The organism is Bacillus sp. CZDM1 (assembly GCF_055502545.1).
The window spans coordinates 1-171,933 of record NZ_JBUESO010000010.1 but is presented as its reverse complement, the minus strand read 5'-3'; the positions used below and the strand labels follow the sequence as shown (position 1 = coordinate 171,933).

Below are 171,933 nucleotides of genomic sequence, written 5' to 3'. Positions count from 1 at the left end.
TCGTCGTTGTTAAACATTGTAGCCAAGTAGGATAAAAATGACCCCTTTTCTTTTTACACAATTATACGGACTTAATCTTCATTGTTGATTTTCGTGTAGGGTTGACCATTCATAGGCGGAGAATTTCCGGCTATTGTAGAAAAGGAACCTTAAGAAGCAGATATAAGCGGAAATATTCCGGTTAACTGCTTTAAATAAGACAAAATCCAATGATTTGGATACAATAAGCGGAAATTCTCCGCTTATTATTAAGGAAAAATGTGAATTTCCCAATTTAAACGGAAATTCTCCTCTTATTTTCCAAACACAGTAAAATCAACATTGAGCTTTAACACAGCCAAGATTTATAAAACCCCTTCAATGGAATCGTCATTGAAGGGGTTCTCCTTTTTAGATGACATATTGGTGGTATTTTTCAAAATCATTGCTGTTACATTCGAGCGATAACAAAGTGCCGTTATATTCATATTTTGTGGAGAGCACATTGGCATTCTCATTAAGATAGGAGATTAATCGCCCATCATCAAAAGGAATAAGCATTTCACAATGAATCGGATTTTTAAAAATTTGCTGGTTAATCCTTTCAACTAATTCATCCAATCCAATGTTTTGTTTGGCAGAAAGATAGACCCTATTCCCCTTGACTGCTGGAAATTCCTCTCCTGCCAAATCAGCCTTATTAAATGCATAGATGGTTGGGATATTCTCAATTCCCATTTCTCTTAGCGTTTGATTGGTTACCTCTATCTGTTTTTGATGATTTGGACTCGAACAATCGACAACATGTATCAGTACGTCGGCAGTTGCTGCTTCTTCCAAGGTTGAACGAAAGGCTTTAACAAGATGATGTGGAAGCTTATCTACAAACCCTACAGTATCAGATAGTAAGAAGGGCTGATGATTAGATAGTTTTATTTTTCTCACTGATGTATCAAGGGTTGCAAATAACATGTCTTTCTCAAATACCTGTTTATGAAAGGAATGATTAGATTTTTTTAACAAAGCATTTAAGATGGTTGACTTGCCTGCATTTGTGTAGCCAACTAAGGAAACGAGCGGGATACCACTTTTCTTACGCTGATTTCGCAGCGTTTCCCTTTTTGTAACAATTCCTTCTAATTCCTTCTTTAAAGCAGTAATCTTTTCTTCGATTTTCCTCCGGTCGAGCTCTAATTTTGTTTCACCAGATCCTCTATTTATTAAGCCAACTCCACCACCTTGCCGGCCTAGGGATTCACGTTGACCAGCGATACGAGGAAGCATGTATTGAAGATTTGCCATTTCGACCTGAAGCTGTGCCTCTCTTGTTTTCGCACGCTGCGCAAATATAGCCAAAATCAACATCGTCCGATCGATTACTTTTCTGTTGAGTTCTTTCTCAAGATTACGAATTTGTGAACCTGATAATTCATCATTAAAGATGACAATATCCGCATCCAGCTGCTCAAGGAGCTGAATGGCTTCGGTTATTTTCCCTGTGCCGATATAATGAGTTTTATTGAATCGACTTAAACTTTGAGTTAGTTCCCCAACAACTTCTATATGACAGGCGGCGGCTAAGTTCTTCAATTCTTGCATTGAATAATGAAAGTCAGGTTGATGATTTACATTCACTCCTATTATAATAGCCTTTTCTCTCATCTTTTCTTCCTCCATTCCTTTTGGAAAAGTAAAAAACACAGACTGCTGCCTGTGCTTTCGTAAATGGAAAAGACAATACAAAAAATACCCGATAATTGCTTATCTGGTTTTGTATGAACTCCTGCTTGAAAATACCTGCACTGTTTAAATATAGGTATTATTCGTACTCATTATTATTTTTAAAGACAGCAAAAAAGAGGGTAGACTCGCCCCCTCTTTTTTACCTACCGTAAAATAAAGGTTTCCTTAAAAATAAGGCAGACCAATCCCATTTACTCCGCACGCATGGCAGAGCTTGAACGTTATTTAGTTAACGGTTCAAAATACGGAATCTTAATCTGCGATACTTCATGTGGAAAACCTCCATTTCTCTATAACTACTTCAATCATAACACCAAAATTAATGGTAAACAATTACATTAATAACCTATATTACGACAATTTACAAACCCAATAGTACCAACGGTTTATAGCCTTTTAATCAATCGTTTGATTAGTTTACTATCCGATTTAATCAAACGTTTAATTAGATTTTTATCCACAAAAAAACTGGATAGTCCTCACGACTATCCAGTAAATCCCAAAGTGTCCATACCACACGGACAGTGTCCACGAGTGGTGCCTGTCACCATTTTTTATCGCTATTTTCTATGCTTTTCTATGCTTCTACAATATTTGGCTGTTGGTATACTTCTTGTTCGAATTCGCCTGTTGCTTTGCTTGTTAGTACTCCGGATGTCATGGCTCCACTTACGTTTAGGGCTGTACGTCCCATGTCGATTAGCGGTTCTACTGAGATTAGGAGACCCACAATCGCAATTGGAAGGTTCATAACAGATAGTACGATTAGTGCTGCGAAGGTCGCCCCGCCGCCAACTCCTGCTACACCGAATGAGCTAATGGCAACTACAAGAATTAGTGAGATAATAAATCCTGGGCTAAGCGGGTCAATACCAGCTGCTGGTGCAACCATAACCGCTAACATCGCTGGATACACACCTGCACATCCGTTTTGACCGATTGTTAGTCCAAATGAACCTGCAAAGTTTGCAATCCCTTCAGAAACACCTAAGTCTTTCGTTTGCGTTTTAATCGTTAAAGGCAATGTTCCTGCACTTGAACGTGAAGTGAACGCAAATGTTAAGGTTGGTAATGCCTTTTTCACATAATTAACCGGGTTGATTTTTGCGATTGACAATAATAATAAATGAACAATAAACACAAGAATAAGTGCTACATAAGATGCGATGACAAATTTCCCTAATTTCACGATTGCGTCATAGTTACTTGTTGCTGCAACCTTTGTTATAATTGCCAAAATACCATATGGCGTTAAACGAAGGATTATCGTAACAACTCTCATCGTTACTGAATATAGAGAATCAATAATTTTCGCAAAAAGTTCAGCATGTTCTGGATCTTTACGTTTGACTCCAAGGTAAGCTATCCCGATAAAAGCCGCAAAGATAACAACAGCAATCGTTGAAGTTGCACGAGCACCTGTTAAATCTGCAAACGGATTTGCTGGGAATAACTCAAGGATTTGTTGCGGAATGGTCATTGCTTCAACCGTAACAACTCTTTCCTCTAACGCAGCATTCCGAGCCGCTTCTGCTTCACCTTCAGTCAGTTCGATACCATCAAGACCAAATCCTAATGATGTACCAATTCCAATTGCTGCAGAAATAGCAGTTGTTCCAAGTAGAATTCCAATTACAAGGATGCTGATTTTTCCGATATTTTTCGTTAATTTTAATTTTGTAAAAGCTCCTACGATTGAAATGAATACAAGCGGCATAACCACCATTTGTAGTAACTTAACGTAACCTGATCCTACAATGTTAAACCACGCGATTGATTCCGTTGTAACCTCAGATTCTGTACCATAAATTAAATGAATAATAAAACCAAAGATAAGTCCTAAACCTAAACCTGCGAATACACGCTTTGAGAATGATACATGCTTTTTTGCCATAATGCGCAAACCGACCATGAGTAAAAGCAATACTGCAACATTCACAATGATAAAAATTGCATTCATCTTAATTCCCCCTTTTATTAATATATATTTTGTCTTGCGTAAATTAGTCTATGAAAATACTATTATATATATTCCTATCAGTCAAGTCGGAATAATATGTTTTTTTATTCTAACAATTTGAATAAACTCTCAAATTTATAAATACTACCTGTTAATTTCAATTGATCCGCACAAAAATGTCTGACCCTAAAGCAAAGGATCAGACATTTTGTACACCAATTTAAAGTAATGGTTCCTTCCAAACTATGTAAAGAGTTATTCTATTCTAATAACAATTAGATTATGATAGTGTTTGGATAAAAAATAATTTAAATGATTGAGAGGCCAGCTTATGTGGAACAACAGAAATGTTTGGATTATTTTAACGGGGGAATTTATCGCTGGTCTTGGCTTATGGCTTGGGATTATTGGAAATTTAGAGTTCATGCAAGAGAAAATACCCTCAGATTTCTTAAAATCACTTCTTATGGCTGCCGGGCTGGTAGCAGGGATTGTCGTTGGCCCTTATGCAGGCAAAATTACCGATCAAAAAAGTAAAAAAACAGTCATGCTATGGTCAGGGTTATTGCGTACGATAAGTGTCGTCTTTATGCTTATTGCGATAGCTACAGGATCTGTTTGGTGGATGCTTGTCTTTTTTGTTGCGATTCAAATTTCTGCTGCCTTCTATTTTCCAGCACTGCAAGCAGCGATTCCTCTTATTGTTAACGATAAGGATTTACTCCAGCTCAATGGAGTACATATGAATGTAGCCACCCTTTCACGGATCATTGGTACGGCAGTTGCAGGGATTCTCTTGGTACTTCTTCCCTTATCCATGCTCTATATCGGTTCACTAGTAGCCTACCTTGGATTACTCATCCTAACTTGGTTCCTTAACTTTGAGGAAAATAATAATAGTTCTTCAACAACGAAGAATACCAATGAAAAAACTAGTTTTAAAGATGTATTACCTGTGATAAAGGGTCTGCCGATTGTCTTCATGACCCTATTGATGACACTGGTTCCACTTTTATTTCTAGGCGGATTCAACCTTTTGGTCATTAACATTAGTGAACTGCAGGATAGTTCTGCGATCAAAGGCTGGATTTATACTGCCGAAGGAGTTTCCTTTATGATTGGAGCTTTCTTCATTAAAAAAATAAGTGACAAACTATCTTCTTACACCATTTTATTTACCAGCTCAATCCTCGTCGGTCTGTCCCAGCTTCTGCTCTATTTTGCAGATGTTACGGTTGTAACGATTGCAGCATTTCTAGTTTTTGGCTTTTCAGTTGGCTGCTTCTATCCCACAGCATCCACCGTATTTCAAACAAAAGTACCGAAGGATTTCCACGGAAGATTCTTCTCGTTCCGTAATATGCTTGACCGGATTGGCTTCCAAATCGTGCTGCTTTTAACTGGATTCTTTCTGGATTTTATCGGTTTACAGCTAATGTGCGTCTTATATGGCGGGCTAACTATTCTTATCACTATCATATTCTATTTAAAAAACAATCAACTCCGTACGGTACAACAGGAGAATTAAAGGTGAAGGAATAATCTTCATAATGAAGAATATAAACAGTATTGAATGTCTATTTGAGGGGTGATATGCGATGAGTATCGATGTAGTGGAGGAACTGATTGCAACAAGGAATAGGTTGTTAGAAGAAATTTCTGGTTTAAGCTATGAAAGGCTGAATAAGAAACCTGATGAGGGTACATGGAGTGTTGCCCAGGTATGCCGCCATTTGTACTTAACAGAAAGTGCCTTTACACAAGCAATCATTTACGGACTTAATAAAGTCAATGGAAAAAAGGCAGAGCCAAAGCCTGTTCAACTGACAGTTGACCGCACTCAAAAGGCAAAAGCACCAGATATAGTGGCACCTGGCGATGATCCGTTGGATTCCGGGCAGATCAAAGAACTCTTAAATCATTCAAGAAACCAATTTTGGGAGTTCTATAATCAACTAGAAGACAAGTCCCTGCTAGCAGAAAAGTCTGCCAAGCACCCACTCTTTGGCTACACGCCACTAGACCAATGGGTCGAATTGATCTACCTTCACGAAGAACGGCATATCGAACAAATCAAAGAGATTAAATCCCAATTATAAAACGAAAAGAGCTGACGATTGTCAGCTCTTTCCACTGTCCACCCCAGGCGTACAATTGTACATTAGTGGTGCCTGTCACCATTATTGTCACCATCACTGTCACCATCATGCACATAAACCACCCAATGGTCCCCTTCTTCTTCTTCCATCCTTATACCGCGCCAGCCGTGGAGGATTAACTTTTTTTGACCTTCTGTATCCCCCATTTTTATTCGGGTGCTTTCCTGGTTTAAAGTTGCTTTCTCTTTGTTTTCTTCTAGGTCTTTTACAAAAATATAGCGTAAGCTGCCGCCGTATTTTTCTTTGAGGGCTGCGATTTTCATTCCTTGTGCAAACTTATCCTTTAAGCTTGGAATATTGAATGGTGCAACTGTACAGCAAATGTAGCGGCAGCCGTAATTCTCCTTACTTAGCTCTTCCATAATTACACCGGCCAGTATTTTTTGAAGATGATTTCCACGGAATGCAGGAAGTACATTTGAAATCTCCTGATAGAGAACCTTTGGCAGCTCATTTTCTGGTAAACCAATATCCCGTCCTAAGTGTTCTTCATCGATTGGCGGAATGAGCAGTGCTCGAAAGGCAATCATTTCATTCCCTGTAAATGCACCAATCATCAAGCCCTTCCCTTCTAGGATATACTGGTACTCCTCTTTCATCAGGGGCTGAAGTATTCCTGGACCTTGCATTGCTTGTACAACTTGCGTCTGTACCTCTAAAATCTCTTCCAAGTCTTCAACACCCAATTTTCGGACCTTAAAGGGCACATTCCCATTTCTAAGTTTTCCTTCATATATCCACTTCAAGAACAGTCCCTCCTTCATTGAACAAAGTCTTGTAAAACGGTTAGCTCTTTCAGGGTTTCCTCGTTCACTTCTACCCCTAACCCCGGCTTCTCCGTTAACCGAATAAACGGTACATCATATTCCAAATTGCCAACATCTCTAGAAAATTTCAATGGTCCGGTCAGTTCGACGCTTGTTATGATTTTTTTTGAAAAAGCAACATGGAACCCGGCGGCCGAACCGACTGAGGATTCGACCATCGATCCAATCTGGCATTCCATTCCCGCTAGCTCCGCCTGGTGTGCAAGCTTAACAGCCGGATAAATACCCCCGCATTTCATCAGTTTAATGTTCACTTTATCTGCGGCACGCTTTTGTATAATCTCCCGCATATCCCGTGTTCCCTTTAAACCCTCGTCAATCATCAGCGGAATCGTCGTTTTCGCCTTCACTTCGACCATTCCATCGATGTCATCTGCTGCAACCGGCTGTTCCAGCCAATCAAGCCCAAGGCTTTTCAGCTGCTCCACTGCAGTAATGGTGTTGGCGCTATTTACCCATCCTTGATTCACATCAACACGGATGGCAATGTCTTCCCCTACTTGCGAACGAACCGCTTTAATACGTTCAACATCCTTGCTGACTTTTGTTCCAACCTTCATTTTAAAAGATTGATAGCCTTTTTCCATCATTAAAGCAGCTTCAGCAGCCATTTCTTCAGGTTCGGCGATACTAAGGACATGGGTAATCGGAAATTCTTCGTGATAACGCCCGCCAATAAGCTGATAAACTGGCTGTTGCAGCTTTTTCCCCATTATATCAAAACAAGCAATATCAATAGCTGCCTTTGCCGTTGGTGCTCCATATATTGCCTTGTTCATCACTTCGTGAATTCGCTCAATCTCCATCGGGTTTTGACCTATCAGGACTGGGCCTAAGGTATTTTTAATCATTTCAAAAGTGCTTTCCCAGGTCTCGCCTGTCACATGTTCATCCGGTACTCCTTCACCATACCCAACAATTCCTTCATCCGTTGTGACCTTTACAATGATGGACGGCATATGGTTATAGGTGTGGTAGCTAACGATAAATGGTTCTTTTAGAGGTAAGTGGATGGCAAAAAGTTGAATTGACGTAATTTTCATAATAGTCATTCCTCTCCAAACAATAATATGATATAGTTGTCGTTATACAGACGTTAATTAGGATGTGTTAAACATGGCTACGAAAATTGCTGTCTTCGGCTCGAGTGAATTTTTGCGCAAAATTGTAAGCGCCTCCGGTCAAATGACTGATATTACAATTGATCCCTATATATATCAACATCCACAGGAAGTTGCCGAGCTTACTAGAAAATTAAAGCCTTGTGATGTTGTTTTTTTCTCAGGGGCTCTTCCTTACTATTTTTCAAAAAAGCACTTCGACAACCTGCCATATCCAACCCTTATTCTAACTCAAGATGAAATAACAATTGCTGCTTCTTTATTAGCTATTACACAAAATAGGAATGTACCACTTGAGAGAATATCTATTGATTTGTATGATGCTTCTATTATTAATAATGTTCTTTCTGAAAGTGAAATTAGGATTGAATCGCTGCAAATTATGGATTTTAAACAACAATTGCTTGAAGACTGTTTCAATTTAGAGAGTATTGTACAATTTCACTCCAATCTTTGGGAGCAAGGCATAACGAAAATTGCATTAACAAGTGTACATGCGGTTTATGATCGACTCCACTCTCTTGGTGTTCCTGCCATCCGAATGGCTGATCCGCAGGTTTCCTTGATTCGCGGTTTGCAATCAGCAAAAGCTCAAGGGGAGCTTATTAAGAGTAAAGCTGCTCAAGTCGCTGTTGGTTACCTTTCACTCCAAAACCATCAGCAGGACCAAATTAATACCCTTGCTCACCTGCTTAACGCATATGTTCAACCATTAAACGGAACCCTATTTGCCTTATATAGTACTCGGGGGGAAATAGATAGAAATCGCGTCATTGATTTTTTAGAAAAATGGAAAGGTCCTCTTCTAGTCGGTTTTGGTTACGGATTAACGTTGAAAGAAGCAGATCAACATGCTAAAATTGCCCTGCGTTTTGCAGAAAAAGAATTGTCCTCAAAATGTGGTTATATTCTAACCGAAGACAAGGAATTAGTTGGACCCTTCCCATATGAGCATAAACAACATAGTTTAAAAAATGACCATCCCGAGCTTTTAAACATTGCAAAGGAAACAAAGCTAAGTCCTGGCAATCTTTCTAAAATTATTGAGTTCAGTAAATCAAGGCAGTCCTTACAATTTACAACTGCTGACCTGGCCGACTATCTTCAGGTGACCCGCCGTTCCACCGAAAGAATTGTAAAAAAGCTCGCTGATAACGGTTATGTAAAGGTTGTCGGCGAAGAAATGGTGTACCACCAAGGGCGCCCAAGGGCAATTTATGAACTTAACATGCCAGCCTATTAATAATAATAAGGAAAGTTCCCTTTAAGGTGAACTTTCCTTATTTTTTTAAGCAGAGACTGTTTCGTCTTCTTTTTTAATCTGAAGCATTTCTTCATCTGTCAATTTTGTAATCGTAATTCCAGTCAGAGCATAAATCACAGAAATAATTGGTACGATCAAGTTAAAAATTGCATATGGACCATAATCTAACGCATGAACACCCAAGGTACCAAAGATAAACACACCACAGGTATTCCAAGGGATAAACACAGAGGTAAGTGTCCCGCCATCTTCAAGTGCCCGCGATAAATTTTTTGAATGAAGGCCTTTATCACGATAAGCCTTTGCATACATCCGTGAAGGAATAACAATCGAAATATATTGTTCAGAGCATGTTGCATTTGTTGCGAAACAGGAAACGACTGTTGAGGCAACGACACCTCTAGCTGACTTCGCTAACTTTAAAATCTGATTAACAATAGCTTGTAACATTCCAGAATTCTCTAGAATTCCCCCAAAAGTCATTGCAACGATTGTCATAGAGACCGTGTACATCATCGAATCAAGACCGCCACGGTTAAAGAGGTTGTCCACCATTTCATTTCCGGTATCAATGACAAAGCCGCTTTGCAGAGCTGCAACTGCGGACGAAACGTCCCCGCCCTGAATAACTACCTGTGAGAGAAATCCAAGTGTAATACCTATAATCAGTGCTGGAATGGCCGGGACCTTCTTCGCGACTAAAATAATAACCAATAATGGAACGATTAATAAAAATGGTGAAATCACAAAGCTGTCTTGGAGAACTCCTAACGTTTTATCAATACTAGCAGAATCCATTCCTTCATTCCCAAACTTCCTGCCCATAAATCCATATATCACCAAAGTGATGACGATACCAGGAATGGTAGTATAAAGCATATGACGTATATGCACAAATAAATCTGTTCCCGTTAAACCGGATGCAAGATTAGTAGTATCAGATAATGGGGACATTTTATCGCCAAAATAAGATCCAGAAATAATAGCACCCGCAATCATTGGTGCTGGAATTCCCATACTTAAGCCAATTCCCATACCTGCTACACCGATTGTTCCCATTGTTGACCATGAGCTGCCAATTGCCAAAGATACAATCATACAGATGACTGTAATGGAAACAAGAAATAGTGAAGGGGTAATGATCTTTAATCCATAATAAATCATGGTTGCTACAATTCCGCCGCCAATCCAGGCACCGATTGTTAAGCCAACGAGAATGATAATAACGATTGCAGGCAGCGCCAAGCGAATCCCCTTATACATCATTTCCTCAATTTCTGACCATTTATAACCGCACCGCCAAGCAACGATAGCCGCAATTGATGTTCCGATTATTAATGGAATATGTGGTCCTTGTTCAAGGACGATAATCGTAATCCCCATTACCACGATCATGACTAAAAGTGGCAGCACAGCCATTTTAAAACTCATCTCTTTTTTCATACACATTCCCCCGCCCAAATTAGATAGTAAATATTGTTAGCGCTTACTTGTTAGAAAATTGGTAATTGTCGTTAAATAGTCGGTAATTACATTTTATACATAGGTTAATTTTACGTCAACCAAAATTTGCAGAATTTAGACAAAAAAATTACGATGCATGATATGCATCGCAATCCTATTTTTATGCTCTGAGCAGTGTTTCAGCAAGTATCCGTGCCCCAAGATTTAGGGCCGAGGTATTAAAGTTCATTTTAGGATGATGTAATCCTGGTTGGAGGTCAGCGCCCACACCAATCATCGTTGCTTTCAATTTTGGATTCTTTATAGTATAAAAATGAAAATCATCACTTCCGGAAGTGATTACTGGCGGTGAAAGCGCCTCATGGCCCGCAACACTCAGAATAGCTTCTTCGGCGATCGCTGCGGCTTCAGGAGAAACCTCAGCACCAGGCGTAAAATCGCTCCATTTCCATTCGATTTCGACCCCATAAAGGTCTTTTAAGCTGTTCATTCCGTGGTCAATTTGGTCCTTCAGTTTTTCTAAAACTTCATTTTTTTGCGCCCGGACATCAATGGCAAATTCCGCTGAACCTGGGATAATGTTTAGGCTTTCTCCGCCAGCGATAACTTTTGTAAGTTTTGCAGAATAGGCTTCGAACGGTGATAGATAAATAGATTTGACGAACTGATGCAGTCCAACAATCACGTCAAGAGCGCTTTTACCTTGGTGCGGCCTGGCACCGTGAGCATCTACCCCATTAACTCTTCCTTCTAGAAATATTGCCGCACCGTGATGAATAGAAGCCGAAACTTGTCCCAGCGGGAGCTCTTCTATCGGACGAAGGTGAATCCCGAATAATTGGCTCACATCATCGATGGCTCCCCTTTCAATCATCGAAAGTGAACCATTACCTTTTTCCTCAGCTGGCTGGAAAATAAAACGTACCTTTTTTGTTAGCGGTTTATCTTTCAAATAAAGAAGTGCGCCAAGCACCATTGAAATATTAGCATCATGACCACAGGAGTGGTTTCCCTGCCAAACTCCGTCAACCTCTTGCCATAGAGCATCTATATCTGCTCTCACCGCGATCACATCATCCCCTTCGCCTATTTCAGCGATAAGCCCAGTGACATCATCAAAACGACGGTATGTAACACCCAAATTATCCAAAATATCTGCTAGTGCCTGTGTTGTTTTAACCTCTTCCCAGCTAACCTCGGGGTGAGAATGAAAATGTTCAAACCAAGTCAAAATCTGCCTTTCGAAATTTTCTGCCAATTCTACGCACTCCTATTCACAAAAAAACTAATAAAGTCATATTACATCAAAATCACTTGTTCTTACAAGGTTTTTAAAAAGGTGACAGGCACCGCGGTGGTGCCTGTCACCCAAATGATTAACCTATTTTTTTCTTGGATTTGATATTCAGCGGCGCATCTTCCCAAGCATCTACGTCTTTTAGTCCTTCAATATTAGAGGCATAGAAGACTGGATCTATTCCACTTGCTTTTTGCTTTTTATAATCAGCAAGTGCCGCAAAGGCAATTTTTCCAAGGAGAGTAATAGCAATTAAATTAATGATTGCCATCAGTGCCATAAATAAATCAGCCAGGCTCCATACAAACTTTAAATCAGCTAATGAACCAAATGCTACCATGAAAACTACAAGCAGACGGAATCCATTTAGCAGCAGTTTGTTATTCTTAATAAACTCAATGTTCGATTGTGCATAATAGTAATTCCCAACAATCGAACTAAAGGCAAATAAAAATACGATGATGGCAAGGAAAATACCTGCCCAAGAGCCTAATGATCCCTCGAGAGCATTTTGAGTTAAGATGATTCCATCTGCCTCATTAGACGTATATAGACCGGATAATAGAATGATGAATGCCGTAGAGCTGCAGATAACAAGCGTGTCTACAAATACACCAAGGGACTGAATTAGACCTTGTTTAACGGGATGGCTGACATCAGCTGTCGCAGCTGCATTCGGTGCACTCCCCATCCCCGCTTCGTTTGAGAACAAACCGCGCTTAATTCCGTTCATCATCGCAGCGCCAATCGCTCCGCCTGCCACTTCTTCAAGCCCGAAAGCACTCTTAAATATCAATGCAAAAACAGCAGGAATTTCTGAAAAATTCGTAACCATAATATATAAGGCAATTAAAATATAAGCTCCTGCCATGATTGGAACCATCCACTCAGCAACCTTAGCAACCCTTTTTAGCCCGCCAAAAATAATCACGGCTGTAATAAGTGTTAAGACTACAGCAATAACGGATTTATTCATTCCAAAAGAATTGTTTAAAGAACTAGTAATGGTGTTTGCTTGAACAGAATTAAATGCTAGTCCAAAAGTAATTGAGATTAAGACTGCAAACGTAATCCCCATCCAACGTGCTTTTAACGCCTTTTCCATATAGTAAGCAGGTCCGCCCCGGAAGGTGTCACCATCTTTTACTTTATAAATTTGTGCCAGTGTACTTTCTACAAAAGCCGATGCTGAACCAATAAGGGCAATGAGCCACATCCAGAAAACCGCACCCGGACCACCGGTGGTAATCGCAATCGCTACCCCCGCAAGGTTCCCAGTACCGACACGTGAAGCTGTACTAATACAAAAGGCTTGGAATGACGATATACCCTTTTGCCCCTTCGTCTTGCCTTCACCCATTAACCGAAACATTTCCCCAATCATCCGGAACTGAACAAATTTAGTCCGGAAAGTAAAATAAAGCCCTAATCCTACCAACATAACAATAAGCACATAAGACCAAAGCAGCGTATTAGCTCCATTCATAAAACTCTCTATTAACTTCATCCTAAAATCCCTCCTCATAACGTATTTCTCTCTATACTTAAAGCTCTAATTTAACAAAAACTCAAAATCCAGGCAATGTATTATCTTTCCATTAGGGTGACACTACTCACCCACTACTCGGTGACACTGCTCGGTGACAGGCACCACAGAAAGACATTGTCCACCTCAGGCGGACAGTTGTTTAATAGTTTGCTGGATTATTAATTACAGTTTTCTCTCATTTACAAAAATTTAACGTCCTTCCTTATTGGTTTCAAAAACCTGTTGGATATAGTGATTTTGTGTTTGGAAAACTTTGTTTGCTGCCTGTCCATTTCCTGTTGCACAAGAATAATTCTTATTCCATAAAATAATATTAAGAATTGTAAGTGTAATTACTTCCAGAAAGGAAAGATGTGGTGTTTTAAATGAAAAATTATCAGGTTTTTGATTATTCGTTTCAGAATCTTCGTGAGAAAAGTATGTCGTTTGAAGAGGTATTCGAAAACATTGTAAAGTTCATGAACATAGCGCCAAGCGGGAATTATCGGTTAATGGTCGGAACGGATTCACAGGTCCATAAAAGACATACCATTTTTATTACGGGAATTGTTATTCAAAATCAGGGTAAAGGTGCTTGGGCTTGTATTAGAAAGATTATAATCCCAAGAAAGATGACGCAGCTGCATGAAAGAATTTCTTTTGAGCTCTCATTAACTGAGGACATTGTCGCATTGTTTACCGAGGAAAGAAAAACTCGATTAATCAATATCGTCCTTCCCTTTGTCTACCAGGGAGCAACCTTTACCATGGAAGGCCATATGGATATTGGTGCCGGAAAACGCAATAAAACAAGGGAATTTGTGAAAGAAATGGTAGCACGGATGGAATCTATGGGGGTTGAACCGAAAATTAAACCCAATGCCTTCGTAGCCTCAAGTTACGCCAATCGGTACACAAAATAGGGACCTGAGCCATGTTGCGTTCACTAAAAAACGCACCAGGGCTCAGGTCTTTACTTTATTCACGCAAACAAGCGCTAGGTCCCTTCATACTATACAAAGTCTTTACACTCTCTTAACACTAGGTTAAGAAAGAATTCAAATTTTTCAGATAAAATAGAACAAACCACTACTATTTGGAGGGATATGATGAAGATTACAGTTGCAGGAGCAGGAAATGTCGGGTTAGTTACAGCAGTTTGTTTTGCTGAATCTGGACATCAAGTAACCTGTTTAGACACTCAAAAAGAGAAAATAGAAATGCTCGAAAAAGGACACATCCCTTTCTATGAGCCTGGACTGGAACCTTTATTAGAAAAGAACCTCTCGAACGGTCAACTCTGTTTTACTACGAACCCGAACCAAGCATACTCAGAGGCCGATATCATCTTTATTGCAGTTGGTACTCCTGAAAAAAGAGATGGTGCAGTTGATTTATCTTATATTTATGGGGCTGTTTATACCATTGCTAACTCAATAAAGAAAGACGTAATTGTATGTACTAAAAGCACCGTCCCCGTTGGAACAAACGATATGATCAAGCAAATTTTTAAACAGCGCAAGCCTCGTCACCTCATGGTTGATGTTGTATCCAATCCTGAATTTCTTCGCGAGGGTTCAGCGGTAATGGATTTCTTTTTAGGGGATCGAATCGTAATCGGCACTGATAATCCAGAAGCAGCATCTATTATGGAACAGCTCTACCTTCCATCAAAGATTCCGATACTCTTCACAGATATTCGGAGTGCAGAGATGATTAAATATGCATCCAATGCCTTTCTTGCAACGAAGATTAGCTTTATCAATGAAATTGCCAATCTTTGCGAAAAAGTGGGGGCAAATATTGAGGAAGTTTCTTACGGAATGGGAATGGATAAACGAATTGGGAATTCCAATCTTCAGGCCGGAATTGGTTATGGTGGTTCATGTTTTCCAAAGGACACGAAAGCGCTCGTTCAGCTGGCAGGCAATGTCCATCATCCCTTTGAATTGCTACAGTCCGTCATTAAGGTCAATCAGTATCAGCACTCCCTTCTAGTATCGAAGGCAAAAGAAATAGTCGGATCGTTAAAAGGGAAAAAGGCAGCCTTGCTTGGTCTTGCTTTTAAACCAGAAACTGACGATATCCGTGAAGCTGTTTCCTTAACAATTATTAAGGAATTACTCGATGAAGGCACAATGATTACTGCTTATGACCCGATGGCAATTCCCAAAGCACATAAGCTTGTAGGAGATTCAATTGAATACACAACGAATATTCGGCAAGCGCTTAAAGATGCCGACTTTGCTGTCATTGCCACAGAATGGGACCAAATAAAGCATCTTCCATTGGATGCGTACGCTGCCTATATGAAGGAACCGATTATTTTCGATGGCCGAAATTGCTATTCCCTTAAGGATATAGAGCGGTACCCGATTACCTACGTATCGATTGGCAGATCAACTATTGTAAATGTAAATTCTACCCCACTACATAATTAAAGGGAGACACAGTCATGATGAGAAAAATCCAAACCTTATATCAATTTGAATGCAAAGTTTTTGAACAGATTAATAGCCATTTTGATAAAAGGATGATGAATCTCTTTTTCCGTACGATCACTCAAATTGGCGGTGCTCTCTTTATCAGTGTAACAACATTGTTACTCGTCATCTTTTCATCAAATCAAACTAGACTTACAGCCATTTCAAGTGCTGCCGCCTTAGCTCTAAGTCATATACCTGTTCAACTGGTTAAAAAGCTTTTCCCGCGAAAAAGGCCCTATCTACAAATCGAAACAACAAAAATCTTACCTAACCCTTTGAAAGATCATTCTTTTCCATCAGGTCATACAACAGCTGTTTTCTCGGTTATTGTTCCCTTTATGATTCATATACCCTCATTAGCTGCTATTCTCTTTCCTTTAGGGCTGTCTGTAGGGCTTTCGAGAATCTATTTAGGGCTTCATTATCCTTCGGACGTTATTGCAGGGGGGATTCTAGGAGCGTGCTTCGGAGGTCTCTGTTTTTATTTCATATATTAGAAATGATTCGATTTAACAACAGGAGGGGCTAATATGAAAATTGCTATTTTCACAGATACCTTTTATCCGGAAGTAAACGGGGTTGCAAATACACTCAAAAAATTTACTGACTATCTTGAAACTCAGGATATTTCTTATAAGGTTTTTGCTCCTATTTCTGTTTCAAATGAATATATTTCAGACCATATTCACCGATTAAAAAGCCTGCCCTTTTTCCTTTATCCTGAATGTAGATTAGCTTTTCCTAACATCCTGCAGCTTAAGGCAGAGATTGAGCAATTTTCTCCAGATCTGATTCATGTCGCAACTCCTTTCACTGTTGGTCTTTCCGGTGTATATTTTGCTAAGAAATTAAACATACCCCTTGTCGGCTCCTATCATACCGACTTCAATGACTATTTACATTTTTATGACCTGCAATTCCTAGCTAAACCTCTTTGGAAATATATGAAATGGTTTCATCGTTCTTTTGAAAAACTCTTTGTACCTTCAATGGATAGTTTCGAAAAACTAAATAACCGAGGTTTCAGGAATCTAGAAATCTGGCCAAGAGGTGTAGATTGCCAATTCTACCATCCATTTTATGAGAAAGAGAATATTCGCAATCGATATGCCATTTCTGAAAAATTCATCCTTACTTATGTTGGCAGACTGGCGCCAGAAAAGGATTTAAAAACGCTCATGAAAGTCGCTGGTTCTTTACCTCCTGAAATAAATGACCAAGTACATTGGCTCATTGCAGGTGATGGCCCGCTTCTCGACGAGCTCAAAATGACCGAAGTTCCAAATATGACCTTTACCGGCTATTTGAAAGGTGTTGAATTAGCCGAGGCCTATTCAGCAACAGACTTATTTGTTTTCCCCTCTCCCACTGAAACCTTTGGAAATGTTGTTCTTGAAGCTCTTGCAAGCGGGACACCTGTAATTGGGGCGAATGCGGGAGGAGTGAAAAATATTATTTCGACAGGCGTTACCGGATACTTGTGCGAACCGGGGAAGGCAGAGGATTTTATCATTAATATCCTTCACTTGTTAGATAATGAATCTTTACGAGGTCAAATGGCGAGCAATGCTAGGGAGTATGCACTTACACAAAAGTGGGATCAGATTTTTGAAGATGTTATACACCAATATTCTAGTGTTATCAATGAACCCGCAAAAAAAATATATGCTTGAAGCTAAGGGGGAAGGGTAATGGATACATTTTCTCACATTATTATTGGCTTCGGCCTTGGCGCTCTTGCTCAAATTGACCCTGTGGTTTCAAACAATAGTGCCTTATCGACCGCCGTCCTTATCGGAACTGTTGTCGGATCTAACGCACCTGATTTTGACTTTATGTATCGATTGAAGGGGAAAAGCAGTTATTTAAAAAATCACCGGGGGTGGTCACACTCACTGCCAGCCATCCCTATATGGAGCATGCTTACTACTTCAGCCATTTTGCCATTCCTCCAAGTCAGCTCTATTTCACACTTATTCTTATGGGTCCTGCTTGCCGTTATTTTACATGTTCTTTTAGATTTGTTTAATGTAAATGGTACACAGGCATTACGCCCATTTTCTACAAAATGGCTATCCTTAGATTTCCTCCCTTTAGTTGATCCATATATCATTATGCTCCATGTCCTTGGATTTAGTTTGCTTCCTTTTTTTGATACAGGGAGAGTCTTTTCTTTCGTTTATTTAGGAATTGTCCTTTACCTTTTCATTCGGATGATATCTACTCACTATACGAAATGGAAGCTTAAACAGCATTTTCAAAATGCACTTCAGATAAAAATGATTCCTAAAACAGCTGCTTTCCACTGGAATATTATGATTGAAACCAGTCAAGACTTTTTATTTGGGTCATTCTCGAAGGGAGACTTATGGATAGAGCACACCTTTTCAAAGAAAATAGACTACCCTGGTTTGGTTTTAAACAGCAGCAAAGATCAGCAGGTTGACAGCTTCCTTAGAAGCACCCATTTTGCCTACCCTTTTGTTCAAAAAAGAAAAAACGGCTATTTTATTTACTGGAAAGACCTTCGTTTTCGGTCCAAGAAATTTTTTCCGAAGCTTGCCATCACGTTCATATCTTTAGATGATAAAAACCAAGTTTCCTATACTGGCAAACTAACCTCTATTAAACACTACAAAAAGGTCATTAAAAAATTGGAGACATCCATAAAATAAATGCCTGAGCCCCTAGCTTATAGGGGCTCAGGCATTTATTACTTTACGGAAGCTCTGGTTTTGTATATATCGGCGGCTCTCCACCTAAGGTTTTTAGAAAAGCCAATAAATCTGCTTTCTCTTGGTCTGTTAAGCCAATAGGACTCATAAATTTTTGGATAAAAAAGCTCTTATCGGGGTGGTCATCGCCGCCACGGTCATAGTAATCAATTACTTCTTCAAGTGTAGTAAGACTGCCATCCCGCATGTATGGAGCAGTATGAGTTATTCCATATAATCCAGGCGTACGAATTCGGCCTAAATCCCCTTCCTGCTCTGTAACCGCTTTTCGGCCTTCGTCTTCAGTATTGAGTCCGATATTGTAAAAATTGTTATCAGATAGGTTGGGTCCATTGTGGCAGGTCACACAAAAGGCTTTTCCTGTGAACAATCGGAGTCCACTGATCTCTTGTTTCGTTAATGCCTCTGTTTCCCCTTCCAGGAACCTGTCGTAAGGAGTATCGTTTACAACAATTTGCCTTTGGAAAGCAGCAAGGGCTTTTGCAATATTTTGTTCTGTTACTCCTTCATTAAATGCCGCTTGGAAACGTTCTCGATAGCCTTTTATGGCTGATAATTCTTTAATAAGTTCATCAATCGGCTGGTTCATTTCATCAGGATTTTGAATCGGTCCCAGTGCTTGCTCCTCTAGAGAAGCCGCTCGGCCATCCCAAAAGTTGGACGTGTAATAACCGGAATTAATGACAGTTGGGCTGTTCCTTGCACCATTACCGCCTGTATATTTATCAAAAGTCGGTTTTGCGTCGCCATAACCCAAATTTGGGTCATGACAAGCAGCACAGCTAACCTGATTATTCCCTGAAAGTCTCGGATCAAAAAATAACGCTCGACCAAGTTCAAGCACTTCCGGCTTCATCGGATTATCCTCAGGAATCGGTATATCTCCAATAGGTACAAGTGTCGTATGATTACGAAGACTGTCTAGAAGCTCCTCTGGAGTTATCTCACTGTTTTGTACTGCCTCCTGGTTCTCTGATGGAAGATTTGTCGGAGCCTTTACCTTCTCCTTCTCTCCACATGCCGACAATCCAATACATATTAATAAAGTAAAAACCGCGCCCTTCACTATCCTTCTTTTCATATTAGAGTGCTCCTCTAGTTTATTTATCTTATCACCATTATAAAATTGGTTTTAATAAAAAAGAGCACCCGAATGTGAAGAAATTAGCAAACAATTTCTGATATTTTTTTGTTCAAAAAAAGTTCACATTCATAGGAATTATAGCCCCAAAGGGTCATATGAAATAATGGTGATTTTAACTAATTTAGTAGTATAAAGGTCTTTCTCAGGAAGGAATTTTTTTATTATGAAGGTTATTATGTCGTTTTTTATTATTTTTGGTTTGATGTCTTTACTAAATAGCAGGGAGGTTTTTGCTGATCAGACACTTCAATCAAGAATTGATTCAACCATGGAAGGCGGTACTCTTTATTTGAAAAAGGGAGTTTACCACGAACCGATCGTTCTAGATAAGCCCATTGTACTAGTTGGCGAAAAGGGAGCCACTTTCCAATCCTGTTCCACCAAGCCAATGATTACTGTAACTGGTCAAGACGTTAGCCTTATAGGGATTGCAATAGTGAGCTGTCCTAAAGACGAAAGCCCCGCGGCTATCTTAGTCAGCGGTCAAAATCATTTACTTGAGGATTTAACAATCGTAACTCCAATACGAGGAATCCAGTTCGATAATACTGAAAAATCGATGGTGCGAAATATAACGATCTCGGGGCAAGGCAGTGAAAATGGGGTTGACTTGTGGCAATCAAATTCTAATAGATTTGAACGTATTCAAATGAAACATGTCGAAGACGGATTCTATATGGAAAATAGCCACCATAACACCTTTATAGAAAATACCGTTCAGAATTCAAGATACGGATTTCACATTATGTTTTCAAATTATATATCTATTAGAGATAACATTTCTAAGCAAAATTTTACAGGTGCCATGATTATGGGCACCAAAGGTTCCCTCATTGAGGCAAATAAATTAACGGATAATAACCAGAATGTGAATGCACAGGGACTTCTACTCTATGATATTCATGAATCTGCCATTCGCAAAAATACCATATCAACGAATCGAGTTGGAATGTATATGGAGGATTCAAACAACAATGAAATCGTCAGCAACAATTTTACTGCCAACTTTATCGGAGCCCAAATAACCAAAATTGAAAATAATCGAATCACAAACAATTCCTTTTCTAGCAATGTAAATGAGATACAAGCAAAAGAAGAGACCCATAATATCATCGAAAATAACTACTGGGATGCAGCTTTGAAGCTTGATACAGATGGGGATAGAATAAGTAACCTTCCATACCGGGCCGATCCATATTTTCTTAATCTATCAAAGGACGTTCCGGCTTATCAATTATTTTTTCAACACCCTGGAATGTTATTGCTGCAAAAAATGTTAAAGAGTCCGGAAAGTGTCCTTGTAGCGGATGATAGCCCTTTAATGAAGAACAATATCCATTTTGATATCAAACAGGAAACTAGCCGTTCTATCTCATGGATGATCAGTATGTTCATGATTATTAGTAGTCTACTATTTATCTATTTAGGGAGGAAAAAAATATGAACCGCTATATCTTAAAAATAATTCTAATTACAATCCTTGCATTATTGATGATCACCGGCTGTGGAAACGAAAAAATAAAACCTGAGGCTATTCATGAAGAAACGGCTAAATGTGAAATTTGCAATATGCAGGTAAAAGATAACCAATTTGCTACTGAAATTATCCTTAAAAACGGGAAAGCAATCGTCTTTGATGATATTGGTTGTATGAATCAATGGATGAAGGAAAACGAGAATGAAAAAGTTGATGCCAAGTTTGTTAGAGATTATTCCACAAGTGAGTGGATTGAAATGGAAAATGCCACTTATGTGTATGGTAAAGCCATCAAAACCCCAATGGCCTACAATGTAATCTCTTTTACAACCAAAGATGATGCGCAAAATTTCATTGATGAAAATGAAGGCAGCCTATTAACCTATACCGACTTAGAGAAGCATTCATGGGAAAAAAATAAAGAAATGATGGAAGAAATGAAAAAAATGAAAATGGATGGCCATAGTGAAAAGGAAGATACGAAAGCTAGTGCTCACTAAGAGTCTACCCAAAGGCATCAAGAAGATGAAGTCAAAAAGGCAGTCAATCAAGATTGTCTTTTTACTTGAAAGGAAGTCAACCTATGAGAAATTTATGGTTCTCTGAATGGAAAACAATGACACGGCAACGCTCTTATTATTCTTTTTTACTCCTTTGGTGTTCAGTATTTTCACTCCTCTTTTTGCTAGAAGGGACAAATGATAGTATTTCTGGCTTTACCAATATTACAGGGACCATTGTAAATATTATTTTATATTTACTCCCCCTATTTATGATGATTATCAGCTCTTTTTCCATTACAAATGAATTTGAAAACGGACAATGGGCTTTATTATGTACCTATCCTATTAGTATTCCTACTTATTTATTCGGAAAATTTATTGGCTTGTTTACTGCACAAACAGTTGTGTTCACACTTAGTTATGGAATCAGTATGGCAATTGGTTTGGCGGCAGGAATCGAGCTATCAATAAAGTGGCTGCTTGGCATCTATCTATTTTCACTGCTTCTCATCTTTACTTTTCTCCTTCTAGGCATCTTTCTCGGTACCTTAGCTCGAACAAGATGGAAAGCATTAACGTTAACGGTAGCCATCTGGTTTTTTCTGATAATGATTTGGCCCACAGCACTTATTGCGGTGTTAGGTTTGGTCCCTTACACGATGATTGATGCGTTAATGAAGATTGCAATGGTCTTAAATCCTTCTGAGTTTCTACGTGTTTTTCTAATCATTAAGTGGGACAGCGGGGCGATATTTGGTCAATCCTATGATTCTATTGTTCAACTCATTCAATCTAATGCCAGCTGGTTCATTCTTTTGGTTTATCTACTTTGTTACCTTATCTTATTATTAACACTATCATTCTTCATTTTGAGAAGGAGACTGGTGCAATGACTAATCGCCTAGAAATTAAAAGTGCTTCAAAGGTTTTTAAAAAGAAAATAGCCCTTCACCCCTTCTCATTGAAAGTAGCAGCCGGGGAATGCATTGCCCTTTGTGGAGGAAATGGCGCTGGGAAAAGCACATTACTCCATATCCTTGCCGGCATTTCTTCTCCAGGTGAGGGCACAGTCATCATCGAAGATGTAGATTTGCTTAAAAATAGAAAAAGGTATGTATCCCTAATTGGGTATATGCCAGATGAATTTTATGCTCAAGAGACCCTGACCGTACAGGAGTTTTTATGTTTTTATGGGTCTTTCAGAAATATTCCGCAAACCCGTATAATGGAAGTGATTCGAATTCTTGGGCTGGAAGAAAAAAAACACGAAATGGTCAAGCACTTATCCAAAGGGATGCGGCAGAGGCTGCTGTTTGGACAGGCGTGGGCAGCGACACCCGCTGTTTTGATTCTCGATGAACCAACTAATGGTCTAGACCCTTATTGGATTGATGTTTTTATTACGCTTCTAAAAGATATTAAAAATAGCGGCTCAACCATTATTTTTTCAACTCATATGATGGATGTTGCCTCAGAGGTGGCGGACCGTGTTTTATTTATGGAAGACGGAAAATTGGTCACAATGCTAAAAAATGACCATCTTAACACTAATAAATTCATGGTTGATTTGTTACACTTGTATCGTAAACAGCAATAAGAACGAACTACTGTCAAAAATCCAAGAGCAATCTTGGATTTTTTGTAAGACTCTTTATGAAAACAGCCTATTGTAAAGACTGAACAAGTGAAAAGGGAGCAATAATCATGTCCTATCGTACATTAAAGTTTTTTAGCATTTTTATTCCAACTGTATTAATTGGTGGATTTGAGTTTTTTCGGCATAGTGTACTGCTTCATAATCTTTCAATGACGGCAGGTAACTTTGTGATTACCATCCTAACCCTTATCATTTCTTATATCTTTTCCACGTGGATGTTTCGCACGATTGACCTGAAAAACCAACGGATTACAAAGGAACGAGAAATGCACGCTATTTATGAAGAAAGAGAAAGACTGGCAAAGGAATTACATGATAGTATTGCCCAAACCCTTTTTTTACTTAAGGTACATTTAAAAAAAGGAAAAATAGACGAAGCTGGAGCGCTTGTTAATTCGATTGACACGCATTTACGTCAAGCAATTTTCAATTTACGTATCAGTCCAAGCGAACATGTTTCTTTTTCAAAACGGATTCAGAATTGGCTTGAAGATTGGAGTATTGTGTCAGGGATTGATATACTCACTGATATTTCTATTAAGGATTCTCTCTTCACTCCTGCTGACGAAGTGCAATTATTTGGAATTATCCAAGAGGCATTTACAAACATTCGAAAGCATTCAGAGGCATCTAGGGTGAATTTCACTTTGCAAACAAGTGATTCACAATGGGAAATGATAATAGAAGATAATGGGAAGGGATTCAATATTACCGAACTACAGTCAAATAAATATGGAATTTCCATGGTAAAGGAACGGTCAGAGCGATTAGAGGCTTCTTTAGAAATCACTTCAGAAGAGAAACTTGGAACAAAAATAATTTTGAAAGGAGAAAGGTAAGGTGACAAATCCATTTCGTATCTTAATTGCGGATGACCATCCCCACGCACGTCTGGCCATTAGTGAAATGCTTGAGGATGACCCCTATTTCAAAATTGTCGGTCAGGCAAAAAATGGAAGAGAAGTAATCGAACTAAGTCAGAGATTGATTCCTGATATTATTTTAATGGATATTGAAATGCCGATTTTAAATGGGTTAGAGGCTACAAAAATTATTAAAGAGACCTCCCCTTTCATAAAAGTCATTATGTTAAGTGTCTCTGATAATGTTGCTGATTTATTTACCGCTATTCAATATGGCGCACAAGGGTATCTGCTCAAAAATATGGATCCAGATGAATGGCTCCAATATCTTCACTCGGTTGTCGACGGTTCCATCGAAACAACTCGGGGAATGGCAGGAAAACTGCTCTATCAGTTTAGAGAAAAAGACCTGCAGCATTCTCAAACTTTAAAAGCATTAACACCTAGAGAAAAGGAAATCCTGCTTTTAATTTCGGAAGGCTTGACCAACAAACAAATCGGGCAACACCTTTTTATTGCAGAAAACACAGTAAAAAACCATATAAAAAAACTACTAGAAAAACTAGAACTAGAAAACCGTGTACAACTCGCAGCCTATTCAATCAAACACACAAAAGCATAACGAATTATCCCCTTTTGTCCCCCTAGGCGGGAAGTGTCCACCTAGGGTGGACACTGTCCATGGACGGTGCCTGTCACCGAGTAAAATCGCTCGGTGACAGGCACCAAAAATACTTCATTTAAGAATGTCAAAGATGATTTTGGCGTGGTCGGTGTTGTCGATTTGCCCTTTGAAGCGTTCACTTCCTGGTCCGTAGGCATAGACGTTTACGTCTTCGCCTGTGTGTCCTTTTGTTGTCCAGCCTGTGTTGGAACGGATGTTAATGATTTCTTCGATGACATTATCGATGTTTTTTACTTTTTGCGTTCTTGCTGCTATTTCGACTAATTTTATTTCGTTTTTTGTTAAAGGAAAGTCGATATATTTCGTTAACGTATCTTTCACATTTGCACCCTTAGCTATTTTCATAGCTATATAATCCGGTGTCCGCTGCACTGCTTTTACCACTGAACTAAACCAATTATATTGTCCTTTTGCACCTATCGTGAATCCCCCTGTTGAATGGTCAGCTGTTGCAATCACTAATGTATGTCCATCCTTTTTCGCAAAGTCAATGGCAGCCCTAAACGCCTTCTCGAAGTCTTCCATCTCACTCATTACTCCCACGATATCATTGTCATGTGCAGCCCAATCAATCTGACTTCCTTCCACCATCAGAAAAAAGCCGTTATCGATTTTATTTAGCCGTTCGAGTGCCGAGGCAGTCATATTTGCTAGGGAAGGAACGTCGTTAGGTCGATCTATCATTTTTGGAAGCCCGCCTTTGGCAAACAACCCTAACACCTGAGTACTATGGTCCTCTTTCATCTCATTAAGGTTAGATACATAGCTGTAGCCGTCTTTAACAAACTCATCAACTAAGTTTCTATCGCTGCGGATAAACCAATCAGCCCCCCCGCCCAATAAAACATCTATTTTATGATCACCGTTTACTCGATCTTGAAAATAATCATCAGCAATCGCACTCATGTTTTTCCGCTGAGTAACATGTGCCCCAAAAGCTGCAGGCGTGCCGTGGGTAATTTGGGCAGTGGCAACGAGCCCTGTTCCTTTCCCTTTTTCCTTAGCTGCTTCAAGAACTGATTTTAATTTCGAGTGATCATTTCCAATTCCAATTGCCCCGTTATAGGTCTTTATACCAGTCGCCATCGCTGTTGCCGAAGCAGCAGAATCCGTCACATTATGGCTTGGGTCATTTGGAAAGGTCGTCTGTTGACCAACAAGGTATTGGCCAAACTCTGTTGATTCTAGTTCTATGGTGGACGGATCATCCTTTAAGTAGCGATACCCTGAAGTGAAGGAAACCCCCATACCATCACCAATTAGAAAAATAATATTTTTAATATTCCCATTCCCTTCATTCACAGTGGCTTCACAGTTTCCTCTAGTACTTGTCAACATAATAGATAAACTGATTGCCAATGTAAAAATCCCCTTAGCCAACAGTTTCATAAGTCAATTCCCTCCAAATAAATGAAATGTATTTATTATGGTTAGATGCTATTAAAATTATCCTTTAAATATCTTTTCGACAATTTTTTTAAAAATTTGATTGACATTTCGAAACATAATAGGTATATTAATATAACAAAATAGTTATCTGAATTTTTACAAAACACAGAATAGATAGATTTAATCTTGGAGGTTTATAAAATGGAAAAACGTCAGCAATGGGGTTCAAGATACGGTTTTATTATGGCAGCAGTAGGGTCCGCAGTCGGCTTAGGAAACATCTGGAGATTCCCAGCAGTTGCCTATGAAAATGGCGGGGGTGCCTTTTTCTTACCCTACCTATTTGCCATCTTAACAGCAGGTATTCCTATATTAATTATGGAGTTCACAATCGGACATAAATATAGAGGCTCTGCACCACTCTCCCTCTTTCGTATTAATAAAAAAGCTGAATGGCTTGGCTGGTGGCAGCTATTAATCTCTTTTGTAATCTGTACGTATTATGCTGTCATCGTAGCTTGGGCGATAAAATATACGATTTATTCCTTTGGTACACAATGGGGCTCAGACCCTAGCGGATTCTTATTCGGAGATGTTTTAAAAATCGCTGAAAAACCTGGACAAATCGGAGGTTTAGTTCCAGGGGTAGTGATACCATTACTTTTCATATGGGCAGTTACTATTTTTGTCCTATATCGTGGTGTTTCAAAAGGAATTGAAAAGCTAAATAAGATTTTCCTTCCTACCTTAGTAGTTATGTTTTTGATCATTGTAATTCGTGCTTTAACACTCGAAGGCGCCATACAAGGTTTAGACGCCTTTTTCAAACCAAACTGGAGTATGATTTGGGATGGTAAGGTATGGATTGCCGCTTACGGACAAATCTTCTTCTCCTTATCCATTGGATTTGCCATCATGTTAACCTATTCAAGTTACCTGCCGAAAAAATCAGATATTAATAATAATGCGTTCATTACCGCTTTTGCCAATTCAGGATTTGAATTACTAGCTGGTATTGGGGTATTCGCAGCTCTTGGCTTTATGGCTAATCAACAAGGAGTGGCTATTGACGAAGTAGTAAGCAGCGGAATTGGACTGGCGTTTGTTGTCTTCCCAAGTATCATTAACGAATTCCCAGGAATGAATGGATTCTTTGGTGTATTGTTCTTCTTATCTCTTGTATTTGCTGGAATGACATCTTTGATTTCAATTGTAGAAACGTTTGTGGCGGGTATTCAGGAGAAATTCAATGTTTCTCGTACAAAAGCAGTTTTAACAAGCGGCCTATCAGCAACAATAATTTCTTTACTATTTGCAACAAACGGCGGGTTATATTTCCTTGATGTTGTAGATTATTTTATCAATAACTTCGGGGTTGTTACTGCAGGACTGGTAGAGGTAGTATTAATTGCTTGGTTCTTCAAAGGGCTTGGCGGCTTGCAATCTCATTCAAATGCCATTTCTGACTTACGCGTAGGAGCATGGTGGAAGATTTGCTTAAGCGTCGTAACACCAATCGTTCTTGGGTATATGATGTTTGACAACACCCGTCAGAACCTTAAGGAAAATTATGAAGGCTATCCTACAGACTTAATCATGTATGCAGGATTACTAGTAGTAGTGATTAGTATTGTTGGAGGAATCCTCCTCTCACTTAAAGGGTGGAAAACCGATACAAAATTAGAACTTGAAAAGGAGGCTGCTTAACATGTCAGCAAGTGCACTCACAATGATGATTGTCGGTATGGTCATACTCTGGGGCGGATTAGCAGCCAGCATCTTCAACGTAGTAAGAGTATCAAGAAAAGCAGCTAAAAACTCTCTGTAAATTAAAAAGGATTGGGACCAAATCTGGTGCCCAATCCTTTTTTTTATTGAAGTGTCCGCCTGGGGTGGAAAGTGTCCACGGGCGGTGCCTGTCACCATTATTGTATCACCATCATTGACTCTAGTTATTTAATACGGCAGTTCTTGCATACTTTGATGGTTTGGTTTGTTTCTGTTTTATGTGGATATAACAGCTTTATTCTTGTCCTTCCACACAAAGGACATGTCCCTCGGCCTCTTGATGGCAGGTAGTTTATTGTCTTTCCTCTGTTTCTCTTTGCCATTTCATTCATCCCACTCCATAATTATTCTTGTTTCTTTATCTAATGATGGACTTGCATAAAGATTGTTAGGCATTCAATTGTTTTTAAAAATTATTCCGATTTTGTTCATACATAGTGGACTTCCATTTGTTCATATAATGGTCGATGGGGGTGGGGTTATGCTAAAAAAGCGAGTGTTGGCTGTGTTGGTATTTGGTTTCTTTCTTGTTTTGGCTGGTTGCGGCGGTCCTGTTCAGGATGACATTTTGAACTATTTAAATGAGGAGATGAAGACGGCACAGGAACTGGAGGATAAGGCTGTTTCTGCTTATGAGGGTGTTGCCGGGGTCAATTATAAGGATGATCAAACCATGTATGATGCCGTCGTAAACGTGGTCGTTCCCAACTATACTAAATTAATTACTGAACTTGAGGATGTATCAATTGAAACAGATGAACTTAAAGAGATTCATGACCTTTACCTTTCCGGAGCTAAGCTTCAATTAAGTGCCTTTGAGAAAATTATTGAAGCACTCGAGAAACAAGATTCAAATTTGATTGATGAAGCCAATCAACTTCTAGAAGAAGGACGCCTGCAAATCGAAGACTACAATGATCAGCTAGATGAACTGGCAATAGAGCATAACGTAGAAATTGAAAAGGAATAAATAATAGAGGCTGACACGTTGAGATCACACCAAGTGATCATTCAAGTCAGCCTCTCTCTATTAAACTTATCCTTTTACATAATAAAGATCAAGACTGGATTCAACAAGATACTCAGGCTTCTCTGCCTTTGGCTTCGCCTTATGAGCGGCGATATGCTCTGGACTCTTCTCCCAATTTTTCCAATCCTCTTCAGATTCCCATTGAACCATAACCATAACTTCCTCTTCGCCGCGGCGAACCTTTTTCACTAGAATCTGTTTTCCAATGTATCCAGGCCGCTGAGCCATCAGACCGCCACGATTCGCAAAGTTCTCGACTACCTGCTCACTAAATCCTTCTTTTACAACAATTCTTCTAACTTGATAAAACATAAACGATCCCTCCCTATAAATAAAGCCAGGCAGGAAACCTGGCTCGTAATCTTATAATGCAGCTTCGATTTCCTCAGCCATAAGTTTTACAGATTGTAATCCGCCGCCGCTTAAATACCAAGCTTCTGGATCTAGGTAAATAATTTTATCTTCTTGGAAGGCTGTTGTCTTTTTAACAAGTTCATTTTCGATTACTTTTTCGGCACCAGCTTCGCCGCCTACTGCTGTGTTACGGTCGATGACAAACAATACGTCTGGATTTGTCTCCATAATGTATTCCATTGTAATGCTTTGTCCATGGGTGGATACTTCAATTTTCTCATCTGCTGCTCCAAAACCAAACACGTCATGAATGACACCAAAACGTGAGCTTGGTCCATAAGCACTAACTTTTCCTTCATTTGCTAAAACAATTAATCCTTTTTTATCAAGTGCAGAAGCTTTTTTATTTACCTCTTCAACGCTTGCTTTGATCTCTTCTACAGAGTTTGCTACTTCATCCTTCTTGTCAAAAATTTCACCGACAAGGTTCATGTTTTTCTCAAATGACTCCATGTATTTTGTATAATCTAATTCCACATAAACAGTTGGAGCAATTTCTGCGAACTGTTCGTATAACTCAGCTTGGCGAGTAGTGATGAAAATAACATCCGGCTGCATCGTATGAATTGCTTCAAAATCAGGCTCTTTTAAGCTGCCAACGTTCGTATATCCTTCACCAGCGTATTTTTCTAAGTATGCAGGGACAGATGCTTGTGGAACTCCAGTTACTTCGACACCTAATTCATCCAACGTGTCTAATATTCCAAAGTCAAATACAACTACTTTTTCTGGATTTTTGTCAATTTCTACTTCACCATACTTATGTTCAATCGTCATTTTCTCAGTCGGAGCTTGTTTTGCATCGGCTATTTCTGTTTTGCTTTCTTCCTTAGACCCACATGCTGCTAATAATAATATCATTGAAACCATTAATGCTAAAAAACTCCACTTTTTCATTCCTAAACTCTCCTTTAATTAAGCGCTAAAATAAACACAAATTCTGCAGCCATCCATTTTCTGAATGGGAATATCCATATCGTAAATCTCTTTTAATGCAGCTGAGTCAATAATTTCTTCTGTAGGTCCATCTTTCACAACCTTACCATCCTTCATCGCGACAATACGATCGGAGTAAACAGACGCAAAGTTGATATCATGAAGCACGATAACAACGGTTTTACCAAGCTCATCAACCAGACGGCGCAGTATTTTCATAATTTGAACGGAATGCTTCATATCTAAATTGTTCAATGGTTCATCAAGCAGAATGTACTCCGTATCCTGTGCAATAACCATCGCGATAAATGCGCGCTGCCTTTGACCTCCAGATAATTCATCTAAAAAACTGTCCTGCATTTCGGTTAGGTGCATATATTCAAGCGATTGATCAACCATCCGTTCGTCTTCATCCGTCAATCGACCCTTCGAATAAGGAAAGCGTCCGAAGGATACTAGTTCACGAATCGTCAAGCGAACATTCATATAGTTGGACTGTTTTAAAATGGATACCTTCTTAGCAAAATCATTAGATTTCATCTTTTTCACATCAGCTTTGTCAATCAACACTTCACCTGTATCTGAATCAAGAAGACGGCTTACCATTGATAGTAACGTCGATTTACCTGCTCCATTCGGACCAATAAAACTCGTAATTTTCCGCGGCTGAATATCAACGGTTACATCCTCAACAACCGACTTTTTACCATATAACTTTGACAAAGCTCGGACTTGTATCATGCAGCTTTCCTCTCCTTTAACAGTAAATAGATGAAGTACACTCCACCGATAAAGTTAATAATGACACTTAACGTTGTCGAAAAAGTAAAGACTCTTTCAACCACCCATTGCCCGCCAACAAGGGCGATGATGCTCATGAGAATCGCACCCGTTATCAGTACGGTGTGTTTGTAGGTTTTGAAAAATTGATAGGATAAATTGGCAACAATTAAGCCAAAAAAAGTAATCGGTCCTACTAATCCAGTCGAGATTGATATAAAAACTGACACAATTACTAGCATTTTTTTGACAATCGAATCATAGGGAACCCCTAAATTAATGGCAGTATCACGACCTAAGGATAATACGTCTAAATACGTTAAAAAGCGCCATGCATAGATCATTACCAGGCTGACAATCACAATGGCCAGCCAGACTAAGTCTGAATTGATATTATTAAAACTCGCAAACATTTTGTCTTGAACAATCTGAAACTCATTTGGATCAATCAATACCTGAAAAAAGGTTGAGATACTTGAGAAAAATGTCCCGACAATGATTCCCACTAGTAATAAAAAGTAGATTGGCTGATTGCCCTTTTTAAATAGAAATTTATATAAAAAGAGTGCAAATACAATCATTACCGCAACAGAGAGTAAGAAATTCACCTGTTTATTGACGATTATCATATGACCGGAGCCTAAAAAGAAAATAATTAATGTTTGTAAGAGCATGTAAAGGGAATCCAATCCCATGATGCTCGGTGTTAAGATTTTATTATGGGTAATGGTTTGAAAAACAACTGTTGCATAGGCAATCGTGACACCTGTTAAAACCATTGCCAGCACTTTTATCGTTCGTTTTGGCAGGGCGTATCCAAAGCTGCCGTTTAAATCATGAAATAAATAGATAGCACAAGCTCCCGCAGCGATCAATGCGAGTATAGCCAATTTTATTGAGTTACGCATAGGCCTTCCTCCGGAACAGTAAGTATAAGAAAATTGCGCTTCCGATTACACCAACCATGAGACTGATCGAAATCTCATATGGATAAATGAGCACCCGGCCCAATATATCGCAAATCAGAAGGAAAATAGCTCCTAGGAGTGCCGTATGCGGCAATGTTTTTTGCAAATGGTCGCCTTTAAATATCGATATGATATTCGGAATAATCAAGCCTAAAAACGGAATGATCCCCACTGTCAACACAACCGTAGTGGTCACCAGTGCAACCAGTATCAGACCGATATTTACAATCCGGCGATAGGCAAGCCCAAGATTTTTTGAAAAATCCTCACCCATACCAGCAACAGTGAAGCGATTAGCATAGAAATAAGCAATGATTAAGATCGGAAGACTTATGTAAAGGAGTTCATATCTGCCCTTCATAATCATCGAAAAATCCCCCTGAAGCCAAGCAGACATATTTTGAATGACGTCAGCACGATAAGCGAAAAAGGTTGTTACAGAGGACAAAATATTCCCAAACATCAACCCAACAAGCGGGATGAAAATAGCATCCTTAAACTTAATTCGGTCAAGAATTTGCATAAACAAAAATGTACCAGCAAGTGCGAAAGCAAAGGCTACTGCCATTTTTTCCAGCATGGTTGCATTTGCAAACAACAGCATAGAAACAAGGATACCAAGCCGGGTTGCGTCTAAGGTTCCCGCCGTCGTCGGTGAAACAAATTTGTTTCGGCTGAGCTGCTGCATAATCAAACCTGCAATACTCATTCCAGCTCCTGCAAGCAGGATTGCTACTAACCTTGGCAGTCTGCTGATAAGGAAAATCTGGGTTTCCTCGGATTGGACATCTAACAAGTCCAATGGTGATATACTGCTAACCCCAACAAACAAGGAAACAGCAGATAAGAGTATTAATCCTAGTAGTAAATATCTTTTCTTCATCATGGCATTCCCCAACAATTCTATTTTTCTCTCATTTTCAATCTAATTGAGAATTATTATCACTTAAAAACAAAAAATAATGACATTGAAAATCATTATCAACGCCCTATACATTTGATTATAAACAGTGTAATTTGTCTAGTCAATAAACAATCGAGAACTACTTTCACTAATTTCTGAATAATTTGTGACATAAATATGGTGTTAACCTCGTAAATCTCAATAGGATGAACTGTTGTGATTCCAAAGAAAGCTGATTTTCAAGACCTATTGAAAGATGTCATATAAAGACATCTTTTTTTGTCTAATTCATGCTGAAAATGGAAACCCTACCGAAGATGTAATGTTTCAAAAAGAGGAGGAGTTTTCTTGGAAGCAACCTTAAAGGTTGGGGATACAGCCCCTGATTTTTCACTGCCTGCAACAACAAAGGACCCGCTTGCACTCTCAGATTATAGAGGCAATCAGAATGTGGTCGTTGCCTTTTATGGAATGGATTTTACCCCAGGCTGAATTAAAGAAATTTCCTCTTGGAAAGAGGACTACAAAAGATTTGAACAGTTAGGTGCAGAGGTTATAGGAATCAGTGCCGATCATATTCACTCGCACCGAGTTTTTGCCGCCAGTATGGGGACATTGCCTTATCCTTTAGCATCCGATTGGCGCAGGCAGACCATCAAAGACTATAAGGTGTTTAACGAAAAAGGTGAAGTCGCAATCCGCTCCGTCTTTGTTGTCGATAAAGATGGTCTCATTACCTATATAAACACCTCCTTTAAAGCAGACAAGAAAGAAGATTATGAAGCTGTTTTCTCTGAGCTTGAAAAGTTAACTGCACATTAAAAGAAAAACATCTCCCGGAATCTTTCGAGAGATGTTTTCTACTCTTGATACGCCTTATAATAATCAATCTAGCTGCCTTACCCGATCCTCATAGTTAATCCAGCATCTTTATTAAATATTTTCCATAATCAGTATTCATTAATGGCCTTGCTAAATTAAATAATTTTTCTTTCGTTATATACCCTTTTTGAAAAGCAATTTCCTCAATACAAGCAACTTTTATGTTTTGTGATTCTTCAATTGTCTTTATAAACTGAGAGGCCTTATTAAGAGATTGGTGAGTTCCTGTATCAAGCCATGCATTCCCTTTACTTATCAATTTCACAGATAACTCTCCCCACTCGAGGTACACTTTATTTACGTCAGTAATTTCTAATTCATCTCTTTGGGAAGGTTTGATGCTTTTGGCAATATCTATCACCCGATTATCATAAAAATATAACCCTGTGACAGCATAATTCGATTTAGGATTTGAAGGCTTTTCTTCTAAAGAGGTGACCGTTCCGTCTTCAGAAAAGTCAACGACACCAAATTGCTCGGGATCATTCACATAATAACCAAAAACTGTGGCACCTTTTTCTTGTTTCACCACTTCAGTTAGTAAATCTTGAAATTCGTATCCATAAAAAATGTTATCCCCTAATATTAATGCAACCGGGTCATTTCCAATAAATTGTTCCCCAATAATTAATGCTTGAGCGATTCCATTTGGTGTTGTTTGATTTTCATAGGTAATGGTAATACCTAGAGCGGATCCATCACCCAGAAGTTCTTTATAACGGGGAATATCTTTTGAAGTCGAAATAATTAATATTTCTTTGATGCCTGCTAGCAGAAGTGTAGACAATGGATAATAAATCATAGGCTTATCATAAATCGGCAATAAATGCTTCGATATGGATCGAGTTAATGGATATAATCTCGTTCCACTCCCACCTGCTAAAATAATCCCTTTCATTCTTTTTCCACCTTATTGTTTTTGTACTATTTCAAAAATAATAAACATAATGCTATTGAAGTAGTATATGAAAAGTTTCTTGAATACGGTAACTGCTGAAATGTTGGGAAAAAATGAATATTTTCTTATTTTTTATACAAAGTTTATTTATTCACTTTTAACAAATTTGTTTGGAGGAAAATCAACAGACCATGCACAAAGGATACCCCTAAAAGTTATACTTTTGGGATAACCTCTTTTCCTTTATTCCCACTATGGCAACATCACTACTTTTTCCTTACAAGATGCACAATACTTGGCATATTCAATACACGTTTCTAAGGAATCATCCGGCTCCATAGGCCACCAGCGTATTGCCCCCATAGGTGCCTTAGATGCATATTCCTCAATTTCTGAAGGAACATTCCCAACCACTACAACTTCTGTTTCACTAAAGTTGGTTTCTAAACCCTTTTGCAGTGTATTAAATAAATGGTTATGCTCTTTGTCAGTACTAGAATAAGGGATTGGAAAAAGATATGAAACTTTAGAGGAGTCTTCATGAATATGATGAGCGGTTGCACGCCCAGCATCATCCATCGCTCTTTCCCATACGCGACAATATGGTGCTTCCTCAGGTAAACCTAATTCTTGCATCCGCGAAGTAATTCTTGGATGATAATAACTATATAACTCATTTACAAGAATTTGAATCTGATTATTTCTAAGAAAGGTAGAATTATCACCTTTTTCATTTCGGTATTGAATATAGAGTAAATCGGGAACAGCAACATATTTGGTGCAAAGGAATGTACGAACTAAAATGTCGTAGTCGTCTGCCACTAAAAGTTCTTCCCGATGACCTCCAATTAGATGATAACAGTCCCTCGTCCATGCCCGGGGATGATTAGGTAAGCCCACCAAATGACTAATAGTAGTTCGATTAAGAACCGTATTTTTATAAACATTTTGCCATCGATTCATTTCATGGAGCCAGACTCGATAATACATGCAGTATCCAAATCCACAATCCCAACCATACCAATGAGCTCTATTCGTCCCTGCATATACTTCTGAACAATCCCCAAACACAAATCCACATTCAGGATGTTCCTGAAATGCATGAACAATCTTTTCAAGACAGTCAGGCGTAAGCTGATCGTCATGATCAACTTCGACCAAAATCTCCCCTGTACATAAACCTGCAGCATATCGTTTGGTAGCCCCAATATATCCATTACGTGTATCCTGACGATATCTTCTAACACGGGGATCATCTAGAGGAAGTAAAGATTCTTTATATGTCACATCCTCATCTCCTGAATCATCTACAATTACCCATTCCCAATTCGAATAGGTTTGACTTAAGAGCGAGTGAAAAGGTCGCTGTATTTTATCTCTAGATTTATAACTTGCTGTAAATAATGAAACTAGGGGGGCTTCCGATGAAAATTGAGTTTTGGGAACTATCTTATTTTTAGGCATAGGGTCCGTATAATTTAACCAGCAGTAAAACAGCTTGTATGGTACAATTTCCTCTGGAGAAGTAAAATGAAGCCAACGTTTTCGTTCGTATAAAGGTAATTCACTAAGTACTGGGAATTGGTTACATTCCTTCCCCAACGATACGTAAATCCGTGGAGTTTTAGTATTGATATCTAATAGAGCTTCATCATATTTATATCGTACCACTGTAATTCCTGATTCAGTGAGCCTTAACAACATCTCTTCCAATTCATCCAATGAATACTCGTTTAAAACAAATAGATGTACTGTTAGTAGTGGAATTTCTTTCGTAGACATGCTTGCCTCCTTTAAACAACATCTAACCAATTCTATCGTAAAAGAGTTAAGGACTTCTTTAAATAACGATTTGATGGTAATTTCCTTATGACCTTAAAAAACATTGCCTATTTTTCCAATTGATTCATACTCCCCTTTTGTTCAATTCACAGCAGTAACAGTAATTTTAAAATAAAGTAACAAGTTCCTTTGTTAGTGTATGAATAGACTTCGAAGTAGTTACTCCTAAAATTATTAAAATGTTTATGAAGTAATACTTCACAATCAAAAAAAGAAAAGTTTTACACATTGTTCTATTATTGCACCCATTATATTCATTCCAATAAATATAAACGTCCAATCATGAAATCCGGTTTTTCTCATCAAAAAATAAAAGGATCAGATCCTAAAGTCAACAGGACTGTAGGCTGATCCCTTTACCATCAATTCATTGGTATCAATTTTCGATTTTACTTACTTCCCGTCATGTGATTCGCATTCCAGCACTTGCCCAACCACTAATGTCGCCCGGACCAGCTACTGAGCTATAAACCAATAATAATTTTTGACCAGCAAATACAGGAACTGGAATAGGCGAAGTACCAAAGTAATCTGAAGTAGATGTTGTTCTTATTAAAGTAAATGTGGAAATCGCAGTAAACGGCGCGTTTTGTTCTCCTACTGGAGGAGGCGGAGTCATGTTTGCACTTGCATATAATGTCACACGAATGGACCCTGAAGATGGAGGGTTCTGACCATCTGCATGGAAGAAAGCGGATACTGATGCCATTCCGTTTACGGGAACTACAAAGGCAAAATTACTAGAACCACCACCAGCAGCGAACGGTATTCCTCCCGTAGTAATAGAAGCGATATCAATATTCGCAAAATTTCCAAACCCAATTGCTGCTCCTTGACCATTTGCGCTATTTATTGTGATTTGCGAATCACCATTGGCATATGGGATGATTCCTCCAACTCCACTACTTCCTTGCGCTCCTTGTGCTCCTTGCGCTCCCTGAGCTCCTTGCGCTCCTTGTGCTCCTTGCGCTCCTTGTGCTCCTTGCGCTCCTTGCGCTCCTTGCGCTCCTCGCGCTCCTTGCGCTCCTTGCGCTCCTCGCGCTCCTTGCGCTCCTTGCGCTCCTCGCGCTCCTTGCGCTCCTTGCGCTCCTTGCGCTCCTTGCGCTCCTTGCGCTCCTTGCGCTCCTTGCGCTCCTTGCGCTCCTTGCGCTCCTTGGGCTCCCTGAGCTCCTTGGGCTCCCTGAGCTCCTTGCGCTCCTTGCGCTCCTTGCGCTCCTTGCGCTCCTTGCGGACCTTGTGGACCTTGCGGACCTTGAGCACCTCTTTTTTTCTTAGTTCTTCTTAAACATTGATCATCTATACAATCACAATGCAAATGATCAAGGCAATCACAATCGTGGTCGTGTCCATTACATTTTCTACAAGACAAGCGTCTACACCTCATTTTTTGTTTAATATATAAAATATTAATCTTGTATTTTTTGACAACGGCTCTTACCTAAAATTAAAAACAAAATTTTATCTTTTTTAAAAAAATTATGTCTTAAAAAAATTAATCTGTTGCCTGGACCGGAAATCTTGCTGTAATACAAATCTCACCTTCAGAGGCAGTTGGGCAATCTGGGTCAGGTGTTCCGGTAAATGAAGGGCTTTCCACCGTGATACGATCAAACTCAGTAAGGGTAAATGCAAAACTACTATCTTCAAAAACTCTAACTACTTCTCCAACCAGATCATTTCCTAAGAAGAATCTTACTCTGACAAAATCAGGACTACCACAGTCAAAACTGACGAAACCAGATGCGAAAAATGGATCAAAATTTGCTGTCTGAAACACAGTTTGTGTTTCCCCATTCGGCACAGTCCATTCAACACATATGCAATCCTTGATTAGCTCTAGACCTTTGTCCTTTTTTTTCTTTTTGTGAGAACAAGAATCATCATCATGCCAGTTTTTCTTTTGACATTTTTTCAAATCTTTCATCTCCTATTTTTAAAAAAATTAAGGTTATGTTTTAGAATATTAATATGGGACATGTTGTGAAACGGCATTTTGCTCATATTGGTCAGGCTTTTTATGAACTCAAATTCAATTTGTCATTTGATTAATGAAGGATAAATGAAAAAAACAGGTCTAAAGGAGGATTTATTTCCTTTAGAACCTGTTTTATGGAATAGTTTCATTACTGAATTTAATCGTTATTATGCTGCAGTGAACCATGTTTTTTAAATATGGTTCTATTAAAAAAACTTAGATATTACTATATTGGTAATTTTCTTCCACACATACAGTAATAACCAAGTCCTAATTTATTTCAATTTCACTAATTATATCAATTTTGTATTGACCACTGACTTCGGTGTCTATATTTGATTTAAAGATCGTTAAGGAAGAACAATTGGTTAAATCAAATGGGTAGGATGGTGCTTCAAATAAAGGATATGATTCGAACATATCTGTGAATTTATTGTACGCTCTTAATTCCAAACCAATCATTTCCCCTTTTTCAATTGTTATACAAATTCGACTAATTTGATGACCTCTAATGTTTGATTGCCAAATGACCGCTTCTTGAAATCCCGGAGTTATTGCAAAATTCCCACAAATACTATCTTCAAACTCAATCGGGGGATGTTCGCAGTTTCTAACACAGGTATCAGGGAATACCTGGAAGCCAAAAATACAACCAATTTCAAATGTAATGCATACATCAGTAGGTACAAGAACAAATTCGTCCCGACAAACCTTACATTTTTTTAATTTTCTTGCCGTAACACATTTTTTATCATCATCAAATTGGTTTAGCAATAAAAACTTAGTACTAAAAATTCCGTTTACACCGCGGCCATTACTTTTTAGAAAAAGTAAGACCGGAATCCCCCGAGGAATTTTACGTATATCTTGCATGCTAGTCAGCAATTACCCACAATCCTCCTTTTACTTTTGTCTTTTTCTCTATATGTATATATTATGAAGGATTGTCTTTTAAGTGTGCTAATATTAGAAATGTGCATATGACTAGCAATTTAACCTTATTTTTTTCTTTAATCCCTCCTTAAATATAATTAATGAACTAGCTTTAAACCAACGACTGAAAAAATAATACCTAGAATACATGCAATCCGAAGCCAGCTCTTCGATTCTTTAAAGAACACCATTCCAACAATTGCTGCTCCTACCGTACCAATCCCTGTCCAAACGGCATAGGCAGTTGATAAAGGTATCGTTTCCATTGCCTGAACGAGCAGCTGGAAACTCATAATAAATCCTCCTATTAGAATGAGATAATTCACAATGTTACCTTTATCGGCCGTTCTTTTTAAACCGATAACGCCAACAACTTCAAAACATCCTCCAAAAATAAGCATCAGCCAATCCATTAAACCTCACCATCCTTATTTGTTAATTTCAAGCCAATAATACAAGCCAGCAGTAATAAAATAAGGAGTATTCTTAATGGACTGACAGAGCCATTTTCAAAGATAACCTCGACAATGACAGTTCCAATGGTACCAATCCCGGCAAATACAGCGTATACCGTCCCAACCGGAATAACCTTGGTAGCTCTAATAATTAAATCAAAACTTACTAAAATGGCTATAAGAACAACGAGGGAAGGAACTTCTTCATATTTAAAACCGCTTGCCCAGACCACTTCAAGAAATCCCGCAAGAATAACGTACAACCATGCTTTGGATTCACTCGCTGCATTTGAATTTGTTATCACTTTTGTTTCATTCATCGTACCTATAATTCCTCTCTTTCTTTTCCTTGCTCCATCTTATCAAAATATCATTTGCATATCACTTCATATGAAAGTATCATGCTTATTGAAGTGATTTTTTGGAATGGAGTCGTACAAATGAACCCTAAACGAGATGGTTTAAAACCATTTATTTCACTTATTTTATCTGCCAAAATCCCAAAGCTTGCATTAGGTATTGGATTGACAGCAAGTCTTATCACAACACTTGCGGGCCTTCTTGTTCCTATCCTAACGAAAAACTTAGTAGATGGTTTCTCGGTATCCTCCCTAAGTGTTCCGCTTATGATTGGAATTGGGGCTGCTTTTATTATTCAAGCAACCATCAGCGGCGTATCCATTTACCTGCTAAGTTTTGTTGGTCAAAAGATCGTCGCCCGGCTCCGTGAACGGATGTGGGTCAAATTAATCCGGTTACCTGTAAGTTATTTTGATAAACAATCCAGTGGTGAAACGGTAAGCCGTGTCATCAGTGATACGAGTATTGTCCGTGATTTAATTTCAAACCACTTTCCACAATTCATTACAGGTATTATTTCCATCATCGGCGCCATTGTTATCCTCCTTATTATGGATTGGAAAATGACCTTATTGATGTTAATATCTGTTCCCCTCACCTTCATTATTATGATGCCGCTTGGCAGGAGGATGGCAAAGATCTCTCGTGGTTTACAGGATGAAACAGCAGCCTTTACCGGTAACATCCAACAAACATTGAGTGAAATTCGTTTAATGAAAGCATCAACGGCAGAAAAGCAAGAAGAGACAAAGGGTTTATCTGGAATCGATAAATTACTGGGATTTGGTTTAAAAGAAGCACGAATTACCGCTTTGATCGCTCCCATCATGTACCTAGTTGTCATGATTGTAATCGTGATGATCATTGGATACGGGGGCATGCGGGTGGCAAATGGAACGATGTCCACCGGTTCACTTGTTGCTTTCTTACTATATCTATTTCAAATTATTTTCCCCATTACTAGTTTCGCCATGTTCTTTACACAGTTACAAAAAGCAAAAGGAGCTACCGAGCGAATTATTGATATTTTAAACCTCCCTTTAGAAGAAGGCCAAAAAGGAATGGAATTAGACATCGGTAATAAACCTATACAGGTCAGGAATGTTTCTTTTTCCTATAGTGAAGATGAACCTGTCCTTCTTGATGTATCCTTTGAGGCACAGCCTGGGGAAATGATTGCATTTGCAGGTCCTAGCGGCGGCGGGAAGACTACCATGTTCGGCTTACTTGAACGCTTTTACGAGCCGTCCTCTGGCAAAATTATGGTGGGCGATACTCCAATCACTGATTTATCGGCTGCAGCTTGGCGCAGTCAAATTGGTTATGTTTCACAGGAAAGTGCTATGATGGCGGGAACCATCCGCGAAAATTTATGTTACGGGCTGCCTGATGATGAATCTATTTCTGAAGAACGGCTCTGGGAAGTTTGTGAGATGGCGTATGCAAGTGAATTTATTAAATCCTTTTCGGAAGCTTTAGACACAGAAGTTGGAGAGCGCGGGGTAAAACTTTCTGGCGGACAGAGACAGCGCATTGCCATCGCACGGGCCTTTTTACGCGACCCTAAGATTTTAATGATGGACGAAGCAACGGCGAGCTTAGACAGCCAATCAGAAGGAATTGTGCAGCAGGCTTTATCCCGATTAATGGAAGGCCGTACTACCTTTGTCATTGCTCATCGCTTATCAACCATAGTGGATGCAGATAAGATCATTTTTATCGAAAAAGGACGTGTAACTGGAATCGGCACCCATCACGAATTAACCCAATCCCATGATTTATACCGTGAATTCGCAGAACAACAATTAACGAGTCAAGAAAATACTAAGAAAGGTGCTTTAAGCTGAGCTTAATGCACCTTTCTTATCCTAAACCTGAGGCTGCTTCTCTGTCATTGAGAGATTTGCCCCCTCCTCTTTTACTTTGAAAAGCGGTACTACCAGTAACGATCCAATCAGAAATAATATACCTGAGACGGTATAAACACCAGATAACGTCAGCGGGATTTTCACAACACCTGAAACTGACATTCCAATAACCATCATTCCCATAAACAGCGGACTTAGCACACCATTTACACGTCCGATAAATGCTTCCTCTGAGTACTTAAGAATAATCGTATTTATCCCAATATGGATGCACGGGAAGAAAATTCCGTTTAATACCTGGAATACAAGAGTTAGCACAACACTTGTAGACCAACCTACACCAACTGTAAAAACCATACTAGCGAAAATCCCGAGGGCAAGCAGCTTTTGTGGTGAAATTTTCTTTGAAAAAGCCATAACGATTCCGCCGCCAATTAACATTCCAACACCATTTGCCATTAATAACCACTGGATAAATTCTTTTGGCACCTCAAGTTTTTCAATGGCTACAAAGATCGCCAACGGCGAAATAAGCCCAACGGCAAGACCACATACCGCAAAAATACCACCCATTGATTTCAGTATTTTCTTTGACATCACATAACGAAATCCGTCTGCCAATTCTTTCTTAAAATTATTCTCGACCGCTGAGGTTTCCTTTTCCAAGTCACGGGGCAGGAACATTAATACAAGTCCAGAAAGTAAAAACATTGCTCCCATAACGCCGATTGATACGTAAATTCCATAGTTTTGATAGACAAGGGTTCCAATAACAGGTCCAATTACCATAAAGATAGCCATCAACGATTGGAACATGGCCATAACAGATTGTAATTGCTCACCAGGAACATGCTGCTTTAATAGCTTCATTGCCGAAGGCATGGAAAACTGTGATAGAATGGCTGAAACGAGTGTTGCTAAGAAGATTGCCTGCCACGATCCGTATAGAAGGGCTAACAACACCAACCCAATGGATACCGCAGATAACATATCACACCAAACCATTGTTAGTTTAGGCTTCCAACGGTCTGCAAATGTCCCGCCAATAAAAGAAAAGATAAAAATTGGTGCAAATTCAACTACAGAAATTAAGGAAACATAGACCGGATTGTTATTCGTAATATCTGTCACGTACAGTAAAATCGCAAAATTCCTAATCCAAATACCTAACTGAAGTAAAAAATTCGAAGACATAATCGCCAATACAATTCGGTTGGCAAATATATTTCTTGAAGGCTTCCCTGCTGGAACAGACGCTTCCCCCTCATTATTGTAAACTTCCATTCTATTTCCCCTTTCGAACGTTATAAAGTTATTTTTGCCAAAATGTTGCATAATCATATCATATCGAAAAAATTTTTTCAGCTTCAAAACCAAGTTTACAGAAAATTAATATTTTCCCCTTTATTAGTTGATAGAATGGTAGATGTTTTGATAAGTTTAAGAGAAAAGAGTATCGTATAGAGGTGTTTTTTATGAATAAGATTTCTGTTGCTAATTTTCATCATCCAATTGTACTGCTATTGGTTGTTTTGTTTATAAAAATTTATGCCTTTCAGGTTGTGGTTTTTGAAAACACATCGTTTTTCCATGTTTTACTTGTTGAATTTCCCATGTGGGCTCTTATGTTATCAGCCCTTATGATCTTCTTTAAAAAACGGACCTGGTTCGCTATTTGGCTTTATAACCTTTTCTTATCGGTTCTGTTTATTGTCGTCGTTTATTATACTCGCTATTTCTCAACCGTTCCTTCTTATTACGACGTCAAACAAATCTATCAATCAAACTCCGTTGGGGGTACACTTGCCCTGCTCGGAAGTCCATATGACTTTTTATTCTTCTTAGATGTTGTCTTAGTACTTCCACTAATTTGGTACTTCAAGAAAAACGCATCATCCTTTGCTTCTGCAAAAAGATTTGCCATTGGCTTTGGCTGTATTGGACTCATTATGACGATTATCGCTTTTCGCTATCCATTGATTGATGTTTCTTATTTTGCAAAGAAGCATGGCTATATCCAATCACAATTCGTTCAAGCCTATGAAAACAGCCTTGGAACAGCTTTTGCCAGTCAAGAGCACCTGTCTAAAAAAGAGCTTGAAGAGCTAAAAGGCAATACCTTTGTTCCTGCCGATAAACACGACAGCTTTGGACTTGCAAAAAATCGTCATGTTTTTATTATCCAAGTGGAGTCCTTGCAGGAATTCACCATCAATCAAAGGATTAATGGTCAGGAAATCACCCCAAATTTAAATGCTCTTTTAAAAGAAAGTGCTTATTTCGATAACGTGTATCAGCAAATTGGAGCTGGTAACACATCAGATGCAGAATGGCTTATGCATACTTCCTTATATCCAGAAGGTATGGATCCAACGGTTAATACCCTTGAAAGTATAGAGATTCCATCACTTGCTTGGACGCTAAAGAAGAACGGCTATGGTGCTGCAACCTACCATGCTGATGATATTACCTATTGGAGCCGCGATAAATTATATCCAGCACTGGGATTTGACTATATCTACACGAGTAATGAGATTCCTGCCGAAAAGGAAATTGGCTTTGGTCCTGCAGATGAAGTGTTGTTTAACTATGTAGAGGAACAGCTGCCAAAACAGTTGAAGTCACACGACAGGATGTATTCCAATATCATTACGCTCACAAGTCATACACCGTTTGATATGCCAGAGGAATATGAGTTTCTAGACTTGCCGGAAAACTATAAAGATACCTACGTCGGCAACTACTTCCAATCTGTTCGTTATACGGATGAACAAATCGGGTTATTCATTAAACAGCTAAAAAATCTTGGTATTTATGATGAATCGGTTATTCTGATTTACGGTGATCACTCTGGCCTGCACGGTGCACCCGTTACCGATAACGATAAAGTTCTGTTAAAAGAAGTACTAGGACATGAGTACAATATGCAGGATCGCTTTGTTGTACCGGTCTTATTCACGGTACCTGGTCTCTTTACAGGTGAAACCTATTCCCATCTTGGGGGGCAAATTGACCTGATGCCGACTCTATTAAACTTACTGGGCATTGAACATGATTCACAAATGATTGGGCACAATCTTTTTCACTATAAAAAGAATCTGTTAGGAATGCGTTATTACCTGCCTGGGGGTTCGTTTATCAGCGATAAAACCTTTTACACGGCACCAAGCGCAAAGCTGCCCGCATCGATTTATGACCGTAAAACAATGAAGAAAACAAAGAATACGAATGGCCTTCAAAAAAGTATTGATAATACCTTATCCATCATGCAGTACTCGGATTATATCCGTAAAGAACAAACAGAGGAATAGGAAAAGACCTGCATTCTAGGATGCAGTTCTTTCTTTAACTCGTTTTCTCATTGATAGAACCTCTAAATACGTGATGATACGCCAAATCCATTCCAAAGGACCATATTGAAAAAAACGAAGCCAGGTAACACTAAAGATAAGCTGGATAACATAAATCGTTAGACAAAGAATTAGAGATTGGAGATAGGTTAATGACTCAAACAAGTTGAATAGATAACCAGCCAAGTAGATAAAGACTGTTTGAAATATATAGTTTGTTAACGCCATCCGCCCATAGCTTTTCAGGGGGGATAACAGCTTTTGAACAAACGGGTGTTGCAAAAGCAGGATCAGTACTCCAACGTATAAAGCTGAAATAAGCGGACCAATCATAATTCCGATACTTAAGAACGTGTAAGTCGCTTCATCTACCCCTGTATAAAAACCAAATGGATTTGAAGGGGCATATTGATACTGATAAATTAGCCCAGCTATGCCCGCTAGTAGAAAAATAGCGGTAAATATTGATACCTTTTTTATATTCTCTGCGATTCCTTCAAACACTCGATATTGACCAGCTGTAATCCCAAGCAGCATTAACGGTACCACCATAAACAGTTTAAATGCCATTAAACTCAAGGCAATCAGCAGAATAAGAGCAATACCAAGATTAATTTCTTTTTTCACTTTATAAAATGGGAGTAACAGGAGCCCCGTAACTGCATAAACCGTTAACGCTTCACCAGGATGGAATTTTACATGGAACCAGCCTAAGATAAATAACACTGCGATTCTTCTTATAAACAAAACATAGCCATTTTTCCCCTTCGAGTTCGCTCTTGAAATAAATAGATAAAAGCCAACACCGAACAAAAACGAGAAAAGTGTATAAAACCTGCCCTCAACAAATAAAAATAGAAACCGTTGGTAGAATGCATCCGCCGTGCCAGGGTCAGGCACTTTAACGGCTAATAGCGGCAGGATATTGACTAGTATAATTCCCAATAAAGCAAAGCCACGTAAATAATCGAGTATTTCTATTCGTTTATGGCCATCCGTTGGCTTCATCCTCTCACCTCGATTAGATTGGTATGAACATATGTATAAGAAATACTAGAAAAAAGGCCATGGCTGTTAGTAAATGGAATTTCCGTCTAAATCCTGATGATTTTTTATGGCGCAGGTAACCCGCAGATAATGTAATTGATAGTACAGCTAGGGCTAGATAGCCGCTGACTAGTTTTAAGTTTCCATAGCCGACTGCAGGTGCAATTTCATATAAATTGATAGCAGCATGACCGACAATAATCGTTGTAGCGGTAATCGCTATCTTAATATGCCACTTCATCATGGCTCTTGAAAATTTCGCAAGACGTATCTTTATCTGCCTTACCGATGATTTTCGTATGACTAAAAAGATGAAATACATATTGATATTAACTAAAAACAGAATCATCGCTATTTGTGCCAGAAACTGAGCTAGTATCACCAAATTGCTGTCATGCGGTCGGAAAAACCAGATATAAATAAACGAAAATACAATTAAAATACTATTTACTGCAATCCAGAGTCTATGAGGCAAGCATTTTTCCTCCTTTTTTTCAACAGTTGGTGCTCTTAATTATGTATATCAGCGTTAAATTGATTATATCCACGTTAATTTAAATATATCAGCGTTAAACCAAATATATCCGCGTTACCCTCTGTTAATTTTACTATACACAAAAAAGGAAAGTACCCATAGCAGGAACTTTCCTAAATGTAAATTTATAAACTAGAATTTATCAGCGAAAGAATTCTTCTTAATTCGGTGACAGGCACCTGACCAGGTGCAGATGCCTTCTTGGCAGCACCGAATGTCAGAGCAGAACCAAATATTTCACCTGCTAACCGGCTGATAACCCCATTACCTGCCATTGACATTGTAATAATCGGTCTGTCCGCGTATTGCTCATTCATAGTATTGGTGGCGTCTAAAAGGGTCAAAACATCCGCTGCACTTTTTGGCATGACGGCAATCTTAGGTAAGTCGCCGCCTAATTCTTGTGCCTTACATAATCGAGACACAATTTCTTCTTTTTCCGGTGTTTTATCAAAATCATGATTAGAAATAATAACAAACACATTGTGTCCATGTGCAGTGGCAACGAGCCTTTTGACCTCTTCGGCATCATTAAACAGCTCGACATCAACGATATCAATCTGACTACTTTCGGCCATAACCTTATTTAATTCAAAGTAGTATTCCGTGCTAACTTCCTTTTCTCCACCTTCTCTTGCACTTCGGAACGTGAAAATAATTGGTGTATCATTTAGGATGGAACGAATTTCACTCAGTGCTTCTCTAACCTTCTCCAAATCCTCTACATGCTCAAAAAAATCGACACGCCATTCTACTATGTCCAAATCTACTGTAGTAAGAAACTCTGCTTCCTCGGTTAATTCTGATATTGTTTTACCCACCATAGGAACGCAAATTTTAGGTGCTCCTTCTCCAATACTTATCCCCTTAACGGTAACACTTCTTTTCATCTTCTCCTCCACTCCCTCAAACCTTTTTTACTTGGTTTCATGCAGCTCCCAAGATAATTTCAGGGTTTTTACAATGCTATCAGCTAATTCATCCATATTTTGATTGCTTATTTCAATCGTTGAGTGATAGTTATTTTCATAGATTTCTTTTCTTTTATAAAATAACTCTTCTATTTCATCCATAGACTTGCCTTGCAGGACTGGACGGCTGTCAATAATCAAACTTAATCGATTCTTCCAAGCATCCCAGGTAATATCTAAATAAAATACGATACTAGAATTAAGGCATACCTTTCGGATTTCTTCCTGAAGGAATGCTCCGCCGCCCACAGAAATAATCTTTAGTTTATAGTGACAGAGATTCTGAATGAATTCTTTTTCCTTTTCTCTAAAGGCTTTCTCACCAATTTCAGCAAAAATTTTCGGAATTGGCATGTTATACTCTTTTTCAATTTCTTCATCAATATCAATAAAATCTCGATAAAGTTTTTTTGCAACCAGCTTCCCAATCGTCGTTTTCCCAGCACCCATAAACCCAATAAAGACAATATTCTTTTCTCTTAATGACAACGGTTTTCATCTCCCACAGGCAAATAATATTGATACCATTATAAGCTTTCTAATCCATAAAACCAATCATGGTTATTTTTTAGGGTTAATTGGGAAAATAAGTTTATTCAATGACACGAAAGCTAGGAGATACTATGGGAATGCCTTTTAAAAAATTACTGTACTACCTAACAAAGCTGCGTAACAGAATCTTTTTCCCACTATTCATTTTGTACGTTTTATTCGCAGCCTATATTGTTCTATATATTGAGCCTGAGACATTTGGAACCTACCTCACTGCTATCTACTGGGTGCTGACCACCCTTGCCACGGTTGGCTTTGGAGACTATGCTCCCGTCACGCAGCTAGGTCAGGCATTTACAATTGTTATGTATATTACGGGTATTGGACTTGTCAGTGTCTTTATTGGAAAAGTGTTAAAAGTAGTCTATCTGTTCGATAAACTTAAAGTTGGTGGGGAAATGAAATATACAGGCAAAAATCATATCATTCTGATTGGCTGGAGCGACAAATCACAGCTTGCCATCCAAGAAATCCTAAAATCAGATAAATCCATTGATATCGTCATCATTGACGAATTAGAGAAAGCACCAATGGTCGAGAAACAATTGTATTATGTTCGTGGTGATGCAACCGATGAAGAAACACTATACAAAGCAAATTTACCTGAAGCCAAAGGTGTTATTATCTTTGCTGATCAGAAAACTCAAGACAACATTGGCGCAAAAGACCCTCTTCTCGTTGATGGAAAAACCTTACTAATTGCAACAGCCATTACATCGATTGAAGGAAAACTAAATACCCCTATTCATGTAACAGCAGAGGTTGTATACCAAAAGCATATCCGGCTATTCCAACAGGTAAAGGTGGATGAATTTATTCCGACGCAGGAAATGATTTCTCACGCAGCCGTTCGATCACTGTTTTCTCATGGAGTCACAAATATGTATTCGGAGCTAATGAGCAGTCAGTATGAAGAATCCATGTATGAAATATCGAAACAATCCGAATGGAAAACGTACCGAGATGCCTTTAGGGATTTGCTCAATAAGGGAGCAACACTCGTAGCTGACCGCGGGAACCTGCATATCAATCAAAAACTCGATGAACCAATCCCGGAGGATGCCCAGCTTTTTGTTATATGCGATAAAGAGACTCTTTTGAAGATAGATCCAGAATCCAAGCCCACTAAATAAGAATAGGTCCTATCTAATGGATAGAACCTATTTTTTGGGGTTTATTAAATAATTTCTGAATTTTTTGCGTTTTTAGTTCCGACTATGACGGTTTGATCACCCATTTAAAGCCCAATAGAGCAAAGATTGGAGGTTAGGCCTTGAATGCAAAAGTCTCATTTAGCATCAATCGTGTTTAACTAAAAATAGTGTGTTATCACCGTACACCGATGATTCCACACTATTTTTTTAGCTAATATTTATTTTATCCTTCGGCTCTTCTAGCTTCATCTGCTCAAGTTCGAGTCTCATTCTTTCTGTTTCAATTAAATAATTCTGATGTTTTAGTTTTTCTAGTTCAAGTTCCCCTTGAATTAATTTGTATTTTAATTTATTCTGCTTTTGAAAATGGGTCGTTAATATAGCAATGATTGGAATCGAGAATACCATAATAACTGCGATTGTCCCCGTCATTTTACTCCCTCCCTTATTATGACCTCTTAGTAAAATAATACCAAATCCTAATATTATTTTGTATAGATTTGTCAAAAATGAAAAGCGTGGAACATGCTATTCCACACTTCTCATTTGTTTCTTGGGTTTATTGAGCAAATGCTTTACGGAATAGACTGGATGGTATAACAACATCCATGGTCCTGAATAACGCATGACCGATTTCATTTTTAGCCGATATTTTGGTTTGTAACAGTGCACAGAACAATTAGAGCAGGCACCTTTTTCTTCTCCAAATCTACATAGTGAAAGTCTCATATGTGCATAGGTTTTTAAATTCTGACATTCCTTACATAGTTCATCCCGATGTTGATGCTTTCTCCGACAATACAACTCAATCATCTTGGTAACCATTTCTTTTTCCTTCTGAATGTTTGGACCCGTATTTAATTGCCTAATCATTGAACGTAAACCCCCTTTAACAAGATAGATCTACTCCCCAAATGTGTTTCTACTTAGAACATATCACAGAATCTCACCCTAAAAATCACTAATCTATAACAATTTCCTAACAAGTCACAATCCATATCTTTTCAAAATAAACTTTCTCTTTGACAAAAGCCTGTATGCCTATATATGATAGTAAGCAGTGCAAAAGGTTAACACTATATTTGAGTGTGTTATCTTTATGAGGAAGGTGGCTTTATATGACCGGAGATCAACGAAAAAAAATCATCATGTTGATGATCAACATGTTTATAGCAATAGGGAGTTTTGGTATCATCATTCCCATTTTACCAGCGTATTTAGAGTCGATTAATCAAGGCGGAACTGCCGCGGGACTGTTCATTGCTATCTTTGCTGGAGCACAGTTCATCTTTTCTCCGATTGCAGGTAAATGGACCGATCAATATGGCCGCCGAAAGATGATTATATACGGACTAGCAGGTCTTACTCTGTCGATGTTCATTTTTTACTTTTCAAATTCAATCTGGGTGCTTTACGCCTCTCGTGCGGTTGGCGGCATTGGCTGCGCTATGCTTGTACCAGCCATTTTCGCTTATATTGCAGACATTACGACGATGGATCAACGGGCGAAAGGGAATAGCTTAGTATCGGCAGCGATGTCTCTTGGAATTGTTGTAGGACCTGGAATTGGCGGATTCTTAGCAGGGTTCGGCTTGAAATTCCCTATTTTAGTTTCAGCACTTGTATCTCTAGTCTCTGTATTGTTTTCCATTTTTCTTTTAAAAGAGAGTCAAACAGCTCCTGCCGGAGATTCGGCAGAAATGGCCCCCGATGAGTCCATGGTACGCAAAATAGCTCGCTCAGTGAATATGCCTTATTTCATTCCGCTTATTATTACACTCGTAATGAGTTTTGGATTAATTGCCTACGAATCGGTTATTGGTTTATACCTTGATAATCAATTTCAATCATCTGCGAAAGATATTGCGATAATGGTTACGGCAACTGGAGTTGTCAGTGTTATTGTTCAGCTCTTTGTTGTTGATAAAATAGTAAATCGGTACGGTGAAAGATCTGTGTTGAATGTATTTATTGCTGTAGCTGCAGCTGGATTTTTATTTTCGCTATTCGCTTCCAGCTACTCTCTATTCTTTGTCATCTCACTTTTCATTTTCCTATCAACCTCTATTCTCCGCCCGGTGTTGAATACGTTGATTTCTAAACTTGCAGGAAACGAACAGGGCTTTGCGATGGGGATGAATAATGCTTATATGAGTATTGGCAACGTACTTGGGCCAACACTTGCAGGATTACTATATGATGTCAAAATTACCTATCCATTTATCTTAGGATTTGTTTTATTAATCATTACCTTATTTATTACCTTTACTTGGCAAAAACGTTCACTTAAAACTAAAGCAGTTGTATAGTATAAGAAAGACTGATGCGGCATGATCGCATCAGTCTTTTTAATTTGCTCTTTTATATTGAAACATTTTCCACTGATAGTGAATAAAACAGCCAATGCAAAATCCGAGGATAGCTACAAATGCCGCGGCCGCAACCATAATTGTGAAAACATACCCCACCGTGTTCCAGCCAAGCAGAAAACCTATGAACCCAGCTGCCAAACAAAATACAGCTATTTTTTGATTGAATTGCTGCTGTTCCCAGTCCTCCGGGATATACTCTTCTGGCTTTTTCTTTAGAAAAAGCTTTGCAATATTCATTACGGGATTATATTTAAAAACAATTCCTGATATTCCTGCAAGTAATGGGACTATTAAAAACCATCCTTCAGCGAAAACCAGAGTTAATACGGCACTAATGACAATCACCCATTGGTTTGTTTTCACAAGTGGTCTTGGTATAGAACTTACTTTATCAGACAAATAAAACCCCCCTTTCTTATCGGGGTTATTGGTTATTATTTCAGTTTACCTGCTTTATGCCGTTTTGTATAGCTTTGTTTTTTAAAAGGTAGACCCAATTTGTTTTAAAATGTAAGATGGAAGTAAGGGCTTTTACAAGGAGTTGGCGTTTTGTGAAAATCAAAAAAATCCTCAATAACAATGCTGTTGTGGTTTCAGACAACAATGAAGAAAAAATAGCAATTGGCGCTGGCATTGCCTTTCAAAAACGGAAGAATGACGTTATTAATCCAGGTAAAATTGAAAAGCTATTTGTTATGAAAGAAAATGAAAAATTCCAGCAGCTCTTGCAGCAAATACCCGTAGAACACTTTTCCATCTCAGAAGAAATCATCTCTTATGCAGAAGAATGTCTGGGTTTAAAATTAAATGAGCATATCCATATTGGTCTTACCGATCACTTGTCTTTTGCCATCGAAAGAGCTACACAAGGAATTCACCTTAAAAATAAGCTTTTTGATGAAATAAAAATCCTATACAAAAAAGAATTTGATATCGGTATGTGGGCAATCACACATATTGAAAAAAAGTCGCAGGTTAAAATGCCTGTAGATGAAGCTGCCTATATTGCTTTGCATATCCATACTTCAAAGCCTCAAAGCGGCGACATGAAACAAACATTAAGGCAGACCGCCATCATTGGTGAAATGATTCAAACCATTAAAGATTCACTTCATATATCGATAGAAGAAGATGATCTTTCTTACCAGCGGTTAATGACCCATCTTCGGTTTACTCTATCCAGACTCCAAGATGAATCGCAGCCAATCATGGATGATGAAATGCTGAACATGCTTAAGAAAAAATTCACTGCTTCCTACAAAATTTCACAGAAGGTAGCCAAGCTTCTCGCGAAAAACCATGGTATCAAACTTCCTGAACAAGAACTCGGTTATATAACCATTCACATTGAAAGAATCAGAAACCGTTAAACGATAAAAACCGCTTGGACCATTGGTATCCAGGCGGTTTTTCATTAACAAATTATTTTTGCTTACGGATTTTCGCGATCTCATCGGCTACGAATTGTACATTTGTTCCTACAATGACTTGAATGCTGTTTTTACCAACAACATTAATACCCGGAACACCAGTCGATTTAATTTTCTTTTGGTCAACTGCTTCCATATCCTTAACTTCTAAGCGTAAACGTGTTACACAATTGTCCACAGATGTTACATTGGCGTCCCCGCCTAAGCCTTCATAAATATTAGCAGCCATTACAGCAAATTTATTTCCTGCTGCAACACCTTCATCCGAACTTTCATCAATATCATCTTCACGACCAGGAGTCATTAAGTTGAATTTTGTAATAATAAAACGGAATAAGAAATAGTAGATAACCGCAAACACTAGACCTTGAACGAGTAACATATATGGTTGATTGGCAATTGGAATTTTTAAGCTTAACACAAAGTCAACCAATCCTGCACTAAAGCCAAATCCTGCAGTCCATTGGAACGCAGCTGCAACGGCTAATGAAATACCTGTTAATACAGCATGTGTTACATAAAGTGCAGGAGCTGCGAACATAAACGCAAATTCAAGGGGTTCTGTAACCCCAGTAAAGAATGAAGCTACACCTGCAGCCAGCATTAATGCAGCCACTTGTTTTTTCTTAGATGTCTTAGCAGTATGATACATGGCTAAGGCAGCTGCTGGTAAACCAAACATCATAACTGGGAAGAAACCAGCCTGATACCTACCAGTAATACCTTGTTCACCCTTACTAGCCCAGAAATTACCAATATCGTTAATTCCTGCTACATCAAACCAGAATACAGAGTTTAAGGCATGGTGTAGTCCGATTGGAATCAATAGTCTGTTGAAGAAACCGTATATACCCGCACCAATCGCACCTAAATCACTAATTCCTTTACCAAAAGAAACTAGTCCGGAGAAAACGACTGGCCAAACAAAAAACATCACTAATGATACAGCTAACATCGCTATCGATGTCATAATCGGAACGAGTCGTTTTCCACTAAAGAAGGACAACGCATCTGGAAGCTTTACATGACTGAAACGATTATACATAATAGCAGCGATAATACCTGAAAGAATCCCTGTAAATTGTGTTCCAATTTTTCCAAAAGCCGCGTTTACCGCTTCTGGGTCGACCCCTTGCAGTAAGGCCACTGAATTAGTGGATAACACAGTTGTAATAACGAGATAAGCAACTAGACCACTTAGTGCCGCTGAACCATCTTTGTCTTTTGACATTCCCAGTGCTACACCAACAGCAAAGAGGATTGCCATATTATCAATAATCGAACCGCCTGCTTTAATTAAGAAAGCCGCTACTGGATTTCCAGCACCCCAGCCTGTAGGGTCAATCCAGTACCCGATACCCATCAGTATTGCTGCTGCAGGTAATACTGCTACTGGCAGCATTAAGGAACGGCCTAGTCTTTGAAGATATTTCATCATTTTTTTATTCCCCCTATCTTTTTTATAAAAAAGTGAACAAAGCTTTACTGCCCCGGTTAACTCAACAAACTTTAACAAGTTTCAATGATTTTCATTCCATCTTAGATTGATGAAAAAAATGAATAATAAGTACTTTAGCATGGAATTTTTAACAATTGGACCTTTTCAAGCAAAATTGAGTACTTCAGCGGCCAAAACTCTTATTAATGCTAATCATTCACTGTTGGAAGTCAACCACCTCCTTTATAGAAGATTAATTTTAGGTACCTGAGATGATAACCGTTTCCCCCTGAACAGCACTCTTTTCGTCTGTGAGAGAATATTGTTTTTTCCCATCCTGGCTATTTGTAATGACAATAGGTGTTACGATGCTTTTTGCATGGGCCTTAATATATTCCCAGTCCACTTCCATTAGCAGCTGCCCAACTGTAACCTTATCCCCTTCATTAACTGCTAATGTAAAACCTTTTCCATTTAAAGCGACAGTTTCTAACCCAACATGGATAAGAATTTCTGTTCCATCCTTGGCTCGAATGCCAACAGCGTGCTTTGTAGCTGCAGTGAGTATAATCGTTCCGCTGACTGGTGAATGAATATTTCCTTCACTAGGATTTATCGCAATCCCTTCCCCCATCATCTTTTCACAAAATACAGGATCCGGTACTTCCTCAAGTGGAACAATGGCTCCATTCACTGGTGCATATATTAATAACCTTTCCTTTTTAAATATACTAAATACCATACGAAATACCCCTTTACATAGAAAGAATAAATAAAAAAGGCATGGGGGTACAATAAAAGGGCAGAAACGCCTTTTTATTTACCACCATGCCCGAAAAGTATCAGTAACATGTGATCAATATTTGCTATTAATACAATCATACCATTAAACCGATAAAATACAAGTGAAAGCGATAACATCTTTTTAAAATATTTATCTCAACCAACAGTAAAACGTTTTCATAATAATTTGTTTTATCCAAATATAAATACTATTTTAAAAAAACTTTTTACTTTCTTAGTTACCGATACAATCCCTGTTATAACAACGTTTATATCAATTCGTATTTTATTCTCTAAAAATAGTTTTTGACAATTGAAAACAATCGAAAGTATTATAATATAATAAAGGGAGGTAGAAATATGTCGAATTATAATAGGCAGAAAATTGTGGATAGTGTCCCTCAGAAAGGTTTCTTCGGACACCCAAAAGGATTATTCACTTTGTTCTTCACAGAATTTTGGGAGCGCTTTTCTTACTACGGTATGAGAGCTATCCTAGTCTACTATATGTACTACGAGGTTTCAAAAGGCGGATTAGGACTCGATGAAAACTTAGCTCTGTCCATTATGTCCATTTACGGATCACTAGTTTATATGTCTGGTATCATTGGCGGCTGGTTAGCTGACCGGATCTTTGGAACATCTAAAGCGGTATTCTACGGTGGAGTATTGATTATGCTCGGCCATATTGTTCTCGCGGTTCCTGGCAGCGTTGCCATGTTCTTTGTATCCATGGTGTTGATCGTTCTGGGTACTGGTATGTTAAAACCAAATGTTTCTACTGTAGTTGGTGAAATGTACAGCGAGTCAGACGATCGTCGTGACGCAGGTTTCACAATCTTCTATATGGGAATTAACGCCGGTGCATTCTTAGCACCACTTATCGTCGGAAGTGTTATGGATTATAGCTTCCATTTAGGCTTTGGTATTGCAGCCGTTGGTATGTTCCTTGGTCTTGTAATATTTGTTTTGACTAAAAAGAAAAATCTTGGTCTAGCAGGTACAACTGTTCCAAACCCGCTTTCAAAAGCTGAAAAGAAAAAGACTTTTACTTTCATCGGATTAGGTGTAGTGGTTCTTGCTGTATTATGTGCTGTTTTAATTCCAATGGGAATATTAACGTTCTCAAGTTTTATTAATATCGTTACATTCTTAGGTATCTTAATTCCTACTCTTTACTTTTTCGTTATGTACCGCAGCCCTAAAACAACAACTGTGGAACGTTCAAGAATTATTGCTTACATTCCATTATTTATTGCAGCTGTTATGTTCTGGTCGATTCAAGAACAAGGCTCAACAATTCTTGCGAGTTATGCAGACAAACGCACTCAATTAGATTGGATGGGAATTGACATTTCTCCAGCATGGTTCCAATCTTTAAATCCTTTATTCATAATTATCTTTGCACCAATTTTTGCCGGCCTATGGGTTAAATTAGGAAAACGTCAGCCAACAATACCACAAAAGTTCTCATTAGCGTTATTATTTGCTGGATTATCATTCCTTGTTATCCTTTTGCCAGCTTACCTTGGCGGTACAGATACATTGGTTAGCCCAATGTGGCTTGTTCTTAGCTATTTAATTGTTGTATTTGGTGAATTATGTATATCGCCAGTTGGTTTATCCGCAACAACAAAATTAGCTCCTGCTGCATTCTCAGCACAAACTATGAGTTTATGGTTCTTAGCAAGCGCTGCAGCTCAAGCCCTTAATGCACAAGTCGTTAAATTCTACTCACCTGAGAATGAAATGGCGTACTTTGGCTTTATCGGCGGTGCAGCTATCGTACTAAGTATGATTCTATTTGCATTAGCTCCGAAAATTCAGGGCCTAATGAAAGGTATTCGGTAAATGATACTAAAGCAGTATCCCAGCATAAATGGGATACTGTTTTTTGTTTTATTGCTAATTTTAACTAAATCGTGTAAGATTTAATCGTACACGATTTAGTTAAAAACATTATTTCTACCACCCTATTTTAGGAGGAAATTACAATGACTACTGTATATGATTTTACTGTAAAAATGACGAATGGCCAGGAAAAATCACTAAAGGAATACGAAGGCAAACCCTTACTAATCGTTAATACCGCCAGCAAATGTGGATTGACTCCTCAATTTAAAGGTCTACAAGAGTTATATGAAAAATACAAAGACCAAGGTTTAGAAATTTTAGGATTCCCCTGTGATCAGTTCAATAATCAAGAATTTGATAATATTGATGAAACCACCCAGTTTTGCCAATTAAATTACGGTGTTACCTTTCCGATTTTCGCGAAGATCGATGTAAATGGCGAAAACAGTGACCCTTTATTTTCTTTTTTAAAGGAGCAGAAAAAAGGGATTCTTTCCAAAAATATTAAATGGAACTTCACTAAATTTCTCGTCGACCAGAACGGACAGGTTGTAGAACGCTATGCACCAACCACTGAACCACTGAAAATGGAAGATGACTTAGAAAAGTTACTTTCTTAGTTAGGCGGTCTATATGGAAGACTTTATGACGTTAAAGAAACAACTATGCTTCGCAATCTATGAAACCGCTGGAGAATTTAATAAGTTATATTCTAGTGTTCTTCAGCCCTTTGGTTTAACCTATCCGCAATATTTAGTCTTATTGGCTTTATGGGAAGAGGACGGAGTAACGGTAAAGGAACTAGGAGAGAAATTGAATTTAGGCACTGGTACATTAACTCCTATGGCTGCACGAATGGAAGCAAATGGCTGGCTTAGGAAAGAACGTTCTAAAGCAGATGAAAGAAAGGTATTTATCTATTTAGAAGAGAAAGCTCGTACAGAAAAGTTAACCATCACCAGTAAGGTAGCAAAGGTTATTCAATCCTGTCAGATAGAGCTTGAAGAATATGAGCAGTTGATGAAGCAGTTGAATACATTACAGAATAAAATTAAAGAAAGAAGATTATAACTTGTTTTTCGTACAAAAAAGCTGTCCATTATTTGGACAGCTTTCATTTATTAAACAGAAATACTCATACCCCAACCAGCTTAAGGAAATAGTAACATTATTAAGCAGAAGGAGGCTCTCAGATGATTGATAGAAATAATAATGGTAATAATATGTTACCCTTTATTAGTGTAGGTATTGATTCAAACAGTGATGTGAAATTAAATGAAGATCAATACGAGGTATATGTGAATGGGAGTTTTGTTGGGCGCAAAACACTTAAAACCCAAGGAGAAGATCTATCAGATATTGACGACTTTTTGCGAAATCAAGGATTCAGTGATTTCACCTCTTCCGTTGACGGTGACCATTATACGATTACCGTCGATCATCAAGACGATGAAGTATCAAATGCCTTGTCTGTCTACTTTAATAATCGGTAAATGTCCATTTTAAATCTTAGGGAGTCTTTCTTAATGAAAGACTCCCTTTTATATGATCATTAACGGACAGGAGGCTGCCTAAGGATTTAAAATGAAAACCATTAACGATTTATCTTCCTTAAAGTTCCAGTCTATAAAAATATCCCTGACAGATCTATGAAAAATGTCTTCAAACCTGCCATATCGGTGAAAGTAACTTTTCTCCAATTCATCTTTTGTGAATCTTAGTTCGTTTTCAAAACCTTTATCAATTAATGCTTTTTCTATTTGAATAAGAATACCTCTTCTTTCAATGACGAAGATGGAGGGAGAAATTGGGCAGGTATTAATTTTATCTGGTACTTTTTCCACCAGTAAGCTTATCCTGCCTACTTCCAATTCTAATCTTTGGATATCAATATCGGGTTTGAATCTCTGACCTGCTTCACTATCTAAAACAAAAGTAAGCATGCCTGAGTTATTTGGCAAATTCCAATCATGGTAGTATTCCTCCACTTCAACATCAAAAGTTATTTGTATTACTCCTTTTATTTCATCCAGCAGGTGGGTAATAATTACATTTCTAGCAAAATCGACGTACTTGTTCTGCCCTTGCTGTAATAAAACATCCTCCATCGGTGATAAAAATCCACCTATATAAGTGACAAGATAATTTTGAGATAAGGTAGTTTGACAGCTGCGAGGGCCCCTGCCGAATTTTTTTCTTAACAACTTGCTTATGTAACTGCTAATATACTCTTCCTTTTTTAGATCCATCAATATGTTTAACTCCTTCGTTCCTAATTTGGAAGGTGGCTGTTATATCCAATTAGTATGTACGAAAGCATGCTTTATTAAAATATAGGCATAAAAAAACACATTGTATTTTAGGAAGTCCTTCTTACAACATGTTTTTTTCAATTACTTCATTGTATATAGTTTGTTAAAGATAAACACAAGATAATTTCGATTATTTTTATAATCCCACATGATAAACATATCCTCAATCAAACGATTAAAGAGACCTTCAAATAGTACCTTGTTCCTCCAATATCCTTTTTTGATTTCCCAAGCCTGATGGATCAATAATTCCGCATTCCCTTTTTCATAAACTAATCTCTCGAGTGGCAGCAATACTTCTTTAGATTCAATTGCACAAATATTTTGTGTGAGCTTTACAATCTTTAAGTTCGCAGGCTTCTTATAGTAATTTGACCCAACATTCTCTATTAAGGTAAAAAGATTCCGTTCAAAACTGCTATCTATATTCTCCTCATGGTCCGATTGAGAATGATCTAATAGAAGAATTCCTGTATTTCTATCATAATTCCAGTCATGAAAGAAGTAATCACAGGGTATCCCCAAAACCTTTGATACTTCCGGTAAATATTCCTCCGTTACTGCATTGATTATGGTAGAACGAAAATTCACCGCCAATTCTAACTTGTCCTGTTTTATTAATACTTCTTCAGCCGGGGTAATAAAATTTCGCATATACACGTAAAGTCTATTACCTTTTAAGATAACATTACAGGCTTCTGGACCTTTTCCGAATCTTCGTTTGAGCAATTTACTAAATGTACTGCTAAGATAGACCAAATTTTCATGTTTAGATTTAATATGTACTCCTCCTTACAAATAAAAAATGGCCTAACTTCAAAAAGAAGTTAGGCCACGGCTCAGACGACTATATTAATAGTTTCTTCCATTTACCACACAGTTTACGAGTATTATTTTTTATGTAAAATATAAGAATGCAAAACTAATGACTGCAAGACATTAGACTATACTATCTTACCATTATTTTTACTATACTGCAATTGTTTAGGTTACGGTCGGTAATATCACTTCAATACAGGTCCCTTCCGTATTACTGATAATATTAATTTTTCCACGATGCTCCTCGATGATTTCATTGCTTACTTGCATCCCAAGCCCCATGCCCTGTTCCTTCGTTGTAAAAAACGGTTCATTTATTCGTTTTAAAATCTCTGGCGGAATACCGCTGCCATGATCAATAATTCGAACATGAACACTTTCATTTAGGTGAATCCCTTCAACGATTAGCTTCCCGCCATCCGACATTGCTTCAATTGCATTTTTTATATAGTTTATAAACACTTGTTTCATTTGATTCTCGTCCCCTACGATCGTTACCTCTAAAGCATGGAAATTTTTTATCACTTCAATATTTTTTAACAGCGTCTGCGACTCCATCAACGTTAGGACTTTGTCTAAGAGAGAACGTATATCCAGCTTTTTATAATCTATTTTTGTTGGCTTTGCGAGAACCATTAGTTCTTTTAGAATCATTTCCACACGGTTTATTTCTGATTCCACAATTCTAAAGTATGTCTTTTCTCCTTTATGCTCACCCATTATTAACTGCAGGAAGCCCTTTATTGCGGTCATTGGGTTACGAATTTCATGTGCAATCCCAGCGGCTAATTGACCTGCCGCTGCTCTTTTTTCCGCCAGTAATTGTCTTTCTCTTTTAAGCAATGTTATATCTTTCAACACTACGTAACTCCCTACCACTTCATTATTAAAAAGGATTGGAAAGGTAGTTACATTAACTTCAATATGATTTCCTAATCTACTATTGACTTTTGAATCAAAATTCACGAGTTGTTCCCGTTGTTTTTCAATAAAAAAGGTTTGAGGTTCACTTAAAGCAGAAGAGTTGAAGATATCACTCAGTTTCAGATTGTTTAGTTCGTTTCGAGAGCATTGCAACAGCTCTTCACAGACTTCATTGACATAAATTAATTGACCACTCATGTTTACTATAAAGAATGCATCAGTGCCTTTTGATAGTACCGAGAAATCTTTATCTACATTGACATCGACATATATTTCAAGTAATGAATTTAATCGTTTCAGTTTATCCTTATCCATGTTCGTACCTGCCCTCCCATTTTATAATAATAAAAAAAGCCAAAATAAGCGTAGTTATCCCTACGGCTTACTTTGGCTTAAATCCTAGCATCTACATATCTAGATAATCATTACCGATTAATAATAAGCGAATCTCAATAGTAAAAAGAGTTTTAATAAGTAGATTAGAGCATATATCCCTATATCCACCTTTATAATATACTATTTTGACCAAATTTTCAAATAATAACGATTTACTATCTATTGCAGCAAAGCTCCTTCTGAAACATAATCTTTCCAATATTGGTAACACTACTCTTAGTCTCTTCCAAAAAGGAGAAAGAAGTATGTTTAAACTTTTTAAAAACAAAGAAAGAGAAGGTTTAGAAAAACTTTTAGCAAAATCCGACGATTTTAAATGTGTTGAGTACGTTAACAATAAAACAAACATTTCCTTTACCTTGAAATTCCTTTCCACCCTTGTGGATGAAAAAACCATCCAAGAAAGTGTCCTTCCCTATTTATTAGAAGAAAATTTTAAACAAATAGAAGATGCAAAACAAATTATCCCACTGGCTGATGTACAGGTTTCAGAGGATATCTCACTAATAGAACAAAAGCTTTTTAATGGTTCTGTCTTATTAACTGTGAAAGGTAAAGATAATAAGTTTTGTTTTTTGGGAGCTAGGAAAGAAATCGGACGAAATGTTAGTCTCCCAGAGGTTGAATTCAGTGTAATCGGACCTAAGGAATCCTTTGTAGAATCAATTGACCAGAATTTAAATCTTATTAGAAAAAGAATTCCTGTTAAAGAATTAATCATGGAGAAATTAACGGTTGGAACACTATCTAAGTCAAAAGTAGCAATTCTTTATTTAGATGGGATTACAGACCCTGAGAATGTAAATACTGTCCGGCAGCGAATTAAAAACATTGAATTTGATGAAATTACTGATAGCTCCTATATCGTTCAAATTATTTCTGACAATCAAAATTCACCTTTTCCTCAGCTCCTTGATACGGAAAGGCCAGATCGAATTTCTGCCATACTCGCTGAAGGCAAAGTAGCGATTTTTGTTGATGGATCACCACATGCATTAATTGGACCTACTACACTGGTAGAATTTTTCAGCTCATTTGAGGATTACTATCTAAACTGGATTCTGTCTTCCTTCTTTCGCTTGATTCGACTATTCGCCGTTGTGTTTTCTATTTTGGTTACACCCGTATATGTGGCAACACTTAGTTATCATTATGAATTAATACCGCAAGACTTAATGAGTACCTTAGTAGCATCCCGAAGAGTTATACCCTTCCCTCCTATTTTGGAAGCATTATTTCTTGAATTAACAATCGAGCTTTTACGAGAAGCTGGAGCTAGATTGCCGACAAAGGTCGGTCAGACAATTGGTATCGTTGGCGGGATTGTTATTGGGACAGCAAGTGTCGAAGCAGGGCTTACGAGTAACATTCTCTTAATTTTCATTGCATTAGCAGCACTCGCTTCCTTTACAACCCCTGTCTACAGAATAGGCAACACGATTCGATTACTGCGTTTTCCCTTTTTAATTTTTGCGGAAGTTTGGGGACTGCTGGGTATAATAGTCTGCTTTTGTTTTTTATTGACCCATCTTATTCGTCTCACTTCACTAGGAAGGCCATATTTAGAACCTTTGTACCCTCCTAGAATGCAAGATCTTAAAGATGCTTTTATTCGGTTATCTTTTGATAAACAAAGAAAACGACCATTCCTTCTGAACTCAAAGCAACCCAACCGTTTTCATAAAAAGGCTGCAAAAGAAAAGAAAGATATAGAAGATGAATAGAGGGACCATTATGAATTCTAACGTTCCGGATAGTAAAAAAATATCTCCTTTTCTCGTATTTTTTCTAATTCATACCATGCAGACAGGGGTAGGTATTCTGGGATTTCAAAGATTTATTGCTAAAACAGCGGGATATGATGCTTGGATGTCCATCATTTTAGCGGGTTTTTTTATCCATATACTTTTGTGGATGATGTTTAAAATGCTAAAAATAGTAAAAGGCGATATGACTTCGATACATACATTTGTACTTGGCAAAAAAATCGGTAATATCTTCAGCAGCTTTTTTATTCTCTACTTTAGTTTACTAACTGTTACCGTCCTGCGCAGTTATATAGAAGTTATTCAGGTTTGGATGTTTCCTGAACTAAGAACCTTTTGGTTTGCTCTTGCCTTACTTATTTTAGTTATCTATATTGTGTTTGGGGGTTTTAGGACGGTAGCAGGTATTGCTTTTTTTTCGATCATATTACCATTCTACATTGCTGTTTTATTTGTTATTATCATTCCATATTCTGACTTTACCAACCTCCTCCCCATTTTCGATCATTCGGTAAAGGAGATACTGCTTGCTAGTCGTGATATGACGTTTACTGTGATTGGATTTGAAACTTTATTATTTTTTTATCCGTTTATACAAAACCCTGAAAAAAGTAAGAAGTGGGCTCACTTTGGTGCATTATATACAACCATTATTTGTACCTATTTGGCTATTCTAGCCTTTGCCTTTTTTTCAGAAGCACAATTACAAAAAAACCTATGGCCAACATTAACCATGTGGAAAATTATTGAATTACCCTTTGTTGAACGCTTTGAATATATTGGAATTGCAAACTGGGGTATAGTGATATTACCTAATTTATGCATTTGTTTATGGTGTGCAAGTCGATTAGCAAAACAGCTTTTTTCCATCCGTCAAAAAATGTCGGTTCCGGCCATTGCCACGCTTTGTTTAATAGCCACCAGTTTGATATCAACAAGAGAACAAATGAATACACTGACTAATTTTACTGCAAAGATTGGTTTTTACTTTAATTTCTTTTATATTCCCTTATTGTTTGCAGGTACATTAATAGCAAAGAAGGTGAGAAATCGTGGGACGCATACTTAAGATGATTGCTTCTGTATTTGTAGCCTTCAGTTTAATTGGCTGCGTCAAGAAAGAGGTACTAGATGATATTAGCTTAATTGAAGGAATCGGCTTCGACTATGTTGATAAAAAAAATATACTTGGGACAGTAATCATTCCCGTTTACCTGCCTGACCAGCCACCTAAAAATAATACCTACTCTGCTAAAGCTGAGATTAAAAAGTCAATTCTACAGGAGGTTCAACGGCAAACCGCTGACCCGATCGTAACAGGAAGCCTTGCGGTCGTCTTATTTAGTAAGACATTATCAGAAAAGGTAGGTATTCTCCCTTTGGTAGATCCCTTTCAAAGAGATCCTGGTGTGGGATCTGGTCTATATTTAGCGGTGGTAGATGGAGAAACGAAGGAATTACTATCAGGGAATTATGGTATAAGGGGTAATGCCACCTACATCTCTAATTTAATGGAACATAATATCAAAAATGAAGATCTTCCAAAAACGAATTTACAACTGTTTCTTGCGGATTTTTATCAAGAAGGAAAAACCCCCTTTATACCGCAGCTAAAGCAAATTGGAAAAGATAAACTGAAAATTAATGGGATATCCTTGCTTAAACACGGAAAAATGGTTGATCTTATTTCACCGGAAGAAATGTTTTTTTTCAAGCTGCTTGTAGACAAGTATAGCGAAGGTATGCACCTAGTCAAAATAGATAGTGGTGAAGCAGCCGTCCGAAGCATTCATTCCTCCCATAATTTTGAATTGACTAAAAGAAATCCAACTGAAATCACCATTCATATAAAAGTTGACGGAAACATTAATGAATTTACCGGTCAAGAGCTGACCCCAAACTCGATAAAGGCATTACAAAAACAATTCGAAAAGGACATTCAGAAGGAATCCCTTAAACTGATACGGCGTTTTATAGATAAAAAAATTGACCCAGTAGGATTCGGCCATTTTGTAAAAACACAGACAAGGAACTTTGACTTTAATAATTGGCGAGAAAATCAATATAAAGACCTTGTCGTAAAGATAAAAGCGGATGTCAAAATCTCAGAGTCTGGTGTAATTGAATAAATAAAAAAGCAAGTAGACTCGTCCAAAGATAGACTTGATCTACTTGCTTATAACACTTAAACAATTCCAGTTAACAGATAAACAGCAATGACGAAGAAAGCAGCAATTGTCTTGATGATCGTGATAGCAAAGATATCTCGGTAGGATTGCTTATGTGTCAACCCTGTAATTGCCAATAAGGTAATAACTGCTCCGTTATGCGGCAGTGTATCCATACCACCGGAAGCCATTGAGATGACACGGTGCATTACTTCGAGCGGAATATCAAATTGATTTGCTAGTTCAATATATTTTTCTGACATCATCCCAAGAGTGATGGCAATACCGGCAGACGCTGAACCAGAGATAGCAGAAAGAATGTTGGTTGTAACAGCTCCATTTAGTAATGGATGACCAAACACTTTGGCAATCCCATCTCTTGCGATAGAAAAACCAGGTAAATTTGAAATAACAGCTCCAAATCCATATTCTGTTGCTGAGTTCATAATAGCAAGCAGCGCACCTGCTACTCCGACTTTCATTCCATCTTTGAAGTTCATGATAACAGGTTTGCGATTATAAAGAATAGTCGCGATAATACCGACTAAAAGAGCGATTTCAACCGACCAAATTCCGATAACCTTTGAAGTTTCAATGCTTGGAAAACTCATTCCGATCGCTTCGAAGTCAAAACCATTCGGATACCATTTCGGAATAACCGTTGTTAATACTTTGTTTAAAACTGCTACTAATAGAACAGGAACAAAAGCAAAGATCTTACGGCCGATACTTTCTTGTTCCTCTAAATTAATCGTTACTTCATCGTTATCTTTAATGGTACCAAAGCTGTCATAACCTTCACCAGCTTTTTCCGCTTTAATACGGCGAGAGTTCAAATACCACATTCCAAGTATGAAGATAAAAATAGCTCCGATAATCCCAAGCGTAGGTGCAGCATAAAGATCTGTTTTAAAGAAGCTTGTTGGAATTACGTTTTGTACTTGCGGCGAACCAGGTAATGCATCCATTGTAAAGGTGAATGAACCAAGTGCAATTGTACCTGGAATTAATCGCTTTGGAATATTTGCTTCTCTGAAAAGATGTGCAGCAAATGGATAGACTGCGAATGCCACCACTACTAAGCTAATTCCGCTATATGTTAAGATAGCTGCAAGTAAAACGATGGCTAACATTCCTCTTTTTTGACCAACAGCTTGGACAATAGTAGAAGCAATGGTTTTAGCAAGTCCTGACATTTCTACTACTTTACCAAAAATCGCTCCTAACAAGAAGATTGGAAAGTATAGCTGAATGTATTCAACCATTTTCCCCATAAATACATTCGAGTAAAAAGGAAGAATCCATCCTGGTTCTGTTAAAAGTACGGCAAATAATGCACAAATAGGTGCAAAAATGATAACGGTAAATCCTCGATATGCGATAAACATCAGCATTCCGAGTGCTAAAAGTATAATGACTAATTCCATATTATTTCTCCTCTACCCCTGGGATGCCTAACTCTACATGAAGGAACTACTTGAATAAATCCTAAAGCGTTTCCAAACATATCGATTTGTTAGTGAAGCAAGAAATCGTGTTCCTGCTTCACTAAACTTTTAATTGTACTTTTGTCCCTCTTTAAATCTACTAATCTATTTTTTAGCGATTCTTGCTTTTTGCAATTTCCGCTGCTACTTCAACGATCATATCTTCTTGACCGCCAACCACTTTGCGTTTGCCTAATTCAATTAAAATATCACGAGAATCTACGCCATATCTTTCAGCCGCACGTTTTGAATGAAGGGCAAAGCTTGAGTATACGCCTGCATATCCTAGTGTGAGGCTGTCTTTAGTAATTTCTTGCGGTACTGGTAAAAGTGGTGCAATGATGTCTTCAGCTAGATCCATCATTTTATATAAATCCATTCCAGTTTTAATTCCCATCCGTTCACAAACGGCTACAAGTACTTCTGTTTGTGTATTACCGGCACCAGCTCCTAAGCAGCGAACACTTCCATCAATACGCGTAGCTCCTTCTTCAATCGCAACAAGTGTATTTGCCATTGCAAGAGATAAGTTGTTATGACCGTGGAAACCAATGTTAATGCCTACAGATTGTTTAAGCGCACGAATTCGTTCACGAACCTGACCTGGCAGCAAATATCCTGCTGAGTCTACTACATAGACTGTATCTGCTCCATAGCTTTCCATTAATTTAGCTTGTTCCACTAGTTTTTCAACGGGAGCCATATGGTTCATCATTAAAAATCCGACCGTTTCCATACCTAGTTCTTTCGCATAAGCAATATGCTGTGGAGCCACGTCCGCTTCTGTTACATGTGTTGCGATACGCGCCATCTTTGCCCCTAAATTAGCTGCTTCTTTCAAATCATGCAATGTACCAATACCAGGCAATAAGAGGACAGCAATTTTTGACTTATCTGCAACTGAAACGGCTGCTTCAATTAATTCCATTTCATTTGTGTGTGAAAGTCCATACTGTAAGGAAGATCCCGCTAAACCATCACCATGAGATACTTCGATAAATGGGACGTTTGCATCATTCAATGCTTTAGCCACTTTTAGAACTTGATCTACTGTAAATTGGTGAGAGACTGCATGACTCCCATCTCTTAATGCAACCTCAGTGATTAAAATATCTCTTTCGTTTGTCATTTTATTTTCCCCTTTCTACAGCTTAAACTGTTTCTTTCTTTAATAGGTTTTTAGCAAACTCTTCGGCAATTTTCACACCAGCAGCTGTCATAATATCAAGGTTTCCTGAGTATTTTGGCAGGTAATCACCAGCACCCTCTACTTGAATAAAGATCGTTACTTTATTACCTTCGAAAATAGGTTCGGTACGGAGCTGATAACCCGGAACATAGGATTGAACAACTTCTGTCATTTCCGCAATGGATTTTCTAATACCTTCTTCGTCCATTTTTCCTTCCTCTACAAGGGTATAGACTGTATCGCGCATCATGATTGGAGGTTCAGCAGGGTTTAAGATCATAATTGCCTTCCCTTTTTTCGCTCCACCGACTACTTCAATCGCACGGGAAGTTGTTTCGGTAAATTCATCGATATTAGCACGAGTACCCGGGCCAGCACTTTTACTAGAAATGGTCGCAACGATTTCAGCATATTCTACTGGACTTACACGGTTTACAGCATGAACCATTGGGATGGTAGCCTGACCGCCACATGTAATCAAATTGATATTATCTTTTTCTAAATGCTCGTCAATATTAACTGCGGCACAGACATATGGGCCAACCGCAGCTGGTGTCATATCTATTACTTTAATCCCCGCTTCTTTTAACACCTTTGCATTATAAAGATGAGCTTTTGCAGAAGTGGCATCAAAAACGATATCGGCTTCTAGTTCCGGATCTGCTAGAAAACCATCAATCCCTGTCGCAACCCCTGCATAGCCCATTTCTCTCGCACGGCGTAAACCGTCTGATTGTGGGTCAATCCCAATTACTGCAGTCAATTCTAGTAATTCAGAACGACCAAGCTTAATCATTAAATCTGTACCAATGTTACCTGAGCCAAGAACAGCAACTTTAACTTTTGACAAAATACTTCTCCTCCTAGAAATTACTTTATTTTTGTATGTTTTTTACTCTAGCTTCCTTTTAATAGGAATTCCCTTTATACCCTAACGAACTTGAAATCTCAGATGCAGCTCTCTTAATCCCCGCTATGACTTTAGGGAGCATTTCTTCATCTAGTCTCATTTTAGGAGCTGCACAGCTAATTGAAGCGATTACATTTCCATTATGATTGAATATCGGTGCGGCGATACATTTCAGCCCCAACTCGATTTCTTCATCATCGACCGCATATCCAGTCTCACGAACAGAAACTAAATGTTTTTTTATTTCTTTAACATCTGTCATCGTATACTCTGTAAATGCTTTTAAACTTGCTTCTGATAACAGCCTATCAACGTCTTTTTCACTTAGATGAGCAAGTATTGCCTTCCCCACACCTGTACAATGAACGGGTGCTCGTTTTCCAATATGGGAGTAAATCGTAAGAGCTCTTGGCCCTTCTACTTTTTCAATATAAACAACTTCATCGCGCTGTAATGTAACTAAGTGCACCGTTTCATTTAATTCATCCGCCAAATCTCTAATAATAGGTCTTGCTATATTTCCAATATCGAGATGTTTACCTACAAAGTTACCTAATGTGAAAAGTTTAATCCCCAGCTTATACTTCAAATCCTCTGGATTCTGCTGCAAATAACCTCTATGTTCCAAAGTCTTAATAATTCCATGAACAGTGCTTTTTGATAATTGAAGCTTTTCACTTATCTCTTTAACACTTAGCTCTGGACTTGTAGTCAAAAACAATTCTAGGACATCCGCTGCCCTTTCTATCGATTGAATTAAACGTTCAGACATCATCTTCCTTCTTTCATTCGCCATTGTCGAACGGCGTTCGTAAATATCTAATCGATGTACTTATACTACCTCGCAACTATTAGTATGTCAATAAAATTGACTTCATTATCCCTACAAAGTGAGTTGCATTTCTATTGCAAAATAAAAAAGAACTCATCTTTTTTAGAATGAGCTCTTTATCGTTTAGAGAATATTAAATTACTTCAAACTGTTTAAAACCTGTTTGATCCGGGATGAAATCTAGTTTTTTATCACGAAAATAATGACATTCACCTTTGTCGATGATGAAATTTAAGGCATCTTTAACTATCTCACTATCATTTTCTTGAATCGTGTCTTCTAATGTCAATTTCACCTTCATAAAACAACTTTTACGCATTTGTAATCGGATAAACTTAGCAGAATCTGATAACTCCAACCGATTTTGTATTTCTGCTTTTGCAGCCTCTGTTAAAATAAACACCTTTAGCCCACCTTTAAGTCTACATATCAAAAAAACTACCCAGTAAATATGAAATCCATTTGGTTTGAGGATGATTTCGGATATTTTTTAGTAACCCTTTAACAATCGCCCTGCCAAATGTTGGTTCATGCAGCTGCTGTTTTAACAGTACTAAAGATTCCTTTTCTATAGACTCTTCCATTTCTTTTATTTCTTGATCCATTAGTAAGAGAATCTTTTCTTTTGTAAAATTCTCCAATGTCGGCTCTTCCATCACATTGATCAGCCCTTTTGAAATAAAAGGAATGGTGGAGTTCCTAGCAAGCAGATTTGTTTTTTCCACCAACGATTTTGACAACAAATCCAGATCTAATGGTACGTTATAAAACAAAAATAGCTGAGAATACATACTCATAAAGCCTTTTATACAAAATACTAAATCATATTTTATCTCTTTTACTTCATCATCTCCATACAAACACTCTACCATCGAAAGAATCGTTTTATCCATCAATCTGTCGTAGTAACGCATTTTCACGATGAAATCCTCATTAAAAGAACGAGATTGCTCCTTGATTAGTATTTTTCCAAAATCAGAATGCTTTTGAAATGAGTTGAATATCGCATAATAAAATTTATACAGAAGATTTTCTCCATCCTTCGCATTTCTGACTAGATAGTCAATTTCAGAGGTGAACTGAATCATAAAGTGATCGATTATCTCGATAATTAATTCATCTTTTGACTTAAAAGATAGATAAAAGGCACCTTTGGAAATGCCGCAATGTTCTGTTATCTGTTGGACAGATGTAGCTTCAAAACCCTGTTTAGCAAAGAGTTCTATTGCTTTTTCCATTATTAACTGTTTCTTCATACTTCATTCTTCACTCCTAGGTTCAATCATTGACAGATGACCGGTTAGTCAGTATTATAAGTAAATGGGTTAGATAAGTCAATTAAGGGTAGGTGTAATCGTGAAAGGTTTAGTCAACTTTGTTCTTGGAAACAAACTAGCAGTATGGTTACTTACAATCATCATTACGGTATCTGGTATTTATTCAGGTACAAAAATGAATATGGAAACCATTCCAGATATTTCAATTCCATATCTAATGGTAATGGATGTATATCCTGGGGCAACTCCAGAGCAAGTAATGGAAGATGTCTCTAAACCTTTAGAGAAAGCGATAGAAAACTTAAAAGGTGTAAAATCCGTTTATTCCAATTCAAATGCTAACATGGCTAGTCTTCAAGTGGAATACGAATACGGTGAAGATATGGACGAAGCAAATCGTGCATTAAAATCTGCATTAGAGTCCGTGAAGCTGCCCGAAAATGCACAAGAACCAATCATTACAGCGATTAGTATGAACATGATGCCAGTTATGGCACTAAGTATTAGCAGCACAACTGAGGATATCGTTGAATTAACGTCAACCGTTGAGGAAATTATTCTTCCAAAAGTCGAGAAAATTGATGGTGTTGCTTCTGCAACCATTACAGGTCAGCATATTGAGGAAGTTCAGCTTACGTATGACGAAGCAAAAATGGCTCAATTTGGCTTGAAAGAAGATACGGTAAAACAAATGATTCAAGCAAGTGACCTTGCGGTTTCATTAGGTCTATACGAATTTGAAGAAGGCGAACAAGCTGTAGCCATAGATGGAAAGTTCATGACCGCTGATGAATTAAAAGAAATGCTTATTCCTGTAACACCATCAGCAGCACAGCCTTCACCATTTGTGAAGCTTAGTGACATTGCTGAAATTGAAGTAGTAGGGAAAGTACAATCGATTTCACGTACAAATGGTGAAAATGCCATTGCCATTCAAATTGTCAAAGGTCAAGAAGCAAACACTGTAGATGTTGTAAACAGTGTAAAGGATTTAATCAAAGAACAAAAGGAAAAAATTGATGGTCTGGTCATCGATGTATCACTTGACCAAGGTGCTCCAATTGAAGAATCCGTTAAAACAATGGTTGAAAAAGCACTATTTGGTGGTTTAATTGCCGTATTAATTATACTTTTATTCCTACGCGATTTTAAATCAACCATTATTTCAATCGTTTCTATTCCAGTTTCCATTTTCATGGCATTCCTATTGCTTAACTGGATGGAAATTACACTCAATATCATGACGCTCGGCGCCGTTACGGTTGCCATCGGCCGTGTAATCGATGACTCAATCGTAGTAGTTGAAAATATATATCGACGTCTACATTTAAAAGAAGAAAAATTATCAGGTCGTGCGCTTGTCCGTGAAGCGACAATCGAAATGTTCAAACCAATCCTGTCTTCAACATTAGTAACGGTTGCAGTATTTGCACCTCTTATCTTTGTTGGCGGTATGGTTGGTGAGCTATTTATGCCGTTCGCATTAACGATGACATTTGCTCTAGGCGCTTCATTAATTGTTGCGATTACAATTGTTCCTGCGTTATCTCACTTCTTATTTAAGAAAAGGTTATATAGTGAAAAAACAGAAAGCAGCCATAAAGAAGCTGGTAAATTAGCGAACTGGTACAAAGGCATCCTTGGATGGACACTTAACCATAAAGTGATTACCTCCGTTATTGCGGTTGTTTTGTTAGCAGGCAGTTTGGCGTTAACACCATTAATCGGTTTTAGCTTTATGGGCAGTGAAGAAGAAAAGGTTATGTACTTAACATACACACCAAAAGCTGGCGAGCTAAAGGATGAAACATTAGCAAACGTTGAAGCAGTAGAGGAAGAAATGCTAAAACGTGATGATATTGATATCGTTCAGATATCTGTAACCGAAGCTGGAGATCCGATGGCCGCGATGATGGGCGGCGGCGGAGATGGTGCATTAATGTACCTCATCTTTGATCCAGAAATGGATAATTTCCCAGAAGTCCGTGAAGAAATTGAAGAGTATGTATTTAACATAGGTCAGACCGGCGAGTGGAAGAGTCAAAATTTCGCTGCTATGTCGATGTCTACAAATGAAGTTAGCTACACTTTCTATAGTGAAGATTTAGATAAACTAAATGAAGCTGTAAAAATGGTGGAAGGGGTTCTGAGTAAAAATGACGGCCTAGAAGATGTTTCTTCAAGTGCTGAGGAAGCTTACGTGGAATATACATTCAAAGTAGAACAAGATGAATTACTGCAATATGGTTTAACGACTGGTCAAATCGTCATGATGTTAAACCCAACAAAAACTCAAGATGTATTAACAACGATTGAAAAAGATGGTAATGAATTAGAAGTTATCGTTCAGCAGGAACAAGCTGCGCAGCCAAAATCCATTGACGATATTTTAGCAGCACAAGTACCGACAGCACTTGGTACGACCCTGCCGCTTTCAGAACTGGTAACCGTTGAAAAAGGTACAACATTAAATACCCTAGCACGCAGCAAAGGTGAATACTATGCAACGGTTTCAGGAACCATCCTTGATAAGGATATTTCAAAAGCAACAGCTGAAGTAGATAAGGAAATTGATAAATTAGATTTACCGAAAGGTGTTACGATCGGCGTAGCCGGAGTCCAGGCGGATATGACCGAGACCTTTACACAGCTAGGTATGGCCATGCTTGCAGCGATTGCGATTGTTTACTTTATCCTAGTTGTAACCTTCCGTGAAGGTGTCGCACCGTTTGCGATCCTATTCTCATTACCATTTGCAGTGATTGGTTCATTTGTTGGTTTATTAATCGCAGGTGAAACTATATCTGTATCTGTTATGATGGGTCTGTTAATGTTAATCGGTATCGTTGTTACGAATGCGATTGTTCTCGTAGACCGGATAATTCACATGGAACGTGATGGCATGACGATGCGTGAAGCAGTACTAGAAGCTGGTGCAACGCGCCTGCGCCCAATCCTAATGACAGCTATTGCAACCATTGGGGCATTAATCCCATTAGCCATTGGCTCAGGCGGCGGCGGGTTAATCTCGAAGGGTCTTGGTATTACTGTTATCGGCGGTTTAGCAAGTTCAACGTTATTAACACTAATTGTCGTCCCCATTGTTTATGAAGTACTATCTAAGATATTCAAGAAAAATCGTAAAGATATTGTAGAAGACTAATCTAAAAGCCCTGTAAGGTGACAATGTCACTTACAGGGTTTTGCTTTATTATGGGCTATGTTATTGTTTTGCGCAGGCGCATTCAGACTCGGTTGGTTTCAAAGAACAGACAGATTAACCATTTATAGGAAATCAAGTTACCTAAGCCAGGCCGCAGCCTGGCTATTTCATCACCAAGTTTGGCCGAGGAATTGATTAGGCAGGTAAACAAAGGATATCCGCAGGTAAAGTGGAGAGTTATGCAGGTAAGCGACAGAAATCCGCAGGTACAGCCCACATATCCGCAGGTAAGAGATTCTACATTTAAACTGGTAAGAAAAAATGGCACCTCAATCCAAGATCCACACAAAAAAACAAGCGGATTATCCATTTATAGGAAATCATGTTACCTAAGCCAGGCCGCAGCCTGGCTATTTCATCACCAAGTTTGGCCGAGGAATTGGTTAGGCAGGTAAACAAAGAATATCCGCAGGTAAAGTGGAGAATTATGCAGGTAAGCGACAGAAATCCGCAGGTGCAGCCCACATATCCGCAGGTAAGAGATTTTACATTAAAACTGGTAAGAAATCTATAGAATTTCACCTGCACTTTGCAAAACCTGTCCATCGCTCATTTTAATTACATGATCAGCAAATGCCAGCATTTCTTCGTCGTGTGTTACCATTAGGGTCGTAATGTTCAGCGTTTTCGTTAAATCTCGGATTAACGACATAACATCCTTAGACCTTTTTGAATCTAAACTTGCGGTTGGTTCATCTGCGAAGAGAACTTTAGGTTTATGGATGATGGCACGAGCAATGGCAACCCGTTGTTTTTCCCCGCCTGACAAGGAAGACGGATAAGCATTTTTCCGATGCTCCATTCCAACTAACTTTAGAATTTTAACCACTTCCTTTTTTTGCTCATGTTTCTTTAATTTCGATTCAGAAACATCCAGCATAAGCATCAGTTGTTCTTCTACCGTGAGAAAAGGAACAAGATGGGCAAATTGAAAGACGAAACCGAATTTACTTGCTCGTATTTTCCGAACCTGCTCTGAACCCATGGTAATCATATTTTCACCTTCAAATATTACTTGTCCCTCTGATGCAGGTTGAAGTCCTGCTGCGATAGTAAGGAGTGTACTTTTACCTGAACCTGATGCACCGACTAATGCTGTTATCTCCCCTTCTCTAAGAGATAGATTAATTCCTTTTAGTATTTCTTCCTTCACTTCACCATTCGTAAATGTTTTTCTAACTTCATCAATCGTAAATAATGCCATATTAAACCTCTCCTTGTTGAATCGCTTGTAATGGCTCTACTTTTCTTATTTGTACACCTGATAGCGTAGCTCCAATAAATCCGATGATTAGGAAGACTGCCGACAATTGAAGTGTTGTTTCAGGGGTTAAACTAAATGGCATTCCCTTAGGTGCAATCATAGTAAAAACCTGACTGAATGTAACAGATATGGCAAGTGCAATGACTGTAATAAAAACCATTTGTGTCCACATCATTTTAAACAACGTACTTGTTTTTACACCGATTGCCTTTAAAATACCGTATAAACCAATTTTTTGAACATTCATCATGTAGAAAAATATAGCAAACAACATTCCGCTAATGATAACTAAAAACCAAACAATCATATTTAAAGACATTTGTTCTGCACTATAACTCGGAATGGTATTGAGAAAATCTTTTTTCGTGAAAGATTGTAATCCAGCGATTTCCTGCGAGGAATCCCCTCCCGGTACGAAAACCAATTGCATTTCTTCGACTCGGTAAATTTCTTTGTAGTCCTCCATACTGATAGAAGCGACAGGGGCATGGCTGTATTTCTTATGGTCCACAAAACCTTTTACAACAAACTTTCCACTATATTGATTATTCGTTAAGGTGTCTCCAACCTTTATACCTTCATTCTCCAATGAGCGATCTAATACGATTTCTCCATTTTTAACATTGTTAAATAACTTTGAATCTGTCGATGTAACAAAGGCGACGCTTCGCTGCTTCCCTTTCTCATCATTTAAAAAGCCCATTTGGATGGATAATGCTACGGCATCCTTTTGTTTGTTTAAGATTTCACCTTGAATACGGCTATCTATTCTTGACAGATTATAGGTTTCGTCTGCATCTTCATTCATATAAAATTGCCCGCTTGGTAAATCTTTAATTAATGCAGCATTGTCTTGTGATAATCCATTTGCTAAACCAGATATAATAAACGTTAATAAACTAACGAGAAAAACGATTGAACCTAAAATCAAAAACCTTACTTTATTTTTTTTAATTTCTTTCCAAGCCATGTTCATCTTAATTCCTCCCAATCTCTTTTTGACATCCTTAGTATATAATCGCTATGTGAACTGACGATGAACAGGAAGTTACATTTGAGCGATTGCAAATTTTATCTAAAATCTTTTCCGTTCAACACAAAAAGACCATTCGAAGGAATGGTCCTAATTTCTATAGGTTACTTGTGTCTGGATCTTTGTATGGAAGATTTACTGTAAAAGTAGTGCCGAAATCTTTACCACTTTCCACTACTATTTTTCCTTGATGCAATTGTACAATACTTTGAACGATTGAAAGACCCAATCCCGTCCCTTCCACAACTTTAGTCCTTGAAGGGTCTCCACGGTAAAAACGGTCATAGATTCGCTCTATTTGTTCAACTGCCAATCCGATTCCTGAATCCTTAAATTGGACTTCGATGGAGTCATTCAGACTCGTTACGATAATATCGATACTGCCATTCTCCACATTATATTTTATTGCATTGGTTAATAGGTTTTCCCACACCGAATATAACAAAAAAGGATCCCCCTTCATTTTTGTCTCTGGGAGGGAGTAGCTTAGCATAAGTTCCTTTTCAGTTATTCTCCAGCGATATTGCTGAATAACACTTTTAATTTGTTCGGCCACATTGAATTCTTTTACGTCCATTAAATCCTTCTTGCTTTCAATCGAAGAGAGAAGTAGCAGCTGTTTTGAAAGAGTAGATAAACGATTGAGTTCCGAATGAATGACTTTTATGTGATTTTGCTTTTTCTCATAGGAAATTTCCTCATCATCTAATAAGTTCATATATCCTTTTATATTCGTGATCGGAGATTGGATATCATGGGAGACATTTGATATAAACTCTTTTCGTAACTGATCTACCTTAGCCAGCTTTCTTGACATATTCATAAAGCTTCCGGCTAAGTCACCTATTTCATCTTTGCGATTAATATCCAAATGAAACGTGAAATTTCCCTCAGCAAGTGTTTTGGTTGCCTGATTTAATTTGACTATCGGTTTTACTAAGTATTTCGAGCTTATTAAAACAAATAAAATACTTAATAAAATGGAAGAAAGCAATAGCCAGGCAAACAATAAATGCATCTCATTAAACATCATTTTAATATCCGGACGGATAAATAGGGCAAATTTTCGTTGCTTGTATGTAAAAGGAACTCCTACAGTATTCTTTAATTCATTGGCAAAGAATCCAGTAACAAATGTCTTATGTGGAAAATGCTCAATACCATGATAGATATCACCAGCATGAACATCGGCAATTGCCTTCTTTGGAAGGTTTTCTTCCCGATATGGAGTCCCATGAAACTGTTCCCTTCCAAGATCATTCACGATATATAGTTGATAACCAATGGACCCAATATGATCCAAGTAATCATTCAAATCAATGTTTGGATCCTTCTGAATATATTCCGAAATCTCCAATGCAATATTTGTGATTTTAAGGTCATTTTGGGATTTAAGCGAATGTTGATAATACACATTTGAAATAACAAAGGATAAAACTCCGCTAAGCACCATGATAAATATGGTCGTAAGAGCAAACTTTCCATAAAGAGATTTCATTTAATGGACCTCCAAGGAGTAGCCTACACCTCTTATAGTCTTGATGGAAAACGCTTCAGATACATGCTTAAACCTTTCTCTTAAACGTTTAATATGAACGTCAACTGTCCTTTCGTCTCCTTCATATTCCAATCCCCATACTTGCTCAATCAATTGATTTCGATTGAAAACCTGATTAGGGTGCGAGGCCAGGAAATACAGTAAATCGAATTCCTTTAAAGGCAGCATATACGTTTTTTGAGCGATTTCCACTTCATAGCTCTTTTTATTAATAAAAAGATTTCCTATTTTTATATCGGATTCATTTAATCTTCCGTATCTTCTTAACAGCGCATTTACTCTAAAAAGCAATTCCTTCGGCTCAAAAGGTTTTACTAAATAGTCATCTGTGCCTGATTGATATCCCTTTTCCTTATCTTCAATTTGACTTTTGGCAGTAAGCAAAATGATAGGGATATCATTGAATTTACGGAGTTCTTCGGTCATGCTGTACCCATCCATTTTCGGCATCATGATATCTATGATAGCCAGGTCGCACAATTCCTTCTCAACGATCCTTAGTCCCTCTAATCCATCCGCTGCCTCTAAAACCTTGTAACCCTCTTTCATTAATAAATCCTTAACTAAATAACGGATATGCTGATCGTCATCAACAACTAGAATACTCTTCATGGAACTCACCTATATACAATAGCTAAGCCTTTCAAGAAATTCCTGGCGTATTTATCAAGGCACTGCTTATAATTCTTATGGCCTTCTTTTCTTAATATCGCGCTTAATTCACCTTTTGTTACTGTAATACCTGCTTTTTCAAATATATCGAGCATATCCTCACTTGTTAATGATAATGCGATTTTCACTTTCTTTAGCAGGATATTGTTTACACTTTCCTTACTCTTTGTGGGTGCTGGTGCATCAGGTTGTCCTGGTCTTGGTTCCTGTTTACCTCTTTTAAAAGTAATAAAACCATTGAGAAATGACTCTAACATACTATTTGTACATTTAATGTACTCTTCATCCTCCGTTAAATCATCATAATAGTAATCTTCATCATCGTAACTGTCTTTTGGTTTTGTCAGTATTTTGAGTACATCATCTTTCGTTACCTCAATACCGCCAAGTTTAAATATTTCTACCACATCTGTATTTTTTATATCCAGTGCATACCGTAATCGAATTAATATATCATTATTCTCCATTTTTATAATCCTCCAATATGATTGCTATTTGCCTAGCACAAGTATATCCGTTTCAAATGTTAGACAGTCATTTTCCAGCTTGATAAAGCTAACCAGTTCTCCTGCTGCTCATAATCAGGTATTATTTTACCCACAAGACGCCAAAAGGAGCGATCATGATTCAGATGAACCATATGGCACATTTCGTGGACGACTACATAGTCAATCACCTTTTGTGGTGCCATCGCCAGCTTCCAATTGAAGGTTAACTGCAGTTTGGAATCACAGGTTCCCCAGTTGGTCTTATTATCTGTAATTTTGATTGATCTTGGTTTTACTTTGAAGTTATTTTGATAGGATTTAATACTTCTTTCTACTAACATTTTGCACTTCTGATAGTAAAATCGTTTCAAAGCTTGTTTTATTTTTGCATCTTCATGTTGTTTCACAAATATATGTAACTTTTCCTCTTCAAATACGGCATAGTCCTGCTGGATTTCCGTATCTTGAGTAATCTGAATGGGATATTCTTTTCCTAAATAAAGAAAGCTCTCGCCATGTTCATAGGTTTTCACCGTTGGTCCATGGGTTCTATCCTTCATATCCTTTAGATTCTGCTGAATCCAATCCCATTTTTCCTCTAATGCTAGAATCACACGTTCATCCGACATCCCTTTAGGAACATGGACTTCAACATAACCATTACTATCTATATGAATGCTCATCGATGTCCGGTTTTTATACCTTATCTCAAAGCCAATCGTTTGACCTAAATAAGTATGAATCATCTTATCACCTCAAGACCATGGGAAGACCATGAAGACCATGGGGACGGTTCTCATGGCCACAAATTTCAAAAAAATTAGAGTAGAAGTAATCATTCTACTCTAACTCAATCATGATTGTAAACAAGCGTACTCTTATCCTATTATAAATACCCAGTCTGTTTGTTAGCAAATTTCGATGATAAAAAAACTTGTACTATCACTTACACTTATATATCAACAAATTTCATTGCAATTATTTGTTAATTAAACGTTTGATTAAAACAGCCTCTATTCGCGTCATAACTGGATTTACCTTATTTAAACAGAAAAAAAACTTGTCGATTACATCTCAGTTAATTGTTCATCTCTTTTATAAAAACATTAAATTCTACATCAATTTCTATAAATCTACTTATTTGTAAATGAAATTCATTAATCAAACGTTTGATTAAAAACAGGTCAAGCTCTTCTTTTAAAGCAGTTCCTAGCTAATTTCCCATGCAATAATTGTCGAGGAAATAATTACTTTTTATTAAACAACCGATCATTCTTTCTGTAAAAACTAGATAAATACATTCTTTCCTACTATCCGACCAAATTTGATATCAATTAAACGTTTGATTAGTTTTATAATAAACCGCTCTATATCAATGGTTCTAGCGCTAAAAGCCAGCAGAATTTTATCGAAATGGAGTACTGTTCACCTTAATGTTCTGTAGCTTGCTGACGCTTTTCCTTAAGAGAAATTACTCCTATCAAGCCAATCATAGAGAAGATAACTGGAGTAATGAAACCATAGAAGTATCCATCACCCACACTTCCTGGAGAAGCATGAAAATGATCCAATACTATTCCAAAGATACTTGGCAGCAGAACCGCACTTAGGAAACCGCCCGTATTCGCAAAACCAGAGACAACACCAGAATCTATTATCGAAAATGATTGACGGACAATCGCGAAGGTTAAAGCGCTCGCTCCATACCCAAAGCCAATAATGAATAACAGCATAATAAGCATGAATAATGGAGGATTTCCTTTAAATAAAAGAAAGGTTGCCCAACACAATAAAATAGTGATATGAACAATAACATATGGCCGTTTAATTGTTCCCAAACGACTTGAAAGCCAACTAGTCAGCGGAGCGCCCATAAGTGCCCCAATCATACCAATCATAATAAGCTGGCTCATATCTGAACGGGTCATTCCATACACATTCATCCCATATGGCACAGCCCAGGAACCGATAAATCCTACATATGCGCCTACAATACCAAAATGACAAAAGAATAAGGCCCATGCCTGCCGATTCGAAAAGATTCTACGAAGTAAAGCCAAAGTTTTTTCACGGTGAATCTTAATTTTTTCAGCTGCCGGGTCATTAAGCTGTTTTGGTTTTTTTATGAGGACGAAATAAAGAAGTATCCCGCATAGACACAATAATAATCCTACTGAAAAAAATGCTGGCCTCCAGCCTAGTAAACTAATCCATGCCGTAAATGGGACGGTTGCCAAGAGGAATCCAAGACTTCCGGCCATTCCCGCAAAACCAATTAAATGAACAAATTCCTTTACTTTAAACCATTGGCCCAATATCAGCACCATATTAACCCAAATCGTCGCATCCCCTATCCCCGTAAGGATTCTGGCAAAAAACAGGACAAATTCATGCGTTCCTAAACTATATATCATTGTACCTAACCCCGTTAAGATTGCACCTGCGATTAAGAAAAGATTGGGTCCATATCGGTCAGCCAGTATACCCATCGGGATTTGCAAACCAGTATATACAAAAAATTGAATACTTGTCAGTAACCCAATCGTTGACGCTGTTACACTAAACTCCATCATCACTTGGTCAGTAATCAATCCCGGAGCGGTTCGCTGGCTCGCCATTAATACATAAGTCAACAATACAGAAGCAAATACAATCCATCTAAATTTGCTGCTTTGTTTGTCCATGCTATCTACTCCTGTTAGCTTTTACTCTTATGTATATGGGTTTCCTATAAGTGTAGAAATACAGTTTTAAAAAAGCATTAAAAAAGGCAGCACCCTTCGAGGGAAGCTGCCTTTTTTATGTAAAATCAAGCCAGAAATAAGTCAGAGGACAGATAACGTTCTCCTGTGTCTGGTGCTAAGCATAGAACTCTTGCTGAAGATGGAAGTTTTTTTGCTGCCTCGACAGCAAAATACGCAGAAGATGCTCCTGATGCACCTACAAAGATCCCTTCTTCAGCAGCAAGCCGGCGTGCCGTCACTTGGGCATCTTCATCCTTAATGAGCAAAATTTCATCAAAAATAGAACGATTTAAAATGTTAGGAATGAAACCAGGACCAGTTCCCGGGATTTTATGCGGCCCAGGTTCACCACCTGATAACACAGGCGATCCGAACGGTTCTACTACATATATTTTTAAGTTAGGAATATGCTTTTTCAACTCTTCCCCTACACCTGTTACCGTTCCACCTGTTCCTGCTGTCAATACAAGGGCGTCCAATTTCCCATCAAAAGCTTCTAGAATCTCAACTGCAGTCGTTTCACGATGAGCATCGGCATTTGCAGGATTCTCAAATTGCATAGGAATAAAACTATCATTAATGGATCCAGCCAAACGGTTCGCTTCATCTATAGCGCCTTGCATTCGCAGACTTGCTGGAGTTAGATGGACTTCCGCTCCATACGCTTTTAAAATTTTCACACGCTCTAAGGTAGCATTATCAGGCATCGTAATAATACATCGATACCCTTTTACCGCACATACCATAGCAATTCCAATCCCAGTATTACCTGAAGTAGGCTCAATAACGGTACTCTTTCCTGGAATTAATTGACCTTCTTTTTCTGCACGTTCAATCATATTAATGGACGCACGGTCTTTTACACTTCCTCCAGGGTTAAACGATTCCAATTTTATATAAACTTCCCCGCCCGCTGAATCAGGTAATTTATTCAATTTAACAATCGGAGTTTTTCCAATTAAATCTAGAATGGAGCTGTAAAGTTTCAATGCCCTTCCGCCTTTCGTATCATGGGTGTCATAGGGACGGTTCTCATGGTCATACTATAACTAGATAAGTCCATAAGAACCGTCCCGATGGTTCACCGATGGTCTCATAAAATCATTAAATCCCCATTAGTTTACTCTGTATTGTAGGTTATTTTATTATACTTCCATAAAAAAAACAACCATGCATTTGGAGTCTTCCGTACCTTGTTAAGGAAAATACATGCTATTGATAATTATGAATATATCATTGAACTCACAGATATGAATCATTTTGAGCGTGGGTCCGTTCATTAATGAGAAAATGGGGTAACAAAAAAAGGCAACTCCTAGATTGGGCTAGTTGCCTTTTAATGTTACAAGAAAATTCATCCTTTATTTATATTTTGGCTGGTGTGCAAAGCAGCAATCATTCCGTAAAAAGCGTAATAAAAGGATTCTGGTGCAATTAGACGAAAATGTCCGACTTCATCTGTATTGAACTTTAATGAATTTTCCAAAAGACGATAAGTAGCATAGGCATAAAAACAGAAATATTTGTAATCAAATTTGGGCATCTTTTCGTAAATAACTGCAATCTCTTCCTTATATAAATCGATATTAGCAGTTGCCTCATCAATAATTTCTTTTAAATCCTCTAATCCAGCTTCTAGAATTAATTCATTTTTCTCTATCCGTATGGCAGCCATTTTTATTCCCTCCATTATATATTCTTTACTTATCATTCAATCATACTTCTAAACCCTTTAACTTGATTTACATCAAGAGAATAGGAATAACTACCCCTGCAAATGGTAATCAAACAAAAAACACCTGCACTTTTATGCAGATGTTTGTCATGGGGACGGTTCTCATGGTCATATTATAACTTGGAATCTTATCTATTGAAGCCATAAGAACCGTTCCCAAGGTCTTTCCACGGTCTTAATAGACATCACGTTGATAGCGTCCTTGCTTTTGCATATCTTTTAGATATGCTTCGGCTGCTTCTCGAGACATGGCGCCTTCTTTTTCAATCACGTTAATGAGTGCTTCGTTAACATCCTTCGCCATACGTTCTTTATCTCCGCAAACGTAGAAGCAGGCTCCATTTTCAAACCACTCAAATAATTCCTTACTATTTTCAAGCATTTTATGCTGTACATATACTTTTTGATCTGAGTCACGGGAGAATGCTGTATCGATCCTTGTCAAAATCCCATCTTGCTGATATTTTTCAAATTCATTTTGATAAAGGAAATCAACCTCTCTGTGCTGATCCCCAAAAAATAACCACGAACGGCCAGCCGCCTTATTTACTGCACGTTCCTGGATAAAAGAACGGAATGGTGCAATGCCTGTCCCTGGCCCCACCATGATAATATCTTTATCTTGGGACTCCGGCAAATGGAAATGTTTATTTGCTTGAACAAAGACCGGCAGCACATCCCCTTCCTGAACTCGTTCAGCACATAAAACGGAGCAAACGCCTTTTCGCTCGCGGCCGTACGCCGTGTACCGTACAGCACCGATGGTAAGATGAACTTCATCTGGATTAGCTGCATTGCTGCTTGCAATCGAATAAAGACGCGGAGTCATTTTTCTTAATAATGAAACGATATCCTGTGCAGATGCCTTCCAAGGGCCAAAATCACGGAGCATATCAAGCAAATCTCGCCCATAGCAGTATTCCTTAAGTTCGTCTGCATTTTCAGCCAATACAAGCTTTTGTAATTCGCCGTTTTCTGTCAGAGCAGCCGCCTGTTGCAAAATCTTCCTAGTCAACAGTGTAATTTCAAAATAAATTGTTACCGCTTCCTTCAGCGGCATTGTTTCCCCTTGTTTTCCGACAACTACAACCTCTTCTTCATCCCATTGCATTTCTTTGAAAATGGAAGCCACAAGTTCTGGTTCATTAGAAGGTACAACTCCAAGTGCATCCCCAGGGTTATAAGAAAGACCTGAACCTTTTAGTGATAATTCAATATGTCTTGTTTCCTTGGTAGAACCTGATCCGTTTAAATTAATATTTTTAAGGACCTTCGCTTGAAATGGATTAGTCCTTGAAAATGGAAGTTTGTCGCCTTTGGTATTTTTGGTGTTTTCCAAAGTTAGTTGCATAGTTCATCTAACCCCCAAATGTTTTATATAAATAAAAATAACACAGTACTAGAATATCAGATGTGCCATTTTACACACAATAACTAATATTTGTAATCATGGCGTGTTGATGAGTTCATACGCCTTTTAAAAAGCATTAACCTTATATATATACTTAAGCGGAAAAAACATTATATCGTAATAAAATAACACTTTGTCTCATTCAATTTCCGAATATTACCATATAAATATAAGTGGAAGATTAATTTTAAAAAGATTGGAGGAAATTTGATGAAACTTTATTTAGATCCAGGTCATGGCGGCTCAGACCCCGGTGCGGTAGGCAACGGACTAAGAGAAAAGGATATTACATTAGATATTGCGCTGAAAATACGTTCAATCTTAACGAATAATTATGAAAATGTTCAAGTAATGATGAGCCGTACAGGCGATACAAGTAAGACTTTAAGCCAGCGGACAAATGAGGCGAATTCTTGGGGCGCCGATTTTTATTTGTCGATTCACTGCAATGCTTTTAATGGCGCTGCGAGGGGTTACGAAGACTATATTCACACCAGCCAATCCAGCTCTTCCATAACTGGGCAATATCAGACCATTATCCATGCAGAGGTTATGAAATTGAACCAGCTCCAGGACCGCGGACAGAAAAAAGCAAATTTCCATGTTCTACGCGAATCTGCTATGCCTGCCCTTTTATCGGAAAATGGTTTTATCGACAATGCACAAGATGCCGCACTAATGAAACAGTCATCATGGCGTCAACAAGTAGCCCAAGGTCATGCAAATGGGGTAGCAAAAGCATTTAATCTTAAAAGTAAACCAACTAATCCCGATACCGGAACGATTTACAAAGTAATAGCCGGTTCATTCAAGTCAAAAGATAATGCAGATGAACGTGTTGCATTTCTTCGCACTAAAGGGATTGAATCGTTTGTTGATACCGTTTCAATCTCAGGTGAGACGTGGTATCGGGTTCAAGCAGGGGCCTTTTCAAACCGTCAAAATGCTGAAAACCGTTTGACTGAAGTTAAAAATGCTGGGATTCAAGATGCCTTTATTATTGCTGAGAACACAAGCGGCGCTTCTAATGAAGAAGCTCCAAAGGGGTATTCCATCCAAGGGCAAACCTTTCTCTCACCCGAACATATGAATCTATTTGTTAAAACTATCAATCCAGCTGCGCTTGAATTAGGGATTTATTATTTAACCTTCGGAGAATATTACGGAATCAGAGGTGACATTGCCTTCGCACAGGCCATGCACGAAACAGACTATCTTCGATTTACTGGGGTCGTGCAGCCTGAGCAGAACAATTTTTGCGGGTTAGGCGCAACTGGACCGGATAATCCTGGTGCAAGCTTTGATACTCCAAGGGAAGGAGTACTCGCCCATTTGCAACATTTATTTGCCTATGCATCTACTAAACCACTGCCAGATGAATATCCATTAGTGGATCCCCGTTTTGACCTTGTAGCAAGAGGATCTGCTCCAACATGGGTTGGTTTAAATGGAAAATGGGCTGTACCGGGTACTAATTATGGTCAATCTATTTTAGGTCTATATGAAAGAATGATTAATGGGGCAAGGCAAAATCTAGAAAATGTCTTAAAAGACATAAAAGGCTAATTTCTTTCAAGTTTTTTGCCCTTTTTATCTTTTTATAAACGTTTTAATCATTCCCTCTATTAAAAAATTGCATAGAATATCTTGTTTAAACATTTTTTAAGAGAGGAATGAATGTTCATGTTAGGTTTTTCAATTATTCAACTGGTTCGGCGAAATGGACATAAACTTGATAGAAACTTACGGAAGGAATTAATTCAAATCTATTCCCCATTTCGGAATATTCCATGTTTTTTGCACAGACCCCTTGAATATTTAAGCAAGAAGGCAAAGAAGTTACCATTAGTCATTGAGTTTGAGGCAGACTGTTTTGAGCAGGGGATTGATGATGTTAAAAATACAAATTCGAGGAAACTAAATCAGCACCCTTCCATTTCCTGTTGTTCTACTACATTATCCATCGAAAAAATAGAGTATTTACTCGATAATTGCAGCCACATAAAAAAAGTATACTATGATCGAAAAGTGACAGCCCTCCTCGATAAAGCCACTCCTTCCATTCACTCAGACCAATTACAGCAAAATGGTTTAACAGGTAAGGATGTAACCCTGGCAATCATTGATACAGGCATCCATCCACACGAAGATTTACAAGGGCGGATCAAAGGATTTAAAGATTTTATTAATAATAGAACGGCTCCATATGATGATAATGGTCACGGTACCCACTGTGCAGGAGATGCAGCAGGCAACGGATCATTATCCGGTGGAAAATATAAAGGTCCTGCACCTGAGGCGAATTTAGTGGGAGTAAAGGTTCTCGATAAAATGGGATCTGGTTCACTTTCAACTGTCATTTCCGGTATTGATTGGTGCATCCAAAATCAAGCACAATTAAATATCAATATTCTTTCATTATCGCTTGGCAGCGATGCACAACAGTCTGCCAAAGACGATCCTGTCGTAAAAGCCGTTGAAAAAGCATGGGATAATGGAATGGTAGTTTGTGTGGCAGCCGGTAATTCAGGCCCTTCACAGCAAACGATTGCCAGCCCTGGGATAAGCCCAAAGGTTATTACAGTGGGAGCAGCCAATGATTATAATACAGTAGATCGTTCCGACGATACTGTACCCGACTTTTCAAGCCGCGGTCTAACCATTGATGGGCTTATGAAACCAGATCTTGTAACGCCTGGCGTAAATATTATTTCATTACGTTCACCGGGATCTTTTCTTGATAAAACAAATTCATCATCACGTGTCGATACTAACTATTTTTCATTATCCGGGACCTCAATGGCCACTCCGATATGTGCAGGCGTAGTAGCACAAATGCTGCAAAACAATCCCAACCAATCTCCCGACGACATCAAACTACAGCTTATTAAGGCATGTGAAGATATGGGACAAGCCTCCTACATCCAAGGCAATGGTTATTTAAACGCTGCAAATATATTGAATTTAGAGGTAAGACAACATTAATCAAGGAGACTTTGACACCTCGAACTATGCCTAAATTAATGGAACACAATGCTTAAATAAGAAATGATCTTTGAAAAAGCTCAATCAAAAATTTGATTGAGCTTTTTCATCCGTCAACATTATTTTCCAAAGTTATCCAACAATGCACGTACTTCATCTGTTGACTTCGTGTTCATCAATTGGTTTCTTAATTCAGCAGCTCCAGGGAATCCTTTGACATAAATTTTGAAAAAGCGGTGAAGCCCTGTGATTGAACGTGGCAATACTTCCGCATATTGATCCTGAAGATCAAGCTGCAGTCTTAAAAGATCAAGGTATTCTTTACTGCTATGCTCTTTTGGCTCTTTTTCAAAAGCAAAAGGATTTTTAAAAATACCCCGCCCAATCATCACGCCATCAATTCCATATTGTTCCGCAAGCTGCAGCCCCGTTTGACGGTCAGGAATGTCTCCATTGATGGTTAGCAGCGTATTTGGTGCGATAGTGTCACGTAACTTTTTGATCTCAGGAATTAGCTCCCAATGCGCATCTACTTGGCTCATTTCCTTTCTTGTACGTAAATGAATCGAAAGGTTCGCAATATCCTGTTTTAAAATATGCGTCAGCCACTCTTCCCACTCCTGAACCTCCCTATCGCCAAGTCGTGTTTTCACGCTGACAGGCCGCCCGCCCGCTTTTGCTGCTTGAATAAGTTCTGCCGCAACGTCTGGGCGCAGAATAAGGCCGCTGCCCTTCCCTCTCGAGGCCACATTCGGTACAGGGCAGCCCATATTAATATCGATGCCTTTAAATCCTAGCTCTGCCATGCCAATACTCATTTGACGGAAATATTCGGGATTATCCCCCCAAATATGTGCCACCATTGGCTGTTCATCTTCAGTAAAAGTCAAACGGCCGCGCACACTTTTCATGCCCTCTGGATGACAATAACTGTCCGAGTTTGTAAACTCTGTGAAAAATACATCCGGTCGGCCGGCTGCACTTACTACATGACGAAAAACAACATCTGTCACATCTTCCATTGGTGCAAGTACAAAAAATGGCCGTGGTAAATCACGCCAAAAATTATCTATCATTTCAAACTCAAATCCTCTCACTATGAATACAACTTCAAACTCTCGGTCAAAAAATATAAAGTCAAATGTTTCACTTATTGTACACTTATATCATGCTTCATAACTTATTATCAAACACAAGTACATTTGGACATTTATTATTCGTGAAAAACTATGATAGCATACTTAACATGATTCCCCAACCGGTTCCTCTGTCAGTTAAAAATCGAATTACATTTTTTACAAAAAGTTCAAGATAGAAAAAGCAGCCAAAATCTAGTAAGATATCTACATGTGACATTAGATAAGGGGTTAAAAAAATGAGCGTATTAAATGTACAAAATTTAAGCCACGGTTTCGGTGATCGTGCAATTTTTAATAATGTATCTTTTCGCCTTTTAAAAGGTGAACACGTTGGACTAGTTGGAGCAAATGGTGAGGGTAAGTCTACTTTCATGAATATTGTTACTGGAAAGCTGCAACCCGACGAGGGGAAAGTAGAGTGGTCCCGAAAGGTTCGTGTTGGATATTTAGATCAGCATGCTGTTCTTCAAAAAGGTACAACGATGCGTGAAGCTTTGAGCACTGCATTTCAATATCTATTTGATGCTGAAGCAGAGATTAATGAACTTTATGCAAAAATGGGTGATGAAGGTGCTGATATCGATGCACTGCTTGCAGAAGTTGGAGAGCTGCAAGAAACGTTAGATAGTAATGATTTCTATCAAATTAATTCAAAAGTGGAGGAAGTTGCTCGTGGTCTAGGATTAGACGATGTTGGACTCGATCGAGATGTAGATGATCTTAGCGGTGGGCAACGTACGAAAGTTTTGCTGGCTAAGCTTTTGCTAGAAAAGCCTGAAATCCTATTACTAGATGAGCCTACGAACTATTTGGATGAACAGCATATCGAATGGTTGAAGCGCTATTTACAGGAATATGAGAATGCATTTATCTTGATTTCACATGATATTCCATTCTTGAACAATGTTGTTAATTTGATCTACCACATGGAAAACCAAGAATTGAATCGCTATGTTGGTGACTATGATAACTTCCTAAATATTCATGAAATGAAGAAGCAGCAGCTTGAGTCTGCTTACAAGCGCCAACAACAAGAAATTGCTAATTTAAAGGACTTCGTTGCTCGTAATAAGGCAAGTGTGGCGACTCGTAATATGGCAATGTCTCGTCAGAAGAAGCTCGACAAAATGGAAGTTATTGAATTGGGGAGAGAGAAGCCGAAACCAGAGTTTAACTTCAAAGAAGCTCGTGCAGCTAGTCGTTGGATTTTCACGGCTGAAGATCTTGTTATTGGTTACAATGAACCACTTTCCCGCCCTCTGAATTTAAAAATGGAACGAGGACAAAAAATTGCATTCGTGGGTGCAAACGGTATTGGTAAGTCTACTCTTTTAAAAAGTATTCTTGGGTTGACTGATCCCATTTCTGGTAAAGTGGAACGCGGTGAGTATCAACACATCGGTTACTTCGAGCAGGAAGTGAAACAGTCCAACTACAACACTTGTATTGAAGAGATTTGGAGCACGTTCCCAAGTATGAATCAGGCTGAAGTCCGTGCTGCTCTTGCAAAATGTGGATTAACGACGAAGCATATTGAAAGTAAAGTCGAAGTCCTTTCCGGTGGAGAAAAGGCAAAAGTTCGTTTGTGCAAAATTTTAAACACAGAAACGAATTTATTAATTCTAGACGAACCTACCAATCACTTGGATGTGGACGCAAAAGAAGAATTGAAGCGTGCTTTAAAGGCATATCGTGGAAGTATCTTGATGGTATCGCACGAACCTGATTTCTATCGTGAAATTGCGACCGATATTTGGAATTGCGAGGATTGGACAACGAAAGTGTTTTAAATAAAGATTAAGGGGTATCCAGTGACTTGGATACCCCTTTTATTAATATTTAGAGATCTCTCTTTTACTTAATTCATTCTCAAATACATATACATCTTTCTTCATTCTCTACTTAGTGATAGAACTCACTGACCATTACAAACGATAACCTTATACTATTTTAGTCTATCAAACTATGTTCAATGAAGGTTAGTGAAAATATGGAAATTGAAAACAGATATGTTCCATCTAGATTTAATGCTCTATCACATACAGATGACAATGGAGTTGTGCTATTTAATAGTTATACTGGTGCCATTACTTATTTCTCTGATAAAGAAAAGCAAGCTGTTATTTCTTCTTTAAAAAGATCTGGTACCGATTGTTTAGAAAACGAAATACAAAAAGATTTATATACTAATGGTTTTTTAGTTTCTAGTAGTGTAGATGAAATGAGAAGAGCACAGTTTCTTCATCAGTCGTTGCATCGAACAGATATCATGCATCTTGTCCTAATGCCTACCGAAGCCTGCAATTTCCGATGTACATATTGTTACGAAACGTTTGAACGTGGAAAAATGAATCGAAAAATAATAAACGGCTTAAAAGCTTTTGTTCAAGAGAAGGCAACTAATTTATCAGCCCTGCATATTAGTTGGTTTGGCGGTGAACCCTTAACCTCATTAGATGTCATTGAGGAACTTTCCGAGTGCTTTATTTCGATTGCAAACGAAAACAATATCCATTACTCTTGTGACCTTGTTACAAATGGTTATTTATTAACAAAAGAAGTTTTCAATCGATTGCTCTCTTGGAACATTAACCAATTTATGATTACGGTCGATGGAGTTGGAGAGGTTCACGATAGCAGAAGACACTTAACAAGCGGCGGGAAAACATTTGATAAAATCATCGATAATCTAATGGCCATAAAAGATGTCACCGGTTCATTTGATATTACAGTTCGAACTAATTTTGATGAAGAAAACTTACCAGAGGCATCCAAGTTAACTAGTTTCTTAAAAGATCATTTTGCAGATGACGGTCGTTTTGGAATTATGTTTCGACCTGTTGGAAAATGGGGTGGAAAAAACGATGATGACATCCCCGTTTGCAGCCGCACGATGGCAAACAAAAAGATTTGGGAACTGACGGATGAAGCAATAACACAAGGATTCAGAATGAGCTCCATGATAACAGAGTCCTTGATGCCATCCGCATCGGTCTGCTACGCAGCAAAACCACACTCATTAGTAGTTGGCTCTGATGGACAATTATATAAATGTACCCTCTCACTAAATGAGGAGTTTAATAAAGTTGGAATATTACAAGAAGATGGTACTCTAGAACTTGACTATGATAAATTCGCCAGTTGGGTAACATCAGGCGAGGAAACAGATACTGTTTGCCAATCCTGCTTTTACCGACCTGCATGCCAAGGCAATCATTGTCCGTTATACCGGATGAGAACCGAAGAAAGACCTTGCCCTTATGAAAAAAGAAATATCAAAAAAGTATTAAACTTAATATGGAAAAATAATATCGAGTAAAGAAAACATCTAAATAATTGCTAGGTGACTAACAATTAATCAATATGGAAAGGTGGTGAGTTACATGCGTGTATTACGCCCAGCTATATCTCCAGTTAACAACCAGAACACTGGAAAAATAATGAAATCAGTACCAGGCAATTTAAAATAAGCATAAAACAGTAGAAGGCAACTCCCCCGCTAGGGTGGGTTGCCTTTCTTTGAATGAGAAACATACTGAGCGTGAATCTTTTATAGATTCTCGTTCCCATCTGTTATTAATTATCGTAAGGTTAGCAACAGGCAGCATTCGACGGAGCTTGAGTGGTGATGGCATTTTCCCTACAGAGATCACTTTGGCACAAGTCTTAAGAGCTAAAATACGACACAACACATCATACTCTTCTACAAATCATTCAAACAACCCTTTCCGTTGCTCACGCATCCACTTGGCAACCTGAGTTTCCCCTTGTTCTTTTGATTTTCCAAGTTCTGTAACGATATTTTTGTAATCTGTGTCGCTACGGTTTTGACTCATTTTCGCTGAAGCTTGAATTGAGGTAATCTCTATTCTAAAACCAACAATGCCTTTCATTTCGCTCTCAAGCAACTCAGGATCGAATGTATCCCACAGCCGCCCTTTTTCCCGGTGAGCCTCGTAACGGTTGAGCAGCATTTTCAAATCCGAAATCAACTCATCGCCAGTAACAATGCATGCTGCTCCATACGCATGTACGGCTAGATAGTCCCATGTTGGTACCTCTTCGACCGTATACCAACTTGATGATATATAAGAATGCGGTCCTTGAAAAATAAGCAACACATCAGCATTATTATCCAAAGTCTTTTTCTGCATATTTCCATAGGCGATGTGCCCTGTCGCATAGATTTTCCCGCCATCTTCACAAATCTCTAAGGGGATATGTGTAGCAATGGGACGATGTTTATCGACAGTAACTAATAATGCAAACGGATGAGACTTCATAAATTGAACTGCCTCATCTTGATCCATATGATATTGCTTAGGAATGTACACAATAATCACCCTTTCAACTAGCAAATGAATTTTAATGAATAAACTTCCAATAAAGAAATAGTATTATACAAGCTGACATAAAAAAAGGTACAATAATAAACAAATATACATGTCAGAGGGAATGCAATTGAATAATACTATTTTTACTTTTAAAGGTAACTCCCCAAAATACAAACAAATCTACGAAAAATTTAAATCATTTATTGAACAAGGAGACATTTTGGCGAATGAGCAATTGCCCTCCATTCGTCAACTTGCAGAGTCCTTACATGTAAGCCGTAATACAACTTTAATGGCATATGAACAGCTTGTTGCTGAAGGGTATATTCGTGGAGAGGGCCGCAAAGGTTATTTGGTAAATGAGTTAGAACCCGTAATATTTCAGAAGGCTTCAATCTCACATAATAAAAAGCAAACAGAGTCTAAGAAACCTCCGGTAGTTAATTTCAGGGCAGATGCCGTAGATCAAACACACTTCCCAGTGAAAATTTGGAGGAGAATTGCCAATCAAGTATTAACATTACAGGATAGCTTTCGGTACGGAGAACCATTTGGGGAAATAGCCTTGCGAGAACAAATCTCCACCTATTTATTCCAATCACGGGGAGTGAAAACAAATCCGAATGCAATTATTATCGGAAGCAGCACCCAACAAATGCTTATATACCTTGGACATATATTGAAGGATGAATTCCAGAGTATTATCGTTGAAGACCCTGGTTACGACGGGGCTAGGGAAGCTTTTCAATTCCATCATTTTAGGTTTGAAACTTTGCCGGTTTATGAAACAGGTGCTGACCTTTCACAATTAGAACAAACGCAATCACGATTAATCTATGTAACCCCTTCCCACCAAAGTCCAATTGGAGTAAGCATGTCCATTCAACAACGGCAAATGCTTATTCATTGGGTTAACGAGATGCGCGGGATTATTATCGAAGACGATTATGATAGTGAGTTCCGCTATACACAAAAACCATTTCCTGCTCTTGCCTCCATAGATTCAGCAAGAGTTATCTATTTAGGGAATTTCTCAAAGTCATTTCTTCCAGGAATCCGTTTAAGCTATATGGTATTGCCAGAGCCAGTTTTAACTCGTTATAAAAAGCGTTTTATTCATTTTGAGAGTCCCACTTCGCTTCTCAGCCAACTCACAATGGCGAAATTTATGGAATCAGGAGAATGGAATCGCCACGTTAAACGAATGCGTCTTGTTTATAAAAGAAAAATGCTGCACTTAGCTTCTGAATTAAGAAACCAATTCGGCCAAACTATTTCTATTATAGGCGAGCAGTCTGGTTTGTACTTGTTAATCAAATTACACCTAAACCGTTCAGAAGAATGGTTAATCGGGCGTGCTGCTTCTTATGGTGTAAAAGTGTATCCCACCTCACTCTACTTTATTAACAATAATTCCGATAACCCAATCATTAAACTTGGATTTAGTCATCTTTCTTCTGATGAAATTGAGCTTGGTGTCGAGCTCTTAAAAAAGGCTTGGGGATAAAAAACCCCGTCGTCGTTAGTGAGTCTAACGATTGCGGGGCAGTTCCACTTAGAGTGTTTGTGGCAGCACAGGGGGTGCTGGTAGTTTTCAAATTTAAGGTCTTTGTTGCTAAAATCCTTTTCTGAGAGTGACTTTAATAGATCCGAGGTAGTAACTCCAATTCCATTTACTGTGCATTTTCAATTAATTTAGCAATATCTTTAGGCTTTAGAACCTTTCCATAAGAGACTACCTTTTCATCAATGACTAAAGCTGGGGTAGACATAATTCCATAACTCATAATTTCTTTGATGTCTTCAACTTTCACTATTTCCGCAGCCTTACCTAACTCTTCAAGTGCCTTTTTTGTATTTTCCGCTAAAGTAACACAGTTTCTGCACCCAGTACCTAAAATCTTAATCAACATAATAAATCACTCCTTGTTTTTAAAATCTTTAAGATCATTTTTACAAGAATAGGTGACTAAATATATTAAAAATATATCCAATAATGAGAATACCAATTGAAACAATAACTACGAATATCGCCAACAGTCTTGGTTTAACGACCGTTTTTAACATAATGATCGATGGAAGTGAGAGTGCGGTTACTGCCATCATAAATGCAAGTGCCGTTCCAATGCCTACACCCTTACCAACCAAAGCTTCTGCAATCGGAAGTGTCCCAAAAATATCTGCATACATTGGTATTCCAACAATAGTCGCTAATAGAACAGAGTACCATTTGTCTTGACCTAGTACTGCGCTTATCACAGATTCAGGAATCCAGTTATGGATGGCTGCACCTATACCAACACCAATGAAAATATATAACCAAACTTTCTTAATAATATCCGTAACCTGTTCCCTTGAAAATCCCACTCTCTCATGAGCAGTTAACCCCACCGGGTCAACATCCACCATTTTATTATTAAAAACAAATGGTTCAATATACTTTTCTAGTTTTAGCTTACTCATAATCGTCCCACCTAAAACAGCTAAGACGAGACCAACAATGACATAGGCAAACGCAATTTTCCAATTAAAGATACTAGCTAGCAAGATAACAGAGGCTATGTCAACAAGGGGAGAGGATATTAGAAATGAAAAAGTAACCCCAATTGGTAATCCCGCGCTTGTAAAACCTATAAACAAAGGAATCGATGAACAGGAACAAAACGGGGTAACAGTACCTAGTAAAGCACTTAATATATTGGCGGTAAATCCATTAAATCTGCCTAAGATTTTCTTCGTTCTTTCAGGTGGAAAATAACTTTGAATATAAGAAATAATAAAAATGAGAACTGAAAGTAAGATAAAGATTTTTATTACATCATAAATAAAGAAGTGAATACTTCCTCCAACAGGTTCATTTACGTTTAACCCGAATACATCTTCAACTAGATAAGCAACCGAGTTACTTAGCCAGTCCATCTTAAGTAATTGGTTATTTAACCATTCAAAAATACTCACAAGAGTCATCTCCAGACTGATTATTCTAACCTGCCAAAAAGGAGCTGCCGTTTAGTAAGGACGGCAATAAAGGTGTTAATTTATCCTTATTTACACTATAAATCGTAAACTTCCCTTCACGACGTGATTGAATGATATTTCCCTTTTCCATAATCTTTAGGTGGTGGCTAATCGTTGAAGAAGCTCCGCCTAATGCAGCTACAATTTCACACATACACAAATCTTCAATGTATAGCAAAGATATAATTTTCATGCGTGTTTCATCTGCTATACCCTTGAAGAAATCGGCGGCTTTCTTCAGTGCTTCCTTGTCTGTCATGACTGGAAATTGATCCTCAGCTCTTGCCCGAATCTCATTCATATTCTCATTTGACTTTATGTTCCAAGTTAAGTTCATTTTCATCCCCCCTATGCAATATTATAAAACTAATTTTCTAGTTTTATAGTTTTGATTGTGTCGAATTTAGTACAATTAAAAGGGCAGTTAGTCATTATAACTAGCTGCCCCTTTTGTTTTATTTCATCATTCATAAGTAATAAGATTATGTTTTATTGTTGGGGCCTGCTGCTTCTTTTAAAACTAGCTGCGAGACACACTCCACGTGGGTTGAGTGGTGATGGCAGATACTAAGATGTAGGAGTGTTTACCTTATACTTTTAATTAATAATCATATTATCATGTAAAAGGCTAGATTACATCATGCCACCCGTAAGCTGAAAGTGATGTAATATCTTTAACGAGAAGTACAAAAAGCACACAATAATTTTCAAGAATCACTTGAAGTACTTTATAGAGTAGATGCTCTAATACTAGGTAAATGAATTAACAACTTACAAATTTTGGAGAGATACCTGAGATGGTTTTTGACCGACAAACTGAATAACATGAGACAAACCATTATGAAGTTCACCTTCATTACGTACAACCTCTCCCATGAAAAAGTGAAGAATACGCCAATCAGCAAAGGTTTGCCAAAACTCTTCGGGCCTATATAAAAAATTAATATCGCGGGGTCCCCCACTATTATAGGGAATCTGTTTTTGCGAATATACTTCCGTTATGTAGTATCCCCCTGGCTTAACAGCCTCTCTTACTCCTACAAGTGTTTTTTCACGTAATTCCTTTGGAAAATGACCAAAGATACATACTATTTCATCCCACGCATCTGGTGTCCATTTAGCATTGTTTAAATCAACAAGTTCAGTTTGAACATTAACTCCGCGTTCTTTAGCGAGTTTTTTTGTTTTATCTAGGCCAGATTCTGAATAATCCCATGTGGTGACATTCATTCCTTGTTCAGCTAGGAAAACACCATTACGCCCTTCACCTTCAGCAATAGCCAAGGCGTTACCCGACAATTGGAGTTTTCTTATAGTTTCTTCTAAAAAAATATTTGGTTTCTTTCCATATACATAGTCCTCTGCTTGAAAACGAGTGTTCCACTGATTCAATGTTTTACCTCCTATTTATTAGTTAATATTCATATACAATCGAATTACATGGGATAAATAACATTTTATTTTTTGTTCTTAATTAATCCTTAACAAATATCACCCATAATTAATCAAAAGGAGTGATTATTTGTGAATGATATCGGAATATTTTTTGCCATAGCTAGTGGTATCCTGTCCTTTTTTTCTCCATGTGTTTTTCCCCTCCTTCCAGCTTATATTACCCATTTAACCGGGGGGAAAATTGAAGACTCTAAAATGCAGGTAAATCGGACAAAGCTTTATATTAGATCAATCGGATTTATTATCGGATTTAGTATCATTTTTATTGCACTGGGTGCCTCAGCAAGCTTTATTGGTAAATTATTGATGAATTATCGGGTTCTGATTATGCAGATTGCAGGCCTTTTAATTATCATTTTTGGCTTACAGATGGCCGGACTGTTAAAATTTAAATTATTAATGAAAGAAAAAAGAATACAATCAGAACTTAAACCCAAAAGTATATTTAGTTCTGTTTTACTTGGAATGGCATTTGCCAGTGGATGGTCCCCTTGTGTGGGACTCGCACTGTCGTCGATATTATTATTAGCAAGCTCGGCAGATACTTTATCCGAAGGAATATTCCTGTTAGGAGCCTATTCTCTTGGAATGGCGATACCATTTTTTATTATTAGTATTGTTATATCTTATTCTTTAAAAACAATGAAAAAAATCAATAAATATTTATCAAAACTTGCATTTGTAAATGGGATTGTCATGGTTATGCTAGGATTTTTAGTTTTAAGCGGACAAATGCAGAAAATTAGTGCATGGCTGTCAGCTTACAGTTTATTTCAGTTTTAGAAAGGGAGAGAATTCTTGTCACCAAAGAAGCTAATTGGAAAAACCGTCTTAGTCGTGGAAGATGACCCTAAAATTCGTCAGCTTGTAAAAATCTATTTAACTCAAGAAGGCTATGAAGTAAGTGAAGCAGCTAATGGGTTAGAAGCCAAGGAGAAAATTGAACATTTGGATCCTTGTATTCTCATTCTAGACCTTATGCTGCCCGAAATCAGTGGTGAAGATATCTTAAGATGGGTTCGAAGAGAATTAAAAAGTATGATGCCTATAATTATTCTTTCTGCTAAAGTATCTGAAAAAAACCGAATCCACGGGTTTAAATTAGGGGCTGATGACTATGTGGTCAAACCCTTTAGCCCTGCTGAACTAATGGTTAGAATAGAAGCAGTTTTAAGAAGAACCGCAAGCCGTTGCGGAAAGCTCAGCTTTACTGGGTTTACAATTAAACCAGCAAAAGGTGAAGCTTGGATTAACGATGAACAGCTAGAGTTGACTCATTTTGAATTTAAGCTGCTTCATAATTTTATGCAACATTCAGATCATATCTTATCAAGAGAACAAATACTCACCTATATCTATGAAAAAAATGAAAAAGCTGTTTCAGACAGAACCATAGATGTCCATATAAAGAATTTGCGGGAAAAAATAAAGGAAAAGACACCTAAAGAATATATCCAAACGATAAGAGGAATGGGGTATAAGTTTGTGGGCATTTAAAAAATTATCCAATCTTATATCAAAGCTAGTTGCCCTTAATAGCATAGTCATTCTGCTCGTTATACTACTTGCAGGATTCTCAGTAAAGGAGTACGCCTGTTATTTAGTTAATTCGGAAAATATAGTTGGATTAGACCTTATCGATATACTTAATGAATTTCTCTGGAAAGTGGCATTCCTTGCTTTTATCATCGCGGGATTTTTTCATTACGTAACGGTAAAGAGAATTGTAGAACCTATCAAACATTTAACAAAATCTGCTAAAGAAATCAAAGAAGGCAAGTCTCCTTCTTTAGTAAAGTTAAATTCAAGTGGTGAATTGAAGGAACTAATTGAAAACTTTAACACAATGGCTCAAACACTCAACTCTGTTAGGGAACAACGGGATGAAATGCTTCGTGATATCGCCCACGAACTTCGAACTCCTTTGACGAATATAAACGGTTATCTGGAAGCACTGCAAAACGGCGTAATAAAAGGAAATCCAGATTTATTTGGCTCACTGCTTGAAGAATCTCGCAGGATAACTAGAATTGTTGAACTTATAACAGAATTAAATTCATGGAATAACGGAAATTACTTTGCAGATAAACAGTTTAGTCCCGTTGCAATCGAAAAGGTTCTGGATGAAACATTAACTGCTTTCCATTTAAAACTGCAACAACGTTTCAAAGAAATGAAAATTGATATTGAGAAAGAACAAATATTAGGGAATCAGGACGGTCTAATACAGGTTTTCACAAACATTCTTCAAAATATTCTTGATTATAACACAGGTAGTGAATTGAAAATTAGCGGGGCAAAAAAAGATGGTATGTATTTCATTACTTTTGAACATCAGGGTCAATTCATTGACCCTGAGAAAAAAGAACGAATCTTTGAACGTTTTTATCGCTTGGAGGAATCTAGAAGCACAAAATCCGAAGGGGCCGGCTTAGGTCTTACAATTTCAAAAAGTATTATACTAGCCCATGATGGAAATATCGGGTTAGAGACGGATGGCATCCTCCATATCTTTTGGATTGCACTCCCTATAATTAAAATAGTCGAAGAGTAAAAAACAATATGTTTTAAGTCTTATTTCTTAATCATTTCTTAACAATTGAAAAGGATAATCTTGTATTAAGGAGTGGTACTATGAAATTTACAATTGAAGATGAAAAAATTAATGGTAAATTGGGGTTCGGTGAAATCTCCATTTCTCCCAATGAGAACAATGGTTATCGCCCATACGAATTGTTTGTTTCTTCTTTAGTTGGTTGCAGTGGAACCTTACTAAGGAATATTTTAACCAAAAAACGAATTCCATTTGAGAAGATTGACATGGAAGTAGTATCAATTAGGAATCTAGATTATGCAAACAGAATTGAACAGCTCTCCTTTAAAGCATTTGTACATACGAATGTTGCATTAAGCCTGCAACAAGCAGAAAAGATAGCACAGTTAGTGGTTAAAAATTGTGGAATGATTCAATCAGTAATCCAGTCAATAGACATTGTGTTCACAGTTAGATTTGGTGAACATGAATGAATTATTACCAAATAGGAAACTTATCCATTCCTACTTTGTGGCTTGCTGTCTTGATTGCACTTTTCGGAGCATCCCTATTATATAAGCTGCTAACAAGTAAAAAAGTTGGAGAATGGTATTGGAATAGTTTTATTCTCTATTTTCTAGCATGGAAACTAAGTTACATCCTGTTTAATATAACCATGTTTATAGACATGCCCCTTTCTATTCTTTATTTCAACGGAGGCACAAAAGGACATTTCTTAGGATTAACAATTCTATCTCTGTATTTATTGTTTCTAGCAGGCAAAAAACATCCTGGTTTGCCGAAAGAAGCTGCCAGCATTTTTCTTCTATTCTTTTTAACATATGAAGTGATTTGTAAACTATTAGAACAGCAATGGATAGAAGTATTTTTCCACTTCGTCGTATTTGCCGGATATCTGGTCTTATTTTTATCCCTAAAAAGCAAAAACAAACGTATCACTGGGCCAATCATCATTGTGTTGATACTCATAGAGTTTTTGCTCTTAAGCATTTTCAGTACATTGCTTTCTTTAAAGGTACTTACATTAACTTGGATTGGTTTAACTGTACTTTCACTTTTAAAAAAAATGGACAAGGAGGGCAAAATACTTGAATAAAAATCTTTTATCAGTCGCTATTATCGTGCTTGCAGCCGCAATTATCCTCGTAAATTTGTTAAAACCATCTGTCACAGAGGGAAACAAAGAAATCACACCAGTAGAGGCTCCTACTTCTGAGGATATTCCAGGTGTAGATCTCTCACAAGTAAAGGAAGGAAATCCAGCTCCTAATTTTGAATTAACTACACTAGCAGGAGAAGCAGTACAGCTTTCTGATTATAAAGGTAAAAAGGTCATTTTGAATTTTTGGGCTACCTGGTGCCCGCCATGCAAAGCAGAAATGCCTCATATGCAAAACTTTTATGAAAAAAACAAAGGAAATGACATTGAAATATTAGCTGTCAACCTGACAAGTATGGATAAGGGCAAAACAGATATTGAGAATTTTGTACAAGAATATGGTCTTACGTTTGATATCCCCCTAGATGAGGAGGGAACAATTGGTGCCCAGTATCAAGCCTTTAGTATTCCAACGAGCTATATCATTGATTCAAAGGGAATCATTACAAAAAAAATAGTTGGTCCAATGGACGAAGATATGATGAAGACCCTTACAAATGAAATAAATTAAGAATGTTCCTTTATACAGTTAATTATATTGTCGTAAAGGCGTGGAGACAAACTTCTATGGAAGACTCCACGCCTAATTTTTGTAAATCTATTAAGGTTCTATACGTATGCCTTTAATATAGGATAAAAATCATGGATGTATGAAGTTCATATCCTACAAATTGAAAGTCTCCCAGTTTTCTATAAAAATTTCTTTCGCTCCTCTTCAATTATAGATTCATAAATATCATCCATTCCAGAATCACTGAAATTCCCCTCATCAGTAGAGACCGTTTGATTCTTTTTCCACTTCCCTATCACAAAAAATAAAATAATTAAGACTAAAGTTATTAATAGGAAAGGGGTGATCCAAAGACTTAGATTGAACCCTTTTACTGGGGGAGCATTTAATGCTTCTACCCCTAGTTCTTTTTCGTAGTAATCAAGAATTTCCTTTTTTGACATTCCTTTTGTAAAAAACATCTCTGCCACTTCTTCATAATACAACTGTTTCACATCGCAGTTAGATAAGTCATCATTACTATGTCCATCCATATAGAGCATATCAACAGTGGCCATAAACTCACGATTTGTATAATCATAATTTTTTTCTGATACTTGTTCGTCTGCATAAACTTTAATAGTTCCAAAAAGAGCAAGCAGGCTAAAAATTACTAAAATACGCTTCACTGATTGAACACCTCCTTAAAAAATACTAAAAACACATATACCCCCTATAGTATAAATCAAAGATCGCTAGTTGCTAAGATAGAAGAGTGAAGTTTTTATGACAAAGTGCATCTACATGATACCTAGGAAGTTTTTCCTGTAGAAAGTTTGTTTTTTATTCATAAATAACTGAAAAACGCAATTACCCCATAAGGTATAATTAGTACAACGATTAAAGAAAGGAGGTACCTTTACGATGTATAAAAAGAAACATTTTCATTCTTATCCTTTCCTTAATGATGTTAGTTATCATAGGGGCTGGATGTACTCCTAGTGAGGAGAAGAGTGCCTTAAAAGATGAACAAGGAAATTCGGTAATCTTGGATAATAAGGAAAAACCAACATTAGTCTTTTTCTTCACAGGAATTGGCTGAGACTACTGTAAATCGCAGCTGGTCGAGCTGCAGAAAAATATTAATCTTTTTGGTAGTTTTCCTGGTGATATTTACGCTTTAAGTGCAGATCCCGTAGAGAAGCATAAAGAGTTAAAAACTGAATTAGGTCTTGAGTTTCCTATCTTATCCGATAAATATCTAAAATTGATTGAAGAAGCAGGTCTTAAGGACCCAAGTGAACCAAAATCATTAAGAGGATTCGCTATTTTGAATAGTAAAGGTGAAATTATTGGGGCCCAACAATTAGATCCTTTTGGGGAAGAACTATCCAATATTATTTCATATGCTGTTGAAAAAGTAAGTTATTAATAATGAGCTTAGAGTATTTATTCCAAGATGGTTATAAAATGAATCGAGTATTTCACTTATTAGTTATTTTACTAGTATTAGTCCTTACAGCATGTGGAATTAGTTCCGAAGGATATCGAAATGTATCTTCAGAGGAAGCAAAGCAACTCATTGATAACAAGGAAGTAGTTGTATTGGATGTTCGAACCCCTGAAGAGTATGAAGAGGGCCATATCCCTAATTCACTTTTGTTACCAGTACAAGAATTGGAGTCTAGATTGAATGAATTAGGAAAAGACGAACACTATCTAGTGGTTTGCCGCAGCGGAAATCGTTCTATTCAAGCTAGTGAAATACTAATAAATAATAAATTCTCAAATATCTATAATATGACAGGCGGTATGAATAACTGGCCTTATGAAATTGAGTAATCCGGCTATTATATGAAAAAGCAGTGGGAAGATTGATCCCCACTGCTTTTATTTTGTAATAAATTTTCTCAATGAACCCGTTAAATAACCTAGCCTATTAAAGGTCTGCACCTATTTCGGTTTGGGATTGTTGAGTTTCGGAGCTAGCGCTACATCCACCTTCTTGACCTATACCCATTCCACGGCCATTCATTGGTCCCATTTTATCCATTTCGATTGCTTGTTCCATCATTGCTTCCATATTTTGCAACATATTGTCCATTTGATTTTGTGTAAGCTCTCCAGCTTTCACAAGCTGAGATAAATCATTTTTTCTAGACTCTAATATTACCTTTACCAGGTCTTTAACCTTAACATCTTTTTCATCAGCTATGTCGGCGACAGATTTCCCCTCCATAAGTGAATCCTGAAATTCAGTTATAGTCATACCAAGTTCCTTAGAAATCACCTCTTTCATCGAACTCATCATTTCACCCATCATACCCATGCCACTTCTAGTTCCCATAGCTTGTCCGTCCTTCGGGCAAGCAAAATCCGTTTCTTCTTGTTGAGGGTTTTCTTTCTCATTGGTAGTTTGAACAAACGACAAATTGTTGTTTTTCTGTTGTTGGTTTACTGTTGCTAACGACTTATCATTTGGTGCAAACATTGCTCCCAAAGAAAACACTCCTACAAGAACACCTGCTGACAATAAATAATTCCATTTCATAAAAACATCTCCTTTATTGGATTAAGTATTACAAGTATCTGCTGAACCTATCGTGAAAAAAGGTAATCCCTGATACTTTATATACCCCCTATAGTATATAATAAATACCCTATTGTTTTTAGATTAAAGATTGACAGTTTCATGACAAAGTACAAACATAACTGGCGGTTTGAATAACTGGCCGAATGAAATTGAGCAATAATATAAAAAAGCAGTGGGAATGAGAATTCCCCACTGCTTTTTATTTTGTAAAAATCTATTTTATACCTTTAGTACGACAAATTGTCCGCCACCGAATAAGGACTTGGTATAATCAATCTTTGCATTATTAAAATAAACCTTATCTCTTTCGTTCACTAAAAACCTAATGCCACTTTCTTCTGTGATTTCATCACTTTCTAAAGCCGACTCTTCCAGAGCCAGACGTAACTGAGGGCCGCCTCAGCCAATGCCCATTGATAAACGAATAAGGGGTTTATTCTCCTCGTTAATAAGGTCTTTTATTTCTTTCGTTATTGCAGCTATTGCAGCATGTGTAATTTTAATCAATTGTTTTACCTCCCTAACAATGACAAATATACCGTCATATATATTAATTTCATCTACTGGTCCAATTTTAATTTATAGTATATCTATCCAATTTTTCGCAGATGTTCTGTTTTTAGCATTTTTTCCTTTACTTCCTTAGCATAATGATATCAGCTAAAAGCTTTATAAATAAGGTAAATAGCTCCTACCAGGAGCCATACTAAGGTTCCAGGTCATATAGGAATGGGTTGTTTAACCTTTTTTCCATCACCTGAAACGTTTGGTGCTCTAATCCCTCAGAAACCTGTTGTTGTGCAATCAGTGTTTTCTTTGAATTCTTTAGACATTGAAATCCTCCATTTTGTAGTGTATAGCAAACATGCAAAAAACTATAAAATATCCATCCAAATTTTTATTGCTGTTGCTAAAATTAATAAAGCTAATACCACTTGTAGTATCTTGGTGTTTATCTTCTTACCAGCCATTGCACCTAATGGTGAGGCAATTAAACTGGCAATAATCATAATTACAGAAGGTAAAAATTCTACTTGTCCAGTGGTTATTTTCCCAACAGTAGCACCAATTGAAGATAGAAACGTTATAGCCAAAGAAGAAGCAATCGTCATACGTGTTGGTATTTTTAATACAACGAGCATGATTGGAACTAATAAGAACGCTCCTGCTGCTCCAACGATTCCGGAACCAATTCCAACAATTAATGCTAGCGATGCTGCCAGCCATTTATTAAACTTCACTTGATCTAATGGGATATCGTCAACTCCCTTTTTCGGAACAAACATCATGACAGCCGCTATTAATGCTAATATCCCATAAACTAAATTAATTCCGCTCTCTGACATTAACCTTGAACCAAAACCGCCAACAAAACTACCAACTAAAATGCTTGCTCCCATATATCCAATTAGGGTTTTATTTAAATAGCCACCTTTACGGTACGCCCAAACACCACCGATTGTTGCAAAAAACACCTGAACAGCACTTATCCCTGATACTTCGTGTGCACTAAATGCTGCTAAACCAAATAAAGGTGGAATATATAAAAGCATCGGATATTTAATAATTGAACCGCCTATTCCTAACATTCCAGATATATATGAACCAATAAAACCAATTAAGAAAATAGTAATAATAAAGCCAATATCCATGGAACTGCCTCCCCCTTAAAGAAAGGGAACCCGAATCGGTTCCCTATTTCTTAACCTTTTTTTATCCAGAACTTCAAAACGTCGTTCTCCACTTCGTGTTTCACTACCTCGTGACCGCCTGATTTTGCCCATGCCGCAAGGTCATTTTTTGCTCCTTTATCCGTAGCGTGGATCTCTAAAACTTGGCCGCTTTCTAATTCATTCATTGCCTTTTTTGTCTTTACGATTGGCATTGGACATGCTAACCCTTTTGCATCTAAAACTTTATTTGCTTCCATTTCTTTTGCCTCCTAATATTTGTTGTAGTTTTTATCGAACTGCACAGCGATTTGGTCCGATTTCCATTTCACGTTGCTTTTCTTCATCAGGATTGATTTTTCCCATATTCGTTTCTCGGATTTCTTGATACGCATTTGGTTGTGGTGGTAAGTTTTCCGTTACCAATTTTCTGAACTCATTTTCGTCTTCAATATTCAAGCCATGGTTCTTAGCATATAATGTTCCCAATTTTTCTGAAACACTACCATCTTCATTTAGTTCATCAATAATCATAAAGTGAGCAGGAAGAACAACTAAGTCCTCAGACAGTTCTCTATAGCGTTTATATAGACTTTCTCTTAAATCCCCTACCCAATCCTGAGCTAAGCCAGCTAAATCTGGTCTTCCGATCGAGTCAATGAACAAGATGTCACCTGAAAGTAAAAACTTTTCATCTACAATAAATGAAGTAGACCCAATGGTATGGCCAGGAGAATATAAGGCATGAATATTAATTTTTACATTTCCAATTTCCACAAGATTTCCATCTTCTAATGGTTGGTAGGCAAATGTAACTTCTGTTGCATCTTTTGGAGGAAGCCAATACGTTGCGCCTGTCTTTTCTGCAATGTTTCTTCCACCGGAGATGTGGTCCGCATGTAAGTGTGTGTCAAAAACATGAGTAATTTTTGCACCGATACTGTCAGCAAAGTCAAGATAGATATCCGTCATCCGAGTGGCATCAATAATAGCGGTCTCGCCGTTTGACACAACCATGTAAGATAAACATCCTTTACCAATACGTACAAACTGATAAATTTCGCCACCATCTTTCAATTTCCCGACTTTTACAGGTTCTAAATGCTCACTCCAAGCTTTCATACCTCCCTTTAGGTAAGAAACAGTACGCCCTTCATCAGAGAGCATTTCAGCCACCATAATCGATGACCCTTCCTTCGCACACACTACCAAAATTTCTTTATCAGATGGAATCTTATCCATAATACCTTCAACACCATCTAGCAATTCAAAATAAGGGATGTTAAAATAATCGAAGTTTTCTCCTTCAATTTTCCAATCCTGAAAGTCACTCTCATTTCGAACATCTAGAATAAATAATTCTTCTTTATTAATTACTTTTTTCGTGACATCTTTTGCGGTCATTACATTTACAGTCATTCTATTTTACCCCCTGCGGTATGTTTTGTTTTAAAAAAATATACTCATTTAAAATGTCAATGTGATATCAGCATTTTTAGCGAAATCTAAGAATGTAACAGCTCCGCCTACCTCAATTCCATCAACAAATGCTTCTTTTTCTAATCCCATAACATCCATTGTCATTTGGCAGCCTATGAATTTAACACCCATTTCTTGCGCCATTTCAGCTAATTCTGGAATGGTTGGAACATTCGCGTTCGCAAAGCCTTCTGCCAAATGTTCTTTCCCTTCCGGCATTGGAAGTTGTTTGTTTGCATTTTTATGAATTAAATTTAAACCTTCAAATGTAAAGAAAATCGCTACTTCTTGGTCAGTTGCTGCTGCTGCAGTTGCAATATTAAACACTTTGTATGCATCAAATAATCCACCGTTACTTGCTATAATTGCTACCCTATTATTATTCATGATTACATCCCCCTAGTTTCTTAGTGCCATCAAAATACTATCTGGATCAAATCCGATAACCCAATTTCCATTTGCATTTGTTTGGGGTACACCCATTTGTCCAGTTTGCTTCACAAGTTGTTGCATAATTTCTGGTTTTTTTTCAACATTCACTTCATTAAAAGTGATGTTCTGACTTGATAAAAAGTTCTTTAACATAACACAATATGGGCAACGTGTCGTTGTGTAAACAGTGATTGTATTCATTAGTGAAACCTCCTAATTATTCAAGCAAGTTGTTTTCCAGTCCATTGACTCATCCCTGGTACTACGTTAATAACTTTAGTAAATCCCTTTTCTACTAACTTTTGTGCCGCAAGGTCACTACGGTTTCCTGTTCGGCAAACAACAAAAATTTCTTTTTCTTTATCTAATTCGCCTAGACGTTGCTCTAGTTCACCCAAAGGAATAGAGATAGAATTAGGTATATGATTAAACGCGTATTCTGCAGTTTCCCTAACATCAAGTACAGTAATATTTTCACTTGCTTCAAGTTTCTTTTCGAGTTCGTCATTATTAATGATATTGGGATGTTTTCTTTCGATTGATTCTTCACCAGATGACTTTCTTATATAATGCTTTAATACTTCTCCATCCTCCAACGTGCCTAAATAATGATGACCTGTACTTTCAGACCAGGCCTTAATATCAGCTTTGGATCCCTTATCTGTTGCTTGGACTTCCAATATTTGACCAGCCTCTAATACACTCATTGTCTTCTTTGTTTTAACAATTGGCATTGGACATGCTAATCCCTTTGCGTCTAAAACTACGTTTGCTTTCATGTTATCCATTTAATATCCTCCTATTTTTATACCTGTATAGGTATTATTGTGGTTAAAAAAATTTATTCTACTTTCCCTTCCCAGGACATCATTCCGCCTGTCATATTAATCACATTAAATCCTTGATACTCAAGAAATTGTGATGCCTGACCACTTCTAGCTCCAGACCGGCAAACCATGATATATTCTTTTGATTTATCTAATTCATGCATACGGAACTCCAATAATCCTAAGCGAATATTTACAGCACCAGGTATCTTTCCACCTGCTACCTCATCTACTTCACGAACATCAATAATATTTAATTCTTTTCCTTCATTTAGTAATTGTTCAACTTCCTTTGCAGTTATTGCTTTCATTTTATAATCCTCCTATTTTTTCTTTTATGACCAAGCATTCATGCCGCCTTTTACGTTTGTTACTTTCGTATAACCTAATTTTTTTAATATCTTACTTGCTTGCCCGCTTCTCATACCACTTTGACAAATAACAATGACTTCTTTATCTTTCGCAAGTTCTTTCTCCGCTTTTTGTGCAAGTAGATTGAGTGGAATATTCTTAAATTCTCTAATGTGTTTTCCTTTAAATTCTCCAGGTGTTCTTACATCTATAAATAATTTACTTTTATCCTTTAGTTCATTTTTTAATTCTGCAGTTGAAATATTTCGTACTCCTTTAGTTGGCATAAAACGATATAAAATAAATAATATGAAAAGTGCAATGAATACATAATTTATATAATCCATGTCTAGTACCTCCTATAGTGAGGGGAAAGATAATTCCCCCTATAAATTAAATGAACAGATTGACATTACCATCTTCAGCTTCTGCTAAATATGCTGCAACTCCTGCATATTCGATATTATCTAAAAGCTCTTCTTTTTGAAGACCTAGTAAATCCATCGTCATAGTACATGCTATTAATTTTACATCCTGCTCTTGAGCCATCTCGATTAGTTGAGGAAGGGGAAGTGCATTGTGTTTCTTCATTACCTTCTTAATCAGCTTTGGTCCAAAACCTGCAAAATTCATTCTTGAAAGTCCCATGTTATCAGCGCCTCTAGGCATCATTTTTGCAAACATTTTCTCCAAAAATCCCTTTTCAACAGCAATACTTTCATCTTTTCGTAGCGCATTTAGTCCCCAGAAAGTGTGAAAGATTGTCACCTCATGATCATAGGCTGCTGCACCATTAGCAATAATATAAGCTGCCATTGCTTTATCATAATCACCGCTCAATAAGACGATTGTTGTTTTTTTCTTCTCTGTCATTTTTATGACCTCCTATATATTAATTACCTAGATGGGTATTTGTTTTAACAAAAAAATTATTTTACCTTTACCCCTATGGGTATAATGTTAATAAAAATAAAAGAGGGTGTCAACCCTTTTTTATCGACTTCTTACCAAGAGGTTTACAGCTTCTTTCACTAAATCTTCAGCACTTCTCTCATTCGTTTCATCTGCTTTTCGAACACATTCCACTAAATTCGAACTTACAATTACCCCTATTGTTCGATCTATCGCTGTCCTAGCTGCGGATAACTGAGTAATAACATCTTTACAATCCTTATCTTCTTCCATTAATCGTAAGATTCCTCTTAGCTGCCCCTCGATACGTTTCACCCTATTTTTTATTTGATCATTATAGTCCATAACTCTTACCTCCTTAACAGTTAACTTTTACTTCTAAATGGCTTTCCTCTAATTTATTAGTTACAAATGAATATCCAACAACTCGATATCCCTTCTGTCTTAAAACACGAGCTCCAACATTTTTTTCAAGTAAACTTGATACAACTAAATGCAAATCTATAAGTGGAATCTCATTAATATTCCTTTTAAGATAACCTAAAGGAATATTCAATGAACCTTCTATTGGATTCTTGTAAGATTCATTATAATCTCTTATATCGAGAATTTTCACTTTAGACGAATCAAGATCTCCTATTTGATAATATTTTACACCCAAAACCGGAAAATATCTTTTATATAGTATAGCTAGTATTACTATTGAAGCTAATATTATATATATCATTTAAGCCTCCTACAAAGAAACAAATTTCAATGACACGCTTAATAATATACCCCTACAGGTATAATGTCAACAGTTTATTTAAAAGTTTTTCGAATAAAAGACCGCTGTTACCAGCGGCCAATAAGTAATACAAAGTTTTCTTGATATAACAACCATTATACTTACCAATGTATTTAACCTTCATATACTATTGTTTAATACATTAATCAGCCTATCCTCAATATCTTTAGCAAATAATTTCATTTTCTCATCATTCAGTAAGCTAATTAGCGCAGTTGGTTTTGGCATTCCTATTTTCGTTTTACCTTCATGTTCAAATACCACAATTTTACATGGCAAGAAATATCCTGCCATTTCATTCTGATTCAATACTCTTTGGGCCTCTACGGGATTACATACTTCAAGCACTTTGAATTCCTTTGAAAACTCCAACCCTTTTTCTTGCAGCTTTTCTTTGATATCAAACATCCATAGAACTCCGAACTTTTCTTGTTTTAATCTTTCTTCTAGATTATGTATGGCATCATCAATAGTTTTATCAGTTATAACAGTATAATCGAACATTTTATTCTTCCCTTCAATATAATGAATTAGCTTTATTATCAAATCCCCTATTGTATTTTTCTGTATTTACCATTATAATCCCTATTAAATACATAGGAATTAAAGGATAAGGGAGAATCTGTTATGAGCCTTTGGAAACTTCTTTTTTTTGAAAAATGTCCACATTGCCAGAAGACTTTAGAAACGAATAAATCCAATATTTATAAAGGAATTATCATAAAATCATGCCCTGCACTACATTTTCAGAAGGAATACCATCCCGCTTTAGAAATGTATGTTGAAAGTGATAAAGTTTCTTAATATTAAGAAAGCCATTTCCAGACTAACTCGCCAATTAAAAAAGGAAAGGTAACTGTGACAGCTACCCCTCACAATTGATAAGCCATATTTAATCCTTCTATCTGACAGCGCAACGATTTGGGCCAATTTCCATTTCCCGTTGCTGTTCCTCATCCGGGGTTATTTTCCCCATGTTTGTTTCTCGAATTTCTTGATAGGAATTTGGTTGTGGTGGTAAGTTTTCAGTAACCGTTCTTCTAAATTCATTTTCATCCTGAATATTTAATCCATGATTTTTTTGATACAGCTCACCAAGTTTATCGGAAATACTTCCATCTTCATTCATTTCATTAATCCCCATATAATGAGCCGGCAGTACCAATAAATCATCTGCCAATTCTTTGTAACGGTTATATAATGTATTTCTTAAATCCCCTACCCAATCTTCTGCCTTTCCTGCCAAGTCTGGGCGACCAATGGAATCAATAAATAGGATATCTCCTGTTAACAAATATTGTTCATCAATTACAAATGAGGTACTTCCGATTGTATGTCCAGGAGAATAGACTGCTTTAATGGATGTATTGCCTACTTTATATTCGTCACCGTCATGTATTTGTTGATAACTAAAGGTTACTTCAGCAGCATCTTTTGGGGGAAGGAAATAAGATGCACCCAATTTATCCGCCAATTTTCTTCCTCCAGAGATGTGGTCCGCATGTAAATGAGTATCCAGTACATGCGTTAATTTAATATTGTTCTCTTTAATAAATGTTTCGTAAGGTTCGAGCATACGATTGGTATCAATCATGGCACCTTCGCCATTGGATTCTATGAGGTAGGATAGACAGCCTTTCCCAATACGGACAAATTGGTAAATAGCTCCCCCATTTTTTAATTCACCAATCTTTACAGGCTCTAAATGTTCACTCCAAGCCTTCATACCACCTTCAACGGAGTAGACATCTGTAAACCCTTCTTCAGCAATTTGTTGAGCAACGAACTCTGAGGAACCACCTTTTGCACATATTACATAGATTTCTTTGTTCTTTGGCAACCTGTCTAAAATCGAGTCTACTCCTTCTAATAAATCAAAGTATGGTGTATTAATGATTTGAATATTTTTTCCTTCGATTTTCCAGTCGTCAAAATCGTCCGTATTTCGAGCATCAAGGATGAAGAGATCTTCATGATTTAGAACCTTCCTAGCCAATTCCTTAACAGTTATGGTTTTAATTGCTGTTGCTGTCTCCAAGCCTTTCCCTCCTTTTTTGTAAAAGTCTTTTAATTGTTAAAATGTTAAGGTTACGTCTGCTTCTTTAGCAAATGTTAAAAATGTAACAGCTCCTCCAACATCTATGCCTTCGATAAAATGTTCTTTTTCTAAGCTCATAACATCCATAGTCATTTGACATGCAATCATTTTGACACCCATTTCACTTGCCATACCAACTAATTCTTCCACAGGAGGCACATTAGCCTTTTTAAACCCTTCTTGATAATGTTCTGTACCTACAGGCATAGGTAAATTTTTATGTGCTTCTTTATGAATTAGGTTTAATCCCTCAAAAGTAAAAAATATTCCCACTTCTGCATCCGTGGCTGCCGCTGCTGTTGCAATATTGAAGACTTTATACGCATCAAACATGCCGCCATTCGCGGCAATAATTGCGACTCTCATGATATTAACCTCCTTGAATTTAGTGTTTCGTTTCAACAGGTCCTGTCCAATCCTTCATTCCAGGAACCACATTTTTTACGTTATTAATGCCTTTTTCTGTTAGTTTTTGAGCTGCAAAGTCACTTCGGTTTCCTGTTCTACATATTACATGTAGATTTTCAGTGTTTTGTATTTCCTCAAACCGATGCTCCAATTCCCCAAGAGGTATATTTATGGAACCAGGAATATGACCAAAAGCATATTCAGCTGGTTCTCTAACATCAAGAACAGTAATTTTCTCATTTCCATCTAATTTTTTTAGAAGGTCATCTAAACTAACCACATCAGGGTGTTTTGTTTCTGTTTTTTCTTCTTCTGCACTAGCTTTACGAAGATAATGTTTTAAAATATTGCTATCCTCTACTGTACCTAAATATTGGTTGCCTGTGCTTTGTGCCCAAGCTCTTAAATCAGCAGTTGATCCTTTGTCTGTCGCTTGTATTTCTATTACTTGCCCTGGTTCAAGGCTAGTCATTTCTTTTTTAGTTTTAACAATAGGCATCGGACATGCTAAACCTTTAGCATCCAACACCCTATTAACAGTAACTTCCATCTATTTCCCTCCTTTCTCGTTTATTATCACCTTTTGTCGTCAATATCCCGCCTGCCATATTTTTTCTTTTTTAATTTCAGATAGAAAAAAGCATGACTCCAATGATTGAGTCATGCTTTTGCATTATTTCTTTTTAATCCAGAATTTAATGAGTTTTTCTTCTTGTTCTGTCTTTAAAAGGGTATGTCCTGCATTACTTGACCATGCTGGAAGATCATTTAAAGCACCACGGTCTGTTACATGAAGCTCTATTACTTGTCCACTTTCCAATGAATCAATGCTTTTTTTTAATTTTATTATCGGCATTGGACATGTTAAACCACTAACATCTACTACAGAAGCTACATTTATTTCATTAGATTTTTCTTTTACTATCTCTGTCTCACCAAGGTCGTTTGTTTTTGTTTCAACATTCTTATTTATATTGCTTCCATATACAGACGAATACGTTTTCCAGCCACCATCCACATTTTTTACATGATAACCATTATTTTTTAGAATCCGGCTTGCTAAATATCCTCTTAATCCTACCTGACAGCTTACATAAACCGTCTTATCTTTTGGGATTTCATCTAATTTAGTTCTTAAATCGTTCAGGGAGATATTAATGGAACCTTCAATAAAACCAAATTCACGTTCCATTGGTTCGCGAACATCGATTAAAAGCCCACCTTCTGATACCATTTGATCAACCTCATGCCATTGAATATGCTCTAATTCACCATCCATAATATTTGTTGCCACATAACCTGCCATATTGACAGGATCTTTTGCTGAAGAAAACGGTGGTGCATAAGATAATTCTAAATTCGTTAAATCTTCTACTGTTAATCCACCCTTAATAGCTGTCGAAATTACGTCAATTCGCTTGTCAACACCGTCTGCACCTACTGCCTGAGCACCAAAGATTTTTCCAGTTTCTTTATCAAAGATTACTTTTAATGCAATCGGTGCCGCTCCAGGATAATAACCCGCATGAGAACTTGGGTGAATATGAACCACCTCATAGTTAACACCTAACCGCTTTAATGTTTTCTCATTGGCTCCTGTTGCAGCAACTGTTAAGTCAAACACTTTAGCTATCGAGGTACCTAATGTCCCCTGGTACTTCTCTTTTTTGCCCATCATGTTATTCGCAGCAATACGCCCTTGTCGGTTTGCAGGACCGGCTAATGGAATCATCGCCTTAGTACCACTAATATAATCAATGACTTCTACTGCGTCTCCAACAGCATAGATATCTTCGTTAGAAGTTTGAAGGAAGTCATTAACAACAATACCTCCACGCTCTCCTAATTCCAGTCCTGCTGTTTTTGCTAATTCATTTTCTGGTCTAACACCGATTGAAAGAATAGTCATATCTGTTTGGATTTCCGTTCCATCTGATAGGATTACTTTCTTACCATGTTCAGCAAATGATTGGACTCCATTTTCTAATATCAGTTGAACACCTTTCTCTTTTAAATGAGCGTGTAAAATACTCGCCATTTCAAAATCAATTGGTGCCATAATTTGATTGGCCATTTCAATAAGTGTTACTTCTATTCCTCTATCCACAAGGTTCTCAGCCATCTCAATTCCAATAAATCCACCACCTATAACAACAGCCCTTTTTGGATTATTGTTATCTACATGGTTTTTGATTTTATCCGTATCAGGAATATTTCTTAATGTAAATAAAGTTGTATTTTCATTTAATCCTGGAATAGGTGGAACAATTGGTCTTGCTCCAGGTGATAACAATAACTTGTCATAAGATTCTTCATAAACTTCCCCAGATTGTAGATTCTTTATCATAACACTTTTCATTTCTGGATTTATGCTCATTACTTCACTTAAGTTTCGGATATCTAGATTAAATCTTTCTGACATTCCTTTAACTGTTTGTACTAATAATTTGCTTTTGTCCTTAATCGTTTCACCTATATAATAAGGTAAACCACAGTTTGCAAATGAAATATGTTCTCCACGTTCTACAAGAACAATCTCTACATCTTCACTTATTCTTCTTAGTCTTGCTGCAGCTGTCGCTCCACCCGCAACTCCACCAACAATGATAATTTTCTTAGTCATAATAAAATCTCCTCCAAATTGAGTATCTTTGTATATAAACTATATTGATTTTTAAATTCAACCGTAAGGTATACCCTACTAGGTTTATACCTATATGGGTATTATAACCCGCAAAAAAATATTGTAAAGACTCTTTTTAACAAGTTCACAATTCCTTCACAATTACTGTAAAGACCCATTTAATAACCTACCATTCTATAGTACAGTCCCCAATAGAATATGGAAATTTTGATTATATCAGTAAGAAATATGAACCAAATAATAAGGCAATAACAATTATAAATACACTAAGAGTAATAATATATTTTTTTGATGCTGTATATGTTTGGTGATTTATCGTATTGATTTTTATTAGATAAACAACGGTTGCCATAATGATTGTAATAATCCCGATACCAACTGAAGCAATTCCTATCATATTTGCAAGTAAATCTCCAACAGGTGAAAGACTTTCTTTCATATTAAAATGTAAATTCGTAACTAAGAAACCCACTCCAATGATTGCAATAGCAGTTCTAATCCAAGCTAAAAACGTTCTTTCATTTGCTAAATGCTGCTGAATATACCTCGAATCGAGTGTTGGTATGTTGTCTCTCTGTTTTTCTATTTCTTTTCCGATACTCATTCCTTCCTCCTCCTTAATTTAGGACTCCTTTTTAATTTATACCCTTATATCATCTTTATACCTCAAAAGAGACGATATCCTGATTTCCCAGGAACCCTAGTGGCTTTTTGAAAAATTGGGGATAATGAACAAACGCCCCCATTGTTGAATAAAAAGAGCGATCCTTTGTAAGAATCGCAACCGATTGTCGTAGAACGAAAAATGTTTAATAATAACTCAACTACTTATTCCTATTTAAACAACGATTATTCAAATCTTTGTTTAATCTGGTATCAAATTAAAGCATACTGAAAATTATTGAGTAGTCCCTAAATTCTACCAATATACTTCGGATCCCTAATAATTCCAGGTTGCCCTGGGACCCAATTAGCCGGGACACCTTCTCCAGTGCTTCTACTATATTGTATGCCTTGAATTACCCTTAAAATTTCGTAAACATTTCGACCAACTTCTAAAGGGTTTAGAAATTTTGTAACAATGGTTCCTTCTGGATCTATAATAATGGTTGCCCTGAATGTTGCTCCCGTTTTCTCGTTTAATACTCTGTATGCTTTACTAATTTTATGTGTTCGGTCACTTAAAAGTGGAAACGTCACTTTTGACGCAGAAGGAGAAACCTCAGTAAAAATTTTATGGGAATATACACTGTCTGTACTTATAGCAAGGACTTCTGTATTTAGAAACTTCAGTTGATCATAAATAGCAGCGACCGCTGCCAACTCTGTCGGTCAAACAAAAGTGAAATCACTTGCATAGAAAAATAAGATCACCCATCTTCCACGATAACTTTCCAGACGAACTTCTTTTATTTTCTTTTCTACATTATCGTAAGCTTCAGCCACAAATAAGGGTGCTAAATCCGTTGTTTGAGCACAAAATGGAAGGACACAGTCTTCTAGAACATCCCCAGGTCTTTTAAATTCCATATTTTCACCTCATTCCATTTCACTTGAATAATACACTCCTACTTTTTTATTCTTGATTTGAATTTAACTACATTCTTGTATTTGTAATTTTTTTAATTTGGGCCCCTTTAGGAAAAAGTCTTTCACTTCAATTAAATTCCCTAATTTAAAAGTAGAGCTTAAATGCAGTTCATCAATCTGACAAACTCTAACCATTTTCTAAATAATTTTTCTCTTAACAATGCATTTACTCATTTCTCCATCTTTTTGCTTTGCTGAAGAAGTTTTGATTCTCCCGTACGTTCCCATTCTTCTACAGTTTCATATGCTTTTTCAGGGGAATACCCTTTCCCTACAAGAACTCCCATTAGAATAAATTCTTGAAGAATGTGTGTAGCATTTATTCCTCTTTTAACATCCTCTAACCCTTCATTTACTAAAAATTCCGTATGCTGTATCCATTCATCTGGAGTCCTGCCAAAAATAACTGTATTACCATTGCCATGCCCGTAGCTTTCTTCCGCAGCTAATGCAGCTGCTTTGGAAACATGAACAGTGCCAAATGGATGGTTAGGAGGAGCATATATCGAGTAAAGTTTTAGAGGAATATTACCTGTATTGGCAAGATTATGCCATGTTCCAGCAGGTATCACTATGGCAGAATCATCATAGACATTTCCTTTAAAGTTTAAATTATCTTTACGCTTGCCCATTTGAACAATCCCCTGACCTTCCTCAATACGTAAGAATTGATCAACGTCAGGATGCATTTCCAAACCGATATCTTCGCCAACATTGAGACTCATTAAGGTAACCTGTAAATGTGTTCCTGTCCATAAAGCAGTACGATAAGTATTGTTTTGTTTCGTGGCTTCATTGATATTAACGATGAATGGTTTGGGTCCATAATCTGTTAACAAAATACTTCCATTACCGTTTGAAGAGCGAAAAGAATCAAATCGGTTTGAATGCTCAATCTCATTCTGAAAAGTCCAGTAACCAGGCTGCCTTCCATAGTACATCGGCACATTAACATAATATGGATATTGAAATTGATACATATAAGGAATATAGGACATTTTTCTCAATCCCTTCACAGTTTATGAAATTATCCTATGCACTGGTTAAGGGAATGTACTTAGATTTAAGGTTACTTACTTAAAGAAAGCAAAAAATGATTCTTTATGAAAAATCAAGTTATGAAGTGCTGTAAGTATAAATGTATTTTTGAATTGAACAAAAGGATATGGAGAAAAATATTAAAGATAAATTTAGATGAGAAGGAGAAAAGAGATGGGAAGAAAAGTTAAAAGATTGTTTAATTGTATAACAATCAGTTTTTTATTTATTATTTTTTATAATGTCGAAGCTAATGCAGAAATGCAACTACCACAAAATTATGGAGCTAAGGGAGCAGTTCAGGATTCCACTATTACTTTAGAGGAATCTTTAACTTACGCAATTCAAGATGAATATCTTGCACAAGCTAGATACGATACTATTATTGCAAAATTCGGTTCAATTAGACCTTTTACACATATTAAGGCAGCGGAACAAAGACATATTTCAGCACTTCTTGCTCTATTTGAAAAGTACAAAATTAAGGTTCCCGAAGATAATGCAAAACTGTATACAAAGGAACCAGATTCTTTAAAAGAGGCTTTTCAGGCTGGTGTTGAAGGAGAAGTTGACAACATAGCTATGTATAATAAATTATCATCAATATCTGGTCTTCCTCAAGATGTTAAAGTTGTAATGAAACAACTTGGTGACGCTTCTCAAAATCATTTAGCTGCTTTCAAAAGAGGTCTAAGTCAATATCCGTAAAACAAAATTACAAATTATCAAAGTATTTCGCCTTGCTTATGTTTAAGTCACCATTTAGCCCAAAATAATAATCCCCCTTTCCGAAATTAATACCGGGGGGGCTTTCCCCCTATTCATTTAATAATAACTTTACATATTTCATAACCAGTTCTTCTTTGCTCGTCTCATCTAACTTGTAGAAAGGATTTTCATTCGGTAGGATAATGTAACTGATAAATATACCTCCCAACTGTCTAACAAACAAGTCAGTATCTAATTTTTTATTCTGTTTTTCAAAATGTAAATCTAATGCATTTTTTAAGCTATTAAAAATAATAGTTGGCAAATTTATTTCTGCAGCTAAATTGCCCATTAAGCTTTCGGATAAAAGCATTTTAACTAAATCTGAATTTTTCGAAAGAACTTCTAACCTGTCATAAATAATCTTACGTAAAAAATCTTCAGTATTCTCTTCTAAAGCCAACTTTTTTAACTGAGACCTAAATTGTTTTTCAATGACCGTTTTAACTACCGTAATAAATAAATTCTGTTTAGTTGAGAATTTACGATAAAGTGTAATTTCAGCTACTTCCGCTTCTTTCGCAATCTCTAAAGTGGTGGCAGTTTGAAACCCCTTCTTTGTAAACACTTCTATTGCTGCTTTAATAATTTGTTCTGTTTTATCTCTCATCGTCATCACTCCACTGCATTTTCTAATTTATAGGCTTTATTTTAACAAACCTATCTAAAATAAGTAAGATTGCAGGCATAACGACGATACTACTAAATAAAGCTAGCAATATATTTATAAGAGTCATTAAGCCAAAATTACTTAAGATAACAAAGTCAGATATTAATAACGCGCTAAATCCACCAACTGTCGTAATAGCTGAGGCAAAAATGGCTTTTCCTATCTTTTTATTAGTGATTCTAATGGCCTCTATTGGTGCATGGCCGTTTTTTCGTTCTTCATAAAAGCGTTCCATCATTAGAATTGTAAACTCTGTACCGATCCCTATTATCAAAGCACCTAGTGTAGCAGTTAATGGCGTATATTTTATTCCTAATAAAAACATGGCAGCTCCAGACCAGCCGACGATAAAGATAATCGGTAGTAGTGGAATAAATGCTTTCACTGGATGACGATAAATAGCTAATAAACCAAAAAAAACAAGTGCTATACCTAACAGTGTCATTTTATATCTACCAGTGGTTAAAGAAGATATCATCTCTACATCCAGTACAGCTTTACCAGTAATTGTTGTATCTACAGTTGAAAGGTTTTCTTCTGTTAAATATTCTTCTAGCGAGTCGATAAACTCCTTTAATCTCTCTGCCTCAAGATGTTTTATGCCTACAGTTATGACACCCTTTGTTCCCCCTTCATTTATAAGCATTTTCTTTTGATTTTCTGGGAGATTGTTTAATTGTTCTTGTAACTCAGTTCCATGTGGCAGCTCATTTTCATTCATTTGTTTAAGTACACTCGTTATTGACTTTGTATCGACAACTACATCTTCGAATTCATTTGTTAACGATTCTGTTATTCTGTCAACCCACTTCAATGTACTATGATCTAGCACGTTTTCCCCTTCATATACAATGGAAATCTGATCAGTTGTCCCTAAAATATCTCTTAGTTTATGAATATCCTTTAGTTCTTGGGTATCCTGTGGCATAAACGTTTCTACATCTGTTTCTACACCAGCTTCTAAATCAACCCAGATTCCAAGCCCCGCAGTTATTAGTGCAAGGAAAATAATCACCCATCTAAATGAGACTAATTTTTTAGACATAACGTCTAGTGCTCTTTCGAATTTTAATGTCTTTTTACTAGGTTTGTTCGCTGGTACTAGTTTATTTTTAAGAAAAAAATGATCTCTTGTAAATAAGATTGGAATTAAAATAAAAACACCTACAAAGAAACTTACGATCATTCCAACTGTTAACATTTTACCGAAATCCTGAATCATAGGTACAGGGGAGGTATATAATGCAATGAATCCAAGCGCTGTTGCAACTAGTGCTGTTAAAACAGCGGGCAACATTTTTGTAACTGTTTGATTAAGGCTTCTCTTAGCATGATCCTGCTTATTATTATTCATTGTTAGTTTCCCCTTCCTTCATTTCCTCAGCATAACGGCTTTGGAACTGAATAGCATAATCAATTCCAAGGCCAATTAGAATTGGGAATACAGCCATAGAAACCATCGTAATTGGAATTCCTATCCACCCCATTAGTCCTACCGTACCAATTACGGCTACTAAAATAATAGCGAGAGGGAGGATTCGCCATTTAACTTTAAATACCAAGGACAACACAATAATCATAAAAATGATAGAAAGCAACATCATCTTTTTCATACTTTCTTTCATTGAAGTTCGTATAGAATCATCAAGAACAGGTTTTCCAGATACCATTGTTTGAGTATTCTCTATAGATTGTTCGTTTAGGTAAGATTGAATGATTGAAACAATCTCACTCTTTGCCTCGTCATTCACGTTACCCTCAGATTTCACAATCATGAGCATGTATTTATTATCAATTACGAGTTCACTAAACATATCTCGAAGTTTCCCATCCTCATAGATCATGTAATTCAATGTTTCCTGACTTTGAGGTATACCTGGTTTCATAGTATCTGAATAAGTAAGCATAGTATTTAAATTTTCACTTATAGACGTTAAGTTTTGTCCCATTTCCTTTAATCCATATTCAAGTTCTTGCATATCTGATAATTGTTCTGTCTGCTTTTCTTTTAATCCCGTAATCTTACCTTTTTGTTGATATAATCCACCTTCCATTCCTTTAAGACCTTTAATAGTTTGCTCAGGTACCTTTGGAAGAGAGGATGATTTTTCAGAGGTTTTTATCATTTGCGTTGAAATCTGGTTAAGGTTGCTTCCAATTTGTTTTAGTTTTTCACTCTGTTGTTTTTGTTGTGGATCTGAAACATTTAATTGATTAGCTAATTGTTCGATATTAAGTGAAATTCCACTTATTTGTTGGCCAATCTTAGAATATCCATTAACAAGATTAGTAGTCCCCTCTTTTATTTTCTCCTGGCCTTGAATCATTTTTGCAAGCCCTTGATTGAGTTCGGCTAACTTTGCATCCATGTTTGGAAATGAATCATTACTTTGGCTGCTTGTTAACGTATCTCCAATTTCTATTAATTTTGAGCCCATTTCATCTAAACCATCTATAACTTCTGTTAATCCTTCTAGATATTTTTCTGACTGTTTTTCAGATATTTGACCTACAATTGTTGCTGGACTAATAATAGTGAAAATCTCATCTTTGGATTCAAGGCGATTTTCTAATTCTTCCATATGAATCAAATTTGAAACAGTCAACAACTCGTCTAAGTTTTCCGCTTCATATAAGACAACAATAGATTCGCCACCAAATTCTTCCTCTAACATCACGTTATCTTTGTAAACTTTTGTATCATTGCTTACTAACGTATCATTTCCTGTAGCCATTCTTACTTGTTGTGCTCCTAGAGCTAACAGAATAATTAACAAAACTGAAATAAAAATGATTTTAATCGGCTTTACTGACAAAATGCTTGAAATCCTTTGTAGAAGTTTCATTTTCAATCCCCCATTATATGTTAGTACTAACTAACATTAAATTTATAATAAATTTATTGCTTTAACCTACCTTCTTCTCTAGGTTCACTGGAAAGAAAAACTTTTTCATTAGTAGAATCCCACCTTGTTCAATTTTCTTGTGAGGGTGTTCGAGAATATATTCAAGCATGTTTATTATGGTCGAGTAGCTGTAAAGTAGAAGGCTGCAGAATTTCACCTCGATAATCACGATCAAAGTTAGAGAATTTCTCAAATAATATTACCTCGTGTCCTTGTTTTGCTAATAATAAGCCTAACATAGCTCCTGAAGGACCTGTTCCTACAATACATACATCTGTATTTACTTTTTTCATATCAATCGCTCCAGTTAAGTATTTGTTAGTTAGAATTACCTAACATAGTCATAGAATTATATAAATAAATCTCTAATAACAAATCTAAATGTAAGTTACCACTAACATTCATTATAAATGTTTTTCAGAATATGTAAATAAAGACTTTTAACTTGTATAAAATATTTCCGTAAACCAAAAAATAACATAAAGGATGTAATATATGAAAAATCCGCTTTTTTATAATTAACAAAAATAAAGATGGTTATTACCTTTTGAAAATAATGGAACATAAAAAATTCATTCATTGGAAAGACCCTCAATTAACTATTTGAAGGTCTTTCTTTTGGTCTTTTATAATTTGAGAATTTTAAACATTAGTTATTCCCTGTTCGTTTGTAAAGATACGCAAATTTGTTTCATATCGTTTAATTGCTCTTTTCTCTAATATCTTCTCTATGTTCTTGTTTAACTACATCCCCAGCAACTATACTAGCAACCAAACCATAGGCTATGAAGGCAAAAATGGTAGTTAACATCCCTGTTCCAGATTGCCACCCTGTTGATTTAACAAAATTAATTGCTGTTGCTAGACTGAGAACAGTCCCCCATGCCGCTAAAGCATATAGAATACCAAAGGCTGTTGCTCCAAATCGCTCAACTGAGTTTCTGTATTTACGAAATAGAGCCAAAAGGATGTAACCATTAATTTGTCCAACACCTATGTGTATTGCTAACTGCCACATTTTTAAATCTGCAGGAAAAGTTGAGTATCCGGTCCAATCTCCAATTGATATGATACCTGCTTGTATTAGTGAACCTACTACAAACCATGCAGAAGCTTTCCAATTCATTTTTCCCCCCTCACTTTCTTAACTTTTCGGTTATATTTATTTTTCTCTAGGTTATTAATATTAATACAACTTATTATTATATAGTTACGTGGGTTTTATCAGCAAAGTTCTAACTAACTAGTTGTAATGATAAGTGCTCTGGATGCTGCAAGTTCCCCATCTGACCTAACGATCTTGAGTATCTAACAATATCCGCATACTCAGATGTAGGGAATTTTGCTTTGCATAATTCTCACCATATAGTCTTTGTGAACAACAATTACACATTAAAATAAAAAAGGTTTTTTGTAATTCGGTGAACTTGCCCATCTCCTATAAAGGGTTTTAGACATATCCATGTTTTTCAAGTTCAAGACTATTGTTTGAAAAGATTCTTTGCACTAAAAAAAGCTGCTAAATAAGCAGCTTTTTTCATTTTCCTTGTGTTTACTTTTGACGAATATCAATCCACCAACGGTTTTCCGCATTCATATCTTCAGTGGAACCACTGTAATGGAAAGCATCAAGGAAGATTGAATCCAGTTTATCCTCATCTACAAAATAACCTAGGTTAACCTTTATCGTTTGTCCAGGCTGGATACTGCCAATATTGTAAAAGCTTTTTCCATTTCCGTGAGGTTCTAGATAATCAACTTCGCCCGTCATAATACTATCTACAGCGATTCCAACTTCTCCAGCATAGTTCCATGCATTCTTGTCAGCTTTAAGCACTTGTAAGGACGGATGCATATAGATTTCTTCTGTTGCCTGTTTACCTGTATTTTTCACTGTTGTTGTCAGGTAGACAAATTTCAGATTAACTAATTGCGACGCTACTAATTCGTCAACAGAATCCTTACCATTCCCTACTTTATACACATCCCGTTCGTACGGTAACAATTTATTTGCCTGATCTAAAAGCTTATTATCATTTAAGATTTCTAGTCCCACTTCATTAAAGTTCCCTTGTTTAAAATCTTTGATCGAATCAAAGACTTCAACTTTTTCTATCACATATTCAATTTTACTCTCGGTTCCATTCAATTCTATGGATACCGGAACCGTTTGACCTACCTTAAATAGTTGTTTGCTGTCCTTTTTCAAAGGAATTACACGAGATTCTGTTGGTTCCTTCGCTTTACTAAAAAGGGCTCCATCATAATCCGCTGTGTATGTTGCCTTTTCTTCCGTTGTTGGTTCAAGTGAAATGCCCTCTATGACTTTCATCATTTGTTCATCACTTACATCAATTCCAACATAACTTTCTACCATCATCCCCTCATCTTCGAATAAGAGAAAGACCTGTCTATCAAACATTACATTTTTGTTTCCAGTATCTTTATTAACAATCACTACCTTCCTACCATTGATCTCCTTTTCTTCGTAGTCATTTGAATACAAAGTTTGAAAATCAGAATTTTTCCCTAATCTCCATAGAATGAATGAAAACCCACCATTTGCATAGTTATCTTTAAAGGAATATTTCATAGCCAAGCTATCGATTGCTTCCATATTTTCTGGTAAATAGCCGATTTTCATCTTATACCAACTTTCTTTCATTTTGAAAATCTTATTTACCACTGAAATATTCACTTCATAATTTTGTTTTTGGACAATCATATCATAGGCTTTTACTGCACCGAAGGCGGTCGTCGGTATGCCAATCAATAAACAGGCAGCAGCGATTAAAATACGCTTCCTTTTACGCTTGACCTGCTGTTTTCTTGTATCAGAGTCCAATGAAAAGTTTGATATAATCATATTAAGCTTATCAGTCGGAATATGAATCATGTCAATGTCTTCCTTAAACGATGGAATTTTGTCTGTCATCACTGTAAACCCCCTTCATTTTCTCCTTAAGTTTGTCTAACCCGCGCCGGATATTCGTTTTCACCGTTCCCTCTGGACATTTAAGCATCGAGGCGATCTGTTTAACCGAATAATCTTGATAATACCTTAACAGTAAGACCGTTTTATATTTTTCCTCAATTTCATCCATCGCTTGAAGAAGATCAATATGTACATCAGAATTGAAAGATGAGGTATCGCTAGTGTTTTCCAACACTTCTTGATTGATTGGAACTACTCTCTTTTTCTTTCTTAATAAATCAATCGCTGTATTAATCAAAATACGCGTCATCCATGTGGAGAAGTATTCGTCATTTTTTAGTTTTGACAGCGATGCAAAAGCTTTATAAATCGTTTCTTGAAACACTTCTAATGCATCATTTTCATTCCGCATATACACATATGCCATCTTGTACAATTTTTCCTTCTCAATATGTATTAATGCCTGAAATGCATTTATATCCCCTTTTTTAGCTTTTGATATTAAGTTCAACTTAGTTTCCAATATGGCACCTCCTTTTTCGTTTTCTAATATTAGATAAAATAGACACTAAAAACGATTCAAATAATACTTAACTTTTAAAAAAACTGTGTAAAAATGGGATCGATCAAGAAAGCCTTCACCCTTTAATACTTAGTCAGCGGTTCGACAAAATTCTTCCTACGAAGAAGGGCCAAACACTATATTGACGGGCTGTACAGCCCTTTTAATCAAACGTTTAGTTCACATCCATTTCACTAATTAAACGTTTAATTAAATAAATGGAAATCCCTTTAGTTAAACGAACTTTTGCTTGTTTTTAGGAAAGGAATTTGTCGAATACAAAGTGTGTTTGTTAGGAACTATCTTCAAATCTGACAATAGAAACTATCAAAATACATATACTTACAGATGTCTACAGTTTGTAATTCCAATTAAACGTTTGATTAAAAATATTCTAAACCCATTTAAGATACGAACTTTTAGTTTTTTGAGTAAATTTATTGTCGAGGAAAAGAAGGCATATTCCGTTTCCATGAGGTTCTAAATAAATTTAACAAACCATTTATTAATAGATTATCATGGAAAACAAAAGCAACCTCTATCCTTAACCAGACTTTTGGATAAAGGATGAGGTTGCTTTTTTAAAATTCTTGTAGTTTACCACTGTCAGCCGCTTCACTTTTAATACCGGCTAACAGTTTCAACAATTACTAATTTACAATTAATATTTATCTATTGTAGCGCCAAGGACAGATGCCCGGATGAAATCAAGGTTTTGAAATCTTTTAAGCTCAACTGCCGTACCTGTTACAACAGCGCCATTTAAACGGATTTTTCCATTTGTCGCTTTAGTATTTTCTTTAATTCCCGTCAAAGCTTCCTTAATTGAACTTTTATGAACACCCATATCCCTCAACTGTTCCAGCATTCCGACGAACCCTTGACCACTTTCTTCAGAGTAGGGATATTCAGGCATAACCTCGAACCCAAAGGCACCTCCCCCTCCCTTAGTCTTTAAACTATCGCTATCTAGCTCCCTTTCCATTCTTTCCATTTGAGAGGCTGAAGTAGTATCAACCCATAGCCAATTAACATTCTCTTGTCCAAGCTTGTTTGCCACTTCTGAAATTGTCATTGGTTCTTTAAAAGAAAGAGCCACTTCGATTAACGTATTCTTATCCAATCCAACGGCAATATCGAGTTCGTGAGGCAAATAGTCATATTCCAACCCTGGATAATAAAAATCTATCTTTCTTTCATTGTTGAAGTCATTATAACGAACATATCTTTGTGCTTCTGGATTTAACCTATTGACTTCTGTCATTCCGCTTCCTTTTTCTAGAGTTTCAATTCTTCCGAATAGAGGAATTTTTTCAATTTTTTTATCCCAAAGTATAGAACGGTCACCTATGCTTTTACGGTAAGTTGTCTCCGCCGTTATACTAAAAAGGTTGTAATTATAGGAAGTCCCTCCAGGTGAAATATTTGCTCCGTGAACACTTTCATAAAACATATCTTGGTTCTGTATTCTATTCGTTAAAATATATTGACTGCCCATAAAAAGAATGGTCAACAATAAAGTGGTCGTAAGAACTGCAATTGCTACATACTTAATGGTTTGTTTCCTTTTTGACTTTTTGACGGCCTTCTGTAAGGAAGGACTACTTATAAAATCAATTTCCTCCCCATTTTTTGGTTCGCGCTTATCACTCATAGGCTGCCTCCTTATAAATTTCCTCTAGCTTTTTCCTTGCCCTAAATAAATTTGTCTTTATGGAACTAACACTTATTTCTAATAGTTTTGAAATTTCTTCATATGTAAGTCCTGATTGATATTTTAACAGCAGCAGCTCTTGAAAATGAGGTTTTAACTGTGAGAGTGCCTTTCCAAGCTCACTGTTCCTTTCCTTTTTTAGAAAAATTTCTTCAGGAAGCTCTTTTATATCTACTTTTAAAAGACCTTCGTTTAAGTTCAACTCAAATCTCCCTTTCTTTCGGCATTGATCATAATAGGAATTTAACGCTACCCTTATTAACCAGCTGCGTATTTTTGAGGTCTTGATTGAATCGAAATAAAGAAGATATTTATAAGCAGCTTCCTGAACAGCATCCTCCGCATCCACCTTTTTAATTCCATCCATTATCGTCCTCCCGTCTACAAGACGTACTACGCCCAAGAAAAGTTTACATTAATTATAAATATTTTTATTTAGGATTCACCGATTAACTTCCTTCTTGTTTTCTTTCGTCCACATTAAAGGCCCAGTCCTAATAAGACTGAGCCTAATTTAATAACACACTTAATATTTAGTCTTTTCTAAAGCTTTTCTCCAATTATGTGCACTTTCATTCGTTAATCATAAAAGTTTAAGTACCTTAACAAGGCAACGCCCAAAGGGTTAGTTGTCTTCTTTTAAAATGAGTTGCGTGACACACTCAACGTGACCGGACTGCTGGTTGTAGATTATAACAATATCTTGATGTAGTTTTGTTCACCTTATTTTATTTCTGGTTCTATGATTTTCCGTTGACTTAGTTTTTTAATGCTCGTTTACTAAACCAAGCATTAAATTGAAACAAGAGAACTCTTGCCGCTGTCTGAACAAACTATAAAAAAAGACTACCTCCTTGTATTTAAGGTAGTCTATACTCCAGAAAAAAGTAATCTACTTAATTATTATAAACCTAATGAAATAAACTTAACTTCTAAATACTCTTCAATCCCATAATGGCCACCCTCTCGGCCAAGACCGCTTTGTTTATAGCCGCCGAAAGGAGCCTGAGGCGTTGAAGGTATTCCATCATTTAGACCTACAATGCCGTATTCCAGCCCTTCTACGATCCGAATCCCTTCAGAAATGTTTTCAGTAAAGACATATGCAGCAAGGCCAAAAATTGAATTATTCGCTCTTTGGATGACTTCTTCTTCACTTGAGAAAGAAGTAACGGGAGCGAGAGGACCGAAAGTTTCTTCCGTCATACAAAGCATATCATCCGTTACATTTGAGATAACTGTTGGTTCGAAGAAAAGGCCATTTGCAATTTCTCCTCCTGTTTCGACCTTTGCACCCTTTTCAACTGCATCCATTACATGCTTTTGGACTTTGGTAATTGCTGTATCATCAATAAGTGGACCAATTTCAGTTCCTTCTTCAAGACCATTGCCAACTCTTAATGCTTTCACCTTCGCAGAGAATTTTTGAATGAACTCTTCACAAAGAGCCTCATGCACGTAGATACGATTAGAGCAGACGCAAGTTTGACCTGCATTTCGGAATTTTGCTGCAATGACGCCATTAACAGCCTTTTCTAAATCTGCATTTTTCGTAATGATGACAGGAGCGTGTCCACCCAATTCAAGCGAAACCTTCTTAACCGTGTCAGCAGACCCTCTCATTAGTAATTTTCCTACTTCTGTCGAACCGGTAAAAGTTAGCTTTCTTATACGGCTATCCTCTAACCAAACAGCGCCAATTTCCTTTGGGTCACCAGTAATAACATTAAATACCCCCTTTGGAATTCCTGCTTTTTCAGCTAGTTCAGCAAGCTTTAATGCTGTAAGGGGGGTTTGCTCAGCTGGTTTTACGACTACCGTACACCCAGCTGCAAGCGCCGGGGCAACCTTTCTAGTAATCATTGCAGCGGGAAAATTCCAAGGTGTTATCGCAGCAACAACTCCAACCGGCTGCTTTACAACAAATAACCTCTTATTGCTCTGTGTTGCAGGAATCGTTTCACCATAAATACGTTTCCCCTCTTCTGCATACCATGACATGAATCCGTTTGCATATTGAACTTCTCCAAGCGCTTCCTTTAAAGGCTTTCCCTGCTCAATCGTCATCGTTCTAGCAAGATCCATTTCATTTTCTTTAATGAGCTCATACCAGGCACGAATATAGTCGCTTCGCTCGTATGCAGAAAGTGCAGCCCATTTTGGAAAAGCTTCACTAGCCGCATCTACGGCATGCGCAGCTTCTTTTTTTCCTCCAAACGGAACAGTTGCAACGATTTGTCCTGTCGCCGGATTGTTTACTTCAATTACAGAGAGTTCTTTACCAATCCATTCTCCATTACAATACATCAAATAATTTTCCATTTCTGACACCTCAAAACTTTTTTTATGAAACTCTTTGTTTCTTTTCATCTAATAAATCCTTTGAAAACGTCTCATCAACTTCACCTTTGAAAAAGTTCTTTCCGTAGATAAGAAGGCAAAGAAGAATTCCTACCGCAAATCCCCACGCAGCCCCTTTAATCGCAAGCACGGCAGCAATTATACCAGCAATCCCTAAATCACGCTGACTGCGCGCTTCTAAAATCCCTACTTTAACACTTACGTACCCTTGAATTAAAAGTGTTAATGCTAAAGCAATTCCTAAGATTGGTTCAACTAGACTCACAATTGGAAGAAGAAGCAAACCTGTATTGGTCCCCCAGCGGAAAGACCCTGAACCTCCAAAGATAGAATCCATCGATTTTTTACCCTTTTTAAAACGTTCGATAATAACAACTTGCATTGCGGCCCACATCGGTCCACACATTGTTACATCTGGACCAAGGATACTCATTATAGAGTTTCGTCCTCCAAATACCAGATGGGCACGGTTTGGATTGTAGTCAATTTTTTCATCTTGACGAATATCATCAGCTTCAGCCACGATTGCTTTACTTTGAAGAACGTCACCAAATAAGACAATATATGTTGCAAGCACCGTTGGTAAGCCGGTTAAGAACATCATAAGCGGCGGGAAGCCTACTCCAAACACCGTATATTCACTCCATAATGTTGCAAAATCTGGAGTGCTGATACCCCATTCAATTTTTGGCCACGGTGCTTCGCCGAATAACGGAGCAATTAAGATAGCCAAAATAATGACTGGAAAAATCCCTAAATTTGATAGGACTGACAAAAACTTATTTTTATTTTTAATAGAATTAAAATGCTGTGAATAGATAAGATAAAAGGCAATTCCTACAGCAATTGAAATCGTCCATGGGAAGCTCTCAAAACGCCCTCCGACTTGGAAAATAGAAGTAATGGCCGCAACACCTGCCCCTATTATAACCCCTGACTTAATGGCATTCGGAACAAGCGAAACGACTTTTTTTGCAAGCCCTGTTGCCCCTAAAAAGATTGAAAATAGGCCGAGTGTAAGCTGAAACGCTACCAATGCGTGTACCCTCTGTTCACCTTCAGGAAATTGTGATACATAAACCATGATTAATGGAATAGCAGGTGTAATCCAGCCAGGAACGACAGGATCACCAAGTAAATGGTGAGTTAGATATAATAATCCATTTAGCATTACAACTGCCAACGCTACTTCAAATGGCATGCCGAGCAGTTCAATCATTAATGGAATAGCTGCTAAATCCACCGCACACATCAATAATCCTTGAACATAATCCGGCCATTCAAAGCGATAATGAATAAATGGGAGACGCAGTTTGAAAGGTCCCATTGGTATATAAGGTGATTCTTTACCATACTTTCTATTTTTCCACATTTTCCTCATCCCCTTTTCTTCTGCTTAATAAGCAGATTGATAGATTTTTTCAATTTCAGATTTAGAAAGAAGACGCGGGTTATTTTTTAATAACCGTTCATTTTTGCTCGCATCCTCTGCCATATCTGGGATAGCTTCCTCAGGAATTTTGAATGCCCTTAATCCGCTGGGAATATTCACCTCAGCACTCAGCCGTCTCATCGCTTGTACTGCTTTGTCTGCCGCTTCATTATCTGTTAACCCATCGGTTTTTTCGCCTAGGGCTTCGGCAATATCACGGAAACGTTCGACACAGCTGATTTTGTTCCATTCCATAACATAAGGCAGAAGCAGCGCATTGCTGACTCCGTGTGCAATATGATAACGTCCACCGAGTGGATATGCTAGCGCATGAACCGCTCCAACTCCTGCGTTTCCAAATGCCATACCTGCCATTAAACTGGCAGTGGCCATTTGTTCACGAGCTTCAACATGGTTAGGATTTGAGTAAGCCTTTGGTAAATTCTTTGCAATCATTTTCATTGCCCCAAGCGCAAGTGCGTCTGTAATCGGGGACGCATGAACTGAAATATATGCCTCAATCGCATGGACTAAAGCATCAATTCCACTTGCTGATGTAACAGATTGAGGCATTGTTAAAGTCATTTCCGGTGCTACAATCGCGACATCCGGCAACAAGTAATCGCTAACAATTCCTTTTTTCAATTGTGCCTCTTTATCAGAGAGAATAGAAATATTCGTTACCTCTGATCCGGTACCTGCAGTTGTAGGGATAGCAATAATTGGCGCTCCTTTTTCAGGAACCAAACCTGTTCCTACAAGTTCAAGCAGATTGCCAGCATAACCAGAAAATGCGGAGACGGCTTTTGCAATATCAATCGCACTTCCCCCGCCCACAGCAATCAGGCCATCATGCTCCCCTTTTCTAAATAAGTTTGTACATTCTTCAACAACAACAAATTCAGGCTCCGGCTTTACACCTGTATACACCCCAAAAGTAAACCCTTTCAAAATTAACTTAATTCTTTCAATAACACCAATCTTGACAAGTATTTCATCCGTAACGATTAATGGATTCTTCATCCCAAGCCTCTCTACTTCTTGAGCAAGGCATTCCGTTGCCCCGTTACCTGTAATTAATTTATTAGCAATTTTAAAAGTTGAAATATTCATTAATAACCACCCTTTCTAAAAGTCTATCTTCTTTTTTATCATGCAAAAACCATGCCAACTTTTAAAAAGGGGGTGAAAGTATTGTAAAATTCACAAAATCGCCAAATATTTTTTTCACAAAAAAGTACTTTTTGATTAATATTCTAATCATTAAAGATCTTTTTGATTATAAAATTAATCAATCAACTCCCATTTTTTCATTTTTTGCACAATCGTCGCTTGACTAACTTCCAGCATCTCAGCAGTTTTTCGAGTTGTTTTGTAGCGTTTGAGCGCCTTCGTTATCAATTCCCGCTCAAGCATGTCTACAGCCTTTTTCAACGGCAGAATCGTATCTGATAAAAGGAACTGCTCTGTTCTTGTTGGCTTTATTTCTTCAGGTAAATCGTTAATATGAATGGTGTCGTGAGGAGTTGTTACAACAAGTCTCTCAATAATATTTCTTAGTTCACGAATATTACCAGGCCACGAATACTGCTGGAGAAAATCAAGTGCCTCAATGGAAATTTCCTTATGACATTGATATTGGGAATTAAACAAATCTAAGTAATGATGAATTAACGGCAACAAATCTTTTTGGCGTTGGCGGAGAGGTGGAATATACATCGGAACTACATTTAACCGGTAGTATAAGTCCTCACGAAAACTTCCTTCTTCCACAAGTTTTTTTAAATCCTTATTTGTTGCTGCAATGATCCGAACATTGATATTCTTCACTTTTGATGAACCAACAGGAATAAAGGTCTGATCCTCTATGACCTTTAACAATTTCACTTGAATTTCAAGCGGAAGGTCCCCGATTTCATCAAGAAATAATGTACCATTGTCAGCAACCTCCAATAGACCTTTTTTCCCTTTTGCCAAACCACCTGTAAAGGAGCCCGGTTCATAGCCAAATAATTCCGACTCTATCAATGACGGCGGAAATGCTCCACAGTTAAGTTCCAAGAAAGCCCCTTCACTCCTAGTAGAGTTTTCATGAATGTATTTCGCGATCAACGTTTTACCAACGCCGCTTTCTCCATGTATGAGGACTTTAACATCTGTTTTCGCTACCCGCTCTGCTAAAGAATACACTTTTATAGTAGCTTCACTCACCGTAATGATATCTGAATCGGAAACATGCTCAAGCATATCCCTGGATAACTGGCGAAGCAATTTCATTTGCTGCAATTCATCAATCTCCATCTTTAGGCGCAGCAATTCGGTGATGTCCCGGACATTGCTAATTACATATAAAATATCACCCATTTTATTAAAAATAGGTGTTCCTGAAACAATTACTTTTCGGTCATTGTGAAGTGTCTGCATAACCGTGATAGGGCGCTTCTGATTAATGACTTCAATGGAAGCAGATTTTGAAAAATAGCCTGCCTTCACTAAATCTTTCATATGATAACCAATGACTTTATTCTTTGAAATACCCGTGATCCTCTCATATGCTTTATTAACTTTGACCGTCTCTCCTTCTCCGTCTGTTATATAGACACCATCATAAAGTGAATCTATTATATTAGAAAAAACAGTGCTCTTAATGAGCTCTGTATATTCATTTTCCTTCATTGATTGAACTTGGGGAAAAAAACTCTCTTCTTTCTTCACACTCATTAACTGTTCAATAGTTTCATGAAGACGACCTGTTTCAATTGCTTCTTTCAAATTGCTTGTAGTAAAAACACCGAGCACCTTACCATGGTCATCTTCCACCTCAAGCTGATCTATTTTGGAAGACCTAAACATTTCTACAGCATCTTCGATAGTAGCATTTCGATAAAGCCTCATGAAAACACCCCCCTAATATTTAACTTCTACCGGACAAATAAACTAGTCAGAGTATTTTTCTTATGAGAAACACACATATGTAGATTATAACAAAGCCTCTTTGCTTGTTCCTTCTACTATCTAATTCTTCTTTCTGTCTTTGATAATTTTTGATTCAAACATAAGAAAAAAACGTATTGAAAGGAAAAAATTATACATTTTGACATAATAGTTTTATACTGACGTTGATTAATCTACTAAAAAGTCTCTATTTTAATGGTTTTATTCCGAAATAACCCCATCAAAGTTGAATCACTTTGGAAAATAATGGTTCCTCATTAAATAAAGGCCCCTAGTTATGGGACCTTAATACTCACCGCTACATCTTTTATTAATCTCTTCTAATAAGTAGTGAACAGCACTCCACATGTCTTGACATTAGGTCGCAGACACTTTTTTTAGCAGATGTAGTGGTGTTTACCTATTTATCATCAAATAACAAATTATCAATACGAGCATTTCAACCATTTTATTTTATCACATAATAATACTATTTGTTTCATAACTCCTTTTTAAAGTAATTGGAATAATCCTTGTCCAACATGTTAAAAATTAAAAAAAATGCACTTGAAGGGACATTCAAATGAGCAATAGAAGAGTTAACTATACAAAAGGTGAATATATAACCGCAGCAATTATTTTATTGATATTGGCAATGATTCAATACCCCATTATTTTGTTATTTATTGTAATAGGGGCTCTAATGGTAGGCACATACCGATACCTTCTTTCTTTCAAGAGATATAATAAGAACTTTCTTAAAGTAAAAGACCATCTCTTTATTGTTTCCACAATAAAATACTGGAAACGAAGAAACAAAATCATTTTAGGGATAGCACTGTATTTGTTAATTGTGGGTTTAAGAGATACTGCTTCTAATCCAGTGATAAGATTTTTAATAAATATTTTATTCCTTACCGTTTTCTTCGGTTCAATTGGTTTAGGGCTACGTTGGTTGTATCGAGTTTGTAACGCTCTTATTTACAATATTAAGCCAACTAATTTTATTGAACCGATAGAAGATGTAGACAAAATGAGTGGTCATGAATTTGAACATTATTTAGCGCCTGTTTTTAGAAGCCAAGGCTATCACGTTGATGTAACAAACCCCTCTGGTGATTTTGGTGGAGATTTATTATTAAGAAAAAGAAAAGAGAAGGCAGTGGTACAAGCCAAAAGATACGGAGAAGATAAAAAGGTTGGTGTTGATGCAATAAACGAGGTGGTTGGTGCTGCCGGATACTACAATGCAACAAAAAAAGTAGTGATAACTAACCGTTTTTTCACAGATGCTGCAAAGATAACCGCCAAAAGGAACGGTGTTACTTTACTTGATAGGGATGACTTGATAAGGATGATTAATCAATATAACGAAGCACAAATAAAATCTTCAATGCAGAAACAACCTATTGAAATTTGAATTAATTGATTTAAAAAGGCTGTTATAAATATTCAAAGACGTGTTACTAAAAATTAGTTATGACACGTCTTTTTTTTATGTAGAACCATATTGCAAATAATCTATAGATATAGTAATTGAATTCAATGGTTCTAATAATAGTTCTTTGGTGTGAAGGAGAGGCGGACAAAAAATTGCCCTTAATATTAAGGACAAGATTCCATTGTAACATTTAAAAAATTTTAACAACCAAACTTTTGGCGCTTCAATCGAGTATGGATTTATTAAGGTGCCGAGAACAAGGTAATTATACTCTCTCGACTTGCCCAGGTCTCACTTTACCAAGCACTCTACAACGAGTACACCTTATACTGCCTAGCTTTTGCTATGAGGACGGTCAACATCTGGGAAGCGAATTCCCTTCTAACGGGAGACACTACGAGAGTAAGTCGCAGCCGGGGCAGACGGGATACCCAACGGAAAACTTTTACGTCATATTACAACAGCACATTTGCCTATCAAACATACCGAGGAGCGCTTCGCTACATCATTATTTTTAATGGATTCTAATTGTGGAATCCATTTATAATCTTTTAAATTAAATTAATTAAATCCTCTTCTGCTAAAAATCAATTTAAGTATCAATAATAATTTTCATTTTTTAGCCTTAGAAGTCTGCCTTTTTAAACTTTCTATATTTTTCACAAATACAGCGGGCAAAATGATAAGGACTAAAATTATTAGAATTTATAAAGGATAATATGTAAAATAGGTCGAAGTTTAATATTTATATTTTTTTGATTAAAAAAGGGGAAATGTAAAGTGGAAATTGAAAAAATTGTAATAAATAAAATAGAAATAGGCTCCGGAAAATGGGTTTATTTTTTTGAGTACCAAGATTGGAAATTTGTCTGGGAGTGGAAAATGAAACCAGGAGAACTAGTAGAAATTCCGCTTGGAAATAAAGTTATTAGTGGACACACTCCTGTTTTTGTTCCAGGAGAATGTTCTCATCAAGAACCAACTGATTATTTTGGTAGATGCCCAATTTGCGATGAAAATCCTAATAACGATAAAATTTGCAGATTCTTTACAACAGCAGGAAAAGATGAGAGATTCAATGATTGGGTACAAGCGTTCCGCAAATTAGCAAATAAAAAAAATATTAAAAATATAAATATAGAATAACTTTTTTACCTTTTATAATCCTTTAAAAAGGAAAATAAGCAAGAACATTTTGTTCTTGCTTATATTGTATATCTGTTTTAACTTAACTAAAGAAATATTTTTTGAATCATCTTTTCAATATAAGTATCCCTGTCATCGTATTGGAATAAAATGTGCCTCTGTTCCATCTCTTCTTTCGGCAATGTAGTACCAGTATTTATTAGGTCAACATAGTTTGTATTGGAGACAATAAAGGAATTTAAAATTATCGAAGAATCATTTAGCCTTTCTTCCATTTCCTTAATTATTCTATAAAATTCTAGTTTGGGGTCTGTAATAGACAGGTTTCTAATCCCTTTAGGGTCCGCAAAGGTAACATATTGTTTATTATCATACAAAATCCAAATAATAAAATCTGGGTGAAAATTACCTGCTTCAAAGAATCCAATACCTCTTCCACGAGATTGATTACGCAGAATATACACTTGCTTGTCCCTAAAAAACACTTCATTATTCTCATAATAAGTTTTAAAGTCTTGAAGAAATAAAACTTCCTCTTCATTTAAAGCAACAGGTTTTACTCTGACGGTCGAGGAACTCCCATTAAATGAAATTAGTGGTTCGTATAAATGTTGCTCGAAAGAAAACGATTTAAATTGTCCATACTCTATGTCAATTAATTGTTCTTTCTCAAGAGCCACTTTTAACTTTTTCAATTCTTCAATCAAACTACCTTGTTCCTCTTTATCCAAAGTCACCTGGTATTCACTAAAGAAATTCTTATCACTTTCATCAAGGTCATAGTATTCCATGTATGGTGCTTCCCATGCTTTTTTAGCATTTAGATATTGTCTTTCGCAATATTTCTTCAAAAGAACTACTGCTATCTCTTCCCAACGTTTCACCTGCCCAAAGCTTTTATATTCAAGTTCACTTGCAGGAATTTGAATTGAATACCATGAATTATCACCTAATAATTCAGAAATTCTTTCTTTTGATAATTTAAGATTATACCATGTACGCTCATTCTTATATCTTTGCAATTCAAAATAGATACTCTCAATATTCATAAATGCAATATGGTATGGTTTAAATGTTGTTTCATTTAAAGAAGCAATTTGCACCTCTCTAACTCTCCCAGTAACATCCCTACTATCCTTAAACTGAATTTTAGGATACCAATTAACAATAACCTTTTGATATGACGAAATGTTACCGCCCGGCTTTGGTATTTCTGGCTTCGGACCTTGTTTCTTAAAATTGATACCCTCTTTTAACCGTAAAGCTTTCAATTTAAGTTTCCTCTTATTATAACTTTTAAGAACCGGAAGCATTATTTCTTCATATTCTATTTCAGTTTTTATCCCCTCTTCCTCTAGATACTCTTTGAATTGCTGCATATAATCCGCACGAATACCGAAAATATTCAAAGTTTCAATAAGATTTAAATATTTAATATTAGGTACTTCTGGAATGAGCCCTTTTAACGCGTCACTACGTTTTAAACTAAATTTAAACCCTTTCAGGCGGACACCTCTTCCGAATAGTTGAATAATTTGAGAGCCTTCACTTCTTCCCATATTCAATAATCCCATTGTACTAACACGCCAACTACTCCAACCTTCTGTAAATTTCTTAGAGCCAATTAATACATTAATTGAAGATTCCTGCTTATCAATCTTATGGAAATAGGATTCTGAAAATTCACGCTCTGTTGTTAGAAATTCTGGGTATTCTTCGCAAAGTTTCCATAACTGGGCAGCATCACCGACATTTATAACACCAAATGGCTCATTATCTCCTAACCGGAGAGCTAGTTCACCATCTTGCCCCTTAAGCCTTTCAACCCTTAATGTTGTTCTTGCAAGCGGCGAATTAAATAAAGTTTTTAAAATATCATAATAAGTTTCCAAAGGGCTTCTATTTAAATATGACAGGTACACAAAGGAATTTCTAAATATCTCCTGTCCCTTATTGTCCAGTAATCCTGGTTTTCCACTAAGTAGTGATTTAATTAAACTAATACTTTCATTTTCCTCTTTTACGAATCGTGCTATGAATAAAAGAACATCAGTTACATCAGATACATTCTTTCCATTTTGTTTTCGAAGTGCATTTACACTTCCTCCAACAAATACCCATAAGGGCTTCTCTACTAAAAATGGTCTGTATGAAATTTCATTATCATTATAGATTTTAAGTTGTTGATAAAAAGATACTAGGCATGCTGTTAAATATAAATGACGCACATTATCATCTTTGTCATTTTCTAGATTCAATATTTGATACTCTTTTCCATATCCATCAGCGTGAAAATATCGGTACGAATAATCAAATAAAATACACTTTGAGTATTCATCTATAAGCTCTTTCTTTTTTGAAACAGCCTGTCCAAAGGTTGCTGAATATTCGAAGGCAAAACCATTTTCACTTAGTTTTTCTCTTTTAGTTTTCCATTCATCACCACTAGAACCACGATGCCCCTCATCTACTAATACAAGATTATTTCCTTCAAATGTATCAATAGCAACAGTCTTCTCACCCATTTCGTCTTTTAGTTTATGAATATCAATAATAGATATTTCTTTTCCTCTTAATAGCCCACCTAGATTCTTATCAAATAAGGCAGCTTGAATACCTGATTTTTCAAACTCTCTTTCATGTTGCCTTGATAGGTCTTCACTAGGAGTTAGTAAAATAATGTGCTCAAGTTCCTCTGGTCTATGGTTTTTATAAAAGTAATTTAGATATTGTTTAATATTTACGTGCATTAATAATGTTTTTCCGGAACCAGTCGCATTCCAAAAAGCCAGCTTTTTCAAATCGTCTTCTTCATATAATGATAGTTGGTCTTTCTTGGCTAATTCAATATTCAACAAATTTACTAATTCATTTAAGTCTTTTAACAACTGACCCCTTTGATTAAAATAACGGTCTAAATAGATTTCAGTAAAAAGCAATGAAAGATACTGAAAATACTTCCATTTTATTCTTTCACTTCGTCTTTCACTAATTTCTAATGTAAAGCGAACAATATTTTCATCGAATTGTCTCAACATTTCATTAGTTAAATACTGTCTATCTACAAGCCTCAAAGTTAACTGTTTATAAAAACGGGATACATTGTCTATATCCAATTCTTCTAAGGCAGCATCCTTTAAATCCTTTGTAAGCATATCAAAATCTTCTACTTCAAATAGTTTAAACATATATTGGTTTAGAATTAACTGGTCGCTCAAATGTATCTTTTTCTTTTTTGCAGGAGCTTGTTTTGTTTTAACCATTTTTCTTTACCTCCTACACATTTTGAACTTCAAACATTAATCGTTTGAATTCCTCTTCAATAAGCACTACTTTCCATTTACTTTCATCTATTTTTAGATTTTCAATATGATTATCTCCATTAACATAGATTCGGTCGTATTCAAAATCTCTAGAATTAATATCTAGGGTACTTAAAAAGTCTTCTAAGTCCTCATTCGTTTTTTCATTAAGATTTCTCCAAATAATTAAAACATTTTCCCCTGTTCTTAATACACCTTTAATTAATTTATAACCACGAATAACATCCATTTCCCTAACTTGTATTCCAAGTAAATAATTGAATGTTTCAATAACATCAATTCTTTGTGTAATGGTCTCGGAATCTTTACTAATCTTCATTTTGTAGTCGAATGGATTTTTAAAATGGTTAAAATTCACTAATGACAGGCTTCCTTCAGATTCAACTTCAAGAAGGTAAGATAGATAATACTCTTCCTTAGCATCCTCAGACAAGCTATTATCGATTGCTAATTGTTGTTGTTCAGAACGCTTTATAATAATGTTTGATAAAGAATCCTCATAAGACTCTAAACGGATATATTTAAACAAATGACTTGAACCTTCACGAGATAGTGGTTTACCATCCTTCCAGTCATTTGAATAAATAACTCTTTTAATTCTAGGTACTAATACATTTTCGAAATGTTCACCCATCTCTACGAGAATATATTTTCTCTTCCCTTGGTCTTCCCTATTTAAATTGATAAGAGCATGGGCAGTTGTGCCCGAACCTGCAAAAAAATCTAAAATAATTTCATCATTCTTCAATATATGTCTTTGAATTAACTCTAAAAGCCCCACTGGTTTTGGTCTCGGAAAATCACTCTTTTCAAAACCTAAATCAATAATTTGTTCAGTTGCTCTTTCACTATTTACTTCTTTTTCTGTCCATACGCTTGTAGGCATTACTTTTTCTTCATCTGTTAAATAATCTTTTTCAAATACAGACCAAACTTTTCTTGTTGGCATATATTTAGGAATTAATTTATCAATATTAGCTTTACTAGTATCTATCCCCCATCTCCATCGACCTTCCTTACCATCAGCTCTTAATGGAGTAATTTGTATGTAATTTTCAATATTTATTAACTCCTCCGGTGATGCAAAGAAATCATTCTTCTCTTCATTGTAATAAAAATAATAAAACATATTTGGTCTATCTTCTCTTAAATCATTGTCACCAGTTTTACGAAGGTCAATTTCCCTATATCTATTGCCATCGGGGTCAACCTTATTATATCTCTTAAGGACATTTTCAGGTGGATTCCATCCGTGAGAAATAGCACCAGGCAGAGCGTAAAATAATATATTATCATGTGCAGTAGGTAGATGTTTTTGGTCCGACCTTCCTTTAGGATTATTAACATTTACTATTGCATTAATGAATGCCTCTTCACCTAATAAGGAATCCAAAAGGTTTTTGTATACAAATAATTCATTTTTATCAATACTACTACAAAATAAACCTTTTTTTTCATTCAAAAGTTTATTAGAAATAGCTATTCTATTCTCAATAAAACATAACCAGGAAGAATGTTTATAATTATCTTTATATAAAAACCCATCTCCCCCCGTATTATAAGGTGGGTCAATGTACATGGACGTTATTGAGTTTTGATATTTACTTAATAGTAAATTTAGCGCATGAAAATTATCACTATTTATAAGTAATCCATCTAAACTATTATCTAAATCTTCTATTTTTGAGATTAACATATCCTTAAAATTGGAACTAAAAAATTTTGTATCCAATACCAAAAATTGATTCTTTTTGATAAAATCAACTGATAATGATTTACTATAACCTTCTATCTCATCAATGAAATACATTCTTTCCCATTCTTTTACCTGTTCTTCATTATTTATAATTTCTTCATAAAGTTCTACAGGAATACGGTCTAGTGTTATACAGTAGTTTGTATCTACAACAAATTTCTTTTTGAGCCATAATTTCTTTTGGAAATTCTCAATTTGCTCAAGAAACTTAATAATTTTATGACCAATTGACTTAATTACTTTAACTTTTGATAAATACTGGTCAAATCGTTTTTCATTTTCCGTATCTAAATCATCTAGGTGGATAATTTCATTCTTAATAAAGAAATCTAATTCCCTCCTAAGAAATCCACCTAAATCTTTATGGATGAAGTAATCAAAGGAATTTTTTGATGTATAATCGTTTAAATACTTTTCCAATAGCGTTCTTTTTTTATTTCTTTCAGTCGGAGCTAAACCTCCTAGTTCTTCTAACCATTCACTAAATCCATTTTCATTATATATACGTTCAACAGTCTCCTCATTAATTTTTTCCCTTTTTCGATTATCATCATCTGAGCGATATTCAAAACGTATTGTTAATTCTCCATCGTTTTCCATTAGTGGTTCTTCATCCACTAAAATAAACCTACGTTCCTTTCCTTCCGGGGCTTTATTGTTGTTCTGTTCCGTATTCGCCTCTACAAGTTTAAAATGTACCTTTTTACCTGATGGTAATGTAAATTTATAGTCCCGAAAATTCTCTGATGTTTTCACATAATATTGGTCTGCATTTGCCCAGTGAAGTTTTACTTCTTCGCCCTCATAAGGTATGGCATATACGTTCTTTTTATATCGACGAAGTGATAAAAAATCACCTTCATGGTAATATCGATTAAAGAAATTTGTTAAATCTGAAAACACTTCATTTTCTAAAGCAGCAACATCTACACCTTTATTGAGTTGATTTTGAAGATAACTATATTTTTCAGAACTTTCTTTTGCAACACCCATGTCAGTTAGCTGCTTTTCGAGTTTCAATATTTCACCTTTAATTATTTCAACATCAGCATTTTTGTATTTTTCAAATGCTTTTTTCACCTGTGGTACTAGGTCTTCGTGTAAGAATCGAGTGACCTCATCTCGTTTCTGATTCATAATTCGGTATATGCCAAAATCTAAATCTGCTTGGTCAAATTGAAACATTTCTTCCAATAATTTTATAAACTTATTTAGTTTGGTACTCACTTTAAATCCTCCTATTAAATAACACTCCAACGGATTGTAAAAAGTTCTTCTTTTTCTGTCTTTTGTATTAATTGTTTTTCAAGTTCATCAATCAGTTCATCACGTTTTTCCGTAATCTTGTCTTCTACATCGAAAATTTGTTGGCGTTGTCTCCGTTGTTTTCTTTCCATATCTTTTATTTGCTTCTGTATTTCATGTTGTTCTTCTGTAGTCTTTGCTAAACGTGCTTGCCGTTTAAATTCTTTAATTTTTACTTTTGTATCATTAAGCTCCTTTTCAGAGGCAATCATCATATCATCTGCCCATTTTTCTAATCGCTCTCGTTCTTCATGAAAAAACCGATTATTGTACTCTAGAGATTTACTGATTGTAGCAGCTACATGTTGTTCTGCATCTTGTCCTACCTTAACTAGTAATGATTCGGAGCACTGACTAGATTCAACTATTTCTGCATTACAGTTAAAAAATTTTTCGCATATTTCTTGGTCAATTACTTTCCCACTATCAGATAATCCACTAAATAACAAGTGCTCTTCTTTTTGATATGAATTAATTGTCAGTTTTGTTAGCCTTAAATATCCGCTATGCCCAATCAATTGTTCTAATACGGATATTTTATAAGGATGATTAGTAATGTTAAAAACTACTTCTCTAATCGGTGTTTTAGCTTTTTTACCTTCGTTAATTACGTACTCACCTAATGGGTGCGATAGACGGTATAATTGGTGGGAACTCTTTGCTTGTTTATCCCTATCTTTTGTAATGAGTTGGTATTTTCCACTTTTGATATCAACATATTCAATGGGCTTTTCTAATTCAAATTGAAATTGTCCATCTTTAAATCGAGCACGGTCTTTTAAAATAATACTTGTCAATGACCAGAACATTTTACTTACACGGTCCAATTGATAATTTGTTTCATCAAGATGGAATTTCAAACGACTGTGTACATCTTCGTCAAAATGTTCCAGCAAGTTCTTTCTGGTATCGTCCATTCTATTTTTGATTTGACTCTCCAGCTCACTTTGTAATTGCTGGAATGCTGACTTAATTGCTTCAGGTGTGCGACATTCTTGGTAAATTGCGAGAATTCGCTTTTCAAAATCTACCCCTGATTCAATTGTTCCGAGGACTTCATCGGATGCTCCTAAAACACCTGTAAATAAATTAAATTTATCCTTCAGTAGCTCATAAACACGAGTATCAGCATCATTTCTCTTATTTAGAAAGTTAATTACAACAACATCATGTTTTTGACCGTACCGATGACATCGCCCAATTCGCTGTTCTATTCTTTGTGGGTTCCACGGCAAATCATAGTTTATTAGTAAAGAGCAAAATTGCAAGTTCACTCCTTCAGATGCAGACTCCGTTGCTATCATAATCTCCGCTTCATTTTTAAAGAAGTCAATTAATGCTTGCCTTTTATCTGCTGTTTTTGAGCCACTTATTTTAGTAGTACCTAGATTCTCATTACGCCATTTTTCGTAAATCCTATTTGAATTTAAATCTGTATTTGTTCCGTTGAAAATAACTAGTTTCCCTGCGAAGCCATTGGCTTCAAGAAAATTCTTTAAATATTCTTGAGTTCGCTTCGATTCTGTAAAAATTAGGGCTTTTCTGTTTGCTCCCATCTTTTCCATTTCAGTGAATCCCGTATCAATAGCCGTTAATAATGCTCTTGTTTTAGTATCGATTTTGATTGAACGAGCCCAAATAGCATATCTGTCTAACTCTTCAATCTCACTTTTTAATTTCTCTTTTTGGAAATATAAATCTTCATCGGTATCAAAGTCACCCTCATCTTCATCTATTATATCGAATTCCATTTCATCTTCAGCAACGAGGTCCTCTACCCAGGAATCTTCCACCTTTATTTTCATGTCGGATGATTGCAGGAGTTGTATCAAACGTTCTTTAATAGTTAATAAAGTCCCGGCAACTGCCTGTGAAGAAGAGGAGAGTAACTTTCTTAAGATTAACGTAGTAAGAACCCTTTGGCGTTGTGGAATCGCGTATGTATCCTCACGAAGCAAAAAATCAGATATAGTTTGATATAGTGCTTGCTCATCATCAGTTGGCATAAATGGGATAGTGAAAGCTTTTCGTTCTGTATATTGAATATATTCCTGTACTTGTGAACGAAGTGTTCGATGAGTAAAGTTCTTTAACCTAGCCTTCAATCCATCTAAGTCCCTGTCACTGCCCATATATTGTGCTCGAAATGCACCAACATCACCAAAGAAGTGGTCATCTATTAACGTTGATAAACCATATAATTCTAATAATGAGTTTTGAAGTGGTGTTGCCGTTAAAAGAAGTTTTTTTGTATCTTCGGTAGCCCATTTAATCCCTTTACCAAGCTTATTGCTTTTTCTATAAACATTTCGTAACTTATGAGCTTCATCGATGACTACTAAATGAAAGCCAGCCAGTCGTAGCTCTTCTTTTTTTCGATTTGCGAAATGATAGGACGTAATAATAACCTTGTCCTGCTTAAAAGGATTACTATGACCATCTCTATAAAGGTCATTAAATGATTTTGCTTCAAGTATGATATTTGGCATATTGAATTTTTCTTCTAACTCAACACTCCATTGTTTTCGGAGTGAGGCTGGGCAAATAATTAACAGTTTTCTTTTTCGTTCCGCCCAGTATTGGCATAGTACAATTCCTGCTTCAATTGTCTTACCTAAACCTACTTCGTCAGCTAATAAAACTCCTTTTGACAAAGGAGAACGGAAAGCAAATAATGCAGCTTCAATTTGATGAGGATTTAAATCTACATTTGCATCAAACAATGAACGCGATAACTTTTCAACCCCCTCAGCTGCCGAATGCCTAGTTAGTTCATTTGCAAAATACTTCGCATGATAAACTGTAGACAAGTATTTCACCCCTATCAATTAATATAAACAACTACTTCTATTATATAAAAGCAAACACTTCAAACACACTTCACTATTCGAAATAAGTTACTATTTTACTATTTTCTATTTTACCACTCTATAAATTGGATTTATATTACCAATCTCCATATATCAGCATTTGTTGAAAAAACTAATAAATATATTGACTAATACTAAAAACCCCACAAATAATGATTAATTATTTGTGGGGTTTAAGTCTAAGCAATTAAGTTATTTGAAGGTACTTTGAAATTATAATAAATTCTTGGTGTTCCACATTCCTCAATCTCAATCCGTGAAATAAATCTATGAATTAGCTCAGGAAGGATGTCCGGTGAATAAAGATACTGTAAGAAGTCGGTTTTAATACAATTTAGGTCAATTTCATTATTATTAGTATTTGCTTCAAGAGACGCTTTTTCAGCATGTAACTCTTCTAATTCTTTATTATTAATGCTGTTGGAAGCCTTAAAATCTTCCGCTGTCAAATCCCCATCTGCTCTCATCTGAATATAATTTAACTTCCGTTTTTTCAGGATTTTTATTTTGCTTTCAATTCTCTCTAATTCTTTTGTGCTCTTTTTTAAAGATTTTTCTATTTTCTGCTGAAAATGTTTTGATAACATTTCAAGATTTACTCCCTTTAAAAATTCGCCAAAATCATCAGTAATTGCATCTGTCAGCTTGTCTTCCTTTATTGCATGTGAAGAACATCTTTTGGTACCATATCTTCCGTAAGACCCACATATGTATCCTTTTCTATCCGAACGGAACCACATGCCTTTTTTACAATCAGCGCAGAAAGCAACATTTGTAAATAAGTGTGCTTTTGGTGCTGTTAAATTCTTCTTTCTTTGCACCATTTGTTTTTGTGCTGCCTCAAAGACATCCTTCATAATAATAGGTTCATGAGTACCTTCTACAATTTTTTGTTCATTCGTATCTATAGACTTTCTTTTCGTACTAACAACACTGATTGTAGTGGTCCGGCATTGGGCTAAATCACCAATATAATGCGGGTTAGATAGTATTGTTTTAATAGTATTGCTCATCCAATCGGTTCCTGCATTCTTCTTATTAATCACCTGAGCAGGAGTTGGTACTCCTTCTAGTGTTAGATTTTTAGCAATTGTATCTACCCCAGTTCCATTAATATATTCTTGGTATATCCTCCTTACAATTGCAGGAGTCTCATCCTTTCTTATATATAACTTCCCGTTTTCGAGGTAGTAACCGAATGGTGGTGTAGAACCTTGATACTTTCCAGAGGCAGCCCCAACTTCTTTTATGCTTTTTATACGTTGGCTTAAATTCTGGGATTCCTTTTCGTACATCCAAGCAAGTAACCCAAGCATATCTACGTTATTTTCCATTGTATTTACCATTCCATCCAATGAAATGATATGTACACCCTTGGCTTTAGCAAGATTGGCAATTTTATAGGAAAGTTCACCGTTACGAGCCAAACGTGATAAGTCTTTCACCAATACAACATCAATCTTTTGCTGTTCGATGTCATTTAATAATTTTATCAATTCTGGTCGTTTAGCTTTGGTTCCGGTCTTTCTGTCTTGATAATACTTTTCATATGTCCACCCTTTGTCCTGAATATATTTTTCAAACATCAGTTTTTGATTTACCAATGACGTATCCTGTTCTTCCCTACCAGTAGAAACGCGAGCATAAGCACCAACTCTATACATGTTTTATTCCCCTCTCTCAAAACTAGCATTATTTTTTATGTATTTTTTGTTTACAAAGTCATCGACTTTAGAATTAATTAAGTCTTGGAACATCTTTTCAAAACAGTCCCCATTTTTATCAAATCTTCGTGTAATTTTCATGATGTTTTCCCCCGAAAAGTAATTATATTTATGTATGTAATTTCGATTTAATGTCCATAATGGTTATTAGATTTCCGATATTACGACCATAATGGTATGCCATCTTGGAAGTAAAACCGAACCTGTTATAATAAAATGCCGTTATGATGCCGGCACTTGCCCATTCAGTTTTTTTGATTATTGCATTATGTAATGTGGTTCGATTTTCCATCCAAAGATATATGTAAAAGTTCGATTTTCCATCTACCATCATAAGGTGATAAATGAAACTGGATTGACTTTAAATTGAATATCAAATTCGAAATTGGACTCATCTTTAAAGCTAATTACGATTTCATTTATGAAGTTCAATAAAATTAATCGCTGCTCTGTCTGTGATAACTTACAGATATCGATATTTTGAAAGCTGTTCATAAACACTTCCAGTTCCGCAGGACTTAGAAGAATTTCGGTTTCTTTAATCGAGTGTTCGATTTGATTCATCTCATCTTTTAATCTGGTTTTAACATTGCTGAAGACACCCTTTAAATGCTTTTCCTGATGACTTTCAGCAAACCTTTCATTAGCTAAAACGAGCTGTTCCTTTGCCTTCAGTACATCCAAATGCTCTTGAAGTGACTGAATAAACTCTTTAAGGGTATTAATGACAGTCTCGGAGTTGATTTTTACAGACAATGATAACTGTTGTTGGATATAGCCCAACAGTTTTTCATTCAATATGTCAATATCCATTTCATAAGAGCAATTTGTGCAAAAATACTTAAAATAATTGTATTTTGTACCTTTTTTCTTGGTAGAACTGTTCCGGTGCATCAAATGGTTACCACAGTTTTTGCATACCAGTAGACCGCCAAACAAAAACGGTGTTTCCAATTTGTTGTACTTTTTCTTTAGCTCACGATTTACCTCAATGAGTTTAAAGAAAAAACTTGGAACAATTGCAACGTGACTTCGCTCAATTAAGTGCTCTTTTTGATGAATGTTATTTCGTCGGAATGTCCAATTTAAACTACCCCCGTAGGCTTGATTTTTTAGGATATTTTCTATACTGCTTGTCCGCCATTGTTTCTTTGACGGAGATGGAATACCAGCTTCATTTAAAATATCCGTAATCTTTTGAATTGAATGACCCCAGGAAGCCAGGTAAAAAATAAAAAGGACAATCGGAGCATTTTCATCTGGAACCAACTTTTTTTCAATTTGCTTATATCCAAATGGAACGGTAGAACCAGGGCGTTCCTTCTTACCTATATCTGTCTTTTGAGCATCAACTGCCCTTCTTGATTTATCATTGGATTCTCCATTTGCCATAATTAGGTGAAGTTTTACGTCTAAATCAGCCGGTGTCCATTCATCTTGTTTTGTAGTTGTATAGAATTTTAGGTGCGGCTTTTTTGCAATGACATCCGTGTAAAATTCCGATACAAAAGAGTAAATTTTTCTATCAATGCGGGAAAAATCATAAAATATAATCGCACTAACATCATGAGAAAGGACAATTTCTTTCATCTTGTTTAAGCCCTTGCGCTTACTGGCATTTTTACGATAAGCACTTTGCGCGTTATCGTAAAAGATAAATTCTTCTGGCAAATAGTAACCCTGCTTCTCGGCATAATCCTTAATTGCCATTCTCTGAATTTCAAATGACTGATTCCCATCCTGCTTGTGCGAAGAACGTCTTATTGAAGCCACTGCCAGTTTTCTTTTTTCATGAGGCTTTTTTTGGCTGCCGCCATGTTGGTTGCTCATATTGCAATCATCCTTTCTAACTGTTCATTGTTCAGGTATTCATTAAAGTAAAGGTTAAACGCCAATGTTGATTCATTAACAAAGCAATCCTTAATAATTAAGCTTACTAAATTCATAAGTTCTTCGTTTTTTAAGCAATCTTTTATTTTGACCTTGCTCACCAGGTATTTCACTTTGTTCTGGTAATTTTCACAAAGTAAAAGTTGCTCCCTTAGTTCCTTTCTTTTCTGTTTCTCTTCCATTAATAGTTTTAATTCGACTTTTTCATATTGCCTGGATAGAAATTTCTCAGAAGGCATTGTCGCAATTTGAGCTTCAATATACTCAATTTTTCGATTTACAGCTTCAAATTCATTCCCCAAGTTATCTAGCAGGTTATTTATCAATTGAATGGCTTTCTTCTCGATTTCTTCCTCATTCAAATTTTCAAAGACCATTGCGCAGCTTTTAAGTAACATATCATTGTAATCATCAACGCTAATACATATTTTTCTATGTTTATTTGAGCAAGTATAAATGCCTGATTCCCCAATTTTATCTTTCCTGTATTTCATACCTTTTTTACAAATCCCGCACTTTGGAAGCAGGATATTTTCATCACTTCGTCCGCTTATGTTTTGCTGCAATTTCTCAACGAATGGTTCAATAACTTCTTGCACTTCAAGGTAAATATCCTTAGTAATAACCGGTTCAACATAAGCGAGCGAATTCAAATATGTACTTATTTTTTCACAGCCGGCATAGAAGGGGTCTGTTAGTATTCGCACGATATCAGTTGGCTGCTTTTTCATCAGACTAGAAAATGTTGAAATAAGTTGAATGAATCCAGTTGTATCACCAATATCCCTAGCCTTTTCAAACAATTGGAATATATTATTTTTTTGCTCCTTTTGAAGAGTGTAAGACTTCTTGCCCTGGTCATCTTTGTGCGTATCGTAACCAAATTTCCTTGGAGGGAGCTTTCGGTGTGCATCTGCAACCCGACGAGCAATTGATTTCCCCTCTTCTTCGATTAATATTCCATTGAAACCTTCAATTAGATAATTGGAATTGAAAGATGGATAACTTGAATCTGCCGAAGTAAATACTACCTTAACGTCATGCGAAATGAACAAATCCACCATTTCAAGGTATTCATAAAAATTTCTTGTTAGTCAGCTGCGGTCATAAACATAAAGGTTATCAACTTTGCCTTGACTTATAATCGATATAACCTCCAGCATTTTCTCCCGGTCCTTCAGTTTCACCTTATTTGCGGATACACCAAGCTCATTTACCTCAATATATTCATCTTCATCGAAAGCATCCCGGTATTTTTTATCAGCAGCAATCTGCATCTCAAGGCTTTGGTTCTCGGTACTTACACGTCTTAAAAAGACCTTTAATTTCCCGTTGGAGTCAATATTCTTAGCCAATTAAAATCCCTCCCTAAATCCCAATAATTTATTAGACATATCAATTTCAGAGGAACCGGTAAAAACAAGTCGGACATTGTGCTTATTAAGCAGAGCCATTAATTCAAAATGGTTTGATATATTTCGAGTCAGACGACTTGCATCGTGGACATACAAAGTATCCACATTGCCGAGCTCAATAAGTTTTAATAATTGACTGATGCAGCTTCTTTCTTTAAATTTGGTCGCAGAAACATTTCCTTCATTAATTTCAGTGAATTCATGCGGCATCAAGCTTTGTCGATATTGATAATCAGCTTGCATTTGCATTTCAAGTTGACCTGCTTCCCTTGCCCTTCTGAAGAATACTTTAATTTCGCCATTTGTCGCTTTATTTGTTAACATTGATATCATCCTTTTCTTTGTAATGTTTATTTAAAATAATGGCTTGAAGAGTCGGAGATAAACCAAGTTCTTGTAACAGCATTCTTTCGATAAGCCTTTCTATTAAAATGCTTCCAAGCTCATTTGATTCTTCCAATACCTCGATTTTCCTGACTTTGTATTTCATTTCATCCACCTCCAGTCAATAATCACAGAATTGACTGAAAGTGGTTAATGTATACTTACTTAGTACCTTCTATGTATAAATCAAGCTCCAATTGGAAAGAGACATCTGCAATTTTTACATCTTTCCGAGGGACCACCAACTTATATGTCTTTGTGCCGGGAAGCTTTAATTGCCCCAGTCTTTTTTTACTCATGTTGTTTTTCACCATCCCACTTGGAACCTAAATTCCAAAACCTTTTCAGCAATTCGGGAGACACGTTATTTTTGAAGCTTGCCTCTTCGAATTCCTTTCGTCGGCTATATAAGAAGCTGATGCGGCTATCCATTTCTTTTCACTCCTTGTTTTATCTTTTATGTAATGATTCAATTTTTCTGTTGTTACTATTTCTAATCCTTTGAGCAGGACCTTTGATTTGCATTTTCATGGTTGTTCACTCCAATCTAGTTGTTTTTTTTGACTAGTCAATTTGTTTTCCAAACTTGGTATTGTCATAATACAAAATTGAAAATTAAAATGGATGGAAAATCGAAATTATTTTTTAAAAATCAAAAATAATTTTTTTGAGCAAAAGTTTTCTCGAATTTCCCACAAAAGCGAAAGCTAATTTGCTATAATGTCGCTTTTTGCTTTTTATTTGAGATTTGCTTTAATCAGCAAAAGGATTTCCATGTACCTTGTTTATCAACTTTGTATCGTCATTTTATAAAATTCGTCTTTAAAATGGACGGAAAATCGAACTTTTTTCATTCGCCTTTATGATTAATTTTTACCAATCTAACTTTTCAAAAATATTCAACAAAGACCAATAATAATTTGCTATAATTGTTGTTTTTTCGCTTCATGTAGGATTGACATTCCTCTCTTAATATAAGATTCTTGTAAAAAAAGGAACTATTGTAAAAAGAAAGGAAGTAATCAATTGTCCAGGGTTAATTGGTCTATATTATTTGATTTTTTAAATAATAAAAAAGAAATTTCTCAAATAACGCTTACTTTTGAAGAACTCGAAACAATTCTAGGAAAAAAACTTCCTGAATCTGCATTTGTTTATGACGCGTATTGGAGAAACGATAAAACCCATTCTCAAGCAAGAGCATGGATGAGCGCAGGATGGAAAACTATCAAACCTAATCCACATGAAAGGAAAATAAAGTTCATTAGATAAATTCCTTTTTTAAATTAGAAGTTTTATTGAGAAACATCTAGAACCAAAATAATTAAGAAAGGATTATTAAAATGGAGGATAAGCGTAGAATTATTTACCGTAATTTGAAATCAGAAAAAGTATTCAAAATTCGTTGCATTGACAAGGTATATCAGACTATCAAGAAAATGGAATCTAAAGGAGAAGCAGAAATTTATTTTGATGAACGTTTGCTGCTAGACAGCAATCAACTTAATGAAATGAAAATGGCAGAGGTAAGGAGAGTTATTAAAGAAAAAGGCATAGACCTTGATGCCTTCAAGATTTGGTTGGAAGAGAAATAAATTAATTTATGAGTCATTCATTGTACTATCTTCTAAAACTGGAACATCTATTAAATAGAATACAACAGAGGTGAAGATTCTTGAGAGAGGCGCTGCATGTAATTGATAACGAATTATATAGGCTTCCATATTCTGCAACCAAAGAAGAAGTGAATAATTTTAAGAAGCTAGCTGATAAAGACCTTTTCCAATGCCCCCATTGTAAAGCCAAACTAATAGTCAAATATGGCGACACGAAAGGAATATATTTTTCACATCAGCATTCAGAAGCTTGTGAAGAATCCAGAAAAATAGACCTGGCAGAGAAAAGATATAGTAGGCAGATTGAAAGGGAAACAAAAATCCATAATACAATTCAAGCTATTCTCCATGATGAAATATCGAATCAGGCTAAGAATAATACAATGATTAAGGTCGACTATGGCTTCAGGGCAAAACCCGACTTGAAAGAATTTCCCGATATTTGGGTAAAGGTTGCCGATAGGGAATTTGCACTTTCAGTGATTACCAACGTAAATTCGTTAGTTGATAATAAACTTTCAAATACAATCAGCAAAAGGCATCAATACTTTCTGGAACAAGGTATGGAACCTATTTGGTTTGTAGAAAAGAAGGAACAAGCAATTGAAAGAGAAAAAAATTCCATAGTGTTGTGGGATGCGGAATTGACAATTGCAGCAAAAACAAATCAAGATAGAGAATGGGATTCTTTACTTGCTTCCCTTATGAAGGACACAATGTTTTTTAAATATTTTAATTATCCTGTATCAACGGAAAACATTGCAATTGATGTTCAAAGCATGTATTACATTTATTCTAACGAGGACAGAATTGTAGTCAAAGTCCAACGGTTCTTAAAAGACCGTCTTGAAAAGCCTTACCGGGCATTCCTTCTAGGGGACGGATATGAAATTCCATTTTCTGATGCGGTTCTAATAAAAAATGAATTCCTTTTGAGCAACCCCACACTAGAAGCTCAGTACCAAAATGAATTTATTCAAAAATTCAAGCAGCTACAACTCGATTATTATGAGCAACAAAGAATTGAAAAAGAACGGCAGCAGCAAGAGGAAGAAAAAAGGAAAAAATTAATGCAGCAAAGGTTGGAGCAAGAGGAGTTTAAAAAGCAACAATTGATGCAGCAAAGGTTGGAACAAGAGGAGCAGCGCCGAAAAATCCTAAAGCAAATATCTGAGCAAAAATTAAACAGTAACCTAGAAACAATGAGAGTATCTTCTTATGATAGCCTTAAATTGCTTCTAAAAAAACGAATCGGCTTAACCCAGTCACAACAAATGGAATTATGGACCACGTTCATGCCCCTGATTGGTTACAAAAATTCAGATGTTGTCTGGGATTTGTTTGTGAAGCATGATTGTAAATCATTTGGTGAATTAAGAATAGCTCTGCAAAATTTCATTTCAATCCGAAATAAATAAAGAGGTCGATTGACGGGGTGAATACCTATGAAAGAATTACGTACCTTAGTAAAACAAAAGCCATTTAAATATGAAGGTTCAATAAAGGAAGGTACAACTATTTATTTTGGAGTTGGTTGGAAGGAAAAAGTTTCCAGCAGTCATTATTCAACACTTCTCGAAAAGTTTATAGGGCAGACATTGACGATTGGTGCTTCTAGAACCAATCCTCCGAAAAATAGCTTAGGTGAATGGTTGATGGCGCATGTTACAAAAACAGCAATAGCATCTTATGTTGTGCCGATATTAATTGATGAAGGTTACGCTATCAATAATGGAAGGTACAAAATCTTAATTAAAGCACAGTAATATTTTTGCTCAAAATTTTTCGACATTAAATCAGCAATAAAATCTCTCGCACACGCATAATATCCGGTTACAATTGCTGGTAAATGTGAAAAAAAGGACCGAATTGGTCCTTTTTCACACCTATTTAGAAAATCGAACGTTCTATTTGGTACTTATCATTTCAATTAATTTATTTGATTCATAAACTTTATCATACATACTTTTAATTATTTCTTTATTCGTCAAATCATTCTTAACTCTCTTTAAGAACTGACGGAAATCCGGATTCTGTGTAGATATTTTGTTAATTGTGTCCCAGTCCAAACTATTCTTGAATTTAGCCGGGAAAATAATTTCAGAAGCATCAGGCTCTTCTACATCCAATCTTATAATTCCGATTCCAAACGCCGTTGAAAGCCGTTTAAGTTCATTAAGAAATTCTTCATCTTTGGCAATTTTAGCAGCAACTAAATACCCTTCGTTAGCCCATGAAGAATTAGAAACAGCCTGAAAGAAGGATTCCCTTATATTCGAAAAGGTCAGTTCCTTCTTCATTTCAAAAGAATAAATTTTAATTAGCTGGCTCCCTAGAATCATCCCAAAATCCAATACTTCTGTATCCCATTCATCAATTGGAAAGTTAACGCCGACTAAATCTGGATGAAGCCACTGTGCATAAGATTTTTTATTAGACTTTTCATGATAAATAGTTTTTGTATACACATTCATAAATGTATTTGCAAAGTAAGTAAGAAATGGATGCAATGCTCTTTCGTTATAAGTAACGGTTTCCGTTTCTTCGACTTTTTCCACTTCTTTTTCAATTAGTTCCTGAATGGCATTTTTGTCCACTAATTCCTTTAAGAAAAACTTCCTTGGCTTTGAATCAATTTTTATAAACGGAGAATTACCTTTGTCCCTAATATTTACGTATAATTGAGCGCCTATTGTTCTCCAAGGAGTTTTACCTTTTGTTCCTACACGGCTGTCATATCCATTTTCTTTTGCATAATCCCATATTTCCTCAGAAGTCATAGGTTTGTTACTCTCAAACAAAATTTTCTTACTTAAATCTAAAAAGGAAATCTTATCCGACAAAATCCTCCACCTCCTTTTGAAAATATTTCAAAAACACACCTAATTCTTAAGTAGCTATTTCTTAATCAAATATTTACTTAGCAACCTTTTAATTTCTTTATTATCAGGATAAGCTTCTGTCAAGATTCTTATTAATGGCAATCCGAATGCAGCACAAATATCGTTTTTCATTGCATCATTCTTCTTTGTTTTTGTGTCAAACTTATGATGTTTACCATCCAATTCAATTGCTAATACCGGTATGCTGGTTTTTCTTTCAAATAATATAAAATCAAAATGGGCTTTTTGTGAGTAAAAGAGGATATCCCATCCAACAATATCTGGCGTTACATTTATAATGTCAGCTACCCTAACCTTGATTCCTATTTCATATTTATTTAACTCTGTATTAATTATTTGCTTCAGGCTCAAATACAACTTATCTTCATAAGGGTTTAATACGCTTCGTAACACATAGGATTCAATTGGTTGGTTAAATATTGTTTTATATGCATCATAGGTATTGGTGAATTTTATTATTTGATTTTGGTTAGATAGATTATCTATATAATCAACTAGGTCAGAAACTATACCTTTTGACTTTCTTATATATTCAAAATCCCCCACCATTATAAAGCATTCCTGTGCACGAGTGACGGCAACATTTATTAAGTTAGGACTGCTGTTTATCCATCTTATTGTAGTATCCTTTATGCCTTGGCTAATAACAGAACTATAAAAAATGATTTGTTTCTCATCGCCCTGGAATGTGTGTACTGTCCCTACCTCAATACCTCGAAAAAAATGTTGTAATTCTCCAATCCCCTCATCTGTAGCAAGGTCATCTATCTGTTCTTTGATTAGTTCCCTTTGCTTTCTAAATGGTGTGATAATCCCAATCGTTTTATCTTTCAAAGATTCATAATTTGTTATTAAATTATTAAAAATCGCTTCGATTTCTCTGTTATTAATAGCTGATTTACTTCCCTGCGTGCTATAAGCTGCTGAACCTTCTACATTTATTCCTTTTATCCCTGAAAAATCAGATTGTCCTTTTGAGGTTTTTATGACTAAATTATTATCATAAAATTTCCCATTACTAAATTGAATAATATCTGGTTCACACCGATAGTGCTCATTTAATAAATGTACATCTTCACCCTTTTTCAATTTACTAAATATATCAAAAGTTGAATTAGATGAAAAACTGTAATAATTATACTCTTCATCGGATAGACCAACTTCTTTGAAAATATGAGCGTCAACCTTCTTATCAATCCTTAGCACCGGATTAAGTTGCTTGTTATCGCCGACAATTATTATTCGATGAGCCCTCATAATAGCAGGAATACTTGATGCAATATTGCATTGAGACGCTTCATCTATTATGACCAAATCAAACCTTTCAGTAAAAGGAATGCTTGCTGGCGTGGAAAGATTAGTACAAACAATTAACGGAAATATATTTGTAATCATCTTAAACTCATCAATACTCACTGGAGATATGTCTGACTTGTTATCTAGGTTCCGAATTAAAGAATGCTTTTCCCCGTTAGTCATCCCCATTAACAGTTTCTTATGATATTCTTTTAACAAATTTTTATCATTACTAATTTTTTCATTATTGAGGTTTCTCAACTCATTTATCACTTGTTTTTTGTTTAATTCTTCAAGTCTTTTAAGTATTGAGTCTATCTCTAATTGCAGCATATCCAATTGCATCACGGTGATAATATTATTTATTTCTGAATGGAATGAATCAATAAATTCAAAGGTGGAAAAATATTCTCTATTAAATCCAAGTTTTTCAATTTGTTTTGTGAACTTTTTTATTTGAAACACATCATGTTTAATTCCAAAAATAGAAAGAATCCGCCATATTAATTTACCTTTAGAAATCTCCATTTTTTCTTCGCAATTTACGGAAATTTGATTTAAAACTTTAATTATTTTTAGACGAACATCAACGGAATCCTCAGTTAGATTAAGAGCATTCCTAATTTTTTCAATAGAAATATTCCTAATTGAAACCTCCTGAGATTTATGTTCAAATGACTTTTCCAACGTATCCTTTTTTATTTCAAGCTCCTCTATAATTGTTAGAATTTCTTCCTTTTTTAGGATTTGCTCTTTTAATTTAGAGCTATCATTTAGCAACGTTGAATAGAAATTATTATCAAACAGCGGGTGCTCCCTTTTTAAAAACTGAACGACACTCTGTAAGGATTTTTTTCGCAGTTCCTGTTTTCCAAGCCTTAGTACGCCATCAAAGATGTTTCCTTCAATTAATTTCTCGTAAATATTATTTACTGCCTTATTATTCATAGAGGTTACTAAAACACGATTTCCATTAAGAATTTCGTTTACCACAAGGTTTAATATTGTTTGAGTTTTACCTGTTCCAGGTGGTCCTTGCACTAAACTAATTTCCTGTTGTATATCTTTAATTACAGCCTCTTGGCTTTTATTAATTTCAACAATATTAAAGACGTGCTCATTATTTGGATATTTTTTGCTTTCATCTTGCATCTTAATGATAGACTTGAAGGGTGTTAATAGTTCTTTGGGGTTAATTTCTTTAATTCTTTTTAACTCAGAAATCAGACCCTTAGTAGCTAGAGTATTTGTTTGAAGGAACAGAGCTCCGTAATCCAATACATTAAATTCACTAATATATTTACTTATATTTTTATTTAGTACATCAATTTCAGCACTACGGTTATTTAAAAATTTTGTTTTTAAGGCGATGGCTTCTTCATCAGTTAATTCTATTACATCGTCGATAAATTTACCGTTTAAGAATACATTCCCGCCATTATATTTAATAGTGTTTTGGTTTTCATCATATTGCACCATATAAAACATAAACGGGAAAATATTTCTCCCAATTTTTATCAAAGGATATCCCAAGTAAATACACAAGTCCGGCTCTTTTTTTACTCGCTTTTCCCACACACTATATACATCATTGAAATTATTATGCAGTTTTGTTTCGTTATTTGGATTGATAATTCTTTCACAATAAGGCTTTCGTAATTTATAAAAATCAATCTCACTAGTAAGTCCTATGGTCATCTCGGACAATTGTTCTTTTTTTAAGGAGTTTATGTAGTATTCAGTTAATCTTTCTAACCTAGAACCGCCGCTACTAGAAGAAATGACAAGAATTTTTTTAATAACATCTTCCAAATTGACTTCTTGTTGTACAATGTTCAATCTGAAATTGGAATCTTTAAGACAGTCATAAATTGATAGTGGTTTTTCATTGAAATAAAGTGGTGCTAATTCAACAGAAGACATCTTTGCTATGGTATATGTCTTAACTTTCTTTCCATTTTTATCAAGTCCAGCTAGATAGTAATTGTTATTATAGGTAAATAGATAATATGGGTGAATATGTAAATAAGAATCTTTATAATTGTACATAAAAGAAATTACTGTTTTATTCTTAATTGCCTGCACAATTTTTTCAATTTTCCTGTCCAAAAAAAGTTCCTCCTTTCGACAATTAAGTTACTTTCCATCTAGTAAAATATTACCATAGCAAAATCCTTTTATGTTATATAATTATAAATGGGCAAGGGGTGGTTAATATACTTAATGATGTAATAAAGAGTAACCTTGATATTGTATTTTGTGGAACGGCTGCTGGTAATAAATCTGCACAAGTAGGTTTTTACTATGCGTCTCCAAACAACAAGTTCTGGAGTGCCATTCATCAGGTTGGACTTACCCCTTTTCAGTTAAAACCAGGTCAATACATGGATTTGTTACAATTTAAATTGGGATTAACCGATTTAGTTAAAAAGCAAAGCGGAAATGATAGAGATTTACGAGAAGATTCTTATGATTTAGCAAGGTTTGAAAGGTTAATAGAAAAATATCAGCCAAAATATGTTTGCTTTAACGGGAAAGAAGCTGCAAAGGTCTATCTAAAACGTAAGAAGGTAGCCTATGGGCTACAAAAGGAATCAATTAATAAAACCAGGCTATTCGTTGCTCCTTCTACTTCTGGTGCTGCCAGTAAATATTGGGATATAAAATGGTGGCAATATTTAGTTGAGATTTTAAACAATGAAGGTAAGAAATAATCATAATTGGAGCAAGCAGAAAAAAGTTTAATGGAGAAAAGAAATGTCTGAAATTATAAACGAATATGCCAAAACAAGAAGAAGAATTCATAGCTGGCTTGACTACAAAAATATACCAAGCAATGATAACATCGTTGGACGAATCGGGGAGTATTACGCGATTGATTATTTTCAGCGGCAGTTTCCTAATTTATCAATTATTCCGGCAAGTAAGACCAATCAAGAGGGTTATGACTTTATGATTGGAAGCGAAAAATATTCAGTAAAGACAATAACAAAAGAAAACAAGTCCGGTTCAACTACCCCAATAAAGTTTAATGGTAACTGGGACTATTTAGTTGCTATTAAACTTGATGATACTTTTAATTTGGAATGCTTATCCGTAATAGATTATCTATCGTTAAAGCAAGCTCTAGATAGATATTCTATAAAACAAGGAAAGACTCCTGGTATTAAAAAATCATTTAGGTGGTGGAAGGTACTCAATGAGAAAGGATTTATTAAAATATAATTACCGCTATACCCTAACATTAAAGTAAAAAATACCCGGAATGTTTGAATTCCGGGTATTTCTTTTAAACAGTGGCAACTTCTTTTTCTTTTTTCTGTTTGTAATATTGTTTGTATTTTTCTTGATATATCTCTCCTAATTCACCTAAATCCATTTCCATACCACTTTTGTAATACGCGTTACATACCCAGCCAAATCCATAGGTAATAGAAGCTGCAATTGTACCTCCTAGAGCTGCAACCGAGCCTGCACCAAGAGGACCTCCAAACCAACCTAATCCTTTTAATGCTTGTACTCCATATTTAAATAGCTGTTTTCCTAAACCTCCTGTAATTGTAGAAGCAATTAATGACATTACATCGTTCTTAGTAACTTCACAATTATAGATGTAGGCTATTCTTAATGCCAATCCTACTTGAAGGCTTGTCAAAGGAATAATATCTGCTCCTGGAATTGGAATTACTCCAATACCAAAGGCTGAAACTGCCGCCCCATTTATCCAGATTTTCACCTTACTTTCCTTGAATTTACTGACCTTTAAATATAGTAAGTCTTTCCCAACCGATTCTAAGACCTTTACTATCTCGTCATTAAGTTTTTCAATACCTATATTCTTTTTAGCGGCAATAGGAATTACTTTTTCTCCTGTTTCTTGTACAATTTGACCCATGACGGTTTCAAGCTCTTCTTCATCTAAATAGTCAATTTTATTTAAGATTGTAATAATTGGTTTTTCTAGTTTCTTTAGTTCTAGAAAAGTGTCAATGATAGGTCTAGTTGGACCAACTCCTGCGTTAAAGAAAAACATGATTATATCTGCATCTTTATGAATAAAATCTTTAGCCTTTTTAGATACTTCTTGGTTTATATCTGATAATCCAGGTGTATCCGCGATAATTACATTTTCGGAGTATGGATGAGGATACACTTCGGTTGTTAGTCCCGCAAATGCTCCTACCTTAGCTAGTTTCTTTCCAGTTAGAGCATTAATAGTAGAAGATTTGCCAACATTAACATCACCTAAAAGACTAATAACTAATTTCTGTTTAAATATTTCATCCATTTTTTTACTTTCTTTATCAAAACTTTCTTCAAAGTCTTTTTTAAATTGTTCCTCGTTAAAAGCTGTTTGCTCGTCCATGTATTGTCACTCTCCTTTAATTTTTAATTGTTTTTCTAATTTACTAGTCTCTATTTTTGTATATAAGGTTCCTGCTAATATAAAAGCAGCGCTTACACCGATTAATGTAAAAAAAGTAGTTCCGTTTTTCTTTTTTTCTTTTCTATTTGTCTTCAGACTCAATTTCCTCATCCCTTTCTTATGAAAAAGAACTAACTCTTCTATTAATTCCCTCCTCTATCTTTTTCTTTTAGCTTCTCAAAGAGGAAATCTATTGAAACAGATAGAACTTTTGCTAAGGCTAAAGCTAAAAAAACATTAGGTATAGATAGTCTACCTTCTACTTTTCTTATTATTTCTTTGGAAACTCCTACCATATAAGCTAATTTTTCTTGAGATACTCCTCTCTTTTCTCGCTCTTTTTTTAAAGGTGTCTGGAACTTAGGATTATTCATAAAAAATACCCTTAATCCCATTTTTTGTATATACTGTTAGATTAATCCGCACAAACTATTATTGTCAAATATAATTGACACTGAAATTAATTATAAAAATAGAAATCTGGCTCATAAAGAAATCAAGTAATTAAAACAAAAAGGAACTATATCCTAATGTCTGTCCTCTTTCTTGATTCTTTTATCTATTTCAGTAATGCTGCATTTACATAAAATCTCTTCCCTCTACAATTATCGACATAATATTACCTGTAGAGTATAATTTTTACATAAATAAATATAATTAGGGGCTGAAAAAATGGGTGATATTAGAGGGTCCATTTGGAGAAAATGGGACCTACATGTTCATACTCCCGATTCCATTGTACATCATTATAGATGTCCGGCAGATGAAGATGTTTGGGAAAAATATATTTCTGATTTAGAATCCTTACCAGAGGAAATAAAAGTTCTTGGAATAAATGATTATATTTTTATCGAGGGTTATAAAAAGGTTCTTAAATATAAGGAAGAAGGCAGACTACAAAATATTGAGTTAATATTGCCAGTTATCGAACTGAGATTAAATAAATTTGGCGGAACAAGGAGCAATCTAAGTCGAATAAACTATCATATTATTTTCTCAGATGCACTTAACCCTGATGTAATTCAATCCCAATTTCTAAACGCTTTAACGTCAAAATACAAATTAAGCCATGAACATGAAGCTATCTCTTGGGATGGTGTAATTACACAGGAAAGTTTAGCCGACTTAGGGAAAAAAATTAAGGAATCTGCACCTGAAGAACAACGTGTGCACTATGGAGATGACTTAATAGAAGGATTTAATAATTTAAATTTAGATTTAAATGAAATTAATGAAATACTTTCTAGGTCATATTTTAAAAATAAATATTTAACAGCTGTTGGAAAAACAGAATGGGCTGATATTAAATGGAACAACCAATCAATCGCTGATAAGAAAACCATTATTAATAATTGTGATTTTGTTTTTATTTCTAGCCCCAACATTGAGCACTTTCAGAATGCAAAAGGAAGTCTTACTTCAGAAAATGTGAATAATAGGTTGCTAGATTGTAGCGATGCCCATCGTTTTTCTGATTCTACAGATAAGGATAGGTTGGGAAAGTGCTTCACCTGGTTAAAATGCGACTCAACCTTTGATGGTTTGAGACAAATTAGAAATGAATTTGGTAGCAGAGTATTTATTGGAAATATCCCTCCTAAGCTTGAAAATATAAGGAAGAACCCAACTAAATATATTAAGTCAATTAAAGTTCAAAAGACAGACCAATCTAAACACACTGGTTGGTTTAATGTTTCTATCCCACTAAATCATGATTTAGTCGCAGTAATTGGTAATAAAGGAAATGGAAAGAGCGCCATAGCTGATATTATTGGTTTACTTGGAAACACCAAGAATTATTCTGATTTTTCATTCCTAACAAAAAATAAATTTAGACAAAGTAATTTAGCAAGTAATTTTGTTGGGGAAATTGAGTGGGAAAGTGGTCAAAGTGTTAGCAAGAATTTAAACGAAAATCCAGCAGGTCATGAAACTGAAAAAGTAAAGTACCTCCCGCAGCAGTTTATTGAAAAGTTATGCAATGCTGATGATGAAAAATTTGAGGATGAATTGAAGACAGTTATTTTTTCACATGTAGAAGAAAAAGATAGATTAAAAGAAAACTCCCTGAATGACCTTATTAAAGTAAAAACAGATAAATATAAGAAAAATATTGATATATTAAAAATGGAGTTAGATTCTATTAATGAAACTATCATTCAACAGGAAAAACTTTGTTCAACTAAATATAAAAGTTGGGTAAATGAGCAGATAAAATCAAAAGAAGAAGAAATTATTGCTCAAGAGAAGATAAAACCTTCGGAAGTTGAGAAGGTTGAAGCAAACCCAGAAGCACAAAAACAAATTTATGAAGCTTCACAAAAACTCGAAGAGTTAAACAAGAACCTAATCAATATTACTGACGAGATTAAAACTAAATCAAATTTACAAAATGACGTTGAAGAAAAATTATCATATATTGAAAGACTTGAAGGACATATTGAAAATTTTAAAAAACAGTACGAAATTTTCATTTCAAACTGCTCAAAAGAAACTGAATTTTTAGGTGTAGATATTAAGAATATTGTTTCTTTAAATATTAATCCTGAAGAATTATTACAACAAAAAGAAGCCTTGTTATTAGAAAAAGAACAATTAAATAATATATTAGTAAAAGATACCGAAGAGAATTTAATTACCAAAAAAGATAAAGTGGAAAAAGAAATAAATATTCTTCAAAACCAATTAGATGAACCTCAAAGAAAGTATCAGATTTATCAAAAGGAATTATTAGATTGGCAAGAAAAATATAATCAAATAAGAGATGAATTAGTCCAATTAAATAAAAGAAAACTTACTATTAGTGATGAAGTTGAAAAGGACCTTTTAAAACTTAAAGAAGAAAGAATTCAAAAGGTAAAAGAAATACACGAAAACATAGTTAGTATCAAAAGTGTTTATGAAGACTTGTATAAGCCAGTTCAAACCTTTATTTCTCAACACTCTCTTAATGATGAAAAATTCCAGTTAAACTTTGAGGTCTCGATACAGACTAAAGGTTTTTCAGAGAAGTTTTTATCACTAATCAATCAAGGCATTAAGGGTCCATTTCAAGGGAAGGATGAAGGAAAAAAGGTAATAGAAGAATTAATGGAATCTGTAAACTTTAATGAAAATCAATCAGTTATAGATTTTGTTAATAATATTATAACTGAGATAAGTTCTAGGGACACAAATGAGCCAGAATCAGTAAATATCGGCTCACAGCTGACTAAAAACACCACTCTTACAGAGTTTTACGAATTTCTTTTTTCTTTAAATTATTTGCAGCCTATATATAGTTTAAAACTTGGAGACAAGGACTTAAAAACATTATCTCCTGGGGAAAAAGGGGCTTTACTTTTAATTTTCTACCTTTTAGTAGATAAAGATGATATTCCATTAATAATTGACCAACCGGAGGAGAATCTAGACAACCAAACTGTCTTTAATCTCTTAGTCCCTTGTATTAAGGAGGCTAAAAATCGCCGCCAAATTGTGATTGTTACCCATAATCCTAACTTAGCTGTGGTTTGTGATGCTGAACAAATTATTCATGCAAATATGCAAAAGTCTCAAAATAATAATATCGAGTATTCATCTGGTTCAATTGAAAATCCTGATTTAAACAAAAGAATTATTGATATTTTAGAAGGAACCACCCCTGCTTTTAAAAATAGAGAATCGAAATATTATATTTCCATATAATAATTAGTGTTTTTTTCAAGGCGCATAGATTTTACATGCGTCCTTTTTTTCGAAAAAAAAGAGATTTTTAGGTATTTTTCACAACAAAACCAGTATCTATAAGTTCCCTTAAAGATTTTCTTTCAGATTCATTTACCTGGTTAACTCCTACAAACTGCGCATTAAAATCATCGTAGCTAACAATATAACCAATTTGGTCTTTTTCTAAGCGGTCCCGCTCATAAATTTCATTTCTATTATTATCTAATAAGCCAGTATGGGGAAGTAAAATCACATCATCAAAATCATAAACATTTCTTAATCCTCCTCTAAACAGAGTAAATACCTTATTCTTTTCAAAAGATATTTCAATTACTTCATATGTCTGGTCTTCAAAATTATCATAAGCCTTAAATTTGACTTTTTTCATACAAATTTGTCACCTCCACTTCCATTTTTATGTGGTTATTCGGTTACGAATGATTGAATTTTAGCCTCTCAGGATACAATACCCAAAATTTTCTCCTTTTTGACGATATTTCCCCTAAAAAATAATAATCAAATGGATAACCATAAAAAAAATTGTCAATAGTAGTTCACAGGTAAACATTACTGCATCTCGACTATTTTGATTGGAGTTGAGATGATTGAAATGTGCGGTATATATTCGTGTATCGACTGATAAAGAAGAACAGAAAACCTCATTGGAGAATCAACAGCGGTTCTTTTATAACATAATCGTGGAGAAAGGATGGGATTTGTTTCGGTTTTACATCGATGTGGAATCAGGCACAAAGGATAGGAAGCGGGAAAACTTACGTCAACTCATTGAAGATGCCAAACAACATAAGTTTGATGTAATCCTCTCAAAGGAATTATCACGACTCGCAAGGAATGGGAAGCTTTCTTATGAAATAAAGGACATTGCCGAAAAACATAATATCCACATCATCACCTTTGATAATGCAATTAACTCTCTTGAGGGCAATATTCATATGTTTGGTTTGTATGCTTGGGTTTATGAACAAGAATCACAGCGTACTTCTGAGCGAATCAAAGCTGCTCTAAATACAAATGCCAAAAGAGGAGATTTTCATGGTTCAAATGCTCCCTACGGATATAAGGTATTTGATAAGAAGCTTGTTCTTGCAGATGATAATACACCTGAAGTTGTTAAAAGCATTTTCGAATTATATTTGAGTGGCAAGGGCTTCGATTCCATTGCTCGTTCTCTTTCTAAAAAGGGATACCCAACACCCTCTCAGATGGCACAGAAGAGCAATGCAGGTCGTTTTTGGCATGGTTCAACTATTAAAACCATCCTGAATAATCCGCATTATACAGGTGATTTAGTTCAGGGTAGGGAGACGACAAGAAGTGTCACCTCCCAGTCCAGACACAGTATTCCCGAAGAAAACCAAATTGTTGTAAAGAACACTCACCCTGCAATCATTTCACATGAAATGTTTGTTGCCGTTCAAGAGCTAATGAAAAGCCGCAAAAAAAATCATACAAAAGTAAAAAAACATCTTTTTACGAATGTCCTATATTGTTCTGATTGTGGAACAGGCATGTGGTATAGGCAGAATCGAACTGGTTACATTTGCGGGAGTTACGCTCGTCATGGGAGAATCGCTTGCACTCATAGAACGATAAAAGAAAAGGATTTAAAAGAAACAATCCTTTCTGATATTAATAAAATGGCTCAAGTTATTAATGACAAGGAATACCTAAATAACCTTGCCATAGAAGCTCAAAAGAAACAAAAACAAGCCACTCAAATTTTAAACAATATCGATAATGAGATTAAAGCTTCCAAAGCAAAAAAGAAACGTTATCTTGAGATGCTTGCAGAAAAACAAATCACCCATGAAGAATACCGAGAAGTTGCTGATGAAAATCAAGAACTGATAAATGAATTAAATATTAAAAGGAGTGGGCTTGAAGCCTCACTCCGACATGATGAATTTTTAGGACGTATTGAAAACCTTCGGAATACCATTAACCGCTTTTTACCTCTTCATGAAGTAACTGAAGAAATACTCCATCACTTTGTTGAGCGCATTGAGGTAAATAATTACGGTATTCCTACGATTACTTATCGGTTTTCAATTTTACCTGGTTAATTTCCCCTCAAAACTATCTGCGACACGCATTCAACATGTGTAGTCTGTGGGAACATATCTACAGGTTGTACCTCAACTGTTTTATAGCCGCCGTCTTCTAGAATCCGTAAATCACGGGCAAGTGTGGCTGGGTTACAGGATACGTAGACAACCTTTTTAGGCTTCATTTCAATAATCGTTTGCAAAAATGTTTCGTCACATCCCTTGCGCGGCGGGTCCACAACCAGCACATCAGCAGAATTCCCCTCTTTATACCACTTAGGAATAACCACCTCCGCTTCCCCGGCTGCAAACTCCACATTCGTCATTCCATTGAGCTCTGCATTCCGTTTTGCATCCTCAATCGCCTCTGGTACGACTTCTACACCGAAAACCTTCTTTGCCTTTTGGGCTAAAAATAAGGAAATTGTTCCGATTCCACAATAGGCGTCGACAACAGACTCTTCTCCACTAAGCCCCGCATATTCAAGCGCCTTTTCATAAAGGACCTTCGTTTGAACAGGATTCACCTGATAGAAGGACAAAGCAGAAATGGCAAACTTAACATCACCTATTAAGTCATAGATCACTTCGTTGCCCCAAAGGACGGTGGTTTTTTCACCAAGAATCACATTCGTGCGCTTAGAATTAACGTTATGTACAATCGACTTTACCTTTGGGAGCCGCGCAATAATCTCTTCGACCAGTTTGTTTTTGTTTGGAATATCATTCGTTCTGGTAATCAGTACAACCATAAGCTCACCTGTTTGTTGTCCATAACGAGCCATGATGTGGCGGAGGACTCCCTTATGTGACTCTTCCTGATAAGCAGCTATCCCAAGCTCATTGCAGATTTCCTTCACTGCTTGGACTGCTTCATTTATCTCTGGGAGCTGGATCAAGCTTTCGTCAGTATCTACGATTTCATGGCTTCTTGGTTTAAAAAAACCAGCAATCAGCTTTCCGTCCTTTTCACCGACTGGGACTTGTGCTTTATTTCGATAATGCCATGGGTTGTCCATCCCTAGAATCGGGTGCACGATAACATTCTCCAGTTTACCAATACGGGTGAGCACTTGCTTGACTTGATTTTCCTTATATTTCAACTGTCCTTCATAGCTGATGTGCTCAAGCTGACAGCCGCCATATTTATGAATCTCACTAGTAGGTACTTCCACACGGTATGGGCTTTTCTCATAAATTTCGATCAAACGTCCGAAGCCATAACCCTTGTTCACTTTAATCACTTTAACCTGAGCCTTTTCGCCGGGAAGCCCGTTCGGTACGAACACTGGAAATCCATCCACCTTCGCGACCCCAGCACCATCATGGGTTAAATCCTCAAATACCACATCTATATAATCATTTTTTGTAACCGGTATTGTTTTTTTCATTTTTTACTTCCTTTACTCCGATTTGACTAGCAAGATTGTATCATAAACCCAATCTAATTGCGAAAACAGCCATAAATTGAAACTAACCTCTTTACCTTCGCGCGTAAAATGTCGGAGCATTTTAATTTAACAACATAACAAAAGTGTTTATAATTAAAACATTCCCAGAAGGAGGTGATTACGATAAAGAAGGTGAAAATACTTCCCATCGCATTGCTCCTTGCCTTCATATTCTTTACAGTTTTTCTTCATCAGTCAAAGGTAATGACTCATCTACATCATGAACATAAAGCAGTTCTAACAATTGATGATTGGAATACGAAATCAACATCCGATGATGAAGATAAACATCTATACCATCTTTACCTTATTGGAGTACTTACCTTAATTTCACAGATCGTAGTCACCATTCACAGAATTTCTCCTAGGATATACACGAAGAGTCTTATCTTCCTTCTACCCGTTTTTCATCAGTCGAATTATGTTATCTCCTCCCCTGATTTGATAAGTTAAACTTACAAAAAGGGAGGAAGAATAAATGTGGATTCGCTTTTTAATGATTGGTGTATTTTCATTAACAGCAGCAGGAATGCTAACCTTTCAAGGCATAGAAATCTATCATGCTTTTATGGATTTCTTTAAACAAAAATAATCAGGAATCCCGCGGGTTTTAGAAATATTCCCGCGGGATTTCATATTTATTCCGCGTGAAATTGGATTAAGCCTGCGAAAGGTTGGGAAATCAGATTAAGCATCTGTTCTGATTAATAGGCGGAGAAATTCCGCTTAATTGCTAATGATTATTAAAAAGGGCTTAAATAGACGGAGAGATTCCGCCTATTGACTTGAAAAACGTGAAAAATGATGAATTTGCTTTGCATAACCGGAAAACTTCCGCTTATATAACTCGAAATGAACTCCATTCTGCATTTAATCGGAAAACCTCCACTAGCATTGCATATGTATCCACAGGCAAAAAAATAAATTTATTACCTCCTATTAATTGAAATAATAGGGGGC

General features: G+C 36.5%; 165 protein-coding genes and 2 pseudogenes. 57 read left to right on the top strand and 110 right to left on the bottom strand.

What is annotated here, in order from left to right:
* Nucleotides 1-390: 390 nt before the first annotated feature.
* Nucleotides 391-1,656, bottom strand: a complete 1,266-nt coding sequence (gene hflX, locus ACY3XC_RS21735) for a GTPase HflX (RefSeq protein WP_464870411.1) — start codon at nucleotides 1,654-1,656, stop codon at nucleotides 391-393.
* Nucleotides 1,657-2,299: 643 nt separating this feature from the next.
* Nucleotides 2,300-3,682 (bottom strand): L-cystine transporter, encoded by a 1,383-nt coding sequence (locus ACY3XC_RS21730; protein WP_464870402.1) that lies wholly within the window; start codon nucleotides 3,680-3,682, stop codon nucleotides 2,300-2,302.
* 331 nt (nucleotides 3,683-4,013) lie between these two features.
* On the opposite strand from ACY3XC_RS21730, the gene ACY3XC_RS21725 reads away from it, so the two are divergent.
* Both ACY3XC_RS21725 and ACY3XC_RS21720 read left to right on the top strand, forming a co-directional pair.
* Nucleotides 4,014-5,210 (top strand): MFS transporter, encoded by a 1,197-nt coding sequence (locus ACY3XC_RS21725; protein ID WP_464870401.1) that lies wholly within the window; start codon nucleotides 4,014-4,016, stop codon nucleotides 5,208-5,210.
* 70 nt (nucleotides 5,211-5,280) lie between these two features.
* Nucleotides 5,281-5,781 carry a DinB family protein gene (locus ACY3XC_RS21720; protein ID WP_464870400.1) on the top strand — a complete coding sequence of 167 codons (501 nt, stop codon included), beginning with the start codon at nucleotides 5,281-5,283 and terminating at the stop codon, nucleotides 5,779-5,781.
* A gap of 62 nt (nucleotides 5,782-5,843) precedes the next feature.
* On the opposite strand, the gene ACY3XC_RS21715 is transcribed toward ACY3XC_RS21720, so the two are convergent.
* Both ACY3XC_RS21715 and ACY3XC_RS21710 read right to left on the bottom strand, forming a co-directional pair.
* Nucleotides 5,844-6,587, bottom strand: coding sequence for a GNAT family N-acetyltransferase (locus tag ACY3XC_RS21715; RefSeq protein ID WP_464870399.1), 744 nt, complete (start codon nucleotides 6,585-6,587; stop codon nucleotides 5,844-5,846).
* 14 nt (nucleotides 6,588-6,601) lie between these two features.
* Nucleotides 6,602-7,711, bottom strand: a complete 1,110-nt coding sequence (locus ACY3XC_RS21710) for a mandelate racemase/muconate lactonizing enzyme family protein (protein WP_464870398.1) — start codon at nucleotides 7,709-7,711, stop codon at nucleotides 6,602-6,604.
* Nucleotides 7,712-7,784: 73 nt separating this feature from the next.
* Between ACY3XC_RS21710 and ACY3XC_RS21705 the strand changes: the two genes are divergently transcribed.
* Complete coding sequence (locus ACY3XC_RS21705; protein ID WP_464870397.1) at nucleotides 7,785-9,032, top strand: transcriptional regulator; 1,248 nt, start codon at nucleotides 7,785-7,787, stop codon at nucleotides 9,030-9,032.
* A gap of 45 nt (nucleotides 9,033-9,077) precedes the next feature.
* Here the strand turns inward: ACY3XC_RS21705 and nhaC are convergent, their stop codons facing one another.
* From nhaC to ACY3XC_RS21690, 3 genes are all read right to left on the bottom strand, one after another.
* Nucleotides 9,078-10,496 carry a Na+/H+ antiporter NhaC gene (gene nhaC, locus ACY3XC_RS21700; protein WP_464870396.1) on the bottom strand — a complete coding sequence of 473 codons (1,419 nt, stop codon included), beginning with the start codon at nucleotides 10,494-10,496 and terminating at the stop codon, nucleotides 9,078-9,080.
* Between the two features lie 181 nt (nucleotides 10,497-10,677).
* Nucleotides 10,678-11,775, bottom strand: coding sequence for an amidohydrolase (locus tag ACY3XC_RS21695; protein ID WP_464870395.1), 1,098 nt, complete (start codon nucleotides 11,773-11,775; stop codon nucleotides 10,678-10,680).
* A gap of 118 nt (nucleotides 11,776-11,893) precedes the next feature.
* Nucleotides 11,894-13,321, bottom strand: coding sequence for an alanine/glycine:cation symporter family protein (locus ACY3XC_RS21690; protein ID WP_464870394.1), 1,428 nt, complete (start codon nucleotides 13,319-13,321; stop codon nucleotides 11,894-11,896).
* Between the two features lie 407 nt (nucleotides 13,322-13,728).
* Between ACY3XC_RS21690 and ACY3XC_RS21685 the strand changes: the two genes are divergently transcribed.
* The 5 genes from ACY3XC_RS21685 (at nucleotide 13,729) to ACY3XC_RS21665 (ending at nucleotide 18,503) form a co-directional block, all read left to right on the top strand.
* Nucleotides 13,729-14,265, top strand: a complete 537-nt coding sequence (locus tag ACY3XC_RS21685) for a ribonuclease H-like YkuK family protein (RefSeq protein ID WP_464870393.1) — start codon at nucleotides 13,729-13,731, stop codon at nucleotides 14,263-14,265.
* A 186-nt stretch (nucleotides 14,266-14,451) separates the two neighbouring features.
* A complete protein-coding gene (locus tag ACY3XC_RS21680) occupies nucleotides 14,452-15,783 on the top strand; it encodes a UDP-glucose dehydrogenase family protein (protein WP_464870410.1) in 1,332 nt (443 codons plus the stop codon).
* 14 nt (nucleotides 15,784-15,797) lie between these two features.
* Complete coding sequence (locus ACY3XC_RS21675; protein WP_464870392.1) at nucleotides 15,798-16,325, top strand: phosphatase PAP2 family protein; 528 nt, start codon at nucleotides 15,798-15,800, stop codon at nucleotides 16,323-16,325.
* 33 nt (nucleotides 16,326-16,358) lie between these two features.
* A complete protein-coding gene (locus tag ACY3XC_RS21670) occupies nucleotides 16,359-17,501 on the top strand; it encodes a glycosyltransferase family 4 protein (protein WP_464870391.1) in 1,143 nt (380 codons plus the stop codon).
* A gap of 18 nt (nucleotides 17,502-17,519) precedes the next feature.
* On the top strand, nucleotides 17,520-18,503 hold the full coding sequence (locus ACY3XC_RS21665; RefSeq protein ID WP_464870390.1) for a metal-dependent hydrolase: 984 nt from the start codon (nucleotides 17,520-17,522) through the stop codon (nucleotides 18,501-18,503).
* A gap of 43 nt (nucleotides 18,504-18,546) precedes the next feature.
* On the opposite strand, the gene ACY3XC_RS21660 is transcribed toward ACY3XC_RS21665, so the two are convergent.
* A complete protein-coding gene (locus ACY3XC_RS21660) occupies nucleotides 18,547-19,644 on the bottom strand; it encodes a cytochrome-c peroxidase (RefSeq protein ID WP_464870388.1) in 1,098 nt (365 codons plus the stop codon).
* Nucleotides 19,645-19,870: 226 nt separating this feature from the next.
* On the opposite strand from ACY3XC_RS21660, the gene ACY3XC_RS21655 reads away from it, so the two are divergent.
* The 6 genes from ACY3XC_RS21655 to ACY3XC_RS21630 all read left to right on the top strand — a co-directional run bounded on the left by ACY3XC_RS21655 (nucleotide 19,871) and on the right by ACY3XC_RS21630 (nucleotide 24,829).
* Nucleotides 19,871-21,151 (top strand): right-handed parallel beta-helix repeat-containing protein, encoded by a 1,281-nt coding sequence (locus tag ACY3XC_RS21655; protein ID WP_464870387.1) that lies wholly within the window; start codon nucleotides 19,871-19,873, stop codon nucleotides 21,149-21,151.
* Entirely contained in the window at nucleotides 21,148-21,684 is a 537-nt protein-coding gene (locus ACY3XC_RS21650) for a nitrous oxide reductase accessory protein NosL (RefSeq protein WP_464870386.1), read from the top strand. The genes ACY3XC_RS21655 and ACY3XC_RS21650 overlap by 4 nt, the downstream gene beginning before the upstream one ends.
* A gap of 83 nt (nucleotides 21,685-21,767) precedes the next feature.
* The gene (locus ACY3XC_RS21645) at nucleotides 21,768-22,580 is read left to right on the top strand and encodes an ABC transporter permease (RefSeq protein ID WP_464870385.1); all 813 of its coding nucleotides are present in this window, start codon (nucleotides 21,768-21,770) and stop codon (nucleotides 22,578-22,580) included.
* A complete protein-coding gene (locus ACY3XC_RS21640) occupies nucleotides 22,577-23,284 on the top strand; it encodes an ABC transporter ATP-binding protein (RefSeq protein WP_464870384.1) in 708 nt (235 codons plus the stop codon). The genes ACY3XC_RS21645 and ACY3XC_RS21640 overlap by 4 nt, the downstream gene beginning before the upstream one ends.
* Before the next feature lie 107 nt (nucleotides 23,285-23,391).
* Complete coding sequence (locus tag ACY3XC_RS21635) at nucleotides 23,392-24,183, top strand: sensor histidine kinase (protein ID WP_464870383.1); 792 nt, start codon at nucleotides 23,392-23,394, stop codon at nucleotides 24,181-24,183.
* A 1-nt stretch (nucleotide 24,184) separates the two neighbouring features.
* Nucleotides 24,185-24,829 carry a response regulator gene (locus ACY3XC_RS21630; RefSeq protein ID WP_179159436.1) on the top strand — a complete coding sequence of 215 codons (645 nt, stop codon included), beginning with the start codon at nucleotides 24,185-24,187 and terminating at the stop codon, nucleotides 24,827-24,829.
* A 114-nt stretch (nucleotides 24,830-24,943) separates the two neighbouring features.
* Here ACY3XC_RS21630 and ACY3XC_RS21625 read toward each other — a convergent pair whose 3' ends face one another.
* The gene (locus ACY3XC_RS21625; protein ID WP_464870382.1) at nucleotides 24,944-26,281 is read right to left on the bottom strand and encodes an alkaline phosphatase; all 1,338 of its coding nucleotides are present in this window, start codon (nucleotides 26,279-26,281) and stop codon (nucleotides 24,944-24,946) included.
* 201 nt (nucleotides 26,282-26,482) lie between these two features.
* On the opposite strand from ACY3XC_RS21625, the gene ACY3XC_RS21620 reads away from it, so the two are divergent.
* The 3 genes from ACY3XC_RS21620 (at nucleotide 26,483) to ACY3XC_RS21610 (ending at nucleotide 29,039) form a co-directional block, all read left to right on the top strand.
* Nucleotides 26,483-27,988 carry a sodium-dependent transporter gene (locus ACY3XC_RS21620; protein WP_464870381.1) on the top strand — a complete coding sequence of 502 codons (1,506 nt, stop codon included), beginning with the start codon at nucleotides 26,483-26,485 and terminating at the stop codon, nucleotides 27,986-27,988.
* A 1-nt stretch (nucleotide 27,989) separates the two neighbouring features.
* Entirely contained in the window at nucleotides 27,990-28,109 is a 120-nt protein-coding gene (locus ACY3XC_RS21615; RefSeq protein ID WP_464870380.1) for a methionine/alanine import family NSS transporter small subunit, read from the top strand.
* A 441-nt stretch (nucleotides 28,110-28,550) separates the two neighbouring features.
* A complete protein-coding gene (locus ACY3XC_RS21610) occupies nucleotides 28,551-29,039 on the top strand; it encodes a hypothetical protein (RefSeq protein ID WP_464870378.1) in 489 nt (162 codons plus the stop codon).
* Between the two features lie 66 nt (nucleotides 29,040-29,105).
* On the opposite strand, the gene ACY3XC_RS21605 is transcribed toward ACY3XC_RS21610, so the two are convergent.
* The 5 genes from ACY3XC_RS21605 to ACY3XC_RS21585 are packed head-to-tail and all read right to left on the bottom strand — an operon-like array spanning nucleotide 29,106 to nucleotide 33,080.
* Entirely contained in the window at nucleotides 29,106-29,411 is a 306-nt protein-coding gene (locus ACY3XC_RS21605) for an antibiotic biosynthesis monooxygenase family protein (protein ID WP_464870377.1), read from the bottom strand.
* Nucleotides 29,412-29,462: 51 nt separating this feature from the next.
* Nucleotides 29,463-30,410, bottom strand: coding sequence for a siderophore ABC transporter substrate-binding protein (locus ACY3XC_RS21600; protein ID WP_464870376.1), 948 nt, complete (start codon nucleotides 30,408-30,410; stop codon nucleotides 29,463-29,465).
* An 18-nt stretch (nucleotides 30,411-30,428) separates the two neighbouring features.
* Nucleotides 30,429-31,190 carry an iron ABC transporter ATP-binding protein gene (locus tag ACY3XC_RS21595; protein ID WP_179159429.1) on the bottom strand — a complete coding sequence of 254 codons (762 nt, stop codon included), beginning with the start codon at nucleotides 31,188-31,190 and terminating at the stop codon, nucleotides 30,429-30,431.
* Entirely contained in the window at nucleotides 31,187-32,137 is a 951-nt protein-coding gene (locus ACY3XC_RS21590) for an iron chelate uptake ABC transporter family permease subunit (RefSeq protein WP_464870375.1), read from the bottom strand. Before ACY3XC_RS21590 ends, ACY3XC_RS21595 begins: the two co-directional genes overlap by 4 nt.
* Entirely contained in the window at nucleotides 32,130-33,080 is a 951-nt protein-coding gene (locus ACY3XC_RS21585) for an ABC transporter permease (RefSeq protein WP_464870409.1), read from the bottom strand. The genes ACY3XC_RS21590 and ACY3XC_RS21585 overlap by 8 nt, the downstream gene beginning before the upstream one ends.
* A 369-nt stretch (nucleotides 33,081-33,449) precedes the next feature.
* Here ACY3XC_RS21585 and ACY3XC_RS21580 point away from each other — a divergent pair, with 369 nt between their 5' ends.
* Nucleotides 33,450-33,923: a redoxin domain-containing protein gene (locus ACY3XC_RS21580; RefSeq protein ID WP_464870374.1), complete on the top strand. Its 474-nt coding sequence runs from the start codon at nucleotides 33,450-33,452 to the stop codon at nucleotides 33,921-33,923.
* A 94-nt stretch (nucleotides 33,924-34,017) separates the two neighbouring features.
* On the opposite strand, the gene rfbA is transcribed toward ACY3XC_RS21580, so the two are convergent.
* The 8 genes from rfbA to ACY3XC_RS21540 form a co-directional block, all read right to left on the bottom strand.
* On the bottom strand, nucleotides 34,018-34,881 hold the full coding sequence (gene rfbA, locus ACY3XC_RS21575; protein WP_464870373.1) for a glucose-1-phosphate thymidylyltransferase RfbA: 864 nt from the start codon (nucleotides 34,879-34,881) through the stop codon (nucleotides 34,018-34,020).
* Nucleotides 34,882-35,133: 252 nt separating this feature from the next.
* Nucleotides 35,134-36,663 (bottom strand): glycosyltransferase, encoded by a 1,530-nt coding sequence (locus tag ACY3XC_RS21570; protein ID WP_464870372.1) that lies wholly within the window; start codon nucleotides 36,661-36,663, stop codon nucleotides 35,134-35,136.
* A 463-nt stretch (nucleotides 36,664-37,126) separates the two neighbouring features.
* Nucleotides 37,127-37,432: a hypothetical protein gene (locus ACY3XC_RS21565; RefSeq protein ID WP_464870371.1), complete on the bottom strand. Its 306-nt coding sequence runs from the start codon at nucleotides 37,430-37,432 to the stop codon at nucleotides 37,127-37,129.
* Nucleotides 37,433-37,572: 140 nt separating this feature from the next.
* Nucleotides 37,573-37,983 (bottom strand): hypothetical protein, encoded by a 411-nt coding sequence (locus ACY3XC_RS21560; protein WP_464870370.1) that lies wholly within the window; start codon nucleotides 37,981-37,983, stop codon nucleotides 37,573-37,575.
* Nucleotides 37,984-38,215: 232 nt separating this feature from the next.
* The gene (locus tag ACY3XC_RS21555) at nucleotides 38,216-38,638 is read right to left on the bottom strand and encodes an S-Ena type endospore appendage (RefSeq protein ID WP_464870369.1); all 423 of its coding nucleotides are present in this window, start codon (nucleotides 38,636-38,638) and stop codon (nucleotides 38,216-38,218) included.
* Nucleotides 38,639-38,968: 330 nt separating this feature from the next.
* Entirely contained in the window at nucleotides 38,969-39,583 is a 615-nt protein-coding gene (locus ACY3XC_RS21550) for a hypothetical protein (RefSeq protein ID WP_464870368.1), read from the bottom strand.
* Nucleotides 39,584-39,729: 146 nt separating this feature from the next.
* Entirely contained in the window at nucleotides 39,730-40,044 is a 315-nt protein-coding gene (locus tag ACY3XC_RS21545) for a DMT family transporter (RefSeq protein ID WP_179159418.1), read from the bottom strand.
* Nucleotides 40,044-40,406: a DMT family transporter gene (locus ACY3XC_RS21540; protein ID WP_464870367.1), complete on the bottom strand. Its 363-nt coding sequence runs from the start codon at nucleotides 40,404-40,406 to the stop codon at nucleotides 40,044-40,046. Before ACY3XC_RS21540 ends, ACY3XC_RS21545 begins: the two co-directional genes overlap by 1 nt.
* Nucleotides 40,407-40,526: 120 nt before the next feature.
* Between ACY3XC_RS21540 and ACY3XC_RS21535 the strand changes: the two genes are divergently transcribed.
* On the top strand, nucleotides 40,527-42,293 hold the full coding sequence (locus ACY3XC_RS21535; RefSeq protein WP_464870366.1) for an ABC transporter ATP-binding protein: 1,767 nt from the start codon (nucleotides 40,527-40,529) through the stop codon (nucleotides 42,291-42,293).
* Between the two features lie 21 nt (nucleotides 42,294-42,314).
* Here ACY3XC_RS21535 and ACY3XC_RS21530 read toward each other — a convergent pair whose 3' ends face one another.
* On the bottom strand, nucleotides 42,315-43,598 hold the full coding sequence (locus ACY3XC_RS21530) for an MFS transporter (protein WP_464870365.1): 1,284 nt from the start codon (nucleotides 43,596-43,598) through the stop codon (nucleotides 42,315-42,317).
* Between the two features lie 191 nt (nucleotides 43,599-43,789).
* Here ACY3XC_RS21530 and ACY3XC_RS21525 point away from each other — a divergent pair, with 191 nt between their 5' ends.
* Nucleotides 43,790-45,625: an LTA synthase family protein gene (locus tag ACY3XC_RS21525; protein WP_464870364.1), complete on the top strand. Its 1,836-nt coding sequence runs from the start codon at nucleotides 43,790-43,792 to the stop codon at nucleotides 45,623-45,625.
* Between the two features lie 15 nt (nucleotides 45,626-45,640).
* Here ACY3XC_RS21525 and ACY3XC_RS21520 read toward each other — a convergent pair whose 3' ends face one another.
* From ACY3XC_RS21520 to ACY3XC_RS21505, 4 genes are all read right to left on the bottom strand, one after another.
* On the bottom strand, nucleotides 45,641-46,672 hold the full coding sequence (locus tag ACY3XC_RS21520; protein WP_464870363.1) for a DUF418 domain-containing protein: 1,032 nt from the start codon (nucleotides 46,670-46,672) through the stop codon (nucleotides 45,641-45,643).
* Between the two features lie 13 nt (nucleotides 46,673-46,685).
* Nucleotides 46,686-47,186, bottom strand: coding sequence for a hypothetical protein (locus ACY3XC_RS21515; protein WP_464870362.1), 501 nt, complete (start codon nucleotides 47,184-47,186; stop codon nucleotides 46,686-46,688).
* Nucleotides 47,187-47,371: 185 nt separating this feature from the next.
* Nucleotides 47,372-48,136, bottom strand: coding sequence for a type I 3-dehydroquinate dehydratase (aroD, locus tag ACY3XC_RS21510; protein WP_464870361.1), 765 nt, complete (start codon nucleotides 48,134-48,136; stop codon nucleotides 47,372-47,374).
* Nucleotides 48,137-48,163: 27 nt separating this feature from the next.
* Entirely contained in the window at nucleotides 48,164-48,667 is a 504-nt protein-coding gene (locus ACY3XC_RS21505; protein WP_464870408.1) for a shikimate kinase, read from the bottom strand.
* Nucleotides 48,668-48,846: 179 nt separating this feature from the next.
* Between ACY3XC_RS21505 and ACY3XC_RS21500 the strand changes: the two genes are divergently transcribed.
* Nucleotides 48,847-49,902 (top strand): potassium channel family protein, encoded by a 1,056-nt coding sequence (locus ACY3XC_RS21500; protein ID WP_464870360.1) that lies wholly within the window; start codon nucleotides 48,847-48,849, stop codon nucleotides 49,900-49,902.
* 228 nt (nucleotides 49,903-50,130) lie between these two features.
* Here the strand turns inward: ACY3XC_RS21500 and ACY3XC_RS21495 are convergent, their stop codons facing one another.
* Both ACY3XC_RS21495 and ACY3XC_RS21490 read right to left on the bottom strand, forming a co-directional pair.
* Nucleotides 50,131-50,355 carry a hypothetical protein gene (locus ACY3XC_RS21495; protein WP_464870359.1) on the bottom strand — a complete coding sequence of 75 codons (225 nt, stop codon included), beginning with the start codon at nucleotides 50,353-50,355 and terminating at the stop codon, nucleotides 50,131-50,133.
* 96 nt (nucleotides 50,356-50,451) lie between these two features.
* Entirely contained in the window at nucleotides 50,452-50,796 is a 345-nt protein-coding gene (locus ACY3XC_RS21490) for a nitrous oxide-stimulated promoter family protein (RefSeq protein WP_464870358.1), read from the bottom strand.
* Nucleotides 50,797-51,041: 245 nt separating this feature from the next.
* Here ACY3XC_RS21490 and ACY3XC_RS21485 point away from each other — a divergent pair, with 245 nt between their 5' ends.
* Nucleotides 51,042-52,232: an MFS transporter gene (locus tag ACY3XC_RS21485; RefSeq protein ID WP_464870357.1), complete on the top strand. Its 1,191-nt coding sequence runs from the start codon at nucleotides 51,042-51,044 to the stop codon at nucleotides 52,230-52,232.
* 39 nt (nucleotides 52,233-52,271) lie between these two features.
* Here the strand turns inward: ACY3XC_RS21485 and ACY3XC_RS21480 are convergent, their stop codons facing one another.
* The gene (locus ACY3XC_RS21480; protein WP_464870356.1) at nucleotides 52,272-52,694 is read right to left on the bottom strand and encodes a DUF4395 domain-containing protein; all 423 of its coding nucleotides are present in this window, start codon (nucleotides 52,692-52,694) and stop codon (nucleotides 52,272-52,274) included.
* 152 nt (nucleotides 52,695-52,846) lie between these two features.
* Here ACY3XC_RS21480 and ACY3XC_RS21475 point away from each other — a divergent pair, with 152 nt between their 5' ends.
* The gene (locus tag ACY3XC_RS21475; protein WP_464870355.1) at nucleotides 52,847-53,665 is read left to right on the top strand and encodes a PRD domain-containing protein; all 819 of its coding nucleotides are present in this window, start codon (nucleotides 52,847-52,849) and stop codon (nucleotides 53,663-53,665) included.
* Nucleotides 53,666-53,717: 52 nt separating this feature from the next.
* Here the strand turns inward: ACY3XC_RS21475 and nagE are convergent, their stop codons facing one another.
* Together nagE and ACY3XC_RS21465 are read right to left on the bottom strand one after the other, a co-directional pair.
* On the bottom strand, nucleotides 53,718-55,163 hold the full coding sequence (nagE, locus tag ACY3XC_RS21470; protein WP_464870354.1) for an N-acetylglucosamine-specific PTS transporter subunit IIBC: 1,446 nt from the start codon (nucleotides 55,161-55,163) through the stop codon (nucleotides 53,718-53,720).
* Nucleotides 55,164-55,422: 259 nt separating this feature from the next.
* The gene (locus ACY3XC_RS21465) at nucleotides 55,423-55,905 is read right to left on the bottom strand and encodes a PTS sugar transporter subunit IIA (protein ID WP_464870353.1); all 483 of its coding nucleotides are present in this window, start codon (nucleotides 55,903-55,905) and stop codon (nucleotides 55,423-55,425) included.
* Between the two features lie 401 nt (nucleotides 55,906-56,306).
* Between ACY3XC_RS21465 and ACY3XC_RS21460 the strand changes: the two genes are divergently transcribed.
* From ACY3XC_RS21460 to ACY3XC_RS21445, 4 genes are all read left to right on the top strand, one after another.
* Nucleotides 56,307-57,797 carry a peptide MFS transporter gene (locus ACY3XC_RS21460; protein ID WP_464870352.1) on the top strand — a complete coding sequence of 497 codons (1,491 nt, stop codon included), beginning with the start codon at nucleotides 56,307-56,309 and terminating at the stop codon, nucleotides 57,795-57,797.
* Between the two features lie 143 nt (nucleotides 57,798-57,940).
* Complete coding sequence (locus ACY3XC_RS21455; RefSeq protein WP_179159391.1) at nucleotides 57,941-58,420, top strand: glutathione peroxidase; 480 nt, start codon at nucleotides 57,941-57,943, stop codon at nucleotides 58,418-58,420.
* A 13-nt stretch (nucleotides 58,421-58,433) separates the two neighbouring features.
* Nucleotides 58,434-58,871 (top strand): MarR family winged helix-turn-helix transcriptional regulator, encoded by a 438-nt coding sequence (locus ACY3XC_RS21450; protein ID WP_464870351.1) that lies wholly within the window; start codon nucleotides 58,434-58,436, stop codon nucleotides 58,869-58,871.
* 122 nt (nucleotides 58,872-58,993) lie between these two features.
* The gene (locus tag ACY3XC_RS21445; RefSeq protein ID WP_464870350.1) at nucleotides 58,994-59,293 is read left to right on the top strand and encodes a hypothetical protein; all 300 of its coding nucleotides are present in this window, start codon (nucleotides 58,994-58,996) and stop codon (nucleotides 59,291-59,293) included.
* A gap of 78 nt (nucleotides 59,294-59,371) precedes the next feature.
* Here ACY3XC_RS21445 and ACY3XC_RS21440 read toward each other — a convergent pair whose 3' ends face one another.
* The 3 genes from ACY3XC_RS21440 to ACY3XC_RS21430 form a co-directional block, all read right to left on the bottom strand.
* Nucleotides 59,372-60,049 (bottom strand): Na-translocating system protein MpsC family protein, encoded by a 678-nt coding sequence (locus ACY3XC_RS21440; RefSeq protein WP_464870407.1) that lies wholly within the window; start codon nucleotides 60,047-60,049, stop codon nucleotides 59,372-59,374.
* A 144-nt stretch (nucleotides 60,050-60,193) separates the two neighbouring features.
* Nucleotides 60,194-60,871, bottom strand: a complete 678-nt coding sequence (locus ACY3XC_RS21435; protein ID WP_464870349.1) for a Na-translocating system protein MpsC family protein — start codon at nucleotides 60,869-60,871, stop codon at nucleotides 60,194-60,196.
* A gap of 225 nt (nucleotides 60,872-61,096) precedes the next feature.
* Nucleotides 61,097-62,170: an ATP-binding protein gene (locus ACY3XC_RS21430; protein ID WP_464870348.1), complete on the bottom strand. Its 1,074-nt coding sequence runs from the start codon at nucleotides 62,168-62,170 to the stop codon at nucleotides 61,097-61,099.
* Nucleotides 62,171-62,496: 326 nt separating this feature from the next.
* Here ACY3XC_RS21430 and ACY3XC_RS21425 point away from each other — a divergent pair, with 326 nt between their 5' ends.
* From ACY3XC_RS21425 to ACY3XC_RS21415, 3 genes are read left to right on the top strand one after another with little or no spacing between them, the layout of a single operon-like run.
* The gene (locus tag ACY3XC_RS21425; RefSeq protein ID WP_464870347.1) at nucleotides 62,497-63,975 is read left to right on the top strand and encodes a spore germination protein; all 1,479 of its coding nucleotides are present in this window, start codon (nucleotides 62,497-62,499) and stop codon (nucleotides 63,973-63,975) included.
* A gap of 10 nt (nucleotides 63,976-63,985) precedes the next feature.
* A complete protein-coding gene (locus tag ACY3XC_RS21420; protein WP_464870346.1) occupies nucleotides 63,986-65,086 on the top strand; it encodes a GerAB/ArcD/ProY family transporter in 1,101 nt (366 codons plus the stop codon).
* Nucleotides 65,070-66,146 carry a Ger(x)C family spore germination protein gene (locus ACY3XC_RS21415; protein WP_464870345.1) on the top strand — a complete coding sequence of 359 codons (1,077 nt, stop codon included), beginning with the start codon at nucleotides 65,070-65,072 and terminating at the stop codon, nucleotides 66,144-66,146. The genes ACY3XC_RS21420 and ACY3XC_RS21415 overlap by 17 nt, the downstream gene beginning before the upstream one ends.
* Before the next feature lie 56 nt (nucleotides 66,147-66,202).
* On the opposite strand, the gene ACY3XC_RS21410 is transcribed toward ACY3XC_RS21415, so the two are convergent.
* From ACY3XC_RS21410 to ACY3XC_RS21385, 6 genes are all read right to left on the bottom strand, one after another.
* Nucleotides 66,203-67,612 carry a GntP family permease gene (locus ACY3XC_RS21410; protein WP_464870344.1) on the bottom strand — a complete coding sequence of 470 codons (1,410 nt, stop codon included), beginning with the start codon at nucleotides 67,610-67,612 and terminating at the stop codon, nucleotides 66,203-66,205.
* A 172-nt stretch (nucleotides 67,613-67,784) separates the two neighbouring features.
* Entirely contained in the window at nucleotides 67,785-68,801 is a 1,017-nt protein-coding gene (gene dmpG / locus ACY3XC_RS21405) for a 4-hydroxy-2-oxovalerate aldolase (protein ID WP_464870343.1), read from the bottom strand.
* Nucleotides 68,802-68,823: 22 nt separating this feature from the next.
* Nucleotides 68,824-69,711 (bottom strand): acetaldehyde dehydrogenase (acetylating), encoded by an 888-nt coding sequence (locus tag ACY3XC_RS21400; RefSeq protein ID WP_464870342.1) that lies wholly within the window; start codon nucleotides 69,709-69,711, stop codon nucleotides 68,824-68,826.
* Between the two features lie 58 nt (nucleotides 69,712-69,769).
* Nucleotides 69,770-70,543 carry an IclR family transcriptional regulator gene (locus ACY3XC_RS21395; protein WP_464870341.1) on the bottom strand — a complete coding sequence of 258 codons (774 nt, stop codon included), beginning with the start codon at nucleotides 70,541-70,543 and terminating at the stop codon, nucleotides 69,770-69,772.
* Between the two features lie 193 nt (nucleotides 70,544-70,736).
* Nucleotides 70,737-71,006: an iron-sulfur cluster biosynthesis family protein gene (locus tag ACY3XC_RS21390; protein ID WP_464870340.1), complete on the bottom strand. Its 270-nt coding sequence runs from the start codon at nucleotides 71,004-71,006 to the stop codon at nucleotides 70,737-70,739.
* 19 nt (nucleotides 71,007-71,025) lie between these two features.
* On the bottom strand, nucleotides 71,026-71,859 hold the full coding sequence (locus tag ACY3XC_RS21385) for a TetR/AcrR family transcriptional regulator (protein WP_179159380.1): 834 nt from the start codon (nucleotides 71,857-71,859) through the stop codon (nucleotides 71,026-71,028).
* 100 nt (nucleotides 71,860-71,959) lie between these two features.
* On the opposite strand from ACY3XC_RS21385, the gene ACY3XC_RS21380 reads away from it, so the two are divergent.
* Both ACY3XC_RS21380 and ACY3XC_RS21375 read left to right on the top strand, forming a co-directional pair.
* Complete coding sequence (locus tag ACY3XC_RS21380) at nucleotides 71,960-75,043, top strand: efflux RND transporter permease subunit (protein WP_464870339.1); 3,084 nt, start codon at nucleotides 71,960-71,962, stop codon at nucleotides 75,041-75,043.
* Between the two features lie 382 nt (nucleotides 75,044-75,425).
* Nucleotides 75,426-75,617, top strand: a complete 192-nt coding sequence (locus ACY3XC_RS21375) for a hypothetical protein (RefSeq protein ID WP_464870338.1) — start codon at nucleotides 75,426-75,428, stop codon at nucleotides 75,615-75,617.
* Here the strand turns inward: ACY3XC_RS21375 and ACY3XC_RS21370 are convergent.
* The 8 genes from ACY3XC_RS21370 to cysK form a co-directional block, all read right to left on the bottom strand.
* Nucleotides 75,612-76,307, bottom strand: a complete 696-nt coding sequence (locus ACY3XC_RS21370) for an ABC transporter ATP-binding protein (RefSeq protein ID WP_464870337.1) — start codon at nucleotides 76,305-76,307, stop codon at nucleotides 75,612-75,614. The genes ACY3XC_RS21375 and ACY3XC_RS21370 overlap by 6 nt on opposite strands.
* 1 nt (nucleotide 76,308) lies before the next feature.
* On the bottom strand, nucleotides 76,309-77,343 hold the full coding sequence (locus ACY3XC_RS21365; RefSeq protein ID WP_464870336.1) for an ABC transporter permease: 1,035 nt from the start codon (nucleotides 77,341-77,343) through the stop codon (nucleotides 76,309-76,311).
* A 154-nt stretch (nucleotides 77,344-77,497) separates the two neighbouring features.
* Nucleotides 77,498-78,898 (bottom strand): HAMP domain-containing sensor histidine kinase, encoded by a 1,401-nt coding sequence (locus ACY3XC_RS21360; protein ID WP_464870335.1) that lies wholly within the window; start codon nucleotides 78,896-78,898, stop codon nucleotides 77,498-77,500.
* Nucleotides 78,899-79,570 carry a response regulator transcription factor gene (locus ACY3XC_RS21355; protein ID WP_464870334.1) on the bottom strand — a complete coding sequence of 224 codons (672 nt, stop codon included), beginning with the start codon at nucleotides 79,568-79,570 and terminating at the stop codon, nucleotides 78,899-78,901. It lies immediately after the preceding gene.
* 5 nt (nucleotides 79,571-79,575) lie between these two features.
* Nucleotides 79,576-80,103, bottom strand: a complete 528-nt coding sequence (locus tag ACY3XC_RS21350; RefSeq protein WP_464870406.1) for a YehS family protein — start codon at nucleotides 80,101-80,103, stop codon at nucleotides 79,576-79,578.
* Nucleotides 80,104-80,156: 53 nt separating this feature from the next.
* Complete coding sequence (locus ACY3XC_RS21345) at nucleotides 80,157-80,864, bottom strand: M48 family metallopeptidase (RefSeq protein WP_464870333.1); 708 nt, start codon at nucleotides 80,862-80,864, stop codon at nucleotides 80,157-80,159.
* A 684-nt stretch (nucleotides 80,865-81,548) separates the two neighbouring features.
* Nucleotides 81,549-82,802, bottom strand: coding sequence for an MFS transporter (locus tag ACY3XC_RS21340; protein ID WP_464870332.1), 1,254 nt, complete (start codon nucleotides 82,800-82,802; stop codon nucleotides 81,549-81,551).
* Between the two features lie 125 nt (nucleotides 82,803-82,927).
* The gene (gene cysK / locus ACY3XC_RS21335; protein ID WP_464870331.1) at nucleotides 82,928-83,851 is read right to left on the bottom strand and encodes a cysteine synthase A; all 924 of its coding nucleotides are present in this window, start codon (nucleotides 83,849-83,851) and stop codon (nucleotides 82,928-82,930) included.
* Between the two features lie 204 nt (nucleotides 83,852-84,055).
* Between cysK and ACY3XC_RS21330 the strand changes: the two genes are divergently transcribed.
* Nucleotides 84,056-84,145 (top strand): DUF3896 family protein, encoded by a 90-nt coding sequence (locus ACY3XC_RS21330; protein WP_464870330.1) that lies wholly within the window; start codon nucleotides 84,056-84,058, stop codon nucleotides 84,143-84,145.
* A gap of 71 nt (nucleotides 84,146-84,216) precedes the next feature.
* On the opposite strand, the gene ACY3XC_RS21325 is transcribed toward ACY3XC_RS21330, so the two are convergent.
* Both ACY3XC_RS21325 and ACY3XC_RS21320 read right to left on the bottom strand, forming a co-directional pair.
* On the bottom strand, nucleotides 84,217-84,537 hold the full coding sequence (locus ACY3XC_RS21325) for a hypothetical protein (protein WP_464870328.1): 321 nt from the start codon (nucleotides 84,535-84,537) through the stop codon (nucleotides 84,217-84,219).
* Nucleotides 84,538-84,772: 235 nt separating this feature from the next.
* On the bottom strand, nucleotides 84,773-85,948 hold the full coding sequence (locus ACY3XC_RS21320; protein ID WP_464870327.1) for a sulfite reductase subunit alpha: 1,176 nt from the start codon (nucleotides 85,946-85,948) through the stop codon (nucleotides 84,773-84,775).
* A 270-nt stretch (nucleotides 85,949-86,218) separates the two neighbouring features.
* Here ACY3XC_RS21320 and ACY3XC_RS21315 point away from each other — a divergent pair, with 270 nt between their 5' ends.
* Both ACY3XC_RS21315 and ACY3XC_RS21310 read left to right on the top strand, forming a co-directional pair.
* Nucleotides 86,219-87,574: an N-acetylmuramoyl-L-alanine amidase gene (locus tag ACY3XC_RS21315; protein WP_464870326.1), complete on the top strand. Its 1,356-nt coding sequence runs from the start codon at nucleotides 86,219-86,221 to the stop codon at nucleotides 87,572-87,574.
* A gap of 117 nt (nucleotides 87,575-87,691) precedes the next feature.
* A complete protein-coding gene (locus ACY3XC_RS21310; RefSeq protein ID WP_464870405.1) occupies nucleotides 87,692-88,993 on the top strand; it encodes a S8 family peptidase in 1,302 nt (433 codons plus the stop codon).
* 119 nt (nucleotides 88,994-89,112) lie between these two features.
* Here the strand turns inward: ACY3XC_RS21310 and ACY3XC_RS21305 are convergent, their stop codons facing one another.
* On the bottom strand, nucleotides 89,113-90,069 hold the full coding sequence (locus tag ACY3XC_RS21305) for a tRNA dihydrouridine synthase (protein ID WP_464870325.1): 957 nt from the start codon (nucleotides 90,067-90,069) through the stop codon (nucleotides 89,113-89,115).
* A gap of 299 nt (nucleotides 90,070-90,368) precedes the next feature.
* On the opposite strand from ACY3XC_RS21305, the gene ACY3XC_RS21300 reads away from it, so the two are divergent.
* Together ACY3XC_RS21300 and ACY3XC_RS21295 are read left to right on the top strand one after the other, a co-directional pair.
* Nucleotides 90,369-91,922, top strand: a complete 1,554-nt coding sequence (locus ACY3XC_RS21300) for an ABC-F family ATP-binding cassette domain-containing protein (protein WP_464870324.1) — start codon at nucleotides 90,369-90,371, stop codon at nucleotides 91,920-91,922.
* Nucleotides 91,923-92,122: 200 nt separating this feature from the next.
* Nucleotides 92,123-93,451, top strand: coding sequence for a radical SAM protein (locus ACY3XC_RS21295; RefSeq protein WP_464870323.1), 1,329 nt, complete (start codon nucleotides 92,123-92,125; stop codon nucleotides 93,449-93,451).
* Nucleotides 93,452-93,842: 391 nt separating this feature from the next.
* On the opposite strand, the gene ACY3XC_RS21290 is transcribed toward ACY3XC_RS21295, so the two are convergent.
* Nucleotides 93,843-94,466 carry an FMN-binding negative transcriptional regulator gene (locus tag ACY3XC_RS21290; protein WP_464870322.1) on the bottom strand — a complete coding sequence of 208 codons (624 nt, stop codon included), beginning with the start codon at nucleotides 94,464-94,466 and terminating at the stop codon, nucleotides 93,843-93,845.
* A 127-nt stretch (nucleotides 94,467-94,593) separates the two neighbouring features.
* Between ACY3XC_RS21290 and pdxR the strand changes: the two genes are divergently transcribed.
* On the top strand, nucleotides 94,594-95,973 hold the full coding sequence (gene pdxR / locus ACY3XC_RS21285) for a MocR-like pyridoxine biosynthesis transcription factor PdxR (RefSeq protein WP_464870321.1): 1,380 nt from the start codon (nucleotides 94,594-94,596) through the stop codon (nucleotides 95,971-95,973).
* Nucleotides 95,974-96,139: 166 nt separating this feature from the next.
* Here the strand turns inward: pdxR and ACY3XC_RS21280 are convergent, their stop codons facing one another.
* The 4 genes from ACY3XC_RS21280 to ACY3XC_RS21265 form a co-directional block, all read right to left on the bottom strand.
* Nucleotides 96,140-96,379 carry a thioredoxin family protein gene (locus ACY3XC_RS21280; RefSeq protein WP_464870320.1) on the bottom strand — a complete coding sequence of 80 codons (240 nt, stop codon included), beginning with the start codon at nucleotides 96,377-96,379 and terminating at the stop codon, nucleotides 96,140-96,142.
* 40 nt (nucleotides 96,380-96,419) lie between these two features.
* Nucleotides 96,420-97,433, bottom strand: a complete 1,014-nt coding sequence (locus ACY3XC_RS21275; protein WP_464870319.1) for a permease — start codon at nucleotides 97,431-97,433, stop codon at nucleotides 96,420-96,422.
* A gap of 16 nt (nucleotides 97,434-97,449) precedes the next feature.
* Nucleotides 97,450-97,821 (bottom strand): ArsR/SmtB family transcription factor, encoded by a 372-nt coding sequence (locus ACY3XC_RS21270; protein WP_464870318.1) that lies wholly within the window; start codon nucleotides 97,819-97,821, stop codon nucleotides 97,450-97,452.
* A gap of 434 nt (nucleotides 97,822-98,255) precedes the next feature.
* Nucleotides 98,256-98,876, bottom strand: a complete 621-nt coding sequence (locus ACY3XC_RS21265) for an SAM-dependent methyltransferase (RefSeq protein ID WP_464870317.1) — start codon at nucleotides 98,874-98,876, stop codon at nucleotides 98,256-98,258.
* A 132-nt stretch (nucleotides 98,877-99,008) separates the two neighbouring features.
* On the opposite strand from ACY3XC_RS21265, the gene ACY3XC_RS21260 reads away from it, so the two are divergent.
* From ACY3XC_RS21260 to ACY3XC_RS21235, 6 genes are all read left to right on the top strand, one after another.
* Entirely contained in the window at nucleotides 99,009-99,722 is a 714-nt protein-coding gene (locus tag ACY3XC_RS21260) for a cytochrome c biogenesis CcdA family protein (RefSeq protein ID WP_464870316.1), read from the top strand.
* A 15-nt stretch (nucleotides 99,723-99,737) separates the two neighbouring features.
* Nucleotides 99,738-100,436 carry a response regulator transcription factor gene (locus ACY3XC_RS21255; RefSeq protein ID WP_464870315.1) on the top strand — a complete coding sequence of 233 codons (699 nt, stop codon included), beginning with the start codon at nucleotides 99,738-99,740 and terminating at the stop codon, nucleotides 100,434-100,436.
* Nucleotides 100,423-101,493, top strand: a complete 1,071-nt coding sequence (locus ACY3XC_RS21250; RefSeq protein WP_464870314.1) for an ATP-binding protein — start codon at nucleotides 100,423-100,425, stop codon at nucleotides 101,491-101,493. Before ACY3XC_RS21255 ends, ACY3XC_RS21250 begins: the two co-directional genes overlap by 14 nt.
* Before the next feature lie 80 nt (nucleotides 101,494-101,573).
* A complete protein-coding gene (locus tag ACY3XC_RS21245; protein WP_464870313.1) occupies nucleotides 101,574-101,966 on the top strand; it encodes an OsmC family protein in 393 nt (130 codons plus the stop codon).
* Nucleotides 101,963-102,589 carry a hypothetical protein gene (locus ACY3XC_RS21240; protein WP_464870312.1) on the top strand — a complete coding sequence of 209 codons (627 nt, stop codon included), beginning with the start codon at nucleotides 101,963-101,965 and terminating at the stop codon, nucleotides 102,587-102,589. Before ACY3XC_RS21245 ends, ACY3XC_RS21240 begins: the two co-directional genes overlap by 4 nt.
* Nucleotides 102,582-103,163, top strand: a complete 582-nt coding sequence (locus ACY3XC_RS21235; RefSeq protein WP_464870311.1) for a peroxiredoxin family protein — start codon at nucleotides 102,582-102,584, stop codon at nucleotides 103,161-103,163. Before ACY3XC_RS21240 ends, ACY3XC_RS21235 begins: the two co-directional genes overlap by 8 nt.
* 179 nt (nucleotides 103,164-103,342) lie before the next feature.
* Here ACY3XC_RS21235 and ACY3XC_RS21230 read toward each other — a convergent pair whose 3' ends face one another.
* On the bottom strand, nucleotides 103,343-103,831 hold the full coding sequence (locus ACY3XC_RS21230; protein ID WP_464870310.1) for a cytochrome c-type biogenesis protein CcmH: 489 nt from the start codon (nucleotides 103,829-103,831) through the stop codon (nucleotides 103,343-103,345).
* A 428-nt stretch (nucleotides 103,832-104,259) separates the two neighbouring features.
* On the opposite strand from ACY3XC_RS21230, the pseudogene ACY3XC_RS21225 reads away from it, so the two are divergent.
* Nucleotides 104,260-104,574: pseudogene (locus tag ACY3XC_RS21225) on the top strand (redoxin domain-containing protein); the annotation flags it as partial.
* Nucleotides 104,575-104,612: 38 nt separating this feature from the next.
* Nucleotides 104,613-104,984 (top strand): rhodanese-like domain-containing protein, encoded by a 372-nt coding sequence (locus tag ACY3XC_RS21220; protein ID WP_464870309.1) that lies wholly within the window; start codon nucleotides 104,613-104,615, stop codon nucleotides 104,982-104,984.
* A gap of 97 nt (nucleotides 104,985-105,081) precedes the next feature.
* Here ACY3XC_RS21220 and ACY3XC_RS21215 read toward each other — a convergent pair whose 3' ends face one another.
* The 20 genes and pseudogenes from ACY3XC_RS21215 to ACY3XC_RS21120 form a co-directional block, all read right to left on the bottom strand.
* Nucleotides 105,082-105,693 carry a DUF2680 domain-containing protein gene (locus tag ACY3XC_RS21215; protein WP_464870308.1) on the bottom strand — a complete coding sequence of 204 codons (612 nt, stop codon included), beginning with the start codon at nucleotides 105,691-105,693 and terminating at the stop codon, nucleotides 105,082-105,084.
* Nucleotides 105,694-106,610: 917 nt separating this feature from the next.
* A complete protein-coding gene (locus ACY3XC_RS21210) occupies nucleotides 106,611-107,387 on the bottom strand; it encodes a sulfite exporter TauE/SafE family protein (protein WP_464870307.1) in 777 nt (258 codons plus the stop codon).
* 50 nt (nucleotides 107,388-107,437) lie between these two features.
* Nucleotides 107,438-107,665, bottom strand: a complete 228-nt coding sequence (locus ACY3XC_RS21205) for a sulfurtransferase TusA family protein (protein WP_289340629.1) — start codon at nucleotides 107,663-107,665, stop codon at nucleotides 107,438-107,440.
* A gap of 31 nt (nucleotides 107,666-107,696) precedes the next feature.
* Nucleotides 107,697-108,825 (bottom strand): annotated as a pseudogene (locus tag ACY3XC_RS21200) (MBL fold metallo-hydrolase); the annotation flags it as partial.
* A 47-nt stretch (nucleotides 108,826-108,872) separates the two neighbouring features.
* Nucleotides 108,873-109,271, bottom strand: coding sequence for a DsrE/DsrF/DrsH-like family protein (locus tag ACY3XC_RS21195; protein ID WP_464870306.1), 399 nt, complete (start codon nucleotides 109,269-109,271; stop codon nucleotides 108,873-108,875).
* A gap of 12 nt (nucleotides 109,272-109,283) precedes the next feature.
* A complete protein-coding gene (locus tag ACY3XC_RS21190; protein WP_464870305.1) occupies nucleotides 109,284-109,517 on the bottom strand; it encodes a glutaredoxin family protein in 234 nt (77 codons plus the stop codon).
* A 20-nt stretch (nucleotides 109,518-109,537) separates the two neighbouring features.
* Nucleotides 109,538-110,104 (bottom strand): rhodanese-like domain-containing protein, encoded by a 567-nt coding sequence (locus tag ACY3XC_RS21185; RefSeq protein ID WP_464870304.1) that lies wholly within the window; start codon nucleotides 110,102-110,104, stop codon nucleotides 109,538-109,540.
* 53 nt (nucleotides 110,105-110,157) lie between these two features.
* Nucleotides 110,158-110,454 (bottom strand): rhodanese-like domain-containing protein, encoded by a 297-nt coding sequence (locus ACY3XC_RS21180; RefSeq protein ID WP_464870303.1) that lies wholly within the window; start codon nucleotides 110,452-110,454, stop codon nucleotides 110,158-110,160.
* 24 nt (nucleotides 110,455-110,478) lie between these two features.
* Nucleotides 110,479-110,841 carry a rhodanese-like domain-containing protein gene (locus ACY3XC_RS21175; RefSeq protein WP_464870302.1) on the bottom strand — a complete coding sequence of 121 codons (363 nt, stop codon included), beginning with the start codon at nucleotides 110,839-110,841 and terminating at the stop codon, nucleotides 110,479-110,481.
* 46 nt (nucleotides 110,842-110,887) lie between these two features.
* A complete protein-coding gene (locus ACY3XC_RS21170; RefSeq protein WP_464870301.1) occupies nucleotides 110,888-111,367 on the bottom strand; it encodes a DsrE/DsrF/DrsH-like family protein in 480 nt (159 codons plus the stop codon).
* Between the two features lie 120 nt (nucleotides 111,368-111,487).
* On the bottom strand, nucleotides 111,488-111,751 hold the full coding sequence (locus ACY3XC_RS21165) for a metal-sensitive transcriptional regulator (RefSeq protein WP_464870300.1): 264 nt from the start codon (nucleotides 111,749-111,751) through the stop codon (nucleotides 111,488-111,490).
* 13 nt (nucleotides 111,752-111,764) lie between these two features.
* Entirely contained in the window at nucleotides 111,765-112,133 is a 369-nt protein-coding gene (locus ACY3XC_RS21160) for a rhodanese-like domain-containing protein (protein ID WP_464870299.1), read from the bottom strand.
* 180 nt (nucleotides 112,134-112,313) lie between these two features.
* Nucleotides 112,314-112,697: a DUF302 domain-containing protein gene (locus ACY3XC_RS21155; protein ID WP_464870298.1), complete on the bottom strand. Its 384-nt coding sequence runs from the start codon at nucleotides 112,695-112,697 to the stop codon at nucleotides 112,314-112,316.
* A gap of 397 nt (nucleotides 112,698-113,094) precedes the next feature.
* On the bottom strand, nucleotides 113,095-114,231 hold the full coding sequence (locus ACY3XC_RS21150) for an MBL fold metallo-hydrolase (protein ID WP_464870297.1): 1,137 nt from the start codon (nucleotides 114,229-114,231) through the stop codon (nucleotides 113,095-113,097).
* A 36-nt stretch (nucleotides 114,232-114,267) separates the two neighbouring features.
* Nucleotides 114,268-114,657: a DsrE/DsrF/DrsH-like family protein gene (locus ACY3XC_RS21145; RefSeq protein ID WP_464870295.1), complete on the bottom strand. Its 390-nt coding sequence runs from the start codon at nucleotides 114,655-114,657 to the stop codon at nucleotides 114,268-114,270.
* A gap of 19 nt (nucleotides 114,658-114,676) precedes the next feature.
* Nucleotides 114,677-115,249 (bottom strand): sulfurtransferase TusA family protein, encoded by a 573-nt coding sequence (locus ACY3XC_RS21140; protein WP_464870294.1) that lies wholly within the window; start codon nucleotides 115,247-115,249, stop codon nucleotides 114,677-114,679.
* A gap of 123 nt (nucleotides 115,250-115,372) precedes the next feature.
* Nucleotides 115,373-117,322 (bottom strand): CoA-disulfide reductase, encoded by a 1,950-nt coding sequence (locus tag ACY3XC_RS21135; RefSeq protein ID WP_464870293.1) that lies wholly within the window; start codon nucleotides 117,320-117,322, stop codon nucleotides 115,373-115,375.
* A gap of 232 nt (nucleotides 117,323-117,554) precedes the next feature.
* Complete coding sequence (locus tag ACY3XC_RS21130) at nucleotides 117,555-117,947, bottom strand: YidH family protein (protein WP_464870292.1); 393 nt, start codon at nucleotides 117,945-117,947, stop codon at nucleotides 117,555-117,557.
* A 308-nt stretch (nucleotides 117,948-118,255) separates the two neighbouring features.
* Nucleotides 118,256-118,873, bottom strand: coding sequence for a peroxiredoxin (locus ACY3XC_RS21125; protein ID WP_464870291.1), 618 nt, complete (start codon nucleotides 118,871-118,873; stop codon nucleotides 118,256-118,258).
* Between the two features lie 230 nt (nucleotides 118,874-119,103).
* Entirely contained in the window at nucleotides 119,104-119,931 is an 828-nt protein-coding gene (locus tag ACY3XC_RS21120; protein WP_464870290.1) for a cupin domain-containing protein, read from the bottom strand.
* A 214-nt stretch (nucleotides 119,932-120,145) separates the two neighbouring features.
* Here ACY3XC_RS21120 and ACY3XC_RS21115 point away from each other — a divergent pair, with 214 nt between their 5' ends.
* Entirely contained in the window at nucleotides 120,146-120,679 is a 534-nt protein-coding gene (locus ACY3XC_RS21115) for a DUF2202 domain-containing protein (RefSeq protein WP_464870289.1), read from the top strand.
* A 109-nt stretch (nucleotides 120,680-120,788) separates the two neighbouring features.
* Here ACY3XC_RS21115 and ACY3XC_RS21110 read toward each other — a convergent pair whose 3' ends face one another.
* The 13 genes from ACY3XC_RS21110 to ACY3XC_RS21050 form a co-directional block, all read right to left on the bottom strand.
* Nucleotides 120,789-121,349, bottom strand: a complete 561-nt coding sequence (locus ACY3XC_RS21110; RefSeq protein ID WP_464870288.1) for a TetR/AcrR family transcriptional regulator — start codon at nucleotides 121,347-121,349, stop codon at nucleotides 120,789-120,791.
* A 22-nt stretch (nucleotides 121,350-121,371) separates the two neighbouring features.
* The gene (locus ACY3XC_RS21105; protein WP_464870287.1) at nucleotides 121,372-122,763 is read right to left on the bottom strand and encodes an efflux RND transporter permease subunit; all 1,392 of its coding nucleotides are present in this window, start codon (nucleotides 122,761-122,763) and stop codon (nucleotides 121,372-121,374) included.
* Entirely contained in the window at nucleotides 122,756-124,255 is a 1,500-nt protein-coding gene (locus ACY3XC_RS21100; RefSeq protein ID WP_464870286.1) for an MMPL family transporter, read from the bottom strand. Before ACY3XC_RS21100 ends, ACY3XC_RS21105 begins: the two co-directional genes overlap by 8 nt.
* A 161-nt stretch (nucleotides 124,256-124,416) precedes the next feature.
* Entirely contained in the window at nucleotides 124,417-124,608 is a 192-nt protein-coding gene (locus ACY3XC_RS21095; RefSeq protein ID WP_464870285.1) for an FAD-dependent monooxygenase, read from the bottom strand.
* Nucleotides 124,609-125,015: 407 nt separating this feature from the next.
* Nucleotides 125,016-125,441 carry a hypothetical protein gene (locus ACY3XC_RS21090; protein ID WP_464870284.1) on the bottom strand — a complete coding sequence of 142 codons (426 nt, stop codon included), beginning with the start codon at nucleotides 125,439-125,441 and terminating at the stop codon, nucleotides 125,016-125,018.
* 426 nt (nucleotides 125,442-125,867) lie between these two features.
* Complete coding sequence (locus ACY3XC_RS21085; RefSeq protein WP_464870404.1) at nucleotides 125,868-127,181, bottom strand: anti-sigma factor; 1,314 nt, start codon at nucleotides 127,179-127,181, stop codon at nucleotides 125,868-125,870.
* A gap of 43 nt (nucleotides 127,182-127,224) precedes the next feature.
* A complete protein-coding gene (locus tag ACY3XC_RS21080; RefSeq protein WP_464870283.1) occupies nucleotides 127,225-127,773 on the bottom strand; it encodes a sigma-70 family RNA polymerase sigma factor in 549 nt (182 codons plus the stop codon).
* A 700-nt stretch (nucleotides 127,774-128,473) separates the two neighbouring features.
* Nucleotides 128,474-129,466, bottom strand: coding sequence for an anti sigma factor C-terminal domain-containing protein (locus ACY3XC_RS21075; RefSeq protein WP_464870282.1), 993 nt, complete (start codon nucleotides 129,464-129,466; stop codon nucleotides 128,474-128,476).
* Nucleotides 129,459-129,893, bottom strand: a complete 435-nt coding sequence (locus ACY3XC_RS21070; protein WP_464870281.1) for an RNA polymerase sigma factor — start codon at nucleotides 129,891-129,893, stop codon at nucleotides 129,459-129,461. Before ACY3XC_RS21070 ends, ACY3XC_RS21075 begins: the two co-directional genes overlap by 8 nt.
* 536 nt (nucleotides 129,894-130,429) lie before the next feature.
* Nucleotides 130,430-131,848 (bottom strand): NAD-dependent succinate-semialdehyde dehydrogenase, encoded by a 1,419-nt coding sequence (locus ACY3XC_RS21065; RefSeq protein WP_464870280.1) that lies wholly within the window; start codon nucleotides 131,846-131,848, stop codon nucleotides 130,430-130,432.
* Nucleotides 131,849-131,870: 22 nt separating this feature from the next.
* On the bottom strand, nucleotides 131,871-133,259 hold the full coding sequence (locus ACY3XC_RS21060; RefSeq protein WP_464870279.1) for a hypothetical protein: 1,389 nt from the start codon (nucleotides 133,257-133,259) through the stop codon (nucleotides 131,871-131,873).
* A 24-nt stretch (nucleotides 133,260-133,283) separates the two neighbouring features.
* On the bottom strand, nucleotides 133,284-134,432 hold the full coding sequence (locus ACY3XC_RS21055) for an iron-containing alcohol dehydrogenase (protein WP_464870278.1): 1,149 nt from the start codon (nucleotides 134,430-134,432) through the stop codon (nucleotides 133,284-133,286).
* A 174-nt stretch (nucleotides 134,433-134,606) separates the two neighbouring features.
* A complete protein-coding gene (locus ACY3XC_RS21050; protein ID WP_464870277.1) occupies nucleotides 134,607-136,214 on the bottom strand; it encodes a sigma 54-interacting transcriptional regulator in 1,608 nt (535 codons plus the stop codon).
* 622 nt (nucleotides 136,215-136,836) lie between these two features.
* Here ACY3XC_RS21050 and ACY3XC_RS21045 point away from each other — a divergent pair.
* Nucleotides 136,837-137,673 (top strand): restriction endonuclease, encoded by an 837-nt coding sequence (locus ACY3XC_RS21045; RefSeq protein ID WP_464870276.1) that lies wholly within the window; start codon nucleotides 136,837-136,839, stop codon nucleotides 137,671-137,673.
* Between the two features lie 801 nt (nucleotides 137,674-138,474).
* On the top strand, nucleotides 138,475-138,840 hold the full coding sequence (locus ACY3XC_RS21040) for a hypothetical protein (RefSeq protein ID WP_464870275.1): 366 nt from the start codon (nucleotides 138,475-138,477) through the stop codon (nucleotides 138,838-138,840).
* A gap of 86 nt (nucleotides 138,841-138,926) precedes the next feature.
* Here the strand turns inward: ACY3XC_RS21040 and ACY3XC_RS21035 are convergent, their stop codons facing one another.
* From ACY3XC_RS21035 to ACY3XC_RS20980, 12 genes are all read right to left on the bottom strand, one after another.
* Nucleotides 138,927-142,103 carry a DEAD/DEAH box helicase family protein gene (locus ACY3XC_RS21035; protein WP_464870274.1) on the bottom strand — a complete coding sequence of 1,059 codons (3,177 nt, stop codon included), beginning with the start codon at nucleotides 142,101-142,103 and terminating at the stop codon, nucleotides 138,927-138,929.
* A 13-nt stretch (nucleotides 142,104-142,116) separates the two neighbouring features.
* A complete protein-coding gene (locus tag ACY3XC_RS21030) occupies nucleotides 142,117-145,146 on the bottom strand; it encodes a site-specific DNA-methyltransferase (RefSeq protein ID WP_464870273.1) in 3,030 nt (1,009 codons plus the stop codon).
* Nucleotides 145,147-145,160: 14 nt separating this feature from the next.
* Nucleotides 145,161-148,043 carry an SNF2-related protein gene (locus ACY3XC_RS21025; protein ID WP_464870403.1) on the bottom strand — a complete coding sequence of 961 codons (2,883 nt, stop codon included), beginning with the start codon at nucleotides 148,041-148,043 and terminating at the stop codon, nucleotides 145,161-145,163.
* 230 nt (nucleotides 148,044-148,273) lie between these two features.
* A complete protein-coding gene (locus ACY3XC_RS21020) occupies nucleotides 148,274-149,758 on the bottom strand; it encodes a recombinase family protein (RefSeq protein WP_464870271.1) in 1,485 nt (494 codons plus the stop codon).
* Between the two features lie 3 nt (nucleotides 149,759-149,761).
* Nucleotides 149,762-149,899 carry a hypothetical protein gene (locus ACY3XC_RS21015; protein ID WP_464870270.1) on the bottom strand — a complete coding sequence of 46 codons (138 nt, stop codon included), beginning with the start codon at nucleotides 149,897-149,899 and terminating at the stop codon, nucleotides 149,762-149,764.
* Between the two features lie 249 nt (nucleotides 149,900-150,148).
* The gene (locus ACY3XC_RS21010) at nucleotides 150,149-151,648 is read right to left on the bottom strand and encodes a recombinase family protein (RefSeq protein ID WP_464870269.1); all 1,500 of its coding nucleotides are present in this window, start codon (nucleotides 151,646-151,648) and stop codon (nucleotides 150,149-150,151) included.
* Nucleotides 151,645-152,763 (bottom strand): hypothetical protein, encoded by a 1,119-nt coding sequence (locus ACY3XC_RS21005; protein WP_464870268.1) that lies wholly within the window; start codon nucleotides 152,761-152,763, stop codon nucleotides 151,645-151,647. The genes ACY3XC_RS21010 and ACY3XC_RS21005 overlap by 4 nt, the downstream gene beginning before the upstream one ends.
* Nucleotides 152,764-152,802: 39 nt before the next feature.
* Entirely contained in the window at nucleotides 152,803-153,063 is a 261-nt protein-coding gene (locus ACY3XC_RS21000; protein WP_464870267.1) for a recombinase family protein, read from the bottom strand.
* Complete coding sequence (locus tag ACY3XC_RS20995) at nucleotides 153,064-153,447, bottom strand: recombinase family protein (protein ID WP_464870266.1); 384 nt, start codon at nucleotides 153,445-153,447, stop codon at nucleotides 153,064-153,066. It lies immediately after the preceding gene.
* Complete coding sequence (locus tag ACY3XC_RS20990; protein ID WP_464870265.1) at nucleotides 153,434-153,613, bottom strand: hypothetical protein; 180 nt, start codon at nucleotides 153,611-153,613, stop codon at nucleotides 153,434-153,436. The genes ACY3XC_RS20995 and ACY3XC_RS20990 overlap by 14 nt, the downstream gene beginning before the upstream one ends.
* Nucleotides 153,614-153,668: 55 nt before the next feature.
* Nucleotides 153,669-153,806, bottom strand: coding sequence for a hypothetical protein (locus tag ACY3XC_RS20985; protein WP_464870264.1), 138 nt, complete (start codon nucleotides 153,804-153,806; stop codon nucleotides 153,669-153,671).
* On the bottom strand, nucleotides 153,799-153,939 hold the full coding sequence (locus ACY3XC_RS20980; protein ID WP_464870263.1) for a hypothetical protein: 141 nt from the start codon (nucleotides 153,937-153,939) through the stop codon (nucleotides 153,799-153,801). Before ACY3XC_RS20980 ends, ACY3XC_RS20985 begins: the two co-directional genes overlap by 8 nt.
* A gap of 594 nt (nucleotides 153,940-154,533) precedes the next feature.
* On the opposite strand from ACY3XC_RS20980, the gene ACY3XC_RS20975 reads away from it, so the two are divergent.
* The 4 genes from ACY3XC_RS20975 to ACY3XC_RS20960 all read left to right on the top strand — a co-directional run bounded on the left by ACY3XC_RS20975 (nucleotide 154,534) and on the right by ACY3XC_RS20960 (nucleotide 156,889).
* Entirely contained in the window at nucleotides 154,534-154,779 is a 246-nt protein-coding gene (locus ACY3XC_RS20975; RefSeq protein WP_464870262.1) for a DUF7662 domain-containing protein, read from the top strand.
* 71 nt (nucleotides 154,780-154,850) lie between these two features.
* Nucleotides 154,851-155,102, top strand: coding sequence for a hypothetical protein (locus ACY3XC_RS20970; protein WP_464870261.1), 252 nt, complete (start codon nucleotides 154,851-154,853; stop codon nucleotides 155,100-155,102).
* Between the two features lie 80 nt (nucleotides 155,103-155,182).
* Complete coding sequence (locus tag ACY3XC_RS20965) at nucleotides 155,183-156,541, top strand: competence protein CoiA family protein (protein WP_464870260.1); 1,359 nt, start codon at nucleotides 155,183-155,185, stop codon at nucleotides 156,539-156,541.
* Nucleotides 156,542-156,568: 27 nt separating this feature from the next.
* The gene (locus tag ACY3XC_RS20960) at nucleotides 156,569-156,889 is read left to right on the top strand and encodes a hypothetical protein (protein ID WP_464870259.1); all 321 of its coding nucleotides are present in this window, start codon (nucleotides 156,569-156,571) and stop codon (nucleotides 156,887-156,889) included.
* 141 nt (nucleotides 156,890-157,030) lie between these two features.
* On the opposite strand, the gene ACY3XC_RS20955 is transcribed toward ACY3XC_RS20960, so the two are convergent.
* Both ACY3XC_RS20955 and ACY3XC_RS20950 read right to left on the bottom strand, forming a co-directional pair.
* Nucleotides 157,031-157,966 carry a COG2958 family protein gene (locus ACY3XC_RS20955; protein WP_464870258.1) on the bottom strand — a complete coding sequence of 312 codons (936 nt, stop codon included), beginning with the start codon at nucleotides 157,964-157,966 and terminating at the stop codon, nucleotides 157,031-157,033.
* A gap of 54 nt (nucleotides 157,967-158,020) precedes the next feature.
* Complete coding sequence (locus ACY3XC_RS20950) at nucleotides 158,021-161,431, bottom strand: AAA domain-containing protein (protein ID WP_464870257.1); 3,411 nt, start codon at nucleotides 161,429-161,431, stop codon at nucleotides 158,021-158,023.
* Nucleotides 161,432-161,529: 98 nt separating this feature from the next.
* On the opposite strand from ACY3XC_RS20950, the gene ACY3XC_RS20945 reads away from it, so the two are divergent.
* Nucleotides 161,530-162,036: a mismatch-specific DNA-glycosylase gene (locus ACY3XC_RS20945; RefSeq protein WP_464870256.1), complete on the top strand. Its 507-nt coding sequence runs from the start codon at nucleotides 161,530-161,532 to the stop codon at nucleotides 162,034-162,036.
* Between the two features lie 43 nt (nucleotides 162,037-162,079).
* On the top strand, nucleotides 162,080-162,547 hold the full coding sequence (locus tag ACY3XC_RS20940; RefSeq protein ID WP_464870255.1) for a hypothetical protein: 468 nt from the start codon (nucleotides 162,080-162,082) through the stop codon (nucleotides 162,545-162,547).
* 64 nt (nucleotides 162,548-162,611) lie between these two features.
* Here the strand turns inward: ACY3XC_RS20940 and ACY3XC_RS20935 are convergent, their stop codons facing one another.
* From ACY3XC_RS20935 to ACY3XC_RS20925, 3 genes are read right to left on the bottom strand one after another with little or no spacing between them, the layout of a single operon-like run.
* Nucleotides 162,612-163,688: a GTPase gene (locus ACY3XC_RS20935; protein WP_464870254.1), complete on the bottom strand. Its 1,077-nt coding sequence runs from the start codon at nucleotides 163,686-163,688 to the stop codon at nucleotides 162,612-162,614.
* A 6-nt stretch (nucleotides 163,689-163,694) separates the two neighbouring features.
* Nucleotides 163,695-163,850: a hypothetical protein gene (locus tag ACY3XC_RS20930; protein ID WP_464870253.1), complete on the bottom strand. Its 156-nt coding sequence runs from the start codon at nucleotides 163,848-163,850 to the stop codon at nucleotides 163,695-163,697.
* Nucleotides 163,851-163,891: 41 nt separating this feature from the next.
* Nucleotides 163,892-164,122, bottom strand: coding sequence for a helix-turn-helix domain-containing protein (locus ACY3XC_RS20925; RefSeq protein ID WP_464870252.1), 231 nt, complete (start codon nucleotides 164,120-164,122; stop codon nucleotides 163,892-163,894).
* Nucleotides 164,123-164,420: 298 nt separating this feature from the next.
* Between ACY3XC_RS20925 and ACY3XC_RS20920 the strand changes: the two genes are divergently transcribed.
* Entirely contained in the window at nucleotides 164,421-167,435 is a 3,015-nt protein-coding gene (locus tag ACY3XC_RS20920) for a TrlF family AAA-like ATPase (RefSeq protein ID WP_464870251.1), read from the top strand.
* A gap of 67 nt (nucleotides 167,436-167,502) precedes the next feature.
* On the opposite strand, the gene ACY3XC_RS20915 is transcribed toward ACY3XC_RS20920, so the two are convergent.
* Nucleotides 167,503-167,844: a YopX family protein gene (locus ACY3XC_RS20915; protein WP_464870250.1), complete on the bottom strand. Its 342-nt coding sequence runs from the start codon at nucleotides 167,842-167,844 to the stop codon at nucleotides 167,503-167,505.
* 217 nt (nucleotides 167,845-168,061) lie between these two features.
* Between ACY3XC_RS20915 and ACY3XC_RS20910 the strand changes: the two genes are divergently transcribed.
* The gene (locus tag ACY3XC_RS20910; RefSeq protein ID WP_464870249.1) at nucleotides 168,062-169,540 is read left to right on the top strand and encodes a recombinase family protein; all 1,479 of its coding nucleotides are present in this window, start codon (nucleotides 168,062-168,064) and stop codon (nucleotides 169,538-169,540) included.
* Here ACY3XC_RS20910 and rlmD read toward each other — a convergent pair.
* On the bottom strand, nucleotides 169,537-170,913 hold the full coding sequence (gene rlmD / locus ACY3XC_RS20905) for a 23S rRNA (uracil(1939)-C(5))-methyltransferase RlmD (protein WP_464870248.1): 1,377 nt from the start codon (nucleotides 170,911-170,913) through the stop codon (nucleotides 169,537-169,539). The two genes, ACY3XC_RS20910 and rlmD, sit on opposite strands and share 4 nt — an antisense overlap.
* Nucleotides 170,914-171,933: the final 1,020 nt, after the last annotated feature.

Coding starts and splice junctions, on each gene's coding strand:
- ACY3XC_RS21590 (WP_464870375.1), bottom strand. CDS start 32,137: ATGCGTAACTCAATAAAATTGGCTATACTCGCATTGATCGCTGCGGGA.
- ACY3XC_RS21130 (WP_464870292.1), bottom strand. CDS start 117,947: ATGAGTATCGGAAAAGAAATAGAAAAACAGAGAGACAACATACCAACA.
- aroD (WP_464870361.1), bottom strand. CDS start 48,136: ATGAAAAGAAGTGTTACCGTTAAGGGGATAAGTATTGGAGAAGGAGCA.
- ACY3XC_RS20935 (WP_464870254.1), bottom strand. CDS start 163,688: ATGGACGAGCAAACAGCTTTTAACGAGGAACAATTTAAAAAAGACTTT.
- ACY3XC_RS21020 (WP_464870271.1), bottom strand. CDS start 149,758: ATGTATAGAGTTGGTGCTTATGCTCGCGTTTCTACTGGTAGGGAAGAA.
- ACY3XC_RS21635 (WP_464870383.1), top strand. CDS start 23,392: ATGTCCTATCGTACATTAAAGTTTTTTAGCATTTTTATTCCAACTGTA.
- ACY3XC_RS21190 (WP_464870305.1), bottom strand. CDS start 109,517: ATGAATACAATCACTGTTTACACAACGACACGTTGCCCATATTGTGTT.
- ACY3XC_RS21055 (WP_464870278.1), bottom strand. CDS start 134,432: ATGAATATTTCAACTTTTAAAATTGCTAATAAATTAATTACAGGTAAC.
- rlmD (WP_464870248.1), bottom strand. CDS start 170,913: ATGAAAAAAACAATACCGGTTACAAAAAATGATTATATAGATGTGGTA.
- ACY3XC_RS21315 (WP_464870326.1), top strand. CDS start 86,219: ATGAAACTTTATTTAGATCCAGGTCATGGCGGCTCAGACCCCGGTGCG.
- ACY3XC_RS21605 (WP_464870377.1), bottom strand. CDS start 29,411: ATGTTTTATCAAGTTAGAAGAATTGTTGTAAAAGAAGGATTTAGTGAG.
- ACY3XC_RS21495 (WP_464870359.1), bottom strand. CDS start 50,355: ATGACGGGGACAATCGCAGTTATTATGGTATTCTCGATTCCAATCATT.
- ACY3XC_RS21530 (WP_464870365.1), bottom strand. CDS start 43,598: ATGGAAGTTTACAATAATGAGGGGGAAGCGTCTGTTCCAGCAGGGAAG.
- ACY3XC_RS21450 (WP_464870351.1), top strand. CDS start 58,434: ATGGAAGACTTTATGACGTTAAAGAAACAACTATGCTTCGCAATCTAT.
- ACY3XC_RS21460 (WP_464870352.1), top strand. CDS start 56,307: ATGTCGAATTATAATAGGCAGAAAATTGTGGATAGTGTCCCTCAGAAA.
- ACY3XC_RS21425 (WP_464870347.1), top strand. CDS start 62,497: ATGTTTAAACTTTTTAAAAACAAAGAAAGAGAAGGTTTAGAAAAACTT.
- ACY3XC_RS21520 (WP_464870363.1), bottom strand. CDS start 46,672: ATGAAGCCAACGGATGGCCATAAACGAATAGAAATACTCGATTATTTA.
- ACY3XC_RS21585 (WP_464870409.1), bottom strand. CDS start 33,080: ATGAAGAAAAGATATTTACTACTAGGATTAATACTCTTATCTGCTGTT.
- ACY3XC_RS20995 (WP_464870266.1), bottom strand. CDS start 153,447: ATGTTAACAAATAAAGCGACAAATGGCGAAATTAAAGTATTCTTCAGA.
- ACY3XC_RS21445 (WP_464870350.1), top strand. CDS start 58,994: ATGATTGATAGAAATAATAATGGTAATAATATGTTACCCTTTATTAGT.
- ACY3XC_RS21690 (WP_464870394.1), bottom strand. CDS start 13,321: ATGAAGTTAATAGAGAGTTTTATGAATGGAGCTAATACGCTGCTTTGG.
- ACY3XC_RS21615 (WP_464870380.1), top strand. CDS start 27,990: ATGTCAGCAAGTGCACTCACAATGATGATTGTCGGTATGGTCATACTC.
- ACY3XC_RS21180 (WP_464870303.1), bottom strand. CDS start 110,454: ATGAAAGCAATAACTGCAAAGGAAGTTGAACAATTACTAAATGAAGGA.
- ACY3XC_RS21705 (WP_464870397.1), top strand. CDS start 7,785: ATGGCTACGAAAATTGCTGTCTTCGGCTCGAGTGAATTTTTGCGCAAA.
- ACY3XC_RS21655 (WP_464870387.1), top strand. CDS start 19,871: ATGAAGGTTATTATGTCGTTTTTTATTATTTTTGGTTTGATGTCTTTA.
- ACY3XC_RS21065 (WP_464870280.1), bottom strand. CDS start 131,848: ATGGAAAATTATTTGATGTATTGTAATGGAGAATGGATTGGTAAAGAA.
- ACY3XC_RS21385 (WP_179159380.1), bottom strand. CDS start 71,859: ATGAAGAAACAGTTAATAATGGAAAAAGCAATAGAACTCTTTGCTAAA.
- ACY3XC_RS21300 (WP_464870324.1), top strand. CDS start 90,369: ATGAGCGTATTAAATGTACAAAATTTAAGCCACGGTTTCGGTGATCGT.
- ACY3XC_RS21365 (WP_464870336.1), bottom strand. CDS start 77,343: ATGAACATGGCTTGGAAAGAAATTAAAAAAAATAAAGTAAGGTTTTTG.
- nhaC (WP_464870396.1), bottom strand. CDS start 10,496: ATGAAAAAAGAGATGAGTTTTAAAATGGCTGTGCTGCCACTTTTAGTC.
- ACY3XC_RS21215 (WP_464870308.1), bottom strand. CDS start 105,693: ATGAAATGGAATTATTTATTGTCAGCAGGTGTTCTTGTAGGAGTGTTT.
- ACY3XC_RS20980 (WP_464870263.1), bottom strand. CDS start 153,939: ATGGATAGCCGCATCAGCTTCTTATATAGCCGACGAAAGGAATTCGAA.
- ACY3XC_RS21205 (WP_289340629.1), bottom strand. CDS start 107,665: ATGGAAGCAAATAAAGTTTTAGATGCAAAAGGGTTAGCATGTCCAATG.
- rfbA (WP_464870373.1), bottom strand. CDS start 34,881: ATGAAAGGGATTATTTTAGCAGGTGGGAGTGGAACGAGATTATATCCA.
- ACY3XC_RS21675 (WP_464870392.1), top strand. CDS start 15,798: ATGATGAGAAAAATCCAAACCTTATATCAATTTGAATGCAAAGTTTTT.
- ACY3XC_RS21305 (WP_464870325.1), bottom strand. CDS start 90,069: ATGATAGATAATTTTTGGCGTGATTTACCACGGCCATTTTTTGTACTT.
- ACY3XC_RS21105 (WP_464870287.1), bottom strand. CDS start 122,763: ATGAATAATAATAAGCAGGATCATGCTAAGAGAAGCCTTAATCAAACA.
- ACY3XC_RS21015 (WP_464870270.1), bottom strand. CDS start 149,899: ATGAAAATTACACGAAGATTTGATAAAAATGGGGACTGTTTTGAAAAG.
- ACY3XC_RS21490 (WP_464870358.1), bottom strand. CDS start 50,796: ATGATTAGGCAATTAAATACGGGTCCAAACATTCAGAAGGAAAAAGAA.
- ACY3XC_RS21070 (WP_464870281.1), bottom strand. CDS start 129,893: ATGGATGGAATTAAAAAGGTGGATGCGGAGGATGCTGTTCAGGAAGCT.
- ACY3XC_RS21245 (WP_464870313.1), top strand. CDS start 101,574: ATGAAATTTACAATTGAAGATGAAAAAATTAATGGTAAATTGGGGTTC.
- ACY3XC_RS21355 (WP_464870334.1), bottom strand. CDS start 79,570: ATGAAGAGTATTCTAGTTGTTGATGACGATCAGCATATCCGTTATTTA.
- ACY3XC_RS21110 (WP_464870288.1), bottom strand. CDS start 121,349: ATGAGAGATAAAACAGAACAAATTATTAAAGCAGCAATAGAAGTGTTT.
- ACY3XC_RS21665 (WP_464870390.1), top strand. CDS start 17,520: ATGGATACATTTTCTCACATTATTATTGGCTTCGGCCTTGGCGCTCTT.
- ACY3XC_RS21650 (WP_464870386.1), top strand. CDS start 21,148: ATGAACCGCTATATCTTAAAAATAATTCTAATTACAATCCTTGCATTA.
- ACY3XC_RS21280 (WP_464870320.1), bottom strand. CDS start 96,379: ATGTTGATTAAGATTTTAGGTACTGGGTGCAGAAACTGTGTTACTTTA.
- ACY3XC_RS21525 (WP_464870364.1), top strand. CDS start 43,790: ATGAATAAGATTTCTGTTGCTAATTTTCATCATCCAATTGTACTGCTA.
- ACY3XC_RS21725 (WP_464870401.1), top strand. CDS start 4,014: ATGTGGAACAACAGAAATGTTTGGATTATTTTAACGGGGGAATTTATC.
- nagE (WP_464870354.1), bottom strand. CDS start 55,163: ATGATGAAATATCTTCAAAGACTAGGCCGTTCCTTAATGCTGCCAGTA.
- ACY3XC_RS21620 (WP_464870381.1), top strand. CDS start 26,483: ATGGAAAAACGTCAGCAATGGGGTTCAAGATACGGTTTTATTATGGCA.
- ACY3XC_RS21545 (WP_179159418.1), bottom strand. CDS start 40,044: ATGGATTGGCTGATGCTTATTTTTGGAGGATGTTTTGAAGTTGTTGGC.
- dmpG (WP_464870343.1), bottom strand. CDS start 68,801: ATGACAAACGAAAGAGATATTTTAATCACTGAGGTTGCATTAAGAGAT.
- ACY3XC_RS21455 (WP_179159391.1), top strand. CDS start 57,941: ATGACTACTGTATATGATTTTACTGTAAAAATGACGAATGGCCAGGAA.
- ACY3XC_RS21395 (WP_464870341.1), bottom strand. CDS start 70,543: ATGTCTGAACGTTTAATTCAATCGATAGAAAGGGCAGCGGATGTCCTA.
- ACY3XC_RS21045 (WP_464870276.1), top strand. CDS start 136,837: ATGAGCAATAGAAGAGTTAACTATACAAAAGGTGAATATATAACCGCA.
- ACY3XC_RS21050 (WP_464870277.1), bottom strand. CDS start 136,214: ATGAGGCTTTATCGAAATGCTACTATCGAAGATGCTGTAGAAATGTTT.
- ACY3XC_RS21155 (WP_464870298.1), bottom strand. CDS start 112,697: ATGTTCGATTATACTGTTATAACTGATAAAACTATTGATGATGCCATA.
- ACY3XC_RS21275 (WP_464870319.1), bottom strand. CDS start 97,433: ATGACTCTTGTGAGTATTTTTGAATGGTTAAATAACCAATTACTTAAG.
- ACY3XC_RS21410 (WP_464870344.1), bottom strand. CDS start 67,612: ATGGAATTAGTCATTATACTTTTAGCACTCGGAATGCTGATGTTTATC.
- ACY3XC_RS21565 (WP_464870371.1), bottom strand. CDS start 37,432: ATGGCATCAGTATCCGCTTTCTTCCATGCAGATGGTCAGAACCCTCCA.
- ACY3XC_RS21440 (WP_464870407.1), bottom strand. CDS start 60,049: ATGGATCTAAAAAAGGAAGAGTATATTAGCAGTTACATAAGCAAGTTG.
- ACY3XC_RS21310 (WP_464870405.1), top strand. CDS start 87,692: ATGTTAGGTTTTTCAATTATTCAACTGGTTCGGCGAAATGGACATAAA.
- ACY3XC_RS21085 (WP_464870404.1), bottom strand. CDS start 127,181: ATGATTATATCAAACTTTTCATTGGACTCTGATACAAGAAAACAGCAG.
- hflX (WP_464870411.1), bottom strand. CDS start 1,656: ATGGAGGAAGAAAAGATGAGAGAAAAGGCTATTATAATAGGAGTGAAT.
- ACY3XC_RS21320 (WP_464870327.1), bottom strand. CDS start 85,948: ATGCAACTAACTTTGGAAAACACCAAAAATACCAAAGGCGACAAACTT.
- ACY3XC_RS21060 (WP_464870279.1), bottom strand. CDS start 133,259: ATGTGGAAAAATAGAAAGTATGGTAAAGAATCACCTTATATACCAATG.
- ACY3XC_RS21375 (WP_464870338.1), top strand. CDS start 75,426: ATGTTACCTAAGCCAGGCCGCAGCCTGGCTATTTCATCACCAAGTTTG.
- ACY3XC_RS21610 (WP_464870378.1), top strand. CDS start 28,551: ATGCTAAAAAAGCGAGTGTTGGCTGTGTTGGTATTTGGTTTCTTTCTT.
- ACY3XC_RS20985 (WP_464870264.1), bottom strand. CDS start 153,806: ATGAGTAAAAAAAGACTGGGGCAATTAAAGCTTCCCGGCACAAAGACA.
- ACY3XC_RS21010 (WP_464870269.1), bottom strand. CDS start 151,648: ATGAGCAACCAACATGGCGGCAGCCAAAAAAAGCCTCATGAAAAAAGA.
- ACY3XC_RS21240 (WP_464870312.1), top strand. CDS start 101,963: ATGAATTATTACCAAATAGGAAACTTATCCATTCCTACTTTGTGGCTT.
- ACY3XC_RS21500 (WP_464870360.1), top strand. CDS start 48,847: ATGCCTTTTAAAAAATTACTGTACTACCTAACAAAGCTGCGTAACAGA.
- ACY3XC_RS21075 (WP_464870282.1), bottom strand. CDS start 129,466: ATGAGTGATAAGCGCGAACCAAAAAATGGGGAGGAAATTGATTTTATA.
- ACY3XC_RS21595 (WP_179159429.1), bottom strand. CDS start 31,190: ATGATACAAGTCCGAGCTTTGTCAAAGTTATATGGTAAAAAGTCGGTT.
- ACY3XC_RS21340 (WP_464870332.1), bottom strand. CDS start 82,802: ATGGACAAACAAAGCAGCAAATTTAGATGGATTGTATTTGCTTCTGTA.
- ACY3XC_RS21175 (WP_464870302.1), bottom strand. CDS start 110,841: ATGGATTATATAAATTATGTATTCATTGCACTTTTCATATTATTTATT.
- ACY3XC_RS21295 (WP_464870323.1), top strand. CDS start 92,123: ATGGAAATTGAAAACAGATATGTTCCATCTAGATTTAATGCTCTATCA.
- ACY3XC_RS21270 (WP_464870318.1), bottom strand. CDS start 97,821: ATGAACTTAACTTGGAACATAAAGTCAAATGAGAATATGAATGAGATT.
- ACY3XC_RS21220 (WP_464870309.1), top strand. CDS start 104,613: ATGAATCGAGTATTTCACTTATTAGTTATTTTACTAGTATTAGTCCTT.
- ACY3XC_RS21120 (WP_464870290.1), bottom strand. CDS start 119,931: ATGTCCTATATTCCTTATATGTATCAATTTCAATATCCATATTATGTT.
- ACY3XC_RS21540 (WP_464870367.1), bottom strand. CDS start 40,406: ATGAATGAAACAAAAGTGATAACAAATTCAAATGCAGCGAGTGAATCC.
- ACY3XC_RS21430 (WP_464870348.1), bottom strand. CDS start 62,170: ATGGATAAGGATAAACTGAAACGATTAAATTCATTACTTGAAATATAT.
- ACY3XC_RS21465 (WP_464870353.1), bottom strand. CDS start 55,905: ATGGTATTTAGTATATTTAAAAAGGAAAGGTTATTAATATATGCACCA.
- ACY3XC_RS20960 (WP_464870259.1), top strand. CDS start 156,569: ATGAAAGAATTACGTACCTTAGTAAAACAAAAGCCATTTAAATATGAA.
- ACY3XC_RS21640 (WP_464870384.1), top strand. CDS start 22,577: ATGACTAATCGCCTAGAAATTAAAAGTGCTTCAAAGGTTTTTAAAAAG.
- ACY3XC_RS21325 (WP_464870328.1), bottom strand. CDS start 84,537: ATGGCTGCCATACGGATAGAGAAAAATGAATTAATTCTAGAAGCTGGA.
- ACY3XC_RS21210 (WP_464870307.1), bottom strand. CDS start 107,387: ATGGATATTGGCTTTATTATTACTATTTTCTTAATTGGTTTTATTGGT.
- ACY3XC_RS21135 (WP_464870293.1), bottom strand. CDS start 117,322: ATGACTAAGAAAATTATCATTGTTGGTGGAGTTGCGGGTGGAGCGACA.
- ACY3XC_RS21090 (WP_464870284.1), bottom strand. CDS start 125,441: ATGAATTGGAAAGCTTCTGCATGGTTTGTAGTAGGTTCACTAATACAA.
- ACY3XC_RS21710 (WP_464870398.1), bottom strand. CDS start 7,711: ATGAAAATTACGTCAATTCAACTTTTTGCCATCCACTTACCTCTAAAA.
- ACY3XC_RS21095 (WP_464870285.1), bottom strand. CDS start 124,608: ATGAAAAAAGTAAATACAGATGTATGTATTGTAGGAACAGGTCCTTCA.
- ACY3XC_RS20915 (WP_464870250.1), bottom strand. CDS start 167,844: ATGAAAAAAGTCAAATTTAAGGCTTATGATAATTTTGAAGACCAGACA.
- ACY3XC_RS21625 (WP_464870382.1), bottom strand. CDS start 26,281: ATGAAACTGTTGGCTAAGGGGATTTTTACATTGGCAATCAGTTTATCT.
- ACY3XC_RS20940 (WP_464870255.1), top strand. CDS start 162,080: ATGTCTGAAATTATAAACGAATATGCCAAAACAAGAAGAAGAATTCAT.
- ACY3XC_RS21145 (WP_464870295.1), bottom strand. CDS start 114,657: ATGAGAGTCGCAATTATTGCCGCGAATGGCGGCATGTTTGATGCGTAT.
- ACY3XC_RS21685 (WP_464870393.1), top strand. CDS start 13,729: ATGAAAAATTATCAGGTTTTTGATTATTCGTTTCAGAATCTTCGTGAG.
- ACY3XC_RS21140 (WP_464870294.1), bottom strand. CDS start 115,249: ATGGAAGTTACTGTTAATAGGGTGTTGGATGCTAAAGGTTTAGCATGT.
- ACY3XC_RS21370 (WP_464870337.1), bottom strand. CDS start 76,307: ATGGCATTATTTACGATTGATGAAGTTAGAAAAACATTTACGAATGGT.
- ACY3XC_RS21360 (WP_464870335.1), bottom strand. CDS start 78,898: ATGAAATCTCTTTATGGAAAGTTTGCTCTTACGACCATATTTATCATG.
- ACY3XC_RS20990 (WP_464870265.1), bottom strand. CDS start 153,613: ATGAAATACAAAGTCAGGAAAATCGAGGTATTGGAAGAATCAAATGAG.
- ACY3XC_RS21670 (WP_464870391.1), top strand. CDS start 16,359: ATGAAAATTGCTATTTTCACAGATACCTTTTATCCGGAAGTAAACGGG.
- ACY3XC_RS21195 (WP_464870306.1), bottom strand. CDS start 109,271: ATGAATAATAATAGGGTAGCAATTATAGCAAGTAACGGTGGATTATTT.
- ACY3XC_RS21485 (WP_464870357.1), top strand. CDS start 51,042: ATGACCGGAGATCAACGAAAAAAAATCATCATGTTGATGATCAACATG.
- ACY3XC_RS21680 (WP_464870410.1), top strand. CDS start 14,452: ATGAAGATTACAGTTGCAGGAGCAGGAAATGTCGGGTTAGTTACAGCA.
- ACY3XC_RS20920 (WP_464870251.1), top strand. CDS start 164,421: ATGGGTGATATTAGAGGGTCCATTTGGAGAAAATGGGACCTACATGTT.
- ACY3XC_RS21170 (WP_464870301.1), bottom strand. CDS start 111,367: ATGACAGAGAAGAAAAAAACAACAATCGTCTTATTGAGCGGTGATTAT.
- ACY3XC_RS21420 (WP_464870346.1), top strand. CDS start 63,986: ATGAATTCTAACGTTCCGGATAGTAAAAAAATATCTCCTTTTCTCGTA.
- ACY3XC_RS21035 (WP_464870274.1), bottom strand. CDS start 142,103: ATGGTTAAAACAAAACAAGCTCCTGCAAAAAAGAAAAAGATACATTTG.
- ACY3XC_RS21505 (WP_464870408.1), bottom strand. CDS start 48,667: ATGGGTGCTGGGAAAACGACGATTGGGAAGCTGGTTGCAAAAAAACTT.
- ACY3XC_RS21570 (WP_464870372.1), bottom strand. CDS start 36,663: ATGTCTACGAAAGAAATTCCACTACTAACAGTACATCTATTTGTTTTA.
- ACY3XC_RS21535 (WP_464870366.1), top strand. CDS start 40,527: ATGAACCCTAAACGAGATGGTTTAAAACCATTTATTTCACTTATTTTA.
- ACY3XC_RS20925 (WP_464870252.1), bottom strand. CDS start 164,122: ATGAATAATCCTAAGTTCCAGACACCTTTAAAAAAAGAGCGAGAAAAG.
- ACY3XC_RS20970 (WP_464870261.1), top strand. CDS start 154,851: ATGGAGGATAAGCGTAGAATTATTTACCGTAATTTGAAATCAGAAAAA.
- ACY3XC_RS21600 (WP_464870376.1), bottom strand. CDS start 30,410: ATGAAAAAGTGGAGTTTTTTAGCATTAATGGTTTCAATGATATTATTA.
- ACY3XC_RS21160 (WP_464870299.1), bottom strand. CDS start 112,133: ATGATATATATAATATTAGCTTCAATAGTAATACTAGCTATACTATAT.
- ACY3XC_RS21345 (WP_464870333.1), bottom strand. CDS start 80,864: ATGATTCATACTTATTTAGGTCAAACGATTGGCTTTGAGATAAGGTAT.
- ACY3XC_RS21115 (WP_464870289.1), top strand. CDS start 120,146: ATGGGAAGAAAAGTTAAAAGATTGTTTAATTGTATAACAATCAGTTTT.
- ACY3XC_RS21720 (WP_464870400.1), top strand. CDS start 5,281: ATGAGTATCGATGTAGTGGAGGAACTGATTGCAACAAGGAATAGGTTG.
- ACY3XC_RS21730 (WP_464870402.1), bottom strand. CDS start 3,682: ATGAATGCAATTTTTATCATTGTGAATGTTGCAGTATTGCTTTTACTC.
- ACY3XC_RS21645 (WP_464870385.1), top strand. CDS start 21,768: ATGAGAAATTTATGGTTCTCTGAATGGAAAACAATGACACGGCAACGC.
- ACY3XC_RS21185 (WP_464870304.1), bottom strand. CDS start 110,104: ATGGATAACATGAAAGCAAACGTAGTTTTAGACGCAAAGGGATTAGCA.
- ACY3XC_RS21660 (WP_464870388.1), bottom strand. CDS start 19,644: ATGAAAAGAAGGATAGTGAAGGGCGCGGTTTTTACTTTATTAATATGT.
- ACY3XC_RS21100 (WP_464870286.1), bottom strand. CDS start 124,255: ATGAAACTTCTACAAAGGATTTCAAGCATTTTGTCAGTAAAGCCGATT.
- ACY3XC_RS21165 (WP_464870300.1), bottom strand. CDS start 111,751: ATGGACTATAATGATCAAATAAAAAATAGGGTGAAACGTATCGAGGGG.